The organism is Idiomarina sp. Sol25, from assembly GCF_033052775.1.
In the GTDB taxonomy this organism is placed as follows: Bacteria; Pseudomonadota; Gammaproteobacteria; order Enterobacterales; family Alteromonadaceae; genus Idiomarina.
On record NZ_JAUPEW010000002.1, the window covers coordinates 1 to 230,686 of the forward strand.

The following is a 230,686-nucleotide window of genomic DNA, read 5'->3' on the forward strand; positions in this document are numbered from 1 at the left end:
ACAAATATTTCTGTTTGCTTAACTTCTGCAAGTGCCCACACAGTTTGCTTGGCTTGATATAATTGTTAAAGAGCGTTGCTTCTTTCGAAGCAGGGAGGCGTATTCTACACGTCCCTTTCGTTTCGTCAACCCATTTTATCAGCTTTTTTTTCAGCCCGGTTGAAGCAAAACGCCGTTGTCAGAATTTGTTGCAAATACGCTTTGCAGATAACTCATGACAACGGCGGCGAATTATAGTGATCTCTCTGAGCCTTGCAAGATCTTTTTTGAAACAACTAGTTCAACCGAACAAAAATCACTCACATTAAGATTAAAAGCTACACTTAGATTGTTTTTGAGTCTATTTTGTTGCTTTTTTGTGATTTATTTGAACTGTTGTTATATTAAATCACTCTAACTAGTTAGACTCATATAAAAGGCTTAATTTTTATGCGCTGGAAATTAATAACTCTTACCTGTTTACTTGCAGCAACTCTTAGTTCAAGCGCTATACGAACGAGTCATGCTGCTACTTTTGATCGCAGCATTCAAAGCTCGCCTTCCTCTTTAAAGGATACTTACCGAAATATTATCGAAAATCATCTCAATAAAAACTTTTCTATTATGCGCACTGTTCGTATCTTGATTAATAACTACCCCGAACATGCCTCTTATATCGTTAACGCCGCTTTTGACATTAGAGAAAGCAGAGTCAAGGCTATAGTAGTATCAGCAATGCAAGCAGAACCTGCTGTGACTTATACTGTCGTCGACATTGCTATAGCTCGTTACCCAGACTTATCTATGAGCATTGTTGAGGCTGCCATTCAAACCGAACCTGCGTATATTGATGATATCATTACTATTGCATTGCAGCGTCAGCCCGATAAGGCTGAAATTATTATACGCAAGGCTGTCGCGTCTCACCCTGACTTTACTGAATCTGTTTTGAGAACTGCAGCTAAAGAAACTCCGACTTCAATTCTTTCCTCCTTAACTGAGTCGATAAAAGCTCTACCGGAGACAGCGACATCATTAATTTCTGTTATGAAAGATTTTTTTGTGAGTTCAGATCAAGAAAGCATTAATTACCAAATTAGCAAAGAAGATTGGCGAATATTAACTTTGGAAGCTAAACAATCGGGGGTAAGTCGCAAGGAACTTGAATGGTTAGTAAAAGAAGGTTATGTCGAGACGGAAACCCTTGCCAAAATTTTTAACGATGAGCTCCAGAAATAGTTTTTACTATTAAACTTTAGACATAAAAAAGCCGGCTGAAATTGAGCCGGCTTTTTAACTTTTCGAAGCGGTTTACTCAGTAACTTCTTCAGCTACTTCTTCAACTTCTTCAACTTCTGGGCGACCAACTAATTCAATGTAAGCCATTGGAGCGTTATCGCCTGTACGGAAGCCACACTTCATAATGCGAGTGTAACCGCCTGGGCGTTCTTCATAACGCGGGCCTAATTCATTAAACAGCTTGCCAACAACCTCTTTATCACGTGTGCGTGCGAACGCCAGACGACGGTTTGCTACGCTATCTTGTTTTGCCATTGTGATTAAAGGCTCAACAACGCGACGTAACTCTTTTGCCTTTGGCAAAGTCGTCTTGATGATTTCATGACGCACTAAAGAGCTTGCCATGTTACGGAACATTGCCTGACGATGGCTGCTGTTTCGATTTAGTTGACGACCACTCTTACGATGGCGCATACCTATACCCTTCTCAGTAAATCTATTACTAAGGTGAACTTAGTCGTTGTCAATTAAGCTGGCTGGTGGCCAGTTCTCAAGGCGCATGCCCAGAGACAAACCACGTGAAGCCAACACGTCTTTGATTTCAGTCAACGACTTCTTACCCAAGTTCGGAGTTTTTAATAACTCGACCTCAGTGCGTTGTACTAAGTCACCAATGTACTGAATCGCTTCTGCTTTCAAGCAGTTCGCAGATCGAACAGTCAATTCCAAGTCGTCTACCGGACGAAGAAGAATCGGATCGAATTCCGGTTTCTCTTCTTTTTCTTCCGGCTCACTTATGTCACGAAGTTCAACAAAAGCATCCAACTGTTCAGCTAAAATTGTTGCTGCACGGCGGATTGCTTCTTCTGGATCCAATGTACCATTGGTTTCCATTTCGATGACCAGCTTGTCTAAGTCAGTGCGTTGTTCAACACGAGCCGCATCTACAGAATATGCGATGCGTTCTACCGGGCTAAACGACGCGTCGACTAAAAGACGACCGATTGGACGTTCATCATCATCAGCGGACTGACGAGATGCCGCAGGCACGTAACCACGACCACGTTCGACTTTTACTCGCATTACAAGTTCATAGTCGCCTGTCAGATGACAAATAACGTGCTCAGGATTAACGATTTCAACATCACCGTCATGGGTGAAATCGCCTGCTGTTACAGGACCTGCTCCGGATTTATTCAAAGTCAGAGTTGCTTCATCTTTACCTTCAACGCTTACTGCCAGCCCTTTCAGGTTCAATAAAACTTCAATGACATCTTCCTGAACGCCCTCTTTGCTGCTGTATTCGTGCAGCACGCCATCGATTTCAACCTCAGTCACTGCACAGCCTGGCATTGACGATAGTAAAATGCGACGTAACGCATTACCTAGTGTATAACCAAAGCCGCGTTCCAGAGGCTCCAGTGTCACCTTGGCATGAGTCGGGCTGATTTGCTCGATGTCGACTAACCTCGGCTTTAGGAATTCGGTAACAGAACCCTGCATTGTGTCCTCTCTCTATGCTTAAGCTTTACTTAGAGTAAAGCTCTACGATCAACTGTTCGTTAATTTCAGCAGACAAGTCACTACGTTCTGGAAGACGTTTAAATGCACCTTCCAATTTGTTGTTGTCTACTTCTATCCAGACTGGCTTCTCACGTTGTTCCGCAAGCTCCAGTGCTGCTCCGATACGTGCTTGTTTCTTCGCTTTTTCACGAACAGAAACGACGTCTTCAGGACGAACCTTGAACGATGGAATGTTCACTACCTGACCATTCACAACAACTGCTTTGTGACTGACCAGCTGACGAGCTTCTGCGCGTGTTGACGCAAAACCCATGCGATACACTACGTTATCCAAGCGCTGTTCCAGCAACTGCAACAGGTTTTCACCGGTATTGCCTTTCAGTCGTGCAGCTTCTTTGTAGTAGTTACGAAATTGCTTTTCCAGTACGCCGTACATACGACGAACTTTCTGTTTCTCACGCAACTGAACACCGTAGTCTGACAAACGACCGCGACGCGCGCCGTGTTGTCCTGGTGCAGTGTCGATCTTACATTTAGAATCGATTGCGCGAACGCCGCTTTTCAGGAACAAATCTGTTCCTTCGCGACGGCTCAGCTTGAGCTTTGGACCCAAATATCTAGCCATGATCTTTCTCCAACTATCGATTCACGCCTTAAACGCGACGTTTCTTAGGCGGACGACAACCGTTGTGAGGAATCGGTGTCACATCGGTAATATTTGTGATTTTGTAACCAACGGCGTTCAGGGCACGAATCGATGATTCACGACCTGGGCCTGGACCATTCACAAATACTTCCAGGTTTTTCAGTCCGTATTCCTTCGCCATTTCACCTGCACGTTCTGCTGCAACCTGTGCTGCAAACGGCGTTGACTTCCGTGAACCACGGAACCCTGATCCACCTGCGGTAGCCCACGCTAATGCGTTACCCTGGCGATCAGTAATGGTAATAATGGTGTTGTTGAAAGATGCATGCACATGAGCCATGCCATCGGCGACCTGCTTTTTAACGCGCTTTCGAGAGCGAGTTGGTGTTTTAGCCATTACTCCATCCCCCTATTTCTTAATTGGTTTGCGCGGACCTTTACGAGTGCGCGCATTTGTTTTAGTGCGCTGCCCACGTAGAGGTAAGCTACGACGATGACGAAGTCCACGGAAACATCCGAGGTCCATCAAACGTTTAATGTTCATAGATACTTCACGACGCAAGTCGCCTTCTACGGCGAACTTTGATACGGCGTCACGAAGCGCGTCCAGTTTGTCTTCTGACAATGAACCAATCTTAGTGTCTTCAGCAATACCCGTGGCAGCAAGAATCTGCTGTGAACGAGTACGGCCAACACCGTAGATTGCAGTCAAAGCTATGACTGCATGCTTATTGTCAGGAACGTTAATGCCAGCGATACGGGCCACTAACACGTCTCCTTCAGTTTGTAGGCTTCAGTTGAAAAGCCCGTTAGGATACTCAACCGATTGCCGAATTGCAAATACTTCAAAGGCTGCGGCGATTAAGCCGCAAGCCTTTCCTTCGAATCAACCTTGTCGTTGCTTATGCTTAGCATCAGTACAAATAACGCGAACTACACCGTTACGCTTGATGATTTTGCAGTTACGACAGATTTTCTTCACGGAAGCACGAACTTTCATTGCTACTCTCCGTTCTACCCAATCTTACCGGCCGTAGCCTTTCAGATTGGCTTTTTTCAGGACAGAGTCATATTGATGCGACATCATATGAGTCTGAACCTGTGCCATAAAGTCCATGATAACAACTACGATAATCAATAAAGATGTACCGCCGAAGTAGAATTGCACATTCCATGCAATCATCATGAACTCCGGAACCAAACAGACAAAGGTAATGTACAGTGCGCCTGCTAAAGTTAAACGCGTCATTACTTTATCGATGTATCTTGAGGTTTGTTCACCTGGGCGAATACCCGGAATAAACGCACCCGACTTCTTCAAGTTGTCAGCTGTTTCGCGAGGGTTAAATACCAACGCAGTATAGAAGAAACAGAAGAAGATTATCGCAGCCGCGTACAATAACACATATAACGGCTGACCGGGAGACAATGTCATCGATACTTGCTGCAAAATGTCTGCAACCGCACCGTCACCAGAGCCAAACCAAGTGGCGATGGTACCCGGAAATAAAATAATACTTGACGCAAAAATTGGTGGAATAACACCAGCCATATTAACTTTCAATGGCAAGTGCGTGCTTTGCGCAGCAAATACTTTACGACCTTGTTGACGCTTCGCATAGTTAACAACGATACGACGTTGTCCACGCTCCACAAAAACAACGAAATAAGTTACTGCTAAAACTACAACCCCAATTAATAACAACAATAACAGGTGCAAGTCACCTTGACGCGCTTGTTCAGCCGTTTGGCCGATAGCGGAAGGTAATCCTGCAACAATACCCACAAAGATCAGGATAGAGATACCGTTGCCTATACCACGCTCAGTAATCTGTTCGCCTAACCACATAAGGAACATGGTTCCTGTGACTAAGCTCACCACAGCAGTGAAATAGAAGCCGAAGCCAGGGTCTATTACTAGCCCGGGCATTAAATTTGGCAAGCCTGTAGCTATACCAATCGACTGGAACGTTGCCAGTATTAAAGTACCCCACCGCGTATACTGGTTAATCTTACGACGACCAGATTCACCTTCTTTCTTAAGCTCTGCCAAACGTGGATGTACCACGCTTGCCAACTGCATAATAATCGAAGCCGAAATATACGGCATAATACCTAATGCAAATACTGACGCACGCTCTAAAGCACCACCGCTGAACATGTTAAACATGGCAACGATGGTATCTTTCTGCTGTTCGAATAGCTGAGCCAATACAGCGGCATCAATACCAGGAATAGGCACAAAGGAGCCCGCTCGGAAAACGATAATCGCTCCTAACACAAACAACAGGCGACGCTTAAGTTCCGACAAGCCACCTTGCGCTCGATTTGATTCCAATCCTGGTTTAGCCATTTGCTCTATCCTTCGATTTTGCCGCCAGCAGCTTCAATAGCTTCGCGAGCGCCTTTGGTGACTTTAAGACCTTTTACAGTCACAGCACGACTTAGCTCACCAGATTTGATGACTTTAGCGTGTAGTACGTTCTTACGAACGAGACCTGCTGCTTTCAAAGTCGCCAGTTCAACGGTATCACCGTCAACCCTCGCGATTTCTGCCAAGTTTACTTCTGCAGTGACCATAGCCTTGCGAGAAGTAAAACCAAATTTAGGCAGACGACGTTGAATTGGCATTTGTCCGCCTTCGAAACCTGGCTTAACTGAGCCACCAGAGCGAGACTTCTGCCCTTTGTGACCACGGCCGCCAGTCTTTCCAAGACCTGAACCTATACCACGCCCAACGCGCTTTTTGCTGCTTTTTGCACCAGGTGCGGGAGCAAGTGTATTAAGTTCCATCGCTTATCCCTCCACCTTAATCATGTAATTAACTCGGTTCACCATACCGCGGACTGCAGCAGTGTCTTCCAACTCTACTGTGTGACCAATGCGGCGGAGACCCAAGCCACGTAGTGTAGCTTTATGCTTCGGCAAACGACCGATAGAGCTACGCGTCTGTGTTACTTTGATTGTCTTTTTCGCCATTGTTCACTACCCCAGTATTTCGTCAACGCGCAATCCACGCTTCGCCGCAACTTGCTCCGGCGATTTCATGCCGTTCAACGCTTTAATAGTCGCGCGAACAACGTTGATTGGGTTGGTTGAACCATATGCCTTTGACAGCACGTTATGAACACCTGAAACTTCCAGAACCGCACGCATTGCACCACCAGCGATGATACCCGTACCTTCTGAAGCAGGTTGCATGTATACCTGTGAACCTGAATGACGTCCTTTAACAGGATGCTGTAAAGTGTCGCCTTTCAGTTGAACGGTAACCATATTGCGACGTGCTTTTTCCATTGCTTTTTGAATAGCAGCGGGTACTTCACGCGCTTTACCATAACCAAAACCGACTTTACCTTTACCGTCGCCAACTACAGTCAGTGCAGTGAAGCTAAAGATACGACCACCTTTAACAACTTTTGCTACACGATTTACTGTAATCAACTTCTCTATCAGTTCACCGGTTTGAGCTTCTACATTTGCCATGTTCGTCTCCTAGAACTGAAGTCCGGCTTCACGAGCTGCGTCCGCTAATGCGGCTACGCGACCGTGGTATTTAAAACCACTACGATCGAAAGAAACGTTTTTAACGCCTTTTTCAATCGCTCGTTCAGCGATAGTTTTGCCCACGACTTTGGCTGCGTCTACATTACCTGTAGATTTAAGCCCTTCGCGGACACTTTTCTCTGCAGTCGATGCGGCTGCCAGCACTTCAGAACCGTTAGGTGCGATCAACTGCGCGTAAATATGCCGTGGTGTACGGTGAACGACCAGGCGATTTGCACCCAACTCTTTAATTTGTTTACGTGCGCGAGTAGCACGACGTAAGCGAGCTGCTTTATTGTCCATCGTATTACCCTACTTTTTCTTGGCTTCTTTACGGCGCACTTGCTCGTCAGCATAACGGACACCTTTGCCTTTATAAGGCTCAGGTTTACGGTATGCACGAATGTTAGCGGCAACTTGACCAACTAACTGCTTATCTGCACCTTTAACGACGACTTCAGTCTGAGTCGGAGTATCGATTGTGATCCCCTCAGGAATCTCGAACTCCACAGGATGCGAAAAGCCTAGCGTCAGGTTTAGTTTTTTACCTTGTGCTTGCGCACGGTAACCAACACCTATCAACTGTAACTTACGCTCGAATCCTTTAGTGACTCCGACCACCATGTTTTGCAACAATGCGCGAGCCGTACCAGCTTGAGCTGTTGAGTTAGCAACACCTTCACGGGCGTTAGTACGTAACTCACTCTCATCTTTTACCAGTTCAACTGCATCGTTTACAACACGACTCATTGAGCCTTGGGCACCTTTAATCGTGACTTCCTGGCCATTTAGCGTAACTTCAACGCCAGCAGGAATTTCAATGGGTGCTTTAGCAACACGTGACATTTCCTACCTCCTAATTACGCTACGTAACCGATAATTTCGCCACCAAGACCAGCTTGGCGAGCGGCACGATCAGTCATCAGGCCTTTAGACGTCGAAACTACTGCGATGCCAAGGCCACCCATTACGTTAGGCAACTCGTTGCGTTTCTTATAGATACGCAGACCGGGGCGACTAACGCGCTCGATTGTTTCAATTACTGGCTTGCCTTCGAAATACTTTAATTCGACTTCAAGCTCAGGTTTAACAGTACTCTCGGCACTGTAACCAGTAATAAAACCTTCTTCTTTCAGAACTTGAGCAATCGCCACTTTCTGCTTAGAAGACGGCATTTTAACCGTTACTTTGTTAGCACCTTGAGCGTTGCGAATGCGTGTGAACATATCCGCAATTGGATCTTGCATGCTCATATTTGCTTTCTCCCGTGATTCGTGGCTTACCAGCTAGCTTTTTTCAAGCCAGGAATTTCACCGCGCATCGCCATCTCACGGACCTTGATTCGGCTCATGCCGAATTTACGAAGGAAACCATGAGGACGACCAGTTATACGACAACGGTTACGTTGACGCGTCGGACTGGCATCACGTGGGAGCTGTTGCAACTTAAGTACGGCTTCCCAACGCTCTTCGTCTGATGCTTTAGGGTCATTAATGACCGTTTTCAGTGCGTTGCGTTTTTCTGCGTATTTTGAAGCGATTTTAGCTCGCTTCACGTCACGCGCTTTCATTGACTGTTTTGCCATAACTCTACACCTTACTTTCTGAACGGGAAGTTAAAGGCAGCTAGCAAAGCACGAGCTTCGTCATCTGTGCCAGCATTTGTGGTAATGGTGATATCCAGACCACGTACCTTGTCGACTTTGTCATAGTCGACCTCCGGAAAGATGATCTGCTCACGAACACCCATGCTGTAATTACCACGACCATCGAACGATTTAGGGTTCAGGCCGCGGAAGTCACGGATACGTGGGATTGCAATCGAAATTAAGCGTTGCAAAAAGTCCCACATGCGCTCGCCGCGCAGAGTTACTTTACAGCCAATCGGGAAGCCTTCACGGACTTTGAAACCGGCGACAGACTTGCGTGCCACAGTACGAATTGGCTTTTGACCAGAGATAGCCTCTAGGTCAGCCACTGCGTTATCAAGTACTTTTTTGTCAGCCAGAGCTTCACCAACACCCATATTAAGGGTGATTTTATCAATCCGAGGGACTTGCATGACGCTGTTGTAGCTGAACTCTTTCATAAGCTCAGGAACTACCGATTCTCTGTAAAAATCATGCAGTTTCGCCATCGTAAAACTCCAAGTTTGAATTAAATGATTGCGTTGTTCGATTTGAAGAAGCGAACTTTCTTGCCATCTTCAATACGAAATCCAACACGATCTGCTTTACCTGTCTCTGGGTTAAGGATCGCTACGTTCGAAATGTGGATTGCTGCTTCTTGTTCAACGATGCCACCAGATTCACCTAGAGCCGGATTTGGCTTTTGGTGTTTCTTGACTACGTTGACGCCTTCCACGATCACGCGATCTTTATCGGTAAGAACTTTTAGGACTTTGCCTTGCTTGCCCTTGTCCTTACCTGCCAGGACGACTACTTCGTCATCACGTTTAATTTTTGCCGCCATAATTGACTCCTTATAGTACTTCTGGTGCCAGCGAGATAATCTTCATAAACTGCTCTGAACGCAGTTCACGAGTTACCGGCCCGAAAATACGTGTGCCAATGGGCTGTTGGTTGTTATTCAACAACACAGCCGCGTTGCGGTCAAAACGGATGACCGACCCGTCTTGTCGACGGACGCCTTTTCTGGTGCGAACGACCACCGCATTCACTACATCGCCTTTCTTCACCTTACCGCGCGGAATTGCTTCCTTGACAGTAACTTTGATGATATCGCCGATGTTTGCGTAGCGACGGTGCGAACCACCTAGAACCTTAATACATTGTACGCTGCGCGCGCCGGAGTTATCGGCAACGTCCAGGGTAGTTTGCATTTGGATCATTTCAGTGCCCCGCTTAGTTAAAAAAACAGACCCTCTCGGGTCGTGCTGCCTTTGGTTTTTCCCTTATAAAAAGGGTCGCGAAGTGTAACAGATAAATTTTGGAAGTGGTAGGGTAATCTCAGAAAATTTCGTAGGTGTAAGGTGAATTCACCATCTAAAGAGTTTAGTTTAGTTGGATTGCGGCAGAACCAATGGTAAATTCAATACTTTACGTTGCTCAGGTAAGTATACCTTATTATAAGAGCACAGGCTGACTTGGGACTTCTATGGTATGAATCTGCTATTCATTATTTTTGCCCCATTCTTTGGTGCGCTCTTACCGCTATTATTTAAACAAGCGTCGCGACCGATAAAGACTGGGATTACATTACTTGTTCCTATTTTCTGCTTAATTGTTTTGTTTCAGTACGTACCCGCAACGCTCGCCGGTGAAGTACCCAAACAACTGGTGGAATGGTTGCCGGGTATAGGGCTTGATTTCGCCGTGCGCCTGGATGGTTTGTCACTGCTTTTTGTAAGTCTCATATTAGGCATAGGTGTTCTGATTATTGGGTATGCCCACTACTATTTGAGCAGTAACGACGACGAATCCCGTTTTTACGCATGCCTGCTTTTATTCATGTCCTCGATGCTGGGCATCGTTATGGCAGATAATATCTTATTAATGTGGGTATTCTGGGAACTGACCAGCATTTCTTCCTTTTTACTTATCGGTTATTGGTTCCATAGCAGTGATGCCCGCCGCGGTGCCCGCATGGCATTGGCAACCACCGGCGCAGGAGGTCTGGCGCTCTTAGCCGGATTACTAATAATTGGGCACATAGCCGGCGGCTATCAATTGGATACCGTATTCGCCGCAGCAGACCAGATAAAGGCGCACGCGTACTATGTTCCGGCCTTAGTACTCGTTCTTTTAGGAGCCTTTACTAAATCAGCCCAGTTTCCATTTCAATTTTGGCTACCACATGCCATGGCAGCACCCACTCCTGTTAGTGCGTACTTACACTCGGCGACCATGGTAAAAGCTGGTATCTTTCTATTAGCACGTTTTCATCCAGTATTAGCTGAAACTGAGCTGTGGTTTACTCTGGTTACATTGACTGGCTTAATTACCATGTTAGTCGGCGCTTACTTTGCTTTGCTAAAGCACGACCTGAAAGGGTTACTCGCTTTCTCTACTGTAAGCCACCTGGGTCTTATCTGTATGCTACTGGGGATAGGCACCCAAGGGGCCGTAATAGCCGCGCTATTTCATGTTATTAACCATGCTTTCTTTAAAGCAGCACTATTCATGACCGCGGGTATTATTGACCATGAGTCCGGCACTCGTGATATGCGTAAACTGCAAGGGCTTATGAGCCTGATGCCAATAACCGCTACTCTCGCCATGATCGTAGCGGCCTCAATGGCTGGAATCCCGCCATTTAACGGGTTTATGTCTAAAGAACTCTTCCTGGATCAGGCTCTACAGCAACATTTATTCGGCGGACTGTCATGGTTTATTCCTATATTGGCGACTGTGGGTGCCATGCTGTCAGTGGCTTACTCCATTCGATTTATTCACGATGTTTTCTTTAATGGAGACTATAAAGAGCTACCAAAAAAACCACATGACCCACCGCGCATGATGTCTGCACCTGTTGCTATTCTGGGATTGCTGTGTATCGCTATCGGCATCGCGCCAATGACCATGGTCTCGGGTATACTTGACCAGGCTGCCGCGGCTGTTACAGGCTCTCCTGTTGAAGTAAAGCTATCGCTTTGGCACGGCTTTAACATGCCTCTATTAATGAGCGCAGTCGCAGTGGTTGGCGGCATTTTGATATACCTTTCCCGCGATCAGCTGTTTACGTTTAATCGTCAATTTGACGGCCAGGACGCTAAACACAATTTTGAACGGCTTGTGCAAAAAACTTCTGATGCCGCAGCTAATTTCTACGAGCGCTTAGACACAGGTTCCTTGCAACGCTACATTGCTTTCGTTCTTATCAGCGTTATTGTCGTGTTACTTCCTTCGCTAAGTGACCTAAGTGTGGTGACCGGTGGCAAACCGCAACTGCCTGTTGATATGGTTAGCATAGTTGGTGCTGTTGTCCTGATATCCGCAGCATTTGCCACCGCGACACTGCATCGCAATCGCTTTGTGATGTTAATGATGCTATCAGTGGTTGGATTGGTTGTGTCGTTAGCTTTCGCGCACTTCTCCGCACCGGATCTGGCCATGACTCAGTTGGTAGTCGAAGTGGTCAGTATTATCCTAATGATACTGGCGTTGTTCTTTATGCCACAAAAAACCAGTCGGGCTTCTTCTGGCCACCGAGTTTTTCGTGACATCATCATTGCCAGCTTTATTGGCGGCATTGTCGCTACCTTAAATTTCGCAATACTAACCTCACCATTTGAAAGCATCTCGGACTTTTTCCTTGCGAATGCCAAATCCGGTGGTGGTGGAACCAACGTCGTAAACGTCATTCTGGTGGACTTTCGTGGTTTCGATACCTTAGGTGAAATTACCGTTCTGGCAATAGCTGCTGCAGGTATTCATAAACTGCTTAATAAGCTAAAACCCTTTATGCCTTCCAGTGATATTGACGGACGCCCCTGGCATAGAATTAGACACCCGTTGATGCTAACGACTGTTGCCAACATTATTTTACCCATGGCGATGGTAGTTGCAGCCTATATTTTCCTAAGAGGTCACAACTTACCGGGTGGTGGTTTTATCGCAGGCCTGATAGTCGCGTCGGCCATGATCCTGCAGTACATAGCGAATGGCGTTGACTGGATGAAAGAACGCTTTAGCGTTAATTATCAATCTCTAATGTCGTTTGGTGTTTTGATTGCGGTGCTTACCGGGCTTGGTAGCTGGCTGTTTGGCAAGCCTTTCCTGACTTCCTGGTTTACCTATTTAGACTGGCCACTGGTTGGTAAATTTGAATTTGCGACGGCATTACTCTTCGATCTTGGTGTTTTCCTGACGGTTATTGGCGCCACTATGATGATTTTAAGTAACTTCGGGAAGATGACGACACGTCATCGCCCAACGCATGAGGGGCATTAATGGAAACTTTATATTCTGTTACCGTTGGCATTTTAACCGCATGCAGTGTGTTTCTCATTCTGCGCGGCCGTTCGTTTCCTGTGGTCGTCGGCATTACCATGCTGTCTTATGCCGTTAATTTATTTCTATTTTCAACCGGTCGTCTGACAATAGACGGAGCACCAATTTATGGTACTCAGGAAACCTATGCCGACCCTTTACCTCAGGCTCTGGTTCTTACCGCTATTGTTATCGGTTTCGCCATGACAGCCTACTCAATTATTCTGGCAGTTCGCGCCCGAGGCGAGATAGGAACAGACGAAGTGAACCAGCAAGATAACAGCACGGAGGGCAACCGCTAATGTGGCAACAACATTTGGCGATACTTCCTATTTTGGTGCCATTAATGGCAGCGCTGCTACAACTTCTTCCATGGGGAGACAGACCTCAGCCAAAACGCAGGGTTATAGGCCTGCTGTCCAGTATATTAACTTTGATAGCGAGTATCGCCCTACTCGTCCAGATTAATCAGGACCAGATGATTGTTTATGCTTTAGGCAACTGGTCTGCGCCATTTGGAATTGTCCTGATGGTGGACAAACTTAGCGCTCTGATGATGCTGGTAACAGCTATACTCGCATTACCTGTACTCATCTACGGATGTTATGCCGAAGATAATCTTGGCTCACACTTTCAGGCGTTATTTCAGTTTCAGGTGATGGGCATTATGGGGGCTTTTGCTACCGGCGATATTTTCAACTTATTCGTCTTCTTCGAAGTCCTACTGATTTCCTCGTACGCACTATTAATGCACGGTGGAGGAAAATTTCGTTTACGCACGACCTTACACTACGTATTGCTGAACCTGTTGGGGTCTGCTCTTTTCTTAATTGGTATTGGCACTCTATACGGCGTTACCGGCACATTGAATATGGCTGATCTTGCCACGCAAGTTCAGCAATTAAGCGGAGACCAGGCCGCCTTAGCTAAAGCTGGTGGCATGATGCTATTGATAGTATTCGGCATTAAAGCCGCTATTCTGCCGCTCCACTTTTGGCTGCCTCAGGCTTATTCCACAACAACCGGAGTTGTTGCTGCCCTTTTCGCAATAATGACAAAAGTTGGGGTTTACGCAATAGTTCGCGTCTATACACTCATTTTTGGCCCTGAAGCTAATGAACTCGCCCTCATTGCACATGACTGGCTGTGGGTTATGGGCCTCATAACCATGCTCGCCGGCACCATCGGAGTTATCGGAGCTCGAGATTTGCGCTTGCTTGTGGCCTATTTAGTCGTCACCTCAATCGGCACGCTTATCGCAACCTACAGTTTAAATGGAATAGCGACAACAGGCGCCATGCTGTTTTATTTAATCCACTCAACCTTTATAACTGGTGCATTATTCTTACTGGCCGACCTTATAGCGTTCGAACGCGGTAAAACCGCATCGCGTATCGTATCCGGCAAGAAAATGGCTAATCACTCTACGTATTCAGTCATGTTTTTAATTGCTGCAATAGCAATAATCGGTTTACCGCCTCTGTCAGGTTTTGTCGGGAAACTAATGATTATGGAATCGGCAAGCCCAACCGCGGCGAGTTTTTGGCTGTGGGGAGCCTTGTTAGGTGCGACTCTAGTTATGCTAATTTCAGTCACACGAGCGGGAAGTAAAATGCTTTGGCATACCCTGTCGGGTAAAGCAAATGAACAGTCTGCTCCTTTAGGAAAGAGAGCAGCTGTGGTTATACTTCTGTCGTTATCGGTTGTTATGACATTATTTGCCAGCCCAATACGTAACTATACCGATGATGTCGCTGAACAGCTTTACGACATAAGCCAGTACCCATCACGCGTGCTGACGAAAGGAGTGGAATAATTACTATGAAAAAGCTATTTCCGACACCTTTGTTATCTTTTTTCTTATTGACGCTATGGGTGTTGTTATTTAACTCAGTTTCGCCCGGGGTGATCATACTGGGCGCTTTATTTTCCTGGTTTATTCCATTTTTATTCCGTAACGCCTGGCCCAACTTTGCAAAGGTTAAGCGACCGGACCTTGCTGTCGTTTACTTTTTTATTCTGTTAAACGACATTGTTGTGGCTAACTTTAAAGTTGCCGTTATGATTATTGGGAAACCTCGTTCCATCAAACCTGCGATGTTTGTTTTTCCACTGGATATGAAAGAGGAACTTCCGGTTACTCTTCTTGCTAGTACCATAACATTGACGCCAGGCACGGTATCTTGTGAAATTACTCGGGGGCGTAAAGGTATTCTTATTCACGCATTCTCAGAAGAAAGCCCGGAAGAAGTGATAAAAACGATTCGAAACCGCTACGAGCGTCGCCTGAAGGAGATATTCCAATGTTAACGACGGTACTGCACATTGCCTTCTTGTTATTCAGTTTATCGGTATTAATGAATTTCTGGCGCCTTATTAAGGGACCGGATCTACCGGACAGAATACTGGCGCTGGATACGATTTACATTAATTCACTGGCTTTACTGCTGTTGTTGGGTATGTACCAAAACACGCAAACCTATTTTGAAGCTGCGTTACTCATTGCCATGTTCGGTTTTGTCGGCACCATCGCAGCAGGTAAGTTTTTACTGCGTGGCGACTTAATAGAATAAAGAGGAAAACCTTATGGATGCATTGAACCAATTACCAGCATGGTCACAGTGGCTAGCGGCCTTCTTTATCTTATTAGGCGCTATATTTGCCTTTATTGGCTCTTTGGGGTTAGCCATACTTCCTGACTTTTTTACCCGTTTACACGCGCCCACTAAGAACACCACAATAGGCATTGGCGGCATAGTCATTGCTTCTATTCTTATTACTTCGGTACAAGGGTCGATTAACCTGAACGAACTTCTTATTGCCATATTCCTATTTTTGACGGCACCTATCAGCGCCCACATTATGGCTAAAGCCGCATTACATACAGAACTAAAAATGTTTAATCGAACAAAAGACTTTCGTCAGGAAGGGGATTCTTACGAGCATATATTGCCCAATAAAAAAGACATGGAACCCTGAAGTTCCATGTCTTTCGCTGTCAAAATTTAGATAGCTTTAGAAATAATAACCGAAGTTAATGTTAAAGCGGTCATTGACCTCACCACCATCGGTCGCGGTATTACCACCAATAAACGGCTGGTTTTTTGCTCTTACGTAGTCAACGTAAGTATAAAAGCCACCGCCTGCTGCAACTGCAACCCCTAAAACATTCATCCAGGTATCATCTTGATAACCCATTTTATCGGTCATTAAGCTGTGGTCATTATAGAAAGTTAAGCTTGTCAGAGGCCCAATATCTACCGGTAAAGTATAAGCAACGTTGGCTGTATACAGTTTGGCTTCAGTAGGAATTGCGTCGTAATAAGCGTAAGCTGCCATGTAAACACCACGGTTTTCCAGTTTTATATCGTAGTCATAGTCTGAATACTGTAACTGTACGTTCCACGGTCCGTTATTGTAGACACCGTGTGCGGCCCAGGCCATGCGATTACCAACATTCTGATTCTCATACGCCTGTGCATCTGTAAAGCCTTCAGCAGCCGTTCCTGAATACAAATTCCCGCCTTGCAAAGACACACCAAGCTCTAAGTTTTCATCATCGCTGAAGCTAAACTTACGCGCGGTTCTGAAAGCGTAGCTGTTACTTTCGCCTACAGGCAGGCCCGGTTCATCGTAAGCGTCCTGACCGGGCAACCGAATACCCACGGTGTCGTAATTATAGCGCGCGGTACGATCAGATGTTGAGCCGTCGATGCCGCCCTGCTCGTCTGATTTCAGGTAAGCTAAATCGAAATCCCATTCATCGCCACGGTATTTAAACCGAATACCGTTATCATGTTCATCTTCTAGGCCAACATAGAAAGTACTATTAAAGAAATAGCTGTGAGAGTTGTAAGGCATGTTACCAAATGGAATTTTTACAACGCCAACCTGCCCTTGCAGTTTATCGGTGAAGTCATAACCAAACCAGGCGTGTTTGACAACGTCCTGATAATTAAACCAACGATACTCAGCAGAAAGGATGACACCTCCCATTTCTCCATCAAAATTCAGACGGAAAATATCGAAATCCAAATCGCCACCGCGGTTTGCGTTCCCTGAGGTGTTATAATCACTGTACTCATACTGAAAGCGAACCGCGCCATGAACCTTTATTGGCCAATTTTCGTTCTCTTCCGTTTTCTTTTCCAGCTCGTCTAAACGCGCATGAACTCCGGAGTCGTAGACAACTCTGCGGTTCGAACTGCTTTCTTTGCTGGCAGTTTCATTGCCTTTTTTTACTTCTCGTTCTTTTACAACAACGACTTCTTCTTTCTCACGCTCTTCTTTTTCTTCGAGCCGTTTCTCCAACTGAGCTAAGCGTTCTTTTAACGCCTGCATTTCCTGTTCAACCGAATTACTATCTTGAGGGGCAGCAATTACCGGACTCGCTGCAAGCACTGTAGCTGCAAAAAATAAACTTTTTGACATGAATTGTCTCCCTTTGAGAACTACGCGTTGGTGTGCGTATTTATTATTTCTTATGTTAAAAAGAAATTTATTCAATTTCAGATGTTTGTACTAAACCTATTAAGGTTTAGATCAAAAAAAAAGCCTCCGCAAGGGAGGCTTTTTAATTTCTTATCGCTATCTGCGTTTAGACAACAGTAGCGCGCTCAACGACTTCTTCCAGAGCCCAAGATTTATTCTTAGACAGCGGACGACATTCGCGAACAATCACGGTATCGCCGACTTTAACCTGGTTTTCTTCGTCATGCGCATGTACTTTAGTTGTACGCGTGATGTACTTCCCGTATACCGGGTGCTTTACACGACGTTCAACAGCTACAGTGATGGTTTTATCCATCTTATCGCTGACAACTTTGCCTTGCAGAGTACGAACACGTTTTTCATCAGTCATTACGCACCTGCCTTCTCATTTAAGATGGTTTTAACACGTGCGATATCACGACGCACTTGTTTCATCATGTGAGTCTGATTCAGCTGACCAGTTGCTGCCTGCATGCGCAGATTAAACTGCTCACGACGCATGCCTAACAACTCTTCTTGCAGCTGCTCAACGGTTTTATCTTTCAGTTCACTTGCTTTCATCACATTACCGTCCGAGTCACAAAAGTGGTTTTGAAAGGCAGTTTACGCGCCGCAAGGCGGAACGCTTCACGTGCCAACTCTTCAGGAACACCGTCCATTTCATACAGAACGCGACCTGGTTGAATCTGAGCAACCCAGTATTCGACGTTACCTTTACCTTTACCCATACGAACTTCTAAAGGCTTTTTAGTAATAGGTTTGTCAGGGAATACACGGATCCAGATCTTACCTTGACGCTTAACGTGACGAGTCATTGCACGACGGCCTGCTTCGATTTGACGCGCGGTCATACGACCACGGTCAGTAGCTTTTAAACCAAAAGTACCGAAGCTGACTTTGTTACCAGACTGCGCCAGACCACGGTTGCGGCCTGTGTGAACCTTACGGAATTTTGTACGCTTAGGTTGTAACATATCGTCTCTCCTTACTTACGGTTCTTGCCGCGCTTAGGAGCTGGCTTTTCTTCAGTTGGAAGTCCACCAAGAACTTCACCACGGAAAATCCAGACCTTAACACCGATGATACCGTAAGTGGTGTTCGCTTCTGAGGTCGAGTAGTCGATGTCTGCACGCAATGTGTGCAGCGGTACACGGCCTTCACGATACCACTCAGTACGTGCAATTTCTGCGCCGCCTAAACGACCACTCACTTCAACTTTGATACCTTTGGCACCTAAGCGAATAGCGTTTTGAACAGCACGTTTCATAGCACGACGGAACATGACACGACGTTCCAACTGACCAGAAATGTTGTCAGCTACCAGCTGCGAATCCAACTCAGGCTTACGAACTTCTGAGATATTGATTTGCGCAGGAGCACCTGTCAATTTAGAAACTTGCTTACGCAGTTTTTCTACGTCTTCGCCTTTTTTACCGATAACCACGCCAGGACGTGCAGTGTGAATAGTCACACGAACGCTCTTAGCTGGACGATCGATAACGATACGAGAGACTGATGCATTGCGCAGTTCTTTAGTCAGGAACTTACGTACCTGAAAATCACTGTGCAGATTATCAGCGAACTCATTTGTATTCGCATACCAGGTTGCATTCCATGGTCTGGAGATACCTAGGCGAATACCATTAGGATGTACTTTCTGACCCATAATTTATCTCCTAGCTATCTGACACGACCACAGTAATGTGGCTGGTGCGCTTAAAGATACGATCGGCACGGCCTTTCGCCCGTGGCTTGATGCGCTTCATAGTAGGACCTTCGTCTAAAAAGACTCGGCTCACTTTGAGCTCATCAATATCCGCACCTTCGTTATGTTCCGCGTTCGCGATTGCTGACTCAAGAACTTTCTTGATTAAGCCAGCAGCTGCTTTGGGGCTGTATGCGAGGATATCCAGTGCTTTTTCTACCGGAAGTCCACGGATTTGGTCTGCGACCAAACGGCCCTTCTGCGCTGAAACGCGGGCAAATTGGTGTTTAGCAATTGCTTCCATCACTCTCTACCTCTTACCGTTTCTTCGCTTTCTTATCAGCAGCATGGCCGCGATAAGTACGGGTTGGCGCGAATTCGCCTAGTTTATGACCGATCATTTCGTCTGTCACGAAGACAGGAACGTGCTGACGACCGTTGTGAACAGCGATTGTCAGGCCGATCATATCTGGGATGATCATTGAACGACGGGACCAAGTTTTAATTGGCTTTTTATCCCCGGCTTCCAACGCTTTCTCCACCTTATTTAGCAGGTGAAGGTCAATAAATGGACCTTTTTTAAGAGAACGTGGCATGTTTTATCCTCAACTCTTATTTGTTGCGACGGCGTACGATGAACTTATCAGTACGCTTGTTTTTACGGGTTTTGTAGCCCTTGGTCGGTGTGCCCCATGGCGTCACAGGATGACGTCCACCAGAGCTACGGCCTTCACCACCACCGTGAGGGTGATCAACTGGGTTCATCGCCACACCACGAACGGTCGGACGAATACCACGCCAGCGGTTTGCACCGGCTTTACCCAATTGACGCAGCATGTGTTCTGCGTTACCTACTTCACCGATAGTTGCACGACCTTCAGACTGAACGCGACGCATCTCACCTGAACGCAAACGAACAGTAACATAAGCACCGTCACGCGCAAGAATCTGGCAATAAGCACCCGCTGAACGAGCCATTTGTGCGCCTTTACCTGGCTGTAACTCTACCGCGTGAACAACACTACCCACAGGGATGTTGCGCATTGGCAGGCAATTACCAGGTTTAATTGGTGCATCAACACCAGACTGGATACGATCGCCTACTGATAGGTTTTTCGGAGCCAGAATGTAACGGCGTTCACCGTCAGCATACAAAACTAAAGCGATATTCGCTGAACGGTTAGGATCGTATTCGATACGCTCAACCTTTGCAGGGATACCATCTTTATTACGTTTAAAGTCGATTACACGGTAGTGGTGTTTATGACCACCGCCAATGTGACGAACCGTGATACGACCGTTATTGTTACGACCACCAGATTTGCTGTTCTTTTCCAGCAATGGTGCGTAAGGCTTGCCTTTGTACAGGTCCTGACCGACGACTTTAACGACGTGGCGTTGACCCGGAGACGTAGGCTTACTCTTAACTACAGCCATGTTTATTCCTCCTGTTACTCAGCGCCGCCTGAGAAGTCAATGTCAGCACCTTCTTCCAAGGCAACATACGCTTTCTTCCAGTCACTGCGTTTCCCGAAACGAGAACCAGTGCGCTTGGTTTTACCCTTCACGTTGACTGTACGTACGTTTTTGACTTCAACTTCAAACAATTTTTCGACAGCCGCTTTGATTTCGGTTTTAGTCGCATCAACAGCCACTTTAAAAACAACCGTGTTGTTATTTTCAGCAGTGTTAGTCGATTTTTCCGAAACGTGAGGTGCTAAAATCACTTTAAGCAAACGTTCTTCGCGCATCATGATAACACCTCCTCAAGCTGCTTGACGGCGTCAGCAGTCATCAGCACTTTCTCGAAAGCTATCAGACTGACAGGGTCAATACCCTGAACATCACGCACGTCGACTTTATGCAAGTTGCGAGAAGCTAAGAACAGATTCTCATCAACTTCTTTTGTCACGACCAAAACATCGTTCAGATCCATTTCTTTCAGTTTCGCTGCCAGTTGCTTTGTTTTTGGTTCATCAACACCAAACTTCTCAACAACAATCAAACGTTCCTGACGAATCAGTTCCGACAAAATGCTTTTAATCGCACCGCGGTACATTTTTTTGTTTACTTTCTGGCTGTGATTTTGCGGTTTAGCTGCAAAAGTCGCACCACCAGAACGCCAGATAGGACTACGGATTGTACCTGCACGAGCACGACCAGTACCTTTTTGACGCCAAGGCTTCTTACCACCACCGGCTACTTCAGAACGAGTTTTCTGAGCTTTTGTGCCCTGACGAGCACCTGCAGCGTAAGCTACAACTACTTGATGGACAAGGGCTTCATTAAACTCACGTCCAAAGGTAGCTTCGGAAACCTCAAGAGCGCCTTTTGCGTCTTTCAATGTTAATTCCATCACTATTCTCCTCAGACGTTATGCCTTGACCGCTGGTTTAACGATCACATCACTTCCGGTTGCACCCGGGACCGCACCTTTGATCAACAACAAGCTGCGCTCTGCATCAACCCGAACTAATTCAAGTGATTGCGTAGTGACTTGCTCATTACCCATCTGGCCAGCCATTTTCTTGCCTTTGAATACTTTACCAGGCGACTGGTTTTGACCGATTGAACCCGGTGCACGGTGAGATAATGAGTTACCATGAGTAGCGTCCTGCATGCTGAAGTTCCAGCGCTTCACAGTACCGGCAAAGCCTTTACCTTTTGAAGTACCAGTAACGTCTACTTTGTTAACTTCTGCAAAAATATCAACAGTCAGTTCAGAACCTACTGCGTAATCTTCGCCTTCGCCATTTTGCAGGCGGAATTCCCAAAGACCACGACCAGCCTCTGTACCAGCTTTAGCAAAATGACCTGCTAAAGGCTTGGTTACACGGCTCGCTTTCTTCTCGCCTGTGGTTACTTGAAGGGCACGGTAACCGTCAGTGTCATCAGATTTAATCTGAGTCACACGGTTCGCCAGCACTTCGATCACAGTAACAGGAACAGAAGCGCCGTCTTCCTGGAAGACACGCGTCATTCCTACTTTACGACCGACTAGACCTATAGCCATTGTTAAAACCTCTCGTGTGTAATCCTATTACTGCCCACTTAACCCAAGCTGATCTGTACATCAACACCAGCTGCCAAATCTAAACGCATAAGCGCGTCAACCGTTTTGTCAGTAGGGTCCATGATATCAATCAGACGCTTGTGGGTGCGGATTTCGTACTGGTCACGCGCGTCTTTATTTACGTGTGGTGAAGTCAGCACGGTGAAACGTTCTTTCCGTGTTGGCAGTGGGATAGGACCACGTACCTGAGCACCAGTGCGTTTTGCAGTTTCAACAATCTCTGCAGTCGACTGGTCGATCAGACGGTGATCGAACGCTTTCAAACGAATCCGAATTCTTTGATTAGCCATAAATAAATCAAAGCCTCAATAAAAGAGCATTTAAAAAAGAGCACAGAAAATCGCAACCTCCCTGGCACATACCGGGGGTGCGTTTTTCTACGTCAAGCATTCAGTCCCCAATCGGGACTGTTGTCGAACGTCTTCTACACGGCAAAAGCCGATAAACTTCAAAAGACGTGGCCGCGAATTATACTGATTCACGGCCTGGTGTCAAGCCCTTAATGTGTTTTGGCGTAGTCTTCTACTTGCTCCCAAACTCGCATTAAATTACCGCCCAGAATCATTTCAATTTCTTTATCTGAGTATCCTCTGTCCATCAACCCCTGAACAAGATTTGGATAGGTAGATACATCTTTTAGTCCAACCGGCAAAGAGTCACCAACCCCATCATAGTCTGAGCCAATGCCAATATGCTCCACACCGATTAAATCACGAACATGATCAATATGCTCCAGAACGGTATCTAAAGTAGCGAACGGATAAGGATTGTTTGCTTCAATCTCTTCTATACGGCGCTTCGCTTCTTCACTTCCCTCGCCATACTGTTCTTTTACCGCAGCAATACGCTTTCTCATCATGTCACGGTAACGGTTTGCCTGCTCTGCCAAAAACGACGAACCAAAGTTAATTTGGATAACGCCTTCATTTTTAGCCAAGGCTTTCAGCATGTCATCACTCATATTACGTTCAAAGCCAGGAGTGTAAGAACGCAGCGACGAATGCGACGCGATGACCGGAGCCTCACTAATTTCAACCGCCTGGTAAAATGCATCATCGGAAATATGCGACACATCGACCATAACGCCGACATTATTCATTTCTTTGACCAATTCTTTACCAAATGGGCTTAAGCCATCCCATTGACGGCGAATGTCATAAGAAGAGTCCGAAATGTGATTAGATAATGAGTGAGCCAGAGTAATGTAACGAATACCGCGCTCATAGAACATATGCAGGTTGGCGAGATCCCCTTCGATAGGAGTACCGTTTTCCATACCCAAGGCAATTGACATTAAGCCCTGCTCTTTATTTTCGCGGATGTCATCAGTGCTATAAGCCATTGCGAACTTATCTGGCGCACGTCCGACTAGCGCTTCCATACCGTCGATAAGCTCATGAGCCAACTGAACACTGCCACCACTCTCTTCATAAGAGGCCGGAATATAAATAGACATAAACGGGGCATCGAGGCCACCCTCTACTGCCCGTGGGTAGTCAAAATCCCCTTTTGCAGTGGCCTCTGTTACATCTTCCCACTTATCATGAATTCGATAAGGTACATCAATATGTGTGTCTATCAGCAAATACTGCTTCGCCAGTTTTTCAGCTTTATTACTAGCGGTATATTCCGCTTGTTCAGAACCGCTGGTTGCAGCTTGCCCTGCTGTTGCACAACCGGTAATAACTGCCAGCACAGAAGCGGCTATCAGAGACTTCATCATACGTATTCCTCTTTTTATTTTTATATGAAGATATACGCAGAGTAGCAAAAGTCTAGCTGTGCCGCATTACTGATGCGCTGAAACTTATAAGAGCACCGACAATCAAGGTTCCTAATACCGGCGCCGCCAGCCAAATGAGCCACCACTGATCTAATAAAATCACGGGGGCTCCTTACTGAGTCTGCTTATTCTTTTGTTCGGAAGTTTCGGTCTGAGTTTCAGCGAGTTTTAAGTCGGGCATAAACTCTATAACCCATTCTTCAATTGACTCTGAAACCGACTGTTTGACGTTTTGCATCGCTTCTTCAGACATTTCAGCAATCTGAGCTTGAAGCTCAGCAGTGATAGAATCTCTACTCTCATCGGCAGCTGAGACCGATGCACTGAACAACATAATACCACTGGCAACACTTACGATTAACGCTTTCATGATTTTCTCCTTTGAATAAATGACAGTGCGTTAGTTAAGTCACACTATGTAATTCAAAGGTTGTGCCATCTTTTTAAATATTGCTAAGCAGTTGTTCTATAATAACTTTTTATTTTCAACTGAAAGAAAGAAGATTTTCCAGATTAGTGTTTTTCACCAACTTTTAGTCAATTTATGACGTTAATGATGACACATGCTGGCTGTGATCGTCGCGAAATGCCAGAGCACCATAAAGCAGTTGTTCGGCGCTGGTGGCTCTGGGGCCTTTCACACTAAGATACTGGCGCCACCGCTTACCTCCGGTCATTCCCTGAAACAGCCCCAGCATGTGACGAGCCACATGCCAGGCACGCCCACCCTGTCGAATATGATTGTCAATATAAGGTATCATAGCGGTAACCACAGCCTCACGGGTTAACTCTGGCGGCTTCGTTTCACTCAAAGAATCAAGCTCAGTAAGTAACCAGGGATTTTGGTAGGCTGCCCGGCCGATCATCACGCCATGAACCTGATCTAAATGTTGCTTAACTTCGTGCAAGTCGACAATTCCGCCGTTAATCGCAACAGGTACATCAGGGTATCTTTTCTGGGCTAGGTAAACCCGTTCGTACTGCAATTCAGGAATATCCCGGTTTTCTTTCGGACTAAGGCCTTGCAGCCAGGCTTTACGGGCATGCAAAGTCAGCTGATCAACACCGGCAGCTACAACGGCATCGGTCAATTCATATAGAAAATCGTCGGAATCCTGATGATCAATGCCCAGACGGGTTTTTACGGTAATCGGAATATCAGTTACTGCTTTCATTGCCTTTACGCATTCTGCAACCTTTTCCGGTTGAGCCATCAAGCACGCGCCAAAGCTACCATTTTGCACTCGATCAGATGGGCAACCGACATTAATATTAACCTCATCGTACCCCCGCTCTTGTGCCAAACGCGCGCATTGGGCCATAGCCGCGGGCTCCGAACCGCCAAGCTGCAAAGCAACCGGATGTTCCTCTGAATTGAATGACAGAAAATCCTGCTGACCAAAAATAATCGCTCCAGTCGTTACCATTTCGGTGTAAAGCAAGGTATTCCCAGTTAGGAGGCGATGAAAATACCGGCAATGGCGATCGGTCCAGTCCAGCATCGGTGCTACAGAAAGCTTGTAAGAATATGGTTCGGTCAAAACATCCACCCGGTAAACAGTTAACTGCAAAGTCAGTATATTTAGACGGCTATTTTAACTCAGAATACGCCAGTAAGCAGCCTCTTCCGTAAAACCCTTTTCCTTGCCGTTAAAACTCTCTACAATGGCTGAAATGGTTATAAATTGTAGTCAATAATGAAAGCTCAAGAAGCACAACGACTTATACAAAAAGCTGAAAAACTGTGCCAACAACGTGGTGCTCGCCTGACAAATGCCCGCCGTGAAGTTTTCGCGATACTCGCAGAGCATTCAGGAGCCGTCGGCGCGTATGATTTACTTGATCAACTGCGGGAAGTCATGCCCAATGCGAAGCCTCCGACTATCTACCGCGCTTTAGACTTTTTACAAGAACAAGGCTTTGTTCATAAAATCACTTCGTCGAATAGTTTTGTTCTTTGCTCGCATTTCGACCATCAACATCCAGTTCAAATGTTAATCTGCAGTTCCTGCGGCGACGTCCAGGAAATTCAGTCCGAAGGGGTTTATGACGAATTGAAACGTCAGGCCGAAGATCACGGTTTTAAGGTTCAGAGTCAAACTATAGAAGCCCATGGTTTGTGTACCAAATGCCTTTAACTTATAACGCCATTAAATAATAACAACAGGTAACACTATGAAGCTCAGCCATCTTATCGCTACAGCTACGGTTTGTTTAACCATTAATCAGGCCGCAACCGCTCAAGCTTTCGAAGACAAGTTTCGACAACTTAACGATGATAAATTCCGTAGCCCGAACATTTATCGTACCGCGTCCGGAGCTCCGGGGCATGCTTACTGGCAACAGGAAGCCGACTACAAAATTCAGGTTGCTCTGGACGATGAGAATCAGAGTATTACGGCACAAAGCACCATAGCTTACACCAATAATTCCCCCGATACTTTGCGCTATTTATGGGTCCAACTTGATCAGAACCGTTTTAAGAAAGATTCCATAGGACCACAAAGCCAGGCTACTGGAGATTTAGATCGGGTGAGTTTTTCCAGAATGGAAAGCATGCTCACTCAGGAAGAGTTTCCGGCGGGTTATGAGCTTACTGAAATCAGTAACGAAGATGGTGAACCTCTAGCACATTACGTTAATGACACTATGCTAAGACTGGATCTGGATGAGCCCCTTAAAAGCGGCGAAAGTGTTACTTTTAATATCAACTGGCAGTTCAATATTATTGAAGCCGAAGTACTTGGTGGTCGTGGCGGTTACGAATACTTTGAAGACGACGGTAACTACCTGTATGAAATGGCTCAATGGTTCCCTCGCATGGCCGCATATTACGACGCGGAAGGTTGGCAGAATAAACAATTTATTGGTAACGGCGAGTTCGCTTTAGAGTTTGGTGACTACCGCGTGGAGATAACGGTTCCGGCTGATCATATTGTTGCTTCTACCGGTGTTTTGCAAAATCCCGATGAGGTACTTACTTCTACTCAGCGTCAACGCCTGGAAAAAGCGCGTAACTCTGACAAGCCGGTAAAAATTGTCACTGAAGAAGAAGCATTAGAAAACCAGAAAGAAGGCACCGATAATACCAAAACCTGGATTTTCGAGGCCGATAAAGTTCGTGACTTTGCCTGGGCTTCATCGCGCAAGTTTATCTGGGACGCGCAGGGTTACAAGAAGAATGACACCGATGTCATAGCAATGTCATTTTATCCTGAAGAAGGCAACCCACTATGGGAACGTTACTCAACGGCCTCTATTATTCACACCATTGAGCACTATAACGATTACAGCTTTGACTATCCTTATCCTGTCGCTATATCGGTGAATGGCCCAGTTGGTGGTATGGAATACCCTATGATCACCTTTAACGGTCCGCGCCCTTACGTTGACGAGGATTCAGGTGAGAAATATTACTCTAAACGCACCAAGTACGGCTTAATTTCGGTCATCATTCACGAGATTGGTCATATTTACTTCCCAATGATTGTCAATACAGATGAGCGTCAATGGACCTGGATGGATGAAGGTATCAATACGTATCTGCAATTCCTGGCTGAACAAAAATGGGAAAAAGACTACCCGTCATGGCGCGGTGAGCCGCGTAACATTACCAACTACATGGCCAGCAGTAACCAAATGCCGATTATGACCAACTCAGAGTCGATTCTGCAATTTGGTAATAATGCCTACGGAAAGCCGGCTACAGCCCTTAATATATTACGTGAAACTATCGTTGGCCGTGAGCTCTTTGATTTCGCGTTTCGTCAGTATGCGCAGCGCTGGAAGTTTAAACGCCCGACACCAGAAGATTTATTCAGGACATTAGAGGATGCGTCTGGCGTTGATTTAGACTGGTTCTGGAGAGGTTGGTTCTACTCTACCGACCATGTCGATATTGCCCTTGAGCAAGTCAATCAGTTAACTATTAATACGCAAGATCCAGAAGTCGAAAAAGCATGGCAAAAACAGCAAGACGATGCTGAGCCAGAATCTTTGACAACTGAGCGTAATGCCGATGTTAATTATAAAATTCATCAGCAACCAAATCTTGCTGACTTTTATAATGAGAACAATGACTACACTGTCACTAACGCTGACCGCAACAAATATCAAGAACTGATAAAAGGGTTAAATGAAGAACAGCGGGAAATGCTGAAAAATGGCAGCAACTTCTACGTGCTTGATTTCGCCAATAAAGGTGGCTTAGTTATGCCGATTCTGCTTGATCTGCATTTTGAAGATGGCAGTAAAGAGCATGTTCGTATTCCAGCCGAGGTATGGCGCCGCTCTCCGCAAAAAGTGAGTAAGCTATTAATTCGCGATAAAACGTTAACTCAAGTTGTTGTTGATCCTAACTGGGAAACCGCAGATGTTGATACCAGTAACAACTACTGGCCAGCAAGAGCAGTTCCATCTCGAATTGAACTGTTTAAGCGTGAAGACCGTAATAAGAGCATGATGGAAGACTACAACGAAGAGTTGGAGTCTGGTAACGATGATTAAACTTGTTGCTGCTACTGGTTTTTTGTTCGCGCTGATACCATCTGTATCAGCGCATCGCTATTTTTTCGGGTTAACCGAAATAAGTGCAAATAAAAACACGCAAGCAATAGAAATCGTTCATCAGTATACTTTGCATGATGTACAACAGGTGCTTAAAAAGCGGCTGGGGAAAACTTTTAGGTTGGGAGAACAAGGCTCTGAGCAACATATCAGGGACTGGATAACTGAAAAGTTTCAACTGGTAAACCTACAAGGAAATAAAGTTGAGCCTAATTGGGTAGGTTTTGAAGCTGACTATCAGAAAATTTGGGTTTATCAGGAGATACCCAAGCGTGATAACCTGTGCGGGTGGGATGTTTCAAATACACTTTTAATGGATAGCTTTTCTGCCCAGGTAAATACTATCAATGTCGTCGATGATCATGGCAATCGTAGCCTAATTCTGACCATTAAAAATACATCTGACACAATTACGTGCCAGCAAGAGATAAAGGAATAGAAAATGAATGCCGAGTTTGTAAACCCATTTCTTCAGGCACTGCAAAATGTCTTGTCGATGATGGCTCAAATGGAATTGAAGCCCGGTAAAGCGCAACTAAAAAAAGATGAGTACGCGCGTGGCGATGTATCCGGCATCATCGGTATGGTGGGCCCACAGGTAAAAGGGTCATTCTCAATTTCATTTGAGGAAAATCTGGCCTGTGAAATCATGAATAAAATGCTAGGCGAGTTGCCTAACTCAATTAACGAAGATGTCTGCGATATGGTCGGCGAAATCACTAATATGGTTACCGGCGGAGCTAAAAAGACCCTGGGTGAAAAAGGTTACGACTTTGATATGGCAACCCCAATTGTCGTTTCAGGGAAAGACCATACCATTTCGCATAAATCTGAAGGCTCGAAACTGATTATGCCGTTCAACCACGTTTCAGGTAAAGCATACATCGAAATCTGCTTCGATAAAATCAAGTAGCGACGACTAGTAACGCTCGTCGCTGGCATGACGGGCATAGTTATCAAACCTCGATAACTGCCCATGGAATTTCAGTTCAATTTTACCAATAGGTCCATTACGCTGTTTCCCGATAATAATTTCAGCTAGGCCTTGCTCCGCCGAATCTGGGTGATAAACCTCGTCACGATAAATAAACATGATGACGTCAGCATCCTGCTCAATAGAGCCAGACTCGCGTAAGTCTGAGTTAACCGGTCTTTTATCAGAGCGCTGCTCTAATGAACGGTTTAGCTGAGACAACGCCACCACAGGCACTTCCAGCTCTTTCGCTAAGGACTTCAAAGAACGCGATATTTCTGCAATTTCCAGCGTCCGGTTTTCCGACATGCCCGGAACCGTCATTAACTGCAAATAATCCACCATAATCATGGATATTCCTTTGTGCTCTCTATGAATTCGGCGAGCACGGGAGCGCACTTCAGTCGGCGTTAGGCCAGACGAGTCATCTATATAAATATTATTCTTGTCGTTTAGCATATTCATAACAGACGCGATGCGAGCCCAATCGTCATCCTCTAGCTTACCTGTCCGTACTTTATTCTGATCTACGCGGCTAAGTGAAGCCAGCATACGCATCATCAACTGCTCTGCAGGCATCTCTAGACTAAACACCAATACCGGGCGGTCATCATTGAGTGCAATGTTCTCTGCCAGGTTCATGGCAAAGGTTGTTTTACCCATAGACGGGCGTGCTGCTACGATCACCAAGTCGGAAGGCTGAAGCCCTGCGGTCATCTGATCAAGATCAGTAAAGCCAGTAGAAACGCCAGTCACACCGTTATTGTTTTTCAGCTTACTCAACTGCTCAATACGGCTGACCGTGCGTTGCAAAATTAAATTGATACCTTGCGGCCCCTCACTGGAATTGACCCGCTTTTCTGCAATTTGAAAGACTTTTGATTCCGCCAGATCGAGCAATTGTGCGCTGCTGCGCCCCTGAGTATCATAACCTGACTCAGCGATATCATTTGCCGCACCAATCATTTCCCTCAAAACTGCTCGCTCGCGAACAATATTCGCATAAGCTAATATATTTGCCGCGCTGGGCGTGTTTTTTGCAATTTCACCAAGGTACGCAAAACCACCTATTTGGTCCAGCTCTCCTGCTGATTCCAGATTTTCGGAAACCGTCACCAAATCCATTGGCTGACTGCGTTGAGCAAGCTCATGCATGGCTTTAAAAATAAGCCGGTGAGAACGATGGTAGAAGTCTTCAGCGATAACGCTACCGGCAACATTGTCCCAGGCGTCATTATCGAGCATTAAACCGCCTAGAACGGATTGTTCAGCTTCAATTGAATGAGGTGCTGAGCGCAGTGCTTCTATTGACGCGTCGCGTTTTTTTGACTTCTCTGCCATGGGGAAAGTTGTCTCGCAAAGGGAAATAATAAGAGGGGATTACTATACAAAATCCCCTCTTGTTTAGAAAGCGAAGCGACACCTAACAGCATGATTTAATTTTTATCGAGTGTTATTTCACCACTAACCGTTGTAGCGGAAACGGACGCGCCACCGTCACCAACGGTAAACTCTAACTTAGAGGATGGCCCCCACTCGGCTTCAGTTGCTGTTTCATCGCTTAAGCGGTTCGTAATTTCACCGCCCGCATTAGACTTAATGTTGAAGTCTGCGTGAATGTCACCTACCCACTCAAACGTTAAATTGCCACTGACTGAATTTGTTTCTATACGCGCGCTCCCGGATAGACCTGCAGTTAGTGTTGCATCGCCGCTAACCGTGGTCATCTTAGCCTTAGTCAGAGTACCAACTTTTGCGCTAATATCACCCGAGACCGACTGCGCAGTAAATTCAGAAATAGAATCGGACTGACTGGTGATATCACCACTAACAGACTGGTAAGTTCCGGAATCAGCGCTATTATTTATATCTTTAATATCGCCGCTGATCGTTTCAAAACGGACATCACCACTTATCTCTTCAGCCTCAATATTTCCACTAACCGTCTTCAGCAGTACGCGATTGGCTATTTGCTTCACTCTTATATTTCCACTAACCAATCGAATTTCCAATCCACCATTGAATCCGTCAGCGATTACTTTCATGGATACGCCATTCACTTTAATATCCATAGAGTCAGGCAAGTATATTTTCAGATCTGAACCTTCGCCGTCGGAAGAGGAGTTAAAACCTATTTCCTGCGGCGTCTCAACTTTTATTTGGATACGACTGCCTCTTTGTTCAAAAATGAACCGTTCGGTTTTTTCATCTAATGTCCCAAGAACCCGAATCTCGTCTTTATCATGGGTAATGAGTTCGACCTTTCCTCTCATGTTGTCAATTAACACTCTTGCTCCGGGCGATGTAGACAATGTCTTATCGACTTTTTCCTGGGCCAGGCTAACCGAACTCACGATTAGTAATATGAACCCCGCTAAGGATAATAGTTTTTTCACTTTTCGCTCCCTATCTTTTTACTGCACCGTTCTCGCATATTGCCATAATAAAATTGTTAGTGACGAAAATTTCGCAAAAAAAAAGCTGCCAGAAGGCAGCTTTTTCAGCAAATCGTAACAACTTATTCAGCAGGTACAACTTTCAATGTAATGTTTGCAAATACATCAGCGTGCAAGTGCAGTTCAATATCAAACTCACCGACTTCACGTAATGTACCATGCGGCATTAACACTTCGCTCTTCTTCACTTCAACGCCAGCAGCTGTTACTGCATCAGCGATGTCGCGAGTACCGATAGAGCCAAATAGTTTGCCTTCATCACCAGCTTTAGACGAAATAGTTACTGCATCTAAGGCATTTACTTTCTCAGCACGAGCTTGAGCAGCAGCTAATTGATCCGCTAATTTCGCTTCATACTCAGCACGACGCTGTTCAAATAGATCAACGTTGCTTTTGGTCGCAGGTACAGCTTTTCCGTGAGGGAAAAGAAAGTTACGTGCGTAACCAGATTTTACACTGACTTGATCGCCAAGGCTTCCCAAGTTAGCAATTTTATCTAACAAAATGACATTCATTTCTCGCTACCTCTACTTTTGGTAATCGAACCGGTGCTAGCTTACTGATGTGAATCAGTATAAGGCAGCAGTGACAAATAACGAGCACGCTTAATAGCGCGCGCTAACTGACGCTGATACTTAGCCGATGTTCCAGTAATACGGCTAGGAACGATTTTACCAGTTTCAGTAATGTAGTTCTTAAGCGTAGCGATATCTTTATAATCAATTTCTTTTACGCCATCTGCTTTAAAGCGGCAGAATTTGCGGCGACGAAAAAAACGAGCCATGATGGTCTCCTTAAATCAATTCGAGATGCTGAGCATGAAGTACCAAACGAGGTGAGCCATTGCTATCCTCGTGACGGTGCAGAAAACCTTCTGCTAAAACTTCACAACCCACCGTCAATTTTTCTAACCAGTGTTGTAAACCTTCACCACTTAACACGACCTGAATACGCACATAAGATTGACGATTCATACCGGCTTCCGGTTGCATAGACCGATGTTCAATCACTAATTGTAAATGCTCAATACCTGACGGGCTGGTTTCCAGCTTAGGTACTTTGCAAAGTGTTCCGGTTAAATGCAGTCGATTCATAAGGGTTATTGAAAGTTAGCAAGCTTACGCTGCTTCACTGTCACCTTTACGATCTTCCTTCGGCTTAGTCAGCGGCGAAGGCTCAGTAATAGATTCTTTTTTACGCATGATCATATTGCGCAATACTGCATCGTTATAACGGAATGCAGTTTCAAGCTCTTCCACAACCTCTGCAGAAGCTTCAATGTTCAACAGAACATAGTGTGCTTTGTGCAGTTTGTTGATTGGGTAAGCCAATTGACGACGGCCCCAGTCTTCTAAACGATGGATTTGACCACCACCTTGCTTGATCGTTTCGCTGTAGCGCTCGATCATGCCAGGTACTTGCTCGCTTTGGTCCGGATGGACCATAAATACGATTTCGTAATGACGCATTACAGTTTCCTTTTGGTTCGTATAGCCTCAGTTTAGCTCAGCCGCACTAACATAGAAGCAAGGAACACATTCAGTAAAATGAGAATATGGCTGATTTAAGCCGCGCGATACTAACTAAAATGAACGCCAATTACAAGTTAATCAGCGTTTTTATGGGCTTTTTCGATACGTGAACTGAGTAAAGAAACAACGCGGTCGGCTAACTCATTAGCCACTGCGATTTCTCCACGTACAACAATATGATCAACAATCTTTTCTTGACGTCTTACTGTTGCATCAATTTGTACCGCATCCTGCTGTTCAGCGAACACAAGAGTGACTTGCCATTCAGCATTATTATCCTCAACCCTGTGCCACTCGTGCCTGACATCGAGCCGATTACTAATATCAAAGGCTAAATTCTGTACAGATTGAGCCGCGTTATCCTCTACCTCAAAATGAAAAGCAACATAGGGCTTCTCTGAACGCAGCCAGGTTGGTGATTCCCAGTTAGGCGTCCAGCTCACAAACAATACTGCAACCATAGCCAGAGCAATGGCTATGGGGAAAAGGCGACGTTTAAGATTCATTGCGCTGTCTGACAACCTCAAATAAACAAACCCCACTGGCTACAGAAACATTTAAGCTACTGACACTACCAGATAAAGGAATGGAGACTAAACCATCACAGGTTTCACGGGTAAGACGTCTCATGCCTTTACCTTCGGCTCCCATCACCAAAGCGACAGACCCTCTATAATCAACGTCATAAACGGATTGAGTCGCCTCCCCTGCGGTACCGTATACCCACACGCCTAACTCCTGTAAGTCACGAAGCGCCCGGGCTAAGTTGGTTACCACAATCAGAGGAACGTTCTCGGCAGCACCGGATGCCACCTTACGCACGGTTGGGGTAATTTGAGCCGATTTATCTTTTGGTACAATAACGCCCGTAACACCTGCTGCATCGGCCGTGCGTAGGCAGGCACCTAAATTATGCGGGTCGGTCACGCCATCGAGAATTAAGAACAACCCGGCCTGCTGGCTTTGTTCCAGCAATTTAGGCAAGTCATGCTCGGTTAAAGTAGGAGGCGACTGAACTGTCGCAACAACGCCCTGATGGTTACCGCCTTCCGCCCGTTTTTCCAGAGCTTGTTTAGGCACCCATTGAGGTCTGACGCCAGTCGCGTGGCATTGATTGACAATGTCACGCACCGAATCATCTTGACGCTCTTTAGAAACATAGAGTTCCACCAAACGATCCGGATGATTTTTTAATATGGCCCGCACCGCGTGCAAGCCAAATACGGTCACTTTTTGACTCATGACTTACTACGTCCTTTATTGCTGCCACGATTACCACTTTTCCGTTGGCCGCCTTTTCCGCGAGACTGTCCTTTTCTCTTACCTTTGCCTGAACCTTTAGCTGGCATATTGCGTTTCTGGCCACCCGGACTCGTCGCTTCCAACAACGTTAAATCAATTTTTCGATCATCCAGATTTACGTCTTTCACTTTGACTTTCACATTATCACCCAGACGGAAAACGCTATTGCTGTTTTCGCCTACCAACATACCTTTCTGTTGATCGAAGTGATAATAGTCGTTATCAAGATTACTGATGTGAACCAGCCCATCGATTTGATAGTCACTCAAGCGAACAAACAGACCAAAGTTAGTGACTGAGGAAATAATACCTTCAAATTCCATACCGACGTGATCAAGCATAAACTCACATTTCAGCCATTCGTCAACCTGGCGGGTGGCGTCATCTGCTCGACGCTCGGTCATTGAGGTATGCACGCCCAGTTCGTCCAGTTGCTTCTCCGAGTACGCCCATGCTCCCACTAAACCTTTTTCTTCACCTTTTTTCTTGCGCAGAATTGCTTTTATCGCACGGTGCAAAATAAGATCCGGATAACGACGAATAGGCGAGGTGAAGTGTGCATATGACTTCAATGCCAAACCAAAGTGACCTTTATTCTCTGGTTGATATACCGCCTGCTGCATAGAGCGCAACAACATGGTTTCAATCAGCTCATGATCCTGGCGATCTTTCACTTGCTCAAGCAAGTTCGCGTAATCTTTTGGAGATGGCTCATCACCGCCTTCGAGGTTCAGACCCAGTTCACCAAGAAAACTGCGGAAGTTGTTCAGTCGTTCGTCCGCTGGGGTTTCATGCACCCGGAACAACGCTCCAACTTCTTTATCAGATTCAATAAGCTGAGCAGAGGCAACATTTGCCATAATCATGCACTCTTCAATAATTTTGTGAGCAACATGACGTTTAACCGGCTCGATACTCTCAATTTTACGCTGAGCGTTAAAAATAAAGCGGGTTTCCTGCGTATCAAACTCAATAGCTGAGCGGCGCTTACGAGCTGCACTTAAGGCATTATAAAGTCGCTCCAGCTCCTGCACATTGTCCATAACGTGCTGGTACTGTTGTTGCAGTTCTTCATCGCCATCAAGTAGTTTTTTAACTTTATTGTAAGTCAGTCGCGCATGGCTTTTCATCACTGCCGGATAGAACTCTGTGGATTTGAGTTTTCCGCGAGGCCCTAATTCCATTTCAGCAACCATACACAACCGGTCGACATCAGGGTTTAACGAACACAAACCATTAGACAGTTTTTCCGGTAACATTGGAATAACGTTACTGGGGAAGTAAACTGAGTTACCGCGTTCCGTTGCGGCTTTATCAAGCACCGTGTCTGGCCGCACGTAATAAGATACATCAGCTATAGCAACCCAAAGGCGCCAGCCTTTTTCTTCCTGTACGCAACAAACTGCATCATCAAAGTCGCGGGAGTCCTCACCATCAATCGTAATAAGCGGCAACTCACGTAAGTCTTTGCGGCCTTCGTAGGCCTCTGCCGGAACTTCTTCGCTGTATTTCTTCAGCTCTTCGTCAACTTCAGTTGGCCATTCGGTAGGGATATCATGCTCGCGAATCGCGACCTGAATTTCCATACCTGGCGCCATATGTTCACCCAGCACCTCGCTGACCCGACCAATTGGGCTGGTACGTCTGCTGGGTCTTCGGGTAATTTCTACGACCACAAGTTGGCCATGACGCGCGCCATTTTTATCCGCATCAGGAATAAGAATATCCTGACTAATACGCCCATCATCCGGCACCACTATGCCCAAATCATGTTCAATGAAATAACGCCCAACAATATTACTGTCGCGGGGCTCTGTAACTCTTACGATACGGCCTTCGGTTCGACCACGGCTATCTTTGCCGCTGGTTTTGACCAATACGCGATCACCATGCAAAACTGAATACATTTGATGATGCGGAATAAACAGGTCTTTACCGCCATCTTCAGTCTGACAAAATCCAAAACCGTCTTTATGACCAATAATACGACCTTTGATCAAATCCATACGCTCAGGCAGACCATAAGCATTCGCCTTGCTGTATATAAGCTGTCCGTCGCGCTCCATAGCGCGCAAACGCCGTTTCAAGCCAATTGCCTGGCGCTCATCATCTAAACCAAAGTGACGAATGAACTCGTCAAACTGAACCGGTTTACTGTTTGAGGTTACAAGTTCAAGCAATTGCTCACGGCCCGGAATTTCAACTTCATATTCTGGCGTACTGTTGTTCTGTTGATTATCTGACATAGAATCCTATTGTAGTTGCACGGTTAAGGGGAACCGGTGGGCAACAGTATACGTGCTGAATTTCATAATGTCAGTGCTTCGCTTGTATTTTGAACAAAACGTACCCATATATTGCGTAATTGGTAAAAAATGAGTTGTCGAATCGTCCTATATACTCTAATTTGAGAATTGAAACATTTACTAAGATCAAACGAATGCAAAAACATGCAGTAAATACCACAGAATTAAACTGGCCCGCAAAGTGGGGCTATCAGGTATTACTGTGCTTATTGCTTGTCGCCTTTAGTACCTCCAGCTATGCAGCATCGGCTGAAAACGCCGAAAAACATCTAACAGATCAGCCAACTCCTGACTCAGTTTTCGTTGCCGGTCTCTCGTCATCCGTTTTTGAGGTTCAGGCTGAAGAGCCCGAATTCGACAAAGCAATAGATGTTTCATCAAGAGTGTTTCAAAGCGTTCAGCCGCTTGTTCCTCCCGCTCAGAGAAAAAGTAAACCAAAACTGACTCAGTGGAATTGGCACCTCGTCAGGGGACCACCCGCTCACCTTTAAAAATTCTGTATTTTTCTAATTTTTAAAGGAGTTTGTCATGAGTGAGTTTAAAGAAATTCAATGGTCTTCTGCAGCCGATAAAATTGCAATACACCACGCGGATAAATCAAACAAAACGTTGAGCTGGCACGATGATGCATTGCACGTGATGGATGATTTTAAAACCTTATCGGCTGTTGAACTGCCGGAAAGTACACTGGTTAGCGACGCAGAATCTGCTATTAGAGGAGCGTCCTGTCGCTATGCTTGTGTAGAAAATAGCAGCCATCAAATGACCGGACTACTCGCACTCAGGGAACTGCATGGCCGAAAAGCAACTCAAATGACCACGCGTACGCAGACCAACTGGAAGGAGCTAACGGTAAAAGAACTGATGATGCCGTTATCCGCATTACCTCAAGTACAGTTAAGTGACCTGAAGAAATCTCGCATCGGAGATGTCGCAGCCACACTGAAAGCCAGTGGAAGAGATTTTTTGGTCGTCATCAATGAAGAAGAGGTTTTTGGCGTGGTTTCTTCTCTTAAGGTTGCTGAACTCACCGGGGAATCCGTCAATGTATTCCATTTGCCTTCGACATTTGCAGAGATTATCTCAGTGGTGAAGCATAAAGAGGCTATTGAGTGAAATAACGCAAATTTTTTACATCTAGTTAGCCCCGGGTCAAACTGTAACTCGGGGCCTATTATTATAATTGAGCTATAGAGAATTTAACTCTTTTTCCAGCTCCTTCATTGCTTTTTGAGTACGAAACTCTTCATAGAGCGCTGCTTTAGATTGCGGATCAAGCTGACGGTTTGACTCATCAACTAAGGCGTCAAACATTTCGCGAGTGTCTTCTTTAACGACTAAAGCGCACAGATACTTTTTACCATCAATTTGCGCTAAAGAAATTTCTTCCGGCGTTGAGCCTTCTAAAGTTTCGCTGGAAACTTGTTTGGTGACCTGTTCAAATGTTGAACCAACATCACTTTTGCCCTCCGCCTGAAGCTTGCGGTTATATAATTTATCTAATACGCTCGCTTTTATGCTGATTTGTTGCGCCATATCCGCTCGTGCGGCAGCCACAGCTTGAGGTCTGTCTACGGCCATATTTCCTGACCAGTCGACACACGCGGATGATGCTAAGCCCTTGTCTGATTTAGGAAGAAACACCCAGGCGGGCGCTGAGTCTTGAAGATTTCCGGTCACAGACTGCATCTGTTGATTTGCCTGTGCTGACGACTTTTGCTCTTCTGTTTGTTCTGGCTGTGATGCACATGCCGTCAACGCAAAGCACACCCCTATAGTAATCAAATGTTTCTTCATAATTATAAACCCAATGTTTTTTGATAATGAGCTTCACGCTCAGTGACTTTTGTTAAATAATTCTTGGTTTCCGATGCTGGCAAATAAGTCATTAGGTGCTCGTACACTTGTCCCGGTGACATTTGGTTTGCGGCTCTACTCGCTTTCGTCAATGAAGTGGTATTCGTCATTGCCCGCGCCACATTACCTGGCCCCGTATTATAAGCCGCAATTGCTATATAAAAGCGAGACTGAGTATTACGAACATCTTTAAAATAGCGGTTTAGCAATAAATGAAAATAAACGCTCCCTGCCTGTATATTTCGATTCGGATCAAACAGGTATTCAGGCGTCAGTAAACGCTGTTGTCCATGCAAAAACTGACTAATATCCTTTCCCGCCGATGTAGGTACTATCTGCATTAACCCGAAAGCAGGAATGTGAGAACGGGCTAACGGATTAAAGCTCGACTCAGTATGGATAACAGCAATAATTAACTCGGTAGGGAGTCCCCATTGACGCGCGTAGATCTCCGCGACTGGCAGTACTCGTTTTAATCGCTCCGAGACTGCTGCATCAGGCATCTTAATAGTCACCGAAGCTTGTTTTCCTGAGCGATGCACTTTTTGCTGAGGTAAATCCTGAACTTCGATCTTTCTCCCTAGCAAAGACTCAGACCTTCGTGGTTGCTTTTGAGGATGTTTGTTAACACTCATTCCAGCATTAATTAAGATAGGATCGGATTCGACAGCTTCTTGCGCAGAGGTCTCATTCAACCGTTTAACTTCAGCTTTCGCAGTATTTAATACATCCGCGTCGTCAGAGTCATCCAAAACTTCCACTGTAATAGTGTTGTTTTCATAATCGACGATGGTTCGACGACTTTTGTCGTCCGAATATTCAACCCAGCGTTTTTTATCAGGGAGCTTAGCGTCATCCCACTTTTCAGCAACTTCCTTACGATACGCTTGCTCGGCTTCCCGCCAACGCTCAACAAACGCCTGAAATTCCTGCTCACGTTTATCCTGGAACTCCTGAAACTCGGTCTGCTGCTCTTTAAGGTACTGCTCAAATTCAGCATCGTCCTGTGCAACCGTACTAAAAACGCTGAGACTAAAAATAGCTAGATAAATCGTCGGCTTTTTCAGCATCTTCCCGCTCCTTTTGTTCTTCAGCATTCAGCTTTAATTGACGGCATTCCACTGAGTCGCAGCTACTGGCTAAGTCAATAACTGATTGCCAACGGCCATCAGAAAACCAAATTGATGACACCGCGTATTTTGCAGCATTCATGATCAATGCATTGTCATTAAGGTTAGTGTCTAAATAGCCTAGACGTTGCTGCTCGGGCGCCAACTTCGCGATTAACGCTACTGCATCGGCAGAAGAATACGAGTGTGATAAAGCTTCTTTAAGAAAAGGCTTTATCTGTTCAAACTTGCCCTGTTCGACCAAAAACCATGCTGCTCTTACCGATAAGCCGGCGATATTCAATAACCAATCACTGACTTGTGACTCCCCCGCACAATGCAGCCACCCGGACTCATTCCATGAGTTAAACTTCTCAATATCTGCTCGAAGAAATGAAACCTCACCAGGCACGCTAAGGCCAACACGTTCACTCAGGCGTTCTCTAACTTCGGCTCTAAGAGGCAAAGTCAATGCTGACCGACAAGCTTTTTGCCAGGCCTGGCTTGGTAGTTTCGAGTCAGTTCGCACTCTAGCTTCGCCGTTTGAAATCTCTTTTTCAAACCGACTCAGCTCTGGTGGCTCTGAAGCTATAGCAAGCTGGGACAAAAGCCCCAGCGATGCAATAAACCACTTCATTATAGGTTGTCTTCGTCAGATACCTTACCTGACGCACCTTGAGGGTTCGCCGCTTCGTCATTTTGGCCACCATAAACTCGAATATTACGACCTGAGCCGCTCGGATTAGCTGTACCGCCAGCTTCCATTTCGCGTTTAGCTTCGCGAGACACAGCTTCTAAAGAAGGAGAATAAACGGATACGGTATACATCCAATGACCATCTTCGCTCGCAAAGCTACGGTTGCTGACACCCGGAGGCAATTGCCCCTTGGTTACAGAGCCATATTCGTCAGACATTTTCAATTGATTAAGGAAGACAGTACGTTCGCTATCCAGTTTTTTTGCAGTTGTCGGATCTTCTAAGCGCGGATCGCCGCCGTATTCAAACTGCTGATTTGACTCCACTTGATCTTCGCTGAAGCTGCCTTTCCAATAGACTTCATCGCCCTGCATAGTGCCAATAAGCGCGCTGTTTGCTCGGCTTTGTGACTGGCGCTTAGCCGCATCTTTCAGTCGTCTTGCAACACGCGAGTTATCGTTATCGCGAATAATTGCAGAGCCATAACCCATTAAAATGATTTCGCCGGTGTCAGCATGGGTTAGGATTTTCGCTCCCATTGGCGGCAAAACACCACTGTTAATATCTGCAACTACTTGCTTAAATACTTCATTAGGGTTTGTCGTTACGGCAACAGCACCATGGCTATCACGAATTTGCGCGCGTGTTTTAGGCGTTGAAATTAAGCTAACGCGCACGCTTTTCGAATCAATATCATCATAGACGTCAAAAGTAACGTAGCCAGATAAAGAACCAGATACAGAGTCAATGCAATTCTCTTGCATAGTCGTTGATTCGTTAGTAATCGAGTCAGAACCCGTTTGAATATCATCCAATACCGTTTGAACGGCGTTCTCACATTCCTGTTGAATACCATTCATATTTTCAATAAGCTGCTTCTTCGCAATTAGCGCGGCTTGGTTGTATGCGCCACGCTTCGATAATAGCGTCGCATTCATATTGTCGTAGGTGTTATAACTAGAACTACCGATTGACAAAATCCCGGTTCCGCTACCAACTTGAACTAAACGGATACCGTCCTGGTTTTCATCTACAAGCTGTTGGTGAGCTGCTTTTACAGCCGTTTTCTCGTCTTTACCGACAACCACATTGCCTTTAGTAACGACGTCGACAGACTCCACACTTTCGCCAGGTCGTGCCGGAGTCATATCTGTTAAGTCAAAGTCTTGTGCGAATGTTGGCAACGCAGCCAACAACGCTAAAGTTAAGAGTGAACGTTTCATTATTTATTTTCCTTAATCAAACCGAATAGTAAATTCATTGTTTATTTGAGCTTTTGGCAGGCTTTGTGCTGCTATTGGTCGCACCGATTGATGCAGAGCAGCAACAAGCTCACCGGTTGCTCCGGCATATCGCAAACTGGCTTTGTAATAGTCCCCCTGACTATTCACAACTACGTCTTTCACACCGCCCAGTGTCGACAAAATAGAAGACAGCTTATCGGGCTGAGACAAGTAGCGCGTATGTATAAAAATATCGCGAACCATGCCACCTTGCGCGACCACCTGATTAAACGACTTTTTCAGCGTTTTGCGCAGCGACTGCTGCTGTTCGGGAGTAGCGAGGTGCACATCAATAAGGTCGTGTTCGACCTGAGCACTTGTTGGCAAAGACAATAAGCTTGGTTCATTTCGCCAAAGCCCGTATTGCTGACCCGATAAATCTTCTACCTTTACATTGAGCTGCAGTCGACTGTTGGCCCCCTTTTCTCGAAGAACCGAGTCAGCTTTAATCACTAAATTAGCATGAGGGCTATATTCAATACCCTGCTCTGCAAGCCAGTCTTTCAGCAGGCTACTCAGTGGTTCCGGTGCTTGAACATTTACTCGTGGCGAACCAATAGCCATCAGCACATCATTCGCAGCCTGAGCTATAGGTTGCTTTTCCACCACAGCTTTAATTGTGACTTCAACGCCGTTATTAGGCAGTTCTCGACTGTTGAGCAAAGACCACTCTTTAACGAGTCCTTGCGACCTTGTATGCAATTGTTGAGAAATCACTTCGTTCACCGAGAACTCATCACCGCTCTCGCTCGAAGACTCCTCGGTCGTTGAAAACTGCGTATTTTGCTGAGTCAGCCACATACCAACGACTTGTGAAACCGCACGTTTCAAGGCATCCATTTCAGCTTGGGTGCGTGCTGTGCGGCCGTTCTCGCTATCTGGCCACCCTTCGCCTATAACCGTCACTAACACATTCTCGGCTGCAGCATCCCAGTCACCGCCATCCGATTGACCGTTCGATTTTGGCAAACTACCTGTTTTTAAACGAACAGTGACACAAGTATCGCTGCCCTGAAGACGAGGAGCCGAAATATCAACAGGCATTTGCTGAATACTCATACCCTGCTGTTGCATGTCGCTCAATTTACGAACCCAGGATGACGTCTCCGTGTCGATATCTTCGCTTGAGGTTTGTTGCGCCAGCAACTTAGGTGACGATAAGAATTGCGCAACCTGCGACAAGGCATCCATTTTTGCCGACTCTATCGCAGGCGCTCCGCGCCCATAGGCACAGGCTTCCGCTTCGATACCGCGCATTGAGCTCAGAGAAATCTGAGCTAATGCGCTGCATGAAGCTACACTGGCTAGCACACCAAAACTAAGTGCTAGTTTCCTCATGTGCGAGACTCCAGGAATCCGGCCGGAGTACCGACTGAAACAGCGAAAATCTTAGTGCCGTTTGACGGGCGATAGATTCCATTCGCTGCTGAACGTTCCACTTGTTCAGCCAAGTCGCTATTTTTCCATACCGCTATTTCGCCCACTGCACTGTTGCGAGATGGGTTCACATTGGCCACGCCAATTGGCTCAACAAAACCAGCTTCGTATTGGAAAATAATCATCGTCTCGTTGGGTAGTACACCGGCATTCTGACCACGGTCCAAACTCACTTGATTGCCTTTAATACCAAGGACCTGGGCCGTTGCTGGCATTTCAGAAAGCATACGTGTCAGCAGAATATCAATGCCGCGAGACGTCATATCGTTAATCACCGCATTAACGTGCGCAGGATCGTGGTAACGAAAGCCTGTTTCATAACGGTTATTCACCATGACGTATTTCAGCTCGTTACGCTCACGCACATCTTCCGATTTAACACGAATCTTACCTAAATTAGGATAAGACATTAGCTCTCGTGTAAACGGGTTCAAAACAGCGGTTGTTAGTTCTAATGTGTAGTCCATCCAGCCGGTAATTGAGCCTTCACTTTTCACTGTGCGCAGAGTATCTAATTTGACAATAAAGTCAGGCTTTAGCACTTTTTGTCTGCCAGCTCTTTCTGCTAGGGCTCTGGCTCCCTGCTGCTCCATGAAAATTTGTTTTTCTTGAGAAATAACATCGTCGTCACGCGTAATGATTCTGAAGCGGTTAATGCCCGCGAACTGATTCTCCAGCATAAAGAGTAATTGCTTATCATCATACTCACGCAGCGCTTCTACGCCTTGACCTTCACCGCCCACATCGGTACCCGCAAAGTACATACGAACGGTTGGCTTCTTAAGTGGGCAGGCATCAGACTCAGTCGCTGGGTTAAACGTACAGTTCTGAAGGCCTTGGGTATCAAAATACGCTGGAACTTTAATGTCTTCGTTATCAAAGTTATAAGCGCTACGTGCAATACTGGCATTTGACGCCCGGTTTGATACTTTCGCGGTTTGTGTTTGATCAGCTTGACGAGTCTGACAAGCACTCAGAGATAAAACAGCCAATGCTGTGACAGTGAGTTTCGTCACTAACTTCATAGTTCACTTCCTTTTTCAAAAAGCCAGTTTTGTATAGGGGTATCTAAAATGGTGCGTAACTGTTGTAAGGCGTGACTTTCAGCCTCACCAGCAGACGAGCCGCTGCCGACAACGGAGATATGTTCTTGTCGGAAAATCCTGAACGGAGTACGCGGTTGGGTTAACTCTACAGCCAAATCCAACTTGTGCTGGTACGTATCATTTTGTTGCCTTGTTTTGTGGCTGGGCTTCAACTGTAACCACAAAACCGTTTTGCTAGCTGATGGGATGTGCCGATTAATAAGACCAGCGACATCTTGTAGGGAGTTGTCGGCAATGACACGTACGCCATAACGCTGCCAAACCTCAACTACAGCAGCTAAGTTATCGCGCAGCTTAGCTTTCATGGCTGCCTTTTCTGCACCAAGAGCGTTTAAAGCTCTTTCAACTCTTAGTCCATATTCGTTCGTTACTCTGAACTTAAGTGACCAAAGAACCTTATCAACAGGCGATGCTCTTACTGGGAAGCTAAGCGTTGCTAACGGTGTTAATTCATCCTCAAGAAAACGAATCAACTGTGTTTTACTCAGACTTGCCCGAACATAAACCACACCCGAGCGTTCCTCAACATATTCTTTATCGAAGGTAACGTCATTAACTTCAATAGAGAGAGTTTCACTGAAAACCGACTGCTTGAAAAACTGTGATGTTTCTTCTTGTCGTTTTTCAACTACTGATACACTTTCTGCTGAAACAGATTGGCTGACCTGAGCAATAATTTCGGCGACTGCGGCTCGCTTAGCCTGATTGATGGACGCGCCACTACCAATTGCAGCCAGTTCGTCACTTGATGCCTTAGCCTCAAAAATCCAACTCGGCAACTCTTGTGCAGCTAAGGAGAAACTGAAGGTGGTCATAATAATGACCACCCAATTACGAATAAACATTAACCTTTAGCTTCTAGCTCATCTTGAAGCGAATTAATGGCTTCAATAGTCTCTTGCTCAAGCGTAATGATTTCGTTCGCGTCCGATGCTAAATCAATTTGATCTTTCGCTCGGAGAATAGCCAAACCGAGATTGTTATCAGCGCTTTGTTCGTTACCACTCATCCAACCCGAAACCGTACCTATGCTAGCGGCTTTAGCTACAGTAGAAGAATGATCTTTCAAAATAATTGCTGCTTGTGCCAACTGCAGTGTAATTTCAGTTGCTAATTTAGCATTCTGATCAGATACACTTTCGATTGCTGAGTTGTATGCAGCCAACTTTGGACCTATCTTTTCATCTTCAGCCTGCGCTTTCTCGTCAAATGCAGCAATCGCATCTCTTAACTCACCTTCTGACTTTCCCTGATGAGCCGTTAAAAATGCTTGTACATCAACATAGTTTTCCGTCTGGGTACGATACTCGCCCATTACGCTGTATTGGCGTTCCAGGATAGAAGCACAGATATTTAAGAATTCATCGACACCCGGTTGAATTTCGACACGATTAAATCCAAGGTCTTCCATTTGCACAGAAAGATCAGCGACGGCTTGGTTTCGATCTAATGTTGCGGCGTTTTCATTAGAAGTAGACATACACGCACTCAGTACAACGGCGGCTAATGGTGCAACGATCCATTTTTTCATAATACTTTCCCTCAGAGGCTTTGAGCCAAGTCAACATTTTTATTACATAGGCTTAGTTAAGCCATAATGGGGAATGTAAAGAAAGCGTTAAGAAGGATCAATCAATTTTTTAACTTTTTTAAATAGGATCGAGAGATCTACTCTTTCGAATGGAAAGTTGCTTAAGGAAATATCAAGTGAGTATAAGTGGTGGTGGTGGCGCTGGACGGACTTGAACCGTCACTCCCAGAAGGAACCTGATTTTGAATCAGGCGTGTCTACCAATTCCACCACAGCGCCATGCTTTATAAGGTGAACGCGTTGCATAACAAAGCAACGGGACGGAATTATACTCCTCCACTCCCTCTAATCAAGCAATAATTCATTAAAACACCTTATAATCCAACTAACTGCTGATTCCTTATACAATTGAGAGTACAATTAGGAATACAGCTGAGGACACAACTGAGATAGCTGTCAGCCCGCTTAGCTCATGATATGATTAAAACACGATTGAGTTAACTGAGTTTCACATGAGTTCCGAAGCGCAAAAATTACACGCCAGTTTCCCCAGTGCCAGCTTTCCCAGACGTTTTGTTTCCTGGGTTTATGACTTTTTAGTCGCCGTAGCTATTATTATGCTTGCTTCAGCTGTGGCTTTACTCTTTGCCGCGCTGCTGACTGCTTTTGACTGGTTAGTGCTGCCCGAGGGAATGGATCATGCCGCCTGGCTGGCTCAGGGACCATGGTACAGTTTGTATCTTATATCCGTTGTTTCGCTATTTTTTGGCTGGTTCTGGAAGCGTTCGGGCCAAACCTTAGGCATGCGCGCGTGGCGCCTGAAACTCCAGAACCGTGATGGTTCGCGACTGACTAATCGTCAGGTTTTCATCAGGCTGCTTACCTGTTGTGCTGGCCTTGGAAACCTCTGGGTTCTGGTCGATTTTAAAAACAAACGTGCCTGGCAGGATTACGCTGCCGGCACCGAAGTAGTCACACTTTCAAAGGAAGCAAACCAGCTGTTCTACTGGAATGAGCTATAGGTCTTAGAGGTACGGCCAATTGTCAGGCCGTACGCCCCCGCATAAAGTAAACCGCCACTCCTGCAAATAAAATACTGGGCAGCAAAGCCCCCAGAATAGCCGGAATTTGATATACCTGAGCCAGCGGACCGAAAATTTCGTTACTGACATGGAAGCCAAAACCAGTAATAACACCAAGTAATACCCGGGCGCCCATTGTCGTTGAACGAAGCGGACCAAAAATAAAAGACAAGGCCACCAACAACATAACTGCCACCGTTATCGGTGCGAACAGTTTTCGCCATAACGCCAGTTCGTAGCGCTCCGCGGATTGCTGATTACTCTCCAGGTAAGTTAAATAATCCAGCAGCCCTGTAATTGAAAGCGACTCAGGCTTTATGGTCACTACTCCGAGTTTATCCGGCGTTAAGCTCGATTGCCAAATCATGCTTGGCTTTTCATCGCGTAACATGCGGCTATCATTAAGCTGCGTAACAGTCACTTGCTGCATACGCCATTTGTCACCGCTAAAGTTAGCGGTTCGGGCGTAAGTTACTTTTTGCAACTCACGATTGTCGTTAAAATCGTAAATTAATACGTCGTTAAGCCGTCCAGTATCTTCCACTTCACCAATATTGATAAAGTCTGAACCATCTTTCGCCCACACACCCTGCTGAGCGGATATTAAACTACCGCCGGAAATAGCCTGTGAACGTATGGCTCGCCCCTGAGCTTCCATCGGTGGCGCTACCCACTCACCAACGGCCATAACCGCAACCATCATAATAATGGCGGACTTCATTACCGCGCCAATAATGTTTAAACGTGACCGCCCGGCAGCCATCATAACCACTAACTCGGAATTACTGGCCAGCATGCCCACGCCAATCAGTCCTCCAAGTAAGGCCGCCATAGGGAAAAAAGTTTCAACATCACGAGGCAGGCTGTAAAACACAAAGAGTGCCGCATCCATAACATTGTAGTCACCGCGACCAACCGCTTTTAGCTGTTCGACAAAGCGGATTAACGAAGAAAGCCCGGTTAATACAGCGAGACTTAAAAGCGATGTCCGTAATACGGAAAGCCCAATGTACTTATCTAAAATACTAAACATCAGTGCCTCCGCGCAGCGCCAAAGCGCAAGTTTGCCAGTAATCGCAATCCGAGCGGACGTCCCTTACCTACAAGAGCCAACCCAAAAATAAGCAAAATGAAGTGTATCCACCACAAGCCAATAATAGGCGGGATAACACCGTCCCTGATAGCTGACTTCGCCGCCATCAACAATAAAAAGTACCCCAGATAAATAAGCAGCGCGGGCGCCATTCTTCCGAATTTGCCCTGACGCGGGTTTACCCGGCTTAGCGGCACAGCAATAAGTGTCAGTAGTGGCATTGCCAACGGAATAGCAATACGCCACTGCAATTCTGCAACCGCTGCAGGTTCCTTTCGCGATAACAGTTCAACAGTTGGGTAAGCCTCAAGTTTTCGTAGCTGCTCACTTGCCTGCTGCTCTTTAATTTGCAATTGATAACTGTCGAACGACATCATCTGATAGCTGTCGTCATCGCCGGCATAACGTTTTCCCTGACCCAGTTCCAGCCGTTGCGAGCCCGTCGTTTCACTAATCACTTTGCCAGTTTTGGCCATCACCACACTACCAGACTGTAACTCGCCCTGATTGTGCGTGTGCTGTGCAACAAAAACTTCCTCCAAATCACCATCATCGCCAACACTTTGTACAAAAATTACTGCTTTCTGGTTGCTGGCTTGCTGGAACCGCCCGGGCATAAGCGCTGTTAACCCGCTTTCCGAGCGGGCCTTATCTTCTAACTTTTGTTCCTGATCAAGCGACCAGGGCACCAACCATAAAGTAAAAGACGCAGTAATTAATGCCAGAATCAGCGATAGCACCAGAGTTACCCGGGTTACGTACCACTCACTAACTCCGCAGGCATGCAAAACGGTCATTTCGTTGTCGGCGTAAATACGTCCGTGAGCCAGTAAAATCCCTAAAAACAGACTAAGGGGCAGAATCAATGACAATAATGCAGGCAGGTTCAACGACAACAGTTGAAAAATAATAGCGCCCGGTATGTCCCCTTCTGACGCATCCGATAACACACGGACAAATTTCTGACTGACAAAAATTGTCATCAGGATAAAAAGTACAGCAAGCTGCGACTTCAGGGTTTCACTGATCAAATAGCGGAATATGCGCACTGGTGTTCACTCATAACTTGGGTTTTTACTGGAATAGCTGTGATTTTTAAGTAAACTTGTTATTTTAACAACAAAGTGTCTTTATAGCGAAACTATAGCAGGCATTGAAGCCACCTGAAACAGGAGCACTGTCATGGAGTTCAGCGTCAAAAGTGGTAATCCGGAAAAACAACGCTCTGCTTGTATCGTTGTTGGCGTGTTTGAACCTCGTCGTCTGTCCGGCGTTGCCGAACAATTAGACAAAGTCAGTGATGGTTATTTAAGCAACCTATTACGCCGCGGAGACCTCGAAGGTAAATCCGGCCAGGTTTTGCTGTTACATCATGTCCCCAATATTCTTGCCGAACGTGTTTTACTGGTCGGCTGTGGTAAAGAACGCGAACTTGATGAGCGTCAGTACCGCCAAATTATCGCCCGTACTATGAACACTTTGAACGAAACAGGTTCAATGGAAGCGGTATGCTTTCTTAGTGAACTGCACGTTAAAGGTCGTGATACTTACTGGAAAGTTCGTCAGGCAGTAGAAGCTGCGCGGGCAACATTGTACAACTTTAATGAGCTCAAAAGTAAAAAAGAAGAGCCTCGCCGCCCGTTACGCAAATTGGTTTTTAACGTTCCAAGCCGCAAAGAGCTGGCTTTAGGCGAACAAGCTGTGCAGCATGCATTAGCCGTGGCAACCGGAATGGATATTTGCCGCAACGTAGCAAATATGCCGCCTAACATTTGCACGCCTCGTTATTTAGCCGATCAAGCCAAATTAATGGCTGATAATTACGACAATCTATCGGTTACCACGGTTGAAGAAACCGAAATGGAAAAACTGGGGATGAATGCATACTTAGCGGTTGGCCGAGGTTCAGAGCATGAGTCAGTACTCACATTAATGCATTACAAAGGCGCTCCCGATGATCAAGCGCCCATTGTTCTGGTTGGTAAAGGTCTGACATTTGATTCTGGCGGTATTTCAATTAAGCCGTCCGCCAATATGGATGAAATGAAATACGACATGGGCGGAGCGGCGGGCGTTTTAGGCGCAATGCAGGCTCTGGCCGAATTGCAGCTGCCTATTAATGTTATTGGTGCGGTCGCTGGCTGTGAAAACATGCCAGATGGCAAAGCTTACCGCCCGGGTGACATTTTGACTACCATGAGCGGCCAGACGGTTGAAGTGCTTAATACCGACGCAGAGGGTCGACTGGTGCTTTGTGACACCCTCACCTACATTGAGCGTTTTGAACCTGAATCGGTGATTGACTTAGCGACGCTGACAGGCGCCTGTGTTATTGCGTTAGGCAGTCATGCTTCCGCCGTGCTCAGCCAGCACAACCCGTTAGCACACGAAATTCTGAACGCTGCTCAGCAAAGTGGCGATAAAGCCTGGCGCATGCCGCTTTGGGACGAGTATCAGTCGATGCTGGACAGTCCCTTTGCGGATATGGCGAATATTGGCGGGCGTGAAGCCGGCACTATTACCGCTGCCTGTTTCCTCTCGCGTTACACTAAAAAGTACAACTGGGCGCACATGGATATCGCAGGCACTGCCTGGCAAGGTGGTAAAGACAAAGGCTCGACAGGCCGTCCGGTACCACTGTTAACTCAGTTCTTAATCAACCGGTGCGACACCGAGGCAGCTGAATAAAATGTCGTCAGCCACCTTTTTCTTAATGCCGGACCAAGCCGAAGATGAGCAAAACCGGCTTATCTGCGATAAGATAGCGGAACTGTACCGAAAGCATAAAAAGTTGCGGGTCTGGGCCCGCAGTCAACAACAGGCTGAAGCTCTGGACGAACTCTTGTGGCAACAACCAAGTGATGCTTTTATTCCGCATAACTTACACGGCGAAGGCCCGGCTACTGGTGCTCCGGTAGAGTTCTGCTGGCCTGAGGCAGATGCCGTGAACAACCGACCGGGTTATGCACTGTTTAATCTGGCGGAAGATATTCCGGTACAAGCTCAGCAGAGCCAACAGCTTTATGACATTGTTCCAGCCGATGACAATGGCAAAAAAACAGCTCGCGAGCGTTACAAACATTACAGGGCGCGCGGTTGCCAAATGCAAACCGAGCCCCTGACATCCGAACAGAAGTAAGGTCATTATGGATAAAACATACTCCCCTGCAGCGATAGAACAAGATCTCTACCAACAATGGGAAGAGAAAGGCTATTTCAAGCCTTCAGGTAAAGGCAATTCCTACTCGATTATGATTCCGCCACCCAATGTTACCGGCAGTCTGCATATGGGCCATGCCTTCCAACACACTATTATGGATACGCTTACCCGTTACCAGCGCATGGATGGCCTTAATACCCTTTGGCAAGTAGGTTCTGACCACGCAGGTATTGCCACGCAAATGGTTGTTGAGCGCCAGTTGGCAGCTCAGGGACAAACCCGTCAGGAGCTTGGTCGCGACGCGTTCATCGATAAAATCTGGGAGTGGAAGGAACAGTCGGGTGGCACAATTACCCAACAAATGCGCCGTCTGGGCGACTCAGTAGACTGGGATCGCGAACGCTTCACTATGGACGAAGGTCTTTCAGATGCGGTCCGTGAAGTCTTCGTAAAACTGCACGAAGACAACCTGATTTACCGTGGTAAGCGCCTGGTCAACTGGGATCCGGCGCTGCAAACTGCCATTTCTGATTTAGAAGTCGAAAACAAAGAACAACAAGGTTCAATCTGGTATCTACGTTACCCGCTGGCCGATGGTGAGAAAACGGAAGACGGTAAAGACCATTTAGTGGTCGCAACCACCCGCCCGGAAACCATGTTAGGCGATGTTTGTGTTGCCGTGCATCCCGACGACCAACGCTTCGCACATTTGGTGGGCAAGCACCTTGAGCTACCGATTGTTAACCGCTGTATTCCGATAGTTGCCGACCATCACGTTGACAGCGAATTCGGTACCGGTTGCGTAAAGGTAACCCCTGCACATGATTTTAATGACTATGAGATTGGCAAGCGTCATCAAACTGGCATGATTTCCATTTTTGATGACACCGCTCATGTTATGGCAAAAGCAGGCCTTTACACCAGTACGGGTGAAGCGCTTGAAGAGCTGAACGGATTTAATGGTGCACTACCTGAACAGTACGCAGGTAAAGAGCGTTTCGAGGCTCGTAAACAGCTTATTGCTGAATTTGACGAACTGGGCTTGTTGGAAAAAATTGAAAAGCACACCAACAAAATACCTTATGGCGACCGGGGTGGCGTTCCTATTGAACCGCATTTGACCGACCAATGGTATGTCCGCGTTGAGCCTATGGCCCAACAGGCAACCGAAGCGGTTGAAGACGGCCGTATTGAGTTTGTGCCTAAGCAATACGAGAACATGTATTTCAGCTGGATGCGCGACATTCAGGACTGGTGTATTTCGCGTCAGTTATGGTGGGGACATCGCATTCCTGCATGGTACGACGAACAAGGCAATGTGTATGTTGGTCGCACCGAAGAAGAAGTGCGCGAAAAGCACAATTTAGCCGATACGCCGCTACAGCAGGACGAAGATGTACTGGATACCTGGTTCTCTTCCGCGTTATGGACCTTCTCTACCTTAGGTTGGCCCAAAAATACCGAGGACTTAAAAACCTTCCATCCGACCGATGTGCTGGTTACCGGTTTTGACATTATTTTCTTCTGGGTTGCCCGCATGATCATGATGACCATGCACTTTATGAAAGACGAAGAAGGCCAGCCGCAAGTTCCGTTTAAGAAAGTTTACGTAACTGGACTTATTCGCGACGAAGAAGGTCAGAAAATGTCTAAGTCTAAAGGCAATGTATTAGACCCGCTGGACATGATTGACGGCATTAGTGCTGACGAACTGGTCACTAAACGTACTGCCAATTTAATGCAGCCTAAAATGCGCGAGAAAATTGAAAAGCGCACCCGCAAGGAATTTCCTGAAGGTATTACCGCTCACGGAACCGATGCACTGCGTTTTACATTAACTGCGCTTGCCTCAACAGGTCGCGATATCAACTGGGACATGAAGCGCCTCGAGGGTTATCGCAACTTCTGTAACAAGCTGTGGAACGCCAGCCGTTATGTGCTGATGAGCACCGAAGAACATGACTGTGGGCTTGAAAATGACGACATGACCCTGTCACTGGCAGACGAATGGATCATTGCCCGTTTTAACAGCACAGTAAAAGACTTTCGTCAGGCTTTGGATACCTACCGTTTTGATCAGGCTGCGGCTATTGCATACGAGTTTACCTGGAATCAGTTCTGTGACTGGTATCTGGAACTCACTAAACCGGTGCTGCAAAATGGTACTGAAGTACAACAACGCGGTACCCGCCACACGCTGGTAAATGTTTTAGAGCGGTTGCTGCGTTTATTACACCCAGTTATGCCTTACATTACCGAAACCATCTGGCAACGCGTTAAACCGCTGGTTGGTAATACTGGGGATACCATTATGCTGCAGCCGTTCCCTCAGGTTGAGGACAACGTCAGCCATCAGGCAATGCAGGACATGGAGTGGCTTAAGCGCGTTATTTTGGCTGTTCGTAATATTCGTGGCGAAATGGATTTATCACCGAATAAGCCTTTGCCTCTGCTGCTCTCAAATGCGGACGCAATGGCCAGAGGCCGTATTGAGAATAACCAAAGCTTCCTCAGTAGCTTGGCAAAACTGGAGTCTATTGAGTTTATTGAAAGCGACGATGACGCTCCGGCCAGTATGACCGCGCTGGTTGATACGTTGAAGCTACACATTCCAATGGCCGGTTTAATTGATAAAGAAGCTGAGCTGCAACGTCTGCAAAAGTCTATTGAGAAAGCAAATAAAGAGTGGCAGCGCCTGAATGGCAAGTTAAGCAATGATAACTTTGTCAGTAAAGCACCTGAAGCTGTCATTGCCAAAGAACGTGAAAAGCTTTCAGAGGCTGAAACAACGCTAGAGCAGTTGCAGGAACAACAGGACAAGATTAAAGCTCTTTAATTTTGTACAGCGCCATTGCTGAAAAAAAGCCCGGGTCATTAGACTCGGGCTTTTTTTTGCTTCACAGAGGAGGCTCACACCTCTTCATCATCTAAGCCTTCATCGTCAAGTTCTTCGTCTTCAATCAGAGTACCCCAGCCGTCGTATTCAACTTCGCATTCGTCAGCAATAGCAGCTATTTCACGCACCTGACGGTTGAGAATATCGTTATCGAGCTCAGCGTCTGTGACTGCCATAAACGCAAACCAACGCTTGCCACGTTCGTCTTCAAATTCATCGGCATCGTCCACATGATACCCCTGCTTGACCAGTTCAACAGCGGCTTTTTCCAATTTGGTAAAGTCCTGGCTAGCTAAGTGATGTTCAATTTCATACAAGAGTTCCGTTTCTGCACCATCAGCAATCAAAGCCTGTACAGTTTCTTCACTTTGCGTAAGTAGATCGCTAAGATCTCGACTCATGTTTTTTCCTTTTTAGCCTGTTCTTGCTCAATGCTCGCGTTTAACTGCTTAATTTTATCATCCATTTTTTGATGACAGTGAGCACTTAATTCACGTAGGTTCTCTCGCTGGTAATTGGCAATTCGCACCGGTTCAAGAAACGCCACTTTTAACACACCGTTGTTCCAGCGGTTCATCTTTATCTTACCGTGTAATTCAGACACGCAGACCGGCACGACATCCACCTGGGCACGAAAAGCAGTATGAAAAGCACCGTTTTTAAATGGCAACAAACCACGCCCGTAACTGCGAGTGCCTTCTGGAAACATCCATACCGAAATATCGCGCTGCTTTATTGCATCGGCCGTCTGCCCGATTGTGCCATGCGCTTTACCGGCATTTTTTCTGTCTATAAGGATATTGCCTGCCAACCAGTAGAGCCAGCCGAAAAACGGTATCCACCTAAGACTCTTCTTGCCAACAGTAACGGTATTTTTTGGCAGCATTGCTGCTATGGTAAAAATTTCCCAGCTATTTTGATGATTGCAAATAAAGACATAAGGCCCACCCTTTGAAATATCCGGGTGCCGACTGACCTCAATTCGCATCCCCAAAACCCGTATTGCCCAACCAAAGATACGGGCAAAACGATACGTATTGTTGCGGTGAAAAGGCCGGACGATACAAAACAAGCAGCCTACGACACCAAACACCACAACAAAACCACCAAGAAACAACCATCTCAACAAGGCTAACATTCAAACTCCCCAATTAATCCTTGTTTTCCTCAACCACTATTTCGTCGACACGTTGCAACCCGCGCGGCAGTTTATTGCCCCGGCGACCACGTTCTCCGTAATAATGTTCTAAATCAGCCGGCTTCAGAGTCAGTTTGCGTTTACCTGCAATGAGAGTAATGGCAACATCCGGCGCTGCGGTCGCCAGAGCAAGCACATATTCCTCGCGGGACTGCGCTCTTAAGGCAGGAATGCTGATTAACTTATTCCCTTTTCCTTTGCTCAGCTGGGGTAGGTCTGCAACCGGGAAGACCAACATCCGGCCCTCGTTGGAAATAACAATGACTTTGTCGTGTTGCAGGTCATTCACCTTATTCGGCGGCAGGATCTTAGCCCCGGTAGGTAATGTAATAATGGCTTTACCATTTTTATTACGACTGACTAAATCACTAAACTGACAAACAAACCCGTAGCCTGCGTCAGACGCCAGTAGCAAATGGCTTTCATCTTTTGCCATTAAAACATGCTCGACATTCTCACCAGCAACCAGGCTAAAACGTCCGGTCAGAGGTTCTCCCTGACTTCTCGCTGATGGCAACAGATGAGCTTCACAGGAAAAGCTTTTTCCTGAAGTATCCAGGAACACCACCGGCTGATTACTCTTACCCTCAGCCGACGCCAGATAACTGTCACCGGATTTATAACTGAGCTTATCACCCTCGATATCATGACCTTTGGCTGTACGTACCCAGCCTTTCTTAGAGAGCACAACAGTGACCGCTTCAGCAGGTGTTAAGTCTCGCTCGCTTAGCGCTTTTGCTTCAGAACGTTCAACGATAGGCGAACGACGTTCGTTGCCATAATTCTCAGCATCCGCCAGCAATTCTTTTTTAATCAAAGTTTTCAGACGACGATCAGAGCCCAGCAAGGTCTCAAGCTTATCTCGTTCTTTATTCAATTCATCTTGTTCGCCAGTCAGCTTCATTTCTTCTAATTTAGCTAAGTGGCGTAACTTCAATTCAAGAATCGCTTCGGCTTGCTTATCGGTAAGCGCAAAACGACTCATCAGTTCTTCTTTCGGCTTGTCTTCTGTGCGAATAATCTCAATAACTTCATCAATATTCAGATAAGCAATGAGTAAGCCTTCCAGAATATGCAAACGCGCCAGCACTTTATCTAAACGATGCTGCAAACGTCGGGTTACCGTTGTCTGACGAAACTCCAGCCACTCTTTGAGAATGCCCACCAACGGCTTCACTTTTGGTCGACCATCTAAGCCGAGAATATTCAGGTTAACCCGATACTGCTTTTCTAAGTCGGTGGTAGCGAACAGGTGGTTCATTAATTGTTCGGTGTCGACCCGGTTCGAACGAGGAACCACAACCAAGCGGGTTGGGTTCTCGTGGTCAGACTCATCGCGCAGATCAGATACCAGAGGAAGCTTTTTCGCCTGCATCTGCTGAGCTATTTGCTCTAAAACCCTTGCACCCGAGGCCTGATGTGGCAGCGCCGTAATAACAATTTCGCCGTCTGCAACGCTGTAACAAGCTCGCATTTTAATGCTGCCACGCCCAGTTTCGTACAATTTAACGATGTCTTCCGACGGCGTAATGATTTCTGCATCTGTCGGATAGTCCGGGCCCTTCAACACTTCCATTATATCTTCAAGCTGGCTGCCCGGCTTTTCCAGTAACATCGCGCAAGCATTTGCCACTTCACGGGCATTGTGCGGAGGAATGTCCGTCGCCATGCCAACGGCAATACCGGTTACGCCATTCAACAAAATATGGGGCAACCGCGCTGGCAAAACTTGAGGTTCCTTCATGGTTCCGTCAAAGTTCGGTATCCAGTCAACCGTGCCCTGACCCAGTTCGCTCAGCAGCACTTCGCTGAACTTAGACAACCGAGCTTCGGTATAACGCATAGCCGCAAAAGATTTAGGGTCATCCGGAGACCCCCAGTTACCCTGACCGTCCACCAGAGGGTGACGGTAGGTAAAAGACTGAGCCATTATTACCATTGCTTCATAACAGGCGCTGTCACCATGCGGATGAAACTTACCCAGCACGTCCCCCACGGTACGCGCCGATTTCTTATATTTTGCTAATGCAGACAAGCCCAGCTCTGACATGGCGTAAACAATGCGTCGCTGTACCGGTTTCAGGCCATCGCCAATATTTGGCAGCGCCCTGTCCATAATTACGTACATGGAGTAATTAAGGTAGGCCTCTTCAGTAAAGCGACTCAGTGGGCGGGTTTCTGTAACTTCCGTCGTCATTCTGACTTCTCCTTGCTCACAAGTGCTTACAGTTCAGCCAAATCGGCCATGTTACCTTTGCTTTCCAGCCAGGTACGGCGATCACCAGCGCGTTTTTTCGCTAACAGCATATCCATTAACTCTTCCATTACTTCGCCGTCATCAATGGTCAGCTGGACTAACCGGCGGGTATTAGGGTCCATGGTGGTTTCTCGCAGTGTCAGTGGGTTCATCTCACCCAGACCTTTAAAACGCTGCACATTCACTTTGCCTTTGCGTTTCTCTGCTTCAATCCGGTCCAGAATGCCCTGCTTCTCTGCTTCATCTAACGCATAAAAGACTTCTTTGCCCACATCGACACGATACAACGGCGGCATCGCCACAAAAATATGGCCATTCTCGACCAACGGTCTGAAATGTTTTACGAACAATGCGCACAACAAGGTAGCAATGTGTAAACCATCGGAGTCGGCGTCGGCAAGGATACAAATTTTTCCATACCGCAATTTGTCCAAATCAACACTGTTTGGATCAACCCCGACCGCTACCGAAATGTCATGAATTTCCTGCGAGGCTAAAATTTGCTCGGGATCGACTTCCCAGGTATTTAAGATTTTACCCCGCAGTGGCATAACGGCCTGAAACTCGCGATCGCGGGCTTGCTTAGCAGAGCCTCCGGCGGAGTCCCCTTCCACTAAAAACAATTCACTGCGGCCTGGTTCCTGACTTGAGCAATCTGTGAGTTTACCGGGCAGCGCTGGACCCTGAGTCACTTTTTTACGAACCACTTTTTTACTGGCTTTTAAGCGTCGCTGCGCGTTACTAATACACACCTCGGCTAAAAGTTCGGCTTGATCGGTATGCTCATTCAGCCACAAGCTAAAAGCGTCTTTTACCACACCAGAAACAAAACTGGCCGACTGACGGGATGACAAACGCTCTTTGGTCTGTCCCGCAAATTGCGGGTCCTGCATTTTTGTCGACAGAATGTAACTGCAACGTTCCCAGACATCGTCTGGTGTTAATTTGACACCACGGGGTAACAAATTACGAAACTCGCAAAACTCGCGCATGGCTTCCAGCAAGCCCTGACGCAGTCCATTAACATGTGTACCGCCGAGCGTAGTAGGAATGAGATTAACGTAACTTTCAGAGACCCCTTCACCACCTTCCGGGAGCCAGGTAACGGCCCAGTCAACGCCTTCAGTCTGAGAGCTAAAACTTCCGTCAAACGGCATTTCCGGCAACGTCGGTACATCTTTTACCGCTTCCACCAGGTAGTCGGTCAGACCGTCCTGATAAAACCAGGTATCTTCTGTACCGTCTATTTTATTGCGGAAGGTTATTTTCAGCCCGGGACAAAGTACTGCCTTAGCTCGCAAAATATGCTTTAGCTTGGTTATCGAGAATTTAGCCGAATCGAAATATTGAGGGTCTGGCCAAAAGTGAACCCGTGTGCCGGTATTTCTCTTACCTACGGTACCGGTAACCTCGAGCTCACTGACTTTATCACCGTTTTCGTAAGCCATTTCGTAAACCTGGCCGTCACGTTTAATAGTCAGCTCTACGCGCTTGGAAAGCGCATTAACAACCGAAATACCCACACCATGCAAACCACCGGAGAATTGATAGTTTTTATTTGAAAATTTACCGCCGGCGTGCAGTTTGCTCATAATCAGTTCAACGCCGGGAACCCCCTCTTCCGGGTGGACATCCACTGGCATTCCCCGTCCATCATCTGTCGTTTCGAGAGATTGATCGGGGTGCAAAACAACTAGTAATGATTTAGCGTGCCCCGCCAGAGCTTCATCGACACTGTTATCTATAACTTCCTGACCCAAATGGTTAGGTCGAGAGGTGTCAGTGTACATACCGGGGCGGCGCTGAACCGGTTCCAGTCCGTTCAGCACCTCAATGGAGTCGGATTTATAGTCTGTCATGAGTCCCTGTTTTTATTATTGGCTCGATCCGCAAAAAGTCTGCCTCAATTTACCGTTAACTGGCGTCTATTTGAAGTAGTAAGGCATAAATTTCTGAACGGCTTCACTGAGTTTTGGTTGAATATGACCTTGCTTTCGACACAAGGTTAACCAGTCAGCCAAAAACTGATTAACCTGATGCTTTTCGTCTCGGTGCCGCATTTCGCGGTTAGGTTGTTGATAACGTGCCGCTAATCGGGTAACCCCCTGACTGGATATGATCTCAGCCATACGCACATCATGGTATAACCTTACCGTCATTCTTGCCTGTAAGTAATCCGCCCAGTTTGGCTTCAATTGCTCAATTTCTATATCTGAGGTGTAGCGCGATTCACTAACGTTGCGTAAATTGAAAGCTAAGTTTTCGCCCGCGTAAAGCGTAACCTCAGCTTCAGGTTCAGATTCAAGCTGAGACAGCAGCGGTAACAAGCCTGCGTAATTTAGTTCAGTTAGCCGGTGCAGTTCCGCAACGTCGACAACATAGCGCTGTTGCATAATAAAACCTCAGTTTTGCTCCTGGTCAGAGAACATCTTATCACGATGTAGTAACAACCATTGTAACCCAATAACACTTGCCGCGTTGTTGATTTCTTCACGTTCGAGCATGCTAATAACTTCTGTTCTGGGTAAAACGTGAACCCGAATATCTTCGTCTTCTTCGGGTAACCCGCCAAAACTGGCAGCCGACTGGCTGTCGACTTCGGCAATATAAATGGTCAACTTTTCGTCGGTACCACCCGGACTTGAATAATAGCTGGTCGCGTAGATTAAGCGCTTAGCTTTTAACCCTGCTTCTTCCTCTAGCTCACGTGTAGCGACTTCCTCTGCGCTCTCGTCAGCGTCAAACATACCCGCGACAAATTCATACAACCAGGGACCATTTTTATTATCGAGCGCTCCCACCCTAAATTGCTCCAGAACAACCAGTTCATCGCGGACTGGGTCGTAAGGAATAACCACAACAGCGTGCCCGCGTTCCATTAATTCCCGGTTTATCGCCGGACTCCAGTCACCAGAGAACAGCCGATGTTGTAAAGAATAGCGGTAAACCGACAAAAAACCTTGATAAAGAGGTGCCTTTTCCTTTACTTTCACATCATCTCGGTGAAAACGAATCGTCATGTTTACTGTCCTTTCTTAGGGGTAATTAAAGACAAACATTCTGTTACACTTGAGCGAATTCTGAAACCATGTTTTTCTTAAACTATCTGCGCAAATCATTTATACTGGTAATCATTCAACACTGTATGTAAACTATGCGCAATCATTGAACAATTGCATGTCAAGTAACAGGAATCTGACTACCATGAAAAAGCATATTTTGTCGGCAGCTGTCGGTCTGGCATTGACCACAGCCTCTTTTACGTCAAATGCTGAAGATTTGGCTCAAATTTACCGTTTAGCCGTAGATAATGACCCGACCTTATTACGCGCAGCAGCAGAACGCAATGCTGCACAAAAAGGTATTGATATTGCCAACTCAGGATTCCTGCCGCAAATTTCAGGTCAAGCAAGTTACAATGATTCGACCAGCGACTCTCCTGAATTTGTAAATTCTAGTATTCAAGTTTTTGATAGTGATACTAAAGGCTGGCAAGCTGGGGTCACTCTAAATCAAAGCCTGTTTGACTGGAGCGTTTGGAAAAACGCCGATATTGCTGAAAAACAAGCTTATCGGTCAGAAGTTGCGTACAGTAACGCCCAGCAAGATTTAATGCTTCGCGTTGTGAATGCGTATTTCCAGGCACTACAAGCCCGCGATGACTTATCCTTCGCGGAAGCTGAGAAAAAAGCGATTGAGCGTCAGCTTGAACAGACCAAACAGCGTTTCTCCGTTGGGCTAACGGCCATTACTGACGTACATGAAGCACAAGCGCAGTATGACAGCGCAGTTGCTCGCGAAATTCAGGCGCGTAACGCGGTAGAGATTGCGCTGGAAGATATCCGTGAAATTACCGGTCAATACCCACAAACTCTGGCGGCACTGGATACCGAAACTTTTTCACCCAGTAGCCCGGCGCCGGACGATGTCCGTCAGTGGGTAAAGAGAGCCGAAAACAGCAACCTGAGCCTATTGGAAAGTAAGGTATTAGTGGATATCGCGGAACAACAAATTCAACTGAGCCAAAGCGGACATTACCCTACAGTTTCTTTGCAAGCGAGCTATTCTACCCAAGATAACGAACGTACTATTTCGGATCAAAATGGCCAACAGACCACTGACTTACCACGTCTGGACAGCCGTTCTATAGGTCTAAACGTCAGCGTTCCCATTTTCTCAGGGTTCCGTACCTCATCTGAAGTTGCGCAAGCGCGCGATAACTACGTTGCAAGCAGCCAACAAATGGTACAGACTCGCCGCAATATTGAACGCGAAGTGCGAAACGCTTATTACCAGGTGTCAGCATCTATTGCCAGCATTAACGCATTCCAACAGTCTGTGGTATCTGCCGAGAGCGCATTAAAAGCAACTGAAGCGGGTTTTGAAGTAGGTACTCGCACCATTGTGGATGTACTCGATAGCACCCGTAATTTGTATAATGCAAAGCGTAACTTATCGGAGGCGCGCTACGGCTATATTCGTCAGATTTTGGCACTTGAACAAGCAGCCGGCCAGCTGCAGGAACAAGACCTGATGGCTATTAACAGCAGCCTTTCTGAAAACGTACAAGGCACTGCCGCAGACTAGCTGCGCAGACCACGGCACCGCCTGACTATTGGCGGTGCCTCATTTTTGAATTTTTATGTTACTATCCGCGGCAAATAGCGAATAATAAGCGACATCAGCTGTGATCGAACCTCCCAAATTTAAATTCTACTTTTTACATCCTAAGTTTTGGCTTACCTGGCTCGGTGTTTTCATCCTGTATAGTGTGTCATGGCTGCCTTATCGACTTCAGCTCGCAATGGGTCGCGGGTTGGGCTTGCTGTTTAAAAAGCTCATGCCGCGCCGGGTGAATATTGCCCGTACCAACTTAAGGCTTTGCTTTCCGGAATACAGCAATGAGAAGATCGAAGCATTGCTAACCGAAAATATGAAAAATACCGGAATCGCATACTTTGAAGTGGGCATGGCCTGGTGGTGGCCGAGCTGGCGGATTAAACGTAAACTGCATGTTCATGGCGAAGAGCATTTGCGTCAGGCTCAGGAAGATGGCAGTGGTGTTCTGCTACTGCTATTTCACTTCCTTAGCCTCGAAGTTCACGCCCGCTTACATGGCTTTGTCGAGCCAGCTGTTGGTCTTTATCGCCCACACAATAATGCGGTCATGGAGTTCTTACAAACCCGCGGCAGAGGGCGTTCAAACAAATATATGATCCAGCGTCGCGATGTAAAAGCCATGATGAGATCGCTTAGCGAAGGTGACATCGCCGGTTATCTTCCGGATCAGGATTATGGTCGTCGTCGCGTCGAGTTTGTTAAGTTCTTTGCCGTGCCGGATGCTTCAACAACCTTAGGCACTATGCTTTTTGCCCGCAACCCTAACTGCAAAGTCATGGTGAGCCGTTGCGTCAGACGTGACGACGGAAGCGGTTACGATCTCTTTTACGAACCGCCGCTTGAAAATTTCCCCACAGGAGACAAAAAAGCGGATGCCGAACGCGTGAATAGTTTAGTGGAAGACGCCATTCTAAAAGCTCCGACACAATATCTCTGGGTTCACCGCAGGTTTAAGACTCGTCCTGACCCCGACATGCCAAGCTACTATCAGTCATCTTCCAGTAAGTGATTCCAGCAATTGAGCACAGCCTGACGTTCATTGTCCAGGTTGTGTTCCTCCAATAACTGCTCACCCTGTAACGCCAACGAATGACTCTCACAGCGGAAAATTTGAAAGGCGTTAATTAAATTCTGAGCATCCACTTCTGTTAGTAAATGTAACTGTTGCGCTTCAGTCAGAAGCCTGACGTTATCACTGTATTTGCATAGCTCCGGATATTTATGCGCATAACGCAAAACCAGGTACTGAGTGATAAACTCAATATCAGCAATACCGCCGGGATCTTGTTTTAAATCGAACTTCCGGCTGTTTCTTTGCGTCAAATGCTCACGCATTTTTTCACGCATTTTAACAATATTCTGACGCAGTTCGTGCTCATCTCGTTGTTGAGAAAGAACGCTCCGGCGTATATCCATAACCGTGTCTCTTAATGCAGGAACACCGTATACGGGTCGCGCACGCACCAAAGCCTGTAATTCCCAGGTCCAGGCGTCATCCCGCAAATAACGGGCAAAAGAACTCACCTGCGTCACCAGGAGGCCAGCCTGTCCTGATGGCCGTAAGCGTAAATCCACGTCATACAAAATGCCAGCAACCGTTCGGGTAGTGAATAAATGCAGAACTCGTTGTGCCAGGCGTAAGTAAAACTGCTGAACCTCAATAGGTCGTTGCCCGTCTGTTTGCCCCTGATAATTGGCATCCGTTACAAAAACCAAGTCAAGATCGGAGCCATACCCAAGCTCCTGCCCACCCAATTTTCCGTATCCAATTACGGCGAAACCGGTATTGTCAATGCTGGCTCCTGCAGGCTTTCCGTGTTTTTGAGTCAGATGTTGCCAGGCCAGGCCAACCACTTCAGCGATAGTCGCTTCTGCAAGAGCACTTAAATGATCACTGACGTTCATCAATTCTAAAACGCCGCTAATATCCGCTGCGGCAATTTTAAGTTGCAGTGCCTGCTTAGCCTGACGCAACGCATCCATTTGTGTTTCTAAATCTTGTTCAGGAATACGTATAAGGTATTCGCGCAGCACAGCCGCGTAATCCTTTGACTCAGGCAGGCTGTAAAGCTGCTGCGGGTCAATCAGTTCATCCAGAAGTATGGGGTGCAAAGCCAGCTGTTCAGAGATCCATGGGCTGGCCATACACAATTTGCAAAGCTGCTCGCGGGCGCCGGGGTTTTCAGCCAGCAATTCAATATACGCCGTTCGGCTCATAACCGCTTTAATAATAGAAAGCAGCCTTTCCAGCAAACGTTCCGGGTGCTGATGCTGAATAGCATGTCGAAGCATTATCGGCATTAACCTTGCTAATGCTGAACGCCCTCTTGGACCTGAACTTCGACGCCGGCTCTCCTGACGAAAGTTTTTAATCAGAGTCCATAATGCCAGGGGTTCATCAACCCCTTCACTTTCTATGATTTCTAATGCTGCATCATCATCCAACATGTCCTGCCATAAAACCTGCAAGCCTTGTTCATCCTCGTCATCTTCAGACTCCGCACCAACCACCTGCTGGAACTCTGCATGAATGCGCTCCATGCACTCGTCAATTTTTCTCTGCAAGCTCTCCCACTCAGGTTCATTCAACATTGCGCACAGCCGTGCGCGACCTGTTTCATCGTTAGGTAGTTGCTGCGTTTGCTGGTCATCAATTTGTTGCAAACGGTGCTCAATAACCCGCAAATACTCGTAATCTTCCAGTAGCTGGCTAGCATGCTCCGAGCTGATCAAATCGAGTTCCACCAGACCGTTCATAGCAATGTAAACTGAACGTGTCTGCAGTGATTTTTCCTGCCCTCCGCGAATAAGCTGATGCGCCTGGACAATAAATTCCACTTCGCGAATCCCGCCGGCACCCAGCTTGATGTTATTTTTAACTCCCTGTCGGCGGGTTTCCTGGGTAATTAAAAGCTTCATTTTACGCAGCGCTTCAATGGCACCAAAATCAATATAACGACGGTAAACGAAAGGTCGTATCAACTGCTGAAACGCTTGCTCATATTGTCCATCAGCCCCTATCATGCGGGCTTTAACCATGGCGTAACGTTCCCAGTCGCGCCCCTGCTCCTGATAGTAATGTTCCAGAGCATTCAAACTGGTTACCAGGGGGCCCGACTGACCAAAAGGTCTTAAGCGCATATCGACCCGAAACACTTGCCCGTCTGCAGTCGTCTCGTCAAGTAACCCAATAAGTGACTGCGCGAGCCGCTTGTAAAAAACCCCGTGCTCCAGATTACGTCCGGGCCCCTGTGTTTCGCCTTGTTCAGGAAAAGCAAAAATAAGGTCAATGTCGGACGAAAAATTCAGCTCTTTTCCGCCCAGCTTGCCCATACCAATGACCAGCATAGGCATTAGCTGGTCATTAGCATCAAGCGGTTTACCGTGGCGCTGGACAAAACGCTCAAACAACCACTCCAGACTTTTACTAATTGCTGCATCAGCAAAGGTACTGTAGTGGTGCAAAGATTCTTTTAACGACACTTGCTGCAGGATATCTGCTGCAGCAAGCTTCGCCATCCAGCAGTGGCGTAGTCTCCGTAGACATTTTTTTGCCTCATCTTCGTTCGTTATTTGACTTAACGACTCTGCTATACGGTCACCGTAGCTTTCAGCATCAACCAAATAAACAGTGGTTCCACTGCCGTCAAAAAAATCGGTTATAAGATGCTCGGGGTAACTTTCTGCAACCCTTCCAATGAACGGGCTGACAGCGAATAGAGCCCGTAATATCTGCTCCTGTTCAGCTGTGAGCTTAATACTCTCTGCAACCTCTTTAAAACGTTCCCAGGCTGTTTCCGTCTCGCTCATCAATTTATTGTCGGGAGTTAGCATAACCACCTTAATTTAACCAGTATGGTTCACGTTTCAGCGCAGCTTTACGCGAATATTCAAGAGCTTTTAACAGGGATTCTCGTTGGGCTTTTTGCCAGTCCATCAGTTTTTCATCCTCTTCATCGTCGCGGTCCCGAATACGCTCATGCAAAATATGCAAAGCGGTAATTTCACGAATGCCGCGGGCTAAATCCTGCCAGGGCAAACGAAAACTTTCTCTCAAATCCGCATCAAATAAATGTCCGAAACAAGTCCCCATCAAAAGGCTATTTTGCAAGGGGGTCAGCAGCTTAAGATACCCTTCTTCACTAAGCTTTTCGTGCTCAGAAAATGCCGTTTGTACCAGCTGCCAGTCGCTTTTTAAGAGTTGACTGCTCCAGGGCAAAACCGGCTGCTCCAGCTCCTCTGTCATTTCTTCTTTCAACAGAAATTCCGACAACCCCAGTACGGTTTTCTGGTATGCGGCAGAATGCACTAATTCAGCGACCTCATTCAGGCGAATAACATCCTCCTGACTGTTGACTAAAGATTCATACAATTTGCTGTAACGCTTAAGCGCACGATGATAAGCCCCATCTTCAGCGGTTAGCTCATCCAGCCCTTCAAAGCGCTTGAGCCACTGCAGCTTCGCAGTTATTTGCGATATGCCAGTCAGCAACCGTCGCTCTCCAACACCGTTCTCAATGAGCTGCTCCAACACAACCCGCACCATTTGCATGCCGTCCGCCATTCCTTGTACCGCCCGGACACTGGGCTGGAAGTCCAGACAGGCTTCATTATGCTGCCAATGACGCAAGCCAGACTCTAACGATCGGTAAAGCGCCTGACCTACATTTTGCTCAGAGTGGATTGGTACATAGTGCATTTGTGTAAAAGGCTCCAACAAGCTTTTTCCAGCCAGCAGATAGCCCCTTGCTGCTTTACTTAACGAGCCGACCCGCGCACCGGCTTTTTTCACTAACTCGTGCGCCAGGCGATATACCTCGGTTAAAGAACCACCCTGTAACTCCAGTTCAATTTCCGCTATAGGTTCTCGCTGCTCGCCCGACTCTATTTGACCTTCATCAAAAACCATTTCGATTACACCTTCGCCACTGGGAAGCCGCCAACGGGTTCGGGTGAAATTAGTCACAAACAAGGTGTCCAAATCGCGCTGAATATCGTAAACCGGAAAGTCATCCGGCCATATCTCGTTATCAAACAGGGTTAAGTCTGGTTTGTCGCTATCAATATCAATATTGTACTCAGGCCTTTGATGCATACCGCCCATAACCCGACCAGCCAGTTTCACCGTCTGCTCTTTATGATCTTTATCGCTGCGTATCCGTAATCCAATGTCGAACTGACGTAAACGTAAATCGGACGTGTCAAAATAGGAATTTTTGAGTTCAAATTGTTCTTTGCGGGGTTTTGCCTTATGAGAATCCGCCAACGACTGGCAGACTTCGAGTGCTTTTTCTCGCTGTTCTGGAGCAATCAGTAACTTGAGCTCAACTTCTTGTGACATAAATCGATTCCGATGCGTTTAATAAGTTAGATTAAAGGTACTGGCTTGGCGGCTAACGGTCAACAAACACGGGCATTTAGTTCACTTGACACCAAGGGTGAAAAGTTGCAACGTGAGATCCGACCATGAAGGGTCTTTACCCGCGCAAAAATAAGCTTATACTTGCGCCGATTCCCAACTTTGGGGAAGCACGCCGAGCTTCGGCCTGGCTACACAGGAGATGCTATGTTCAAAGCGAGTGAGGTGCTATCCAAACAGCATCAGGCTGAGGACTTAAAGTCCTTACAGCAGGCAATTACTGACAATTATATTGTTGATGAAGACGAATATATGCGTGAACTGTTGCCGCTGGTTCCTGCCGATGATGATACGGTTAGCGCAGTAACCGAGCGCGCAGCTAAGTTAGTTGAGCAAGTAAGGGAAAATACAGATAACGGCGTCGTGGACTCGTTTCTGCAAGAATACAGCCTGGATACCAAAGAAGGCATTATTTTAATGTGTCTTGCTGAGGCATTATTGCGAATTCCTGATGCTTATACAGCTGATGCGTTAATTCAGGATAAACTTTCCGGCGGTGACTGGCAAAAGCACATGGGCCAGAGCGCGTCTTGGTTAGTTAACTCAGGCACCTGGGGATTAGCACTGACAAACAGTGTGACAAACCCTACAGGCAAAGCCATGGAAACACCGCGCTGTGCGTTCCGTCGTCTTGTTCGCAAACTCGGTAAACCTATTATTCGCAAAGCAACCTACACCGCTATGCAAATTATGGGTAAGCAGTTCGTACTGGGACGTACCATAGAGGAAGCCTTGAAAGAAAGTCGCGATAACCGTGGCAAGGGCTACACCCATGCTTACGACATGCTTGGCGAAGCCGCACTAACTATGAAAGATGCGGATTACTACAAGCAGCAGTACGTCAACTCAATTAAGACGATAACCAAAGAAGAATTTAATAACCCGGATGCGCCGCGCCCGACAATTTCAATTAAATTGTCAGCCCTGCACCCTCGTTATGAAGCATCAAATCACGAACGGGTACTAACTGAACTGGCCACCACGTTGACCGAACTGGTCAAGCTGGCCAAAGAAGCCGACGTAGGTGTAACTATTGATGCTGAAGAAGCCGATCGCCACGAGCTTTCAATGGAACTGTTTGAGAAAGTTTACCGCAGTGGTGTCTGTAAAGGCTGGCCACGTTTTGGTTTGGTTGTACAGGCTTACTCGAAGCGTGCACTGCCAACCTTGTGCTGGATAACTGCACTGGCAAAAGAGTGTGGCGATGAAATTCCTGTACGCTTGGTAAAAGGGGCTTATTGGGATAACGAAATTAAGTGGACTCAGGAAAACGGTCTGCTTGGCTACCCGGTATTTACCCGCAAGTCGCACAGCGACATTTCATATTTGGCCTGTGCCCGTTACTTACTGAGTGACGACACCGACGGTGCCATCTACCCGCAATTCGCGACTCACAACGCACAAACCTTTATGGCCATTCAACAAATGAATGAGACCCATCAGCGTCGAATTGAGTACCAGCGTTTGCACGGCATGGGTGACAGCTTGTATGACACTATAATGGAGCAAAATCCAGGTATGGTGGTACGTATCTACGCACCAGTTGGCCCTCACAAAGATTTGCTGCCCTATTTGGTTCGCCGGTTGCTGGAAAATGGTGCTAACTCGTCATTTGTCCATAAACTACTGGACTCTGATACGCAGGTTAATGATCTGGTCGAGCACCCGATGAAAACCGCGTCCGGCCACGAAAAATACGCAAACAGCAAAATTCCACTTCCCTCAGAAATGTATGGGGATCGCACAAATTCATTAGGATTGAATATGAATATTCACTCACAAGCAGATGATTTTATTGCAGCGGTTCAACAATACCGTGACAAACAATGGCAAGGCGGCCCCATCGTCGATGGGAAAACCATAGAAACCGACCACCATGTCAGTATTACCAGTCCTCAGGAAACCTCAAAGCAGGTTGGCAGTATCTACTGGGGTGATAAAAAGCTCTCTGAACAAGCACTGAAAAGTGCGAACGCTGCCTACAAATCCTGGCGTAACGTTCCAACCGAAGAGCGGGCGGAATGCTTAGAGAAATTTGCCGACTTAATGGAAGCGAACCGCAACGAGCTTATTGCGCTGTGTTCAGTAGAAGCAGGCAAAGGCTTACAGGACGGTATCGACGAAGTTCGCGAAGCCGTTGATTTCTGTCGCTATTACGCCAACCAGGCGCGTGAACTCATGGGTGGTCCTATTCAGTTACCGGGTCCAACAGGCGAAGATAATGAGCTGTTCGTTGAAGGTCGTGGAACTTTCATCTGTATCAGCCCATGGAACTTCCCCCTTGCCATTTTCGTCGGCCAGGTTGCAGCCGCTTTGGTTACCGGTAACTCAGTTATTGCTAAACCAGCAGAACAAACCGGGCTTATCGCATACCGCGCAGTGCAGCTGGCTTTGGAAGCAGGCATTCCGGGTAACGTATTGCACTTTATGCCGGGCAGTGGCGCCGAGGTCGGTAGCTACTTAACCAGCCAGGAAGACATTGCCGGCGTTTGCTTTACCGGTTCAAGCTATACCGCTCAGGCCATTAACCGCGCGCTAGCGGCGCGTACTGGTCCAATTGTGCCATTGGTTGCTGAAACCGGCGGACAGAACGCTATGATGGTTGACTCTACTGCTCTGCCGGAACAAGTTGTCACCGATATCGTTGCCAGTGCCTTCCAGAGTGCGGGACAGCGTTGTTCGGCTCTGCGTGTTCTGTTCGTACAGGATGATGTTGCTGACCGTGTCCTCGACTTACTACGTGGCGCTATGGAAGAGCTGCAAGTTGGTGACCCACTGCTGCATGAAACTGACGTTGGCCCGGTTATCGACGGAATTGCTAAAACCAACCTGGAACAGCACATATCTGATATTCAGCAGGCTGGCCGCCTAATTGCCCGCGCGCCACTGCCCGATTACGCTATGGGTGGTACTTTTGTTGCCCCTACAGCAATCGAAATTGACAGTATCAGCCAGTTGGTGAAAGAAAACTTCGGTCCTATTTTGCACGTTATTCGCTTTAAAACGAGTGAAATTGACGAGGTTATTGAGAGCATCAATAACACTGGCTTTGGTTTAACTTTCGGTATTCACAGCCGTAACGAAACCTTCGCTCACGACGTGGCTAGCCGTATTGATGTGGGTAACGTCTACATTAACCGTAACCAGATAGGTGCGATTGTCGGCGTACAACCATTTGGTGGTCGCGGCATGTCTGGTACCGGACCGAAAGCCGGTGGTCCACACTACCTTACTCGTTTTATCACCGAAAAAACGCGCAGTGACAACATTACTGCCGTTGGCGGTAACGCAACCTTGTTGTCTTTAGACGATTAAAGGCCAGCAAGAGACAAAAAAGCCAGCGAGAAATCGCTGGCTTTTTACTTTACTCTTCGTTTATTTTTCTTCGTAACTTTTTAGCTCTACCTGATAGTTTTCCAGTTGCTGTCTTAGGCTGTCATTTAAAACGACAATTATTTCCTGCCGCTGCCCTTTTTCATCAACAAACCGTAAACCGGCTAAATCTTTTTCATACTGCTGCAGCACCGGCGGGTTTTCCAACTGGTAAGTTCTGGGAGGTAAAATTAAGCGCTTTTCCGTTAGCTCAAGGTTGTTATAAAACGCGGCTGGTTGTAATGGCCTGAACTTCACCACAATTGCCATAACAATGGCCATGGTCAGCAGCGCGCCTGAAACGATAATCCATAAGGGAACCGCATCGCCAATATAAATTGCCATCCATATCGCTAAAAAGAAGCCGCCCCAAGCCTGGGGGCGGCGACTATCACGATAAAACGTCAATGCATTGCTTTCTTTTTTTTCGTCTTTAGAAGTCATCGTCGCTATGTAAGTAAAGGCTTTCACTACCATCTTTTATCGCAGCTGCCAGGCTATGAATGCGCGGCAAAATGCGGGCAAAATAGAAACGTGCCGTTTTTGCTTTCGTTGCCAGGTATGGCTTGTCATTTAACAGTGGTTCTGCGGCTATTGCCATTTTCAGCCACAGGTAAGCGTAAGAAACATAACCTACCAGATGAAGATACTCAACCGCCACACTGTTTACTAAGTTCTCATCACCAGCCGCTTTTTGCAGTACTTCTTCACTGACACCATTCAGTATATTCAGCGCCTGCTGCAATTGCTCACGCTGCTTTATCCATTCGCTGCTGGTAGAGGATTCCTCCAGGAAGCTCTGAATTTCCTCATTAAACGGCTGCAGTAGCTGGCCTTGTGAACCAAAGACTTTACGCCCCAGCAAGTCCAGCGCCTGAATACCATTAGTGCCTTCGTATATTTGAGCTATACGAGTATCGCGAACCAATTGTTCCTGGCCCCACTCTCTGACATAACCGTGCCCACCAAAAACCTGTTGGCCATGAATGGTCGACTCCAGTCCAGTATCGGTTAAAAAAGCTTTCGCAACAGGCGTTAATAACGCCACCATGGCATCGGCCTTTTGCCTAACCTTGTCATCCCCGGCATATTTTGAACGATCGAGCTGCTGCCCGACCCAGGTCGAAAACGCGCGACCACCTTCAGTCAGAGACTTCATTGTCAGCAACATACGGCGCACATCGCCGTGCACTAAAATTGAGTCGGCTTCGGCTTGGTCGTTACGAGTTGCTTTTGCGCCGCGTCCCTGAATACGATCTTTCGCGTATTCCAGAGCATTTTGGTACGAACGCTCTGCCGCTCCCAGCCCCTGAATACCGACGCCTAATCGCTCATAGTTCATCATGGTAAACATAGCGGGTAAACCACGATGAGGCTCACCTACCAGCCAAGCTTTTGCACCATCAAAGTTCATCACACAGGTTGCTGATGCGTGAATACCCATTTTGTGTTCAATAGAACCGCAGCTAACATTGTTACGTTCGGTCAGGTTACCTTGCTCGTCGGACAAAAACTTAGGCACCACGAACAACGAAATACCTTTTGTTCCCGCCGGTGCGTCAGGCAATTTTGCCAGCACCAGATGCACAATATTGTCGGTTAAATCGTGCTCACCGCCAGTAATAAATATTTTGGTGCCGCTAAGCGAAAAACTGCCGTCTTGCGCGGGAATCGCCTTACTGCGAATAATGCCTAAATCCGTCCCGGCATGCGGCTCGGTCAGACACATGGTGCCTGTCCATTCACCCGAAACCATACGCGGTAAATAATGGTTCTTCAGCTCATCACTGCCATGCGAATTAATTGCCATGATAGCGCCGGAGGTTAGGCCCGGATAAAGCGAAAAGGCGATGTCCGCGCTGCAAAGCATTTCTTCGTATTGAGCAGATAAAGATTTCGGCAGCCCCATGCCGCCAAAATCGGGGTTTGCCGTTACACCAACCCAGCCACCTTCAGCCAGCTGGCGAAAGTTCTCTTTATAGCCTTTAGGTGTTGTCACCTCTCCGTCTTTAAACTTAACCCCTTCTTCATCCGCTTCGCGGGCTATGGGGGCAACCAAGTTTTCTGCAACTTTTGCGCCTTCATCAAGAATAGCGCCAGCAGTTTCAACGTCCATCATGTCGGCAAGTTCCGGAGTCTGCTGCCAGTCATCAGCAACGCGGAATACATCATGCAGAACAAAATCCATGTCGTCGCGGGGAGCTCTGTAGTCAGCCATATCATTACCTCTTGTAGGGATCACGAAGCGTTCAAACTAATAATTTAAACGCCTGTTTAAACTTTATTGCACAAGAGTATGAATCCCATAGCAGGATGTCAATAATTTCTATGGTTGCCAGTCTTCTAATGCTGGCTGGGAGAATGCCTGTGAGTCTTTCACCAAAACCACCTTTTGTGGCTCTATTCGCAATATTGTCAGCTGACTTAACGCATCGCCCTCGTACAGTCGCTGGCCATTCAGTTCAATCCACCGCTGCGACGCGCTGGAACGATACATGTGGCTGTCATAACTAAACGCTGGTACCTGTCGCTGGAACGAGCGTGAAAGTTCACTTAATGAAGGTATGACACTGGTATCGGTTCTATGATCACCGGTGCTGGTATCATTCACTGCCGCTTCAAAGCGCTGTAATAAGTCTGGCGAAACAGTCGAAAGATCCAGAGCTTGCCGCTGCGCTCCTGCTTGCCCGGCTGGTTCCGATTCTGACGATTGCTGTTGACCAGCACTCTGTATTAATTCAGGTTCTTCCTCCGGAGCGGGTTCGGGTTCGGGTTCAGCTTCCCATTCAACCGATTCAATACTGGCGGTTTCTCCCCACCGGAAACCTTCCGCTTCAGGACGTTCAGACTGGTTTGTTTCACCAAGCCAAACAGCTCCGGCAGAGCCCAGCACTGCGCCGAGAATAAGCGCCAAAGGCCAAAGTAGCCAACTCCAGCTACGGTTGTGTTTATCGTTAGCCATAAGCGAGGCATCAAGCACTGAGGTTTGCTTTAATAATGGCGACTGTTGCTGCTTTAACGCTTTTAATAAGGATGACATTATTTGCTCTCTTTACTCGCTTTCTTTACTCAATCGGGGCCCAAAGTCAGACGCGCGTGATGCCAGCCATGCCATTGTCGCTTCATCCAGCTTTCCGGTTACCCGCAGCCCCTGGCTTTTTTGCAGTGCTTTAAATTGTTCAACTGATGACTGACTTTCCCATTCAGAACTCAGGTGTTTTTCCAGCTGTTCACGAACCCACTGGCGGTGTGTGTCGCCGTTTTCAGCCAGCGGCTGTTGATACAAAATAAGGAAAGCCCCGTTCCAGCCAGTAGTATCTATCGCCGTACCATCGGTTATTATATCGGCGCTTTTATCTCGCTTATAAAGCAATGCCGGGTAGTTAATGCTGCGCAGTTGTTGCAGGCTCTGGTTTAACTTAAGACAGGCGAGATCATATTGTTCTACCCACTGACAAAAATCAGCATCTAACGGGGGTTCGGGCAAGCCCCAGACACTCGCCAGCTCTTTTGCGGCCTGATACTGACTGCTGGACGTTGCGTCCAACGGTTTTTTCGTATTGTTAATCAGGGTGTAACTGCCAACAGCGGTGGCAACAAGAAGCACAAAAGCCCCCGCCCAGCGCCATAAAGCCGAGTGTGGCTGCCGATTCCTGCTACCGGTAGTGCCATTCAGTTCAATATGCGCTTGCTGTATATGCCTTGGCAACACTTCGCTACTGGATTCCGTATAAGCTGCCAGCAATGCCCGGTCACAATAAAGGTTTAATAAACGGGGAATGCCCTGAGTTAACTGATGCGCCTTTCGTCCTGCAGCTGAACTAAATAACGGACGGTTTGCGCCGGCCACCTGCAGGCGGTAAGCAATGTAGCGTTGCGTGTCCTGTTCTGTCAGCGGCAAAATATGATAACGGGCGGTAATACGCTGCGCCAGTTGACGAAGTTCCTGTCGGCGCAATAAATCCTGTAGTTCCGGCTGACCAATTAAAATGACCCGAAGCAACTTACGGTCATGAGTCTCTAAGTTGGTCAGTAACCTCAGTTGCTCCAGCACCTGAGGCCGCAGATGCTGGGCTTCATCAATAAGCACCACACACTGGCGGCCATCATCATTGGCTTTCAGAAAAAACTGGCTGAGCTTATCGGTCAGTGTTTTGCGGGTCGCGGAGCGTTTTTGATAACGAATGCCAAATTCATCACACAAACTTGCAAGCAGTTCATCCTCATTCAGCATAGGGTTAAGAATAAACGCCGTTTCCGTTGACTCGGGCAGCTGCTCCAGTAACGCTCTGGATACCGTAGTTTTGCCTGTTCCAACTTCCCCGGTTAACAAAATAAAGCCGCCACTGCCCTGCAGTCCTTGCGTAAGGTGCGCCAAAGCCTCCTGGTGTCGCTCACTCAGATAAAGGTAATTCGGGTCCGGGGCAATGGAAAACGGCTCTGCCTGAAGACCAAAATAGTTTTGATACATATCGGTCCGCTATAATGCTGCTGTTATTATTTGTTCAACAGTGTAACGACTTGCTTGCACATCGACCAGTGATTCGACATGATCATGCCAAACAAAGTTGAGGTGAGCAGTGGACGTATACTTAGTTGGCGGCGCAGTACGCGACAAACTTCTGAAATTACCCGTGCACGAACGTGACTGGGTCGTGGTGGGTTCCCGTGCAGAAGATTTATTAAAACAAGGGTTTCAGCAAGTCGGCAAAGATTTTCCGGTATTCCTGCACCCCAGCACCCGCGAAGAATACGCACTGGCCCGCACTGAACGAAAATCCGGCAAGGGCCACACCAGTTTTGACGTTTTCGCCTCTCCTGAAGTCACTTTGGAAGATGACCTGGCGCGTCGGGATTTAACAATTAACGCTATAGCACAAAGCGAAAGCGGCAAGATAGTCGATCCATACAATGGCGTACAGGACATTGAAGACCGTAAATTACGTCATGTTTCTGAGGCTTTTACCGAGGATCCGCTACGGGTATTAAGAGTGGCACGCTTTGCCGCGCGTTTTGCTCACTTAGGTTTTACCGTGGCCGGGGAAACTCTGCAACTGCTGCAAGAAATGTCAGCCAGTCAGGAGCTCCGTCACTTAGTCCCGGAGCGGGTCTGGCGGGAATGGGAGAAGTCGCTGGCAACCCAAACGCCAACCGTTTTTTTAACTCTGCTTAAAGACATACAGGGGCTTTCTCAGGTGTTGCCCGGAATAACCGCCGATGATTCACAATTGCAGCGTTTGCAAAGAACATCAGCTTATTCCGATTCTACGACTCTCAGATTTGCCAGCTTGTTTATAGAGCAGGCAACTCCTGAGAACCTGAAGCAGTTCTGTCGGCAACTGGCTATTCCGAATCATTACCGTGACTGCGCTTTACTGGCTAGAAATCATGAGGATTTTATTACTTCACCGGAGCTCCCCGAAAAAGTCCAGCTAGCAGCGATACTAAAACAAATTGACTATTGGCGTCGTCCCGAAAAACTCGAACAGTTACTGCAGTTAAGGCAAGCTGAATATAGTAAATCCACGCAACAGCAAAGTATCGCGGATCAGCATAAAAAGTTACGTTCGGGGGCAAAAAAAGCAGCAGCGCTTAATGCTGAGACTTTGCAGCAGCAAGGCTTTACCGGTAAAGCCCTGGGCGATGCTTTACGCGAACAGCGTGAACAAATACTGGCTGAGGCAGTGAGTTAATCTTCCAGCCAATGAGTGTCACTAATCGGCTCTAATTGTTGTGGCGAGTCTTTATGGGTCTGCTGGTATTGCTCCCACAACTGCTGGTAGCTTACATTTAAAAGCGGATGCAGACGCCTTCCGGCAATTTCAGCCAGCGGCCAGAGCACAAAAGCATTTTCAAGAATTTCACCACGAGGCAACTGCGGCTGTAGCTGCCGAATAACGTCATCGTACAATAAAACGTCAATGTCTAAGGTTCGCGGGCTGAACTTGGCACTGCCCGGAACCCGTCCGTTTTCCTGTTCAATGCGCTTACACTCGGCCAGAACTTCGGTAACAGAAAGGTCAGTTTCTACCTCGACCACCAGGTTGTAAAAATCGCTGCCGGAAAACCCAACCGATTCACTGCGGAAAATTCGCGAACGTTGACGCCAGTCAAAGCTTTTGGCAATTGCTTCTAAGCCCGCACGAATGTGTTTTTCACGATCCGTATTAGAGCCTATTCCGAGAAAAACTTGCGCCACAACTTATCCTCTTAACCAAATGGGCTGTCGAAAACACTTCGGCGAACGCTTACGGCGACCGTTTTAGCATTAGGCACAGCTCCGGGTTTAGCCACCCGCACTTCAACGTTCTGTACTCCGAACTCATTTAAAATGAGGCTGGCAACACCTTCGGCGACCGTTTCTATTAGCTGACGCGGCTTTTCTGCTACCCAGCCAGACACCCGCTCGCTCACCAGTGCATAATCTAAAGCGTCGTCAATATTATCAGTAGTTGCCGCGCGCTGGTTGTCCCAGCTCATCTGAATATCCAGCACCAACCGCTGTTTTTTTTCTTTTTCCCAATCATAGACACCAATGATGGTCTCTACAGTTAGACCCTCAATGCTAACGACATCAATATCTGCTTGTTCCATTTGTGTTAACCCGTGGTAATTGCCCAAAAAACCGCTTATTCTAGGAGCATTGACTTTTAATCGCAGTCTACCTTAACAAACGAGGGATTCGTACCCCATGACAGCGCTTACTTTACTGATGATACTTTCAGCCTACCTTCTGGGCTCTATCAGTAGTGCTGTGGTTATCTGCCGGCTCTGGGGCTTACCTGACCCGCGCAAAGAAGGCTCGGGCAACCCCGGAACAACCAATGTTTACCGGGTTGGCGGAAAAGTTCCTGCGTTATTAACTCTATGGTTTGATGTTTTAAAAGGTATGGTTCCGGTCTGGGGTTCTTATTTTTTAGGCATTGAACCATTTTTCCTTGGCTTAATTGCCGTTGCAGCCTGCCTTGGCCACATTTTCCCGCTCTACTTCCATTTTCGTGGCGGCAAAGCAGTTGCTACCGCATTAGGGGCTATGTTTCCGGTAGCCTGGGAGATGGCTTTGCTGCTTATTGCAACCTGGTTACTGGTTTTCCGTATTAGCAGAGTATCGTCTCTGGCGGCACTAGTAACCGTTTGTCTGGCTCCCTTTTATGCCTATTGGATAAAACCCCAATACACGGTGCCGGTTATTATGATTTCGCTATTGATACTATGGCGTCACCAGGCCAATATTTTGCGATTGTCTTCCGGCGAAGAAAAAGCCTTTAAACGGCGTCGCTAGCCACTGCCATCGGTTTTAAATCTGTCATCGGCCATCTTGGGTGTGTTTTTACTGCAAGTGACTCACGTTCCCCTGCTTCTAAACGCAGAGCGCCCGCTAAGGCAATCATCGCGCCGTTGTCGGTGCAGAACTCCGTGCGGGGATAAAACACCTGGCCCTTTTGTTTTTCCAGTAAAGCTTCCAGTTTGGCGCGTAAATGTTTATTGGCACTGACACCACCAGCAACGACCAAACGCTTGTAGCCGGTTTCTTTTAGCGCACGGCGACATTTAATAACCAGGGTATCGACCACCGCATCTTCAAATGCCCGCGCAATATCCGCCAGGGTCTGCTCATCACTGTCATTAGCAGCCAAAGTGTTGGCCGCAGAGGTTTTCAGGCCACTGAATGAAAAGTTAAGCCCAGGCCTGTCTGTCATTGGTCTGGGGAAAGTAAATCGGTCACTGTTACCTTGTTCTGCCAGAGCCGCCAATCGTGGTCCTCCGGGATAATCCAGCCCCATCAGCTTAGCGGTTTTATCGAAAGCCTCACCTGCCGCGTCGTCCACTGATTCACCCAGTAAATGGTAATCGCCTATTCCTTTTACCTGCACCAATTGAGTGTGACCACCAGACACTAGTAAAGCAACGAACGGGAATTCGGGTTGGTTCTCTTCCAGCATAGGCGCCAGCAAATGCCCTTCCATATGGTGAACACCCACTGCCGGCAAATTCCAGCCAAAGGCCAGACTGCGGCCGATGCAGGCACCCACGAGTAAAGCGCCAACTAACCCAGGCCCCATGGTATAGGCAATGCCGTCCAGCTGCTGATGAGTGATACCGGCTTCTTTAAGCGCTGCTTTAATCAGCGGTAAGGTTTTACGCACATGGTCACGCGATGCCAGCTCAGGTACTACGCCGCCATAGTCGGCATGCAGTTTCACCTGCGAGTACAACTGGTGGGCTAATAAGCCTTTTTCGGTGTCGTACACCGCAACACCCGTTTCGTCACAAGACGTTTCAATACCCAATACCCGCATAGTGCTAACCAATTTCCACTCTTTATCGACAATTGACGCTATTTTACCTGATTTTTATTCACATGACTCGCCTTACAGGAAAAGTTATGCCACTTTATGAAAAACATAAAAACAACAAAGGCTTTGGCATGAGACAACTCGTTGCATTTCTATTTATTCTGACCTTATCGGCCTGTCAGACACAGCCGACGGAGCAAGACAAGTTTTCCTGGCAGGACGCCTCTGTTATTAAGTTGCAAAACGCCATGACCAATGGTGATTTAAGCGCCGAACAACTCACACAATATTACCTGCAACGCATTAATACCCATAATCGTCAGGGTGCGAACTTACGAGCAGTAAACAGCGTCAACGGGAATGCTCTGACAGATGCCAGACGGCTTGATGCCGAGCGCGAACAAGGCGAGATTCGCGGTCCATTACACGGTATTCCTGTTATTTTAAAAGACAACATTGATACCGCCGACGGCATGGCGAATACCGGGGGGTCATTATTATTCGCAGAAAACTACCCGGAAGATGATGCCTTTCTTGTAGAACAGTTACGTGATGCCGGCGCCATTATTCTAGGCAAAGCCAACTTAAGTGAGTGGGCGAATTTTCGCTCTACCCGCTCAAGCTCGGGCTGGAGTGCTATTGGCGGCCAGGCGGTCAATCCGTACGACACAACTCGCTCCACTTGTGGCTCCAGTGCAGGTTCCGCCACCGCCGTTGCCGCCGATTTAGTCGCACTTGCGGTAGGTACCGAAACCGACGGCTCGCTAACCTGTCCGGCCGCGGTTAATGGCATTGTTACCATCAAGCCTACGCTGGGTCTTATCAGTCGTGACGGCATTATTCCTATTTCTCATAGCCAGGATACCGCAGGCCCAATGGCCCGCAGCGTAGCAGGAGCCACCTTAATGCTGGATGCGATGCAAGCTTACGATCCAGATGACCCCGCGGGCTATCGTACTGAGACGAATTTTGCCTCGCATTTAAAAACAGACGGACTCAAAGGCAAGCGTATTGGTGTGGTTCGCAACTTAATGGGTTATAACGAATTACTCGACCAACAGTTCGAACGACAACTTTCGATTTTGAAAGCTCAGGGAGCTGAGATCGTTGACGTAGAAATGGCAACCTACGGTGAATATGGCGGTGATGAATTTACCGTGCTGCTGTATGAGTTTAAACAGGATATGGCGGCTTATCTGAGCAGTACGAATCTGTCTTATGACAATTTAGGTGACATGATAGCGGCAAATAAAGAACTATCTAAGCAGGAATTGTCACTCTTTGGTCAGGAGCTTTTTGAAATGGCAGAGGCTCAGGATGACGAAGCCGCTTACCAAAAAGCGTTGGCCAAAAGTAAAAAACTGGCGGGCAAAGAAGGCATCGATGCCATGCTTCAGGAGAACAATATCGACCTACTAATAGCCCCGACGACAAGCCCTGCCTGGAAAATTGATCACGTACTTGGTGACAACTACTCAGGATCGGCCAGTTCACCTGCGGCGGTTGCCGGGTACCCGCACATATCAGTGCCTATGGGTTATATTCAAATTGGAGGCGAACCCGCCCTGCCGGTAGGTATCAGCTTCTTTGGTGCTGCACGCTCTGAGGCAACCCTTATAGAAGCGGCGTTTGCCTATGAGCAAGCGACAAAACACCGCAAACCGCCTAGTCTGGTTGTAACTGACTGAGGTTAATGAGACGAGTCTCGAGCGGCCGGCCGTCAACATCACGGAGTGTTAGCTCCAGTTCCGGCTGCTCTTTCCAAATAATTTCAATTTGACCATAACGGCTTTCGGCATAGGCCTCACCGTCGCGATAAACAGATGAGTAAGGCGTTTCACCGTCAAAATTAATAGTCCCCGGCGTCACCTGCCACAGTGGATAAGGCAGAAATTCATCTGACTTAGCAAACTCACCGAACAGTCTGTCACCACTGGCCAAGAGTAACCCAGAAGGCTTCAGTTCAGTCAGCAGCTCTTTTAAACGTTTCTGTTCACGCTGGTAAAGTGCCCAGCTGTCATAGCCGTTAGCAGGAGCTATTACCGGTGTTGCGCTCATAATAATGCGGACTTCGGCAGGCTGTTGTAATTGCTCCGCAAGCCACTGCCACTGTTCATCACCCAGCAAATCGCCAGTGTTGTTCGACTGATAAGGACCTAAGTCAGCATTAAACCGACGAGTCTGACGCTCTACCCAACCCACCTGACTCAATGGGTCGCGGTTCCAGCGGCCGTCCAGAACAATCACCTGCACGCGTTGCGATTCGTTCCCAAAAATTACGCTCTTAGCGATACCGTGCTTTTGGAACAACCGTTCCGAGGTTGCCGGCTCACGCCAGAAAGTCAGAAAGTGGTTGCGAACGGCATAACGATTGGGGTTATCTTTTCCGCTCTTGCCATCCAGACTGTAATCGTTGCGGTTCCAGACCGACATCACCGCAGAGTTGCGCCTTAGAACCCGAGGCCCCCTGTAACGGTTGAACACCTCATAAGCATCCAGTAAGTCATCCATGTCACCGGCGTTCTCATCGATAGTATCGCCCAGGAACACAAACACTTCAGGCTGCGCATGATTAATGGCATCCCAGACTTCCTGTCGCTTGGTATGGTCAATGCAACAGCCAAAAGCCACTCGTGTTGTCTGCTGGGCAGATGCGCTAAACGCCACAGCCAACAGCAGAAGCAGCCAAACGCTCCGTATTAGCATTAGAAATCCTCTTTAGTCACCGCACAGCGGCGCGCCTCTTCTGCTTCTATATCGCCACGGGCCAGTAATTTCTTGAGTGCCTGATCTAATGTTTGCATACCCCGCTCAGCTCCGGTTTGAATAGAAGAGTACATTTGCGCCACTTTGTCTTCCCGAATCAAGTTCTTAATCGCGGGCGACGACAGCATAATTTCATGTGCGGCGACACGACCGCCACCCACTCGTTTCAGCAGGCTCTGCGAGATAACCGCACGCAAAGATTCCGACAGCATGGAACGGATCATCGGTTTATCATCCCCCGGGAACACATCAATAATACGGTCAATGGTTTTTGGTGCAGAGGTTGTATGCAAAGTACCTAAAACCAAATGCCCGGTTTCAGCTGCCGTCATGGCCAAACGAATGGTTTCTAAATCGCGCATTTCACCCACCAGAATCACATCAGGGTCTTCACGCAGTGCTGAACGCAGAGCCGCACTGAAACTGCGAGTATCCCGATGAACTTCACGCTGGCTGACCAGGCTTTTCTGGTTATCGTGCACAAATTCAATAGGGTCTTCTATAGTCAAAATATGCAGCGCCCGGGTCTGGTTTAAATAATTAACCATGGCGGCCAATGTGGTTGATTTACCCGAGCCGGTCGGTCCGGTTACCAACACTAATCCCCGGTTGGCACTGACAATGTCCTTAAATATTTCCGGGGCATCCAGTTGATCTAAAGTGGTGACTTCGGCAGGTATCATGCGAAAAGCCGCTGCGATGCCTTTACGCTGCGTGAAAACGTTGGCGCGGAAACGCGCAACGCCTTCAATTTCAAATGAAAAATCACACTCGAACTTTTCTTCAAACTCCTGCCACTGGCCTTTGGTCATCACCTCAAACAACATGTCTTTCAGCTCATCCGGCTGGTGTTCGGGTTGATTTAGCGGACGAATGTCCCCATCCACTCTAATCATAGGGACACTGCCGGAGGACAAATGTAAGTCCGAGGCATTTTGTTTCACACTAAAGGCCAGTAATTCGTTAACATTCATATATCTAATCCCTGAATAAGTGAGATGACGGTGGCAATGACAACTAAGGTAGCAGAAAAGATAACAAATAATCTCGCGGAAATACGTCAGCAATTGCAGATTTTATCTGAAGAATCGCCACACCCGCAGTCAATAAGATTGTTGGCGGTGAGTAAAAAGCACTCTTTGGAAGCAATAAAAGCCGCTATTGCCGCCGGCCAAATGCATTTCGGCGAAAACTATGTTCAGGAAGCCGTTGATAAAATTACTCAGCTAAAAGAACAAACTACCGAGCCGGTGCAGTGGCATTTTATTGGCCCGGTTCAGTCGAACAAAACCAAAGACATAGCTCAGCACTTTGACTGGGTACAGAGCGTAGAGCGGGAAAAAATCGCTCGTCGTCTCAATGAGCAGCGCCCCGACGATTCGCAGCAGCTCAACCTGTTATTGCAGGTTAATATTGATGATGACGACAACAAATCGGGGTTAGCTCCCGAGCAGGTTGATGCTTTAGCGGAATACGTTATGAATTGCCCTAAACTCAAGTTACGCGGTTTAATGACTATTCTTAAAGCCGGGACAGCAGAAGACGAACGGAAAGAAAGTTTTCAACACATGTATAAGCTCTACCAAAAGTTGCAACAAACTTATGGCGAGCAAATTGATACCTTATCCATGGGGATGTCGGGTGATATGCGACAAGCGGTACTTGAGGGTGCTAACATGGTACGTATTGGAACAGCAATTTTTGGAGAACGGGAGTCCTAATGAACGACATTCGGAATATTGCCTTTATTGGCGCAGGAAACATGACACAAAGCATTGTCGGCGGTATGTGCAAAAGCGGTTATCCCGCTGACAAAGTCTGGGTCAGTAACCCAAGTGATGCCAAATTAGAAAAAATGAAGTCGGATCTGGGTGTGAATACCAGCAACGATAATCTGGAAGTGGTGAAGAACGCGGACGCTATCGTACTGTCGGTTAAGCCTCAGTTAATGGCAGAAGTTTGCGCTCACTTACGTGAAAACGTTCACAACTTAACTGACAAGCTCATCATCACTATTGCTGCTGGTATTCGTATTCCTAAATATCGCGAGTATTTAGGGGAAAACATCCGTATTATCCGTGTTATGCCAAATACGCCGTCACTGATAGGTCAGGGCATGTCTGGTTTAGTTACGGACAACTCTGTAGACGAAGCGGATAAAAACTTTGTAACCGAAGCCTTTAATGGCGTAGGTGAAACACTCTGGGTTAGTGACGAAGATCAACTCGATATTCTTGGCGCCGTAGCAGGCAGTGGGCCAGCTTACTTTTTCGAGTTTATGGACAGCCTGGCAAAAGCTGCCACCGAGCTTGGTTTTGATGCCGAGAAAGCCCGCGCCATGGTTCAGCAAACCTGTTTAGGCGCTGCACAAATGGCTAAAGAAAGTGAGTTATCATTGGAGGATTTGCGCAAGCAAGTCACCAGTAAAGGCGGCTCTACGGCTAAGGGTGTTGAAGCATATCAAGACTCTGACTTACACGGCATTTCGGAAAAAGCCGTAAAAGCCGCAGTTAACCGTAATCAGGAAATGGCGAAACTCTTTTAGGAGTCACTATGAATAACGCCCTTACATTTTTAGTCGCAACCATAATTGACCTGTATTTGGTCATCGTACTTTTGCGACTCTGGATGCAGTTAACTCAAGCTGACTTTTATAACCCGGTCAGCCAGTTTGTTTATAAGGCAACCCAGCCTGTAGTGGGTCCGCTGCGCAGCTTTATGCCAATGCTGGGCAAGCTGGATACAGCCAGCTTAATTTTTGCTTTGGCATTAGGTATGTTAAAAGTCGCCGCCCTGGTTTGGCTAAATGACTTAGCTGTTAGTCCGTTGGTTATTGTCATTCAGGGAGTATTAACGGCTGTAAGCAGTTTGCTGTCAATGTTGTTCTGGGTACTGGTTATTAGGGCAATACTCAGCTGGTTCTCACAAGGGTACAACCCGGTAGAAGCCATGCTGCACCAAATCACAGAGCCGCTATTAGCGCCTGTACGTAAAATTCTTCCTCCAATAGGAGGATTAGATTTATCGGTACTGGTTGTCATTATTGCACTGCAGTTTTTGCGTATATTGATTGGTGTTTAATACTACTGGTGGAGGAAAAGTGATGAGTAAAGCATTCTTTGTTAAAACAGTAATGGTCGTTTCTTTAATATTTTCAGGCATTGTTATGGCTGAACAGAAAGAGTCCCTGGGCGACTGGGATGTTCACTACAGCGCTTTTAACTCCACCTCTTTATCTCCTTCTATTGCGACGCAATACGACTTAACTCGCAGCGCATCAAAAGGCGTTCTCAATATTGCGGTATTGGATAAAAAGACTCAAAAAGCGCAAACACCCGAGGTAACCGGACAAGTGGTGAATCCGCTGGGACAAATACAGGAGCTCGATTTTCAACAGGTGACTGAAGGTGATGCCAGTTATTACCTGGCTCAGTTTAAGCACTCTAATGCCGAAACCCTGCGTTTTACCATTCAGGTTGGTGAACATCAGTTTAAATTTAACCAGGAGTTCTGGTTGAACGACTAGCTTTGAACCGGCTTAACGCCTATCGACTGAATATCACCTTTATCGCTGATTTTTCTTACCGTCAGAATGACATCGCCCAAACGTATATTGTCACCAATAACAACGCGGCGATGGAATTTCTGCGAGAAGTAATCAGCGATTGTCGTACTCAGCAGAGCATCGTCCAGATTACCCAGAGGATAAAAGCTACCGACATCGGCCAACGTCAGATCGCCACGCAAAGTAAAGTCACCAAAGAAGTCTTTCTCGGATACTTTTAAGCCCTTACCGCCTGACGCTAAAATTCTGCTCACCTCATCAATATCGTTTACCGTCGCAGCAACCAGTAGGCCATCACCCTCCTCCACCATGGGCTGGGTTTCTGGCTGCAACCATTCTCCGTCGCGAATTAACCCCACGAAAGTAGCCGGCGCCGTCAGTTTTAGTTCCTTCCAGGTATGGTCACAAGCCGGCGAGTGTTTATCGATGCGGTATAACCACACCTCCAGCGCCTCTTTACTGGGCACCGATGATAGTGGCATACGCTGCTGAGGCCTAGCTTTTAGCGGCACCTCAAGCCCTAACCAACGCGCTACCGGTGCAATGCTCCACCCCTGAATAATGAGTGAAATCATCACTACCACAAAGGCGATATCAAAATACAATTCTTGATCAGGTACGCCACTCAACCAGGGGAATAACGCCAGTATAATAGGAACCGCACCCCGTAAGCCTACCCAGCTAATAAACACTTGTTCACGCCAGGGAAAGCTAAACGGCAATAAGCTAATAACCACAGCTAACGGGCGGGCAATAAAAATTAAAGTAAAGGCAATACCAATGGCTACCGGCGCGTTAGCCACTAAGTGAGAAGGAACAACCAATAACCCCAGAATAAGGAACATGGCTATCTGACTTAGCCAGGCGAGCCCATCCTGCACTTGCAATATATGTACTAGTTGAGGCAGCCTCGCATTACCAATAACAAAGCCCATTAAATAAACCGCCAGAAACCCACTGGCATGGAGTTTTGCTGTTAGCGCATAAATGGAAATAGCGCAGGCTACCGCCAGCAATGGAAAGAAGCTGAAACTAAGAGGCAACTTACGTGCCGCAATAATGAATAACCGACCACCTAACCAACCTATGGTGAGGCCGCCAATTAGCTGCCAAACAATGTCCAGGCCTACCCAATACCAGTCGGGAAAGCTGCCGCTGGCTACAGCACCGGTCATGGTTAAAGTTAGAATAACGGCCATGGGGTCGTTACTGCCCGACTCTATCTCAAGGGTAGATGCGACCCGCTCTTTAATTTGCAACCCGCGGGACTGAAATATGCCAAACACCGCCGCGGCATCTGTTGAACTGAGTATCGCTCCCATTAGTAAAGCCGCAGGCCAGGGTAAACCAAACCAATACACCGCTGCAGAAGCCACCATAGTACAGGTTAATGCGACACCTATGGTTGCCAGGCTAATAGCCGGCCAGAGCGCTACCCGAAAGCGCTCAGGGTGTGTGCGCATCCCCCCGTCAAACAAAATAATAACCAGAGCCGCAGAGCCAATAAAAAATGCAATATCCGGATTATTAAACTCGACGCCTAATACACCTTGCTCACCCGCAAGCATTCCAATTAACAAAAAGGTCAGCAGTACAGGTGCACCCAGCCGGTTGGATGCTACAGCGGCTAAAATGCTGACAACCAGCAGCAAGCCACACAATAAAATCAAGGTGTTAGCCGAATCCAAATAGAATCTCCTTATCTTTGTCTCTGCTTGTTCATCATAGCAGGTTTCACTTAGAGGCTAATGTTAGATTTCAAATCCCGTTAAAACCCTTTATCCTGTGCCTCTTGATAATTAGGGTACAGGTTCGCTTATGACGTCACAAAAAACCTTAGTGCTGGCTACCGGCAACGCAGGAAAAGTTGCCGAGTTGCGTCACATGTTAAGTCAGACACATGCCACCGCCGACTGGCAAGTTCGCCCGCAGTCAGAGTGGGACTTCGCTGAGGCTGATGAAACCGGCACCACTTTTGTTGAAAATGCCATTATAAAAGCTCGTCACGCTTGCCGGCAAACGGGGTTACCTGCTATTGCTGATGATTCAGGTCTGGCCGTTAAGGCTTTAAATGGCGTTCCGGGTGTTTATTCTGCTCGTTATGCTGGTCCCAATGCGACAGACTCCGATAATATCAATAAATTATTACAGGCTTTAGAGGGCACTGAAGAGCACCAGCGGCAGGCCAGTTTTTATTGCGTATTGGTTTATATGCAAAGCGCAGAAGATCCGACACCAATCATCTGCCAGGGCCGCTGGGACGGACACATATTAACTCATCCGGTTGGTGAAGAAGGCTTCGGTTACGACCCCGTGTTCTGGGTTAAAGAAAAAAACTGTTCCGCAGCGCAATTAAGCAAAACAGAAAAACAAGGGCTCAGCCACCGCGGACAAGCGTTAAAGCTACTACTGGAGCAATTGGCTGAATGACTTCTCCTCTGACGCTTCCACCGCTGTCTCTGTACATACACATTCCATGGTGTATTCAGAAGTGCCCTTATTGTGATTTTAATTCTCATAAACTGACCGGCGATGTGCCCGAAGCAAGCTATGTCGGGCGTCTTTTAGAAGACCTACGAGCCGACTTTGACTGGGTTCAGAATCGGGAAATTCAGTCAATATTTATCGGCGGGGGCACGCCGAGTGTATTATCCGCAAAAGCAATACAGCAGTTAATGGATGGTGTCCGTTCAATAGTGACATTAAGTTCCGACTGTGAGGTGACCATGGAAGCGAACCCGGGAACCTTTGAAACCGAAAAATTCTCTGCTTTCGTTGCCGCAGGCATCAACCGGTTGTCTATTGGTGTTCAGAGCTTACAGGAGCACCAGTTACAACGCCTGGGGCGTATTCACAATCCGCAGCAGGCAAAAGATGCAGCCACTCACGCAAGTGAATTACCGCTATCCAGTTTTAATCTCGATCTTATGCATGGCTTACCGGATCAGACTGTAGAAATGGCATTAGACGACCTACGCCAGGTCATTGCCCTGAACCCGCCGCATATTTCCTGGTACCAATTAACTATTGAGCCTAACACGCTATTCGCAAGCCAACCTCCGGAACTACCGGACGACGACACACTGTGGGAAATTTATCAGCAGGGTCATAAACTTCTGGAAGCAGCAGGTTATTCTCAGTACGAAGTGAGCGCTTACGCTAAACCGGGCCATCAGAGCAGGCATAACCGTAACTACTGGCAATATGGCGACTATTTAGGTATTGGCTGCGGAGCCCACAGCAAAGTCACTCTGCCTCCGCAAAATAAAATCCTGCGTTGCGAAAAAGTGAAGCACCCCAAAGGCTATTTAGATTTAACCAAGCCTCTGCGTTATCAATTAAAAGAAGTCGCAGTAGATGACCGCTTGTTTGAGTTTTTCATGAACCAATTCCGCCTACTGGAGCCGGTTAGTAAAAATAACTTTGAACAAACCACAGCTCTTTCTGCAGAGCTAGCCTCAAAGCAGTTAGCGAAAGCGAAAACTCTGGAGCTTGTAGCAGAAGACGGGCGTAACTGGCAACTGACTCAACGCGGCCACCGATTCTTAAACTCGGTTCTGGATACGCTTCTGGATTAACCCAGAAGCGTGGCAGATTAGTTTATTTTAAACTGAAGGTCCCAAACACCATGACCTTTTCCTTCGCCACGGCGTTCAAACTTGGTTTTGGGTCGGCTGTCAGGACGTGGTACGTAATCACCTGAAGACGACAAATTCATTAACCGGGGTTCGTCACTCAAAACTTCCAGCATATGCTCTGCATAGTTTTCCCAGTCTGTTGCCAGATGAATGACTCCGCCAGTCTCAATTTTCTGAATTAATAATTGCACAAACTCGGGCTGTACGATGCGCCGTTTATGGTGGCGCTTCTTGTGCCAGGGGTCCGGAAAGAAAATTTGAACGCAGTTCAGACTGTTATCCGGAATGCATTGTTTTAATACTTCGACCGCATCTTCATGACACACCCGGAGGTTTTTCACCCCTGCATCCTCTACAGCCATAAGACATGCGCCTACACCCGGCTCATGAACTTCTATACCAATAAAGTCTCGTTCAGGAGCATTAGCGGCCATTTCGACCAATGAATGCCCCATGCCAAAACCAATCTCCAGAGTTACCGGCGCTTGCCGGCCAAACACCTCAACTAAATTCAACCGGCCATTCTCCAGAGCTAAGCCTACTGAAGGCCAAAGACGTTCAATTGCAGCAGCCTGCCCTTTTGTCAGTCTTCCTTCTCTTTTCACAAAGCTCCGCACTGTTCTCACATATTTTCCGGCAGCGGCGGCTTCTTCGGCAGTTTTAAAATGGCTCATGACTTTCCTGAAAATTAATGACTTAGCTAATACCAAAAAAACAGGCCTGAAAAATCAGGCCTGTTTAGAGTAGAACCATTATCGCTATTTCAAGCAATCAATACAATCAGTATTAACGAGTTTTAGGCACCCGGTTTACGACTTTCAATGTTGCTTCTATGCGACGGTTTTCCTGTCTGTCAGCAGCACTGTTTTCACGAACTTTTGGTTGAGATTCGCCGTGACCTTTAAAGTCAACGCGGCTTTTCTCAATACCATGTTGTTTAACAAGTGCAGTGGCAACAGCTTCTGCACGACGTTCAGACAACCACTGGTTATATTTCGCTTCGCCCGTGCTATCCGTGTGTCCGTGAATAGTGATATCTAACTGTGGATGCTCTTTCATGAACTCTGCCATATCTTTGATATCTGACCGTTCACCGCTGCGAATGCTAGACGAGTTTAAGTCAAACTCTACCAGCAACTCTTCGGTAATAGTCTCGTTTTCATAAAGAATACAGCCGGTCTCATCTACTGAATAATTTTTAGGTGTATTGGCACATTTGTCTTTTGAATCAACAACGCCGTCACCATCAGAATCTACAGATTTAGGTTCAGGTGCCGCTTTTTGAGGTTCAGGACGTGGCTCTGGACGTGCTTTTGGTTCAGGGCTCGTGTCACGACCGCCAAAGAACCATTGCAAACCAACGTTTGCGAACATTTCCGTGTAGTCTTCTTCCCAGCCACGCTGAGCACCACCTTCAACACGCCATGCCAGATTATCGGTAATAAAGCTGCGATGCCCAAGAGTGACTCGCGCAGCAACATCTGTAACATCACCAATTTCGGTGTTGTTCAAACCTAAACCAGCATAAAAGTTGTTGTTGAAGTGGTATAACGCATCAACACCGTAGCTGTCACCGTATGCATCGCTTGCGCCAACCAGGTCGGCTTCCATATAGTCATAATAAACACGGGCTTCCCATGCTTCGGTAAACATCATGCCGGCTTCAACACCTGAAGTAATGGTTTTGAAACCGTCATCAACAGAAAATACTTGCCCATTTTTTACCGCAACGCGATCGTCGTCGGCAGAAAACGCACCCAGGCGCGCGCCCAGATAAAAGTCGTTTTGCTCAACCTCAGTCTGCTGTGCAAAAACTGGAGCGGTTAACCCCGCGGTTAGCAAAGATATAGTGATTAAATTTAAGGTTTTCATTGCAAAGCTCCTTTTAATTGCAATAACAATCATGCTCGGAATATGAGACACTGTATATGTCATAAATAGTAGTACATTTTTCAATTAAGTCACTTTTATTTGCAGAGATTTACAGTTGACTCAGACATTCAGCTCACAGGTTCTCAATTGGTTTCAGCAATACGGACGCAAGCATCTGCCATGGCAGAAAAACGTCACGCCCTATCGCGTCTGGGTGTCAGAAATTATGCTGCAACAAACCCAGGTTACTACCGTTATTCCGTACTTCGAACGTTTTATGGAAACCTTTCCTACGGTTCAGAAACTCTCCTCAGCTCCACAAGACAAAGTATTGAATTTATGGACTGGATTAGGCTATTACGCAAGAGCCCGAAACCTTCATAAAACTGCAAAACTTGTTTGCACTCAATATAACGGCGAATTTCCAAAAAAAGTTCATGAACTCGAACAATTACCCGGGGTTGGTCGCTCAACAGCCGGCGCAATTCGCTCTCTTGGGCACGGTAAATACGCACCTATTCTGGATGGCAACGTCAAGCGTGTATTAGCACGTCATTTTGCTGTCTCTGGCTGGCCTGGTAAGTCAGATGTTTTAAAGCAACTGTGGCAACTGAGTGAACAATTGACTCCGAAACAAGGCTCCGGCGCATACAATCAGGCAATGATGGATATCGGTGCAATGATTTGTACTCGCAGTAAACCGCTTTGCGAGCAATGTCCTGTCAATAGCACCTGTGTTGCAAAGGCAACGGAGACAATAGCACAATACCCGGGAAAGAAGCCGAAAAAGATTAAACCAGTAAAAGCAACACATATGCTGCTTTTTCGGCATAACCAGCAGTTCTTGCTAGAAAAGCGTCCTCAGTCCGGCATTTGGGGCGGCCTTTGGTGCTTTCCGCAATGCGACGAGGAAACGGACATCCCTTCCTTAGCTCAACAATACGGCGTCACTGAGCTGGCAAGACACCAACTGACTCCTTTTCGTCATACCTTTAGCCACTTCCACCTGGACTGTAAGCCTCTGCTAATTGACGTTGCTCCCTCTGAGACTTCGCTTAACGAAGCAAAAAACCTGTGGGTCAAAGCGAATACTAATCAAGACTTGGGCTTTGCAGCACCAACCGTTAAACTGATGGAGCAGTTAATGACTAAATAGGTGAAAACAGCATGAGCGGTACTGTATTTTGTGAGCATTTTCAAAAAGAAGCCGAAGGCCTCGATTTTCAGCTTTATCCAGGCGAGTTAGGTGAGCGTATTTTTAACCACATATCAAAAGAAGCCTGGGGAGAGTGGCAAAAGAAACAAACCATGCTGATAAACGAAAGACGGTTAAACATGATGGATCCTACCGATCGTGAGTTTCTTGAAAAACAAATGACCGCTTTCTTATTCGAGGGAGAAAACCCTGAAATTGAGGGCTATACTCCGCCGGAAAATTAACTCTTTAAGTTAGAAAGTTTCCAGCCACAACTCTTTTTTTCTTGTAAATCTAAATTATTGTCTAATATATTGACAATAGGTATGGCTTATGAGCCTCACTGGAGCTTAGACAGCCAATCTGTTAGACTACTAACGAATTCAACAAAAGGGAGTCTCTATGAAAGCGCCATCCTGGCGAAGAGCCGTACTGAAAGTGGGGAGTGCGCTCATCGCGCCAGATGAAACTGGGGTTAGCACCAAATACCTATTACCCATAGCTCGCTTTATTAACGAGTGTCGAGAACGCGGACAGGAAGTTGTCCTGGTCTCGTCAGGCAGCGTTGCTGCCGGCCGCAAACATTTTAACTTTGAACACAAAAAAGTACCGGTTGCCGTGCGTAAAGCAATGTCTGCAGTCGGTCAAAATGAAATGATGGGTTACTGGTCACGCTTTTTCGATTCCCCCTGCGCCCAGTTGCTAATGACCCACAGCGACCTACGCGACCGAGCTCGCTACGTCAGCATTAAAAACACCCTGAATAGATTGTTAGAGCACGACATTTTACCCGTAGTAAATGAGAACGATGCTCTTGCGACCGACGAAATGAAAGTCGGTGATAACGATAACTTGTCGGCTATGATCGCGACTTTGGTTGACGCCGACGCTCTATTTATTTGTTCCGATATCGACGGTCTGTATGACTCAGATCCGAACCTGAATCCAGACGCGAAAAAGATACCGGTGGTTGAACAAATTGACGAAAGCATTTATTCACTAGCCGGTGGTTCAGTGAGTTCTGTTGGCACCGGGGGAATGCGCACAAAAGTTGAGGCTGCAGAAAAAGCCACTTCACACGGTATCGATACTTACATAGTTAACGGTCGTAAAGGTGAGACTTTTGAATCGTTACTACAGGGGGATATCCCCGGCACATTATTCCGTCGTCAATCTGATCCAATTAGCAACAAAAAGCATTGGTTAAGACATACTCTGGTCGCCCAGGGCGAAATATTGGTTGATGAAGGTGCAGAGAAAGCATTAATTGAGAACGGTGCCTCACTACTCAGTTCAGGCATTGTTGATGTACAAGGTGACTTTGATCGCGGTGACGCCGTGCTGGTTCGCAGCGCCAACGATACTGACGCTATCGCAAAAGGTATTTGTCAGTACAGCGCACATGAACTGATGCACATTAAAGGGCAGCAAACGGAAGATATAGCTGAAAAGTTTGGCTATAGCCCAATTACAGAAGTCATTCACCGTGACGATCTAATGATTTTGGAGGACGCATGAGCCAGCAATTAGCAAAAGAAATTTCACAACGCGCTGCAAAAGCGGCACGCGCTGTAGCAACCTTATCTGAAGCAGACAAAAACAGCGTACTGCAGAAGATGGCAGACGCAATTCGCGCACGCCAGGACAAAATTATTGAAGTCAATAAAAAAGACCTGGCTACCGGGAAAGAGAAAGGTCTGAGCGATGCGATGATGGATCGCCTGGAATTGACACCTGAGCGTGTCGAGGGTATGGCCTCTGCCATTGAAGAGATCATTGCGTTAAAAGATCCTGTAGGCGACAGCTACGTTCTGGATGAGCGTCCTAATGGAATGAAAATCGAGAAAATGCGCATTCCTCTAGGCGTTATCTGCATGATTTACGAAGCACGTCCGAATGTCACAGCTGACGCTGGAGCCCTGTGCTTTAAGTCAGGTAATGCCGTTATCTTGCGCTGTGGCCGTGAAGCTATCGAAAGCAGCAAAGCCATTGCTGAAGCCTTGCACGAAGCATTAGAAGCCAGCAATCTGCCTAAGGACGTTATCACTGTGGTGCCAACACCTGACCGCGAACTGATGACCGAACTTCTGCAACAGAAAGACTATATCGATCTGGTTATTCCTCGCGGCGGTGAAGGCTTGATTCACTTCGTTAGCGACACCAGTAAAATCCCAGTCATTCAACATTATAAAGGTGTTTGTCACCTGTATGTGGATAAAGACGCGGACCTTGATAAAGCTCTGGCCATTTTGCTTAATGGTAAAACTCAGCGTACCGGCGTTTGTAATGCGCTCGAAGGTTTACTGGTTCATCAGGACGTTGCTGATAAGTTCTTGCCTATGGCTGCTAAGGCTCTGGCTGAAAAAGACGTAACCATTCACGCCGATAAGCGTTCAGTAAGTTACTTTGATGGCGCTGATGAGATTGCAGACGACGCTTTTGGTGAAGAATACCTGGCTCTTGAGATTGCGGTTCGCACCGTCGACAACTACGAAGGTGCTATTGAGCATATTCAGGAGTTTGGTAGCGGTCATACTGAAGTTATTATCACTGAAAACGATGAAACGGCTAAGCGTTTCATTCGTGAAGTAGACTCAGCCGTTACCATGGCAAATGTCTCTTCTCGCTTCTCTGATGGCGGTCAGTTAGGTTTAGGTGCTGAAATTGGTATCTCCACCAGTAAGCTGCACGCATACGGACCAATGGGTCTTGAAGCACTAACAACTGAGAAATTCGTGGTGACCGGTAACGGTCAGGTTCGCGACTAATTCAGTGCTTAGCGCATAAAAAAGCCCCGCTCACTCAGTGACCGGGGCTTTTTTTATGGTCTAAAGCTTAACGGCGATAACCCGTTAATAACTCTGGCCAGTCACGAGACTCCTTCCAGTAAAAAGTCTCATTCTTTTCTTTTTCTTTGCGTAAGGAGCGCAGCAAACGCTGAATATTCGCTTCCTTCCAGTCCCCGCTTTCTCGAAAATCGCATTTATCAAAATCGACAATCCAGGCTTTATCTTTGTCATCCAGCATAAGGTTGTGACAATTTAAATCTGAATGGTAGACACCGGTATCGTGTAGCTCTTTAATAACACTTCCCAGCTTTTGCCATAACTCTGCAGAGAGTTTCTTTTCACGAAGTAAACGAAAAACATCGACAGCTCCCGGAATAACTTCTACCAGAATGTCTGCTTTGTAACTGAAAACCGCTGTCTTTTCCATACGAGCCGCTACCGGGCGCGGAACGGGCAAGCCAATTTCCCGCAGCTTCAATAGCAAATCGAACTCATGAATAGCCCGACTTTTTTCTGCAGGTTCACGTAAAAAACGATCTTTATTAATTTTACCGACTAAACCACCACGATAATAATGACGCAGTAAAAGTCCCAAATCACCCTGCTGAATAAACCAGACTGTTGCGCGCCCCGTTGAGTTTCCCGCAATCGACTTCTGTTGCTGCCAATACTGGGCTGTAAAATGTTTATCTTCTATTGTTTCAAAAATATCGCTGTCGTAGCGAACAAGCCCTTGGGGACTCTGCTCTGTTTTTATCATACCGCTTCCTGTCAGAGTACATTCCAGTGCCCGCCTTAATACTCTTAACGTAGCACCCTGGTGCGTTTGTAAAACGCTTTTAGCAGCTTCATGTTGCGCTTTCATGACAGCTGTCTGCTGCATCAACTCCACAGCTTGTTTAATTTCTCCGGCATTATTAACCCACTGCACGGCACCAGCTTTTGCCAGCTCACCGTAAACTTGTGGGAAATTGAACACGTGCCGCCCCGACATAACATTGGAGCCAGCAGCGATAACTTCAAGGGGGTTGTGCCCGCCTCGCTCAATAATACTTCCGCCGACAAAACTCACCGAGGCTAATTGCCCCCAAAGCATCATTTCCCCCATGCTGTCAGCAAGAAAGACATCACAATCTTCAGGTACCGTATTATTTTCGGTTCTACGGGCAAGCTTAAGCCCGGATTCCTGTATCATTTGCGCTACCACCTCAAATTGCTCAGGGTGTCGCGGTGCAATGATAAGACAGGAATCAGGTAAGTCCTGTTGAATCAGTTTATGTGCCTCTAACAGCACCTCATGCTCGCCTGGATGGCTACTACTGGCTAACCAGACCCGTCGCGATACACAGCTTTGCTGCCACGCCAATGCTTTTTTGATGTCATTCTCAGAGAGCTCAATGTCGTACTTAAGGTTTCCGTCCACGAAGAGCACGCCACCGGGAACGCCCAGTACCTTCATTCGTCGCGCGGTTTCTTTATTTTGAACAGAAACCAGTGTCAGCTGTTTCCAGACTGTATTCATCAACCAATGAAAACGCCGATAACCTGCAGCTGAACGAGCCGATAGTCGTGCGTTTAACAACGCGACAGGAATATTATTTCTGGCAAGCTGGTTCAACATTTGCGGCCAAAGCTCGGTTTCCATAACCCACACGGCTTTAGGTTTAAACATATGAACAAAACGCTTTGCGGCACCCGGCGTGTCTATCGGCCAATAGTGACAACTGACAAACTCGCCAAAATGCTGCTGGATAAGTTCCCGAGCCGTTGGCGTCATACAGGTAATAAGTATTTTTTGGCCTGGTTCCTGACGCAAAAGCTGCTCAATTAACCGTTTCGCCGCTAACGTCTCGCCAACGGAAACGCTATGAATAACCACACAGCCGTGCTGCCTTTTATCAACAGAGCCCAGCGCAAGCCGTTCTGACCAGTTCTGACGGTAGCGGCTGTCTTTTCTGCCGCGTAGCCACAACCAGACAAAAACGGCTGGGGTGACCAGCCGTATGAATACTCCGTAGATCCACAATCGCATATAATTTAACGCCAGTACTCGGCAATCCACTTAGTCGGCAGAACTTTCCGATACCATTTACCGCTTCGGCCTTCCAGCGCGTCATCCGGGTGCGGTTTGCCGTGGAATATAATAACTTTTGCGTCTTCAGGTATACGTGGCTCTTGGAAGAAGCTTAATGGGAACGGGCGCAGACAATGGCGCTTAAAGCTACGGCACCACTTTTCCGGCCAGTACGTCAACTTGTTTTGGCGGTCAACAAAATGCGTAATGTATTCCTGTTCATTCCGTACGTCAGCAGTAGCCGTTTCTGGATCTTTCTTCAGGTGCTCTAATGCGTCTTCGTGCGCGCCAATATCGAAACGAAATACCGACGTATTCCCGGTAGCGTCGGATTTATCCCACTCTTTGATCACCATAAATTCGCCTTCCGGCTCAAAGAATTCGTCCAGGCTGCCAACAATAATAATATCCAGATCCAGGAATAACGTTGGCCCTTCAAGATCATAAAGCGGGTTCGCAAAGCAGGTAAGCTTTAACCAGCCGTGACCTTTTGCCCACGGAACTTGTTCATCAAAGTCTTTAAAACCAATTTTAGGAATCGCTTTTACTTCAATCTCGTCATTGATACCCTCAAAGTCATCGGTAAAACAGACAAAACGAAAGGGTCGACTAAGGTGACGACTGACCATTGAATGCAACGTATTGACGTAATCGGGGCCATACTTTTTACCCCACTTGATGCAAATGACGTTAACCGGTTTCTGCTCTGATGAATTTTCGTTACCCACTACCTGGTCCATAACTGCTCCTGAATCTGAAACTACCGCGCATAATGCCATATTTTGGTGCATTTAGGTATGCCGATCTGAATCTCTGAATAGAACGTATTGAAGCTATCAACCCTAACCCTCACTGCTTATGAAAATTCATACTCTACGACTCATACTTGGCGACCAACTCAATGCCAGACACTCATGGTTCAGGCAAAAGGACGCAGGCGTACTCTATGTGATGATGGAGCTCAAACAAGAAACCGACTACGTTGTTCACCATCGACAAAAAGTATTAGCCTTTTTCGCAGCGATGCGGACTTTCGGTAACGCACTGAGCACTGCAGGACATCAAGTCAAATATATAAAACTTGATGATGACACTAATAACCAAAGCCTGACTCAGAACCTTCAGCAATTAATGCAAGATCACGAAGTGACTACTTTGGAGTGTCAGCAACCCGACGAATACCGGCTCGATCATCAATTGAAAAGCTGGGCCGGCGCCAATAACATTAATTTGAAATGGTTTGATACAGAGCACTTTCTTACCGGCCGCAACTCGCTAAAAGAGTATTTTCCTAATAGCGAAAACTACTTAATGGAAACTTTCTACCGAAAGGTCCGTAAGCAATACGATATTCTGATGGAAGAAGGTCGCCCGACCGGAGGACGCTGGAATTACGATAAAGAAAACCAGAAAAAGATTCCCGCAAACCATGACGTAGAGCCACCTCTAATCTTCTCTAATGATGTATCAGATATTGATGAGCTGCTGCATAACAGTGACGTTAAAACCATGGGACAAGCGAACGCGGCTCAACTGATATGGCCGGTTAACCGCAAACAGTCCAAGCAGTTGCTTGAACATTTTTGTCAATTCGAACTCCCTGATTTTGGTCGTTATCAGGACACCATGGCAACCAAAAATAACGTCGGCGAAGCCCATTGGAGCCTTTATCACTCGCGAATTTCATTTTCTTTAAACACCAAAATGCTGCATCCGTTAGAAGTGGTTAACGCTGCTATTGATGCCTGGTCCAATAATAAAAACAGCATTTCACTTGCTCAAATTGAAGGTTTTTGTCGGCAGATTATTGGCTGGCGAGAGTTTGTGCGGGCCATTTACTGGGCCCATATGCCCAACTATAAAAACCTTAACGATCTTAACCACAACAGAGCGTTACCAGAGTTTTACTGGACTGCCGATACCAAAATGAGCTGTCTGCACTATTCCATTAAGCAGTCATTAGACTATGCCTACGCACATCACATACAGCGGTTAATGGTAACCGGAAATTTCGCACTTCTGGCCGGCGTATCACCGGACGCTTTGGATAACTGGTATCTTGGCATTTATATTGATGCCATCGAGTGGGTGGAATTGCCAAATACACGCGGCATGAGCCAGTATGCCGACGGTGGGCTAATAGCAACCAAGCCCTACATTGCCAGCGCTAACTACATGCAAAAAATGGGGCACTACTGTAAAGAGTGCTATTATGATCCGAAGAAGAAAACCGGTGAAAAAGCTTGTCCTTTTAACAGCCTGTACTGGCATTTTATTGAACGTCATAAAGAACGCTTTAAAGACAATCACAGAATGAGCATGATGTACCAGGTCTGGAATAAAAAAACCGGGAAAGAACAGCAGGCGTTAATGAAACAAGCCGAAACTTATTTAGATAATATCAACGAGTTATAAAAGGAAGCACAATGAATAAATGGATGGTGTCGTTACTTTTTATGTTCTTACTGAGTGCCTGTAACTCTCAACCCACACCGGTAGCCGAGGTTGTTGACGACTTTGAAGCCGAGCGCTACTTGGGTAAATGGTACGAAATAGTCCGCATGCCACACAGCTTTGAAGAGGGCTTACAGGGGGTTACTGCAGAGTATCGCTTAAATGGTGATGGCACCCTGGAAGTGACCAACCGGGGTTATCATGTCAACAATGAAGAGTGGCAAACCGCTATTGGACTGGCTGAGCCAATCGAAAATATGGATGCCGCATATCAGGTTACCTTCTTCTGGCCCTTTTATGGTGGTTATTACGTGAGTTGGTTAGGTGGTGATTATCAGCAGGCAATAGTAACCAGCGACTCACATGAGTATTTCTGGTTTTTATCGAGAAGCCCGGATGTCTCTCAGGCAGATATTGATTACGCCTTAGCCAAGGCTCATGAGTGGGGATATGACATCGACCAGATGATCATTGTTGATCATCCGGCCGAGTTAACAGACGCTAATTAATTAAAACGACGCGCGGCACCTTTACCGGAACTGCGCTTAGGGCCGCTACGCGTATCACGTTCACGAGCCGGGCGTGGTGCGCGACGTACTTGCTCATCGCTTAATTCCAAGCCCATAGGCTGTTGACGCACACGAGCTTTCTTCAGTACGTGCATAATGTCTTTTGGCATGCCTTTTGGCAGTTGGACTAAAGAGTGATTATCGAACAACTGAATTTGTCCAATATACTTGCTGTCCATTGACGCTTCGTTAGCAATAGCCCCAACGATGTCTCCCGGACGAGCGCCATGCTCACGGCCTACCTGAATTTTGTAGGTTTCAAAATCGACATCCGCTGCACGACCGCCACGCTCTGCACGAGGTTTACGCTTATCGCCACGGTCACTGCGTTCATTACGACCTGAACGTTCGCTACGTGCTTCACGTACCGGACGGTCTTCTTTCAGGAACAATGGACGTTGCTCATTATGCTGAGCCAATAACGCTAAGGCAATTTCTTCAGCACTCAACTCAGACTGTTCCAGCCAGTCGCCTAACAGTTTCTCTAGCTTAGGCTTATCGGCGCTTGCAGTTTCAGGAGCCAGTGACGCCTGCAGCTTTTCCAGTAACTGTTGCTGACGATACTTGCTAAGTTCATTGGCGTTTGGTACTTCAAAGAACTCGACCGGTGCATTGGTTAAACGCTCATAGTGACGCAACAAATGACGTTCTTTTGCACGGAAGAATAAAATTGCTTCACCTGTACGCCCGGCACGACCAGTACGTCCAATACGGTGAACATAAGATTCAGTATCGCTTGGTAAGTCATAGTTAATCACGTGAGTAATTTCAGGAACATCTAAACCACGAGCAACAACGTCGGTTCCTACCAGAATCTCGATATGTCCACTACGTAATTGACTGACCGTCTGCTCACGCTGAGCCTGGTTCAAATCACCGCTTAATGGCGCCGCTTTAAAGCCATTACGTTGCAGTAATTCAGCCACATCCATCGTATCCTGACGGGTACGTACGAAAATCAATGCGCGCTGATAAGGAGTAACTTCTAACAACCGAGTCAGGGCGGTCATTTTCGTCATGCCCTGAACTTTCCAGGCTTTCTGCTTAATGGTCGCTTTTTCGCGGGCAATAGCTTCAATCTGAATGTTCAGCGGATCTTTCAGGAAGGTTTTTGCCAGCTTACGAATCGCATTTGGCATAGTTGCTGAAAATAATGCGCGTTGTGCGGTGCTCGGCACAGCTTTTAAAATGGTTTCGATGTCTTCAACGAAGCCCATGTTGAGCATTTCATCGGCCTCGTCCAGAACGCCCACTTTCAAACCGTCCAGTTGCAGGACGTTTTTATTCAATAAATCGATAAGACGACCTGGAGTACCAACAACTATAGCAGTTCCCTGCTTCAGGGCTTTAACCTGAGGACCAAAGGGTGCACCACCATAAACGGTCGCGACGCCAACGCCACGCATTTTCGCAGCAAAACCTTCAAGCGCTTCTGCTACCTGAATAGCCAGCTCACGAGTTGGAGTTACGACTAATATTTGAGTTTGCTTAACCGACGCATCAATTTTCGCCAGTGCAGGCAGACCAAACGCAGCGGTTTTCCCGGTACCTGTCTGAGCTTCGCCCAGCACGTCTTGCCCTTCAAGCAACGCAGGAATAGCCTGCAGCTGAATAGGGGTCGGAGTTAAAAACTGCATTGCGTTTAATTGTTCAAGCACAGCACTAGGTAAGGCCATGTCGTTAAACGACACGCCTGTTTGAGTATTTGACATATTTGTCTCACTTTATTCCCGTTTGCCCATTGGCAAACACAACAAAAAAGGGGTTATGGCCCGGCAACAGGAATCAGTGTTCAGTCTCTAAACTGTCTGGACTGGAATCAGGCGCTGCAACCCCACGAATCAAGGGTGACCGCTGCCTCATCAGTTATGCGGTGTTCCTTGAGGAACCGGGAATTATACGTTTTCTCACTCAAAAAGCAATGCCTTTGAGCTTTTTTTCACCAAACGCATCTATTTACATCAAAATAATCGAAAAAGTTGAACCATTTCTTTTTATATTGCCTACATTATTAGAGCTATTCTCAAATTTGGAGGAATTATGTCAGCACATTCTATGTCATCCCTGACTAAGAAAGACTGCTTTATTGAAGGTCACTGGGTTCCTACGGACGAACGTTTCTCAGTCACTAATCCGGCAACCGGCGAAGTAATAGCCGAGGTTGCTGACGCTGACGAAGATTTAACTCAACGTGCCATAAACGTTGCAGACACCGCTCTGAAAAAGTGGCGCAAGAAAACAGCCCGTGAACGCGCGATGCTGCTGCGTAAATGGTACGAATCTATTATGGATAACAAGCAGGCACTGGGTGAATTAATGAGTGCCGAGCAGGGTAAACCGGTCGCTGAGGCCGTTGGCGAGGTCGAATACGGAGCAAGCTTCGTTGACTGGTTCGCCGGAGAAGCGGAACGTATTGATGGTGATATACTGCCTAAAGCTGATAGCAGTAAACGCGTAATGGTCACTAAAGAACCCGTTGGTGTCTGTGCGGCCATTACCCCATGGAACTTTCCCAACGCGATGATCACTCGGAAAATAGCGCCGGCTTTAGCGGCCGGGTGTACTATCGTCGTTAAGCCACCGCAATTAACTCCACTTTCCAGTCTGGCATTAGCGCAACTGGCGAGTGAAGTCGGCATTCCCGATGGCGTTATCAACATTATTCCGACAAGCGATGCCAAGAGTGTTGGTAAACGCCTGGCAACCTCATCACAGGTTCGTAAGCTGTCATTTACTGGCTCTACGGGTGTCGGAAAAATTCTAATGCAGCAATGTTCAGAGCACGTCACAAAATTGTCTCTTGAGCTTGGTGGTAACGCGCCGTTCCTGGTCTTTGACGATGCCGATATCGAGCAAGCGGCTGAACAGCTGATCGCGTGCAAATTCCGTAATGGTGGGCAAACCTGTGTTTCAGCAAACAGAATACTGGTACAGCAATCGGTTGCGGAGGAGTTCACCAAAGCTGTTGTCAGTAAAGTGAAAGCTCTGAAAGTAGGTGCCGGTACAGAAGATGATGTTGACTTAGGTCCGCTTATCGATCAGAACGCAGTTGATAAAGTACAACGTTTAGTACTTGCTGCTAAGTCTGACGGCGCAACCATAGAAACCGGCGGTTCAGTAATGACCGAGTTAGGCGACTTATTCTATGCCCCAACCGTCATAACAGGCGTAACCGAAGAAATGGATATTAGCGAAGAAGAAATCTTTGGTCCGGTCGTGGCTATTAATACCTTTGAAACAGAAGAAGAAGGCATTGAAAAAGCCAACAATACACCGTTTGGTCTGGCTTCTTACTTCGCAGCCAAAGACACCGCTCGTATTTTCCGCGTCAGCGAAGCGCTTGAATACGGTATGGTTGGTGTGAATACCGGCGGCATATCACACGCTTATAATCCATTCGGCGGCATCAAAGAATCCGGTGTTGGCCGTGAAGGTTCTAAGTACGGTATCGACGAATACCTTGAGTTGAAAACGGTGACACTTGGCGGACTTGGATGAACCCGTTTGAAAACACGCTGGAGCAATTAAAAAGCCATTTTGACAGCGGACTCACTCGTCCGCTGTCCTGGCGTTTAAATCAACTTCAGCAACTTCAGCGTTTTCTTACGGAAAACGAAAAGTCTTTACTGCAAGCTCTAAAGTCTGATCTCAACAAACACGCTAGCGAAGCGCGTTTAACTGAATTACAGTTTCTCAAAAGTGATATTAAGCAGACAATTAAAGCTCTGCCCAAGTGGAGCAAAACTCGCAAAGTTGGTAATCCTTTACTGGCCTGGCCGGCGAAAAGCCAGCTAGTACCTGAGCCGCTTGGTGTTGTGCTGATTTTAGGTGCATGGAACTACCCTTTACAATTACTTCTTGCGCCTTTAATTGCAGCCATTGCCGCCGGCAACTGTGCGGTGATAAAACCCTCTGAACATTCAACGGCAACATCAGACATTCTAACGCGTCGGTTACCAGGTTATCTGGACAATGCCGCGATAAAAATTGTGACTGGAGCGGTAGCTGAATCGCAACAACTGACAGCACTGCCCTTCGATCACATTTTCTATACTGGCGGAGAAAACGCTGCCAAAGCCATTATGGCTTCTGCCGCTGAAAATTTAACCCCAGTTACGCTGGAGCTTGGCGGCAAAAGCCCGGCGGTAGTTTTAGCCGATGCGCCAATACGAGTCACAGCTCGGCGTATTGTCTGGGGTAAATTCCTTAACGCCGGGCAAACCTGTATAGCACCCGATTATGTACTGGTAGAAGACAGTGTGAAAGACCAGTTAATTGCCGCTATGCAGCAGGAGCTCATCAGTTTTTACAGTGAGGAGGCCAAGCATAGCAGTGATTACGGCAGGATCATTCACCAGGCACACTGGCACCGACTGACACAAATGCTGAAAGGCGAAAATGTGGTCATCGGCGGCGACTCTGATAAGAGCGAACGTTATATTTCCCCCACAATAGTGGATGGTGTAAAAGATGACAGTGCGCTCATGCAGGAAGAAATTTTTGGTCCGATATTGCCGGTTATAACCATTAGGTCGGCGGCGGATGCCATCGAGAAAATCCGTCACCATCCAAAACCGTTAGCGCTCTATGTGTTTAGCAACAATCAGCGCCTGCTCGATTTATTTACACAACAAGTGTCTGCCGGCAATGTTTGTTACAACGACACACTCATGTTCATGCTGAACGATGAATTGCCTTTTGGTGGCGTTGGTCGCAGTGGTATGGGCCGCTACCATGGTAAATGGGGCTTCGACACCTTTAGCCATTTAAAGCCCGTAATGAGACGCAGTTTTCGTTTCGACGTCGCTTTGCGCTACCCGCCCTACAGCAAGCTAAAAGATAAAATCTTATCCTGGTTTAGTCATTAACCATTGAAATTGCAGAGTCGCGTCTGCATATCTCTGATAACAGAGACTAAAATGGCTTATTAAAACAGGAGCGTCGCAGCTGATGTCCGAATCCAATATCGTTAACCTTGACTTGCAAAACTTTCAGCAAGTTTTACTGGAAGGCTCAAAAGAAAAGCTCATTATTATCGATTTTTGGGCTGACTGGTGTGAACCCTGTAAACAACTCATGCCGGTGCTTGAAAAGCTGGCCATGCAATACAGTGACCAAGTGATTCTGGCCAAGGTGAATTGCGATGAGCAGCAGGAGTTGGCCGCGCAGTTTGGTATTCGCAGCCTTCCTACCGTAGCCTTTTTTAAAGACGGCCAGCCAGTTGACAGTTTTGGCGGAGTAAAAACCGAAGGTGAAATTCGGGAAATACTAACGAAACACCTGCCCAGTCCGTCAGATGACTTAATTCAACAGGCTCAGACAGCTATGGGCGAAGGTGATGCGAATACCGCCTATACCCTGGCTAAACAAGCTTACGATTTAGACAACACGAACATGCAGGCTCTTAAACTCTTAGCCGAAGCCGCTGTCGATGCTGGCCGGCTGGATCAAGCCAAAGAGCTGGTCGCTAAGATTCCACTGGTCGAGCAAGACAGCGACTATCAACGCATAAAAGGCAAGCTTGAGCTGGCCGAAGATGCCGCTGACTCTCCGGAGTTACGTGCTTTGCAGGAGCAAGCAGAAAAGAATCCCGACGACCTGGCTTTAAAGTTACAGTTGGCACTTAAATTTCATGAAGCAAATCGTGACGAAGAAGCCCTGCAGCAGGTTTTCATTGTGTTGAGTAAAGACGTCAATTTCGCTGATGCGAAAAAATACGCCCTCGATATTATCAATTCATTACCCGATGGTGATCCTCTGGCAGCGACCTACCGTAGAAAATTGTACAGCACAATGTATTGAAGACCTGCTTTGACGGTTGTTCACTAGCAGCAGTATTTGGCCGGCTCCCCCAGCCGGCTTCTTTTTGTCCTGACGTTTTGTGAAAATAAACTCATGCAAGAAAACTATAACCAACGTGTTCAGTCAGGAGTGCTCCAGCCCGATAAATATCAGTTAAAAGCAGTAAAAGCGCTGCAGCAACGACTTGACTCACTTGCACAAGGGAATAAACCGAAAAGTCTTTACTTATTCGGCCCGGTCGGTCGGGGAAAGACATTACTGATGGATATGTTTTATCAATGTCTTTTTCAAAGTCAGGCCGTTCGCCTCCATTTCCATCATTTTATGGCCAAAATCCACGAAGAGCTGAATCACTTTCAGGGCGAAGCTAATCCTATGGAGGTTATTGCTAAGAGGTGGTCACAGCACTATTCGGTAATCTGTCTGGATGAGTTTTTCGTTGAAGACATTGGTGATGCAATGATTTTAGCCGGGCTATGGCATGCGCTATTCAACGAGGGGGTAAGTTTAATAACAACGTCCAACGCTCCGCCTAATGAGCTCTACCGAGATGGTTTAGCGCGTCATCGCTTTGAACCTACAATAGATTTATTGAATAAAGAGTGTGACTGCCTGGACTTAGGCATGGGCGTTGATTATCGCCGACTGCACGAAACCGATTTACCCTATTACCTTAAGCACGGCACTCTGCAACAACTCCGATCGCTCGCAGAGAGTCATTTCGATCGCACAAAAGAAACACCCTCCGTCCAGGTAATGAACCGTGAAATTCCCTGTTTATGGCACAACAATAAAGTGATTGGTTTCGACTTTATGTCTCTCTGCTCCGGCCCCAGAAGCCAGCGTGACTATATGGAGCTGGCCGACCGCTATACCGCTATAGCAGTGCATCAGGTTCCGGCTTTTTCTTACATACCAGATAAAGACCTGGTACATGGTGTAGAGGAAACCTACCAACGCGAACATCAGGCTAACATTGTCAGCAAGCTGGATAACGAAGCCCGCCGTTTTATTGCTTTAGTCGATGAGTGCTATGACCGAAAGTGCCACCTGATGGTTACGGCAGAGACAGATATAGATAAATTGTATCAGGCCAGACAATTAGCTTTCCCGTTCCGGCGTTGTGTCTCTCGGCTTTTTGAAATGCAGCAATGGAGCAGTTCAGTTTAGGGGAAACACGCTGGTAAAAAGACGCCAATCTGTTCCAGAGAGTTGAATTCCCTGTATTTACCAGCGCGTTAAAACTGAGTTAATAAAATGTTATCTTATTTTTAACAGATTCCAATATCACAATTGTCATGGATATAAAAATTAGTTTTGTTTCCAAGCCGAAATTCCTGCATTCTGCCGCACAAACAACATTTAGCTGCTTGCCGTTAAATTAAGGCCTTGCTAGGATTGCTGAAATTCGCTGAACAGCGGCGCTGACAAAGCGTTAAAATAATAACGAAAAAGAAGGTTCAGAATGAGCGAACAACGCGATCAATTTAGCTCTAAGATTGGATTTATATTAGCGGCAGCAGGTTCTGCTGTCGGCATTGGTAACTTAGTGGGTTTCCCTGTTGCGGCGACCAAAAATGGCGGTGGGGCGTTTTTAATTATCTATGCGTTATTCGTCGCTTTTATCTGTATACCGGTCATGCTGGCTGAAATGGGACTGGGCCGACGCGCGCAAAAAAGTCCACTAGGCTCCTACAAAGCGTTATCGCCAAAAAATAAAGGTTGGCATTTTGCCGGTCTACTGGCTGTTCTTACTCCATTTATGATTGCCGTTTTTTATATGGTCATAACGGTATGGATATTCGGTTATCTCTGGCATTCAGTTACCGGCAACCTCGATATGCTGGCCGACGCTGAATACTTTGGCCAGTTCGTTAACGATTACGGTTTTGTTGGTTTCCTTATTGCTGTAACCATTATCGTCAATGTCATCCTGCTTGGCGGTGTTCGTCAGGGGATAGAAAAAGCTGCGAAATTCCTGATGCCAGCATTGTTTATTATGCTCATTTTGCTGGTTATCTTTGTACTGTCACTGGATAACGCCGTACTCGGTCTTGAGTTTTATCTGGTTCCCGATTTTTCAAAAATTGATGGTTCAGTAATCAACGGTGCATTGTCGCAGGCCTTTTTCTCGCTCTCGCTGGGTATGGGTATTTTAATAACCTACGGCTCTTATTTCAGCCGTAAAGATGACATTGTAACCTCAGGTAAACTGGTCGCTTTAACAGATACTGCCGTTGCCTTTACCGCTGGTTTAATGACTCTACCAGCTATTTTCGCCATCAACCCAGATACCAACCCGGACTCACTGAGTGACTCATCAGTTAGTATGATTTTCTCTTTCTTCCCACAAATCTTTATCGCTCTGGAAGGCGTTGTCGGCTATGTTGGCGCAAGCGTTGCCGCTACTATTTTTTTCCTGCTGACCTTTATTGCTGCCATCACATCTTTGGTTTCTATTCTTGAAGTACCAACCGCGGCGGTTATTGAGCAGGCGAAAATAAGTCGTAAAAAGGCCCTACTGGTTATGGGTATCGCCGTTACTGTACTGACTCTTATTGCCGCTACCTCTTTTGGTTTCGTTCCGGCATTTACTGAGTTTGCCTTCTATGGAGAACAAACTAAGTCAGTCTTCGATATTATTTACGACGTTTTTTACGATACCATTTTGCCACTGAATGGCCTTTTGATTTGCTTATTTGTCAGTTTCCACTGGCGCCGCAAAAACCTGGATGCAGAACTTGCTGAGGGTAACCCGGGGTATCCGAACACACTACTGGCCAAATATGTGCGCTTATCTATCTGCACTTTCATTCCGTTGATATTAGCAGCGGTATTTATTAATACGGTGCTGACTAAGTTCTTCGCTTATTCTATTTTCTAAAATGTCAGAACGCAGCGGTTACCGACAACTTCAACTGCTGCAAGATGCTGGCCTCTGGTATGAATACTGCGAGGCTCGCTCTGACAGTTCTATCTACTTATCAAACCTGCAGACTCATGCCGATGCCGCACTCTCCCGTTACCGGGATTACCTGGGGCATGAGTTTGAACAAGTGTGGATAGACTGCAGTGACGGTTTACACGCCGACGCCATAGCTGCACTTTGCGGCACCGTTACCGCCGGTGGTTTGTTGTCTATTTTACTTCCGGCTGAGAGCAACGCCATGAGTCACCGCATGGAACGTTTTGCCGCAAAGCGCTTTGCCGAGTCAGGCACCAAAACCCAGTTATTGGCCAACAAGCCCGAAACACGTTCAGCAAATGAGAAACTCCGGCTAACCAATGAACAAAGTTCTATTTTTAATGCTCTTACGCAAAGCACAGGAAAACCAAACGGCACTCATATTATTACTGCAGAGCGCGGCCGCGGTAAAAGCACCTTATTGGGTCAGGCGCTCGCCTCGGTAGAAGATCAAAGCTCAATTATTGTGACGGCACCACGAAAAGCCAATGCGAAAATTTTGCTACAGCAGGCGCCGGAAGCTCACTTCGTTGCCTGGGATAAGCTACTGGAACAACCCGGTAATTCCGAAGTAACATTAATTATTGATGAAGCCGCAGGTCTGCCATTGTGGGCAACAGAACAGCTATGCCAAAAATTTAATCCATGGTTGCTTGCCACAACAGTTGCCGGTTATGAAGGTTGTGGTCGTGGCTTTGCAGTGCACTTTACCGACTGGGCTAAAAGAACCTTGCCACAAGTGTCTGTTCACCAGTTGACGCAGCCACTACGCTGGCCCGAAAATGATCCATTAGAGCAGTGGCTGACCAACACTTTTCTACTGAACGAGCAACCAGTAACACAATTCGGGAGCCGGGAGTCCGGCACTTTTATAAAGCACGCCTCGGAACTTGAAGAAGGTATGCTGCAACAATGTTTTCATCTTCTTCTCAACGCACATTACCAGAGTAGCCCGAATGACCTTAATCTGCTGCTGGCCGAAGCCGGACATAAGCTCGCTTACCAGTCCTTAAACGGAGAAGTTATTGCGGTTGCGTGGCTTATGAATGAGGGCCCCATTCAGTCACCTTTAAAAGAAGAAATCAGGCAAGGCCAAAGACGCCCCAAAGGAAATTTACTGCCTCAGGCCATAGGTTATTTTCTGCAACAAGACTGGGCTATGAGTATACGTTGGTTAAGGGTGGCACGTATTGCTGTACCAGCAGCGAAAAGACGACGTAAAGCCGCCTCCGAGTTGCTAGCTGAGATTTACCGGTGGGCACTGGACAACAACTATCAAATGCTCGGAACCAGTTTTGCCTGGTCACCGGAACTGGATAATTTCTGGAGAAAAAATGGCTATTCTCTTTGGCGCCTTAGTAGCCGTATCGACAGCGTATCGGCGCGCCCAGCGGCTATTTATGCTCAACCGCTATCCAGTGAATCCACTGGTTTATACCAGGTATGCCAATTGCTTAACCAGTGGGGACATAACCAGCTACAATGGTTTTCAGGCGGCAAAGAGATGCTGCGACTGACAGGCGAACACAGTGAGGTAAGAGCAGGCCTTATTCAAGCTTATCGCGATAAGACTATCCCGTTTGACGCAGCACATTTCGCCTTAGCTCAGTGGTTTTACTGGCAACATAGCCATCATCCTCTAACCGAACTACTCTGTCATTCATCAACCACACTCAAACATCTGGGTGAATATTGGGGTGGAGTGTCGCAACGACAGGCTAATGAAAATCTCTGTAAAGAGGTGCGCTCACTGCACTAATGTGACTTGTTGTTTTGACAGCAAATTCCTATGATCACCCCAGAATCTAAACAGGAAGCCCAACCATGACCCGTTACTCAGCTTTTATTCTTTGTTCGACTGTGTTGATACTCAGTGCCTGTAGCTCTTTTGAAGAGAAAAAGGAACAACCTAAAGGCCCTTACCCAGAAACTAAAACCGTCGCCCAGCAAGATGATTATCACGGTACACGGGTTGTCGATCCTTACCGCTGGCTAGAACAGGATAACCAGGAAGTCGCAAATTGGGTGGATGCGCAAAACCAGTTATCAACACCTTTATTACAAAAACTTCCCGCGTTCGCGGACATTAAAGACCGCATGACTGAACTGTGGAATTATGAAAAAGTCAGCACGCCTTTTCGCTACGCTGACCGGTACTTTTATTTCTCAAACGACGGTCTTCAGAATCAATCTGTGCTTTACACCATGACCAATTTAAACAGTGCCCCGGATGTTTTGATCAACCCTAATAACTTCAGCGATGACGGAACCGTTTCGCTAGCGCGTATTAACGTTTCTCCCAACGCGACTTATATTGCTTATGCGACTTCTGACGGAGGCAGCGACTGGACAGAAATCAAAGTCCGTCATGTCGAGTCAGGAAAAGACACCAGTGACGTTATTGAAGGGGTAAAATTTACCGAAGTCGCCTGGCTGCCAAACGAACGCGGTTTTTATTACAGCCGCTACCCTGAAAATAAAGACGGCACCTTTGACGATACAAAACCTGTCAGTGTCTATTTTCATAAACTGGGAACCAGACAAAGCGACGACGAGCTGATTTTTGCTTTTGATAACCAGCCCGCTCTAAACCCTTACGCAAAAGTATCGGACGATGGCAAATACTTACTTATCGATGTTTTTAAAGGCTACGATGCTAATGCAGTATACCTGCGTCCGCTAGCTCAGGAAGACGCTCCTTTTGAAGGGCTTTTCACCAAGTGGGACGGCCAATATCAGTACGTTACCAGCCAAAACGATCAGCTGTATTTTAAAACCACGAATGGAGCCTCAACAGGTCGGGTCGTTGCCGTTGACCCCAAACAGCCTGAACCTGAAAACTGGAAAGAAATTATCGCCGTTAAAACTCATACACTGAAAGATGTACATGCGGTAGATGGTCAACTGTTTGCGCATTATTTGCAGTCAGCGCGCTCACGAATAGCTATCTTTAATATAAAAGGAACCATGCTGCAGGAACTGGCATTACCCGGTATTGGCTCAATTAGTGGTTTTGAAGGCAGCCATAAAGCACCCGATGTGTTCTTTTCCTTCAAAGGTTTTACTGAGCCTGGAAAAATTTATCGTTACCAGCCTGACCAACAACGCACCACCTTGTGGTATGAAACCGAAGTTCCGGCCGAGTTAGACCAATATACAACCGAGCAAGTGGTTTACCACAGCGCCGATGGCACCGAGGTTCCGATGTTCTTGGTACACCGCAATGACATTGAACTTAACGGCAAAAACCCAACGCTGTTATATGGCTATGGCGGCTTCAACATTTCTATTACTCCAGATTACGACACAACCCGTCTTGTCTGGTTAGAAATGGGCGGTGTACTGGCCATTCCTAACCTTCGCGGCGGCGGTGAATTTGGTGAAATGTGGCATCAACAAGGCACGAAAGAAAACAAGCAAAACGTCTTTGACGATTTTATTGCCGCGGCTGAATGGTTAATAAACAGCAATTATACCAACAAAAATAAGCTAGCTATTCAGGGGCGCAGTAACGGCGGTTTATTGGTCGGCGCTACTATGATTCAGCGTCCTGAACTGTTTGCCGCGGCTCTTCCTGCCGTTGGTGTTATGGATATGCTGAGATACCAACTGCCCAGCGCCAATGCGCGAAGCTGGGGTAGTGAATTTGGTTTAAGCGAAAATAAAGAGGAATTCCAAACTCTTTATGCTTATTCTCCGGTGCACAATACCGAGAGCGGCACCTGTTATCCGGCAACACTCATTACCACTGGTGACCACGATAATCGAGTGGTTCCATGGCACAGCTACAAGTTTGCAGCGGCATTACAACGTGACCAAAGTTGCGACCAGCCCATACTGTTAAACGTAGAGACTCGCGCTGGTCACGGTGCCGGCACGCCAACCTGGATGCGCATTGAAAAACACGCGGGAAACTGGGCCTTTTTATATAAGCATTTAGGTATGAATTCAGAGGCCGCACAAAGCAACGCTTCTGAATGATGATTTCATAAAAATATGCTATCTTTCGCAGCAACTTTATTAGTTAAAAGATTTCTGTGAAGGATAGCATTCATGTCTAAAGTTCTAATTATTGGTGCTGGCGGTGTTGCTGGCGTAGTCGTACAAAAATGTGCGGGCTTACCCGAAGTATTCTCTGAGATTCACCTGGCCAGCCGCACCCTGTCAAAATGTCAGGCGCTGCAGGAAAAAGCGGGGAAAGACCGCGTTGTTGGCGTTTATCAGGTCGATGCTGATGATTCAGCAGAAGTGGCTGAACTTATCCGCGGTATTAACCCATCATTAGTTATTAACGTCGCACTTCCGTATCAGGACCTGCCTATCATGGACGCATGTCTGGAAACCGGTGTGCACTACCTTGATACTGCTAACTACGAACCAAAAGACGAAGCCAAATTTGAGTATTCCTGGCAGTGGGCTTATCAGGAGCGCTTTAAAGAAAAAGGCTTAATGGCATTGTTAGGAGCCGGTTTCGATCCGGGTGTGACCAACGTCTTTACCGCCTATGCCGCTAAGCATTACTTTGATGAAGTCCATTACCTGGACATTGTTGACTGTAACGGCGGTGACCACGGTCAGGCGTTTGCGACTAACTTTAATCCGGAAATTAATATTCGTGAAATTACCCAAAAAGGCAAGTACTGGGAAAACGGCGAGTGGCACGAAACGGATCCTATCAGTGTGCGTAAAGATCTGGACTACCCCAATGTTGGCGTACGCCCTTCTTACCTTCTGTTTCACGAAGAGCTGGAGTCGCTGGTTAAGCACTTCCCGACCATTAAACGTGCGCGTTTCTGGATGACTTTCGGTGAACAATACCTGACTCACCTACGTGTACTTGAAAACGTCGGCATGACCTCTATCCAGCCGGTAGAGTTTGAAGGCAAAAAAATTGTACCTCTGGAATTTTTAAAGGCCGTGCTACCTAACCCGGGTTCTCTGGCAGAAGGTTACACTGGCAAAACCTGTATTGGTACTTATGTGACGGGAATGAAAGACGGTCAGGAAAAAACCATTTTCATCTACAACAACTGTGACCATGCCGAGACCAACAAAGAAGTGGGTGCTCAGGCCGTTTCTTACACTACCGGCGTACCGGCGATGATTGGCGCATCTATGATGTTGCAGGGTCACTGGATGGAACCTGGCGTCTGGAATATGGAGCAGTTTGACCCGGATGAGTTCATGGAGCGCCTTAATAAATATGGCCTGCCATGGCAGGTTCAGGAATGCGATAAGCCATTTGAGAAGTAACAGAGAAGATAACGCATGAGCCAATATACATCGCCGGAAATTCCGTCTCCCTGCTATGTGCTGGATGAAAAACTGCTGCGCAAGAACCTCGAGCTGATGCAGAAGGTGCAAGAGCAAAGCGGTGCTGACATTATTCTGGCACTGAAAGGCTATGCCATGTGGTCTGCCTTTCCGCTTATTCGTCAGTATCTCAAAGGTTGTACCGCCAGCTCTGTCTGGGAGGCAAAGCTGGCAGCGGAGGAATTTTCGCGCGAGGTTCATGCTTATGCGCCGGCTTATAAACAGGACGATATTGATGAATTGCTGCCGCTGGTGAATCACTTGTCATTCAACAGTGTTTCTCAGTGGCATAAATATCGTGAACAGACAGCAGCTGCCGGGGTTTCCATTGGTCTGCGTATTAACCCGGAGCATCAGGAAGCCGAAACCGAGCTTTATGATCCCAGCGCGCCGGGTTCACGCCTGGGTATTCGCGCCAGCGAGCTTAAGCAACAGGACTTAACCGGCGTTGAAGGCTTGCACGTTCATAACCTGTGCGAGTGCGACTCTTTTGCCCTTGAGCGTACCCTGGAAGCCGTTGAAAACCGTTTTGGCGAACAGCTAAAACAAATGAAATGGCTGAATCTGGGTGGCGGGCATCTCATGACCCGTCAGGGCTACGATGTCGACCATCTGATAAACCAGTTGAAGCGTTTGCGTGAAACCTACGACCTGCAAGTGATACTGGAACCCGGCTCGGCCGTTGCCTGGCAAACGGGTCCGCTGATATGTGAAGTGGTGGATATTGTTGAGAACCAGGGGCAAATTGCTTTACTGGATATTTCAGCTACCGCGCATATGCCGGACGTACTGGAAATGCCTTATCGTCCGGTCATTACAGGAGCAGGCTTACCAGCCGAAAAAGCCTTCAGTTACCGCCTAGGTGGCAACAGTTGCTTAGCCGGGGATGTTATTGGCGAGTACAGTTTTGATCAGCCGCTGGCTGTTGGTGACCGCTTAGTCTTTGAAGACATGATGCACTACACTATGGTGAAAACATCATTCTTTAACGGCGTTCAGCATCCGGCTATTGGTATTTTGCGGGAAAGTGGTCAGTTTGACTGTGTACGGCAATTCAGTTATGAAGACTTCCGCAACCGCTTGTCTTAAACACGGATAAGCTAAATCTAGAGAAAAAGGCCACTAATCCAGTGGCCTTTTTGCTTTCTCAACCACCGAAGGAGGCATCCGTTCAGCCAGCTTCGCAAGTTTTTGTTCAATATCCGCATAAGTCCGCTTATCAGCGGTAACTGAGTTATGCAGCCAACGATACGCTTTTTCGTAATCGTAAGGGCTGCCCTGACCAGACAACAATATACCGGCAAAGCGTCGCTGCGCAGGCAAATTCCCTAACGATGCGGCTTCACGAAGGTACAAAATCGCGCGCTCGATGTCTTTCTGCACCAAAACTCCTTCGTGGTAATAGCGCCCTAACTGCTCCAGAGCTTCCAGTAAGCCATGCTGAGCTGCTTTCTCCATATACAGCAGGCCAAGTTCAGGGTCGCGGTCATAACACACGCCCCAGGCCATCATGTCGCCATAAAGAAACTGATAAGTTGGCCGACGCTCAAGCTCAGCCTGTGCTTCAATATCCTGCGCCAGCTGGCAACGATCGGTATCCCGTACTCGTTTAAGATGCGCGTTGGTTGCAAACATCTCAACAAGTTCGGCGTCTGAGTACAGTTGCACAGCCTCAACGTCCTGCGACTGCGCTTTGTGCACTGCGGTCAATCCGGCTACAGCAATCAGCATTGGAATGACTATTTTCATAAAGTTGCCTGTGGTCTCTCTGAATATGCCTAAAAGCTTAACTGTTTAGGTTATCGGCACAGAGCCGCAAACCCTTAAACAACAAATCGTCATAACGACAAAATTCAACCGACAACGTTCGCATCAAATGTTCGCCATCACCACCGGTAACCACCACATCAAAAGGCTGGTCGGAAAAATAGCGGCCGGACAACTGAATCGCTTGTGCAATAGCACCGGTTAAAGCAGCTTCAGCTCCTTGAGTAATACCGTCAAAAGTATCCAGCCCGGCAGCTAAACCATCACGCTCAATATCATTTACCGTAATGCCTTTTAAATTAGCCGTACCCTGACCCAGGGCATTTAGCATTAACTGTCGTCCGGGAACAATCCAGCCGCCAAGATGACGGCCATCAGCCATCAGCCAGTCAATGGTTAGTGCAGTACCCGCATCCACAATCAATGCGTTCTGTTTCACTTGTTCATGACAGCCAAGCAAGGCCATCCAGCGGTCCGAGCCGAGGCGCTCGGGTTCTTTCGTGTAACCATTAATGACGCTGGCTTGCTGTGCTCTGGTTTTTTGCCAGAAAACTTTTATCCCCAGTTCCGCCAGCGAGCTATTTAACGTATCCATCACCTGAACAGCGGCCACACTGCAACCAATGGCCTGCTGTTCACGTTCTAGCTGACGACCGCTGACAACCTCAAGAAGCAAATCTTTTAGCGGCTGGCTTAAATCGTTTAGCCAGCTTTGATGAGGAATAGCCCCCAGAATTTCTATCGTGTCGGTGTCAGTATCCCACCAAGCAAACTTGCTGCGGGTATTGCCCGCATCAATTAGTAGCATCTTGCGCCCTCAATGAAACTTCACCACCAAAATAACGACGTACGCCCTGCTCATCTTCTACCAGTAACGCACCATTTTCGTCGATTCCACGACAGGTCCCTAAACAAACTCTCTGTCCCATAATGAGCTTCACCGGTTTATCGAAAAAACAATCGTATCGGCGCCAGCTTTGCTGAAAAGCAGCCAGCCCCTGTTCTTCGTATAGCTGTAAAGCCGACAGTACAGAGGCACGTACCTGCGCCGCAATATGATTACGCGACATTGGCTGCGGCAGTTCGGTGTTCAGATCCGTCCAGGCTTGATCAATGCTCGCACCAACATGCTCTGGCATGGTTAAATTAATGCCAATACCAATAATGCTGTGCGCAGCGCCTTCAGGCGAGGTTTCAAGATCGACCAGTATTCCGGTCACTTTCTTCCCGCGAATATAAACGTCGTTAGGCCACTTTACGCTAACGCCTTCAATCCCCAAGCCGGTAAAACATTCCGCTAAGGCTACCCCGGCTGCAAGGCTTAACCCCATAGCGCCATGAATGCCGTTATCTAAAGGCCAGTACACACTAAAGTAAAGGTTATTGCCAAAGGGGGAAATCCATTTTTTTCCACGACGTCCGCGCCCAGCTGTCTGAGCTTCGGCGAAAATAGAAAAACCGGCTTCTAAAGGCCCTTCTTTGGCCAACGCTTTAACCCGGTCGTTACTGGAATCAACCACCGACTTCACTTCAAACCCCGGCGACTGCCGCCACTCTTCCGGGCTTTCCTCTTCAATAAGCCCGGCCTGCAAAAGCTCTATCGGGCGGGCAAGCTTATAGCCACGACCCGTTACCGAAAACAGCTCCAGCCCCAGCTCTTCAAGTTTATGAATGTGTTGATTTACCGCTGCCCGGGATATAGCCAGAGACTCACCAATAGCCTGCCCGGAATGAAACTCACCATTAGCCAGTAAAGTAATTAACTGATCAAGACGTTCTGCTTGCTTCATCTCTCTACCGCCAATTGTACAAGGCCATGCTGGCCAACCAGACGAACTTCAGGTTCCAGCATAATGCCACTGGCATCCGCCACTTGTTTCATAATTTTCAGTGCCAGCTGCGTAATATCACGGCCCGTGGCCTGTGCTTTATTAATCAATACCAATGCCTGGTGCGGATTAACAGCAGCATCGCCAACAAACGCTGACTTCAGACCTAAATGCTCAATAAGCCATCCAGCCGCCACTTTTACTTGGTTATCGGCTACGGGGAAATAGACCATGTCCGGCCATTTCTGCAACAGCTCATCAAGCTGTGCTTTGGTAATAACCGGGTTTTTAAAAAAGCTGCCGGCATTGGGTATAACTTTTGGGTCCGGCAATTTTTTCTGACGCACTTCCACAACCGTGTCGAAAATTTTCTGAGCACTCACATGTCCCTGCAGTTGGTTTAACGGAGCATAGTGAGTAACCGGCTGCCAGTCTTTCGGCAACCGAAACACCACCGACGTTATCAACCAACGGCCAGGGTTTTGTTTAAAGACACTGTCGCGATACGCGAACTGGCAGGCTTCTCTGTTCATAGAAACCCAGCGTTTTTCTTTAATATCCCAGGCAGTTACCTGCTCAATAAAGGTTGCCACCTCGACCCCATAAGCCCCAACATTTTGCACCGGAGCGGCACCGACTGAGCCCGGAATTAGCGCTAAGTTCTCCAGCCCTTCGATACTTCTTCCGCGTAAGTCAGCAACAAAGTTATGCCAGCTCTCGCCTGCTGCGGCAGTAATTAAATACGAGTTTTCCTGTTCTTCAATGCAGACACCCAGTAGACGATTGCAAATGACGGTTCCATAGAAGTTGTCGACAAATAAGGTGTTACTGCCCTCACCAAGCAAATAATAAGGTTCCTCAAATGCCAAACCCTCGACGTCATCGCTACTTTTCAGTTCAATTAACGAACGGCATTGTGCCGGGAGTTTAAATGTGTGTCGCTCGGCAAGCTCTATCAACTTCTGGCTCCTCCCGCCTTTCGGGTGCTAATGTATTTTAAAAATGCTTTTAATGCGGCAGGCTTGGCCGGTTTAGGTAAAAACTGCAGGCCGCTTTTTCGGGCTGCCTGCTTCACGGCATCATCGCGCATGGCTGTCACCAAAGCGGCCGGTATCTGTTGCTGCCAAATATCACGTAATTCCTGCGCCAACTGTAAGCCGTCACCGTCACCTAACTGATAATCTAATAACAGTCCGTGCGGCGCTTTGTTCTGGCTGTGAGCCTTGGCATAAGCTAAAGCTTTGCTATAACGATTAAAAGTCAGGGCTTCACATCCCCACTTGTGTAACAGCGCACTCAACGCGCTTAAATTCTCATTGTCGTCATCGACCACAATAAGCTGTAAAGGGTCAGATAAAGCATCTTCCAGTTGCTTCTTCGGCCGACTGACAACCAGCGCGCCATTACCTAACGGCACTCGTACCGAAAAACACGAGCCTTTACCTTCAACCGACTCAACCTGTACGTCACAGTGTAACTGCTCACCCATACGTTGCGCGACACTTAGCCCCAGGCCGACACCGTCTACAGTTTGATTCTGTACTCGATAAAATGCATCAAATACCTTATTTTGCTGTTGAGCCGCAATGCCCGGCCCGGTATCCCATACAGCTATCTGAAGTTCATCTCCGCGCTTACGTACGCCTAACAACACACTCCCCGTCTGGGTGTATTTTATGGCATTCGATAAAAAGTTCTGCACAATTCGGCGCAAATACGTTGGGTCGGTGTACACTGGTCTGTCTTTATAAAACGCACGAAAATCCAGTTTTCGCTGCTCGGCCAGCACCGAATATTCTTCAACCAGAGGCTCCAGTAATGAGCTAAGTTGTACATGTTGAAACTGCGGTTTTAAAGCCCCCTGATCCATTTTTGCTATCGACAGCAAGGTAGAGAGTAAATGCTCAGTTGATCCAAGCGCGGTATCCAGCTTGCCAACCAAAGACAGGTTCCGCTCCGAAAGTTCTTTTTCCTGAATAGCCGAAAGGTACAAACGCGCCGCATTAAGAGGCTGCAAAATATCATGACTGGCCAGCGCCAGAAAACGGGTTTTAGAAGCATTGGCTGCTTCAGCTTCAGCCTTGGCTTTTTTCAGCTCATCCTCAACTTGTCGGCGCCTGTCTATTTCCGCTGTCAGCTCCTGGTTTATCTCGCGTATTTCCTGAGTCCGAACATCAACCCGCTGCTCCAGGTCAATATTCGCATCTTCCAGCGCCTGCTGGGTTTCAACGTGCGACGTAATATCGGTAAAACTGGTAACGAAGCCACCGGTCGGCAATGGGTTACCTACCATCTCTATCACCCGGCCATCGGCGCGACGACGAATAAAACGGTGTGGCGACCCCTGCTGCATATAACGCAAACGCTTATTAACCAACCCATCAACGTCACCAGGCCCACATTCTCCGCGTTCTGCGTTATAACGGATAAGGGTCGCTATAGGCTGCCCGGGCTTCACCATTCCCTCAGGGTACTGAAATAAATCCATATAGCGTTTATTCCAGGCCACTAGCCTCAACTCCGCGTCGACAACACTAATGCCCTGAGCTAAATTCTCCAGTGAGCTAAACAAAATAGATTGCTGAGTTTGCAGAGCTTGCGTTGTATCGTCAAAGAAGTGAACAACTTCCTCTAAATTCAGCTGTTTATCGCGCAGCGCAGCGTCAACCAATGAGCGCGCCGTGGCTGCCCCCAATACCCCCGCTATTGCTCTCTCCACAAAGCTAATAAACGGCTTTTCTGCCACAGCCTCCAGCGGAAGTTCGGTGTTTTCCGGGCGCTGATAATATTGCATTAACTGCTGAGCCCGTTCCGCACCTAAAAAGGTTCTTAACAGCAACAACATATCGGCATTGGTGGCGTTGTCGTTCTTGTTGAAATGCAAATCGGGTAAAGCGGCTCGGGGCTTAACAAAAGCGGTTGCCTGAATACGGTCAACCAGACGGGGTTTTGCCAGTAATGAAAACACAATAAACCCAAAGCTATTTAAGGCTAACGAAACCACAGTGCCCCGGGTTATGATTTCTACGTCGGTCAGTTGTAAGTTGGTGTAAAGCGGTATTAATACCGCTAGAACCCAGCCGACTGAACCGGCTGCCAACCCGGCGTAAACGCCCCGCGCATGTCCCTTACGCCAGTAAAGTGCGGCAAGCAACGCCGGCAGCAACTGCAACACCAACGAGAACGCCAACAAACCAATACTGACTAAATTGGTACGCGCAGCCCAGAAGTAATAACATAAGAACGACAGCACCATAGTAACGGCTATGGCCACTCGACGAATTAATAGTAGTGCCCGGTCGTATTCACGGCGCCGATGTTTCAGCGGTAAGCGCGACTCTCGCTGCAGCAAAATGGGCATGATAACGTCGTTGGTTATCATGGTACTTAAGGTAACAGACGCGATAATCACCATGGCAGTCGCTGCCGATATACCACCAATAAAAATAACCAGCGATAACCAGAGCTGCTCTTTGAGTAACGGCAGTTGTAATGCGAAAGTCGAACCGTCGGTAGTTGCTGACAAGTAAAAAGTGCCCGCAATCGCAATGGGAACAATTGCGGCAGCGGTCAGTGCCAGATACAGAGGAAAGCCCCAACGGGCCGTGCGTAAATGGCGAACATCAACATTGTCCACCACCGCCACATGAAACTGTCGGGGTAAACAAAGAATAGCCCCGGCCGCCATCAGGGTTTGTACAATGAACTCAAACTCGCCAAAGGCTGCAAATGACCATTGCGGTTTCGTTACGTCACTAAAAGAACTGAACAAGTCCGACTGAGCGTCTCCCTGAATTAAATACCAGGCAAAAACCCCTGCCGCCAGCAATGCGACCAGTTTTATCATCGACTCAACAGCAATAGCCAGTATCATGCCACTGCGATATTCAGTGACTTCAACATGGCGGGTACCAAACAACATAGCAAAAATAGCCATTAACGCAGCGGCACCCAGCTCTTTTATCGAAAACTCGGCCATCACTCCAGTGCTTTCAGTCAGAACCGCAAAGCTAATGCCCACAGCTTTTAACTGCAGCGCAATGTAAGGAATAATGGCAACGGCAGCAATGGCAGTAACAGCCACCGCAAGCCGCCTGCGTTTACCAAAGCGGGAAGAAATAAAGTCGGCTATTGACGTAATGTTTTGCTGTTTACTAACCGAAACCAGCTTTTCCAGAATGCGGATACCAAACAGGAACAGCAGAATTGGCCCGAGCAGAATAGGAAAAAATGCCCAACCGTCAACCGCTGCATTGCCCACAGCACCGTAATACGTCCAGGACGTACAATAGATGGCCAGCGACATAGAATAGACAACTGGCTTGTGACTGATTTTATTCGCCCACGAGCCTGCACGATCGCCCCAGGTGGCAACTGCGAAGAGGAAGATCACATAAGCCAGCGAGGCAAATATCAGTAACCAGGTCATAACTGCAGACGTTCAGCCACCAAAACTGCCTGGGTACGACTGTACACGCCCAGTTTGCGAAAAATTGCCGTAATGTGCGCTTTGACGGTTGCTTCAGTAATGCCCAATTGATAGGCAATTTGTTTGTTCAGCAAGCCTTCATGAAGAAAGTGCAAAACCCGATATTGCTGCGGGGTAAGCTCCGAAACCTTTTGCGCAAGCTGCTGATCTTCGTCCGAAATCACATCAAGACGTTCTCTGTTTTCTTTCGGAACCCAGGTGTCACCCTGCAGGATGGTGTCTATCGCTTCGGCTATTTCGGCCGAGGGTAATGACTTTGGAATAAAGCCCAACGCCCCAAAACCAATACACTTAGCCACAATGGAGGAATCCTCACTACCGGAAATGATAGCAACGGGAAGCAGTGGATAGTCTTCTCTGACACGAATAAGACCATACAAATCACCACTACCGGGCATGTGTAAATCCAGCAGCAATAAATCGACATCGTCGTCTTTATTCAGCGCAGTAAGGGTTGAATCTAAGTCTTCAGCTTCGCGTAAAGTCAGCTCAGAAAAGTGATTCGCGAGAGCGCCCTGAAGCGCCTCGCGGAACAATGGGTGGTCATCTGCGATTAAAAATTTCGCCATGAGATTCCAGATTAGGTGACATTATTTATTCATTCGATTCTCTATCAAAGAATCTACCACACTTGGATCGGCAAGCGTAGAGGTGTCACCGAGGTTTTCGTATTCATTAGCGGCAATTTTACGCAGAATACGACGCATAATTTTACCGGAACGGGTTTTCGGTAAGCCGGCAGTCCAGTGAATTAAATCCGGACTTGCTATTGGGCTAAGTTCGGAGCGAACCCAGTTGCGAACCTCTTTAGTCAACTCATCAGTGACTTCAACACCTTCAACCGGCGTGACATAAACATAAATACCCTGACCTTTTAAGTCATGCGGATACCCTACCACAGCCGCTTCCGCGACAGATTTATGTGCAACCAGAGCGCTTTCAATTTCGGCGGTACCCAAACGGTGTCCTGATACGTTCAGTACGTCATCCATACGGCCCGTTATCCAATAATAACCGTCGGCATCGCGGCGTGCGCCGTCGCCACTAAAGTACATACCTTTAAAAGTAGAGAAGTAGGTTTGCTCAAAGCGCTCATGGTCTCCCCATAATGTGCGCATTTGACCCGGCCAGGAGTCTTTAATAACCAGGCCACCTTCGGCTTCACCTTCCTGAATATTACCTTCGCTATCAACCAACGCGGGCTGAATACCAAAGAACGGACGAGTCGCAGATCCTGGTTTCAAGTCCGTGGCACCAGGCAATGGCGTAATCAAAATACCACCGTTTTCGGTCTGCCACCAGGTATCCATAATAGGGCATTTGCCGTTACCAATAGCACGGTGATACCACTCCCAGGCTTCCGGGTTAATTGGTTCACCAACACTGCCCAGAACCCGGAGACTTTCACGTGTCGAGGTTTTAGCCGCTTCGTCGCCTTTTGCCATTAATGCGCGAATAGCGGTTGGCGCCGTATAAAGAATGTTCACTTGGTGTTTATCGACAATTTCGCCAATACGGCCAACACCAGGATAAGTCGGAACACCTTCAAACATCAGCGTGGTTGCGCCATTAGCCAATGGCCCGTAAACAATGTAAGAGTGACCTGTAATCCAGCCAACATCCGCAGCACACCAGTAGACTTCGTCTTCCTGATAGTCAAAAACGTACTCGTGGGTCATTGATGCGTACACCATATAACCACCGGTGGTATGCACAACCCCTTTAGGTTTGCCGGTTGAACCCGAGGTATAGAGAATAAATAACGGATCCTCGGCATTCATTACTTCAGCCTGACACTCGTCACTGACGTCACCAATCAGCTCATGCCACCAGACATCACGACCTTCGGTCCAGTCAACGTCACCTTCGGTAACACGGCACACAATACTATGCTCAAGCGAAGGACAGGCATCGTCAGCTAAGGCTTTATCGACATTGGCTTTCAAACCAATGGTTCCGCCGCCACGCCGACCTTCATCGGCGGTAATAATGGCTTTTGCCTGACAGTCGTTAATACGATCAGCAATCGCATTAGGTGAAAAGCCGCCAAAAATCACCGAGTGGACCGCACCAATGCGTGCACAAGCCAACATGGCGTAAGCCGCTTCCGGTACCATGGGCATATAAATAGCCACACGGTCACCTTTACTAATACCTAGTTTTTTCAGACCATTAGCAAAACGGGATACCTCTTTATGTAGCTCGCGATAAGTGATGTGTTTGTCTACACTAGGGTCGTCGCCCTCCCAGATAATCGCAGTTTTATCTGCTTTCTTCGCTAGGTGGCGGTCGACACAGTTATAACAAGCGTTTAAAGTGCCGTCTTCGTACCACTTGACGCTGACTTTTCCTGATTCGAAACTGGTATTTTTTACTTTGTTGTAGGGTGTGAACCAAGTAATACGCTGCCCGTGTTCACTCCAAAACCCTTCAGGATCGTCTATAGACTGTTGGTAAAGTTTTTTGTAACCGTCATTATCGATTTTGGCTTTTGCTTTAATGTGTTCAGGGACTGAATAGAGTTGCGACATTACCTCTTCCTCCTTAATTCGCAAGATGGTATCTGTTGTACGTTTTAAAAGGCTTAAACACTATTAGACCATAGTCTAGATTGATAAAAATTGACCAGTTAACGAGAATTAACAGCGTTTATCTTTGGCATAACAATAAAATGCACGAGCAAAACGAACACTTGGCTTACAGGGGAGAACACCATGGCTAAAGCAAGTATAGCAAAGAAATTCACCGTATCAGCAGCAAGCGCTGCCGTACTCGGTGTTATGAGCTTAGGCGCTCAGGCTAATGACACCGAAGTCAACTTTGGTGGTTACGTAAAGCTGGACATGATGGTTTCAGACTATGCCGATGGCGAGACACCAGACAGTAACCGTATTGACCGTCAGCAGTATATTCCCAGTCTGACGCCCGTTGGCGGTGAAGGCGACGATCCGGTCGTAGACTTTCATGCGCGTCAATCACGCTTTTTCCTTAGTAGTAAAACCGAACTGGATAACGGTGAAACCCTGACAGGCCATATTGAAATGGACTTTCAATTAACTCCGCAAGGCGATCAGCGTATTTCAAACTCTTACAACCCTCGTATGCGGCAAGCTTTTTTAAAGTATGGGAAATGGACTTTTGGGCAAACCTGGTCGAACTTTCAGGATTTAAATATTCTGGCCGAATCCGTCGATTTCATCGGTATTACTGACGGTATTGTCTTTAACCGGCAAGCACAGATTCGCTACACCGACGGCCCTATTAGCGTCTCAATTGAACAGCCGGAAACGACTGTTACACCTGTCGGCGGCGGACGTGCAGTTTCAGAAGACGGTGTCATTCCCGACTTAGTATTTAAGTACAGCAGCAAATCTGACAATTTAAGTTGGCAAGCTTCGGCCATTTTACGCCAGTTAGCCTGGGATGTTGATGGCAACAACGATGATGAAACGGAAACGGGCTATGGTGTAAGCTTTGGAGCCAAGTATACCTTTGGTATGGATGATATTCGTGCTTCAATCACAACAGGTTCCGGCCTAGGCCGTTATTTAGGGCTTAACACCTGGAACGGCGCATATGTAAATACTGACGGTGACTTAGAAGCTATTGATTCGACCGGTGTATCATTTGCCTACCGTCATTTCTGGTCAGAGAAACTGCGCTCAAACGTGGTCTACTCACGAGGCTGGGCAGATAATGACGGTGAAGTACTGGCATTGGCAGGCGACATGACTGAGTACACTCAGCGCATTGCGTTTAACATGATGTATTCACCGGCATCTAACCTGACTTTTGGTGCGGAAATTTCAAAAGCAAACCGTGAAACTGAAGCCAATGTAGATGGTGATTTAAACCGCCTGCAGCTAATGGCGATGTATAAGTTCTAAAGGTCGCGTAGCCTGACATTCATGTCAGGTGAGATATTGACCCGGACGTGAACGTCAGGCTACAGGATGTACGTAGCCTGACATTTATGTCAGGTGAGATATTGACCCGGACGTGAACGCCAGGCTACACATCTAAATGTCAGCAATAACAGGTTTATTTTCTGACAGCGCCAGCCAACCACGAATTACGCGATAAATAACCCATATCGTAACCGCCAGTAGTACTAAATAACCGATCACAACAAACAACAGTATAATACCAATGATTGTTCCAATAACGCCTACCCAGAAGGTTTTAATTAGCCAGTTAAAATGACTTTCCACCCAAGTGCCACGGGCTTCACTACGCTTTAAGTAGGCTAAAATAACAGCAGCAATCGATGCAAAAGGAATAATGAGACTCAGGGCATATAAAATATACCCAACAAGTGCCATTTTCTTTAGTTGTTCCTGATGTTCTGAGTTCACTTCCATTGTCATAAGGTTTCCTCTTATTGTTGTTTTATTTCAAACTGGGTTTCCTAGATTACTCAACATTAAAGTGAATACAATAAGAGCTATAACTTTATTAATAGTTTCCTATCATCTTTAAAAAGCTAAAGAAAATATCTGCGCTTCAAAGATCAATCTACAGCCCTGCACTGACCACCTACAAGCTCTACTTCCGGTCGAGGAATAAACTGACAATTTGACATCTTACCCTCACTACTCCACGACTTAGATTGTGAATTATAACGGCGAACCAGGTCGAGAAGCTGAGCTTCGTTTTCAACATTTTCCGAGCTGTAAACTAAATAGAGCTCAGGTCCGCCACATGACTTATGGCCGACCTTAAGCAGTTTACATGATTCAACATTCGATGCGTCTGTTACACCTATTAACTTTCTAATATTAGGAACAGTTGCCTCTAACTGTTCACTTTCCGCAGTCACTTCAGTGTTATGACTCTTCGCAGAGTCGTTTGAGCAACCAAACAACAACGTAAGTGCAGTTCCTGCCAGTATTATTACAGATTTCACAGCCTCTCCTAATATTTACTTTTTTTAACAGCTAGCTCTAATAAACGGTACTTTTCAGAAAATACAAACTTATCATCAATTACTTCACCATAACTTTCATTATAAGCAAAACGAGTTGGTTGACCATCATCACCTGTAACAACTGGTGAACTACTATCTAACAAACCATAAGTATCAGATACATCAGACTCATTAATTATTTTATTATATAAAGCTGATTTTTGTTCCTCTAATTCATCAACACTAAGATAATATTCAATATTTTCAATTGTTGTTTGAATTGAATTTTCTTGATTTTCTAAACCTGAGACAGAATTACCATTAATGTTAAATATATATTGCATTGCAATATTATATTCTTGAATAATTGGCGCACTTAAAAAACGAATTTCTTCAATGTATTGTTCACGTTTTTCATTTGAAATATAACCTTGAACATTTAATAAGTTTGCAAACTCTTTAATTGCAATATCATACTCAAAAAATGCGCGAACTTTTGGCATTAACTGTTCCAATTCATCGATCTTAGCTTGTTCTTGAGCATTATATTCAGAAATAAATGCATTCATTCCAGCAACGTTAAGATCTTGACAATCTTCTACATTAAAATCTTCTTTTGATGTTGTTACGCAAGCAAAAATATAAGGGTATAACTGAAAACCACTACTAAATTGATCACGATATTCATCAATTGTACTTTGCAGTTTAGTTGTAATAGTTACTTCATTAGTTTCTCTATCCACAGACATGGAAACTAAATCACACGACTCCAAAGTAGGACTACTCATAGAGTTGCCTTCGTCATCTGTTCCAAGCTCACATGAATCATTTTCATCAACATCAGCTAATAAACTCGGAATCATCATTTCAATATCACGAATATAAACTTCTTTTGAGTCAGCAGCACCATAATTTTCAAGTTCTACTTTAAATGTTTTTGAACCTTGTATTGGTAATGCTACAGGAGTGTCATTGAAGTTCGTGAAACGACCCGAAGAATAAGCATTAAAATACATAATAGATACAGTTTCAGTTGCCTGTTCACCATCACTATTAGTCATTGTTACCGTATAGTTAATCAAAGGCTCATCATTATAATTGTATGGATTATAAATTAGAATTTCTTGAGCATTCATATTGTATTCATAAGAAAACGCATCACCTGAAACGTCTTTGTTAACTTCTATCTCAGTAACCTCACCAAAGTCCGAAGAAACCATGTATTCGACTGGATTTTGGGCTGGAGCAATTTCTACATAGTGTGCAATGTATGTTCTGTCCTCTTCAAATAGGTTATGTTTAATTTCTTTTGGTTCTTCACCATTACAGTAACCTTTAAAACAAAAAGCACCTTCTACTCCAAGCTCGTCCGTTTGCATAGCTTTAATGGTTATAGGTTGTGTAAGTAACTCTCCATTCTTATATGCTGAAACTGCGAATGTTATTGCACTCGGGCCGTCAACATCGTATGTATCAAACTGTAGTTTATTGCCAGCAACAGAAAACGTAACAAACTCTGACGAGATAGCAGGAATTGTGTACCCAGATAGCCGAGAATCAAAAATCAGCTCTCCTGAACTTTTTTCATCGACTCTAATTAAAATAGACCCGTCTCTTTGTGGCTCCGGGGTCTCCACACCAGAAAAGCTTTCAATACTTATAGCTATAGGTTTTATGAAGGTAGCCTCAATAATACAATCTTGTGATATGACTCCAGTATTATAAGTTGTTCCTACTAAATCCCCCCCACACCCACTTACTTCATCTATATCAAAACCTTTCTTGGCAAGCACTTCAAAATCCGCTGTCCTCCCCCCTTCGACTGAAATACTCGCTGGATCTATACTTCCATGCTCAGAATCAAATTTAGTAGATACTTCATAAGTCGTTGGGCTTCCTGCGTCCCCACCACCCGAGCTAGACTCGTTGTTGTCCGATTCTCCGCCACCACAGGCAACAAGGAATATAGATACAGTTATGGTAAGTGGCATTGAAAATATTGGTTTCATATAACAATCCAAAAGGGTTAATAGTTTGTTGAGAATGTTACGTAACATCTCTTGCAAACTCAACCTAAAAATATGACAATCGTCTTCATAAAATGTTAATTACCGAGGCGGTTATGAAATTAAAAGCTTTAGCGACCTTAGCAGGAATCTCTTTAACCTTTAGTTTTTCAATACAGGCGCAAGATATTTACCAGTTAAGCGCTATGACAACAGAAGAGTCAAAAACTGTATTGTCCGATAGAGAAGTCATAATTAAGTTCAGTAATCCGAATATCCTAGATGGCCTTTATACAACCCCAAGACTGACAAAGTTAAAACGTTTAAATGAAGGTTTTGCCGCGCAGCAGTATTCATCAAAAATACCTAGTCCAGAATTAAAGCAGCAGTCATTAGACACTCTAGCGATGATAGAGTCAGACACAGGGTTAAAGTTAAAAGCAGTTCATACCCTTAGAGATTATGGCTTATTTCAAGTCTCCAAAACTGACCTGGATGACGAAGAACTCTCCGACGTTCTTTATAATCATCCGTCTATAGCTGAGGCACAAGTTAACATCAGATTTAAATTGCAAGACGAGAAAGCAGAGCCTCCTTTTGGGATAGGTAGAATACAACCTCAAAGTATAAACCCAAATAAATCTAACGACCATTACTATCAAAACCAGACTATTTTCTACCGTCAGAGTCACTACCTTAAAGGGGCAGCAAGTGTTGAACGTGCTCGTGATTTATTAAATAAACACTTTTCATTATCTGGAAAAGAGTTAAATATTGTTGTTATTGACTCTGGATTGACTGAGCATGAGGATATTGAATGGGCTGATGGTTATAACTTTATTACTGATGAACTTGATGCCCGTGATCGTCAAGAAGTAACAAATCAAGATGGTGATACAGAGTATCATGTTACCGGCCATGGTTTGGCGGTAGCCGGAGTTTTTGGTGCAACAAATAATAATAGTGTTGGTACAAAAGGGATTTTACCAGTTTACTCTGATGGAACTGGTGTTGATCTTAATATTGTTCCTGCCGTTGCAGTAAATGACCATCATGGTTCAACTTTTGATATTTATCGCGCTATTTTATGGGCGGTACAAGCAAATGATGTTATTGGTGATCCTAACCTTCCTGAAAACCCGCACAAAGCAGATATCATTAACTTATCGGTTGGTGGTTTTTCACAATGCGGTAACTATGAATACAGTAATTTCTTACAAGAAGCCGTAGATATCGCCGCTAATAATAATGCGGTACTGGTAGCCGCAGCAGGTAATGAAGCATATATGGCTAATAATAATTCACCTGCAAGTTGTAATAACATGATTACTGTTGGTGCTTTAGACGTTTATGGAGAGCCTACTACCTTTACAAACTATGGTGAAGGAATTGACGTAATGGCACTTGGCCAAACTGTTTACAGCCCTATCAAAGACGACTCTGTTTATAAAGAAGGAGAACATAACAGTTATGGTGGGGTAAACGGTACAAGCTTCGCCGCACCTGTAGTGGCAGGGTTAGCGGGTATGTTGAAATTAATTGATCGTAATCTTAGTCCAGAAGAAATAGAGTCAATTATTGAGCGTACAGCTATTCCTTTACGTACAGCGACTCGAAATAACTTTCTCCACTCATGTACGACTATTGGTTGTGGATACGGAGCAGTCAACTTCGAGCGTAGTATAACTCACTTTTTAGATCCGATTCAGAACGCAAGTTTTGAAGCTGAAAGTTACTTAACCAGTATGACATCAAATGTAACCGAGTCAGACGCGCAGCTATACAGTAGTTTATTAGAAATGGACAGTTGCGATGCATTTGTTCTTAGAACCATCATTAATAACGAAGAGAGCTCAATCTCCTATCGAGTTTACGGAGGCGGCGATAGTTTAACCGCAGGAAATGGTGAATTGGTAGCCTCCACTAGTACTAATGATGTTCTACTCGATCGCTCTGCTTACACTAACTATTTGGCTGAGGTTATCGACAGTTCCAGTGGTAAAAAACTTGTCAAGCCTATTACTTTTTCGGACGCTACACTTCCGCTTTTTTGTCAGTGAAAGAAACGAATACGCTTAGCGCACAATTATGATCAGTTGAGCGTTCTAGTGAGGCTGCGAAACTCCAGTGATATAAATTATCACTGGGGGTTCTACCCCGTTATCACGGACGGTTTAAAATCGCACTAAACTGCTGATCTTGTTTTGCCAGTCTACGACGCATTCTTGGATTATGAAACCGCTCAATATAATCAAAGATATCTGGACGAGCTTCGTCTCTTGTTCGGTAACGGCGGTAATTCACTCTTTCACGCTTCAATATCCCAAAAAATCCTTCACAGGCGGCGTTGTCGCTTTAGTGACCGACTGCGCTCATGCTGCTGATCAGGTTATTAAATTTGAGAGCACGCTGATAATCACCGCTGGTAAATTGAGAGCCGCGATCCGAATGTAAAATCACCGGTTTATTGCCCGTTCGCTGCCAGACGGCCATTTCCACTGCGCGAACAACCATGTAACGATCCTGCCGATGATGCATGAACCAGCCCACTATCAGTTTGCTGTACAAATCGAGCACAACGCACAGAAACAGTTTACCTTCAGTCGTTTTGAGTAGAGTAAGAAGCAGGGCGTAGTCTGACTATCTCCCTGCTTCTCCTCTCCGAACCGTACGTGCGCCTTTCAACGCATACGGCTCTCCACTTAATTGTGGCTAACCGCCATCGCAACATCTGAATATTTAGAGGTAACCGTATTGCGCTCCTCGTCCCGACAGTAGGGATTAGACTCAGGTAGACGCCAACGAAACCTTAGTTTTGGACTGCTTACTAGTCGGTAAAGCGACCGCCCAAGCAAAGCTCCGTTGTTACTGCGCCCATAATAGACCCATGTTTTCGCTTTGCCAGTTTCCGGTCGTCTGATCAGTTTCATCATCAGAGACTTTATGCTGGTACGAAACTTTCGAGCCATCCAATAGGCTAATCGCCAGAATACCGCTCGATCCACCTTACTGTAAATCATTGCTGTAAAGTCTGTATGGCAATAGAATCTCGACCAACCTTTTAACTTTTGGTTAAGCTTCTCTATTTTGTCGATCACGCTACAACTGTGATCGCCAGCCAGCTCTTTACATAATGAATGAGTAAATGCATTGGCTTTTCGTTTAGGTATCGTTGATACGACTCGCATCGTTCCCCGGGGACCTCGTTTACGTATAACTCTGTGCCCAAGAAAGATAAAACCGTCGTTCACGTGAGTAATATGGGTTTTCTCCATATTCAACGTAAGTTTCAGTTCGTCCTCAAGAAAACGTCTGCATTGATTGCGTATTTCCTGTGCCTGTCGCTTTGTGCCTTTAACGATAAGAACAAAGTCGTCGGCATAACGACAATACGCAACGGCCGGCTTCCATTGCCGGCTCTGCTCAATAGCAGGCTTTCGACCTCGTTTGATACTGTCGTTCCAGGACCATCGGTCTTTTCTCGCTTTCTTACTGAGGTAACACTGGTTCAGGTACCAGTCGAACTCATTGAGCATGATATTCGACAGGAGCGGTGAAATCACACCGCCTTGAGGAACCCCCTGATGTGTTGCGCAGAACAAATTTTGCTCGACATGACCGGCCTTTATGAACCGCCAAAGCAGTTGATTAAAGCGGTGGCAAGCAATTCGTTTGCGCATACCTTTCATCAGTAAACGATGATGGACTGTATCGAAATAGCTCGACAGATCACCTTCAATTACCCATCGTCCCCGAGTTTCATTACCATCGGTAAGTTGTAACTTGACGGTTCGGATCGCATGATGAACGCTTCGCTCTGGTCGAAAGCCATAGGATAACGAGTGAAAATCGTTTTCCCAGATCGGCTCCATTGCCATCAACATCGCACGTTGAACAATACGATCTCTGAGTGTCGGAATACCTAAAGGACGTTGTTTACCGTTAGCTTTAGGAATATAAATACGTCTTGCAGGGGAAGGAGTAAAGTTACCTGTTAGCAGGTCCTGACGGATAGCTGTTAAGTAAGCCCCTAAATTCTCTTGTAGATGGTATTTTGTTATTCCGTCCACGCCGGGCGTTCTGGCACCTTTAGACGAAAGAGTAATGTCAGCTGCCTGTCGTAGCCAGTCAGGATGACTGATCAAACGCAACAGGCGATTAATACGCCTTGTTTTGTTTGTTTCAGTCCATGTTGCTAATTTATGTTGCATTTCGCTGATTATCAAAGGTCTTCACCCTATTAAGGTCAGCTAATTTGCCGACATAAATCAATTAAGCTGCGCCCCTTCGCCATGTAATAGGTTTTCCCTGTCCCGGACTAGTACGGACGCTCCGCCAGCTTATTTGTCATCGGGGTCATGCTCCCTTAACAGCCAAATAAACCTTCCCCGGTTTACTGATTTAAACTCAAGCACATTGGATTGGATGCCAATCGCAGTCTTTAGCCCTATCGTTCTGTAGGGTGATGATGCGTCCACGCAGAATTGTGATAATGCGCCTCCCCATTGAGAGACACTGAAGTGTTGCCTCTCAAATCGGTTATACAGCCCTTACATGTAGCTAAATAACTGCATCATATCGTCTGTTGACTCGTGTAGACGATGGCGACATTTCAGCCCATAGACACGGATTAATTGGTTCATGTTCTTCATCCGCCCAATGCTCAGTCTAGAAGAGCATCTTGACGTAACGAGTTCGTCTCACTCTCCGTTGTCAGCGGGTTACATCACCTTACCAGCATACGGTAAGTCACTGCCGCTCAGACTCATATACCCTCACAACCGGGTATAGCTGCTAACATATCAGGCTCCTGCCGGAGTATTAGCAGATTTTAAATCAGTTCGTGACTCATTTTGAGCGTCCATGCTCGCCCTGAGTTCCGGGCACACCGTAGGTAATATCGGTGACCCATTTACTTTCAGGCTCTGCTGCTGTGAAGTCACGTGCCAGATGATTTTTAAGGCCAGCGGGTCTGGCGGCCTGTCGCTTTCGGCCTCACCCTTTCTTACGAGGCCAGCCCTGAGCGCCATTGACGGCCATTAAGCGGGCCACACGATTCAGACTCAGCCGTTCACCTTCAATAGACAGATCTTCATGCATACGTGGTGCGCCAATGACACCACCACTGTCCTCGTGGATCTCCTTAATGCGCGTCAGGATCCGCTGATTTTCCACGTCCCGGGCACTGGGAGGTCGTGCTGCCCAGGCGTAATATCCGCTGGGTGACACTTTCAGGCATCGACACATTAAGCGTATCGGAAACTTATCGCGGCAACGCTCTATCGCCTGATATCTCAGGACGACTCTTTTGCGAAGAACGTTGCCGCTTCTCGCAAAAAATCCCGTTCCTTTTTAAGCCGGGCATTCTCGCGTTTAAGCCGCGCCATTTCTTCGTCACGGGGGTTACCTGATCCCTTGAAGGCTTCTTTAGAGGATGGCTCGGCTTCACGCCGCCACCGGCTGAGCAAATTGGGGTTACTACCGATTTCCATAGCAACCTGGCGACAGCTCACACCGGGTTGTTTTGTCAAAGCTACGGCTTCACGTTTAAACTCTGGGCTGTACTTTTTTCGTTTGGTCATGAACACTCCTTATGGGCATATTATGCCTCGTTTTGGATGTGTCCGTAAAATCTGGGTAGAACCCGACCGCCTGCAACTAATGGCGATGTATAAGTTTTAAATAGTCCTGAATACAGGTGCACAAAGAAGCCGTTTTACTTTGTGCATCTGTTGTTTTCAACTAAATAGCAGCTCATAACCTAATTGCTGGATTACTTTTGCCTCGCACTCAAGTTGCATCGTGAGTACTGAATCCTCTTTAGCTGAGCCCTTCAGCTGCAGTTTCAACGCACCGTCTTCAATAACCGCCTCATCCAATGAATTCGAGTTTTGCCTATCGCTGTTTAAAATAACGCCCAGACGCATAATTATCAGCATTTTAATAAGCTGATTTTGGCTAAACAGAATCAGATCCGGGAATTCTGCAGTTTGTATTTTTTTACGAAAGTACCGGACAATGGTCGATAGAAAGCGCTGTTCTTCGGCATTAAACCCGGGCATATAAGCATGAGCTAAAATATAGCCAGAATGCTTTTGTACACCACTGGCACTAATGCTTAGCCCGACCTCGTGCAACTTAGCCGCACCTTCTAATAACACTTCCAAATCTTGTCCGCTGAGTCCCCAGCTTTCAGCGACACCACTCCAAATTTGCTGAACCGTAGATAACACCCGCTGGGCTTGAGCCGAATCAACTGAGTAGCGTTGCGCCAAGCTGTTAATCGTGCGTTCCCGTACGTCCTGGTGCAGCAAGACTTCGCCTGCCAGTTCATACAAAACGCCTTCTCTTAGCGCGGAGTCGTGAGGAACTAAACGCTCAATTCCCAGTTCTTCGAAAATACCCAAGAGTACGGCAACCCCGCCCGCGATAGACTCCCTGCGCTCCGGTGAAACCCATTCTTTATTCAGTTTTTTTACCGACTCAGCTGCAATAAGGTCTGTTCGACAGCCCTGAAGCTGAGAATACGTTATACCCAGAGGTTGCTCGCCATCGCGCTTCACAATCCATTGATAAATAGCCTTGATGGTTCCCGACGTACCGAAAACGCTTTCCACCGGGTGCTCAGCCAAATAATTCGCTATTGGCTCAACATGCTGACGAGCGGATACAACCGCCTTATCAAAGCGTTTTTGGCTCATTTTCCCTGATGAGAAAAACTCTTTTGAAAAAGCCAGGCTTCCAATACTTCGGGAACTTAAGAACTTCGGTTGGCGATTTTTTCCAATAGCGAACTCAGTACTGCCTCCGCCAATATCAATAACCAACTGAGAACCAGTAGATTCGGAACTGGTTTCTGCTACGCCACGAAAAATTAACCGGGCTTCTTCCCGGCCTGAAATCACTTCGATAGGAAAGGGTAACACTTTGGCCGCTTCTGCCAAAAAGCGCTTACGGTTCTTCGCTTTACGTAAGGTGTGTGTGGCCACAACCTTCACCGTATCGCGATGAAACCCCTCAAGCCGGACAGCGCATTGCCGGAGCGCTTCAACTCCACGGTAAAGCGCAGCGTCACTCAGGTGGCGATTAGAGAGGCCCTCGCCCAGTTGCACGGGTTGCTTGAACTTGAAAATAGGCTGCAGCTGACCTTCGACTAAACGCGCAATAATTAAATGAAAGCTATTGGAGCCAATATCCAAAGCAGCAAACTGCTTCGGATCATTATTAGATGTCTTTTTGTTGGCTTTCATAATCTCTCTTACGTCGCTTAAGATACCGGTGAATAGCGACTTGTGAAGGCACCAGCGAGCGGCCTTTAGGAGCCAGCCTATCCGACTCAAAACAGTATTTATTCTGTTGTTCCGCATCAATAAAGCGTGACTTTGCTTTATCCTGCCACTGCAAGTTTATAATTTTCAAAATATCAGTTTTCACCTCATCATCATAGATGGGCGCGGCAACTTCCACACGATGGTCTAAGTTACGGGTCATTAAGTCGGCCGAAGCAATAAAGACTTCTTTCTTGCCTGCATGCTCAAAAACGTACACCCGCGCATGCTCCAGATAGCGGTCAACAATACTGCGAATTTCAATATTCTCGCTGAGGTTTTCAATTCCCGGACGCAAAGAACACATGCCCCGTACGATACCCCGAATTTTAACACCGGCGCGGGAGGCTCTATAAAGTTGCACAATCAGGCTTTCGTCTTCTAAGTTATTCACTTTAAAAAGCAGTTCTGCGGGTTTACCGGCTTTAGCCTGATCTATCTCGAACTCGATAAGATCATTTATTCTCTGGCGCATATTTACCGGTGCCACCATTAAATGACGAAACTTATGTGCCCGGTAAGGTTGCTCAAGATAATGAAATACCGATTCAACGTCGGTGCAAATATCAGGCTGACAAGTGAACAAGCTAAAATCAGTATAAATTTGTGCCGTTCCTTCGTGAAAGTTACCGGTTCCAATTACCGCGTAACGCCTGTCAAGGTTCCCCTCATTGCGGTGAACCAGCACCAGCTTCGAGTGCACTTTAAGCCCGTGAATGCCAAAACTGACACGTACACCTGAGTCGGTTAATTCCTTAGCCCATTCAATGTTTGCTTCTTCATCAAACCGGGCCTGAAGCTCAACCATAACCGTCACATGCTTACCGTTTTGTACCGCATCCATCAACGAGCGCACCACACGTGAGTTAGGCGCCACACGATAAATACACATTGAGATTCGGGTCACCTTAGGGTCGTAAGCGGCCTGCCGGACAAACTCCGTAAAATGCGAAAACCGATGATACGGGTAATACAGCGCGATATCGCTTTTTTGAATGGCATCAAACACATTATCAAAGTGCGAGAACTTTGGATGAAACAATGCAGGCAAAGCTTTGTGTGTCAGTGACTTTTTACCTAAGTGCGGAAACTTAGCGAAATCGCGTGTATTACGATAACGGCCGCCGGCGACAAAGGAATCAAACTGAGTTAACTGCAGCTTTTCACTTAGAAAGGCGAGCATTTCTTCCGGCATTGCGCGGTCGTAAACTAAACGTACAGGGTCAGCTTTTACTCTTTGCTTTAAGCCTTCTTCCATACGTTCAAGCAAGCTTTGTTCAATATCATCTGAAGGGCGGTACTCCGCATCCCTCGTGGTTTTAAACGAAAAAGCCCGCAATTGCTTGAATGGAATAATTCCCTTAAACAGCACTTCTAAATTTAACTGCATAATGTCATCTAAAAAGAGGAGTTTATGCTTCTTACTGCGCCCCTTAGCAGGCAACTTAATAAAGCGCTCCATCTGATCAGAAGGCACTTCCAGCAGCGCGTAGCGCTTTTCATCGTCATTGAGGATTTCGACACAAAGGTAGGTTTCATCTTCGCGGATAATCTTAGAGAGGTTTCCTTTACCATTGACCCATATAGGCACAACAAAACGCTGTACTTTTTCTCTGAAAAAGCGCTTCAGCCTTTGATGTTCTTCTTCGTTCAGTTGGTCAATGCTTAGTAGGGAAATACCATTTTTTCTTAAAGTTTCTAATACTTCTTCCAGCACCTCATCAAAGCGTTGTTGCAGCAACACAACTTTTTTTTGCAACTGCGCCATCAGTCGCTCATATTGTTCACGCTCTTCTGTCGCCTGACTAAAGAAAATACGGCGCTTTACGTCAGCCACGCGCACCTGAAAAAACTCATCCATATTACTGGAAAAAATTCCGAGAAAACGAACTCGTTCAATTGCCGGAACTGTGCTGTCCGCAGCTTCTTGCAGAACCCGTTCATTAAAGGAAAGCCAGCTTAGTTCTTTATTAAAAAATTTCATAGCGTAGACATGGCAACAGATACATCATGCAACTAGCCTAGCGCACTCCGGCTGTATTTTTATGACAGTAATATGACAGTCGCGTTATAAAGCGCGACTGTCGGGGGGAACTTACAAAGAGGGATTATTTGACAATTTTTATTAGCTGCTTGCCAATATCAGTATTGTCCATATAACCACCGAAGTTTTCGCTATAAGGGCCGGCAGCAAAGACAGGAACATCAACGCCGGTATGCCCACCGGTTGTCCAGCCGGTGCCGGTAATGTCCCCGGTTATATAGATCAGCGCCTGGCGCAAGGCCTCTTGCTGCTCTTCACCCTCTTTTTCAGCGGCAATAGCAAGCTCATCAAGATACTCCTGAGTCAGCTCAAAGTTAACTTTGTCGGCTACATACTTCGCCCAGCTGTCAGTATCCATGGTCAGCATTTCCTTGCTCATGAAAGCAATAGAGCTTTCAATTTTCATAACGCGATCAGAATACCAGGCGTACTCGCCATCACGACCAAGAGTCAGTCCCCCAGTTGAGTGATCAGCCGTCATAACAACCAATGTATTGGGGTTCTTTTCACGGTATTCACTGACCACTTTCAAGGCGCGGTTTAGACCGTCCATTTCGTGTACCGCACAAGCAATATCATTGGCGTGACCACACCAGTCAATTTCGCTGCCTTCAATCATTAAAGCAAACGGTTGCTGCTTTTTATCTAACAGGCGTAAAGCCGTACTTGTCATATTGGCCAATGCATCGACATCGCCGTCAATTGCGTAAGGTAAACCTTTTTCTGCAAAAAGCCCCATCACCGGCGCAGTGTCAACCGAGCTCAGCTTTTGCATATCGGTTACTACCTGCATGCCGTGCTCTGGCAATACATCCAGCCAATTTTTATCTTCTCGGTTAAAATAGCTTTGTCCACCACCTAACATCACGTCAAAAGACGGCTTCCCCTCAACCACCTGAGTCGCAATTTTGTCGGCTATCTGCTTATATTCGTAGCGTGACGGGTGATGGGTGAAAAACGATGCCGGCGTTGCATGGTTAACTTGTGAGGTGGATACCGAACCCGTTGACCAGCCATTCTCACGAGCCAATTCCATGATACTCTGAAGCGGATATTTATCTGAATCGACCCCAATAGCCCCATTGTAACTTTTAACACCCGTCGCCAGAGCGGTTGCACCGGCAGCTGAGTCAGTAACCCAGGTATTATCATCTGGATAGGTTGTTGCGGCGCCTTTCAGCATGGCATCAAACTCAGTCTCAGCAATAGTTTTGCTGTCTAAATCAGACATGGCATAACGGTACGCGCTAATAAATTCGAACCCCATACCATCGCCAATAATATAAATAATATTGGGTTTCTGTTCTTCTGCCTGCACCATTGTTGATGCCAAAGCCAGTCCCATACCGGCTGCCAATGCTTTGAGTTTCATACCACGACTCCTTTGTGAATAACCTGACAAGTATACCAAAACGCGCATGTCAGGAATATGACAATAGCCTCAGAATCATTGCCGTTTAACGGTAATATTCCCGTCAGCCAGACGAACTTCCATTGATTCACCCACAGCCACTTGCTTCTCGCTACGAACCACCTCGCCGTTTTCGGTGCGGACAATAGCGTAGCCCCTCTCCAGAGTGTTCAACGGGCTGACAAGGTTCAGAGCCTGCATCAACTGTTGCTGCTGAGTTCGTTTGTCTTTTATAACTCGTTGCATAACCTGCGGTAATCGTTGCTGCTGCGTCTGGAGTTTTTGCTGCAAACGCTGTAACTCTTTTTGCGGATGCATTGCCTGCAGGCGGCCGTGTAAATAAGACACTTGCTGCTTCTGTCGCGCCAGGCGGTTCTGTAAAGCCCGGTTAGCTCTGGCTTGCAGTTCATCGGCTAACTGCGACTGTTGTTGCAACTGTCGTTGAGGATGCTGCTGTTGCAGCCGGGTTTGCAAAAATTGCCAACGCTGCTGTAAACGCTGCAACAATCTTTGCTGCGCCAAACCTAAACGTTGTTGCAATGCCTGCGCTTTTTGCTGTTGTTGTTGTTGATCTCTGGTAACTAACTCAGCGGCTGCGGAAGGTGTCGGAGCGCGGACATCGGCGACGAAGTCGGCAATAGTAAAGTCAATTTCATGTCCGACAGCGCTAATCGTTGGCATGGGCGCTGTTGCCAAAAGACGTGCAAAAGTCTCATCGTTAAAACACCACAAGTCTTCCAGAGAACCACCACCACGGCTGACTAACAGGACATCTACTTCGTTACGTTCAAACGCCGTTTTTAGCATGGCCTGCAATTGCGGAACGGCGGCCTCTCCCTGTACCGCACTCGGATAAATAACCACTTCCACGCCGGGGTCCCGGCGTTTCATCACCGCCAGAATGTCTTTGATAGCAGCGCCAGTGGGAGAGGTCAGTACGCCTACTTTTCGAATGTGATCGGGTAGTAAGCGCTTACGTTCCGGGGCAAATAATCCTTCGGCTGACAGTTTCTCTTTGAGTTGCTCATAACGCTGCTGTAAAAGCCCCTGACCGGCATCTTCAACCTGCTCAATAATCAGCTGGTAGTCACCCCGCGGCTCGTAAACAGTAACTTTGGCTCTTACCAGTACCTGCATGCCATTTTGCGGCCGAACCTTTGCACGCTGATTTGCATTGCGGAACATGGCGCAACGAACCTGTGCCCGCTCGTCTTTTAGAGTGAAATACCAGTGCCCTGACCCCGGCGCGGCAAAATTTGAGATTTCTCCAACCAAGCTTACTTGACCAAAGCCCTGCTCTAACAGCTGTCGAATCTCAGTATTTAACTGACTGACCGAATACACCATGGGCATCACTCTTGTTTCGAAATGAAAAATAAATCATACCATATTCCGCTGGCAGCGAAATAAACCCACTTAATTTAGACGTCTAAATGTCTTGACGTCCTAATATCTATTTATTACAGTCAAAACCTCACTCAGAATATTGAGGTTAGCTATGGTTAAGCCAGTTGCCCGCAGTTTTTATGCCGATACTCCGTTCGCGCGCCTTAAAGGTTATCGTTATGGCGATCCTGATAAGCCGGTCGTTGTCGTTCAGGGCGGGATAAGTGCCAGTGGCCAAATCTGGAAAGCTGATGAAAGTGGTTGGTGGCAGTCACTGCACCCGCTCTTTTCTGAGCGGGATGACGTGCAAGTCATCAGCTTCGACTACCCCGGAGGACTAGGAGGCTCAGAGTGTCCGTCGGTGCCTTTAACAATACGGCAACACAGTGAAGCCATACGACACGCGCTTAAACAGGAAACCGACAACCTACAGGCATGGATAGGGGGGTCTTTTGGCGGTGTGCTGGGACTTCAATATGCCGCTAACCATCCAGCTGAATTGTCACACTTAGGTGCTATTGGGGCCGCTCATAAACCGTCTGTACATTCCGCTCTACTACGCTACTTTCAGCAGGCGCTCATTCAGCGCTGCGATGATAAACAGTCCGGCATTATTCTGGCACGCGCGCTGGCAATGCTGAGTTACCGTACCGCCGAAGAATTCGAACAACGTTTTAATCAAGCGGACGATGCCTTTGAGTATTTACTGTATCAAGGCGAAAAGCTCTTGAAGCAAAACGGCAATGGTTGCCGCAGCTTATTTACGCACCTTACACCGATACTCAACGACTACGCCATTGACCCAACCTTCGTGCAGGCAAAAGTGCAGTTAGTCGACTTTAACAACGACGCCATTGCGCCGCCCAGTCTGGTTAATGAACTGGAAGGCTCGCTTCCAAACCCATTCGGGCGGGTCACTATTGAAACGCCGTTCGGTCACGACGGGTTTATCAAGAATGTTGAACAATACCAATCGGCTTTAACGCATTTTTTAACTGAATCTGAACTGGAGTCCGTATGAAAGACGAAACACTGGCCATACACCATGGCTATGAAACTGACCCAACGACTAAGTCAGTCGCTACACCCATCTACCAAACCGTTTCTTACGAGTTTGATAACGCTCAGCACGGCGCTGATCTGTTTGATTTGGCGGTTGAGGGAAATATTTACTCGCGCATTATGAATCCGACTAACGATGTTCTGGAAAAACGTGTTGCAGAACTGGAACACGGTGTAGCCGCGCTTGCTGTAGCCTCAGGCATGGCAGCCATTGAATACGCATTAATTACCCTTGCCCGTCAAGGCGATAACATAGTGACGACACCACAACTCTACGGCGGAACCTACACACTGTTCCAGCACATGTTGCCTTCATTTGGCATTGAGGTTCGTTTTGCCGAATCAGATAAAGCAGAAGACATTGGCAAACTGATAGACGATAAAACTAAGGCGGTATTCTGCGAGAGTACTGGCAATCCGGCGGGAAACATCGCCGATTTAGAAGGCTATGCTGAAGTCGCCCACCAACACGGAGTTCCGCTGGTCGTGGACAACACGGTTGCGACACCGATACTTTGCAAACCCATTGATTTTGGCGCTGACATTGTGGTGCATTCACTGACCAAATATATTGGAGGTCATGGCAATTCGGTTGGTGGATTAATAGTCGATAGCGGACGGTTTGACTGGGCTAAGCAAAAACAACGCTTCCCTCAGTTCAGCTCACCGGAACCGGCTTACCACGGCGTAGTCTATACCGACGCTTTTGGTCCGGCGGCTTTCATAGCCCGCGTTCGTACTGTCGCTTTGCGTAATACCGGTGCTTGCTTGTCACCTTTTAACGCCTTCCTGTTACTGCAGGGTTTAGAAACTTTACCTCTTCGCATTGAGCGCCACTGCGAAAACGCATTGAAAGTGGCTGAATACTTACAGTCGCATCCAAACGTAGATTGGGTGAACTTTGCCGCATTGCCGGAGCACACTGACTACGAGCGAGCGAAAAAGTATATAAAAAACGGAGTTCCTGCGTCGCTGTTAACCTTTGGTGTTAAGGGCGGCTACGATGCTGGCGTCGCGTTTTACGATAAGTTAGAGCTGTTTAAGCGGCTGGTCAATATTGGCGATGCAAAGTCGCTGGCATGCCACCCCGCTTCGACAACTCACCGCCAACTTTCCGCTGCTGAACAGGCCTCGGTTGGAGTGCAGCCAGAAGCCATTCGTTTATGTATTGGCATTGAAAATGCGCAAGATATTATTGCCGATATCTTTCAGGCACTCGCTTAACCTCCCACAAAAAAGGCCACTGTTTTAAAGTGGCCTTTTTTCGAACAACAATAAGTTAGTCGTCTTTTTTTAGGTGAACGTCCATTTGAGGAAAGGGAATGCCAATACCCTCTTCATCCAGACGGTCTTTAATACGCTCTAATAAATCCCAACGAGTCGGCCAGTAGTCCTCATTTTTCGTCCACGGACGAACATTAAAGTCGACCGACGAATCGCCAAGGTTGGTCACCGTTACTACCGGCTCAGGGTCTTTCAGTACACGCTCGTCGCTGGTAATCACATCCATCAATGCTTTCTTCGTTTGCTGTAAGTTCGCACTGTAGCTAACTCCAATAACCAGGTCGATACGACGCAGTTCTTCACGGTTATAGTTAACAATAGGACCACCAATAACTTCAGAGTTAGGCACAAAAACCACCTTACGATCAGGGGTTTTCATAATGGTCTGAAAGATATTAATTTGCTCAACGGTTCCTGAAACACCACCCGCATCAACGTATTCACCCGCACGAATTGGGCGGAACATAATAAGCAGAACACCCGATGCAATATTAGACAGGGACCCCTGCAATGCCAGACCAATTGCCAAGCCTGCAGCACCTAAGATGGCAATGAAAGAGGTCGTTTCAACGCCCACATGCGACAGCGCCATCATAATAGCGGCAATGAATATCACCGTTTTTAAAATTGCACCAACAAAGCTGATAACGGCACCGTCAACTTCGCGTTTTTTCATGCTTTTAGTCATCACACCTGTCACAGTGTTAGCAACGATTTTACCGATGATAAGTATCGCAATGGCGATAATAAATTTAATCGAAAAACCGATCAGCATGTCCTGATTGTCGTTAATCCACTGAACGATGTTATCCATACAAATTCCTTATTCCGCGAGAGATTTTAATTAAGGTCTTATTGCTACAGTAATCATAAACGTTTTTGCCCGCAAGGGAGATCAAAGACGAAAGGAATAACGCCCGCGCGAATCCGGCGCTCCCATGTATTCCATCATTTTGGCCAGCCCTTCAGGTGTTTCCGGAGTCGGTTTAACCGTTCCTTCAGCATTAAAATTCTGACTGTTGATGCTGCCTTTAAAATCCAACCCTAAACTGTTGCTACCATGCATGGCCAAACCCACTGAATTATTGTCATTACAGCTAAGTTCTACCGGAAAGTCTCCCAGCGATTGCCATTGATTTTTAACCAACACTCGAATTTGCTCGCCCCGAGCTTCACCTTTCAGATCGTCGCACCAACGTACCGGCCCCGGCGCAGTAACGACAAAGCTGTCTAATGACAAACGCCAGTTCCCTCCGGTTTTTAAGGGCAGCCGAGTGTTTGCCAACTGCAGCAGAGCATTGACATCGCCACTGGCCGTTATATCTTTGGCTCCAACTTTGGTGGACCCCGCCAGCAAACGCCCATTCAGCGCAAAGGGATTATTCTTTGCCGGCAAGTTGACATCCATGACCAGCTCGCCCAGAAATACCGAAGACACCTGCCAGTTCCAGCTAAGATTAGTCAGTACGATGTCGTCAACTGCAACCTGCCCGGCAACACCATTCCACAAACTCCCGCTGACTTGAGAGAGCCGGATGTTATCCGGTAAAGGAAACCAGTAAATGACCCTTGCCGGTAACATCACCAGCATGGCAACCAGATACACGACCACTAACCAGGGTATCCAGCGTTTTAAGTTCATGAAGCCTCTCTTACTAATAGTTTACGTAATCGCACCTGACCTGGTGTGTTTAACTTTGCAATATCAACGGCTTTTAGTGCCAACCCCTGACGTTGCTCCAGTTCGGCTAAAAAGCTTAATAAATCGGAAAAAGCCACCTCATCAACACTTAACAGATACTCCTGTCCCTGAGGCTGCAAACGCGCAATTTGAATGTCCTGTGCCGCTGCAGCACGGTTGATGCGTTGACTGACAGAGCCCGATGCACTTTGTTGCTGAGAGCTATTCTCTTCCAGTTTTTTATAGCGCGCTATTGCCTGCTGAACCCATTGATATTGCTGTTGTTGAGCCACAAGCTGGCGTTCAGCATTAGCAACCGCCTGAGAGCTGGGCTGCCAAATGACAAAGTACAAAAAAGCAATAAACAGCACGCCTGCCAAAACAGCTAACAGGCTCTGCTCGCGTTGGTTAAACTGGTTCCAGCGCTGCTTACCTAAATCCAGATAAGGCGTTAACTGACGAGTAATTCTGTTCATGACTGCGCCCCCTGGTCATTGAGTTGCACGGTTAAAGACCCCGAAACTTGCTCACCACGATTACTCATTGAGCCCGCTTCAACTGCTAACCCTTCGGCTTTCGCCGCCTGTTGAAAGGCCTCAAATTGAGAAAAGCTGCTGGCGGTTGCTTGTAAGCGCAACTCATTATTCTGAAAACGAAGTAACTCAAGCTGCAGCTCAGGCTGCGACTTAAACGCAGGAGCCAGTTGCTGCAAAACCGCAAGCACCGAAGCTTCATCCGCACTACCCAGCCCGAGACTTTCCAGTTGCCGTTGCAACTGCACTTTTAAATTCACAATACGAGTCTGACCGGGAAAGGCGTCGCGATAGAGTTGCTCAGCCTGAGCTTTTAAAGTCTCTCGCTGAGACTCCAGTTGCCAATAGCGTACGCCGTTTAACAATACGGCCAAAACAAAGAGTACACTCGCAGCAGTAGCCAGCCCCTTCCAGGGTAAATCAACTGAACGTTTTGCGCGTTGTGAGCGATAAGCTCCCTGCCTTAAATTAATACGTTTTCCTGTCGCGATACTTTGCACCGCGATAGTAAAGGGCACTTCAATATCAGCAGACGTTAAAGGTGCTGGCGATTGCGGCCAGTTTAGCGCGCCATAGTGAATAATTTCTGTTGGATTGTCCTGTTCAGCAGCAAAAGCTGGAGCTAACTGGGCAAACTGCTCTTTTTCTATGGTAAAGCCCTGCCATTCACCGGTTCTGACAATAACACTGTCCGCAAGCTCTATGGCCTGCCAGGTATCGTTCTGATGCGGCAACAGAAAACAGTCGGGTACCCAGGCAGCGGAATCAATACCGGCTTCGGTTAATACCTGCAGCCAATGATTCATTCGTTCTTTAGCGACCACGGCAACCGGCAGCTCTGTGCCTTTTACGTCTGGCCAGGCAAAATGCAACTGCTCAATATCACTTGCCAGCTCTTCTTCCAGAGCATAAGGAATTATACGCTGCAGATGCCTTTTTGTGCCTGCAGGCAAGGTCACTTTAGTCATCGAAACATCTTGCCCGGGCAAGGCTACAATGACGTCGCAACGGTTGGCTTTGTCTTTTAACTGAACAAGCTCTGCTACCGAGCTCAGCTCTCCACTGGCGATTAATTCTTGCTGTCCTTTGTGCCAGACCAACCAGGGTATGGGTTCGTCGCTACCATAAGCTGGTAACCGCAGAATCAGTGTTTCATGCATAAACTAATCTCCCATCGCCCGGTACAAGGTTTGTACTCGACCTTCGTTTAAATGTAATACCGAGCGCGCTCTCATTTCTACTTCGCCCCACTGAATCATCGCAACCAGCTGAAAATACTCACTACTCACGGTCAATTCCGACAATTCACCTTCTAATTCCGATCGCACTCCCGAAAGCTCCGCTAAGTCAGCGAGTTCCTCATCGGATTCGTAGCCTTGAGGCGGCCGATTATTCAGCAAAGCCGTAGCATCAGCAAGTGCTAACTTACCTTCGGTAACCCCGGTTAAAACCGCAGCCTGATCTTGTTCCAGAGTATTAATATTAATTTTTAAATCTGTCTCATTTGGAATAACGCAAGCAACAGAGTTTAGAGTATTGACAATTTTAGCGCTGTACCCACGCACCATTCTTAGCTCGCTCATATCAAGGAGTTGGCTGTTTGCGGCCAAGTAAGGCTTAGGTAAACTCTCGTAATCCGGGTCTTCGGCACCATTACTGCCGGACAACTGACTGTCTTCATCCAGCCAGTCTATCAGACTGTCGGTTAAAATCTCGGCCTGATAGTTATCAATTTCCAGCGCTTCCAGCAGCGCTTTGTATTGTCGTTTGCGTTTCTCCAGAGTTCCGGGGTCTTCAGCATCCGCAACCAGGCTATTGAGATTAAAGCAGCTGTATAAATCCCTGACTTTTGCGGCAATCTGTCCACCTTCTACCGGAAAAGGTCCGCTTCGCTGAGCCCAGTTTTGTTCTTTGTGCGCAACCCCATCGTTTTCTTCCAGCTCAGTTTGCAACACTTCTTTTAAAACATCTTCTGCGCTTAACCACATCCAGTAGCTTTGTTCAGCTTGCTGCAAATTACCCATTCGGGTTATTTGCAGCTGCAGCTTTCCGCCTAAATTCACGGCAATAACCGAGACAATAGCAATAACCAGCAAGACGGTTATAAGTGCCGCCCCGGCTTGTGATGACTTACCCGGGCTAATTGGCACGTTGCAGCTCTCCGCCGTTACTTTCCACTTCCCGCCCTACTCCGGCTATCAAAAACACGCGCCTGATGGTGCCAAAGTTTTTGCTACCAATGGTCACTTCAACGGCCTGAGGTAAATCACCTTCGCTTTCCCAGTTATCGCTCCAGCCTTGTTCTAACCCCCGATTCGCATTACTCACGTCATCACTGCGGTAAAATCGAAAAGACAACTCGTCAACGCCTTCTAATAAGGTCTGAACGGATGGCTCTGAGGAGCGATCGTTCACGAAGGTCTCGGTTACTCGCTGCAAATTCCCGTCCCATAACCGATAAACTACCGGTTGTAACTCGCTGCGGGGCATCATGTTACCGGGGTTATCAAAACCGCTTCTGACAAAAGCCAGTACACCGCCATCAGAATCAAAGTAGCCCGGGTCATTGCTCAAATACTGATGAGTAACCTTTACACCAGATGGTCGCGTTGGTTTAGCAACCATTTGCCGAATATCCTGCTGCATCAGCAACTGGCTGAACTGCAAACGCTCCAGCTGTTCACGCTGTTTTTGAGATTGCTCTTCGGTATTGACCATCTGGTTCAGAACCTGAAAGCTGGCAATACCGATAATGGCAAATATCACCATGGTCACCAGCACTTCGACTAAAGTAAAACCTTTGCTTGCGGGGTTAGCGCCCATTATTGGCCCTCCCTGCTGAATCTGGCTTACGTACATAACGGGTTAACCGAAAGTGTTCGCGGCCGTCCTCGTTTTTCATCACTTTCACCGTTACTGCAACAACATTCGGCGTTACCGTTTCAACCACCTGTTGCTGCCAGTACCAGGTAACATCGGCCTGCTCCTGCTGGCCGCTCCGTTTATCTTTAAGTGGCCACTGTTTCTCAAGTGACAATTCTGCCAAACGATTAGAAGCTACGTACTGCGCAAAGGTTTTGTCCTGTAATGCGCTTAGCCCGGTCAGATGCCCGCTTGCCGCCTGCAATGCGGCCAGTGCCGCCAGACTGAACACCGACAAAGCTACCATCACTTCAATTAAGGTAAAGCCGCGCACCCGTCGCATAGTTACTTCGGAGCCTCGGCAGAAATATTAACTCGCCAGCTGTTTTCAGCAATAAGCCAACGCTCGGCATCTGGGTCATTTAAATGCTCAATATGCACTTCAAACAATGTCATTTCACCGCTGGGTAGAATCAGAATATCGGGAATGATATTTTCTTCGTCACTTTCCTCAGCAAACAACCCGCTACTCAGCGATTCGTTTTGTTCCAATATCTTCAGGCCCCGGCTGGTAAACTGCCAACGCAGCGGCCATTCTGTTTCCTGAGCTCGCAAACCCCGAGCATTTTCTTCACGCCATTGCTCATCTTTCCAGAATAAGAAACGATAGCCATCTTCTTGAAACTTTAAGCCGAGAGGTTGTTGTCGAACCATAGCGTATTCGCGGGCATAGTTTAGTTGTTGGCGTAAACTCACGGCCGCATTTTGAGGAGAGTCCTGCCCCCGTTCACCGCCGGGCAGTGTAAACATGACAGCGCTGGCGATGAGACCAAGAATGGCCATCACCAGCATCACTTCAATTAAAGTAAAACCAAATGAACAACGCTTATTGATCACGGTCGTTGTTGCCAATCATCCAGTTGCCAAAATCATCATCCGTTCCGGGCTGACCGTCTGGGCCTGGAGAAAAAATATCAACATCATCGTACTGCCCCGGGTTCAGGAGTAAATAGTCATTGCCGTAAGGGTCCTGCGGTAAACGACGAATATAACCACCGCTGCGATAGCTGCGTGGCTGAGGATCCATGTTCGGTTCATTGACTAAAGCTTCAAGCCCCTGCTCAGTCGTTGGGAACATCCCGTTATCTAAGTGATACTGAGCCAATGCGTTTTCTAAAGCGACAATATCGGCTATCACTTTTTGCTCGTTAGCCTTTTCCTGATTACCCAGGACATTAGGCAACACCATAGTCGCCAAAATACCGATAATGGCAATAACCACCATTACTTCGACCAATGAAAAACCTTGTTGATTACGTCTCATAGCTAAAGCCCTACACTATTATTTAATTGTAAAATGGGTTGAATGATAGACAGCACAATAAAGAAGACGATACCTGCCATCGTCACTATCAGCACCGGCTCAAATACTTTTAAACTAACCGACACCAGGTTTTCAAATTCTTTATCCTGATTATCGGCCGAGCGTTTTAACATTTGCTCCAGTTCACCGGACTTTTCACCTGCTGCTATCATGTGCAGCATCATTGGTGGAAACAACCCCGTTTCCTGCAACGCACCGCGCATTGACGCGCCTTCACGAACGCGTCCGGCCGCTTCATCTACCGCCTGACGTATGGCCAAATTACCAATGACCGACGAGGTAATGCGCAATCCGTCAAGCAAGGGTACCGCTGAGGAAGTCAGTATACTTAAAGTCCGGGCAAAACGAGCAGTACTCACCCCTCTTATGACCTTACCCAGCATGGGAAGTTTTAACAGCCTGCGATGATATTTCAGGCGGTTTTTTTCATTTCTTAACCACTGATCAAAAGCCACCAGTACCAGAACAATACCAATCAGTAACCACAGCCCCCAATTTTGCAAAAACTCACTAATGGCTATCATAGCCAAAGTGGTTGGCGGCAAGTCCTGGCCCATGGTTGAAAAGTTATCGACTATTTGCGGCACAATGGAAACCAACAGAAAAACCACAATGCCAATGGCAACCAAAGTCAGCATAAGCGGATAAATAAGCGCCTGAGTCAACTGACTTTTCATGTGCTGACGTTGCTCAGTGTAGTTTGCCAGCTCATCCAGTACCGTATCTAAATGACCGGACTTTTCCCCGGCAGCCACCATGGCGGTATATAAAGAATCAAAAACACCGGGAAACTCTGACATCGCTTCAGCAAGGCCGTAACCTTCAACCACTTTACTGCGTACCGACATCAGTAATTTCTTCAGACGTGGCTTTTCGGTCTGGTCGGCAACCGCTAACAATGCCTGTTCAATCGGCAGTGCCGAGCCTACTAAGGTAGATAACTGACGGGTAATTAGCGCTAAGTCCTGTGCTTTAACCTTACGCTGCGGAAGCCCAAATCGAGGCTGCAACGTTTTCTTTCTGTCTTGATCAGCTGCCGGCTCAATGGTTAAAGGCATTAAGCCTTTTTCACGCAATAACTGACGTACCTGTCGCTCAGTATCGGCTTCCAGTACGCCTTTTTTCTTTCTGCCATTAGCTTCAACGGCTTGGTATTCAAATGCTGCCACCCTCTACTCCTCGCGGGTAACCCGCAGCACTTCTTCCAGCGTTGTTTTGCCTTTCAGTACTTTTGCTAAGCCGTCCTGGCGAATACCGGGCGTCGACTGCCGAATATACTTCTCAATAGACTGTTCACCGTGACCGTTATGGACTAACTCACGTACATGGTCATCCACCAGCAGCAGCTCGTGAATACCGGTACGCCCGCGGTAACCGGTATGGTTGCACCGTTCACAACTCCCTGCACGATAAATCACACTGGTATCTGCAGCATCCAGCCCCAGCATATTCTTTTCTTCGTCATCCGGCTGGTGCGGCTGCTTACATTCGCTACAGAGTGTCCGCACCAGACGCTGCGACAGCACCGCTAATAAGCTCGATGACAACAGGAAAGGTTCTACGCCCATGTCTTCCAGACGAGTAATGGCACCGGCAGCAGTGTTAGTGTGCAATGTAGACAAGACCAGATGACCGGTTAACGACGCTTGCACAGCAATTTGCGCGGTCTCTACGTCACGTATCTCACCAACCATTACTACGTCCGGGTCCTGTCGCAAAATAGCGCGTAAGCCGCGGGCGAAGGTCATATCCACCCGAGGGTTAACCTGAGTCTGCCCAATACCATCAATGGCGTATTCTATCGGGTCTTCGACGGTCAGAATATTACGGTCTTTAGAATTAATTTCGCTAAGCCCGGCATACAACGTCGTACTTTTACCTGAGCCCGTGGGGCCAGTTACCAGAATAATGCCATGGGGCTTGTAAATCAGTTCCTGAAAAATTTTCCGATTAGCGTCCGTCATTCCCAACTCGGTCAGGTTCAGCCTTGCGTTGTTTTTATCCAGCAAACGCAATACCACCCGCTCACCATGGTTCGAAGGCATAGTTGAGACCCGTACATCCACCGCTCGCCCAGCAATAAGCAAGGAAATACGACCATCCTGCGGGACACGCTTTTCGGCAATATCCAGCTGCGCCATAACTTTTATGCGGGACACCAGCAGCGATGATAACTTACGGTTTGGTCGTAAAACTTCACGCAAAACGCCGTCTATACGAAAACGTATGAGCAAAGCTTTCTCAAAGGTCTCAATATGAATATCTGAGGCACCTTCTTTTATCGCCTCGCTCAGCATGGCGTTAATCAGCTTAATTATCGGTGCGTCATCTTCGCTTTCCAGCAGGTCTTCGGTCTGCGGCAACTCATCTGCCAGAGAGAATAAGTCGGACTCGTTACCAATGTCTTCCATTAACTGCTGAGCTTCTGATGAGTCTCGTTGGTAAGCACGGGTTAACAAGCTTTCAAAGTCGCTTGCGGCATGCTCCTGAAGAGTGACCGGTTGGCCCAGCGCGCGCCTCACTTCTTTCAACGCAGCAGCCGAAATACCGGCACGGCAATGTAAAATTAACGGTTCACCCTGCTCTACCACCACGCCAAAACGTTTTGCAAAGCTGAAGGGAAGGCGAGCTGTTGCAATAGCACTGGCTTCAGTCATCTTGCTGCTCTGCATTTTGCTCGCCTCTATTCTCGCCACTCTTCTCACTACCCTGTTTTTCCAGGTATTCGTCAAAGCCCGGCGGTAACGTCAGCTCGCTGTCCCAGTCGTTAAGCAGCGGCGATTCCTCAGACGGCATGAGTGAAATTCCACGCGAACGTTCATCTAACTGCAGCGCCCGCATATAATTGTATTTTGCCGAGCTTAATTCGCGCATGCGGTTACCATCACGGACTATAGTCGGACGAATAAAGACCATCAGGTTGCGCTTTTGCTTAGAGGTTGAAGTAGAGCTGAATAATTTACCTAAAATTGGTATGTCGCCTAATAACGGCACTTTAGAGACCGACTCCTGCACGTCTTCATCAATCAGACCGCCCAGTACAATGGTCTCGCCATCGTCAGCCATAACCGTGGTTTTCAGCTCACGTTTATTGATAATAACGTCAACTGCAGTAGCGCCGCTTAAACTGGAAACTTCCTGTTCTATCGTCATTTGCACGGCGTCCCCCTCGTTAATTTGAGGTGTTACCTTTAACTTAATACCTATCTCGGTGCGGTCAACTGTCTGGAACGGGTTGTCGTTGTTATCACCCGTAGTAGAGCCACTAATAGTTGGAACTTCTTGACCGACCAGAAAACTTGCTTCTTCGTTATCTACGGTAACAATACTTGGCGTCGCCAGAATGTTTGAACGAGTATCCTGTGTAACCGCCTGTACTACCGCTGCCCAGTCATCTTGAATAGTGCCAAACATCATGCCGTTGACCGAACCAAGTAAGTTCGCTAGTAAAGAAATATCACCAGGTTCATCGGGATTCTCTGTTAATAGAGTTCCATCCTCCCTGTATACTGTACTACCTTCACGATCGCGGGCCTGATAAGCACCGGCGGCTAAACTGCCAATGGGTACCTGGTTACCATTATTATACTGCACCATACCGCCATCTTCGCTAATCCACTGCACCCCAAAGTTGACGTTGTCGCCTTCCATAATCTCGACAATAATAGCCTCAACCTGAACCTGAGCACGACGAATGTCTAAGTCCCGAATCACTTTTTCCAGCGACGCCAGCATATCTTTTTGAGCAGTAATGACCACCGAGTTTGTTGGTTCATGCGGGCTGATACTGACCGTTTCATCGCCTCCGCTACGCCGGCGTTGGTTATTATTGGCAGTTCCTGATTGCTGCTCAACTTCGGCTTGGATGGAACGGCTAACATCTTTCAATACGTCTACAACTTCAGGCGCTTTTGCATACTTAAGATAGAAAACCCGGGTATTACCTTCAGTTATTAAATCTTGATCCAGCTGTTTAATCAGCTTAACGACTCTGGCTCTAGCACGTGGTTCGCCGCTAACAATAACGCTATTACTGCGTTCATCCGCAACAATTTTAGGAATCAATAATGCCGGTACGCCTTCATTATTTTTTTCATATAAAGACTGAGCAATACGAACAATTTCACTTGCAGATGCGTATTCAAGGCTGATCATGTCAACGTCCTGGTCACCGGCCTGATCAACTCGTTCAATAATTTCTACCAGCCGTTGCACAGTTTCAGAGCGGCCCGTCATCATAATCACATTAGATGGATCATAGCTGACCACCATCCCGCCGCCACTTTGATCGTTTAACTGACGTAGCAGCGGCGCAAGTTCACGTACCGATACGTTTTCTACCGGCACCACTCGGGTCACCATAGTATCGCCTGAGCCTCTGGTGTCTCTGTCGAGCACAGGTAGGGAGGAGGTTTTTGCGTCTTTATCACGAATCACTTTCAGGACGCCGGACTCCATTTCAACGGTGGCGAATCCGTAGACCTCAAGAACATTCAGGAAAAACTGGTAGTATTGCTCTTCATCCATCACATCGTAGCTGCGCACGTCAATTTTGCCGCGCACGTTAGGGTCAATAATGATGGTTTTTCCTAAATTTCGACCGACAACCTGAATAAACTCGTTAATATCAGTATTTTTAAAGCTGGCGGCATACTCTTCGCTGCTTAATGGCGAACTCATCATTGTTAATGCTAAACCGAGAGCTCCTAACCATGCTTTTAAGCCACTTTTTGCCACTGTCATATCAATTATCCTGTTTTACCGGTAGCTCAAACGACAGTTCCATCCGTTCACCGTCGCGCTCAATTTCTATGCTGACCTGTTCTTGTTCCGACAGTTCCTGACTAGCAAGCATCGCCTGCTCCATGTCGGTCAGATCATAGCCGTTAATAGCCACTGCCAAGTCACCGTTCTGAAATCCTGCATCCCGGAATAACTCCGGATTCTTGCCTGAATTCAGTTTGTATCCTTTTAGTTCGCCATTCGCTTGTACTGGCGAAATATTCACGTAATCAAGTAACGACGATGGATTATCAGCAACTTGTGCCAATTGCCGTTCAACAGCTGCATTATCAACGGGAGCGCCTTCGTCACTATCGACAGGTACCAGCGTACCACCGTTATCTGAGTCATCTATAACTAGAGACAATGCCGGTCTGTCTTCGCCAATGTCTTCCATTTTCAGTGTTTCTAACCGGCCGTTATTATCAAGAATAACGCGATCGGCATGAATTTCTTCCACCGTCACTGAAGAACTGCCCAGGCTCTCACCAATAATGTAGGTTTGTTGCTTGCTGCCTTGCTGAATAATAGCCGCAGAACGCTCCGGGTTAGAACTGGCAGATACGCCTATCAGACGGACATTTAATGATGTTTTGGGCGCGTTTTGAACGCTATCAGAACGGTTCCCCCGCTCTGCTGTTCCAAAAAGGTTCAGCTCAGTTAAGGTCTCTAAGTTCATGCTGTTGGTTGCAGCTGAGTCAACCGTCACTTTAGGTAAGACCGCACTGCCGCCGGGCTCAGCCGGGTTAATCAGTGACCAGGTAAACCGGGCCAGCAATACCGCAACCAAAAACCATGCGAAAGCCGTTAGCGCTTGCATTAAGCGGCGCCACATTTGAGTATCTTTAAATATTTGTTGGAGTCGGGCAGTCACTTTATTCTTATTCTTGTTACACTGACAAAAGGCGATTCATGCATTCTAGCGCAGGCGACATGAGTCAACAATCGATTAACACAAAGTTTATAACGAATTCGTTGCGGTTTTATGACAAAGACTCGAAAAGAAAGTCCCATCCGTCTGGATAAATGGCTGTGGGCAGCAAGATTCTACAAAACCAGGGCACTTGCCCGACAGATGATTCAGTCAGGCAAAGTACATTATGACGGGCAACGTAGCAAGCCTTCTAAGGTTGTGCAGGTTGGCGCTTTTATCACTTTGCGTCAGGGCTTCGATACAAAAGAAGTTGAAGTCCTGGAGTTAAGTGAGCAACGCCGCGGTGCCAGTGAGGCACAATTGCTATACAGAGAAACGCCTGAGAGTATAGAAAAGCGCGAAAAAAATGCGGAAGCAAGAAAGCTTAATGCGTTGTATAATCCGCACCCGGATGGACGGCCAGATAAGAAACAGCGCCGTCAGCTTATCAGAATGAAAGACAGCGGTGAATAAACCGCTCGTTGTCGATAAACAGGAGTGCCCATGGAATACCCAACTGATCAATTGTCACGCTACACCTTTGAAGAGCACGATGTGCGAGGTGAACTCGTTCAGTTGACCAGCAGTTATCAAACCTTGATCCGTGGCCACGACTACCCAGCGCCGGTTCAGGAGTTGCTTGGGCAAATGATGGCTGCCGTATCGCTGTTAACTGCCACTTTAAAATTTGAAGGTCATATTGCAGTGCAACTTCAGGGCGATGGACCACTTAACTTTATTGCGGTTAATGGCAATCATAACCAAGAGCTTCGAGGCATAGCTCGGTTAAGATCCGAAATTGACAGCACCGATTTGCAATCAATGATAGGCAAAGGTCAGCTCATTATAACCCTGACGCCTAACACGGGTGAGCGTTATCAGGGCGTTGTCGGCGCCAGTGCCGATTCAATTGCAGCTATGCTGGAAGACTATTTTGAACAGTCAGAACAGTTGCACACCCGGGTATGGCTGCACGCCGATGGAGAGCATGCTGCCGGAATGCTATTACAACGCCTGCCGGCAACAGGAATGGACTTAACCGGATTCGAGCATCTGGCGACCTTAACCGATACCATTACTGCTAAAGAAATTTTTACCCTACCAGCAGAAGAGCTATTGCATCGTCTTTATCATGAAGAGCAAGTGCATCTGTACCCGTCACAGGAAGTCAGCTTTGTTTGTGGCTGCTCTCGTGAACGTACATTAGAGGCACTGGCTTCAGTAAGCCCGGAAGAAATTCAGGAAATTTTAGCCGAGGAAGGCGAAATTATGATGACCTGTGATTATTGCCTGACCGAGTACCGCTTTACTCCTTCAGATTTTCATTAATAGATAAAGAAAAGCCTGCTCAGTTAGCAGGCTTTCTCGTTTAAAACTACTTTTTCTTCTTCAGGAATTTCATCAAGCGTCTGCGTTTTCGCTGCTGTGACAAAGTCAGCTGGTTTTTCTTACCTTCATACGGGTTAACCGGTTCACGGAATTCTACTTTTATTGGCGTACCCATAACGCCCAGAGACTTCCGGAAGTAGTTAATTAAATAGCGCTGATAAGCTCCCGGTAAGTCTTTTACCTGGTTACCATGAATAATAATACGCGGTGGATTATAGCCACCTGCGTGCGCATATTTAAGTTTCACCCGACGGCCACTAACCAGTGGCGGCTGATGTTCTTCCTGCGCCATTTCCATTATTTTGGTGAGCTTAGAGGTACTAATTCGCTGCGTTGCGCTGGCATAAGCCTCTTCAACCGACTCAAATAAATGCCCAACACCCGTACCATGCAGTGCGGAGATAAAATGCAAGCGAGCAAAGTCGACGAAACCTAAGCGACGATCCAGCTCACGCTTTATCTCTTCTTTGTGGTCGTTTTGCAAACCATCCCACTTGTTCACCGCAATAACAATTGAGCGACCGGCATTTAATGCAAAACCAATTAAGTTGAGATCCTGGTCACTGATGGTTTCACGCGCATCAACCACAATAAGGACAACGTTTGCGTCTTCAATTGCCTGCAGGGTTTTCACCACCGAGAATTTCTCGATAGCCTCACCAATACGTCCGCGACGACGGACTCCAGCGGTATCAATCAAAACGTATTCTCGTTCGTTCCGTTGCATAGGAATATACACGGAGTCACGAGTAGTGCCCGGCATGTCATAAACGACAACCCGCTCTTCACCCATTATACGATTGATTAAGGTTGACTTACCGACATTCGGGCGACCGACAATAGCCAATTTTAGTGGCAGTTTATCGTAGTCAATTTCATCGTGCTCGAGCTCCTCAGACTCAACGTCCTTGGGCACGATAACATCGGGGTATTCTTCCGCTATTGGCTTGAAGCAAGTTTCGAGTAGCAGCTCAACCCCTCGGCCGTGAGCTGCTGCAATACCGTAAAGCTCGCCTAAAGATAACGAATAGAAGTCGGCCATCGCCGAATGGGCATCAATACCATCAATTTTGTTACAGACCAGGTAAACTTTCTTATTTTGCTTACGCAAATGGTTCGCAATAGCCTGATCACCAACGGTAACACCGTCACGCGCATCCACCATGAAAAGAACGACATCGGCTTCATCAACAGCAAGCAGTGATTGCTTTGCCATTTCTTCATCTATGCCTTCTTCATCACCATGAATACCACCGGTATCAATAACAATAAATTGATAACCGTCGTAGTTTGCCTGACCGTATTTACGATCCCGGGTTAACCCGGGAAAGTCCGCTACCAATGCATCGCGAGTCCGCGTTAAACGATTAAAAAGCGTGGATTTCCCCACATTTGGGCGCCCTACCAGCGCGACAACAGGTAACATCTCTTATTCATTTCCTGATTGAGTATCGAGTGCGATGATATCACCGTCCCGAGTTTGTACATACATAACGTTGTTATCAACGACAGGAGCAACATAGACTCCATCGCCACCAACGTCGTAACGGCCGACGACGTCGCCGGTTTCACTGTCCAGCCAATGCAAATAGCCTTCAAAGTCACCAACCACAACGTTACCCCGATGCCACGCCGGTGCACTCAGCTTACGACCAAACAGCTCAGTGTTACTCCAACGCTCAATACCACCGCTCTGGTCAAGTGAGTAAACGTGGCTTTTAACATCTGTTAGGAAAATTCGGCCATTCGTCACCAGCATATTTTCAAACGCTTTGTAATCGCGTTTCCAGCGGACTTCACCGCTCATGAGTTCAAGCGCAACCAGTTCGCCGTTAAAGGCGACCATATATAACGTTGTTCCCTGGGTAGCGGGTCTTGCGTCAACGTCAGCTAAACGCTCCAATTCTGTGCTTCCGCTGGGCTTACCAATAGCCTGAGTCCAGGCTTGTTGTCCACTGTCAGCAATGAGGACCATACCAGAGCCGTTACTGTCGCCAACCACAATACCGCCACTGATAATTGCCGGAGCCGATGCCCCACGCACTGTCAGCATGGGCGTCTGATATTCATATTCCCATTGCTCTTCACCGGTTTCAGCGTCCAGGCTAATGACTTTTCCGCCACCAGTATGAACAACCACACGACCCTCGCCGACAGCAGGGTCTGACATGACTTCGTTGTTCACTTCGGTATGCCAGACAACATCGCCAGTTTCAGCATCTAAAGCAACGACGTCACCATTTTCAGTGCCTAGAAAAATGCGATCGTAGCGAGCAACTAAGCCGCCAGATATGCGAGCGGGAAAAGGACTTGCAAATAAGCCGCTGAACCAGTCCTCGTCGGTTGCTTCATCAAATGTCATGCGCTGACGCAAATCAATTCGCCACAAGCGCTCACCTGTGGACTTATCAAAAGCACTGACGATGCCATTGCGATCGGCGGCGAAAACCTTGCCATATTCAACTACAGGGTTCAGTCGGGAGAAGTGCTCACCTATACCGCTTCCGACAGAGGCATCCCATAAAACTTTTGGTTGTACTTGCTCTGAGATAGGCTGAAGCACCGCGAATTTAGGCTCTTCATCATCGTCGCCGAAAATAGAGCAACCACTAACAAGAACTGCAGCAGTCAATAACAAACTGCCTTTGGTAAAGCGTTTAATCAATTGCATTATGACTTAACCAGGCTGTTGAGTTTCATTTGCAGTGCCGGGGTCAATGACTCACCCGCCTGCAATGCGCGTTCGTAGGCAGCTCGAGCTTCTTCGGTATTACCCTGCTCGGCCAAAATATCGCCTTCAAGCTCCGCGGCAAAACCCGAATAAGCTTCCGGCAACGGTTTCTTAACTAAGTTTAAAGCAGCATCAAGCTGTTCCTGAGCAATTAACACCCGGGCTAACCGGATACTGGCTAAAGCCGACATGTTTTCGTCTTCGGCGCTCTCAACAACCGACTGCAGTGCTGTAACCGCCGTTGCTAAGTCAGCGCGCTCAACCGCGTGCTGAGCCAACTGCAAAGCCACCAATTGCGCGTAAACATTTTCGGGATTCTCGCTGACAAACTCCTGTGCTTCGAGTACAGCGTTTTCGCTACCTTCAGAGAGTTCGGCCGTCAGTTGCTCGTAGTTTGCTGAGGCACGCTGCTGAGTTTCCAGCGTATGCTGATCATAATAACGCCAGCCATAAAACAAGCCAAAGCCAATAACCACACCGGCAACAATACCTTTACCGTGCTCTTTCCAGAACTCTTTTAAACGTTCTACTTGCTGTTCTTCATCCACCTGACTACCCTCTCGTCATTGGTTGCAGATACTCAATAAGTGCCTGCCAGCCCAGAGTTTGTTGTTCTTCAGCAGTGCGTAACGGCTTTACAGTTACCTGTTGCTGATCGATTTCATCCGCGCCGATAATCAGTGCCACTTGTGCACCCGACTTATCCGCTTTCTTCATTTGTTTTTTCATAGAACCGCCGCCACAATGGCTTACCAGGCGCAGTTCCGGCAACTCATTTCTCAGCTGTTCGGCAATTCGCGGGGCATTTAGTTCCGCTTCGTCGCCTAATGGCATTAAGTAAGCATCAACCACTCGTCTTGGGGTCAGCTTGCCTTGTTCCTGCAGCAACAGCACCAGGCGTTCCATACCCATCGCAAAACCGACCGCAGGCGTAGCCTTACCGCCTAATTGTTCAACCAGTCCGTCATAACGACCACCGGCACAAACAGTACCCTGAGCGCCCAGAGCGGTGGTAACCCATTCAAACACGGTACGGTTGTAATAATCGAGGCCACGAACCAAACGTTCGTTTAAGGTATATGAAATACCGGCCGCTTCCAGGCGAGCCGTCAATTGCTCAAAATGCTCTTTTGACTCAGTATCCCAGTATTCGGATAGACTAGGCGCACCCTCCAGAATCTTCTGAGTCTTCTCATCTTTACTGTCCAGAATACGCAACGGATTGCTTTCAAGCCGGCGTTTACTGTCTTCATCCAGCTCACTTTCATAGTCAGACAAGTAAGCTTTTAACGCGTCGCGGTAATTCGCGCGCGCCTCGTTAGAACCCAGAGAGTTCAGCTGCAGCTCTACCTGATCGGAAAGACCGAACTCACGCCATAATCTGGCCGAAAGCAGAATGACTTCCGCATCGACATCGGCGCTTTCTAAACCAAAGGTTTCAATACCAAACTGATGAAACTGACGATAACGACCTTTTTGCGGACGCTCGTACCGGAACATAGGCCCCATGTACCACAAACGCTGAATTTGATTATACAAAAGACCGTGCTGATTCCCCGCACGCACGCAACTTGCTGTCCCTTCCGGACGCAAGGTCACGCTTTCACCATTGCGGTCATCAAAGGTATACATTTCTTTTTCGACAATATCGGTAACTTCACCAATAGAGCGTTTAAACAGTTGTGTGCTTTCCAGCACCGGCATACGGATTTCGCTATACCCGTAGCTTGCAGCAACACGTCGTATTACTGCTTCAACCTGTTGCCAGGCCGGACTTTGCTCTGGCAACAAATCATTCATGCCACGAATTGCTTGGATTGTATTCGCCACGGAACCTTCTCGTCTGGTTATCGATACAGAAAATAAGCGGGTATTATAGGGACTTTGTCGATGCGGGTAAAATCAACCGTTAATTTCTTTTACGTCAATTTTATTAGCTTCAATGAACTTTACCTGCTCGCGAATTTGGGCTTCCAGTTCATCCACTAAATTCTGGTTATCCAGTCGGAGTTTTTGACGTGCTCCACCAATGTACAAGCCACTTTTATTCTTAGCGCCGGCGAGGCCGACATGCGATACCAGAGCCTCACCCGGACCATTCACAACACAGCCTATTATTGAAACATCCATTGGAATAGTAATATCCTCCAGACGCTCCTCTAAGGCATTAACGGTGTTAATAACATCGAATTCTTGTCTGGAGCAACTGGGGCAGGCAATAAAGTTGATACCCCGGGCACGAATACGCAGTGACTTTAATATATCAAAACCAACTTTAATTTCTTCAACCGGGTCAGCCGCGAGCGAAACCCGCAGCGTGTCACCGATCCCCTCGGCCAGCAACATACCTAAACCAACCGACGATTTCACCGCGCCGCTACGCTTACCGCCAGCTTCTGTAATGCCTAAATGCAGCGGCTGATCAATTTCTTTCGCCAATAAACGGTAGGATTCAACCGCTAAAAAAACGTCTGACGCTTTAACACTGACTTTAAAATCGTAGAAGTCCAGCTTGTAGAGAATGTTGACATGGCGCATTGCCGATTCCACTAACGCCTCGGCTGTCGGCTCTCCATATTTTTCTTGTAAGTCTTTTTCCAGCGAACCGCCGTTGACCCCAATACGAATTGGAATGTTACGTTCACGCGCTGCATCTACTACAGCTTTTATTCTGTCTTCGTGACCAATATTACCCGGATTAATACGTAAGCAGTCAGCGCCATATTCGGCAACTTTAAGCGCAATGCGGTAATCAAAATGAATGTCAGTAACCAGCGGTACCGGGCTGCGCAGCTTTATTTGCTTAAAAGCTTCGGCGGCTTCCATTGTGGGTACAGACACACGAACAATATCCGCACCGGCCTGAGCCAAAGCTTCTATTTGCGCAACAGTCGCATCTATATCGGTTGTTTCAGTATTTGTCATGGACTGCACAGCAATCGGTGCGCCATCGCCAATAGGCACATTACCTACATATAAGCGGCGTGAAGGACGGCGTTTAATTGGATTTTCGTGCATCATAACCTTAAATTGACCTCTACTGCTCTTCTGACGGAACGGTAAACCGTGCAACACGCCCAGTCCGGAACTGGCTCATATCGAAAGCGTTACCGTTAAAGCTTAGATTAACCGCTTCAGGTTTACACAATGTTACTGAAAAAGGGGCTTCGCCCGGAACCGGCATACGGTAGCCGGCAGCTTTTACACCAACAGCCTGGGTTTCACCTGAAGCATCATCAATTTTAACCCAGCATTCTTCATTAAACTCTAGCACCAGACTGGCTGAAACAGTTTCTGATTGCGGCGATGGTTCAACAGCTTCTGATTCGACCGAACTTTCAGTTTGGTTATCTGTCTGCTCGGCAGTTTCAGTTGGTAACTCTTGCGTATCACTAACATCGTTAGCCGCGGGCTCGGTATTAGTGGCCGACGATTCATCGTTATTCTCGTTGGTATTCTCGTTAGTATTCTCGCCACTTTCACTAACGGGTTCTTGCACCGACTCGACCGCAACATTCGTGTCACCGGTTTCAACTTCAGACTCTAATACGGCTTCATCTTCATTCGGCTCAATTTGTGGCTCTGTCGGCCGATTTGAAATTTCAATATCATCGACGTTATCAGCATTGTCATCAGTGTTTACCGGGGAAACTTCTGTGCTTTCCTGTGTGCCGATTTCACCTTCACTAAAACCAAGATCCGGCTCTTGCCACCACCAAATAACCAAAGCAACAACAATAATGATAACCACATACGTAATTAACATTAAGCGGTTGTCACTTTCTTCATGCTTTTTGCGTCTAGAGAAGCTCTGCATCTGGCTGCTTTCAACTTCTTTATAGCCTCTGGCTTTGTAAGCCTCAAACAGCTCGGTATCGTCTAAATCAAGCAGTTTGGCGTAGGAACGTAAATAACCTTTAATAAAGGTTGCCGTCGAAAAAGTTGAATACTCATCGGCTTCCAGCAACTCAATAATCTGCTTTCGCAAACGCAACTGGTCTGCAACCTCGCGCTGCTCTAAACCTTTAGCTTCACGGGCTTCTCTCAGAATTTCACCAGGACTTTTACTCGGCTTTTGCTTTGTTTCTTGTGCCGCTTCCGGTTCTGGCTTGTTATTATCTTGTGTTGATTCGTTTTCAGCAGTCATGATTGTAAGGGGTTTCCCTGTTATGGTTGAACTGCGTCGTGACTTAGCCGGGCCAAACATTCGGCTCTATTAGCCTCAGCTCTGGCATGATGTGGATACGCTGGATCCAATGCCACTTTATCAAAATACCTGAGTGCTTTTTTCCAGTCACCAGCCACACACAGTGCAACCGCATAGTTATTGTACAATGCACCGCTCATAGGTTGCCATGATAATGTCTGTTGGTAAAGTGACAAAGCTGAATCAACGTCATTTGTCGCTAAATACCATTGCCCGAGGGCAAGATTGGCATTCAGAGACCGGGGATTGTTCGTCAATGCGGTTTGCAAATGCGGATACGCAAGCTTCAATTTGCCCTGCGTCAAATAAGCAAGTCCAAGCTGCAACCGTACATCATTACCCACAGATACCGACTGTTCAGGGTTAGCGGTACAACCATATAGCGCTGCGGCTATCAATAATAAAGCGGTTCGCATTATCACACTCCTTGTGCCTGCGACTCTGTAAATTTACGTGGTCTTTACAGCTATTGCCTCTCCACCACGCTGTTGCTGCTGACGTTTCAATATACGTTTTGTACGATCGATGACATCGCCCACTAATTGCCCGCAAGCTGCATCGATATCATCCCCTCGAGTTTTACGTACCATTACCGTCAAACCGTACTCCATAAGTACTTTGGCAAAACGGTCAATCCGCGAGTTACTAGAGCGTCCGTAATCCGAACCCGGGAAAGGATTAAATGGAATAAGGTTAATTTTACTCGGGGTATCTTTTAAGGTTTTTGCCAGCGCATGTGCCTGATCGGTTGAATCATTAACATGGTCCAGCATGACATACTCTACCGTTACTTTACGCTGAGCTTTTGACTGCTCAACATAACGACGGCTGGATGCCAGAAATTCTTCAATATTGTACTTCTTATTAATAGGTACAATTTCGTTGCGCAGCTCATCGTCTGGTGCGTGCAACGAAATAGCCAACATCACATCGATGCGTTCGCGCAATTTTTCCAACGCAGGAACAACACCTGAAGTACTTAAAGTAACGCGGCGTTTGGATAAACCGAAACCCAGGTCATCCAACATTAACTCCATTGCCGGAACAACATTGTTTAAATTAAGCAAAGGTTCGCCCATGCCCATCATGACCACGTTCGTTACGGGTTTAATTCCGGTTTTTCCATAAGCCCCTAGCAGCTGGTTCACCCGCCATACCTGGCCGATGATTTCCGCCACACTGAGGTTACGGTTAAAGCCCTGAGCCCCGGTTGAGCAGAAAGTACACTCTAATGCACAACCAACCTGAGAGGACACACACAAAGTAGCGCGATCACCCTCGGGGATCCACACTGTTTCCACGTCCTGGCCGTCGAACAAGGTCATTGCGAACTTAATCGTACCGTCCGATGACTGCTGCTGTTCACGAACTTCAGGCGCGCGTATTTCAGCGACTTGCTTGAGCTTTTCACGCAACGCTTTATTAAGATTCGTCATCTCATCAAAGTCATCGACACAAAAGTGATACAGCCACTTCATTACTTGTTCAGCACGAAATGGTTTCTCACCCATCTCACGAAAGAACTCTTTGATTCCTTCACGATTCAGGTCGAGCAAGTTCACTTTTTTATCTATTGCGTTGGTCATAAAGCTCCGGTTTTCTGATGTGCCTCGACATTTTTGTAGCCTGACGTTTATGTCAGGATCTCACCTGACATAAACGTCAGGCTACCTAAGAACATCAGGCTACATTCAAATACAGTCTTAGCGAGTACGCTGGCAAACTTCTTCGTCGCTGAAGAAATAAGAGATTTCACGTGCTGCAGATTCAGTTGCATCTGAACCGTGTACCGCATTTTCGTCTATAGTTTCAGCGTAGTCTGCACGAATCGTTCCTGCCAGTGCTTCTGCAGGATTCGTAGCACCCATGATGTCGCGGTTTTTACGTACAGCGTCTTCACCTTCAAGAACCTGAACAACGATAGGGCCTGAAGTCATGAATTCAACCAAAGCACCAAAGAAAGGACGTTCTTTGTGTTCTGCGTAGAAGCCTTCTGCCTGTTCTTTGCTTAAGTGCATCATTTTAGCACCAACAATGCGAAGACCCGCAGATTCAAAACGGTTGTAGATAGCGCCGATTAAGTTTTTTGCAACTGCATCAGGCTTGATAATTGATAAAGTGCGCTCTAAAGCCATGGTTATAAACTCCAATAAAATTAAGGGATAAGTTAGTCGCGCGGATTATACGTGAGATAGACGCAGAAATCGAATACCCAGTGATTGTTTTTTTATTCATTCTCAGCTAGGATGAGAGAACCTATATAGCCATATAGACGTCTATTTGACAATAAGGAGTTCTGACATGGCGAACAATGAATACGAACAAGCCACTCTCGGTGGTGGTTGCTTCTGGTGTGTTGAGTCAGCCTTCCTTCAGGTAAAAGGCATTCAGTCGGTTAAGTCAGGTTACACTGGCGGTCATACAACTGACCCAACCTACGAGCAGGTTTGCAGTGGCGAAACGGGACATGCCGAAGTCGCGCAACTCCAATACGATCCAGAGCAGATCTCTTACCGTCAAATCTTAGAAATCTTTTTCACTCTGCACGATCCAACTCAGGTGAATCGTCAGGGCAACGATGTCGGTACTCAATATCGCACATCAATTTTCTATCATAACGACGCGCAAAAACGCGAAGCCGAAGACATTATTTCAGAGTTGGAAGCTGATGACGCTTTTGCTGCTCCTATCGCAACAGAAGTAACTGAGCTGGGAACGTTTTATCCGGCCGAGGATTATCACGAAAACTACTACGCCAGAAACCCGGAAAACCCCTATTGTCAGGCGGTAATTTCACCGAAGCTGGCTAAATTCCGTAAAACCTTTGCCGGCTTGCTGAAAGACTAAGCAGCGCCTCGCAAAGTACCTACAGTGCGGTGGATAAGTTCTATCGCACTATCAATGTCTTCTTCGGAAGTATAACGGCCAATGCTAAAGCGCAGTGAACTCATTGCCAGCTCATGCCCAACCCCTAAAGCACTAAGAACATACGAGGGCTCGACGCTAGCCGATGTGCAAGCTGAGCCAGACGAAAGCGCGAGATCTTTTAACGCCATTAGCAGCAATTCGCCATCTACCCCGGCAAAACTGATGTTAGTAATATGCGGTACCCGTTGCTGGTCAGAGCCATTCAAGGTTACACCTTCTAACTGGCTAACCCCCTTCCATAAACGCTGACGGAGGTTTTCCACTCGCGCAGGCTCAAGATCCAGCTCGCTAAGAACAAGCTCTGCAGCAACACCCATGCCGACAATTTGGTGTGTTGGTAAAGTGCCTGAACGCATGCCTCGTTCGTGCCCCCCGCCATGCATTTGCGCAAGCAGCCGAACCCGCGGAGTGCGGCGTACATACAATGCCCCAATGCCTTTAGGTCCATACATTTTGTGAGCAGAAAGCGACATTAAATCCACCGGTAATTCCGCCATATCCATTGGCACTTTGCCGGACGCCTGAGCGGCATCGACATGAAATACTGTGCCGTTTTCACGACATAAATGACCAATGGTGGTTATATCCTGAAGCACACCTATTTCGTTATTAACCAGCATTACGCTCACTAACACCGTATCTTCGCGTAAGGCTGAGCGAAACATATCCATATCGAGCAACCCGTCTGTTCCGACATCCAGATAAGTCACTTCAAAGCCTTCTTTTTCCAACTGCGCGCAGGTATCTAATACCGCTTTATGCTCGGTTTTAAGCGTAATAATGTGCTTGCCTTTAGCGGAGTAGTATTGAGCTGCGCCTTTTATGGCAAGGTTATCTGATTCTGTAGCACCTGAGGTAAAAACAATTTCGCGCGAGTCGGCATTAATAAGGTCAGCAACCTGATTTCGGGCTATATCGACAGCTTCTTCTGCCTGCCAGCCGTACTTATGCGAACGCGATGCCGGGTTACCAAACAAGCCGTCCTGCATTAAACAACCCATCATTTTTTCTGCTACAACAGGATCGACTGGCGTGGTTGCAGCATAATCAAAATAAAGGGGTAACTTAGACACTTGCTTGCTCCTGACAACTTAAAGGCAATATTATAGGTGAGAGTTTAACTTAATCTCTTCTTCACTGTGGTTATGCAACGAGTTCTGTCTATTCAGAACATCACCCACGTCCTGTTTCTTCATCAACTCAGCCAGCGTAATACCGTCCAGAAAGTCGGATATTCTGTCGCTTAACCCTTCCCACAAAGAATGGGTCAGACAACGTTCCCCGCCCTGACAGTTAGCTTTTCCCTGACAACGTGTTGCATCAATCGACTCGTCAACCGCATGAATGACGGCACCAACAGAGATATCATTTGCGCCACACCCCAGACGATAGCCACCACCCGGACCTCGCACACTGTCCACCAGCCCATGCTTACGTAAGCGCGAAAACAACTGCTCTAAATACGACAGGGATATTCCCTGACGTTCAGAAATATCCGCTAACGGCACCGGACCATTTGCCGTAAAAAGCGCAACGTCCAGCATAGCTGTTACTGCGTATCGACCTTTTGACGTCAGGCGCATGGTGGTTTCCTCTGCTGTTTAATTCATCGTTAATGTATTGAGATTCTACATTCCCGACTATTTTAGTCAAGTATTGCCCGTTGATTTGTCCACAGAGGCTAAGATACCGCGTAAAATATTAATTTCATTTTCTTCCGGGCGGGCGCGGTTAAATAGACGACGCAATTTCGTCATGACTTGTCCGGGGTGCTCACGAACGATAAATCCGGTTTGCCCCAGAGTTTTTTCAAGATGCTCATAGAATCGTTCTAAATCTTCAGCGCGTGGGTATTCCGGTAAGTTTTCCGGGGCGCGTTGTTTCGATTCAAGCCACTGCATACGGAGCTCATAACTCACCGTCTGCACCGCCATAGCCAGGTTCAGTGAACTGTAATCGGGGTTAGTCGGTATGTGTAAGTGAAACTGACTTTGTTGTAGCTCTTCGTTGGTTAACCCACTGTTTTCACGGCCAAAAACCAGAGCAACCTGATGCTGACTGGTCTCCTCCAATACTTTTGCCGCACATTCCCGCGGACCTAACAACGGCCAGTCTAAGGTCCGATTCCGGGCACTGGTGGCAATAACCAGACCACAGTCGGCTATGGCTTCCTGCAGAGTATGCACAATAGTCGCCGACGCCAAAATATCAGTTGCACCAGCAGCCAACGCCGATGCGTGACTGTCAGGCTCCTGCACAGGATCCACTAAGGTCAATTTGGACAACCCCATAGTTTTCATGGCACGTGCGACAGAGCCTATGTTTCCGGTATGAGACGTATTCACCAGAACAATACGAATGTTATCAAGCATGGCGTTTCCCTTGAGTTTTTCTCGGCTTATGGAAAAGTTTGGCATGATACCGTAACACTGGTATGATCCGCGACCGAAAATTGTTCTTTTACAGCACAGGTAATTGGTATGCATCCGATGTTAAATATTGCGGTGCGCGCAGCGCGTGCGGCCGGCAAAATTTTAGTTAAAAATTTCGACCAGGGCAGTCCTGTTGAAGCCGAATCAAAAGGTTTGAACGACTGGGTTACTGATATGGATAAAGCCGCAGAGCAGGCTATTATCAACACCATTAAAAAGTCCTACCCTGATCACGGCATCATCGCAGAAGAAAGCGGTACTCAGGCTGGAAAAGAAAACGACTTCCAGTGGGTTATTGATCCGCTAGACGGCACGACCAATTACATGCGCGGTATCCCTCATTTTTGTATCTCCATAGCGTTACTTCACAAAGGTTCTGTTCAACAGGCCGTTGTTTACGATCCTATGCGCGAAGAGTTATTCACCGCTACCCGCGGCGCCGGTGCACAGCTAAATGGTCGTCGTTTACGTATTTCACCTAAAGTGGAATTAAAAGGCGCTATTCTAGCAACAGGCTTCCCGTTCAAAATGAAAAACCGGACGCCCGAATATTTGGAAATGTTCAGCAAGTTATTTGAGCACTGTGCCGATGTTCGTCGCGCAGGCGCAGCAGCACTGGATTTAGCTTACGTTGCAGCAGCACGCCACGACGCCTTCTGGGAAATGGGTCTTAAGCCCTGGGATATGTTGGCTGGCGAATTATTGGTTCGCGAAGCCGGTGGCATAGTCAGTGACTTTCAGGGTGGCCACAACTACATTCAGTCAGGCAACATAGCAGCCGGTGCGCCAAAAGCATTAAAACAAATGCTGGCACAAATTCGCTAAGCTCTTTCTAAAAACAAGAGCAGTAAGCCCAAAAGCAAAACGCCGTCTGAGGTAACCCAGACGGCGTTCTTTTTATAGTTCGATTTCTTCTAAATCGAGTTCAAGCGAGTAATCCATATCAGAGAGTTCTTCCCGCAACCGGTACTTCTCTTTTAGTTGTTCTATTTCACGCCATTTACGTTTTGCCGCGCGACCCTTACCAGACTTGTCATTAACCTTTTGCAGTTCTTCTGAATGATCCATGTTATGACCCTCTGCTTTTTTGATACAACTTTTTTAATTATGGTATTAGCGCTGCAGTTAATCTGTTTGTTAACAAAAAAACCACAAATCATAAGTACCACACACCAAGTCACATTAAAAGAACTTTGTTACTATTTTGTTAACAATTGATGGCAAACGTGTGAAGAATTAGGTGATCAATTCAACTTGAGGGTAATGCGTTTTGAAAAATTCGCGGACTGAATTGAGCTGCTGAATGGGGAATAGATGGTCACTCGAGACTTGATAATTAAAAGGGAACTGTAAAATAGCGTATTCCTCGTCGTACTCGCCCACCGCTACGCGTTTCAGTTTTTTATTGGGGACTTGTTCCAAACCAACACGTAACTTGTCACCATTCACATCTAACAAAGTCATGATATTTTTAACTTTATTCTGCTCTCGACCTCTGGAGCTAATAAGCGACGCAGAGGCAACGATTGCGGCTACGAACAAAACTGCAAATCCCTGGCCGATAAAGTGCAAGAGCGTAAAGTAACTAAGGTAGATGGTTAATAACCAAAGCCAGGCAGGAATGCCTTTGATTTTCCGGGCCAGCCTCGCCCTAACGGCTTGTTCTTTATACATCCTTCAGCTCTTCATTTGCTTAAGTTCTATTAATTGTTGGACGACTTTCTCAACATTTAACGGTGCCCGCTTGGGCTGATAGTTCAAAATATACTCGACCAGCCCTTTACGTTCAATCACTGGCACGCTGGGTGGTGAAGACAATTTAACCCGTGAGCTGCGGTGTGAGAAAAACACAACGCCGTCTATCCAGGTAGATGCGCGGTTTTTCTTCAAATGCTCTGCCAATACATGTATTTGCTTTTTTAACTGCTTTATTGGATTTCGAACTTTGGCTGTATACCGGCCACCTTTGCGCCCTACTTTATGGGCTACCCAATTAGAAGATTGCTCATCTCCCGTTACTTTAGAGTTGTTGTTTTTTACTTCCACAACAAACACACCGTTAGGGCCCACCACGATTAAATCCAGCTCCGTGAAGCCGCGTTTTGCTCGCGAATTGGGTACGTCGACCTGATTAAACAGCACATAGCTATCGGGGAGCTTTTTTAGCAGCTTCAGTGTTTTTAATTCGCCTCTGGCACCCGAACGCTTAGTAGATGCCGCCCCAATAATACTGAAGAGGTAAATTAATCCGACAACCCACCAGAAGTTTGGTAATTTGTACATTAAAAAGCCCGCAATAGGTGCGCCAATAATAGCGACCCATACGCGGGCTTTATTCACTTCCTGAGAGAGACGATTTTTGGTTATGTACTGCGTGTCGGCCATGACAATTTGACTGCTTTATTTCCCAAACTGGTGGCTATATTAAACCACCAAAACAGACATTCGTCAGCTTTAATCCCTTACTGCTTTTGCCTTATAGCCTCAATCAATTCTTCTTTACTCATTTGGCTGCGGTTATCAATATTGAGCTGCTGCGCCCTATTGTATAACTCATCTTTGGTGCGCTCTTCCAGCCGAGTATTGGGGTTACCTGTCCCCTGAGTAGTGGTGTTATCGGTAACCCCCTCCTCGCGTCGCTGCTTATTCACAGTGCGACTGGCAATTTCCTCTGCTTCGTCTTCACTCTTTCCGTCATCCAGCTGTGACTGCTTAATATGCTGATACATACGCTCGTCTTTGTCGCGCCAAACGTCTGGCATTGTTCCCTCCTTTCTCAATCAGACGATAATTACTGAGAGTCCCGGCCACGTTGCTCCGGGGCTATCTGCTTATCTTTCTGCGAGTGAGTGTCATGAGTTGAATTTGGCCGACTGTGGTCTTCACGGCTCTGGTTTTCTTTGTCCTGCTGCGACTGCAGCTTCCGCTTTTCTTCTTCGCTAAGATCCTGCTCGTCTTTTTTAATTTTCGGATTCATTGGCCCAGTCATAAAGCCTCCTTAATCGTTAAAATGTCAGTGAGTTTCGCTTTCTCTACTATTAAGCCTAGTACAACACATCTTAAAATAAAGATACGCAGGCCATCTTTACGGTTTATAGAATAGAACAGGTGTAGCTGTGAAGATCTGATTCACAAAGGCTAACGTAATTGAATAAAAACAACTAAGTAGCCTGTTTATGAATCTGACTGAATCTGAAGTATCGCGCGTTATAGAAATGGCGTGGGAAGACCGCACGCCATTTGAAGCTATTGAAGAGCAATTTGGCCTACAGGAAAAGCAGGTTGTGAAGTTTATGCGTTCGCAACTTAAGCCCGGCAGTTTCCGCTTGTGGCGAGAACGTGTGTCGGGGCGCAATACCAAACATCGAAAACTACGCCCCGCGGGAGTGTCGCGCGGCTACTGCCCAACACAATATAAACAGCGTTAGGCAATAACCTACTAAAGCATACTTTTCAGAACCTTGTCCTTGCGGATAAAGTGATGATGCAAGGCCGCAGCAACGTGCAAAGCAACCAATGCCATAAGTGCTATTGCCAGCCAGCCGTGCAGTTCCCGGAATACAGCATAGTTCTCAATATCGACAGTAAGCGCCGCCGGTAAGCGGAACCAGCCAAATACATCAATTGGCCGCCCGGCAAAGTACTGCATTAAGTACCCTGAAATTGGCATGGCGAACAACAGCAAATAAAGCAGCCAGTGAGAAGCCTTGGCGACAAATGTCTGCAAGCTTGATAAGTCACCGGGTAATGCCGGAATTTGATGGAACAAACGATTAACTAAACGCGCAATAACCAGTACGGCAGCCACAACACCAAAGGCTTTGTGCACGGTTAAAATGCTTAACTGCCAAGGCTCTAAAGAACGAATCATCAATAGACCAGCCGCCAGCATAGAAATAACCAAAGCCGCCATGGCCCAGTGAAACAGCCGCATCGACAAGGAAAACTGTTGTGTGTTACTCATTACCCTGCTCCTCCAGCTCGCCCATTAACGCTTCTTTTGCTCTGCGCCTATAAGACTCAGCATAAGCAGCAGACCTGGCACGGAGTATGGGGTCACGGGTTGCTTCAATACCGGTTGGCAGCACCAGTGGGTCGTAATTTATACTATGGCATTCGCCCTGTAACTGCGGCGTTACCCCGGTGATAACAATTTGCCCCGCCGTAATCTGCTCACGTCTGTCCGGCCATGCCTTTGCTGGATTGTTCTCGTCATCTTCTCCATTTGCCAAAGTAAAAACCCAGTCAAAAACGACATTGTCTTCCGCTACCCGGTTGGTAATTTCGTCGTGCAGAGCATCCACACCCTCTAAGTTGTCAGCAGAAACTGAAACCGTCGGTTGCATAGTCCAGCGTACGGCTTGCTTTTCACCGTTTGAATTCACCAAATAAAACGCGTTAATGCTGTTATAAGTCTCAGCAGCAAAACTTCCGCTGGGTTGGTATTGGGCTTTCCAGTTTAAAAAGTCGCGGCTCTCAGGGTGTTCGGCAAAAAATGCTTGTATTGCTTTAGGGCCGGCCTGAATCGCCTGAATTTGCTGATAAAAAGTATGCGGATCTTTAACCGCCATAACTGGCGGCGTATTCATTGCAATACGCCATTGCTCGGTCGAACTCATGGCAAAGCTCAGAGCTAAACTCCGTACCGGTGCTTTTAAGTCAGGCGCTGTTGGATTATTCCCTGCAACAGAAAAACGCCCGATAAAAGGCATGGAACCCGTTTCAAATAGTGTCGTTTTTGAATAGCTGGCTAACTGTCCGTTTGAACGAAACTCACCACTAAGGCAAATACCTTTTGCGTGAGCACGGCGAAAGCCTTCATGGGCGGTTTCTCCCTGCTGTAAATTCACAAACTCTTGTGCACTAACTTTTGGGGGATCATCGGCTGCCACGCTCATTATTGGCGCCAACAATAATGCCAAATATTGTTTCTTCATGTCGAAAGTACTCTTGTTATCATTTTTCCAGCTAGAGTACATCAGTCAATCGAGCACTGCGAGCAGCGTTCTTTACCTGTTAATAGCTTGGAAATGCGGTTGCGGTAACGCGCGAAAAATAAGTAGGCTTTATCGGCAAACCACCGAATGACAGGCCAGCGTAAAGGCGCGATCATCCAGCCTTTCCCCACCTGCGACCAGGCCGCATAGGTTACATCCAGACCATAAATCATTTCACCGGAACGGGTCTGCCCGTGTAAATACTGGTTAGCCTTAGCAACGTCTACCGCAGGGTAACGCTGATTAAAATCCGGCTCGTTAATGTTTTCAAACTGAATCTTTCTTTGTTCATCCAGTTTCCTTAAATGCCGCATTTCTTTCACGCACAACGGACATCCACCATCGAAGAAAATCACCAATTTCGAACTTTGCTCTGACATTACAACCACCGTTTTGCGAATTACACCTTCTTATACGCTGTTTTTGCGTATTTGACTCATAATGTAATGCGAAAAGCGGTTTGCAAATGCCTAAGACTTATTTTCCCCGCTGGTCATCAATGGTATAAAGTTAAGTCTCTATAACAAAAACATAAACCATTCATCAGATAAGGAACCTCAGCAGTTGTTAGTTTTCCACAAGGTCAGTCAGTTTAACGGGCATCGGTGTATTTTCCGTCATTTATCCTTAACTGTTGATGCGCCCCGCGTTTGCATTACCGGCCCCAATGGCATTGGCAAAACCACTCTGCTTTTATTAGCGGCAGGGCTTATCTCCCCGCGAGAAGGGGAAGTTACCTACCAGAAGCAAAATGTTCTTCTGGCAAGTAGTAAAAAGAACATAGGCATAAGCGCCAGCAAGATTGCCTTGCCAGCATTTATGACGGTGAAGGAGTTACTTAAATTTCACGCGCTGCAATTTAACTGCCCTGCTAGCAACTGGATTAGCGAGTTTGGGCTGGAGCCGTACCTGGCAACCAAAGTGTCAAACCTCTCGCTGGGTAATTATAAAAAGCTGAGTTTAATTACCGCCTTAATGCATAAACCCGATCTGCTGCTACTGGATGAGCCCGGTAATGGGCTTGATGAGCAAAGCCGCGCGGTGCTGGAAAAGATTTTGAACAATTATCACGGTCAGATTATCGTCGCCAGCCACGAGACTGTATTTTCGGACAATACCGACGTGCAGCACATCGCTCTGGAAAACATCATTGATGGTGCGGTGTGAGTTACTGGTTATTTCGAATCAGAATTTACCATGAGTCTCTGAAGCAGTGGTTGGACAGCCTGAGACAAATTAGCATGGGACTGGTGGCTTTATTTCCTCTCGCCCTGCCGGTGCTTATTATGCTGCCGCTTTTGTCGATAGGCATTCTGGCCAGCCCGGAAACCAGCGCATCGGTTTATCTGAACACCCTATGGGGCTATTTGTTGTTGCTGTATAGCTGGATGAGTTTTCAGCGGGACGGTATTTGCGCCACCCACTATCAGCCTTATATAAACTCGTTACCGACCAAACCGCTCGTCAAATCCTTCAGTAATCTGGGGTTAATACTGTACGGAGCAAACTTTTTTATTCTGGGGCCGCTGACTTTACTGCTTATTGTGGCGTTTCAGCAAAATGGAAGGCTGTTGTCCGGCGACGGACAGCTTTGGTTTGAGCTTATTCCTTTAACGGGTGTCGTGGTCTTCGCTGCTTATTACGGTTTTGTTGCCGTTAACAACAGACTTCCCTGGTTCAGCTTGCTACTTTTTCCTTTTCTCGCTTTTGCATTGCCCTGGGAATTAACCAAACCCGAATGGCTGCTACTGTGGAGCGCCGCAATTCTGGTTGAGCGTTTTATACCAGCCTTCTCAATAACACTCGGGAAATGGCCGAAAGGACTGTTTCGGCTGCTTTTACAAGCCGACATCGCCTCCCCCAACGGCGAGAAGTTAAGACTGGTGACTTTGCTGCTGCTCATAGCCATCACTCGCCTTAGCGTTTCTCAAATAGCACCCGAAACGCAGCCATACCTTCTAAACCTGGTCAGCTTTGTCAGTGCACTGTTATTAGCAAGTAGTTTATTCGGAACTCAGGCTCTTAGAAAACACTATCACTTGTATCTGGGCTGTTTGCCGGAGAAACAGTCAGTTCAGCTGAGTAAAAGCATTATTTATGCGTTTGTTAAAGCGCTGGCAGGCGTGTTGCTTATCCTGCTATCGGGTATTTTTACAGAGCAACAATGGGCATTATGGCTGTTGTTTTATATCAGCACAGCGCTTGGCATCTTACTGCGCCCGCAGTGGTTTCTGTTGTTTCCCTGCATGGCAACACTTCTGGTTTTTTTGGCAGCCTCTGCATTGTAAAAACAATAACCATTTTGCTTAGCCCACAATACGACATTGCCACGCTGCCAACCTTAAAAGCCAGTGCTATCATGTTTACTTTCCGTTAGAACGACATCTCCGAAACCGAATGAAAAGTAAGGGGCAAGGATGCCAAAGCTCTCTAAAATTCGTCTCGTTTACTTAGCGGCATGTTTTATCGCTGCCTTTTGTGCCTTTCCTGCAGCCGCGTTACAGGCCTCAACGCAAACCCAACTGGCAAAAGTGTACGAACAGGACACAAACAACTCCATCAGCGACTATTTGGTGAGTGAAAAGTATGACGGTATCCGGGCCATTTGGACAGGCTCGCAACTACTGACCCGACAAGGCAACCTGATATCGGCTCCGGAATGGTTTACTGCACCACTACCCGCCGTTTGGCTTGACGGTGAACTGTGGACAAAACGTCAAAACTTTGAGGTGCTAAGCTCTATTGTGCGCACCCAAACACCAAAGCACAGCCGTTGGCGGCAAGTGAAGTATATGGTGTTTGATATGCCTGACGCACAGCTACCTTTTGAGGAACGATACAAAAACTACTCAAAGTTAATTGAGCAAGTAAACGCTGAACATATTAAAGCAGTACAACAACAGCGGTTTCATTCCAATCATGAGTTAAGCGAACACCTGAAAGCTATGGTTGAGCATGGTGCAGAAGGCCTGATGCTGCACTTAGCTACAGCGCTTCATCAATCCGGCAGAAGTGACGCTTTATTAAAATTAAAACCCTATTTCGACGAAGAGGCCGAGGTAATTGCGCATTTACCGGGCAAAGGCAAATATACAGATATGCTCGGTGCGCTGCGCGTGCGTAATCAGCAAGGCATTGAATTTTCTATTGGCACCGGATTCACCGACGCTGAACGCGCAAACCCTCCGCCTGTCGGCGGTATTATTACCTACAAGTACCACGGCTACACCAAGAATAACGTGCCACGCTTTGCCAGCTTTTTACGAATTCGGGAGGGTGTGGAAGGTGAATAAGCTTTTAGACACGGTGCGTATGCAAAAAATACAAAGAAACCACAAATTGACAACGTTGCGCAACACGCTACACTAAGAGCTCATGATCAAAACTTATCACTGATGTCTATTATGTTTGACCCCGCTCACCCAGGCGAATTTATTCTAGCAACCTATATGCAGCCTTTTGGCTTGAGTTGCCGGTATTTAGCTACAAAGTTAAATGTTTCTCCATCCACTTTAAACAGAGTTTTAAAATGCCAAAGTGGCATAAGCCCTGAAATGGCGTTGCGTTTATCGAAAGCTTTAGGCAGGAGCCCGGAGAGTTGGCTAGCGATGCAGGATGCGTACGATTTATGGCATGCTGGAAAAAACTTAAGTTTAGATAAGGTTCAGAAGCTTGATCTTACAGTCGCATGATAAATGCCTAACAGGCTCGCGATAAGCTGAGTTTTGAACAGAGTTCCCGCATCCAGTCAATTCACCGCCAGCAACTTGAACATGCTCTCATCCCCTTTTACAGCACTAAAGTCAACGGCTCAGGCATTGGCTTAACACTGTGCCGAGATATTGTTGAAGCTCACGGCGGTAGCATTAACTTACGTAATCAACCGGAAGGGCTCGAAGTTAAGCTGTTGCTTAAACTCCCATCATGACATCCCAAAACGAATATTGATATTTGTACTCCAGTGGAAGCGTATAAGACACCGTCTTTTCTTTTCCATTAATGATGAGCTTAAAACTGACTTTTTCCAGGAGCTTTTCAGGCATGCCTTTTTCGTAGTGCAGAACGACAGACTCCCGGCCCCCAACTTACCCGCGCATTTAGATACCGTCAACTCAACCTTTAACGGTTTGAAAAGCTCACCAGATTCGGAGTAGTGCTCCAGAAGCACCGACTCGGGTATCACCTCTACGCCGGACTCATCACTCAAATTGAAGCTTAAAAATGATTTTCTCCAGGTCGATTCCGGCGTTCCTTAATGACTATTGTACACATCGTTCAAATGCGTAATCTCGACCAAATCGCTAAATCGACTGTCTGCGTTTACTTTATAAAGAGTGCTGTAAAACTCGTACTGGTTGCCATCATTGTCAGCATACTTACTTTTATAGGGAACAGGTGACCCATCCCGCTTTACGGCATAGTTGTAATGCCCGCAACCAGCGAGCAATAAAGAGGCCAGAGCGGTCAAAATTATTAGTCGTTTCATAATAGGGTTGTGAAATTTGCCAGCGTGGTCACCGACCAAATGGAACGGGAAGCTCAGGTAAGAGAAGGTGCAAGCATCGCCTACGACGTTTCACAACAAACTGATGTAAGCGCCCAGAAAGGGTCCGCTGTGGTTCAGAATACGGCCGCAACCATGCTCCTGGGGGAGCCAATTTAGAAAGTGCTCCCCCGTTCTTTAATAGAGCGAACCATAACCGAACTAGCCTTGCGAATTTCCCCATGCAGTTCGTCGTCAATTTTGACAATTCCCATAGCAGCCCCTGAATATATGATATGTATATAAATCACATATTCGAAATGAATTCACGAACCTCATCAGTCTTTAATGGTCTCACTAGACGAGCCACTTCATTGCCATTGTGCAGGAGTATCAAAGTCGGCCAAAGCTTGACCTTGAACGCGCGCCCCAGAGGTTTGCCCTTGCCGTCGTATATTTTAATATGGCGCAGTCCTGAGTGTTCAGTTACAGCTTCCTTTATCGCCGAACTTGCAGCCTGACAGTGTCCACACCAGGGCGCGCCAAACTCAAGGAGAACGTCACCTGATAATTCACCAGCTTGTTCAAAGGTAAATGATTCTTCTGCGTAATCGGAGTTAGAGCCAATATCATCGGTTTTCATCCTACTTACTCCTCACCAAGCTCAGACATTCGCAATAGCTGACTACTGCGACGCACAGTCAGAATATCAACCTGATCTTTGATGCTGTAAATAACCCGATACGATCCAAATATCAGCTCCCTGATGCGAGATGAGCCCACCTCAGGAACCATGCGTCCACTTTTAGGAAAATCAGCTAACCGCTCAACCGTGGCAAATAAATCATCAACCCAATGTATCGCAGCTGCCGGATTATCTTCTGCAATATACCAGGCTATGTCCTCTACACGCTCCAGCGCAAGCGGGGACCAGATAATATTCATTGAGCAAGCCTGCTCAAAACCCGAGCCTTCGCGTCTTCATGCGAAATACCGTTCCCGGAAGCAATCTGTTCTTCCGCCTTGTACACCTCTTCTAGTATTTCCAGACGTTGTTGCATCTTCTCATATTCGTGAACATCCACCAGTACTGCAACGCCTCGACCTCTTTGTGTCAGCACCATAGGGCGACGGGTTTCATGAAGCTGCTTTACGAATGTGGCTACCCCTGCACGAAATTCAGACAGAGGGCGGATATCTTCATCTACTCGAACCCTTGACATGGAAATCACCTCAGTACTTTTTAATGTACATCAAAGAGTACAATAGGACTTGAAAGCAAGCAAGGTATCTGTGGGAAGAACCAACGCTCGGCTAACGAGATGCCTGAGCCAAATTAAGCAACTTGTTAAGCTCCTTTTCAGACCAATTCTCCAGTTCAAGAACTGCAGCGTAGGGGTCTCCAGGAATTCCCATAACCCGACAAATAGCAGGTTCTGTTTTGAGACCGCTTTCTTTAAGTTGCCGTATCCTGTCGATGAACTCATTGCCCCCGATTTTTACAAGGCGTTTCATCACTTGATAATGGCGAAATGCAGCCTGCGACTCCAATGGCGTTTTTGACGCATAGACTTCAATTAAAAATTGGTTACAGTGAAACTGACCTAAAGCGTGATCTTTGCGTGGGCGCATGCTGTAAGCTTCATAGCCGGAATATGCCGATTCAAATGTCTCAATAAACGCTTCTTGTTCCTGGTACGTACAAACGATATCAATGTCGCTTTCTCTCGTATCCAGAGAAACAAATATCGTACTAACAACTTCCGGCGAATATGCGTTGAGTTTGATCAGAACTCCTGATTCTTCTAACGCTTTGTTGGCGCGGAGGATCTTGCTATTCATTTTGGCCATTTTTGGGATTCATATAGCATCTATCTATATTGTGCCGATACAACAATAAATGAGCAATAATACTGATAAAAATGAGCGTTAGGTTAAACTAGAACTAAAGGTAAAATCGTTTCTCAAAAAGCCCTATGCGAGGCACATGATGAACTCAACTAAAATTAATTACATTGAACTTCCGGCTCGGAGCCTTGAAGCAACCAAGCGCTTCTTTCAACAAGCTTTTGGCTGGGATTTTGTAGACTATGGCCCGGAATACACGGCTATCCAAAATGCGGGGCTCGATGGCGGGTTTTACCAATCTGATTTAGTTGCTCAAACGTCAACGGGCAGTGCGCTGGTGGTGTTATACAGCAAAGACCTTGAGCAAAGCCTGAAAAGCGTTGAGGATGCAGGCGGTAAGATCCTCAAGCCTATATTTGATTTTCCCGGTGGTCGGCGTTTTCAGTTTACCTGCCCAAGTGGAAATGAGTATGCAGTATGGTCAGAGTAGTCACACAAATACCAAACGACGCCCTCAAGCACCTGCGTGCCCGCATGGACAGCTATCATGTCATTACCGAAAGCTGTTGGCAGAAGTTTCAGAGCCTGCTGAGTTATCACGAATACGTTCGTGGTGACTTAATCTACTCTGTAGGTGAGCATCCCGACAGCTTTAGCTTTATCCATAAAGGCTTAGCGCGGGTGTTTCATTTGGATGAAAACGGTCAGGAGTACAATAAGCGGTTCTTTAGTGAAGGTGAGTTTCCCGCCTGCATGAGCTCGCTATTAACGACTACGCCTTCGGCATTAAGTGTTGAGTGCTTAGAAAACTCGGCTGTACTGCAAATTAACTTTCGTGGTTATCGCCAGTTGCTGGAGCAAAGCCCTGACTTAATGCGTTATCACATCCTCTATTTAGAGAAAAACTGGCTGCTGGAAAAAGATGAACGCGACAATGCCTTTGGTCAAACAACAGCTGGCCAGCGTTACCAAACTTTTGTTGAGCAACTTCCGCATCTTGTTAGTCGGGTGCCTCAATACCACATTGCCTCTCACCTGGGGATAACGCCGGTGCAACTGTCACGATTACGCAAGCAATTACAAACCCCGAAATAATTTCCACTTATTAAACTATGTTAATGCAGCCCTTCCCGGGCACCTGAATAATAGAGCTCACTTGCAGCAATAGAAGCTAACAGGAGCTCTAAATGTACTTGGAAAAATTACAGCAATGGCGTTACGCCACCGCCGACTTCTCTGGTGCCGACATCAATGACGAGGTTTTGGATACACTCTTAAGCACCACCCGTTTAACGGCCTCGTCTTACGGCCTGCAACCCTACTGCACACTGGTTATTCGCGACAAAGGCCTACGTGAGCAGTTGGTTAATCACTCTTTTGGGCAGCAGAAAGTCGCGGACAGCTCAGCGCTGGTCATATTTGCGGCAAAAACAGGGGCGGTTGCAGACATTGTTGACCCTTATATTTCGGAATTAAGCCAGCAGCGCCAGCTTACCAACGAAGAAGCGGAGAATACCCGCAACTATTTAACGCAAAAGCTGCAGGCCATGTCAGCCGCAAAGCGCAAAGAATGGGCAGCGCGTCAGGCCTATATTGGTCTGGGTACATTTTTGCTGGCCGCCGCTGAACTCGAAGTCGACAGTTGCCCAATGGAAGGCATTGAGCATGACGCCTATGACAATATTCTCTCACTGAAAGAGCTCGGCCTTAGCACCGTATTCGCTTGCCCTGTGGGCTATCGCAGCGAGGCAGATGCAACCCAGTTTCAGAACAAAGTCCGCCAGCCACTGTCGCGGTTTAAGGTTGTTTTATGACCCAGACAATACTTGTGATATTGGCTATTGCGGCGGGCATGTCGATATCTATTCAGGCCAGTATTAACGCTATGATGGGGCAACTGGCGCACAATACGTTCTTGTCGCTGACCATAGCCTTTACCATTAGCGCGCTGTTCTCTGCTTTGGCTCTGTGGGGCTTTAGCGAGCGCACCAGCATTACATTTTTTAGCCTGCCCTGGTACTTCTGGTTAGTTGCCGCCATTTTTACCTGCTTTGGTGTCGGCACCATGTACTTTCTCATACCGAAACTGGGGGTGGGACAAGTCATGGCTTACGCTCTCGCAGGCCAGCTCATTGGCGCCATGATCATCAATCACTTTGGCTTTTTAGGGAACACCGCAATTGCACTTAACAGCTACCGCCTAATTGGCGCTTGTTTTCTTATCGCCGGGGTATTTTTAATTAATATGGGGGCACGGCAATGACAACCGAGCAACAACAAAACCTTTATAACTTACATCAGCTTTGGCGCATGCAGCCTTATCAGGAATTTACCACCAACCCTGGCGCTACAATTTACAAGCTAGAGCAATGGCCGCGCAGAATATGGTGCGAACCGGGCAATTATTCAGAAGCGGAAAAAGAGAAACTGGTGGCAAAGCTAAGTGCAAAAGCCTCTGACTCTCATATCTTATCCATGCCCGAAATGCTGTTACCAAAGGCCGGAACGGGGTTACTCCTGCTGCCGTCGGAGTTAACCCCCAGTTTTAGTCAGCAAATGATGGTAAAAACTCTGAGTGCATCGGCACTTTCAGACCCCGCTCCCAGGCTAACGTTAGAGCCAATAGAACATAACCAGGTTCAACAATGGGCGAATACCACCGGCTCATGTTTTGGTTATGAGGTTGAGTCGTCGTCTGTTCAAAACCTGTTACTTGGTGGCGCCTGCTTGTACTTTATAAAATATCAGGGGCAAGTAGCCGGCACCGCCATGACCTTCATCCAGAAACAACAAATGGGCATTCATCAGGTGGGTGTACTGGACGATTACCGGGGCAAAGGGTTAGCCAGAGACGCCATGCTGTTACTTGAGCAATACGCACTGGCCGCTGGCATCAATACCCTTCAACTACAGGCATCGGCTATGGGAGAGCCTCTATACCAATCTCTGGGCTATCGCTCGTTAGGTGCCATTCACAATTTCATAAAAATTGACGCTACATAGCTTTTTACGTAAGTTACTTACAACTAAACCGAAGTAATCAAAAACAAGGAAGAATGCATGTCTAAGTTTACGGAATACAAAGTCATTCATATCGCGGAAGGCGGCTGTGGCACTTTACTGTTAGGCTCAAGTGGTCTGCCGTTAAAGAAAATTGAATCTACTTTGAACCAGGAAGCTGCCGACGGCTGGCAAATGGTGTTTCAGGTACTGGAACAAAAACGCTTTTGGCTGTTCTGGACACGTGAAGCGGCAATTTTAACTCTGGGTCGATAAAACCGAGCATGATAAAGCGGCTCATTTTAGCTTCAATTCGTTGGTATCAGCGTCGTGGCGGTTCGCGCCACTTCTTTAATACCGAATGTAATTTTGAGCCGTCCTGTTCGCACTATACTTATCAGGCCATTAGCCAATACGGTACCTGGCGCGGTATAAAGCTTGGTGTCGCGCGCATGAAGCGTTGTAATGACCCTGACTGCGTGCATAAAAAACATGATCCAGTTCCCTAAATAAGGTAGCCGTTATGTCTTACGAAATGTCTTCTGAGCAGTTGCGAGATGAGGAAGAAGCCCTGCGTAACCAAATACGCGAACTAACACCTGAGCAGCGAAAAGAATATTTCCGCCTTGAAGGTGAGCAGATAAAAGACCCGGACACCTATGCGGTACTGAACTGGTTCATTATGGCGGGCCTGCATCATTTTTATTTAGGTAACACGCAGCGCGGCCTTATCAACCTTTGTGTCATGCTGGTTGGCCTGGTTCTATTGCCCTTTTTTCCTATCGTCGGAATTATCGTTCTGCTCGGCATTGTTATTATTGAGCTGCCACAATTGTTTAAGTCACAACAAATTGTGCATGCCTACAACAATAACGTTATGCGCGAGCTTATTCATAAAGTTAAGTCAAATAACGCCTAAACGCCTATCAGGCAAAATCTTTCAGCCTGAGATGCCCCTCTATTGAGTCGGCAAGCGCTTTTGGCACCTCATGTTCAGTGGCTAATTCCCGCCACTGAGACACCGCGTTTATCACCTCATCAATAATTGCATCAATTTCTTTGCGCTCTACTTTTGGGAGCTGAACGTCTGCCAGCGCGTAAAAATCGGCGCGGGTATGGCCGCTGCGCTTGCCATTTAAAGACATCCAGTGCTGCTCTACCCAGGGGTTTCCGGGTTTATAGCTAAAGGCAACGTCGTAAGCCGGGCTCAGCCGCCACTGCTTGTCCTCCAGCATAAAGCCAAAGTTTTTGGAGTGATCATCGTGATTCGTTGCTACGTGGTTAAAGACCATACGGCGAAACAAGTCTATGGCGTCCGCTCGTGGCAACCTTAGCTGGCGGGCAACCTGAAACAGCTCTTCATAAGAAAACGCGCCAATATCGTGATAGTTCACGTGCTTAATAGCGGTAAGCGTTTGAATGTGCTTTTTCTCATTGCCTATTCTGTCAAAGCGCTTGGTCACAAAATGGCGTCGGTTGCCTTCATCCAGCAGGTGACATGGCATCATATGAATGCCCGCTTTTGTGGCCATTAAGTAATACACATACTCCATGGCACCGTAACCTAACGGGTCGCCAAAGGTTTGTTGAGATGAGTCGCGCTCCTTTACGCCGTCAAACTTCAGCAGATAATGCTCAAAGCCCTCGGGCACAATCCCCTGCCCTGAACGAACCTGGCTGAAGTCCTTATTAAACGCCAGTACCGCTTTTGGCCTTGCTCCGCCGGCGCTGGTGCCAACCGCTAATAAGGCCTGCATCATTTCTTTGTCTGCCGCGTCGTGAAAATGCGTACGCTGACGAAAGCCTTTTCGCGCATCCAGCACTTCCTGCGCCAATTTCATTAAGCTTTCAAGCTCAATGTCTTTGTTTTTGGCGTTGGTTTGACTCTTACGCGCGGGGTGATATTCAAGAGCCCCCATGCCCCGCTCACCGGTGTATTGAAGCCGCTCAAGCGGGCTCAGAGGTTCAGTGCGATCTGGTTGCTGCGCAACCCATTGGTTCAGTACCGCATTACCGAAGTCGTCGGGTAAAGAGTCTGCCAACATGCCCGGCAGCCCTCTGAACGTATCCCAATTTAACCCAGGGAAGGAGTAAATTCGTCCTTTCTCAGCAGGCATGGTTAAAGGCGCCAGCGGAATGTCTTTTTCGACAAACTCAGATAAGTACTCGAATCGTGCAGCCGTGTCGCCTTTGTTATAACTTAAGGCACCGACAGGCTCACCTTTGTAGCGAACTTCAATGGTATTAATCACCAGTCCAGCTCCTCATTGTCAGCAGGTTTCACACGCGTTTTACCGCTGGCCCGTTTCTTTTGTTTGGTGCTACTTTTGAGCAGCTGCACAGGAGAAACGCCCTCGTCCGGGAAGGCGGCCAGTAAATTGTCGATATGCCCCAAAGCCTGAAGAATAGCGGCATAGGTCGGTAAGGTGCTTTTACCACCCTCCGCAGATTTAACGGCATTCAGCGAGACATTCGCTAAGGTAGCTAAGTCCTCCTGAGTTAAATCCTGGTTCAGCCGATACTGCCTGACTCGCTGACCAATGATGGCTGAAACACGATCAGAATCCATATAAAGAACCTTAAATAGGCTTTAAACCGATGATTAGAGTGTAGCAGACTATTTAAGGTACGCAATTATTTTTATATAAAAGTCTTTGCATGGGCTATAAACCGTTAATTTGGCATAAAAGCCTTTTTAACAGTTATAAGGTGGGTTTAAAAACGGGCAGTCGATAGTACTTGGTTTGGATATCAATCGATAGTCTGCTTCGTGCTGTGAGTTCAACCGTTCAGTGCAACACATTGTTTAAATCTCTCAGCTGGGCATTCATAGTTTAGCGTTTTTCTTGGGCGTTCGTTTAACTGTCTTGCGATACTGCTTAGCTTCTGTTGACTATGAACTGACAGGTCGGTGCCCTTTGGAAAATACTGCCTGAGTAGCCTGTTTGTGTTCTCATTAGAGCCTCGTTGCCAGGGAGACTTGGGATCACAGAAGTACACCTTAATGTCGGTAGCTACCGTAAAAGCTTTGTGGTTTGTCATCTCAGAGCCTCGATCCCAGGTAAGCGTTTTATATAATTCTTTTGGTAATTTGCCGGCTTGTTTAATTAATGCAGGAACAATGGTCGACGTTCTATTATCGGAGACTTTGGCAAGCATCACGAAACGTGAATGACGCTCCACCAATGTAGCGATGAAAGAGTTCTTAGAGCCTTGTATCAAGTCTCCCTCCCAGTGCCCAGGTATTGCACGATCCTCAACACACTGAGGTCTTTCACTAATAGAAACGGCTTCTGGTATCTGCCCCAGCCCTTTCCCTTTAGTCGACGCTGTTCGTGACCTACGGACCGCACGCTTAGTCCGCAGGCACTTTTGTAATTCCTTTTTCAGGGCGCCTCTTGTTTGAATAAAGAGCGTCTTATAAATGGTTTCATGGGACACATGCATTTCCTGATCTTCGGGATATTGTCGCTTTAACCATCCAGCTATTTGCTGTGGAGACCAAGCGCGCTTGAGCTTAGCTGCGATTAATATACACAATGAAGGGCTATCAATTAACTTGCAAGACTTAGGTCGCAGAGCTCGCGTCCAAGCCTCGTCCTCAGCTTTTGCAGCACGATACTGGCTCGAACCACCATTCCTCAGTATTTCTCGACTAATGGTTGAAGGCGCTCTAGAGAGTCGTTTGGCAATCTCTCTGATAGACTGGTTTGTTGCTAATCCTCTGGATATTTCTTCTCTCTCATTAAGAGTTAATGATGAGGCACGCCTTTTTCTGATTGGTGGCCTAAAACCACCTGTTTGATAGATAGTCGGCATTATCGACGAATGGTAACGGTCAAACATCTTAGCGATATCATGCAATGAGTCGCCTTGCTTATACCTATCCCAAATCAGTGCTTTTTGCTCTGGAGTGTAGTAAATGCGTTTTCTTCGGTTCATGGCGCGATCCTCCCTTAAATAAGGATAGCGTTGCATTCACCGATTGAACTCACAGCCAGTAGCGGACGTTAACGCCCTCAACAGCGGAAAATTGGGAGCGCAGCGAGTAATTTTTCCGACTGCTTGCGCTTGTTATAAGCCAACTGTACTGACACTAGGCTTTATTTTGGTCAAATGGAATCTCTACGACGACCGGCCTTTCTGATTTAACTATCTTGCCAAAAACGACCGCTTGAAGTTTCTTAAGGTTTGGAACCATTTCAGCAGAACTTGAACCAAACACATTCTTGAGGAAGCTAATACTTGTGTCGTCATAACATGCAAAACTGACAATTGAATTACACTGCGTTAGTACTGTCTTGCTCACATTGGCTGTCCTTTGCGCTAAAACTAGCAGTCCGACATTATACTTCCTTCCCTGTAGAGCAATTTGTGCAATTTTTGCAACCAACCCCTTTGAGGCGAAGTCAGACACACCCATTGTTGCTGATTCCGGCATTATTGTATGTGCCTCTTCAACAGCAACTAACACTCTTTTAGAATCGTTACCAAAACTCGCTTTGGAAATGTTTAATAAGCAGGACATATATATTTCAGTGATAAATATAGATGCTTGCGAATTTGATATTTCGGGTAATTGAATCAACCCCAATTTGGACTTCCCAGGCTTTGCTAGACACTTTTAACAGTTACAATGTAACTCAAACTAGAGGTGTTTATGAGCAAAGGCAAACGGTATACCGAAGAGTTTAAAATTGAAGCCGTCAAGCAGGTCACCGAGCGCGGTCACTCTGTTTATGACGTCGCTGATCGTCTGGGCATTTCCGTCAAGTCACTTTACGACTGGCGTGCTAAATACGGTCAGGATAATAAAACCAATAAATCCTCCGATGAACAACTGCGCATAGCAAAGCTTGAAGCCGAGCTAAAACGCGTTAAGGAGGAACGGGATATATTAAAAAAGGCCGCAAAGTACTTTGCAGGCGAGTCCGAGTAAAGTACGCCTTTATCCGTGATCATCAAAATCAGTTCTCTGTTTCGGCCATGTGCCGGGTGTTGAAATTGAACCGCAGTGGTTTCTATGCCTGGCTAAAGAAGCCTTTAAGCAATCGAGCCATAGAAGACGCGAGACTTTTAAAACGCATCAAAGCGTTCTTCATTGCCAGTGGTGGCACATACGGCAGCCCCTGGATCCACAAAGATTTACGTGAAGCAGGTGAAAAATGCAGTGTGCATCGTGTTGCTAAGATCATGCGACTCAATAAGCTCAGAGCTCAAATTGGTTATAAACGTCGTCATATAAAAGGCGGTAAACCTGGCAGGGTTGCTGAGAACGTCTTAGAGCGGCAGTTTAACCCTAAAGCGCCCAATACTTCGTGGGTAAGCGACATCACCTACGTACGAACTTACGAAGGCTTCCTTTACGTGGCAACGGTTATCGACTTGTTCTCCAGACGCGTTGTTGGCTGGTCAATGGACAAAAATATGGATAAACATCTGGTTATCAGAGCACTGCTTATGGCGGTTTATCAGCGACGTCCGAAAGAGAAAGTGTTGGTGCACAGCGATCAGGGCAGCCAATATGGCAGCTCTGATTACCTGGCATTCATGAAAGAGCACAACCTAATACCATCGATGAGCCGACGTGGGAACTGCCACGACAACGTCGTTGCTGAAAGCTTTTTTGCCACATTTAAAAAGCGGGTCATCCGGAAAAAGATTTACCCGAACAGGAACGAAGCGAAGACTGAGATATTTAATTTTATCGAGATGTTTTACAATCCAAAAAAGCGTCATTCTCATACAGGCGGCGTATCGCCTGCTAACTTTGAAAAGGCGTACTTTGAGAATCTACAGACTGTCTAGTGAAAGCTGGGAAGTCCATTCTAGATTTTCAAGTACAGTTGCCAACATCAAGGGAAGAACAGGCTGCTATTGCACAAATTCATATAGATATGGATAACGAAATCCAAACTCTTGAACAGCGCTTAGCGAAAACCCGTCAAATCAAACAAGGCATGATGCAAGAGCTACTCACAGGCCGCACACGCTTGCCGTTTAATAAAGAATAATAAGGAACATGGATGTCTGAATGTAACGAATTAGAATTAAAGCCCATTAACGATTTATTGGCACTGTCGTTTTTTATACCTGCCTACCAACGTGGCTACCGTTGGTCTAAAAGGCAGGTTACTGAATTACTGAGTGACGTTTACGAGTTTTGTCTAAACAAAAATAAAACGGAGCAAGATTTTTATTGTTTGCAGCCTGTTGTGGTAAAAGCCCGAGGTAACCAATGGGAGTTGGTAGATGGTCAGCAAAGGCTAACTACCATTCTTATAATTTTGGGTTACTTCAATTCACGATTTGCTGAAGACTTCCGAAAACAACTATATTCAATCGAATATGAGACGCGACCAGAAAGTAAAGAATACATTGCTACGCTTGATGAAAGTCAAAAAGATAAAAATATAGACTTCCACTATATTTTCGAAAGCTACAACGAAATCCGCAATTGGTTTAAAGATAAAATTAACCGCATAAATGATATTGAATCTGTATTTCTTAATGATGTTAAAGTGATTTGGTATAAGATAAGTGAAACGGAAAATGTAACTGAGGTATTTACCCGGTTAAATATGGGTAAGATCCCTCTGGTTAATGCCGAGTTAGTTAAAGCGCTATTTTTAAAGTCGAGCAACTTTGCCCAAGAGGTTGACGACACCAAAAGCAAAAAGCCAATTCAAGATTTACAGCAGCTAAAGATCTCTCAAGAATGGGATGCTATTGAGAAACGCTTACAAGATGATGCGTTTTGGTATTTTATTAGCAACAAATCTATTACCACCAATCGTATCGAGTTTGTGCTGGATTTGGCATCTAGAAACCTTAATGATGAAGGCATTCTAGACACTGACAAGTTGAAAATATTTCTGACGTTCAACCGACTGCTTTCGAATAGCGGTGATAAAGATAAACCTGTCGATGTTGCTCGTGAATGGCTAAAGGTAAAGCAATGCTTTATGACGCTAGAAGAGTGGTATAGCGACCGCGCTTTATTTCATCTGATTGGCTATTTAGTCTCGCAAAAATTTTCTATTACTCATATTTTCGAATTACATCAAGAGGCACTCACAAAGTATGATTTTCGACAGTCATTGTTAAAACTAGTTTTCAGTAAGACCTTTAACGGTAGAGAGATAGATACGTTATCTCAAGAATCGCTAGATGAGAGACTAAACTCTCTCACTTATGAATCTGGAGCACATAGACTCAGACCAATACTATTGCTATTTAACGTAGCTAGCTTACTTGCTAACCCGGCTACTAATGCGCGTTTTCAATTTGATAAATATAAATTAGACAGTTGGGATATCGAACATATCCGCTCAGTGGCATCCGATATGCCAAATAGTAAAGACAAGCAAAAGGCATGGCTTGAAAATGTTGTTGCTTATATCTCCAGCGATGAAGCCCTAGATGCTGTAGAGTCTGACAACGATACAAGCAATGAAGAGCTATCTATCAAACTTGAAGCTACGGAGTTACTGCAATCAGCTAACTTCAATAATGATCAGTTTGAAGCTGTGTACGACAGAGTACGAGCGCATTACGACCCTGATGGTAATGAAGATGTTGATAACTCAATTGGCAATCTAACCTTGCTAGATAGCAGAACCAACCGTAGCTATCAAAATGCTGTATTTCCAATTAAACGAGCGAGGATTATCGCACTAGATAAAAAGGCAACCTTTGTTCCGCTATGCACTAAGAATGCGTTTCTTAAGTATTACAGCAAACAGGTAGATAGGATGCTGTATTGGGAAGCGAAAGATAGCGAGGATCATCAAAGGGCTATGGTAGAAATGTTACTCGGTTTCTTTCAAGGAGTAGGTGTTCATCAAAAGGAGTTAGGACATGAATAATGGAAAAAGCTTAACATTTTACGGTCTACTTGATGTTGTTGAAGCGATAGAAATTCCAATATTACAGCGTGATTATGCACAGGGTCGAAAAGAAGAAGGTGAAGTTAGAACACTGTTTTTAAATTCATTATACCAAGCGCTAAATAACAAAGATGACTCACGCCAGCCTTTAGATTTGGACTTTGTTTACGGAAATTTTGAAGAGGGACAAAGTAAGGCTTTCTCTGTTCTTGACGGCCAGCAGCGCTTAACGACTCTATTTTTATTGCATTGGTACTTAGCAATACAACATGGTCATATTGCAGAATTCAGAGAACGATTTGTCACTGATGAACAACGATCTCGCTTTACTTATAAGACACGTCCAAGCACAACCGAGTTTTTTGATGCATTAACCTCCAAAGATATTGAAATATCGAATGCAACAATAAGTAAGCAGATTAAAAATAGTCAGTGGTTTTATTTATCGTGGCAACAAGATCCAACCGTACAAGCTTGTTTGAATATGCTTGATGCAATTCAAGCATTGTTTTCTCAAAGTGATGTCAATTTGTACGAACGAATCACCAATACAACTGAACCTTACATTACCTTTCAGTTTTTAGACCTTCGTTCTTTTGGTTTGTCAGATGAGCTTTATATAAAAATGAATGCTCGTGGTAAGCCGCTTACAATATTTGAAAATTTTAAAGCCAAATTAGAACAAAAGATAAAGTCTTTTGAGAGTGATTGGCCTGAGTACACATTACCTTTTCAAGACAGTGCTAGCGGTTATAATTACTTCATACATAAGATAGATACCGACTGGGCCGATTTGTTCTGGCCCTATAGAAATGTTTGCTCAATTGACGATACCTTTGATGATGAGTTAATGAATTTCATTCGACTAGTTATCGCCTATCAATATCTCGTTAATCATAAAGATTCACCTATCGTTTTGCATGTGAATAGTGACGAATTCTTTGGTCGAAACGGGAGATTAGAACCCCTTACACTGTCCCAATATGAAGAATTAGAATGTTTAAACAAAGAATTCATTATCCGGCTAATTAGTTTCCTTGATCTCATTTATAGGGGTGGATTGGTCGAGAACAAAATAAACAGCTACTTAGACACTGATTACTACAACGAGCATAAAACATTCAAGAACGTATTGAGTAACGATGCTAGCTACGATGATAAACTTAGGTTTTATGCATTTTACAGCTACGTTGCAAAATCATCGACAAATAAAGAGTTAACTGAATGGTTAAGGGTTATTTTCAATTTAACCGAAAACACCATTATCAATACCGCAGATGAGTTTAATAAAGCACTGTTTGCAATAGACAACCTTTGCCAGCACGATAGTCCCATATTAGAAACGCTAGCTAATAATGTTGAAATATCAGGTTTTACAGGTGCTCAGATAGTCGAAGAAAAGATCAAGGCTCATCTGCTGTTAAGGTCTAGTGAATGGCGAGTAGTTATTACCAGTGCAGAACAGCATTCATTTCTGAAAGGCCAGATTGGCTGTATTTTAAATTTTTCTGAAATACTAAATTACTATCGAGAACACAAACATTGCAACTGGAGCGCTGAAGAAGATGTCGAGTTTTTAAGTAGCTTCACACGATACTCTAATGCGATTCAACGTGTATTTGATCAAATTGAAAGCAGCTCAGCGTCAATTGATTATTTGTGGGAAAGGTCGGTATTAAGTAAAGGTGTATACTTCACCGATAAACGAGGCGACAAATACAATATGCTGTCCTCTCGCGATACTAGAAACAATATTCCTCGTGATCATAGTTGGAAAAGATTACTGCGGTTCGGCACAGCTTCAATTGAGCAAAAGCAAAGTTACGTTAAAGCAGTTCTAGATGACCCGTTATTTAATGCTAAAGAAATACAAACTTCACTTTCTGCTATTTGTTCCAATGCTATAGAGTCTGAAGATATTGAGTCTTGGAGAAAAGCATTAATTCAACATAAAGAGTTAATTGCGTATTGCCAGCAAGGCTTTACTGAGAAAAATAACTATGAATTTGTGTTGCTTGGGCAATCGCAGCGAAATCATACGCATATTGAACTTTTCACCAAAGTACTAGAAATAGAGCTATCTCAAGACAAGAGCTTAATAGCACCTTTTTCCTGGTTAAGGTACGAGCCTGTTAAGTCGCGTGAAGAAAGTGCGCATTTGAAACTAATCGGGTTTGTTCATAATGAACAGCGATATCAAATAGAGATCTATAAAAAAGGTAGCTGCTTCGATATTAGAATCAAAGGTGGTGAAATCGAGAATGCACCAGAAACTTTAACGGATTCACTAGAGAGTGAAGGATTTGAATTGAGTGGCATGGCATTGCCTAATCTCGGCTTTTACAAATACTACAGTGATAAAAATCAGAAAAGTATTGAAGATGTAAAATTAAAGATTCAAAAACTATGCGTAAGTTTAAAGGATTTAGACGATGAGTAATGTTGGTCAACTAGAACGTAAAACCCAAAACCGAGTGGTGGGTTCTACCCCGTTATTAATTTTCAAAGATTAGAACTACTTGAAATATATGCAGTAATTGATTTAGATATTTTTAGGTTTATTAATAAGTTATCGATATTAATATAAATAATTTGCTAAAAGTTTTTTTCATTTTTTTGAAAAATCAAATTAGCCTTCGAATTTGAAGCAAAAAAAGCGCATCATTAAGATCCGCTTTTCAATTTTGTTGTTAAGCTGAATTCGGGAATTACATGATCACAACAGGCTACCTTTCTACCGATACTCTTCAATGCTCGGGCACGAGCACATCAGGTTACGGTCGCCAAATACGTCATCTATACGGTTAACGGTTGGCCAGAACTTGTCGTAACCAACGGCTTCAACCGGGTAGGTTGCCGTTTTTCTATCGTATGGGCGGTCCCATTCTGCATCGGTAATGTCCGCTAATGTATGCGGTGCGTTCACCAGTGGGTTGTTGTCTTTTGGCCATTCACCGGCTGCTACTTTCTCGGCTTCGGCTTTAATGCTAACCAGGGCTTCAATAAAGCGGTCCAGCTCAGCTTTAGACTCAGACTCGGTCGGCTCAACCATAATGGTACCCGCTACCGGGAAGCTCATTGTGGGTGAGTGGAAGCCATAGTCCTGCAAGCGCTTAGCCACATCAATTTCAGCAATACCGGCGGCGTCTTTCATTGGGCGCAAGTCGATAATGCACTCGTGCGCGACACGGTTGTTGCGGCCACGATACAGAATTTTGAAGTGCTTACTCAGCTTCTCAGCCAGGTAGTTGGCGTTCAAAATAGCGGTTTCTGAGGCTTCACGTAGGCCGCGTCCACCCATCATGGCAATGTACATCCAGGAAATGGTCAGAATGCTGGCACTACCAAACTGCGCAGCAGATACCGCGCCGTTACCGGCTTTAGGCCCGTCGATATTCACAATGGAATGGTTTGGCAGGAATTCAGCCAGATGCTGCTTCACGCCAATAGGACCCATGCCAGGGCCACCGCCACCGTGCGGAATACAGAAGGTTTTGTGCAGGTTCAGGTGCGACACGTCCGAGCCGATGTAACCCGGTGAGGTTACGCCAACCTGTGCGTTCATGTTGGCACCGTCCATGTAAACCTGACCGCCATAGCTGTGAACCAGGTCACAAATGTCTTTAATGCCTTCTTCGTAAACACCGTGTGTGGAAGGGTAAGTGACCATAATGCACGACAGGTTCTCGCCCGCTTCTTCTGCTTTGGCTTTTAAGTCGTCCATATCCACGTTGCCGTGCTTGTCACAGTCAACCACTACTACTTTCATGTTCATCATCTGAGCTGAAGCTGGGTTGGTGCCGTGGGCAGAGCTTGGAATAAGACAAATGTCGCGGTGTCCGTCGCCCCGGCTTTCATGGTACTTCTGAATAGCTAGCAGACCCGCGTACTCGCCCTGCGCACCGGAGTTCGGCTGCATCGACATGTCGTCGTAACCGGTTACATCAATTAACCATTCCGACAAGGTTTCAACCAGCTCGTAATAACCCTGTGCCTGCTCTGCCGGGCAGAACGGATGCAACTGACCGAACTCAGGCCAGGTCACCGGAATCATTTCGGCGGTGGCGTTCAGCTTCATGGTGCACGAGCCCAAAGAAATCATTGAATGGTTCAGGGCTAAGTCTTTGTTTTCCAGCTTTTTAATGTAACGCAGCATTTCGGTTTCAGAGTGATACTCGTTAAATACAGGATGCTGTAAATACTGAGACTGACGCACTAAGTCAGCAGGAATGGATTCCACATCGCCACCGGCAACACGGCTGTCTAATACGTCGATATCTAAACCGTGATTGTCGCCAAATAACACCGCAAACAGCGTTTCAACGTCGTCACGCGTTTTGGCTTCGTCCAGGCTGACACCAAATACGCCTTCGCCGTCAACGCGCAGGTTAAGACCCAGCGCTTTGCTGCGCGCCAATACGTCTGCAGCGTTTTCTTTCATTTCAAAGGTTAAGGTATCAAACCAGTGGCTGTTCACCAGCTTCACGCCTTTGTCCTGCATGCCTAAGGCAACAATATCGGTTAAACGGTGAATGCGGTTGGCAATACGACGCAAGCCTTCAGGGCCATGATACACAGCGTAAAACGACGCCATGTTGGCCAGCAGAACCTGCGCAGTACAAATGTTCGAGTTCGCTTTTTCGCGGCGTATATGCTGCTCACGCGTCTGCATGGCCATACGCAATGCAGGGCGTCCGCGAGAATCTTTAGAAACGCCGATAATACGACCTGGCAAAGAACGCTTAAATTTGTCACGGGTAGCGAAGAACGCGGCGTGAGGACCACCATAGCCCATTGGTACACCAAAGCGCTGTGCGTTACCGAATACCATGTCCGCGCCCATTTCGCCCGGTGACTTCACCATTAACAGGCTCATTAAGTCAGAAGCAACGGCGACAATGGCCTTTTTCTCCTGCAACTCACCAATTAACTGTTCAATGTTGTGCAACTGGCCTTGTTTGTCCGGGTACTGCAACAGTGCGCCAAACACATCGTGGTCAGAGGCTTCACGAGCCGGTCCGACAATAATGTCGAAACCAAAGTATTCGGCACGGGTTTTCACCACGTCAATGGTTTGCGTATAAACGTTGTCGGCAATGAAAAACGCGTTGGATTTTTTGTTTTTAGAAACACGTTTTGCCATCGCCATAGCTTCGGCGGCGGCAGTGGCTTCGTCCAGCAATGAGGCGCTGGCTAAATCCAGACCAGTTAAGTCCATGGTCATTTGCTGGAAGTTAAGCAGTGCTTCTAAACGGCCCTGAGCAATTTCTGGCTGGTACGGCGTGTACGCGGTGTACCAACCCGGGTTTTCCAGCACATTGCGCAAAATAACGTTTGGCACTACGGTGTCGTAGTAACCCATACCAATGTACGAGGTACAAATTTGGTTCTTTTTCGCGATGTTTTTAAGACGAGCCAGAGCTTCGCGTTCAGTTTGCGGCTCCCCTGTTTGCAGGAACGGTTCACGAAGAATCGCACCAGGCACAGTGTCTTTGGTTAATGCTTCTAAAGAATCTACACCCAGCTCAGCCAGCATGGCTTTTTGTTCATCAGCGCCTGGGCCAATATGGCGGCTAATGAATTCATCGTGGTGCTCTAATTGCGTCAGGGTAGTACTGCTCATTTGACTCAGCCTCGTACATTTATCGGAAATTTATCGAAAACTTATCGGATACAAAAAACAATGAACCCCGGCTAAATTCCGGGGCTCAGGACGCTCTGTGTCATTGGTGCTATGCGCCAATGGCCTCAGTCCTCGTCTATTGAAGCCTCGTAAGCATTTGCGTCCAGCAAGTTGTCCAGCTCGCTGCTGTCATCTGCTTTTATACGGAATAACCAGCCGTCACCGTAAGGGTCGTTATTAACGGTTTCAGGAGCATCTTCCAGGTCTTCGTTAACTGCAACCACTTCACCGGTCATTGGTGCGTAGATGTCTGACGCTGCTTTTACAGATTCAGCTACAGCAATGTCGTCGCCTGTAGCAACGTCGTCGCCTACATCAGGTAACTCAACAAACACCATGTCGCCAAGAAGTTCCTGCGCGTGCTCAGAGATACCTACTGTAAAGGTACCGTCACCCTCGTCACGAACCCACTCGTGAGTTGATGCGTATTTCAGATCTGCTGGAATATTGCTCATTTTACTTTCCTTCTAACCGGCGTAGCCGGAATGTATTGAATCTTGTTCGATTATAAAACAGATTGACCGTTTCTGACGAAACCTGGCTTAACTACCTTCACCGGCATTTGTTTTTTACGCATTTCCACTTCCGCTGTATCACCAACACTTGATGGAACGCGAGCCATTGCAACTGAGAAACCAAGTGTAGGCGAGAATGTACCAGAAGTGATGATACCTTCGCCACCCTCAACGGTTACTTTTTGACCGTGACGCAGTACACCTTTCTCTTCCATCACGAGGCCGACTAACTTGTCATGACCTTCAGCTTTTTTCTGCTCTAATGCTTTACGACCAATGAAATCGCGATCAGCCGGTTCAAACGCTACGCTCCAGCCCATATTGGCTTCCAGCGGCGTGATGTTCTCATCCATGTCCTGACCATACAAGTTCATGCCAGCTTCTAAACGCAGTGTATCACGAGCACCCAGTCCACAAGGAGCAACCTCGGCTTTTAGCAAGTCATTCCAAAGGGCTTCAAGCCGCTCGGCCGGAACCACAATTTCGTAGCCTTTTTCGCCGGTATAACCTGTGGTCGCAATAAAGTAATCGCCAACGTCTTTACCCACAAAAGGCTTCATGCCGTCAATTTCTGCGTACTGCTCTGCGGTTAATACGTTTTGAATTTTGTCAGCGGCTTTAGGGCCCTGCAGCGCCAACATACCCATGTCGTCACGCTCTTTGGTGGTGACATCAAAATCGGCCGCAACTTTTTCAATCCATGCCAGGTCGCGGTCACGGGTGGCTGAGTTAACAACCATGCGATAAGCAGTTTCTGAGAAGAAATACACAATAAGGTCATCAATAACACCGCCGTTTTCATTCAACATGCTGGTGTATTGTGCTTTGCCTTCGGTTTTTAGCTTGGCAACGTCGTTAGCCAGCAGGTAACGCAAAAACGCTTGTGCCTGTGGGCCTTCTACGTCAACAATGGTCATGTGCGACACATCGAAAACACCGCAGTCACGGCGTACAGCATGGTGCTCTTCAATTTGTGAGCCGTAGTTCAGCGGCATGTCCCAGCCGTGAAAATCAACCATCTTTGCACCCGCTTTTACGTGTGCTTCGTACAGTGGCGTTCTGCTACCCATACCGTGTTCCTTTTCTGTTCACTTTATGTGCGTGTGTATGGGCGCAAATTATAGGCGTGATTCGTTTAAACTTAAAATCAATAATGCTTATAATAGTATTATTTTTTCAAATACCCAGTAATGACTTTATAAAGCGAACCAATGAAACATTTATCCTTAGAAGCCTTACGCAGTTTTAGTGCGGTGATTGAGCTGGGCAGTATGACACTTGCCGGCGAACGCATGGGGCGTTCTCAGCCAGCTATTAGTTTGCAGCTTAAAAAGCTGGAGCAGCAACTGGGCGTTGAATTGCTAACCCGCCAGGGCAACGGCTTTGCCCTTACTGCCGACGGTGACGTGCTGTTTGACTACGCCCAGCGTATGTTGGCGCTGAACGATCAGGCCTGGGCACAATTCGAACCGCAACAAGTGAGTGGTAAAGTGCGGCTGGGTATTACCAGTGAATTCGCGTCCAGTTTGCTGCCCAAAGTGCTGGGGCAGTTTGCTCAGGTTTACCCGCAGGTAACGCTGCAGGTGACTTCCGCGTTGAGTAAAGACTTACTGTCCGGACTAGGACAGCAGTTTGATATTATTCTGGCACTGCGCGAACAGACCAATAAAAGCGATGTACTGATTCAGCGCGAAGAGCTGGTTTGGGTGGGCTCCCCCGCATTGGTTGAACAGCCCAGCTTGCCTTTAGTTGTGGCTCCGGAAGGATGCATTTACCGCCGCCGTGCCGAACAGAGCCTGCAACGGATACATCAGCCCTACAGAATCACCTACACCAATACAGACTTCTCAGGGCTTACCGCCGCACTGCACAGCAGTTTGGGAATAACCGTACTGGCCCGCAGTACGGTACCAGACAGTGTTTCGGTAATTGATGCGCTTGCCAATGGGAAGAAATTACCAGCCCCGGGTTCAGTCAACGTCATTATGCGCCTGGCCGGCGGTGCCTCAAGCGCTGCCTCTCAATTAGCCGACTATCTGAAAGCAAGGATTTGAACATCTCACCTGACGTGAACGTCAGGCTTTTATCTACATCTGGTGGGTGCTGAGCCGCTGAGATAGGTGGCGCTTATGGTTGGTACCTATTGGTCAGGGAGTGTGCGGCGCCATGGATGGCGACGCCCAAGCCCTACAGGGACGTATTCACGGGCGTCTCCCTGACCAATAGGTGCCAACCACAGCCGCCTAGCTCTGGGGGTCAGTGCCCAGCGCGATTTCGGCTAGCTTGCGTTTTAAAAAGGTGAGTTTGTTTGGCAGTGCGAAAGCCAGTGCGCGTAGGCCTTTCACTACTGGGTTTGCTGTGCCGAAGCCGCGTTTGAACGTTTCCATTGCGGCTATCATTAGCTGGGCGTCGGCTTTGCGCTCCCGCTGATACGCACTCAGCGAGCGGTGCAATTGCGCCAGCGAGGATAAATCAACACCCTCAATTTTTTCGGTTAAGGCTTTTACGTCACCAAAACCTAAGTTCGCGCCCTGCCCGGCCAACGGGTGAATAGTGTGAGCCGCGTCACCAGCCAAGACAATACGATGCTGATACCATTGGCGGGCATACTGCATTCTAAGCGGGAAGGCTTTCATATCAGACACACACTCACAGGCACCTAATACCCGCCCTGACTCTGTTTCCACCTGTTTAGCAAAGCGCTCAGGCGGCTCATTAAGCAAGTTTCTGGCGAGATCTTCATCGGCAGACCAAACAATGGAAACGGTATGAGAGTCAGGCGTTGGCAGAAGCGCCAGTGGCCCGGTGGGTAAAAACACCTGACGAGCCACGCCATTATGCGGTTTTTCGGTGCGAATGTTCGCCACAATGCCTTGCTGTCCATAGTCCCAGAAGGAAATTGGTAATTCAGCATACTGCCGCACTTTCGATCGGCCACCGTCGGCTCCAATTATAAGATCAGCTGACAGTAACCACTCACCAACTTCTATTTCCGCGGGGTGAGAATCATCACCGGCGTGAACCATTGTCCACTCCTGCGTCTGTAATATCTCAACACCTGCCTGCTCGGCACGTTGCCACAAAAAGTGCTCAACAACGTTGTTTTCAACTATAGCGCCTAAATCTTCGGCGTTAATTTCCTTTGCTGAAAACTCAATGTGCGCCGGGCTGTCTTTGTCCCACACTTGCATGCTCTGGTAGGGGCCACTTCGGTGTTCCTGCACTAAAGGCCAGGCACCGCAGTCTTTTAATACGCTGCGACTGCGATCATTCAACGCACTCACCCGTAAAGCCAGCTCTTCAGAAAGCTCAGGTTGCGAATGCCTTTCCAGCACCATCACTCGCCGGTTCTGCTGAGCCAGGCGTATCGCCAGACTCAGGCCAATCATGCCGCCACCGACAATCACAACATCTAACTTTTTGCGTTTCATGGTCATGGTTGCATCCCCATGGTTAAGCGTGCAAAGGCGGATTTCAGACGCGAACAATGCTGCAGTAACATCAGCGCACTGTTGCGACCCAAAACGGTGGGTAAATAATGGTTGGAGAAACCACGCACCAGGCCGTCGGTCAGCTTAATAATGGCCTGATAGTCGCGTTCGCGGTTCTGCTCGTAGCCTTGTAAAACGCGGAAATTGCCGGGGTCATCGGTTGTTGCCAGTACTTCACACAACACTTCGGTATCCCGCAGGCCCAGATTAAACCCCTGTCCGGCTATGGGGTGTAAGGCATGCGAGGCGTTACCAATAATGACACTGCGGTGATGGGTTGAGCGTTTAGCCCGGCGTAAAATGAGAGGATAAAAAACCCGCTTCGACACTCCGGTAAATAAGCCTGCACGGTAGCCAAAGGCCTGCTGACAACGGTGTAAAAATTCGGTATCTGACCATTGTTCGGCGGCTTCACGCTGCTTTTCGGTAAAGCTCCACACCAATGAGGCCTGCGAATTCTGCATAGGTAACAAAGCAATGGGTCCGGCTTCGGTAAAACGCTCAAAAGCCCAGCCATCTAAGGGCTGTTTCATGTCTAAGGTGGCAATGCAGCCAAACTGACCGTAGTCGTAGGTATCAGATTTTAACTCAAGCTGCTCGCGCACTAACGAGTTCTGGCCATCGGCGCCAATCAGCAACTTAGTCTGCAATTTCTGCGCGTTATCCAGAGTGAGTTCAACGTAATCCTGCCGCTGTTTCAGCGACTCCAGTCGCACACCGGACAACCAGTTTAAATTCTTTTGTTTCTGGCAACTCAGGTATAGGTTATTCACCAGCTCTGAGGCCGAAACCACTCGCCCCAGCGCCTCAACTTTTTCGTTTTCAGCGTGTAATTCGGCTGCGCCGGCAAAACCACGATCAGAAATATGAATGTGTTGTATTGGGGTAGTGTCAATGCCATCGAGCGCGCCAAGGCTTTGTAAGCGCTTTGCTGAGGCAGCTGCCAGCGCAATAATGCGCTTGTCGGCGGGCGGGCCTTCGGCGCGTGGTTCACACACCACAATACGCCAGTCCGGCCGCTGCTGCGCCAGCATTAAGCCGGTTAAGGCACCCACTAAGCTACCTCCGGCTATAACCACATCAGCCTGAGTTACTGGCTTTTCATCCATTCTTCAATCTCTTCAATGGTTTTCGGTACGCCCGCGGTCATGTTGTCAAAGCCATCGGCTGTTACTACCAGGTCATCTTCAATGCGAATGCCAATGCCGCGCCACTTTTCATCAACCTCGGCGTCTTCCGGAATATAAATGCCCGGTTCTACCGTCAGTACCATGCCCGGCTTAAAGGAAACCGGCTCGCCTTCACTGTTGCGATAGCGACCCACATCGTGAACGTCCAGACCCAGCCAGTGACCTAATCCGTGAATAAAGTAGGTTTTCCAGCGCTGCTCTTTCAAGTTCTCTTCGGCATCACCGGTTAAAATACCCAACTCGGTAAGACCGTCGCTAATCACCCGCGCTGCGGCTTCGCTCGCCTTAACCAGATTACTGCCGGGTTTAATTTCGGCAAAGGCGGCTTGCTGGGCTTTCAGCACTAAGTTGTAAAGTATGCTCTGCGGCTCACTGAACTGGCCATTCACCGGGAAAGTACGGGTAATATCGGCGGCATAGCCCTGATATTCGGCACCGGCATCCACTAATAGCAAATCGCCGTCGTGCAGTACGTCGCGGTTGTCGGTGTAATGCAAAATGCAGGCGTTTGCACCGCCGCCACTAATAATGCCATAGGCCGGATGCAAAGCGCCGTTCATAGCAAACTCGTGATGCAACTCCGCCGCTACCTGATACTCATGCTTTCCGTCTTCAACAAAACGCATAATGCGACGAAACGCTCCCGAGCTGATGCGTGCCGCTTCTTTCATGACTGCAATTTCTGCGTCGGACTTAATTAAACGCATGGCATCCAGGTTAGGCCTCAAGTCAGACAAGCTCTGAGGCGCCAGCTTGCCGCTTCGTCTGGCTTTAACACTCACTTCGTCACGAGCTTCACTGACTAACTCGGCCAGTATTGAATCTTCACCCATAGGGTAAAAAACCGATTCAATGCCCTGCAACAATTCGGGTAAGCGCTCGGGCAAAGTATCCAGGTCTTCTGCGCTGTCGACACCTAAGGCTTCAACGGCATTTTCATACCCCAGACGCAAGCCATGCCAGACTTCGTGCTTTGGGTCTTTGTCCTGACAGAATAAAACACTGCGTGGGTTGCTGTCGTTGATCAGCAGCAAGACAGCGTCCGGTTCGTTAAAACCGGTTAAATAGAAAAAGTCGCTGTTTTGCCGGAACGGAAACTCGGTATCGTTGCTACGGGTAACTTCGCTGCTGGCGGCAACCAGTGCCAGTGAATTTGCCGGCAACAATTGCAATAACTGCTGCCGGCGCTGGTTAAATTCGTCCTGCGGAATAACGTCTTTCATCAACGACCTCAACTCCGTCAGTAATTAATGTAAAGTTTTGGGCGGCTGGTTCGCGGGCTGCTCTTTTCGGCCTAACTCGGTGTAGCACATCATGGCTGAAACACGCAGATACTCGACAATTTCGGTGTAGGCTCGTTCTTCTTCCTCATCACCATCGTCAGTAAATTCTATTTTTGCCAGCTCGACCATGTCTTCAATGGCTTCTTTTAAGTCACCACTTAAGTTGGTCATATTTTCCTGGTTCACACCGTAGCCCACTAAAAAGGCATTGACCCAACCAGCCAGTGCGCTTAATCGGTCAGATAACGGCGTTGTGTCTTCAGGTAATAGTAAGCGGTAGCCTAAGTCCTCGTCGCCCAGCGAGTGCTCAATTTCTTCGGCCTGTTGCTGCAGCAAATTCTCCAGCTCGACAGGCAAGCCCTGGCCGTCGTATGCCAGGTCTGACATTAATATCATTAATTCATTGCTTTTGGCGTCGCTACCGGTGGCTATTAGCCCGGTTAACATGCCCTGCACTTCCGACGCACTGGGCGTCATATCGTATTGTGCGTAAAGCTCAACTAAACGGTCATAATTAAAACGTGTCGACATTCACATTCTGCCTTTGGTTAATCTTGCCCTAATCCTAACACTGGCTTTACGTAATCGCTAGCTGACAAACACCGGTAGCTCATGCCATAATGCCCTTATCAACGCTGTTGAGTCAGTTGCAAGGAGTCTTTGAATGGCCGCAAAAACCATGGATATAAAATTACTGGAACGTAACTACAAAGTAGCCTGTCCGGTTGGTCAGGAAAGTGCGTTACAGCATGCGGCAGATGCGCTTAACGAAAGGCTTGAAAAAACCAAGGAGCGGACCCAACTGACTAACGTGGAACAGATAGCAGTAATGACAGCTCTGAACTTGTGTCATGAATGGATTCAGGATCAGAATGAACAATCTGCAAAAACTGCTAAACTGGAAGAGAAAATTCAGTTGCTTCAGGCAACCATTGAACAGGCTATGAGTGAGCAACGCTCACAACGTAACCGTTAACGGTCAACCTAAAGCAACATTGTAAACCTTTTGCGGTTTCCTGGGGTGTTTGCCAGCAGGCTTATGTCCCTGAGCCGATGCTTGTATTAAAAGGGGATCACTGGCCTGCCATGAGCAAGCCCGGCTTGAACCGGGAAGCCTACGGCAGATACCATTTGCTCCCCGCCTTGAACCAATGGGTTCAAGGGCTACAGCCAGCAGCGGCACCTTGGGAAGCCACCCTTATTTTTCGCGATCCGCCTTTTCCTCAGCAACAATGGCTTTAACGTCCTGCAACAGTTGCTGAGCATCGAAAATAATACCGTCCTTAATGGTGTACTGGATGCCTTCAGTGCGCATGGGCTGGTTATTGTCATTTAGTTTGAAATGTCCGGTGCCGTACAGCACTTTAAAGTTATCCATCGGGTTTTCATTCACAATGACCATATCGGCTTTTTTACCAATGGCCACTGAACCAATCTCGTCTTCCATGTTCAGTGCTTCGGCACCTGCCAGGCTGGCCGCATGAATAATCTCTAACGCGTTTAGACCCGCTTCGCGCAGTAACTCCAGCTCGCGAATGTAACCAAAACCGTAAATTTTGTAGATGTACCCGGCGTCAGAACCCACCGTAATGCGACCGCCGTTGGCGTGGTAGTCTTTTAAGAAGGCCATCCACTTCTGGTAATTCTTTTTCCAGGCAATTTCGTTGTCCGTGGTCCAGTCAAACCAGTACGAACCATGCGCATAGCGGCTGGGTTCAAAAAAGTCCCATAACCGTGGCAGAGTATATTCGTCGTGCCAAATGGCCTGACGCTCACGCATTAAGTCACGCGAGGCTTCGTAAATGGTTAAGGTGGGGTTAATGGTGAAATCCAGTTCAATGAGTTCGTCACGCACCGCGTTCCATTTTTCAGAGCCCGGCTCTGCCGCCTGCTTCCATAAACGCCCGGCTTCTTCAAAACGGTTTTGCTCGTTGTTGTAGTTATAATCTGCCGGGTAGTCCTGCACGCGCTGCTCTTCAAACAAAGCCTCCGGCAAACCATACCAGTGCTCCATTGAAGTTAGGCCGAGGCGCGCCGAATCCAGTGCGCTCATTGACATCACATTCAGTTGCGCGTGATGCATCATAGTGCCTAAGCCCTGCTCGTTGGCTTCGTCCAGCGCCGCTTCCATCACCTTACGCGAGGCACCGAAAAACTTAATGCCTTTTGCTCCCTCGTCTTTAATATAGCGAACCCACTCGCGTGCCTGTTCACCGTTGTAAATCGGTTTATCCCAACCCTGGCCAAAGCCCACGTAAGGAATAATTCGCGGCGACGTAATGCGGTTGTCCGCAGCGCGTTCTTCATGCCACTGAACCCAGTCCAGACCGTTAAAGCTGCCCGGCTCACGAATGGTGGTAATGCCGTGCGCCAACCACAATTTCAATACATATTCTGCAGGAATGCCTTTTGCCGAGCCGCCAATGTGCGCGTGCATATCGACAAAGCCCGGTAAAATATATTGTCCGCTCACATCCAGTTCTTTGTCGTTAGCGTCCGCTTCAGGCCGCCCTTCTGGCTTAATCGGTACGCCGGGGTTGCCCACACTGACAATATTCACAATAAGGTCATTCTCAATAACGATGTCTACCGGCCCGAAAGGCGGCGCACCTTCGCCGTTAACTAAGGTACCGCCACGTAAAATAAGGCGTTCGTAAGGGCCTTCGCCGCGGTCACGTTCCGGAGCTTTTGGTGGTGCTTGCACAGCATAGGCTGCAACCGTAAAGGCCATAGCAACCATGGCTAAAGCTATCGTTTTTATCATTTTCATCGGTTATCCTCAGGATATTCTTCAGCGTTTAACTCAAAGCAGACTCTAGCATGACCCGACAGAACCTTAGACGCAAGTTACAGCAGATTCGCCGCAATTTACCCGCCGAACAGCAACAGACGGCAGCGCACGATGTTGCCAACAGACTGCAGCAGTGTTTAAGCCATCTGCAACCAGAGCAAACCACAGTAGCCGTCTATAAAAGTTTTGACGGTGAACTGCCAACCGCTCCGGTTATTGAAAAGCTGTGGAAACTGGAGTTTCACACCGTTTTGCCGGTGCTTCACCCGTTTGCTAAAGGTCATTTGCTGTTTTTACGCTATACTCCTGATACCCCTATGACGCTGAACAAGTACGGTATTCAGGAGCCCGAATTAAACGTACAGAACGTGGTGCCACTATCGGATATTCAGATACTACTTATGCCTCTTGTCGGATTCGATCAAAACGGAAACCGGCTGGGTATGGGCGGCGGCTATTATGATCGTACTCTGGCTCAATGGCATAACGGTTATCAACCCAACTTATCACCTATAGGGTTAAGCTATAACGAACAACAGCTTGAAAGGATTCCTGCCGAAAGCTGGGACATTCCATTACCGGAAGTGATAACACCGGCAAAGCACTGGCGTTTCTGAAGGAAAGAAACGTCGATAAAAACCAACAAATTCCTTATACTGGCGCATAAAAAACAAACGGAGAAAAACGCTCATGTCAGGCAACGCTGATGCACTCAAAAAAGCGGCAGCAGAAGCTGCTATGCAATACATTGAAGACGGCACTGTGGTCGGAGTCGGCACCGGCTCAACGGTAAACTTTTTTATCGATGCACTGGCCGAACGAAAGCATGACATAGAAGGCGCGGTATCCAGTTCTGAAGCCTCAACGGAGCGCCTGAAGTCTCACGGCATTGAAGTGTTTGAGCTTAACTCAGTTGTGGAGGTGCCCGTTTACGTAGACGGAGCTGACGAAATTACTGAGCACGGCCAAATGATTAAAGGCGGCGGTGGTGCATTAACCCGCGAGAAAATTATTGCCGCCGTAGCCAGGAAGTTTGTTTGCGTTGCAGATGAAAGCAAAATGGTTGGCCGCCTGGGTCAATTCCCGGTACCGGTTGAAGTGATTCCTATGGCGCGCTCTTACGTTGCCCGTGAAATTGTGAAACTGGGCGGCGACCCGGTGTGGCGTCAGGGTTTTACCACCGACAACGGCAACTGGATCCTCGACGTGCATAACTTCGATATTATGGAGCCAATGAAACTTGAAGCTGAGCTGAATAATATTGTCGGCGTGGTCACTAACGGACTGTTTGCCCAGCGTGGCGCTGATATCGCTTTAATTGCTCGTGAAGACGGAGTACAAACCCTGAAGGTAAGTGGCTAATGCAGATATCACTGGCAAAAGACAAAATCAAAGTTTTGCTGCTGGAAGGCGTTCACGAAAGCGCCATTCAGCTGTTTCGGCATCATGGCTACCATAATCTGGAAATTCTGCAGACGTCGTTGAATGAAGACGAGCTGTGCGAAAAAATTAAAGACGCTCATATTCTTGGTATACGCTCACGCAGCCAGTTAAATGACCGAGTGTTTGCCGCTGCCGAAAAGCTCATTGCCGTGGGTTGCTTTTGCATTGGTACCAATCAGGTTGACTTAGGAGCGGCGAAAAAGCACGGTGTTATTGTTTTTAATGCGCCTTTTTCAAATACCCGCAGTGTTGCTGAGCTGGTTTTAGCCGAAGTTATTATGTTGTTACGCGGCATTCCGGAAAAAAATGCTGTAGCTCACGAAGGCGGCTGGCTGAAGTCAGCTAAGCAGTCTTATGAGGCACGCGGAAAGATACTGGGCATCGTCGGCTATGGTCATATCGGCAGCCAGCTCAGTGTTCTGGCCGAGCAACTCGGTATGCACATTCGTTACTTTGATATTGAAGACAAACTGCCCATGGGCAATGCTCAGTCCGTTCCCACTCTGGACGACTTGCTGGCACAGGCCGACATCATCACTTTGCACGTGCCGGAAAATGAGCAAACTCAGTGGATGATAGGCCGCCGCCAAATTGAGCGTATGAAGCCAGGCAGCCTGCTGATTAACGCGTCGCGCGGAACCGTTGTGGACATCGACGCTCTTGCCGAAGCCTTGTCGTCACGGCACCTTGCCGGCGCAGCTATTGATGTGTTCCCGGTTGAACCCAAAGGCAACAGCGATGAATTCCTGTCCCCTTTGCGCGGCCTGAAAAACTGTCTGTTAACCCCCCACATTGGCGGTTCAACCTTAGAAGCTCAGGAAAACATTGGCGTTGAAGTGGCCGGAAAGCTGGTGCGTTATTCCGATAACGGCTCTACTCTTTCTGCGGTGAACTTCCCTGAAGTTAGCCTGCCGACACACGCAACAGCGCAACGCCTACTGCATATTCATAAAAACCAGCCGGGTATGCTAAACGCCATTAACCGCATTATCAGTGACAACGAAATTAACGTGGTAGGTCAGTACTTACAAACGGATGAGGACGTTGGCTACGTGGTGATGGACATCGACAGCGATAACGGTGCCGATGTATTGCAGCAACTGAAAGACATTCCGGGCACGATTCGCGCCCGGCGCTTATTCTAGTCTTTTTTACCCATAACCGTGCGTTCCATGCTCTCTGGTGAGACATGGCGCACGTCTTTGCCTTTCACAAAGAAGATAATGTACTCGGCAATATTCTGACAACGGTCACCAATACGCTCTAAAGAACGTGCAGACCAAAGAACATTCATGATTTTTGGAATAGAGCGAGAGTCTTCCATCATGTACGTCATAAGCTGACGTGTCAGCGCTTCGTATTGACGGTCAGCCTGTTCATCCTGCTGATGCACGTCGTAAGCCGATTCAAGATCCATGCGCGCAAAAGCGTCCAGAACTTTATGCAACATGCTTAATACTTGCTGTCCAAGGTTCTCCAGACTCACCAACAGCTGCTGCTGATCGTTGTTGAAGCTTTCTTTTGCAACCTTAGCAATGCGTTCAGCTTCATCACCAATACGCTCTAAATCAGCAATGGTTTTGATAATAGCAATAACCAGACGCAGGTCACTGGCAGCCGGTTGACGCTTAGCAATAATATGCACGCACTCTTCGTCAATCTGCACTTCCAGCTTATTGACTTTATGGTCACTGCTCAGTACTTTTTCGGCCAGCTCGGCGTCGCCTTTCTGAATTGCAAGCAACGCATCCTGCAGCTGTTTTTCAACTAAGCCCCCCATGCTCAATACACGGTTACGCACAGCCTCAAGTTCCTCGTTGAACTTGCCGGAAATGTGCTTGTTCATATTCATCTTATCCATGACACTCTCCTTAACCGTAACGACCGGTAATATAATCTTCTGTTTGCTTCTCAGACGGGGTCGTAAACAGAGTATCAGTATCGGCGTACTCAATCAGTTTACCCATATACAAAAATGCGGTCTGGTCTGAGACACGAGCAGCCTGCTGCATGTTATGCGTGACAATAACCACGGTGTATTTTTCTTTCAGATCGCTAATCAGTTCTTCAATGGTCAAAGTAGAAATAGGATCCAAAGCAGACGTTGGTTCGTCCAGCAAAAGAATTTCCGGCTCAATGGCAATAGAACGCGCAATGACCAGACGCTGCTGCTGACCACCCGACAAACTGAACGCACTGGCGTTTAACCGGTCTTTTACTTCATCCCATAAGGCTGCGCCGCGCAATGAAGTTTCTACCGCTTCATCCAAAACTCGTTTGTCTTTTACACCCTGTAAGCGTAGACCATAAACCACGTTCTCATAAATAGACTTAGGAAACGGGTTCGGGCGCTGAAACACCATGCCGACACGACGACGCAGTGACGCGACGTCTACGTTCTTGCCGTAAATATTGTGGCCGTGCATATCAATCTGGCCTTCAATACGACAAATCTCTACCAAATCATTCATGCGGTTAATGCAGCGCAAAAGCGTTGACTTACCACAACCCGATGGCCCGATAAACGCCGTTACGCGGTTGTTCGGAATGCGCATAGAAATATCATACAGTGCCTGATCTTCACCGTAGTAAAGATCCAGGTTTTTAATATCTAAAGCAGTCTGTTCTGCTGGCAAGTTGTGTAAGTCCAGCTTTTCTAAGTTGCTTGTACTCGGATTTACCGAAATCATAAGTTCAGACCTTTTCGCTAATTCATCAAAACTTTCATGCTCAACTTTAGTGCTCAAGTGAGCGGTATTTTTCACGTAAGTGATTACGCACGCCAATGGCTGTTAAGTTCAAACCGACAATAATGGTGATCAGCAAGAATGACGTGGCGTAAACCAACGGCCTGGCCGCTTCAACGTTTGGACTCTGGAAACCAACATCGTAAATGTGGAAGCCCAGGTGCATGAATTTCCTATCCAGATGGAAGTAAGGGAAGTTTCCGTCCACCGGCAGCATAGGTGCAGACTTAACCACACCCACCAGCATCAATGGTGCAACTTCACCTGCAGCACGGGCAACTGCCAGGATCAAACCGGTCATAATAGCCGGTGACGCCATAGGCAGAACAATACGCCAAATAGTTTCCCACTTCGTTGCCCCCAAAGACAAACTACCTTCACGTAACGTCGGTGGGATGCGCGAAAGTCCCTCCTCGGTCGCAACAATCACCACAGGCAATGTCAATATCGCCAGAGTAACAGCAGACCATAAAACGCCCGGCGTACCAAAAGTCGGATTCGGTAAGGCTTCGGGGTAGAAAATTTGATCGAGACTACCACCCACCATATAAACAAAGAAGCCTAGACCAAATACGCCATAAACAATCGAAGGTACCCCGGCGAGGTTAATGACAGCAATACGAATTAATTTAGTGACGGCATTTTTGCCCGCGTATTCATGTAAGTAGACGGCCGCAATAACACCAAACGGAGCGACAATAACGGACATTAACAGCACCATAAATACGGTACCGAAAATCGCAGGGAACACCCCGCCTTCGGTATTCGCTTCGCGAGGTGGCTCTGACACAAATTTGCCAATTTGTTGGAAAAAGTGGCCCAGTTTGGCAAAAAAGCCCATGTCATTAGGAAAGTTAACGTCCAGCACCCGATACATAGGCACTTTGATTTCTTCACCACGCATATCGCGCATGATCAGCGAATCGCGTCCCGCTTTATCACGAAGTGCAAACAGCTCTTTCTCATACTCCAGATACTGACTCTGCAACTCTTCACGACGGCGTTCAATGTCGTTTATCGCTTCTTCAGTCAGAGTACCGCTAAGCTCAAGGCCACGGCGTTGCAGGTTCAATTGCGTTAACTCATAATTAATAGCGCCAATTTCACCTTCCTGCAGTGCCATTGCTTGTTCATTCAGCTCGACTGCTCGTTCCATACGTTGAAACAGCTCTTCTCGCAACTTGCCTTCTGTCGCAACTTGCTCCCCCTGCTGCTCAATCGCAACTGGATAGCCATAGAAGTTGCCATCTTTGGTGCGCTCAATAACCGCCAGTTCAGCCGGTGTTTCATCGCTGCGAATCGCCGGCCCTAACACCCAGGCAAAATCGAGAGGTACGTACTCACGGTTACCAATTTTCATCAGGTAACGAGTCACTTCCTCTTCTTCGTAACCATCCATGATGGTACCCGAGTTACTGACTCGTGATATCGGCACCGACTCGCTCTCATAAATTTCACCAATGAGCGTGCGGGTTGAACCGTCAGCCTGTTCGATCGACATTTCATGAATGGCGGCGGGCCAGAAAAACGACAATCCACGCCAGCCAATCATTATGACCAATCCGATAACCGCAATCAGGCTGATACTGACTGAACCGGCGGTTAACCAGATCCAGGGCTTTCCGGACTTAAACCATGTATTCATTGAATTAAACCTCTGTTCCGGAATTACATCGAGCTGTATTTGTCACGCAAGCGTTGGCGGACAAATTCAGCAATGGTGTTAAAGAAGAAGGTAAATATGAACAGCACAAACGCTGCCAGGAACAAGATTCGGTAGTGCGAGCTACCAACCTCAGATTCCGGCATCTCGACGGCGATATTGGCTGACAAGGTGCGCATACCTTCGAAGATATTCCAGTCCATGATGGGTGTGTTACCAGTAGCCATCAGAACAATCATGGTTTCACCCACAGCGCGTCCCAGACCCATCATAACCGCAGAAAATATCCCCGGGCTAGCTGTTAGCAGAACCACCTTAGTCAAGGTTTGCCATGGTGTAGCGCCCAGCGCCAACGAACCATTCGATAAATGTTTCGGTACACTGAATACGGCGTCTTCCGCAATTGAGAAAATGGTCGGAATAACCGCAAAGCCCATCGCTATACCAACAACCAGCGAGTTACGTTGGTCAAAGGTTATACCAAGCTCATTGGTTAAATAGCCACGCACATTGCCATCGAACAACACTTGCTCAACCCAGGGGCTAAGGCCAAACGATAACCACCCGACCAAAATAACGATAGGTATGAGCAGCAAAGCCGCACGTCCGTCGGTAACGGTGTTACGAATATGGGATGGTAACTTCGACCACAGGAATGCAGTCAATATAATTGCGGACGGCACCAGCAGAAAAACGGCTATCAGGCCCGGAAGATACCTCTCAATTATCGGCGCCAGCCAAAGACCCGCCAAAAAGCCGAGAATAACCGTCGGTAAGGCTTCCATGATTTCAACGGTCGGTTTGACGTATTTTCGTACCGACGGAGACATAAAGTACGCCGTATAAACCGCTGCGGCCAAACCAATAGGCACAGCAAACAGCATTGCATACGCTGCGGCTTTGATGGTACCAAAAGCAATGGGGACCAAGCTGTATTTAGCTTCGAAGTCATCGGAACCAGAGGTCGACTGCCAGGTGTAGTCAGGCTCAGGGTATCCTTCATACCAGACTTCCTGCCACATAGCGCTCCAGGTAACCTCGGGGTGTTCGTTCTTAATATCAAACACACTGAAGCGATCACCACTTTGCATAATCAGGTAGTTGGCACGTGGGTCGACCATGACATGCTCTAAACTCGCCTCGAGAGGATTCCCCCGGTACAAGTCCGCCTCTGATGTCGTATAGAATATACCCAGTTCCCCATTTTCTGAAACGGTATAAAAAGTACGCCGATAGTATTCAACTTCAATATCTTTAACCGGCGAGCCAGCATCAAATGAGCGAATGTATTGATATTGACGACCTTCATCTGTCGATACCTGGAACCACTGTGTTACCAGCCCGGTATCATGAGTCACCAATATAGAGCTTGCTCCGGCCATTAAATAGAGGCCCGTGGCATTACCCTGCTCACGCGCATTAACCAGCATTAATTCACGCTCACTTACCTGACCTGAAATTCCGACATCGAATACATGAATTCGGTTACCGCGACGCGCCATAACCTGACGTAAGTCCGGGGTGACAATTAAGTCATCGATAGTACCGTTTAGCGTCACTTTATGAAAAACCGGCTTTAATGTCGTTTCGCCAGTCATAAAGTTTTCTTCTGCTGCGTACTTAGTAATAAGCAGATTATTGCCGCCCTGCACAGCAGCAAACATCATGGTGTCACCGTCACTCTCGTAAGCCAGTTTTTCTAAAGCCTGACCACTTTCATCGACAACTAATGGTTCGCCATTATTCAATACCTCCACACGCGGCGTTATCGTACGCTCAAGTGCGCCTGTCTGAGGGTCTTCAGCAAAAGACACTTTAAACTTAGGCTGAACCACCATCGCCGTACCATCATTCAGGCCGTATGCGTACTGCTTGTTGACCGGCAGAGTGCTGGCAAAACTCGTTATTTTGTCATCAGGGACCACTTCTTTTGAGTCGATGATATCGCCGGCCTTACGCTTAACGATAGATTTATCGGCCAGCGCAAAGAACTCAAATTTCCCCGATTTCATTAGACGGTAACCAATTTCGGCCTGCTCCTCCATGCCAAGTGCTTCTACATCATCACTGTTTGGCAATGAAAAGCTCTGTTCCTCTTTTAAGGAAACCGACTCGAAAATAGGCTGAACAACATAAAGCAGATAGAAAAAGATAAGCAACAGCGCTACCAGCACCATAATGCCACCTAAAGTGACACCATAGCGAGCGGCACGATCTTTAAATAGTCGTCCCCGGTTAGCGGCTAATTGTTGAGCTGACAGTGATGCCATCAGAAACCTCAGGTTTGAATACGCGTTACTAAAATTCTGCAAACAGTTTAGTTGAAAAATATGACAGTATTGTTACACCACTGTCATATTTTCTTAATAATGCAGTAATAGTTATAAAAAAGCCGGTAGCAAGCTACCGGCCATTCAGTTTTTAGAGAAAATTATTCTAAGCCAAGCTTCTTCAGTTCAGCTTCTACCACCGCATTTGGCAATCCGATGTAACCGTCTTTATTGACGATATCCTGACCTGTTTTTGACAAAATCATGCGTAGGAATTCACCTTCTGCTTTGCCCAGAGGTTTCGTCGGGTGCTTATTCACGTAAATGTAAAGGAAGCGAGCTAATGGGTACTGACCTGCCAACGCATTCTCAGGTGTCGCGCCAATAAATTCCTGACCTTCAGCTTTCGCGATAGGTACCGCTTTAACGCCTGACGTCACATAACCAATACCGGAATAACCAATCGCATTAATTGAAGTTGAGACTGACTGCACAACAGACGCTGAGCCTGGTTGCTCGTTCACGCTCGAACGGAAGTCGCCGTCGCATAATGCTATTTCTTTAAAATAACCATAGGTGCCGGATACCGAGTTACGGCCATAAAGCTGTAAGTCGCGGTTGGTCCATTCCTCGCCCATATCCAGGTCACCCCAGCGGTTCACTTGCTCGTTCAGGCCACATTTGCGAGTTGATGAAAATATTGCATCAACTTCAGGAATTGTAAGACCTTCAATTGGGTTATCTTTGTGTACGAATACCGCCAGCGCATCAATGGCAACGCGGACCGGAGTCGGCTTGTAACCGTGGCGTTTTTCAAAAGATTCGATTTCTTTTGACTTCATTGCACGACTCATAGGACCGAAGTTTGACGTGCCTTCAGTTAAAGCCGGAGGCGCCGTTGAAGAACCTGCCGCCTGAACCTGAATGTTCACGCTTGGGTAGTTGCGCTTAAACTCTTCACTCCAGAAAGTCACCATATTAGCTAAGGTATCAGAACCCACTGAAGATAAATTGCCTGATAAACCGCTGACTTTTTCGTATTCTGGTAAATCGTCAGTTGCCGCAGCTAACGAGCTGAACGCCAGTGAACCTGCAACCACTAAACCGGTTAATGTTTTGTTCAAAGTTGATTGAAACATAGTGTATTCACCTCTAAAGGTTATTGAACTGTTTTCGAACTGTGGTCAGTTTAAGACGGTTATGTGACAGCTTTATGACAATATGAAAATTTTATGACTAACTGACTAATAGTCCACTCGGTATTCGAAATGAAAAACGACTGCCCTTTTCCAGCGAGCTATTAATGTCCAATTGCGAGTTGTGATGTTCTATTGCGTGCTTCACTATCGACAGCCCCAAACCAGTACCACCACTGGCACTGTTGCGATCATTCTCAACCCGGTAGAAACGTTCGGTAAGGCGCGGCAAGTGCTCTGCAGCAATGCCTTTACCATTATCTTTCACGCTAAACTCAACGCCGCCGGCTACGGTTTTCCAAGTGACTTTTATTTCACCGCCGTCGGGTGTGTAATTAATGGCGTTCGTTATTAAGTTCTGCATCGCACTGCGCAGCAAGTTTTCTTTGCCGTAAACCCGTACAGGTGCAACGTCAAACTCAATCTTATGTTGTTTCGTTTCATTTAAACGCTTCGCTTCAGACTCTAACTGCTCTAGCAAAGCTGGCGTATCAACTTCGTGGTCAAAGACATCGTTGCTTGGCGTTTCCATGCGCGACAACGTGAGCAGTTGATCGACCAGGTTGGCCATGCGGGTACTTTGGGCATTCATGTTTTCGACTGCTTTTTTCAGCATGGCTGGCGGCGTCTGTTGCGGCTCATCCATCATTTCCAGATAACCCTGCAATACTGTCAGCGGCGTTTTCAGTTCGTGAGACACGTTTGCCACAAACTCACGACGTAAGTTCTCCAGTCGCTTTACCTGAGTTACGTCACGGGCAACCAGAAGAAACTGGTCTTCGCTGTACGGCATAATGCGAATTTCAATGTCCAGACTTTCACGAATGGGCGAAGGGATCGTCAGTTCTTCTTCAAAATTACCGGCGTTCAGGAAGGCATAGAATTCAGGGTGTCGAATCAGGTTAGATAACCGCTGTCCGGCATCGTCTGGCCAACGCAAACCGAAATAAAACTGCGCCAGCTTATTACTCCACAGCAATGCACCGTCGGCACGGAACACAATAGCAGCGTCAGGCAAAGCTTCAGCCGCTTCACGAAAACGTCGTAATAAGCGAGCTAAAGATTTACGTCTTTTCTGACTGCGTCGCTGCGAGCGATAAATACCATCGTAAATATAAGACCAACTGCCCGGCGCAGACGGCGGCATTAAAGTGCGACTTTGCCACAACCATTTAATGAGCTTTTGCTGATAGTAATAATGCCAGCAAACCAGTCCTAATAACGCCAAAGCCATGACCGGCCAGAACAGGTCAAACAGCCAGCCAATAAATAAAAAAGGCAGCAGGAATAAGGCAAGATGAGTTAATGACTGCCAGTTAGAGTAGTTCCTGTCCATATTAAATCAGCCTGAGCTTAGCGACTTGAAAAACGATAGCCAACTCCCCGAACCGTTTGAATCAAACGGTCGTAACCATGTTCGGTCAGGGCTTTACGCAGACGACGGATATGAACATCGACCGTCCGGTCTTCAACATACACGTTAGTACCCCAAACGTGGTCCAGCAGCTGTTCACGGCTGTATACCCGCTCCGGGTGTGTCATAAAAAAGTGCAATAACTTAAATTCTGTCGGCCCCATGTCGATGCCTTTGTCGTCGACCGAAATACGGTGCGAGACTGGATCGAGTTTTAAACCTTCAACTTCCAGCGGTTCATCGAGCACGGTTGGTGCAACGCGGCGAAAAACGGCGCGCATGCGGGCCATCAGCTCTTTTGGAGAAAAAGGTTTGGTAATATAGTCATCAGCGCCAACTTCCAGGCCTTTCACTTTATCCTCTTCCTCGCCTCGTGCCGTGAGCATAATAATGGGGATATTGCGGGTGAAATCATCGCCTTTAATTTTTTTTGCCAGTTGCAGACCCGAACCGCCCGGAAGCATCCAGTCCAGTAACACCATGTCTGGGTATGGTTCAGCAATTTTATCGACAGCAGCGTCAAAGTCGTTGGCTTCCACAGCTTGATAACCGTGTTGTTCCATAACAAAGCTCAACATCTCACGAATAGGCGCTTCATCTTCAACTATTAGAATTCTACGTGACATGCATTGTTTCCCTAATATGAACTGATGCTTCAATTATTACGAAAGAATATGACACTTTTATGAATCTAGACACATCTCTGTCAAATTTCTTATATCAATGCGCAGAGAGTAACTGTAATAATTGGTAAACAATGGGTAAGGAAACAAAGGCAAATAAGATGCCGTAACCGACCATAGCCGCCGACAAACGCGGCGCCAGCCCAGCCATAATAGCCACTGCGCCTGCTGTTATCATAGGCGGCATGGCACTTTCAAAAATAGTGACCTGAACCAGAGTACTGTCAAAACCGAAGCCATACAACAAGCCAACGGTAATAAGAGGCATTAAGACCAACTTAGTCAGTAAACCGATAGTTAATGGCGTTTTACTGCCCTTAGGCAAACGGAATTTCAACTGAAAACCCACCGCTATCATAATGACCGGCACTAATGTCACCGCCAACGAATCAATGAGCCGCTGAAAAACTTCCGGATAAACCAGAGACTTTGTTAACAACGCAATAATTAGCGCAATAAAAGGCGGAAACGTCACAATTTGACGGGTAACACTGGCCACTGTGGGTTTATCGTCCTGTTCACGGTACAAAGCGATAACAATGGTCGAGTAAATTGCCAGACCAAAAAAGGAACCAAACTGGTCGTACAGTAATCCGTAGACAATGGCGTCACTGCCGTAGAAGGCTTCTATCATTGGGAAACCAAAAAACGAGGTATTGCCCAATGGCACACAAATAAGTAATGCGCCGACCACTTCCCGAGGCCATTTAAAGGCTCGCCCTAACAACCATATGAAAACAGCACTAAAGACTAAAAGAACCCAGGGAATAACAACTGGGATCAGCAAATCAGTGGAAAACTCCAGAGCCGGAACTTTACTGAATATAACGCCGGGCAAGGCAGCGTAGATAACATAGAGATTAAGAACTTGCGCGGTATTTTCCGGGCACTTGCCGGTACGCTTCAGGATAAAACCAATGAGTAAGTAGAGCCCCAATACAGCGAGGTTGATCATAGCGTACAGATAGGTTGAGAGTGACCGCTATAGTGTAGCCTGACAAAAAGTGTCAGGCTACTTTTGTGTTTTTCTTTAGAAGAAAGCGATTACCAGGAAAAGTCGTGGCGAATGCCGACTGCAACAAAGTCCTGCTCTACGCCTGGGTTTGCACCACAACCGCGGGTTGAGTAAGACGCGATGTCGCATTCACGGCCGGTGTACCAGGCATAAACGCGAGTGTCACCGCTGAAGAAGTAATCGGCACCAACGGAAATTGACGCGTCGCTGTCGCTGTCATCATCTATTGCCTGATACTGTGCTTTAAAAACCCAGTTCTCATAAGGATGGGCAGCGCTGATTAAGAAGCCGTCAGAATCATTTGAGCCATTAATGGTTTCAAACTGCTGCAGAACCACACCAACACGGGTTTTTCCAAATTTAGTCGCGCCCGTTAGCTGAATAATGTCATAGTTATCCACATCGCGGTCAATAGCCAATGCTGCGTAGTAATTGGTTTTCTTTAGTTTGCTGTCACCGTATAACAAGCCAAAAGAATAGCCGTCATCAACATTGTCATTTTCTGACGCTACGTAAGTAACGCCAAAACTAAAACCTTTGTAAGACGGTGAGTAATAAGTCAGAGTGTTATCCGCTCGATTTTCACCCTTGAATAAACTTTTTAAGTCAGCTTCATAATCTTTAAATGCATCCACAGATCCCTGCGAATCTTTTAAAAACGTATCGTAACGGCCAATCATCACTTTACCAAAATTGCCGCGCAATCCGACAACCTGGTTCCGGTTAGTTACTGCGTCTTTTTCATCATCGGAGTCGGCTAAATCAACGCCAAACTCAATTTGATAAAAGACTTCTAAATCAGACTCCAGTTCACTGGCACCTTTGAAACCAAAACGCGATGAGTTACTTACTACCTCTGTTTCTGAACCAAAACCATCGTCACTACTCTGGAACGAAACATTTGCCCGACCGTAAACCGTTAAACTGTCATCATTATTAGCGAAAGCCGAAAAACTGGCTGCGGTGGCAGCAATCAGTAACGGAACCGAGTATTTATTCATCATTATCTTCACCCAAAAACGTTAAAACTGTATAAATTTCGCGCACATTATAATGAATGAAAAAATTATTACAGTTATTTTTCGTTTTTTAGTCAATCAAATGACATTATTGTTGGAATAAGGTTATAAATACTCGTTTATTGTAAGCTTGCCATTTGCTGTTGCTGCTTATGCTGACTTTTCGCGTATTTAAGCCATTGTCTGGCTGAGCGTTCCGCTCCTTCAATTTCCGCTGCCTGCTCAAAAGACTCAATCGCCTGCTCATAACGTTTTAAGTTCAGCTGTGCCATTCCTTCAGCCAAATACAGGTTGCCCTCGTTATCCAGCTCACCTTTATTAAAGGCCTGTTTGGCGTATTCCACCGCTTTTTCATTATTATTCAGAGCCAGATACAACTGAGCTATTTGTGCTGCAAAGTTTCCGTGCTCAACCTTTTCTGACGCTTTCTTGTAGGCGCTAATGGCTTTTTCATTTTCTTTCGCCTGAGTATAGGCCTGAGCCATAAATTTCAAGTTATCGACAGAGGCATCAACTTTGTCTTTCGACATGGCTTCCTGCATGGTTTCTGCTGCTTTATACGGTAACTCATTGAAATAGTATGCCTGCGCTAACTGACGCCATTCACTACCCGTTTCAATAAAACCTTGCTGATGTGCTGCTTCCAGCACCGCCAGCTGTTTCGCATCCTGTTCTAACTGCGCGTAAACACCGGCCAGTTGCACCCAGTACTCCGGCTTGCTGTAACTGGTCACTAAACGCTCCATGACTTTGGCAACCTGATCCGGCTGCTCCAGCTCGTAGTGCAATGCGCGTTTTAAAATCAGCCAGTTTTCATCGGGTATTTTATTTTTCGTATCAACCGCGGCAATGGCTTTATCAATAAGAGGCAGAGCTTCGCGGTGTCTATCGGCCTGATAATAAGCCTGTGCTTTTAACACCCAGGCTTTACCCATTTCATCTTCTTCGGCAAGGCCTTCCCATTGGTCTAAAAAGCCAATTGCACGTTGGAACTGGCCATCACTTAAGGCCAGCTGAGCCAAACTGAACAAGGTGCTTTTCTCCAGCGACTCAGGAATAGGAGACTCTTTGACCACCTTTTCAAAGTAGTTGATCGCTTCCTTGGTATTGCCCTGTTCGTAATACATGAAACCGTAAAAGTTCCACATCATGGCGCGCTCGTAGCTGTTCATGCTATCCGCTTTTTCTGCCACTTCACCCAGTATCGAAATACCTTCGGCAAGGTTACCGTTATCGGCCTGTTCCTGCGCCCGGGCTAGTTGTCCGTACACTTTTTCCCGTAACGCCGGAACCCGCTCAGTTTGTTGTGCCAGCACCGGATGGGCAAAGGCCAGCCAGCAACTGCAAGCCGCAAAAGCAATGAATTTAAATTTCATAAGTCACCCAATCAGTTCATTTCAAAGGTCATGCGGTTGCGGACACCATCCACTTCTACCGCTTCACCATCAATAACCCGAGGTTTGTATTTAAATTTCAGAACGGCATCCATTGCGGCCTGATCGAAAATTCCTTCAGGTTCGGCTTCTACCACGACCGGGTCACGCACCGAACCCTGTTTTGTTACGGTAAACTCCACCACCACGTAACCTTCTATACCGCGCTGCAACGCCCGGCGAGGATACGCAGCCTGAACTTTCACTATAGGCAGATATTCACCGTCGCTTGCTTGTAGCGACATGCCACTGCCAATGTCCGCGCCGCTGTCCATATTGGCTGAGAAGTCATAACCAGCCCCACCATCAGTTTCCGCAATATCATTATTCATTTGCGGCTGAGGCATATCCTCTGGTGGCTGCTCGGGTTCCGGAGGGCGTTCAGGCTTGCGCTCCTTTTCCTGCACCTCTTCAGGCTCAGGTGTACGCACAAAGTCCAGCACGCTGCCTCGCGGCGGTTCGCTCATTGCCCCTTCGCCACCACTGATCAAGGACTGCATCAGGTAAAACAAACCAATGGTGACAAAAGCTGCAACCAGTAATGCTGCCAGGAATCTCATCATTTACTCTTCATCCGTTGCTACAGAAACGTCGTAAACCCCCGCCGAGCGGGCTGCATCCATTACCTTAATTAATACCCGGGTGTTTGATTCCTGATCCGCCTGAATCACTACCGACCCCTGCGGGTTTTCCGCGTACAAACGTTCGATATTGGCTTGTACTGCCCGTACGTCCACCTGGCGCTTATCAATCCAAATTTCGTTGCTTTCGCTTATCGCGATTAAAATATTGGCACGATCTTTCTGCACAGCAGTAGCGGCATCAGGGCGATTCACATCAATACCGGCTTCTTTCACGAAAGAAGCGGTGACAATGAAGAAAATCAACATAATGAACACCACATCCAGCATGGGGGTCATATCGATAGCACTTTCTTCTTCTTCAATTAAATTGGCAAAATGCTGCTTCATAATCCTGTCCTCGACATCACCTTAGTGACGTTCCAATAAAATTTTGTCTTCCAGCTTCATGCGCTCGCGACGTGTGGTGCGTTGCAACCAGGTCGCGGAAAACACACCCGACAAGGCGCCAACCATACCCGCCATGGTCGGAATGGTGGCTTTTGAAACACCCGACGCCATGGAGCGGGCACTACCGGTTCCGGTCACAGCCATCACATCAAACACTTCAATCATGCCGGTTACGGTACCCATCAGCCCCAGCAGTGGGCACAGTGCAACTAACGCTTTTATCACCGGTAAGTTTCCACCTAATGCCAGGCTTACGCGGGAAATCATTGCCTGCCGAATTTGCTCTGCATTCCAGGACGACTTGTCTTCCCGTTCCTGCCAGCGTTTTCGTACGTCCTTCACACAAGCGCGGTGGCCATTAAGGTAATAAAAAATGCGTTCAAGAATCATTAGCCACATGGTAAAAATGAGGATTCCGATGACCAGCAGAACTTGTCCGCCGGCCTCGATGAAATCTCTAATCGCATTACTGAATTCAATGAGGAATAACACGGTTACTCTCCTCGCTCAGACCGCTCCGCGATAATGCCGGATGCTTGTTCCTGCAGTATATGAATCAGGTTTTTGCTACGCGTATGCAACGTCGCGAACAGTAACGTCATTGGAATTGCTACCACCAGACCCAGTACCGTTGTTACCAGGGCTTGCGAAATACCGCCCGCCATCAGTTTCGGGTCACCCGTACCAAACAAGGTAATGGCCTGGAAGGTTTTGATCATACCGGTGACCGTTCCCAGCAAACCCATTAGCGGTGCGACGACTGAAATAATCTTAATGAACGTCAGGTTGCGGGTAATCTTAGGCACTTCCCGTAAAATACCTTCGCTCAATTTAAGCTCGAGAGTTTCGGTATCAGCCTGTGGGTATTTTTCCTTAATAAGCATGACGCGACCCAGCGGGTTATCGTCACTTGGCTTGTCTTTTTTCAGCTGACGTTTCACTTTATTACCCAGTAGCATCAGCGACACAAAGCGTTCCAGCGCAAACAGCAGGCCGATAGCACCCAGTGCTAAAATGATGTAACCAACGGTTCCGCCCTGATCGACACGCTCACCCAGGCTTGGTGCCTGAACTAACAAACTCAGAATTGAACCACCGGTGGGGTCAAGACCAAAAGTCACAATACCGCTATCAGTTTGCTGAATGTCTTCTGCAGTACCCAGATAACGACCCGCCGGCTGACGTATCAGTTCGGCAACCGAACCGGTTTCACCAACGCGTTCCAGATACTTGCCGTCTGCAACCAAGTTGAATGCACCAACCCGAACCACTTCTTTTTCTGACTTATCGCCATTTGCTGCGGTAACCTGAGTGGTAAATTCAGCAACTTTTCCGGATTCGGTCATTTCCTGTTGCAAGGCAAACCAGACGCTTTCTATGTCTTCAATAGAAGCCAGCTTGGACGAGGAGCCCATACGTTCAGCAAGTTCTGATAAATTCTCGGCACGCCCGGGGTACTGAGCCGAAATAACCGAATTATCAAAACTGCTGGAGGCATCGTTAGCAACCTGCTGCAACACACCGAACAGCTCTTTCAGTGAACCCATGCGCTGTGTAAGGGTATCGCTTAAATTGCCAAGGTCGGTCTCATTTTGTTCAAACTGAGTTTCCAGTTGCTCCGCCCGTTGTTCCAGACGATTGCGCTCGGCAATGGCGTCTTCCAGCATGGCCTTTTGTTCTTGCTCTTTTTCACGAAAGCGCTGTTCACGCTCTTTATTGTTCTCTGACTGTGAGAACTTGCCCTGTTGCAGTTGCTGTAAAAGCTCATCTAAATTAATGGGTTCCTGCGGAACCGGTGCTGCCAAAGCCGCACCAGAAGTGATGGCCAGTAGCGTTACTGAGAACCATTTTGCAATCTGCTTACTTAATCTCATGGCTATCATTCCTTATTGGCCGCTGCCGTTGTTAGTAGAACTGGTCGATTTATTTGCGAACAGCGGCATCATCAGTAAATCTGGGGCCAGTTGTTTTCTGGCAATACGAATAGCTTCGTCAATTTCAGGTAAGTGCTTACTATCAAGCTCTTCCCAGCTGCGCGTTTGTTGGTTCCATAACCCCAAATGCTGACCGTCGCGGGTTTTATAAATTAAGGCGACACGGCCAACACGCAGGAAGGTAACGTCTTGTTGCTGACCATCAATTTCGTGTTCGGCGGTATAAGCTTCAATGTTGCGACCATATTCAGCTTCTATCTGGTAAGCTTCCATAACCCGGCGGAACTTCTCAGAGACATCGACGTTGGCTCTTTCCATCAGGTCGTTCAGCTGCTGTAAGCGTTCACTTCGCTCGGTCTGCAAGAACGGTGCGTCTAATTCAACAAAAGACTCAAGCGAGTCAATCATCCGCAACATTAATGGGGTAATTTGGCGCTCGACATAACTGACTTGATCAATAGAGTTATTAATGTCGCTTTTTTCGCTTTCCTGGCTATCGATTTGCTGCTCGACTTGCGCGGTATAAACCTTTAACCCATCAATTTCTTTCATGATGCGTTTATACTGTTGCAGTCGTTCCTGCATATCATCGGAAATTTGGTCTATAGTCAGCTGCGACTGACGGGCAGACTCATTAATAGAGGATGCCTGCTCGACCACAGGTTCCAGTGTGTCCTGTTGCGAATAAGCCGGAGCCGCGACTAAGGCTGCAACAGCTAAAGCGCCAGCAGAAGTAATTAACTTCATAAGTTATGACCTTTGTGAATTAATTTGTGGCGACTTTAGTGACTTTTCGTGACAGCTTAATGACTGTAATATGTCATTTTTGTGTCAGTGCTTTTTATTGGGCTGGATTGCTTTATTGCGTTATTTCAGTCAATGAATTAGTTTATCCCTATCTATACAACTCGTTGACCTCAGTCTATGGCAATAAAAAGTATTTCATCCTCCTTATTAACTCGTGTGCTTTCCGTCTACTTTTTGTTGACGTTAATTGTGACCGCGATACAAATTGGGGCTGAGTACTTTGACACTAAGCGGGTACTGATTGCCGAACTGCAGAACCAGCAAAGCACCTTTAATGGCTCCCTGACGCGTTCGCTTTGGGAGTTCAATAGCAATCAAATTGATACCATTGCCGACGGCCTTATTAGTATTCCCGCTATTGCCGGTGTTCTTATCCGCGACGATGCCGGTAATATTTTGGTGCAGCTGGGCGAAACCACAGCCATGAGCGACTTACCTGATGACAATAGCGAAGGGGCTCTTCTGCCAGAACGTAAGGGCATTTTCGGCTACTACGATTCACTCATATTTGAATTTTCCGGTCACTCCACCAAAGTGGGTGATGTTAGCCTGTTTACGTCCCGCGACATTGCTATTGACCGCATTAAAGTGAGCCTTGCCTTTATTATCGGTAACGCCATTATTAAAAGTCTCTTCCTTATTGTGCTTTTCACTATTGCCTTTAACCGCATGCTGAACCGGCCACTCAGCGACTTAACTCAGCAAATTAAAGGTTTCCGGCTGGATAACTTAGAACGCTCCAGAATTCGCTTAGCTGACCAGCACAACAATGAACTGGTGCTGGTAGAGCAGGCCTATAACCAGCTGCTGGATAATATTGAGGAGTACCAGTCGGATCTGGATCGAACCCAGAAGAAGCTTAAAGCGGCTAACCGTCAGTTGGACGAGCAAAATGCCATACTTGAACAGGAAGTGGCGCGCAAAACCTCCAGTTTAAGTCAGGTTATGCTTGACCTTGAACAACGTAAAAACGAGCTGGAAATGCGTCAGGAGAAACTGGAGCGCGAAGTTGGCCAGCGCCGCGCAATTGAAAATACACTGCGTCAGTCTAACCAGCGGCTGGAGTCTTCACTGAATAACTTGCGTGAAACTCAGCAGCAACTTATAGAATCGGAAAAAATGGCGTCGCTGGGCGGGCTGGTTGCCGGTATTACGCACGACGTGAATACGCCCATAGGCATTAGCGTTACAGCGTCTTCTTATTTACGCGAAAAGCTCGACACTCTTGATCAGTCGCTGCTTAATAAAGAACTGACGCAGACGCAGCTGAAGAAGTTTATAGAGGAAGGTCGCGAAAGCCTTAATTTACTGGACAGTAACCTGCATCGCGCGTCTGATCTTATTAGCAGCTTTAAACAAGTAGCGGTCGACCAGGCGTCAGACGCTATCCGCGACATTAATCTGAAAAGCTATATCGAAGATTTAGTTCAGTCCTTGCAGCCTCACCTTAAAAAGACCAACCATCAGGTGCGTCTTGAATGTGCCGATGACATTTTCATACGCTGCCCGGCCGGCGCGTTATCGCAGATTTTTACCAACCTGATTCTTAACTCGCTACGTCATGCCTTTGACGGCATTGATGAAGGCCTTATGACCATTTCCATCCGGCTCGATGGTGAAACCCTTCAGGTTCACTATTCTGACAATGGTAATGGTTTATCCGAAGCTCAGCTTAAACGCTTATTTGACCCCTTCTTTACCACGAAAAGAGACCAGGGTGGCAGCGGCCTGGGTACGCATATTGTCAGGAACCTGGTCACTCAGACTCTGTCTGGTGAAATCAGCGCTGAAAGCGAACCCGGCAAAGGTTTAAGCTATTTCTTTTCTTTTTCTGTACAGGTTTTAAACTGACAGCTCTGCCCTAACGGGCTACAATCCCTGCCCTTATTTTTGTTTTTTGTTGCGACAGGAACGCTTACCTATGTGGTTTAAAAATCTTCGTTTTTATCAATTCAGCGAAACCTTTTCTCTGCCTGATGATTTCTCTGAGCAATTAGCTGAGCACAGCTTTCATCCCTGTTCGCGTTCGGATCAAAGCTCATTTGGCTGGTGTTCGCCTTTTGGCGCAGACAATGAAGTACTAACCCACAGCCTGGGTAATTGCTGGCTGCTGTGTGCCAAACGAGAAGAAAAAGTACTTCCCAGCACGGTTGTTAACGCCCAGCTGGATGAAAAGGTACGCCAAATCAGTGAAGCCGAAGGCCGCTCGGTGCCTCGCAAAGAAAAACAAAACTTAAAAGAAGACTTAATTCACCAGCTTCTGCCACAGGCATTCAGCCGTTTTCGCCAAAGCTGGGGTTACATCGACCTCGACCGCCAAATTATTGCTGTTGATGAGTCAGCAGCCAATAAAGCCGAAGACTTTTTAGGCCTGTTACGCTCATCCGTCGGCTCGTTACCTGTACGCCCGGTAAGCCCGAATGACGCAGTTGAAACTTATCTTACGGCCTGGTTACAAAGTGCTGAATTGCCAAACCCATTCGAGTTTGGTGATGAAGCAGAACTGCGTTCACCACAAGCGGACGGCGGCATTATTCGCTGCAAGCAGGAAGACTTAACCCGAGAGGATATTCACGCACACCTGGCTGGTGGCAAGCAGGTCACTCGTTTGGGTCTGGTATGGCAGGAAAACTTAGAGTTTATTATCGAGTCGGATATGGCGTTAAAACGAGTTAAGCCAACAGACCGCCTGCTCGACGCCAAAGACGATTTAGTTGACCCTAGCCCGGAAGAAAAAATCGACGCCGACTTTGCACTGGTGAGCGCTGAAGTCGGGCTTTTGTTTGACGATTTAAAGAAAGCGTTTGGCTAAGACAGCAAATCCAGCATTTGGCGGTAGGATTTCTGCACAGACTCCTGCTGCCAAAAATCATCGGTCTTGATGACCCCCAGCATTTGATACTCAACCAGAGTCACACTGTCCTTGCCAGGTTTCACGTTTCCGGTTAACAAAGCAGCCAAATGCACAATGTCACAATAGTTCACGGTTATCGCATCGTTTAAGGTCATTCTGCCACTATAATAGTGAGGCGGCACCTGCACTAAGTTTGGCGTAAACTGCCAATAACTGAGAATATTACTGCCTAAAGTTGAGCTGAACTGGGTAATACACTCTTTAATAAAAGAAGGATTGGCAAAGCTGTCTTCAAACTCATTGGCCATATGCAAAATTGGAGCAACGCCAATGCGCGACACCATCCCAGCTAACAGCGCCACGTCCTGATGCAATCGGTGGCCAATGCCTCTGCGTTGTAAGTCTTCGGTTATAACAACGGCTGCCGCGGCAATTTCTCTGCTTTCGACAATAAACTTCCGGGAAAACATTTGCACTATGTCATTACCCGGTTTGAATACCTGTTCCATAGCCATCGCGAGTGCCAGTGTCCGAATGCGCCGCATACCAATACGAGTTAACGCCTGCATTAAGCTTTCGGCTTTATTTCGGCCGCCAAGATAAGCACTGTTGGCCAGGCGAATAAGCCGCGCTGTCAAAACGGTATCTTGCTGGATAATATGACTGAGGTCGTGCAGGTTGCAGTCTGGATCCATGGTGGCATTACGCACTTGCTCTGCCGTTTCAGGTAAGCCGGGAAGTTTTAATTCATCACGTCTGAGTCGCTCGTCAATTAGCAGGTAGAGTGCATTTTGCGATGACATTTTAGTTCCTTATTATTATGGTTTTCTTGCTTCTGAAAAAGCTTGGAAGTAGATTAACAGAACTTTACAACAACTCAATTTTTAGAAACGTCCTATTATGAAAAAAACACTGTTTAGCTTAGCACCACTTGCGCTGGTTTTAATGGGTTGCAGCGAGCCTCAAACCACCACACAAAGCCCTGATAGCGGACAAAAAGGTCACTACGAATTAGTTGAGGGGACAGAACAAAGACTGGATATTTATACGCCCTACCAACTAAAAACAGACCTGTCGCATTTATCAGGCGAGCAGAAAAAAATGGTTGGTTTACTCATAGACGCGTCAAAAATTATGGACAACCTGTTTTGGCAGCAGGCGTTTCCGGGTGATAAACAAAAACTTTTAAACCAAGTGGAAGAAAAAGCCCGCGAGTTTACTGTTATTAACTACGGACCATGGGATAGGCTAAACAATAACCAGCCTTTCTTAACCGGTTTTGAAGACAAACCGGCAGGCGCCAACTTTTACCCTGCCGACATGACCAAAACGGAATTTGAAAACGCAGAGCTTGCGGACAAAGACAGCTTATATACCTTGTTGCGTCGCGACGATGAAGGCGAATTGAAAACAGTAGCCTACTCAGAAGCTTATAAAGAGTCTTTAACGAAAGCTGCTGATTTACTGCGTGAAGCTGCTGATTTAGCAGAAAACGACGATTTCTCAGAGTACCTGCGTTTACGCGCCGATGCCTTTTTAAGCAATGAATACCAGCCTTCCGATATGGCCTGGATGGACATGACAGGTAACGATATTGATGTGGTTATCGGTCCTATTGAGAATTATGAAGACCATTTATTTGGTTACAAAACCGCTTTTGAGTCTTACGTGTTAATAAAAGATAAAGCCTGGAGCCAGCGTCTGGAAAAATATGCTGAGTACCTGCCGCAATTACAGGAAGGTTTACCGGTTGAGCCCGCTTACAAAGCCGAAAAACCCGGCGCTAACGCTCAGCTAAACGCATACGATGTGGTGTATTATGCTGGTCACTCCAATGCCGGTAGCAAAACCATTGCCATTAACCTGCCTAATGACGAAGAAGTTCAGTTAGAAAAAGGTACACGTCGCCTGCAACTTAAAAACGCCATGCAAGCTAAGTTCGATAAAATTCTGGTGCCAATTGCCGAACAGCTCATTGTACCCGAGCAACGTGAAGACATTACCTTCAACGCCTTTTTTGCCAACACCATGTTTCACGAAGTGGCTCACGGCTTAGGCATTAAAAATACTCTGAATGACAAAGGCACCGTGCGCTCAGCGTTAAAAGAACACGCTTCGGCTTTAGAAGAAGGCAAAGCCGATATTCTGGGTTTGTACATGGTGACT

234 protein-coding genes, 1 tRNA gene, 1 other RNA gene and 3 pseudogenes (1 of these 239 cut by a window edge) are annotated in these 230,686 nt (G+C 46.9%); 80 read left to right on the plus strand and 159 right to left on the minus strand.

Features of this window, described 5'->3' with window-relative positions:
• The first annotated feature begins 429 nt into the window (after window positions 1–429).
• On the plus strand, window positions 430–1,218 hold the full coding sequence (locus Q5L94_RS04050; RefSeq protein WP_317497200.1) for a hypothetical protein: 789 nt from the start codon (window positions 430–432) through the stop codon (window positions 1,216–1,218).
• Between the two features lie 72 nt (window positions 1,219–1,290).
• Here Q5L94_RS04050 and rplQ read toward each other — a convergent pair whose 3' ends face one another.
• The 17 genes from rplQ to rplN form a co-directional block, all read right to left on the minus strand.
• Entirely contained in the window at window positions 1,291–1,692 is a 402-nt protein-coding gene (gene rplQ, locus Q5L94_RS04055; RefSeq protein WP_034822551.1) for a 50S ribosomal protein L17, read from the minus strand.
• A 39-nt stretch (window positions 1,693–1,731) separates the two neighbouring features.
• Window positions 1,732–2,721, minus strand: a complete 990-nt coding sequence (locus tag Q5L94_RS04060) for a DNA-directed RNA polymerase subunit alpha (RefSeq protein ID WP_011235123.1) — start codon at window positions 2,719–2,721, stop codon at window positions 1,732–1,734.
• 25 nt (window positions 2,722–2,746) lie between these two features.
• Window positions 2,747–3,367 (minus strand): 30S ribosomal protein S4, encoded by a 621-nt coding sequence (gene rpsD, locus Q5L94_RS04065; RefSeq protein WP_317497201.1) that lies wholly within the window; start codon window positions 3,365–3,367, stop codon window positions 2,747–2,749.
• Between the two features lie 28 nt (window positions 3,368–3,395).
• Complete coding sequence (gene rpsK, locus Q5L94_RS04070; RefSeq protein WP_011235125.1) at window positions 3,396–3,785, minus strand: 30S ribosomal protein S11; 390 nt, start codon at window positions 3,783–3,785, stop codon at window positions 3,396–3,398.
• A gap of 12 nt (window positions 3,786–3,797) precedes the next feature.
• Window positions 3,798–4,154 carry a 30S ribosomal protein S13 gene (rpsM, locus tag Q5L94_RS04075; RefSeq protein WP_011235126.1) on the minus strand — a complete coding sequence of 119 codons (357 nt, stop codon included), beginning with the start codon at window positions 4,152–4,154 and terminating at the stop codon, window positions 3,798–3,800.
• Between the two features lie 120 nt (window positions 4,155–4,274).
• A complete protein-coding gene (gene rpmJ, locus Q5L94_RS04080) occupies window positions 4,275–4,388 on the minus strand; it encodes a 50S ribosomal protein L36 (RefSeq protein WP_006956433.1) in 114 nt (37 codons plus the stop codon).
• A gap of 24 nt (window positions 4,389–4,412) precedes the next feature.
• Window positions 4,413–5,741, minus strand: a complete 1,329-nt coding sequence (gene secY / locus Q5L94_RS04085) for a preprotein translocase subunit SecY (RefSeq protein WP_253618605.1) — start codon at window positions 5,739–5,741, stop codon at window positions 4,413–4,415.
• A 5-nt stretch (window positions 5,742–5,746) separates the two neighbouring features.
• Window positions 5,747–6,181 carry a 50S ribosomal protein L15 gene (gene rplO / locus Q5L94_RS04090; protein ID WP_317497202.1) on the minus strand — a complete coding sequence of 145 codons (435 nt, stop codon included), beginning with the start codon at window positions 6,179–6,181 and terminating at the stop codon, window positions 5,747–5,749.
• 3 nt (window positions 6,182–6,184) lie between these two features.
• A complete protein-coding gene (gene rpmD / locus Q5L94_RS04095; protein WP_011235129.1) occupies window positions 6,185–6,367 on the minus strand; it encodes a 50S ribosomal protein L30 in 183 nt (60 codons plus the stop codon).
• A gap of 6 nt (window positions 6,368–6,373) precedes the next feature.
• Entirely contained in the window at window positions 6,374–6,874 is a 501-nt protein-coding gene (gene rpsE, locus Q5L94_RS04100; RefSeq protein ID WP_011235130.1) for a 30S ribosomal protein S5, read from the minus strand.
• 9 nt (window positions 6,875–6,883) lie between these two features.
• Complete coding sequence (gene rplR, locus Q5L94_RS04105) at window positions 6,884–7,237, minus strand: 50S ribosomal protein L18 (protein ID WP_011235131.1); 354 nt, start codon at window positions 7,235–7,237, stop codon at window positions 6,884–6,886.
• A 9-nt stretch (window positions 7,238–7,246) separates the two neighbouring features.
• A complete protein-coding gene (rplF, locus tag Q5L94_RS04110) occupies window positions 7,247–7,780 on the minus strand; it encodes a 50S ribosomal protein L6 (protein ID WP_317497203.1) in 534 nt (177 codons plus the stop codon).
• A 14-nt stretch (window positions 7,781–7,794) separates the two neighbouring features.
• Complete coding sequence (gene rpsH, locus Q5L94_RS04115; protein WP_011235133.1) at window positions 7,795–8,187, minus strand: 30S ribosomal protein S8; 393 nt, start codon at window positions 8,185–8,187, stop codon at window positions 7,795–7,797.
• Window positions 8,188–8,213: 26 nt separating this feature from the next.
• Window positions 8,214–8,519, minus strand: a complete 306-nt coding sequence (rpsN, locus tag Q5L94_RS04120; RefSeq protein WP_011235134.1) for a 30S ribosomal protein S14 — start codon at window positions 8,517–8,519, stop codon at window positions 8,214–8,216.
• An 11-nt stretch (window positions 8,520–8,530) separates the two neighbouring features.
• The gene (gene rplE, locus Q5L94_RS04125; protein ID WP_011235135.1) at window positions 8,531–9,070 is read right to left on the minus strand and encodes a 50S ribosomal protein L5; all 540 of its coding nucleotides are present in this window, start codon (window positions 9,068–9,070) and stop codon (window positions 8,531–8,533) included.
• Between the two features lie 20 nt (window positions 9,071–9,090).
• Window positions 9,091–9,405, minus strand: coding sequence for a 50S ribosomal protein L24 (rplX, locus tag Q5L94_RS04130; RefSeq protein ID WP_034822544.1), 315 nt, complete (start codon window positions 9,403–9,405; stop codon window positions 9,091–9,093).
• A gap of 10 nt (window positions 9,406–9,415) precedes the next feature.
• Window positions 9,416–9,784: a 50S ribosomal protein L14 gene (gene rplN / locus Q5L94_RS04135; protein WP_006956444.1), complete on the minus strand. Its 369-nt coding sequence runs from the start codon at window positions 9,782–9,784 to the stop codon at window positions 9,416–9,418.
• A gap of 271 nt (window positions 9,785–10,055) precedes the next feature.
• On the opposite strand from rplN, the gene Q5L94_RS04140 reads away from it, so the two are divergent.
• From Q5L94_RS04140 to Q5L94_RS04165, 6 genes are read left to right on the plus strand one after another with little or no spacing between them, the layout of a single operon-like run.
• Window positions 10,056–12,845 (plus strand): monovalent cation/H+ antiporter subunit A, encoded by a 2,790-nt coding sequence (locus Q5L94_RS04140; RefSeq protein ID WP_317497204.1) that lies wholly within the window; start codon window positions 10,056–10,058, stop codon window positions 12,843–12,845.
• Entirely contained in the window at window positions 12,845–13,186 is a 342-nt protein-coding gene (locus Q5L94_RS04145; RefSeq protein WP_011235138.1) for a Na+/H+ antiporter subunit C, read from the plus strand. Before Q5L94_RS04140 ends, Q5L94_RS04145 begins: the two co-directional genes overlap by 1 nt.
• Window positions 13,186–14,700, plus strand: a complete 1,515-nt coding sequence (locus Q5L94_RS04150) for a monovalent cation/H+ antiporter subunit D (protein ID WP_317497205.1) — start codon at window positions 13,186–13,188, stop codon at window positions 14,698–14,700. Before Q5L94_RS04145 ends, Q5L94_RS04150 begins: the two co-directional genes overlap by 1 nt.
• 5 nt (window positions 14,701–14,705) lie before the next feature.
• Window positions 14,706–15,194, plus strand: coding sequence for a Na+/H+ antiporter subunit E (locus Q5L94_RS04155; protein ID WP_317497206.1), 489 nt, complete (start codon window positions 14,706–14,708; stop codon window positions 15,192–15,194).
• Window positions 15,188–15,457, plus strand: a complete 270-nt coding sequence (locus Q5L94_RS04160) for a K+/H+ antiporter subunit F (protein ID WP_011235141.1) — start codon at window positions 15,188–15,190, stop codon at window positions 15,455–15,457. The genes Q5L94_RS04155 and Q5L94_RS04160 overlap by 7 nt, the downstream gene beginning before the upstream one ends.
• 13 nt (window positions 15,458–15,470) lie before the next feature.
• Window positions 15,471–15,863 carry a Na+/H+ antiporter subunit G gene (locus Q5L94_RS04165; RefSeq protein WP_011235142.1) on the plus strand — a complete coding sequence of 131 codons (393 nt, stop codon included), beginning with the start codon at window positions 15,471–15,473 and terminating at the stop codon, window positions 15,861–15,863.
• Between the two features lie 36 nt (window positions 15,864–15,899).
• Here the strand turns inward: Q5L94_RS04165 and Q5L94_RS04170 are convergent, their stop codons facing one another.
• The 15 genes from Q5L94_RS04170 to dusA all read right to left on the minus strand — a co-directional run bounded on the left by Q5L94_RS04170 (window position 15,900) and on the right by dusA (window position 25,477).
• Complete coding sequence (locus Q5L94_RS04170; protein WP_317497207.1) at window positions 15,900–17,315, minus strand: carbohydrate porin; 1,416 nt, start codon at window positions 17,313–17,315, stop codon at window positions 15,900–15,902.
• A gap of 166 nt (window positions 17,316–17,481) precedes the next feature.
• On the minus strand, window positions 17,482–17,745 hold the full coding sequence (rpsQ, locus tag Q5L94_RS04175) for a 30S ribosomal protein S17 (RefSeq protein WP_317497208.1): 264 nt from the start codon (window positions 17,743–17,745) through the stop codon (window positions 17,482–17,484).
• Complete coding sequence (rpmC, locus tag Q5L94_RS04180) at window positions 17,745–17,936, minus strand: 50S ribosomal protein L29 (protein ID WP_317497209.1); 192 nt, start codon at window positions 17,934–17,936, stop codon at window positions 17,745–17,747. The genes rpsQ and rpmC overlap by 1 nt, the downstream gene beginning before the upstream one ends.
• On the minus strand, window positions 17,936–18,349 hold the full coding sequence (gene rplP / locus Q5L94_RS04185) for a 50S ribosomal protein L16 (protein WP_011235146.1): 414 nt from the start codon (window positions 18,347–18,349) through the stop codon (window positions 17,936–17,938). Before rplP ends, rpmC begins: the two co-directional genes overlap by 1 nt.
• 11 nt (window positions 18,350–18,360) lie before the next feature.
• Window positions 18,361–19,041, minus strand: a complete 681-nt coding sequence (rpsC, locus tag Q5L94_RS04190) for a 30S ribosomal protein S3 (RefSeq protein ID WP_317497210.1) — start codon at window positions 19,039–19,041, stop codon at window positions 18,361–18,363.
• A gap of 10 nt (window positions 19,042–19,051) precedes the next feature.
• On the minus strand, window positions 19,052–19,384 hold the full coding sequence (gene rplV / locus Q5L94_RS04195) for a 50S ribosomal protein L22 (protein ID WP_011235148.1): 333 nt from the start codon (window positions 19,382–19,384) through the stop codon (window positions 19,052–19,054).
• Between the two features lie 13 nt (window positions 19,385–19,397).
• Window positions 19,398–19,676 (minus strand): 30S ribosomal protein S19, encoded by a 279-nt coding sequence (gene rpsS, locus Q5L94_RS04200; RefSeq protein ID WP_126824200.1) that lies wholly within the window; start codon window positions 19,674–19,676, stop codon window positions 19,398–19,400.
• 16 nt (window positions 19,677–19,692) lie between these two features.
• Complete coding sequence (gene rplB / locus Q5L94_RS04205; protein ID WP_317497211.1) at window positions 19,693–20,517, minus strand: 50S ribosomal protein L2; 825 nt, start codon at window positions 20,515–20,517, stop codon at window positions 19,693–19,695.
• A gap of 14 nt (window positions 20,518–20,531) precedes the next feature.
• Window positions 20,532–20,834, minus strand: a complete 303-nt coding sequence (rplW, locus tag Q5L94_RS04210; protein ID WP_317497212.1) for a 50S ribosomal protein L23 — start codon at window positions 20,832–20,834, stop codon at window positions 20,532–20,534.
• Entirely contained in the window at window positions 20,831–21,436 is a 606-nt protein-coding gene (gene rplD, locus Q5L94_RS04215; protein ID WP_110013992.1) for a 50S ribosomal protein L4, read from the minus strand. Before rplD ends, rplW begins: the two co-directional genes overlap by 4 nt.
• Window positions 21,437–21,454: 18 nt before the next feature.
• Window positions 21,455–22,093, minus strand: a complete 639-nt coding sequence (rplC, locus tag Q5L94_RS04220) for a 50S ribosomal protein L3 (protein WP_110013991.1) — start codon at window positions 22,091–22,093, stop codon at window positions 21,455–21,457.
• Window positions 22,094–22,131: 38 nt separating this feature from the next.
• On the minus strand, window positions 22,132–22,443 hold the full coding sequence (rpsJ, locus tag Q5L94_RS04225; protein ID WP_053954198.1) for a 30S ribosomal protein S10: 312 nt from the start codon (window positions 22,441–22,443) through the stop codon (window positions 22,132–22,134).
• 209 nt (window positions 22,444–22,652) lie between these two features.
• Entirely contained in the window at window positions 22,653–23,873 is a 1,221-nt protein-coding gene (locus Q5L94_RS04230) for a dipeptidase (protein WP_317497517.1), read from the minus strand.
• A gap of 175 nt (window positions 23,874–24,048) precedes the next feature.
• Window positions 24,049–24,306 carry a hypothetical protein gene (locus Q5L94_RS04235; RefSeq protein WP_317497213.1) on the minus strand — a complete coding sequence of 86 codons (258 nt, stop codon included), beginning with the start codon at window positions 24,304–24,306 and terminating at the stop codon, window positions 24,049–24,051.
• Between the two features lie 172 nt (window positions 24,307–24,478).
• Entirely contained in the window at window positions 24,479–25,477 is a 999-nt protein-coding gene (gene dusA / locus Q5L94_RS04240) for a tRNA dihydrouridine(20/20a) synthase DusA (RefSeq protein WP_317497214.1), read from the minus strand.
• Window positions 25,478–25,633: 156 nt separating this feature from the next.
• Here dusA and zur point away from each other — a divergent pair, with 156 nt between their 5' ends.
• The 4 genes from zur to Q5L94_RS04260 are packed head-to-tail and all read left to right on the plus strand — an operon-like array spanning window position 25,634 to window position 29,415.
• On the plus strand, window positions 25,634–26,074 hold the full coding sequence (zur, locus tag Q5L94_RS04245) for a zinc uptake transcriptional repressor Zur (protein ID WP_317497215.1): 441 nt from the start codon (window positions 25,634–25,636) through the stop codon (window positions 26,072–26,074).
• Window positions 26,075–26,111: 37 nt separating this feature from the next.
• On the plus strand, window positions 26,112–28,442 hold the full coding sequence (locus Q5L94_RS04250) for a M1 family metallopeptidase (RefSeq protein WP_317497216.1): 2,331 nt from the start codon (window positions 26,112–26,114) through the stop codon (window positions 28,440–28,442).
• Window positions 28,435–28,941, plus strand: coding sequence for a DUF6702 family protein (locus Q5L94_RS04255; protein WP_317497217.1), 507 nt, complete (start codon window positions 28,435–28,437; stop codon window positions 28,939–28,941). The genes Q5L94_RS04250 and Q5L94_RS04255 overlap by 8 nt, the downstream gene beginning before the upstream one ends.
• A 3-nt stretch (window positions 28,942–28,944) precedes the next feature.
• Complete coding sequence (locus Q5L94_RS04260; protein ID WP_317497218.1) at window positions 28,945–29,415, plus strand: chemotaxis protein CheX; 471 nt, start codon at window positions 28,945–28,947, stop codon at window positions 29,413–29,415.
• A gap of 6 nt (window positions 29,416–29,421) precedes the next feature.
• Here the strand turns inward: Q5L94_RS04260 and dnaB are convergent, their stop codons facing one another.
• From dnaB to rnr, 9 genes are all read right to left on the minus strand, one after another.
• Window positions 29,422–30,816 carry a replicative DNA helicase gene (gene dnaB, locus Q5L94_RS04265; RefSeq protein WP_317497219.1) on the minus strand — a complete coding sequence of 465 codons (1,395 nt, stop codon included), beginning with the start codon at window positions 30,814–30,816 and terminating at the stop codon, window positions 29,422–29,424.
• Window positions 30,817–30,911: 95 nt separating this feature from the next.
• Window positions 30,912–31,871 (minus strand): DUF4097 family beta strand repeat-containing protein, encoded by a 960-nt coding sequence (locus Q5L94_RS04270; protein ID WP_317497220.1) that lies wholly within the window; start codon window positions 31,869–31,871, stop codon window positions 30,912–30,914.
• Between the two features lie 122 nt (window positions 31,872–31,993).
• On the minus strand, window positions 31,994–32,446 hold the full coding sequence (gene rplI, locus Q5L94_RS04275) for a 50S ribosomal protein L9 (RefSeq protein WP_317497221.1): 453 nt from the start codon (window positions 32,444–32,446) through the stop codon (window positions 31,994–31,996).
• A gap of 41 nt (window positions 32,447–32,487) precedes the next feature.
• Window positions 32,488–32,715: a 30S ribosomal protein S18 gene (rpsR, locus tag Q5L94_RS04280; protein ID WP_011235166.1), complete on the minus strand. Its 228-nt coding sequence runs from the start codon at window positions 32,713–32,715 to the stop codon at window positions 32,488–32,490.
• A gap of 10 nt (window positions 32,716–32,725) precedes the next feature.
• A complete protein-coding gene (gene priB, locus Q5L94_RS04285; RefSeq protein WP_317497222.1) occupies window positions 32,726–33,025 on the minus strand; it encodes a primosomal replication protein N in 300 nt (99 codons plus the stop codon).
• Between the two features lie 24 nt (window positions 33,026–33,049).
• A complete protein-coding gene (gene rpsF / locus Q5L94_RS04290) occupies window positions 33,050–33,400 on the minus strand; it encodes a 30S ribosomal protein S6 (protein ID WP_011235168.1) in 351 nt (116 codons plus the stop codon).
• Between the two features lie 137 nt (window positions 33,401–33,537).
• Window positions 33,538–33,969, minus strand: a complete 432-nt coding sequence (locus Q5L94_RS04295) for a signaling protein (protein WP_317497223.1) — start codon at window positions 33,967–33,969, stop codon at window positions 33,538–33,540.
• Window positions 33,959–34,705, minus strand: coding sequence for a 23S rRNA (guanosine(2251)-2'-O)-methyltransferase RlmB (gene rlmB / locus Q5L94_RS04300; RefSeq protein WP_317497224.1), 747 nt, complete (start codon window positions 34,703–34,705; stop codon window positions 33,959–33,961). The genes Q5L94_RS04295 and rlmB overlap by 11 nt, the downstream gene beginning before the upstream one ends.
• A complete protein-coding gene (gene rnr / locus Q5L94_RS04305) occupies window positions 34,702–37,011 on the minus strand; it encodes a ribonuclease R (RefSeq protein ID WP_317497225.1) in 2,310 nt (769 codons plus the stop codon). Before rnr ends, rlmB begins: the two co-directional genes overlap by 4 nt.
• Window positions 37,012–37,205: 194 nt before the next feature.
• On the opposite strand from rnr, the gene Q5L94_RS04310 reads away from it, so the two are divergent.
• Together Q5L94_RS04310 and Q5L94_RS04315 are read left to right on the plus strand one after the other, a co-directional pair.
• Window positions 37,206–37,562, plus strand: coding sequence for a hypothetical protein (locus Q5L94_RS04310; protein ID WP_317497226.1), 357 nt, complete (start codon window positions 37,206–37,208; stop codon window positions 37,560–37,562).
• Window positions 37,563–37,599: 37 nt separating this feature from the next.
• Window positions 37,600–38,187, plus strand: a complete 588-nt coding sequence (locus Q5L94_RS04315) for a hypothetical protein (RefSeq protein WP_317497227.1) — start codon at window positions 37,600–37,602, stop codon at window positions 38,185–38,187.
• 72 nt (window positions 38,188–38,259) lie between these two features.
• Here Q5L94_RS04315 and Q5L94_RS04320 read toward each other — a convergent pair whose 3' ends face one another.
• The 9 genes from Q5L94_RS04320 to Q5L94_RS04360 form a co-directional block, all read right to left on the minus strand.
• Window positions 38,260–38,868, minus strand: a complete 609-nt coding sequence (locus tag Q5L94_RS04320) for a hypothetical protein (RefSeq protein WP_317497228.1) — start codon at window positions 38,866–38,868, stop codon at window positions 38,260–38,262.
• Between the two features lie 2 nt (window positions 38,869–38,870).
• Window positions 38,871–39,998: a murein transglycosylase domain-containing protein gene (locus tag Q5L94_RS04325; protein ID WP_317497229.1), complete on the minus strand. Its 1,128-nt coding sequence runs from the start codon at window positions 39,996–39,998 to the stop codon at window positions 38,871–38,873.
• Window positions 39,961–40,674, minus strand: coding sequence for a hypothetical protein (locus tag Q5L94_RS04330; RefSeq protein WP_317497230.1), 714 nt, complete (start codon window positions 40,672–40,674; stop codon window positions 39,961–39,963). Before Q5L94_RS04330 ends, Q5L94_RS04325 begins: the two co-directional genes overlap by 38 nt.
• Window positions 40,674–41,957 carry a hypothetical protein gene (locus Q5L94_RS04335; protein WP_317497231.1) on the minus strand — a complete coding sequence of 428 codons (1,284 nt, stop codon included), beginning with the start codon at window positions 41,955–41,957 and terminating at the stop codon, window positions 40,674–40,676. The genes Q5L94_RS04330 and Q5L94_RS04335 overlap by 1 nt, the downstream gene beginning before the upstream one ends.
• Window positions 41,958–41,969: 12 nt before the next feature.
• Window positions 41,970–43,355, minus strand: coding sequence for a hypothetical protein (locus tag Q5L94_RS04340; protein WP_317497232.1), 1,386 nt, complete (start codon window positions 43,353–43,355; stop codon window positions 41,970–41,972).
• A complete protein-coding gene (locus Q5L94_RS04345) occupies window positions 43,352–44,479 on the minus strand; it encodes a hypothetical protein (RefSeq protein WP_317497233.1) in 1,128 nt (375 codons plus the stop codon). The genes Q5L94_RS04340 and Q5L94_RS04345 overlap by 4 nt, the downstream gene beginning before the upstream one ends.
• Window positions 44,476–45,405 carry an LPP20 family lipoprotein gene (locus tag Q5L94_RS04350; protein ID WP_317497234.1) on the minus strand — a complete coding sequence of 310 codons (930 nt, stop codon included), beginning with the start codon at window positions 45,403–45,405 and terminating at the stop codon, window positions 44,476–44,478. Before Q5L94_RS04350 ends, Q5L94_RS04345 begins: the two co-directional genes overlap by 4 nt.
• A complete protein-coding gene (locus tag Q5L94_RS04355; protein ID WP_317497235.1) occupies window positions 45,405–46,091 on the minus strand; it encodes a hypothetical protein in 687 nt (228 codons plus the stop codon). Before Q5L94_RS04355 ends, Q5L94_RS04350 begins: the two co-directional genes overlap by 1 nt.
• Window positions 46,092–46,284: 193 nt before the next feature.
• A tRNA-Leu gene (locus Q5L94_RS04360) sits at window positions 46,285–46,370 on the minus strand.
• A 233-nt stretch (window positions 46,371–46,603) separates the two neighbouring features.
• Here Q5L94_RS04360 and Q5L94_RS04365 point away from each other — a divergent pair.
• Window positions 46,604–47,113: an RDD family protein gene (locus Q5L94_RS04365; RefSeq protein ID WP_317497236.1), complete on the plus strand. Its 510-nt coding sequence runs from the start codon at window positions 46,604–46,606 to the stop codon at window positions 47,111–47,113.
• A gap of 22 nt (window positions 47,114–47,135) precedes the next feature.
• Here Q5L94_RS04365 and lptG read toward each other — a convergent pair whose 3' ends face one another.
• Together lptG and lptF are read right to left on the minus strand one after the other, a co-directional pair.
• Complete coding sequence (gene lptG, locus Q5L94_RS04370; protein ID WP_317497237.1) at window positions 47,136–48,206, minus strand: LPS export ABC transporter permease LptG; 1,071 nt, start codon at window positions 48,204–48,206, stop codon at window positions 47,136–47,138.
• A complete protein-coding gene (gene lptF, locus Q5L94_RS04375; protein WP_317497238.1) occupies window positions 48,206–49,315 on the minus strand; it encodes an LPS export ABC transporter permease LptF in 1,110 nt (369 codons plus the stop codon). Before lptF ends, lptG begins: the two co-directional genes overlap by 1 nt.
• Window positions 49,316–49,448: 133 nt before the next feature.
• Here lptF and pepA point away from each other — a divergent pair, with 133 nt between their 5' ends.
• From pepA to Q5L94_RS04390, 3 genes are read left to right on the plus strand one after another with little or no spacing between them, the layout of a single operon-like run.
• Window positions 49,449–50,954, plus strand: a complete 1,506-nt coding sequence (gene pepA, locus Q5L94_RS04380) for a leucyl aminopeptidase (protein ID WP_317497239.1) — start codon at window positions 49,449–49,451, stop codon at window positions 50,952–50,954.
• Between the two features lies 1 nt (window position 50,955).
• On the plus strand, window positions 50,956–51,405 hold the full coding sequence (locus Q5L94_RS04385) for a DNA polymerase III subunit chi (protein ID WP_317497240.1): 450 nt from the start codon (window positions 50,956–50,958) through the stop codon (window positions 51,403–51,405).
• Window positions 51,406–51,412: 7 nt separating this feature from the next.
• Complete coding sequence (locus Q5L94_RS04390) at window positions 51,413–54,262, plus strand: valine--tRNA ligase (protein WP_317497241.1); 2,850 nt, start codon at window positions 51,413–51,415, stop codon at window positions 54,260–54,262.
• A 74-nt stretch (window positions 54,263–54,336) separates the two neighbouring features.
• On the opposite strand, the gene rraB is transcribed toward Q5L94_RS04390, so the two are convergent.
• The 6 genes from rraB to Q5L94_RS04420 form a co-directional block, all read right to left on the minus strand.
• Window positions 54,337–54,723, minus strand: coding sequence for a ribonuclease E inhibitor RraB (gene rraB / locus Q5L94_RS04395; RefSeq protein ID WP_317497242.1), 387 nt, complete (start codon window positions 54,721–54,723; stop codon window positions 54,337–54,339).
• A complete protein-coding gene (locus Q5L94_RS04400) occupies window positions 54,720–55,460 on the minus strand; it encodes a 1-acylglycerol-3-phosphate O-acyltransferase (RefSeq protein ID WP_317497243.1) in 741 nt (246 codons plus the stop codon). Before Q5L94_RS04400 ends, rraB begins: the two co-directional genes overlap by 4 nt.
• Window positions 55,461–55,473: 13 nt before the next feature.
• Window positions 55,474–57,717 (minus strand): DNA topoisomerase IV subunit A, encoded by a 2,244-nt coding sequence (gene parC / locus Q5L94_RS04405; protein ID WP_317497244.1) that lies wholly within the window; start codon window positions 57,715–57,717, stop codon window positions 55,474–55,476.
• Between the two features lie 26 nt (window positions 57,718–57,743).
• Window positions 57,744–59,636, minus strand: coding sequence for a DNA topoisomerase IV subunit B (parE, locus tag Q5L94_RS04410; protein WP_317497245.1), 1,893 nt, complete (start codon window positions 59,634–59,636; stop codon window positions 57,744–57,746).
• Window positions 59,637–59,702: 66 nt separating this feature from the next.
• Entirely contained in the window at window positions 59,703–60,170 is a 468-nt protein-coding gene (locus Q5L94_RS04415) for a DUF1249 domain-containing protein (RefSeq protein WP_317497246.1), read from the minus strand.
• Window positions 60,171–60,179: 9 nt separating this feature from the next.
• Window positions 60,180–60,797, minus strand: a complete 618-nt coding sequence (locus Q5L94_RS04420) for an NUDIX domain-containing protein (protein WP_317497247.1) — start codon at window positions 60,795–60,797, stop codon at window positions 60,180–60,182.
• Window positions 60,798–60,981: 184 nt separating this feature from the next.
• Here Q5L94_RS04420 and tolC point away from each other — a divergent pair, with 184 nt between their 5' ends.
• Both tolC and lpxL read left to right on the plus strand, forming a co-directional pair.
• On the plus strand, window positions 60,982–62,364 hold the full coding sequence (gene tolC, locus Q5L94_RS04425) for an outer membrane channel protein TolC (RefSeq protein WP_317497248.1): 1,383 nt from the start codon (window positions 60,982–60,984) through the stop codon (window positions 62,362–62,364).
• Window positions 62,365–62,464: 100 nt separating this feature from the next.
• Window positions 62,465–63,406 (plus strand): LpxL/LpxP family Kdo(2)-lipid IV(A) lauroyl/palmitoleoyl acyltransferase, encoded by a 942-nt coding sequence (gene lpxL / locus Q5L94_RS04430; RefSeq protein ID WP_317497249.1) that lies wholly within the window; start codon window positions 62,465–62,467, stop codon window positions 63,404–63,406.
• Here the strand turns inward: lpxL and glnE are convergent.
• Window positions 63,385–66,231 carry a bifunctional [glutamate--ammonia ligase]-adenylyl-L-tyrosine phosphorylase/[glutamate--ammonia-ligase] adenylyltransferase gene (glnE, locus tag Q5L94_RS04435; RefSeq protein ID WP_317497250.1) on the minus strand — a complete coding sequence of 949 codons (2,847 nt, stop codon included), beginning with the start codon at window positions 66,229–66,231 and terminating at the stop codon, window positions 63,385–63,387. The genes lpxL and glnE overlap by 22 nt on opposite strands.
• A 7-nt stretch (window positions 66,232–66,238) precedes the next feature.
• Window positions 66,239–67,738, minus strand: coding sequence for an inorganic triphosphatase (locus tag Q5L94_RS04440; RefSeq protein WP_317497251.1), 1,500 nt, complete (start codon window positions 67,736–67,738; stop codon window positions 66,239–66,241).
• A 225-nt stretch (window positions 67,739–67,963) separates the two neighbouring features.
• Between Q5L94_RS04440 and putA the strand changes: the two genes are divergently transcribed.
• Window positions 67,964–71,131, plus strand: coding sequence for a bifunctional proline dehydrogenase/L-glutamate gamma-semialdehyde dehydrogenase PutA (gene putA / locus Q5L94_RS04445; protein WP_317497252.1), 3,168 nt, complete (start codon window positions 67,964–67,966; stop codon window positions 71,129–71,131).
• Window positions 71,132–71,191: 60 nt separating this feature from the next.
• Here the strand turns inward: putA and Q5L94_RS04450 are convergent, their stop codons facing one another.
• The 4 genes from Q5L94_RS04450 to Q5L94_RS04465 form a co-directional block, all read right to left on the minus strand.
• Complete coding sequence (locus Q5L94_RS04450) at window positions 71,192–71,632, minus strand: hypothetical protein (RefSeq protein ID WP_317497253.1); 441 nt, start codon at window positions 71,630–71,632, stop codon at window positions 71,192–71,194.
• Window positions 71,622–73,406: an acyl-CoA dehydrogenase C-terminal domain-containing protein gene (locus Q5L94_RS04455; RefSeq protein ID WP_317497254.1), complete on the minus strand. Its 1,785-nt coding sequence runs from the start codon at window positions 73,404–73,406 to the stop codon at window positions 71,622–71,624. Before Q5L94_RS04455 ends, Q5L94_RS04450 begins: the two co-directional genes overlap by 11 nt.
• A 108-nt stretch (window positions 73,407–73,514) precedes the next feature.
• Complete coding sequence (locus Q5L94_RS04460) at window positions 73,515–74,228, minus strand: general secretion pathway protein GspB (RefSeq protein ID WP_317497255.1); 714 nt, start codon at window positions 74,226–74,228, stop codon at window positions 73,515–73,517.
• A 12-nt stretch (window positions 74,229–74,240) separates the two neighbouring features.
• A complete protein-coding gene (locus Q5L94_RS04465; RefSeq protein WP_317497256.1) occupies window positions 74,241–75,659 on the minus strand; it encodes an ExeA family protein in 1,419 nt (472 codons plus the stop codon).
• A 109-nt stretch (window positions 75,660–75,768) separates the two neighbouring features.
• Here Q5L94_RS04465 and Q5L94_RS04470 point away from each other — a divergent pair, with 109 nt between their 5' ends.
• Window positions 75,769–76,881 carry a multifunctional CCA tRNA nucleotidyl transferase/2'3'-cyclic phosphodiesterase/2'nucleotidase/phosphatase gene (locus tag Q5L94_RS04470; RefSeq protein ID WP_317497257.1) on the plus strand — a complete coding sequence of 371 codons (1,113 nt, stop codon included), beginning with the start codon at window positions 75,769–75,771 and terminating at the stop codon, window positions 76,879–76,881.
• Here the strand turns inward: Q5L94_RS04470 and folK are convergent.
• Both folK and folB read right to left on the minus strand, forming a co-directional pair.
• Complete coding sequence (folK, locus tag Q5L94_RS04475; protein WP_317497258.1) at window positions 76,878–77,387, minus strand: 2-amino-4-hydroxy-6-hydroxymethyldihydropteridine diphosphokinase; 510 nt, start codon at window positions 77,385–77,387, stop codon at window positions 76,878–76,880. The two genes, Q5L94_RS04470 and folK, sit on opposite strands and share 4 nt — an antisense overlap.
• 11 nt (window positions 77,388–77,398) lie before the next feature.
• Complete coding sequence (gene folB, locus Q5L94_RS04480) at window positions 77,399–77,782, minus strand: dihydroneopterin aldolase (RefSeq protein WP_317497259.1); 384 nt, start codon at window positions 77,780–77,782, stop codon at window positions 77,399–77,401.
• A gap of 97 nt (window positions 77,783–77,879) precedes the next feature.
• On the opposite strand from folB, the gene plsY reads away from it, so the two are divergent.
• Window positions 77,880–78,470, plus strand: coding sequence for a glycerol-3-phosphate 1-O-acyltransferase PlsY (gene plsY, locus Q5L94_RS04485; RefSeq protein WP_317497260.1), 591 nt, complete (start codon window positions 77,880–77,882; stop codon window positions 78,468–78,470).
• Here the strand turns inward: plsY and tsaD are convergent.
• On the minus strand, window positions 78,454–79,488 hold the full coding sequence (gene tsaD / locus Q5L94_RS04490; protein WP_317497519.1) for a tRNA (adenosine(37)-N6)-threonylcarbamoyltransferase complex transferase subunit TsaD: 1,035 nt from the start codon (window positions 79,486–79,488) through the stop codon (window positions 78,454–78,456). The two genes, plsY and tsaD, sit on opposite strands and share 17 nt — an antisense overlap.
• Window positions 79,489–79,574: 86 nt before the next feature.
• Between tsaD and Q5L94_RS04495 the strand changes: the two genes are divergently transcribed.
• Entirely contained in the window at window positions 79,575–81,173 is a 1,599-nt protein-coding gene (locus tag Q5L94_RS04495) for an amidase (protein ID WP_317497261.1), read from the plus strand.
• Here the strand turns inward: Q5L94_RS04495 and Q5L94_RS04500 are convergent.
• Together Q5L94_RS04500 and Q5L94_RS04505 are read right to left on the minus strand one after the other, a co-directional pair.
• Complete coding sequence (locus Q5L94_RS04500) at window positions 81,151–82,191, minus strand: phosphodiesterase (protein WP_317497262.1); 1,041 nt, start codon at window positions 82,189–82,191, stop codon at window positions 81,151–81,153. The genes Q5L94_RS04495 and Q5L94_RS04500 overlap by 23 nt on opposite strands.
• Window positions 82,191–83,225, minus strand: a complete 1,035-nt coding sequence (locus Q5L94_RS04505) for a type IV pilus twitching motility protein PilT (RefSeq protein WP_317497263.1) — start codon at window positions 83,223–83,225, stop codon at window positions 82,191–82,193. Before Q5L94_RS04505 ends, Q5L94_RS04500 begins: the two co-directional genes overlap by 1 nt.
• Window positions 83,226–83,261: 36 nt before the next feature.
• Here Q5L94_RS04505 and Q5L94_RS04510 point away from each other — a divergent pair, with 36 nt between their 5' ends.
• The 4 genes from Q5L94_RS04510 to Q5L94_RS04525 are packed head-to-tail and all read left to right on the plus strand — an operon-like array spanning window position 83,262 to window position 85,777.
• The gene (locus Q5L94_RS04510; protein WP_317497264.1) at window positions 83,262–83,972 is read left to right on the plus strand and encodes a YggS family pyridoxal phosphate-dependent enzyme; all 711 of its coding nucleotides are present in this window, start codon (window positions 83,262–83,264) and stop codon (window positions 83,970–83,972) included.
• Window positions 83,972–84,796, plus strand: coding sequence for a pyrroline-5-carboxylate reductase (proC, locus tag Q5L94_RS04515; protein WP_317497265.1), 825 nt, complete (start codon window positions 83,972–83,974; stop codon window positions 84,794–84,796). The genes Q5L94_RS04510 and proC overlap by 1 nt, the downstream gene beginning before the upstream one ends.
• Before the next feature lie 8 nt (window positions 84,797–84,804).
• On the plus strand, window positions 84,805–85,332 hold the full coding sequence (locus tag Q5L94_RS04520; protein ID WP_317497266.1) for a YggT family protein: 528 nt from the start codon (window positions 84,805–84,807) through the stop codon (window positions 85,330–85,332).
• Between the two features lie 22 nt (window positions 85,333–85,354).
• A complete protein-coding gene (locus Q5L94_RS04525; protein WP_317497267.1) occupies window positions 85,355–85,777 on the plus strand; it encodes a DUF4426 domain-containing protein in 423 nt (140 codons plus the stop codon).
• Here Q5L94_RS04525 and Q5L94_RS04530 read toward each other — a convergent pair.
• Window positions 85,774–87,504 carry a potassium/proton antiporter gene (locus tag Q5L94_RS04530; protein ID WP_317497268.1) on the minus strand — a complete coding sequence of 577 codons (1,731 nt, stop codon included), beginning with the start codon at window positions 87,502–87,504 and terminating at the stop codon, window positions 85,774–85,776. The two genes, Q5L94_RS04525 and Q5L94_RS04530, sit on opposite strands and share 4 nt — an antisense overlap.
• A 130-nt stretch (window positions 87,505–87,634) precedes the next feature.
• Between Q5L94_RS04530 and rdgB the strand changes: the two genes are divergently transcribed.
• Both rdgB and hemW read left to right on the plus strand, forming a co-directional pair.
• Window positions 87,635–88,246, plus strand: a complete 612-nt coding sequence (rdgB, locus tag Q5L94_RS04535) for an RdgB/HAM1 family non-canonical purine NTP pyrophosphatase (protein WP_317497269.1) — start codon at window positions 87,635–87,637, stop codon at window positions 88,244–88,246.
• On the plus strand, window positions 88,243–89,394 hold the full coding sequence (hemW, locus tag Q5L94_RS04540) for a radical SAM family heme chaperone HemW (protein WP_317497270.1): 1,152 nt from the start codon (window positions 88,243–88,245) through the stop codon (window positions 89,392–89,394). The genes rdgB and hemW overlap by 4 nt, the downstream gene beginning before the upstream one ends.
• Before the next feature lie 17 nt (window positions 89,395–89,411).
• On the opposite strand, the gene trmB is transcribed toward hemW, so the two are convergent.
• Window positions 89,412–90,128, minus strand: a complete 717-nt coding sequence (gene trmB / locus Q5L94_RS04545; protein ID WP_317497271.1) for a tRNA (guanosine(46)-N7)-methyltransferase TrmB — start codon at window positions 90,126–90,128, stop codon at window positions 89,412–89,414.
• Window positions 90,129–90,240: 112 nt separating this feature from the next.
• Window positions 90,241–91,326: an OmpA family protein gene (locus tag Q5L94_RS04550; protein WP_317497272.1), complete on the minus strand. Its 1,086-nt coding sequence runs from the start codon at window positions 91,324–91,326 to the stop codon at window positions 90,241–90,243.
• Window positions 91,327–91,441: 115 nt separating this feature from the next.
• Here Q5L94_RS04550 and mutY point away from each other — a divergent pair, with 115 nt between their 5' ends.
• The 4 genes from mutY to Q5L94_RS04570 all read left to right on the plus strand — a co-directional run bounded on the left by mutY (window position 91,442) and on the right by Q5L94_RS04570 (window position 95,289).
• Window positions 91,442–92,482, plus strand: coding sequence for an A/G-specific adenine glycosylase (gene mutY / locus Q5L94_RS04555; protein ID WP_317497273.1), 1,041 nt, complete (start codon window positions 91,442–91,444; stop codon window positions 92,480–92,482).
• 11 nt (window positions 92,483–92,493) lie between these two features.
• Window positions 92,494–92,766: an oxidative damage protection protein gene (locus tag Q5L94_RS04560; protein ID WP_317497274.1), complete on the plus strand. Its 273-nt coding sequence runs from the start codon at window positions 92,494–92,496 to the stop codon at window positions 92,764–92,766.
• A 157-nt stretch (window positions 92,767–92,923) separates the two neighbouring features.
• A complete protein-coding gene (gene proB, locus Q5L94_RS04565) occupies window positions 92,924–94,039 on the plus strand; it encodes a glutamate 5-kinase (protein ID WP_317497275.1) in 1,116 nt (371 codons plus the stop codon).
• Window positions 94,036–95,289, plus strand: a complete 1,254-nt coding sequence (locus Q5L94_RS04570; RefSeq protein WP_317497276.1) for a glutamate-5-semialdehyde dehydrogenase — start codon at window positions 94,036–94,038, stop codon at window positions 95,287–95,289. Before proB ends, Q5L94_RS04570 begins: the two co-directional genes overlap by 4 nt.
• 67 nt (window positions 95,290–95,356) lie before the next feature.
• On the opposite strand, the gene Q5L94_RS04575 is transcribed toward Q5L94_RS04570, so the two are convergent.
• The gene (locus Q5L94_RS04575; RefSeq protein WP_317497277.1) at window positions 95,357–97,342 is read right to left on the minus strand and encodes a 3-deoxy-D-manno-octulosonic acid kinase; all 1,986 of its coding nucleotides are present in this window, start codon (window positions 97,340–97,342) and stop codon (window positions 95,357–95,359) included.
• Between the two features lie 5 nt (window positions 97,343–97,347).
• Entirely contained in the window at window positions 97,348–98,124 is a 777-nt protein-coding gene (locus Q5L94_RS04580) for a glycosyltransferase (RefSeq protein ID WP_317497278.1), read from the minus strand.
• Between the two features lie 118 nt (window positions 98,125–98,242).
• Between Q5L94_RS04580 and Q5L94_RS04585 the strand changes: the two genes are divergently transcribed.
• A complete protein-coding gene (locus tag Q5L94_RS04585; RefSeq protein ID WP_317497279.1) occupies window positions 98,243–99,799 on the plus strand; it encodes a cryptochrome/photolyase family protein in 1,557 nt (518 codons plus the stop codon).
• 11 nt (window positions 99,800–99,810) lie between these two features.
• Window positions 99,811–100,347, plus strand: a complete 537-nt coding sequence (locus Q5L94_RS04590) for a lipocalin family protein (RefSeq protein WP_317497280.1) — start codon at window positions 99,811–99,813, stop codon at window positions 100,345–100,347.
• Here Q5L94_RS04590 and Q5L94_RS04595 read toward each other — a convergent pair.
• Entirely contained in the window at window positions 100,344–102,119 is a 1,776-nt protein-coding gene (locus tag Q5L94_RS04595) for a DEAD/DEAH box helicase (RefSeq protein WP_317497281.1), read from the minus strand. The genes Q5L94_RS04590 and Q5L94_RS04595 overlap by 4 nt on opposite strands.
• Window positions 102,120–102,462: 343 nt before the next feature.
• On the opposite strand from Q5L94_RS04595, the gene Q5L94_RS04600 reads away from it, so the two are divergent.
• The 9 genes from Q5L94_RS04600 (at window position 102,463) to nspC (ending at window position 115,576) form a co-directional block, all read left to right on the plus strand.
• Complete coding sequence (locus Q5L94_RS04600; protein ID WP_317497520.1) at window positions 102,463–103,905, plus strand: NAD-dependent succinate-semialdehyde dehydrogenase; 1,443 nt, start codon at window positions 102,463–102,465, stop codon at window positions 103,903–103,905.
• Window positions 103,902–105,275: an aldehyde dehydrogenase family protein gene (locus Q5L94_RS04605; protein ID WP_317497282.1), complete on the plus strand. Its 1,374-nt coding sequence runs from the start codon at window positions 103,902–103,904 to the stop codon at window positions 105,273–105,275. Before Q5L94_RS04600 ends, Q5L94_RS04605 begins: the two co-directional genes overlap by 4 nt.
• An 82-nt stretch (window positions 105,276–105,357) precedes the next feature.
• The gene (gene trxA, locus Q5L94_RS04610; protein ID WP_317497283.1) at window positions 105,358–106,209 is read left to right on the plus strand and encodes a thioredoxin; all 852 of its coding nucleotides are present in this window, start codon (window positions 105,358–105,360) and stop codon (window positions 106,207–106,209) included.
• Between the two features lie 93 nt (window positions 106,210–106,302).
• Window positions 106,303–107,379, plus strand: a complete 1,077-nt coding sequence (zapE, locus tag Q5L94_RS04615; protein WP_317497284.1) for a cell division protein ZapE — start codon at window positions 106,303–106,305, stop codon at window positions 107,377–107,379.
• Window positions 107,380–107,674: 295 nt separating this feature from the next.
• Window positions 107,675–109,093, plus strand: a complete 1,419-nt coding sequence (locus Q5L94_RS04620) for a sodium-dependent transporter (protein WP_317497285.1) — start codon at window positions 107,675–107,677, stop codon at window positions 109,091–109,093.
• A 1-nt stretch (window position 109,094) separates the two neighbouring features.
• Entirely contained in the window at window positions 109,095–110,933 is a 1,839-nt protein-coding gene (locus tag Q5L94_RS04625; RefSeq protein WP_317497286.1) for a GNAT family N-acetyltransferase, read from the plus strand.
• A 65-nt stretch (window positions 110,934–110,998) separates the two neighbouring features.
• Complete coding sequence (locus tag Q5L94_RS04630) at window positions 110,999–113,155, plus strand: prolyl oligopeptidase family serine peptidase (RefSeq protein WP_317497287.1); 2,157 nt, start codon at window positions 110,999–111,001, stop codon at window positions 113,153–113,155.
• A gap of 72 nt (window positions 113,156–113,227) precedes the next feature.
• Window positions 113,228–114,427, plus strand: coding sequence for a saccharopine dehydrogenase family protein (locus Q5L94_RS04635; RefSeq protein ID WP_034822448.1), 1,200 nt, complete (start codon window positions 113,228–113,230; stop codon window positions 114,425–114,427).
• Window positions 114,428–114,442: 15 nt separating this feature from the next.
• Complete coding sequence (gene nspC, locus Q5L94_RS04640) at window positions 114,443–115,576, plus strand: carboxynorspermidine decarboxylase (protein WP_317497288.1); 1,134 nt, start codon at window positions 114,443–114,445, stop codon at window positions 115,574–115,576.
• A gap of 33 nt (window positions 115,577–115,609) precedes the next feature.
• Here nspC and Q5L94_RS04645 read toward each other — a convergent pair whose 3' ends face one another.
• The 7 genes from Q5L94_RS04645 to acs are packed head-to-tail and all read right to left on the minus strand — an operon-like array spanning window position 115,610 to window position 125,103.
• Window positions 115,610–116,236: a tetratricopeptide repeat protein gene (locus Q5L94_RS04645; RefSeq protein WP_317497289.1), complete on the minus strand. Its 627-nt coding sequence runs from the start codon at window positions 116,234–116,236 to the stop codon at window positions 115,610–115,612.
• Between the two features lie 37 nt (window positions 116,237–116,273).
• A complete protein-coding gene (locus Q5L94_RS04650; protein ID WP_317497290.1) occupies window positions 116,274–117,062 on the minus strand; it encodes a type III pantothenate kinase in 789 nt (262 codons plus the stop codon).
• Window positions 117,049–118,044 carry a bifunctional biotin--[acetyl-CoA-carboxylase] ligase/biotin operon repressor BirA gene (birA, locus tag Q5L94_RS04655; RefSeq protein ID WP_317497291.1) on the minus strand — a complete coding sequence of 332 codons (996 nt, stop codon included), beginning with the start codon at window positions 118,042–118,044 and terminating at the stop codon, window positions 117,049–117,051. Before birA ends, Q5L94_RS04650 begins: the two co-directional genes overlap by 14 nt.
• Window positions 118,041–119,042 carry a UDP-N-acetylmuramate dehydrogenase gene (gene murB / locus Q5L94_RS04660; RefSeq protein ID WP_317497292.1) on the minus strand — a complete coding sequence of 334 codons (1,002 nt, stop codon included), beginning with the start codon at window positions 119,040–119,042 and terminating at the stop codon, window positions 118,041–118,043. The genes birA and murB overlap by 4 nt, the downstream gene beginning before the upstream one ends.
• Window positions 119,039–122,512: a PAS domain-containing hybrid sensor histidine kinase/response regulator gene (locus Q5L94_RS04665; RefSeq protein WP_317497293.1), complete on the minus strand. Its 3,474-nt coding sequence runs from the start codon at window positions 122,510–122,512 to the stop codon at window positions 119,039–119,041. The genes murB and Q5L94_RS04665 overlap by 4 nt, the downstream gene beginning before the upstream one ends.
• Window positions 122,509–123,141, minus strand: a complete 633-nt coding sequence (locus Q5L94_RS04670) for a response regulator transcription factor (RefSeq protein ID WP_317497294.1) — start codon at window positions 123,139–123,141, stop codon at window positions 122,509–122,511. The genes Q5L94_RS04665 and Q5L94_RS04670 overlap by 4 nt, the downstream gene beginning before the upstream one ends.
• Before the next feature lie 21 nt (window positions 123,142–123,162).
• On the minus strand, window positions 123,163–125,103 hold the full coding sequence (gene acs / locus Q5L94_RS04675) for an acetate--CoA ligase (RefSeq protein WP_317497295.1): 1,941 nt from the start codon (window positions 125,101–125,103) through the stop codon (window positions 123,163–123,165).
• A gap of 183 nt (window positions 125,104–125,286) precedes the next feature.
• Between acs and Q5L94_RS04680 the strand changes: the two genes are divergently transcribed.
• Window positions 125,287–126,459, plus strand: a complete 1,173-nt coding sequence (locus Q5L94_RS04680; RefSeq protein WP_317497296.1) for a DcaP family trimeric outer membrane transporter — start codon at window positions 125,287–125,289, stop codon at window positions 126,457–126,459.
• A gap of 132 nt (window positions 126,460–126,591) precedes the next feature.
• On the opposite strand, the gene Q5L94_RS04685 is transcribed toward Q5L94_RS04680, so the two are convergent.
• The 3 genes from Q5L94_RS04685 to Q5L94_RS04695 form a co-directional block, all read right to left on the minus strand.
• A complete protein-coding gene (locus tag Q5L94_RS04685; RefSeq protein ID WP_054489284.1) occupies window positions 126,592–126,939 on the minus strand; it encodes a DUF4870 family protein in 348 nt (115 codons plus the stop codon).
• Between the two features lie 143 nt (window positions 126,940–127,082).
• The gene (locus tag Q5L94_RS04690) at window positions 127,083–127,478 is read right to left on the minus strand and encodes a hypothetical protein (protein ID WP_317497297.1); all 396 of its coding nucleotides are present in this window, start codon (window positions 127,476–127,478) and stop codon (window positions 127,083–127,085) included.
• Between the two features lie 8 nt (window positions 127,479–127,486).
• Complete coding sequence (locus Q5L94_RS04695; protein ID WP_317497298.1) at window positions 127,487–129,487, minus strand: hypothetical protein; 2,001 nt, start codon at window positions 129,485–129,487, stop codon at window positions 127,487–127,489.
• A 113-nt stretch (window positions 129,488–129,600) separates the two neighbouring features.
• Between Q5L94_RS04695 and Q5L94_RS04700 the strand changes: the two genes are divergently transcribed.
• On the plus strand, window positions 129,601–131,544 hold the full coding sequence (locus tag Q5L94_RS04700) for a S8 family peptidase (protein ID WP_317497299.1): 1,944 nt from the start codon (window positions 129,601–129,603) through the stop codon (window positions 131,542–131,544).
• 92 nt (window positions 131,545–131,636) lie between these two features.
• Here Q5L94_RS04700 and Q5L94_RS04705 read toward each other — a convergent pair.
• From Q5L94_RS04705 to xseA, 7 genes and pseudogenes are all read right to left on the minus strand, one after another.
• Window positions 131,637–132,106: pseudogene (locus tag Q5L94_RS04705) on the minus strand (transposase); the annotation flags it as partial.
• A gap of 80 nt (window positions 132,107–132,186) precedes the next feature.
• Window positions 132,187–133,710, minus strand: a complete 1,524-nt coding sequence (gene ltrA / locus Q5L94_RS04710; RefSeq protein ID WP_411161931.1) for a group II intron reverse transcriptase/maturase — start codon at window positions 133,708–133,710, stop codon at window positions 132,187–132,189.
• A 640-nt stretch (window positions 133,711–134,350) separates the two neighbouring features.
• Window positions 134,351–135,066, minus strand: a pseudogene (locus Q5L94_RS04715) (IS3 family transposase); the annotation flags it as partial.
• A gap of 156 nt (window positions 135,067–135,222) precedes the next feature.
• A complete protein-coding gene (locus tag Q5L94_RS04720) occupies window positions 135,223–136,734 on the minus strand; it encodes an exopolyphosphatase (protein WP_317497300.1) in 1,512 nt (503 codons plus the stop codon).
• Window positions 136,709–138,796, minus strand: a complete 2,088-nt coding sequence (gene ppk1, locus Q5L94_RS04725; protein ID WP_317497301.1) for a polyphosphate kinase 1 — start codon at window positions 138,794–138,796, stop codon at window positions 136,709–136,711. Before ppk1 ends, Q5L94_RS04720 begins: the two co-directional genes overlap by 26 nt.
• A 124-nt stretch (window positions 138,797–138,920) precedes the next feature.
• Window positions 138,921–140,228 (minus strand): alkaline phosphatase, encoded by a 1,308-nt coding sequence (locus Q5L94_RS04730; protein ID WP_317497302.1) that lies wholly within the window; start codon window positions 140,226–140,228, stop codon window positions 138,921–138,923.
• 75 nt (window positions 140,229–140,303) lie between these two features.
• Window positions 140,304–141,614: an exodeoxyribonuclease VII large subunit gene (xseA, locus tag Q5L94_RS04735; protein WP_317497303.1), complete on the minus strand. Its 1,311-nt coding sequence runs from the start codon at window positions 141,612–141,614 to the stop codon at window positions 140,304–140,306.
• A gap of 151 nt (window positions 141,615–141,765) precedes the next feature.
• Here xseA and Q5L94_RS04740 point away from each other — a divergent pair, with 151 nt between their 5' ends.
• Window positions 141,766–142,674, plus strand: coding sequence for an alpha/beta fold hydrolase (locus Q5L94_RS04740; RefSeq protein ID WP_317497304.1), 909 nt, complete (start codon window positions 141,766–141,768; stop codon window positions 142,672–142,674).
• A complete protein-coding gene (locus Q5L94_RS04745) occupies window positions 142,671–143,939 on the plus strand; it encodes an O-acetylhomoserine aminocarboxypropyltransferase/cysteine synthase (RefSeq protein WP_317497305.1) in 1,269 nt (422 codons plus the stop codon). The genes Q5L94_RS04740 and Q5L94_RS04745 overlap by 4 nt, the downstream gene beginning before the upstream one ends.
• Window positions 143,940–143,994: 55 nt before the next feature.
• Here the strand turns inward: Q5L94_RS04745 and Q5L94_RS04750 are convergent, their stop codons facing one another.
• The 13 genes from Q5L94_RS04750 to gspC all read right to left on the minus strand — a co-directional run bounded on the left by Q5L94_RS04750 (window position 143,995) and on the right by gspC (window position 156,076).
• Entirely contained in the window at window positions 143,995–144,813 is an 819-nt protein-coding gene (locus Q5L94_RS04750) for a mechanosensitive ion channel domain-containing protein (RefSeq protein WP_317497306.1), read from the minus strand.
• 81 nt (window positions 144,814–144,894) lie between these two features.
• Complete coding sequence (locus tag Q5L94_RS04755; protein WP_317497307.1) at window positions 144,895–145,641, minus strand: type II secretion system protein N; 747 nt, start codon at window positions 145,639–145,641, stop codon at window positions 144,895–144,897.
• Window positions 145,638–146,156: a type II secretion system protein M gene (locus Q5L94_RS04760; RefSeq protein ID WP_317497308.1), complete on the minus strand. Its 519-nt coding sequence runs from the start codon at window positions 146,154–146,156 to the stop codon at window positions 145,638–145,640. The genes Q5L94_RS04755 and Q5L94_RS04760 overlap by 4 nt, the downstream gene beginning before the upstream one ends.
• Entirely contained in the window at window positions 146,153–147,373 is a 1,221-nt protein-coding gene (gene gspL / locus Q5L94_RS04765; protein ID WP_317497309.1) for a type II secretion system protein GspL, read from the minus strand. Before gspL ends, Q5L94_RS04760 begins: the two co-directional genes overlap by 4 nt.
• Window positions 147,374–147,376: 3 nt before the next feature.
• Window positions 147,377–148,363, minus strand: coding sequence for a type II secretion system minor pseudopilin GspK (gene gspK, locus Q5L94_RS04770; RefSeq protein WP_317497310.1), 987 nt, complete (start codon window positions 148,361–148,363; stop codon window positions 147,377–147,379).
• Window positions 148,353–149,036, minus strand: a complete 684-nt coding sequence (gene gspJ, locus Q5L94_RS04775; RefSeq protein WP_317497311.1) for a type II secretion system minor pseudopilin GspJ — start codon at window positions 149,034–149,036, stop codon at window positions 148,353–148,355. Before gspJ ends, gspK begins: the two co-directional genes overlap by 11 nt.
• Entirely contained in the window at window positions 149,026–149,418 is a 393-nt protein-coding gene (gene gspI / locus Q5L94_RS04780) for a type II secretion system minor pseudopilin GspI (protein WP_317497312.1), read from the minus strand. Before gspI ends, gspJ begins: the two co-directional genes overlap by 11 nt.
• Window positions 149,419–149,420: 2 nt before the next feature.
• Entirely contained in the window at window positions 149,421–149,987 is a 567-nt protein-coding gene (gspH, locus tag Q5L94_RS04785; RefSeq protein WP_317497313.1) for a type II secretion system minor pseudopilin GspH, read from the minus strand.
• Window positions 149,962–150,399: a type II secretion system major pseudopilin GspG gene (gspG, locus tag Q5L94_RS04790; protein ID WP_317497314.1), complete on the minus strand. Its 438-nt coding sequence runs from the start codon at window positions 150,397–150,399 to the stop codon at window positions 149,962–149,964. Before gspG ends, gspH begins: the two co-directional genes overlap by 26 nt.
• A gap of 2 nt (window positions 150,400–150,401) precedes the next feature.
• The gene (gene gspF, locus Q5L94_RS04795) at window positions 150,402–151,628 is read right to left on the minus strand and encodes a type II secretion system inner membrane protein GspF (RefSeq protein WP_317497315.1); all 1,227 of its coding nucleotides are present in this window, start codon (window positions 151,626–151,628) and stop codon (window positions 150,402–150,404) included.
• 3 nt (window positions 151,629–151,631) lie between these two features.
• Entirely contained in the window at window positions 151,632–153,116 is a 1,485-nt protein-coding gene (gene gspE / locus Q5L94_RS04800) for a type II secretion system ATPase GspE (protein WP_317497522.1), read from the minus strand.
• Window positions 153,109–155,202, minus strand: coding sequence for a type II secretion system secretin GspD (gene gspD / locus Q5L94_RS04805; RefSeq protein WP_317497316.1), 2,094 nt, complete (start codon window positions 155,200–155,202; stop codon window positions 153,109–153,111). The genes gspE and gspD overlap by 8 nt, the downstream gene beginning before the upstream one ends.
• Window position 155,203: 1 nt before the next feature.
• Window positions 155,204–156,076, minus strand: coding sequence for a type II secretion system protein GspC (gene gspC, locus Q5L94_RS04810; protein WP_317497317.1), 873 nt, complete (start codon window positions 156,074–156,076; stop codon window positions 155,204–155,206).
• 150 nt (window positions 156,077–156,226) lie between these two features.
• Between gspC and hslR the strand changes: the two genes are divergently transcribed.
• Together hslR and hslO are read left to right on the plus strand one after the other, a co-directional pair.
• Entirely contained in the window at window positions 156,227–156,628 is a 402-nt protein-coding gene (gene hslR / locus Q5L94_RS04815) for a ribosome-associated heat shock protein Hsp15 (protein WP_317497318.1), read from the plus strand.
• 30 nt (window positions 156,629–156,658) lie between these two features.
• Window positions 156,659–157,483: an Hsp33 family molecular chaperone HslO gene (gene hslO / locus Q5L94_RS04820; protein WP_317497319.1), complete on the plus strand. Its 825-nt coding sequence runs from the start codon at window positions 156,659–156,661 to the stop codon at window positions 157,481–157,483.
• Between the two features lie 46 nt (window positions 157,484–157,529).
• On the opposite strand, the gene der is transcribed toward hslO, so the two are convergent.
• From der to ndk, 9 genes are all read right to left on the minus strand, one after another.
• Entirely contained in the window at window positions 157,530–158,969 is a 1,440-nt protein-coding gene (gene der / locus Q5L94_RS04825; RefSeq protein WP_317497320.1) for a ribosome biogenesis GTPase Der, read from the minus strand.
• A 3-nt stretch (window positions 158,970–158,972) separates the two neighbouring features.
• Complete coding sequence (gene bamB, locus Q5L94_RS04830) at window positions 158,973–160,214, minus strand: outer membrane protein assembly factor BamB (protein ID WP_317497321.1); 1,242 nt, start codon at window positions 160,212–160,214, stop codon at window positions 158,973–158,975.
• Window positions 160,214–160,822, minus strand: a complete 609-nt coding sequence (locus Q5L94_RS04835; RefSeq protein ID WP_317497322.1) for a tetratricopeptide repeat protein — start codon at window positions 160,820–160,822, stop codon at window positions 160,214–160,216. The genes bamB and Q5L94_RS04835 overlap by 1 nt, the downstream gene beginning before the upstream one ends.
• 4 nt (window positions 160,823–160,826) lie before the next feature.
• Entirely contained in the window at window positions 160,827–162,104 is a 1,278-nt protein-coding gene (gene hisS / locus Q5L94_RS04840) for a histidine--tRNA ligase (RefSeq protein ID WP_317497323.1), read from the minus strand.
• A gap of 72 nt (window positions 162,105–162,176) precedes the next feature.
• On the minus strand, window positions 162,177–163,295 hold the full coding sequence (gene ispG / locus Q5L94_RS04845) for a flavodoxin-dependent (E)-4-hydroxy-3-methylbut-2-enyl-diphosphate synthase (protein WP_317497324.1): 1,119 nt from the start codon (window positions 163,293–163,295) through the stop codon (window positions 162,177–162,179).
• A gap of 16 nt (window positions 163,296–163,311) precedes the next feature.
• A complete protein-coding gene (locus tag Q5L94_RS04850; protein ID WP_317497325.1) occupies window positions 163,312–164,421 on the minus strand; it encodes a RodZ domain-containing protein in 1,110 nt (369 codons plus the stop codon).
• Window positions 164,422–164,441: 20 nt separating this feature from the next.
• On the minus strand, window positions 164,442–164,897 hold the full coding sequence (locus Q5L94_RS04855; protein WP_317497326.1) for a tetratricopeptide repeat protein: 456 nt from the start codon (window positions 164,895–164,897) through the stop codon (window positions 164,442–164,444).
• A gap of 33 nt (window positions 164,898–164,930) precedes the next feature.
• On the minus strand, window positions 164,931–166,067 hold the full coding sequence (locus tag Q5L94_RS04860; protein ID WP_317497327.1) for a bifunctional tRNA (adenosine(37)-C2)-methyltransferase TrmG/ribosomal RNA large subunit methyltransferase RlmN: 1,137 nt from the start codon (window positions 166,065–166,067) through the stop codon (window positions 164,931–164,933).
• Between the two features lie 117 nt (window positions 166,068–166,184).
• Window positions 166,185–166,616 carry a nucleoside-diphosphate kinase gene (gene ndk / locus Q5L94_RS04865; RefSeq protein WP_011235266.1) on the minus strand — a complete coding sequence of 144 codons (432 nt, stop codon included), beginning with the start codon at window positions 166,614–166,616 and terminating at the stop codon, window positions 166,185–166,187.
• Between the two features lie 166 nt (window positions 166,617–166,782).
• Here ndk and msrA point away from each other — a divergent pair, with 166 nt between their 5' ends.
• Complete coding sequence (gene msrA / locus Q5L94_RS04870; protein WP_317497328.1) at window positions 166,783–167,328, plus strand: peptide-methionine (S)-S-oxide reductase MsrA; 546 nt, start codon at window positions 166,783–166,785, stop codon at window positions 167,326–167,328.
• Here the strand turns inward: msrA and Q5L94_RS04875 are convergent.
• From Q5L94_RS04875 to trmJ, 3 genes are all read right to left on the minus strand, one after another.
• On the minus strand, window positions 167,325–168,482 hold the full coding sequence (locus Q5L94_RS04875; protein ID WP_317497329.1) for an IscS subfamily cysteine desulfurase: 1,158 nt from the start codon (window positions 168,480–168,482) through the stop codon (window positions 167,325–167,327). The two genes, msrA and Q5L94_RS04875, sit on opposite strands and share 4 nt — an antisense overlap.
• A gap of 30 nt (window positions 168,483–168,512) precedes the next feature.
• Entirely contained in the window at window positions 168,513–168,992 is a 480-nt protein-coding gene (gene iscR, locus Q5L94_RS04880) for a Fe-S cluster assembly transcriptional regulator IscR (protein WP_317497330.1), read from the minus strand.
• 66 nt (window positions 168,993–169,058) lie between these two features.
• A complete protein-coding gene (trmJ, locus tag Q5L94_RS04885) occupies window positions 169,059–169,781 on the minus strand; it encodes a tRNA (cytosine(32)/uridine(32)-2'-O)-methyltransferase TrmJ (RefSeq protein WP_317497331.1) in 723 nt (240 codons plus the stop codon).
• A 108-nt stretch (window positions 169,782–169,889) separates the two neighbouring features.
• Between trmJ and suhB the strand changes: the two genes are divergently transcribed.
• Window positions 169,890–170,666: an inositol-1-monophosphatase gene (suhB, locus tag Q5L94_RS04890; RefSeq protein ID WP_317497332.1), complete on the plus strand. Its 777-nt coding sequence runs from the start codon at window positions 169,890–169,892 to the stop codon at window positions 170,664–170,666.
• A gap of 72 nt (window positions 170,667–170,738) precedes the next feature.
• Here suhB and Q5L94_RS04895 read toward each other — a convergent pair whose 3' ends face one another.
• The 5 genes from Q5L94_RS04895 to Q5L94_RS04915 form a co-directional block, all read right to left on the minus strand.
• Entirely contained in the window at window positions 170,739–170,909 is a 171-nt protein-coding gene (locus Q5L94_RS04895; RefSeq protein WP_011235272.1) for a DUF3545 family protein, read from the minus strand.
• A 168-nt stretch (window positions 170,910–171,077) separates the two neighbouring features.
• Window positions 171,078–171,515: a hypothetical protein gene (locus tag Q5L94_RS04900; protein ID WP_317497333.1), complete on the minus strand. Its 438-nt coding sequence runs from the start codon at window positions 171,513–171,515 to the stop codon at window positions 171,078–171,080.
• A 3-nt stretch (window positions 171,516–171,518) separates the two neighbouring features.
• Window positions 171,519–172,226 (minus strand): nuclease-related domain-containing protein, encoded by a 708-nt coding sequence (locus Q5L94_RS04905; RefSeq protein WP_317497334.1) that lies wholly within the window; start codon window positions 172,224–172,226, stop codon window positions 171,519–171,521.
• 77 nt (window positions 172,227–172,303) lie between these two features.
• Window positions 172,304–172,603, minus strand: a complete 300-nt coding sequence (locus Q5L94_RS04910) for a Rho termination factor N-terminal domain-containing protein (RefSeq protein WP_317497335.1) — start codon at window positions 172,601–172,603, stop codon at window positions 172,304–172,306.
• Between the two features lie 29 nt (window positions 172,604–172,632).
• On the minus strand, window positions 172,633–172,830 hold the full coding sequence (locus Q5L94_RS04915) for a hypothetical protein (protein WP_317497336.1): 198 nt from the start codon (window positions 172,828–172,830) through the stop codon (window positions 172,633–172,635).
• Window positions 172,831–173,017: 187 nt separating this feature from the next.
• Here Q5L94_RS04915 and Q5L94_RS04920 point away from each other — a divergent pair, with 187 nt between their 5' ends.
• On the plus strand, window positions 173,018–173,269 hold the full coding sequence (locus tag Q5L94_RS04920; protein ID WP_034822359.1) for a TIGR03643 family protein: 252 nt from the start codon (window positions 173,018–173,020) through the stop codon (window positions 173,267–173,269).
• Between the two features lie 11 nt (window positions 173,270–173,280).
• Here the strand turns inward: Q5L94_RS04920 and Q5L94_RS04925 are convergent, their stop codons facing one another.
• The 3 genes from Q5L94_RS04925 to Q5L94_RS04935 are packed head-to-tail and all read right to left on the minus strand — an operon-like array spanning window position 173,281 to window position 175,218.
• Window positions 173,281–173,805: a cytochrome b gene (locus Q5L94_RS04925; protein ID WP_317497337.1), complete on the minus strand. Its 525-nt coding sequence runs from the start codon at window positions 173,803–173,805 to the stop codon at window positions 173,281–173,283.
• On the minus strand, window positions 173,798–174,778 hold the full coding sequence (locus tag Q5L94_RS04930) for a catalase family peroxidase (RefSeq protein ID WP_317497338.1): 981 nt from the start codon (window positions 174,776–174,778) through the stop codon (window positions 173,798–173,800). Before Q5L94_RS04930 ends, Q5L94_RS04925 begins: the two co-directional genes overlap by 8 nt.
• 41 nt (window positions 174,779–174,819) lie before the next feature.
• The gene (locus Q5L94_RS04935; RefSeq protein WP_317497339.1) at window positions 174,820–175,218 is read right to left on the minus strand and encodes a DUF393 domain-containing protein; all 399 of its coding nucleotides are present in this window, start codon (window positions 175,216–175,218) and stop codon (window positions 174,820–174,822) included.
• Between the two features lie 184 nt (window positions 175,219–175,402).
• Between Q5L94_RS04935 and Q5L94_RS04940 the strand changes: the two genes are divergently transcribed.
• The 5 genes from Q5L94_RS04940 to Q5L94_RS04960 all read left to right on the plus strand — a co-directional run bounded on the left by Q5L94_RS04940 (window position 175,403) and on the right by Q5L94_RS04960 (window position 178,766).
• Window positions 175,403–176,005: an ATP-binding cassette domain-containing protein gene (locus Q5L94_RS04940; protein ID WP_317497340.1), complete on the plus strand. Its 603-nt coding sequence runs from the start codon at window positions 175,403–175,405 to the stop codon at window positions 176,003–176,005.
• On the plus strand, window positions 176,002–177,126 hold the full coding sequence (locus Q5L94_RS04945; protein WP_317497341.1) for a DUF6136 family protein: 1,125 nt from the start codon (window positions 176,002–176,004) through the stop codon (window positions 177,124–177,126). Before Q5L94_RS04940 ends, Q5L94_RS04945 begins: the two co-directional genes overlap by 4 nt.
• A gap of 129 nt (window positions 177,127–177,255) precedes the next feature.
• Complete coding sequence (locus Q5L94_RS04950) at window positions 177,256–178,131, plus strand: DNA ligase (RefSeq protein WP_317497342.1); 876 nt, start codon at window positions 177,256–177,258, stop codon at window positions 178,129–178,131.
• Window positions 178,132–178,233: 102 nt separating this feature from the next.
• Window positions 178,234–178,530 carry a HigA family addiction module antitoxin gene (locus Q5L94_RS04955; protein ID WP_253618867.1) on the plus strand — a complete coding sequence of 99 codons (297 nt, stop codon included), beginning with the start codon at window positions 178,234–178,236 and terminating at the stop codon, window positions 178,528–178,530.
• Window positions 178,531–178,619: 89 nt separating this feature from the next.
• On the plus strand, window positions 178,620–178,766 hold the full coding sequence (locus tag Q5L94_RS04960) for an ATP-binding protein (RefSeq protein WP_253619252.1): 147 nt from the start codon (window positions 178,620–178,622) through the stop codon (window positions 178,764–178,766).
• On the opposite strand, the gene Q5L94_RS04965 is transcribed toward Q5L94_RS04960, so the two are convergent.
• A complete protein-coding gene (locus Q5L94_RS04965; RefSeq protein WP_317497343.1) occupies window positions 178,750–178,881 on the minus strand; it encodes a hypothetical protein in 132 nt (43 codons plus the stop codon). The genes Q5L94_RS04960 and Q5L94_RS04965 overlap by 17 nt on opposite strands.
• A 452-nt stretch (window positions 178,882–179,333) precedes the next feature.
• Here Q5L94_RS04965 and Q5L94_RS04970 point away from each other — a divergent pair, with 452 nt between their 5' ends.
• Window positions 179,334–179,501, plus strand: coding sequence for a hypothetical protein (locus tag Q5L94_RS04970; protein ID WP_317497344.1), 168 nt, complete (start codon window positions 179,334–179,336; stop codon window positions 179,499–179,501).
• A 20-nt stretch (window positions 179,502–179,521) separates the two neighbouring features.
• Here the strand turns inward: Q5L94_RS04970 and Q5L94_RS04975 are convergent.
• From Q5L94_RS04975 to Q5L94_RS04995, 5 genes and pseudogenes are all read right to left on the minus strand, one after another.
• Window positions 179,522–179,596 (minus strand): annotated as a pseudogene (locus tag Q5L94_RS04975) (TA system antitoxin ParD family protein); the annotation flags it as partial.
• 32 nt (window positions 179,597–179,628) lie between these two features.
• Window positions 179,629–179,964 carry a thioredoxin family protein gene (locus tag Q5L94_RS04980; protein WP_317497345.1) on the minus strand — a complete coding sequence of 112 codons (336 nt, stop codon included), beginning with the start codon at window positions 179,962–179,964 and terminating at the stop codon, window positions 179,629–179,631.
• Window positions 179,965–179,969: 5 nt separating this feature from the next.
• A complete protein-coding gene (locus Q5L94_RS04985; protein WP_317497346.1) occupies window positions 179,970–180,266 on the minus strand; it encodes a type II toxin-antitoxin system RelE/ParE family toxin in 297 nt (98 codons plus the stop codon).
• The gene (locus Q5L94_RS04990; RefSeq protein WP_317497347.1) at window positions 180,263–180,544 is read right to left on the minus strand and encodes a type II toxin-antitoxin system Phd/YefM family antitoxin; all 282 of its coding nucleotides are present in this window, start codon (window positions 180,542–180,544) and stop codon (window positions 180,263–180,265) included. Before Q5L94_RS04990 ends, Q5L94_RS04985 begins: the two co-directional genes overlap by 4 nt.
• 91 nt (window positions 180,545–180,635) lie before the next feature.
• On the minus strand, window positions 180,636–181,172 hold the full coding sequence (locus Q5L94_RS04995; RefSeq protein ID WP_317497348.1) for a DUF4269 domain-containing protein: 537 nt from the start codon (window positions 181,170–181,172) through the stop codon (window positions 180,636–180,638).
• Between the two features lie 136 nt (window positions 181,173–181,308).
• Here Q5L94_RS04995 and Q5L94_RS05000 point away from each other — a divergent pair, with 136 nt between their 5' ends.
• The 8 genes from Q5L94_RS05000 to Q5L94_RS05035 all read left to right on the plus strand — a co-directional run bounded on the left by Q5L94_RS05000 (window position 181,309) and on the right by Q5L94_RS05035 (window position 185,088).
• On the plus strand, window positions 181,309–181,659 hold the full coding sequence (locus tag Q5L94_RS05000) for a VOC family protein (RefSeq protein ID WP_317497349.1): 351 nt from the start codon (window positions 181,309–181,311) through the stop codon (window positions 181,657–181,659).
• Window positions 181,647–182,264 carry a cyclic nucleotide-binding domain-containing protein gene (locus Q5L94_RS05005; RefSeq protein WP_317497350.1) on the plus strand — a complete coding sequence of 206 codons (618 nt, stop codon included), beginning with the start codon at window positions 181,647–181,649 and terminating at the stop codon, window positions 182,262–182,264. Before Q5L94_RS05000 ends, Q5L94_RS05005 begins: the two co-directional genes overlap by 13 nt.
• 92 nt (window positions 182,265–182,356) lie before the next feature.
• A complete protein-coding gene (locus tag Q5L94_RS05010; protein WP_317497351.1) occupies window positions 182,357–182,983 on the plus strand; it encodes a nitroreductase family protein in 627 nt (208 codons plus the stop codon).
• Window positions 182,980–183,432, plus strand: a complete 453-nt coding sequence (locus Q5L94_RS05015; RefSeq protein WP_011235306.1) for a DMT family transporter — start codon at window positions 182,980–182,982, stop codon at window positions 183,430–183,432. Before Q5L94_RS05010 ends, Q5L94_RS05015 begins: the two co-directional genes overlap by 4 nt.
• Window positions 183,429–184,172: a GNAT family N-acetyltransferase gene (locus Q5L94_RS05020; RefSeq protein WP_317497352.1), complete on the plus strand. Its 744-nt coding sequence runs from the start codon at window positions 183,429–183,431 to the stop codon at window positions 184,170–184,172. The genes Q5L94_RS05015 and Q5L94_RS05020 overlap by 4 nt, the downstream gene beginning before the upstream one ends.
• A 57-nt stretch (window positions 184,173–184,229) precedes the next feature.
• Window positions 184,230–184,445 (plus strand): DUF4177 domain-containing protein, encoded by a 216-nt coding sequence (locus Q5L94_RS05025; RefSeq protein WP_317497353.1) that lies wholly within the window; start codon window positions 184,230–184,232, stop codon window positions 184,443–184,445.
• Between the two features lie 8 nt (window positions 184,446–184,453).
• Window positions 184,454–184,678: a membrane protein insertion efficiency factor YidD gene (yidD, locus tag Q5L94_RS05030; protein WP_317497354.1), complete on the plus strand. Its 225-nt coding sequence runs from the start codon at window positions 184,454–184,456 to the stop codon at window positions 184,676–184,678.
• A gap of 14 nt (window positions 184,679–184,692) precedes the next feature.
• Window positions 184,693–185,088 carry a TM2 domain-containing protein gene (locus Q5L94_RS05035; RefSeq protein ID WP_317497355.1) on the plus strand — a complete coding sequence of 132 codons (396 nt, stop codon included), beginning with the start codon at window positions 184,693–184,695 and terminating at the stop codon, window positions 185,086–185,088.
• Window positions 185,089–185,095: 7 nt separating this feature from the next.
• Here Q5L94_RS05035 and Q5L94_RS05040 read toward each other — a convergent pair whose 3' ends face one another.
• From Q5L94_RS05040 to Q5L94_RS05055, 4 genes are all read right to left on the minus strand, one after another.
• Window positions 185,096–186,421, minus strand: a complete 1,326-nt coding sequence (locus tag Q5L94_RS05040) for a type II toxin-antitoxin system HipA family toxin (protein ID WP_317497356.1) — start codon at window positions 186,419–186,421, stop codon at window positions 185,096–185,098.
• Complete coding sequence (locus Q5L94_RS05045) at window positions 186,418–186,738, minus strand: helix-turn-helix domain-containing protein (RefSeq protein ID WP_317497357.1); 321 nt, start codon at window positions 186,736–186,738, stop codon at window positions 186,418–186,420. Before Q5L94_RS05045 ends, Q5L94_RS05040 begins: the two co-directional genes overlap by 4 nt.
• 212 nt (window positions 186,739–186,950) lie before the next feature.
• Window positions 186,951–188,111: an IS30 family transposase gene (locus tag Q5L94_RS05050; RefSeq protein WP_317497358.1), complete on the minus strand. Its 1,161-nt coding sequence runs from the start codon at window positions 188,109–188,111 to the stop codon at window positions 186,951–186,953.
• Between the two features lie 154 nt (window positions 188,112–188,265).
• Window positions 188,266–188,763: a hypothetical protein gene (locus tag Q5L94_RS05055; protein ID WP_317497359.1), complete on the minus strand. Its 498-nt coding sequence runs from the start codon at window positions 188,761–188,763 to the stop codon at window positions 188,266–188,268.
• 66 nt (window positions 188,764–188,829) lie between these two features.
• Between Q5L94_RS05055 and Q5L94_RS05060 the strand changes: the two genes are divergently transcribed.
• From Q5L94_RS05060 to Q5L94_RS05075, 4 genes are all read left to right on the plus strand, one after another.
• Window positions 188,830–189,977 (plus strand): IS3 family transposase gene (locus Q5L94_RS05060; RefSeq protein ID WP_317497360.1). Its coding sequence is split into 2 segments (ribosomal slippage): window positions 188,830–189,067 and window positions 189,067–189,977, totalling 1,149 coding nucleotides; the frame shifts between segments, so codons are not numbered across the junction.
• Window positions 189,977–190,183: a hypothetical protein gene (locus tag Q5L94_RS05065; protein WP_317497361.1), complete on the plus strand. Its 207-nt coding sequence runs from the start codon at window positions 189,977–189,979 to the stop codon at window positions 190,181–190,183. The genes Q5L94_RS05060 and Q5L94_RS05065 overlap by 1 nt, the downstream gene beginning before the upstream one ends.
• Before the next feature lie 12 nt (window positions 190,184–190,195).
• Window positions 190,196–192,037 carry a DUF262 domain-containing protein gene (locus Q5L94_RS05070; RefSeq protein WP_317497362.1) on the plus strand — a complete coding sequence of 614 codons (1,842 nt, stop codon included), beginning with the start codon at window positions 190,196–190,198 and terminating at the stop codon, window positions 192,035–192,037.
• Window positions 192,030–194,498 carry a DUF262 domain-containing protein gene (locus tag Q5L94_RS05075; protein WP_317497363.1) on the plus strand — a complete coding sequence of 823 codons (2,469 nt, stop codon included), beginning with the start codon at window positions 192,030–192,032 and terminating at the stop codon, window positions 194,496–194,498. Before Q5L94_RS05070 ends, Q5L94_RS05075 begins: the two co-directional genes overlap by 8 nt.
• Window positions 194,499–194,792: 294 nt before the next feature.
• Here the strand turns inward: Q5L94_RS05075 and gcvP are convergent, their stop codons facing one another.
• The 3 genes from gcvP to gcvT form a co-directional block, all read right to left on the minus strand.
• Window positions 194,793–197,681, minus strand: coding sequence for an aminomethyl-transferring glycine dehydrogenase (gene gcvP / locus Q5L94_RS05080; protein WP_317497364.1), 2,889 nt, complete (start codon window positions 197,679–197,681; stop codon window positions 194,793–194,795).
• 125 nt (window positions 197,682–197,806) lie between these two features.
• Window positions 197,807–198,196, minus strand: a complete 390-nt coding sequence (gene gcvH, locus Q5L94_RS05085; protein ID WP_317497365.1) for a glycine cleavage system protein GcvH — start codon at window positions 198,194–198,196, stop codon at window positions 197,807–197,809.
• A gap of 50 nt (window positions 198,197–198,246) precedes the next feature.
• Complete coding sequence (gene gcvT / locus Q5L94_RS05090; protein WP_317497366.1) at window positions 198,247–199,326, minus strand: glycine cleavage system aminomethyltransferase GcvT; 1,080 nt, start codon at window positions 199,324–199,326, stop codon at window positions 198,247–198,249.
• Between the two features lie 141 nt (window positions 199,327–199,467).
• Here gcvT and Q5L94_RS05095 point away from each other — a divergent pair, with 141 nt between their 5' ends.
• Window positions 199,468–200,310 carry a LysR family transcriptional regulator gene (locus Q5L94_RS05095; protein ID WP_317497367.1) on the plus strand — a complete coding sequence of 281 codons (843 nt, stop codon included), beginning with the start codon at window positions 199,468–199,470 and terminating at the stop codon, window positions 200,308–200,310.
• 189 nt (window positions 200,311–200,499) lie between these two features.
• On the opposite strand, the gene Q5L94_RS05100 is transcribed toward Q5L94_RS05095, so the two are convergent.
• From Q5L94_RS05100 to Q5L94_RS05115, 4 genes are read right to left on the minus strand one after another with little or no spacing between them, the layout of a single operon-like run.
• The gene (locus Q5L94_RS05100; RefSeq protein ID WP_317497368.1) at window positions 200,500–201,693 is read right to left on the minus strand and encodes an FAD-dependent oxidoreductase; all 1,194 of its coding nucleotides are present in this window, start codon (window positions 201,691–201,693) and stop codon (window positions 200,500–200,502) included.
• Window positions 201,690–202,856, minus strand: coding sequence for a 2-octaprenyl-6-methoxyphenyl hydroxylase (gene ubiH / locus Q5L94_RS05105; RefSeq protein WP_317497369.1), 1,167 nt, complete (start codon window positions 202,854–202,856; stop codon window positions 201,690–201,692). The genes Q5L94_RS05100 and ubiH overlap by 4 nt, the downstream gene beginning before the upstream one ends.
• Window positions 202,838–204,160, minus strand: coding sequence for a Xaa-Pro aminopeptidase (pepP, locus tag Q5L94_RS05110; protein WP_317497370.1), 1,323 nt, complete (start codon window positions 204,158–204,160; stop codon window positions 202,838–202,840). Before pepP ends, ubiH begins: the two co-directional genes overlap by 19 nt.
• 24 nt (window positions 204,161–204,184) lie before the next feature.
• Complete coding sequence (locus Q5L94_RS05115; RefSeq protein ID WP_317497371.1) at window positions 204,185–204,751, minus strand: UPF0149 family protein; 567 nt, start codon at window positions 204,749–204,751, stop codon at window positions 204,185–204,187.
• A gap of 133 nt (window positions 204,752–204,884) precedes the next feature.
• Here Q5L94_RS05115 and zapA point away from each other — a divergent pair, with 133 nt between their 5' ends.
• The gene (zapA, locus tag Q5L94_RS05120; protein WP_317497372.1) at window positions 204,885–205,196 is read left to right on the plus strand and encodes a cell division protein ZapA; all 312 of its coding nucleotides are present in this window, start codon (window positions 204,885–204,887) and stop codon (window positions 205,194–205,196) included.
• Window positions 205,197–205,230: 34 nt separating this feature from the next.
• A non-coding RNA gene (gene ssrS, locus Q5L94_RS05125) (6S RNA) lies at window positions 205,231–205,415 on the plus strand.
• A gap of 3 nt (window positions 205,416–205,418) precedes the next feature.
• Here ssrS and Q5L94_RS05130 read toward each other — a convergent pair.
• Window positions 205,419–206,990, minus strand: a complete 1,572-nt coding sequence (locus tag Q5L94_RS05130; RefSeq protein WP_317497373.1) for an amidohydrolase family protein — start codon at window positions 206,988–206,990, stop codon at window positions 205,419–205,421.
• 50 nt (window positions 206,991–207,040) lie between these two features.
• Between Q5L94_RS05130 and Q5L94_RS05135 the strand changes: the two genes are divergently transcribed.
• The 3 genes from Q5L94_RS05135 (at window position 207,041) to serA (ending at window position 209,599) form a co-directional block, all read left to right on the plus strand.
• Window positions 207,041–207,628 carry a 5-formyltetrahydrofolate cyclo-ligase gene (locus Q5L94_RS05135; protein WP_317497374.1) on the plus strand — a complete coding sequence of 196 codons (588 nt, stop codon included), beginning with the start codon at window positions 207,041–207,043 and terminating at the stop codon, window positions 207,626–207,628.
• Between the two features lie 73 nt (window positions 207,629–207,701).
• Window positions 207,702–208,373 (plus strand): ribose-5-phosphate isomerase RpiA, encoded by a 672-nt coding sequence (rpiA, locus tag Q5L94_RS05140; RefSeq protein WP_317497375.1) that lies wholly within the window; start codon window positions 207,702–207,704, stop codon window positions 208,371–208,373.
• Window positions 208,373–209,599 carry a phosphoglycerate dehydrogenase gene (serA, locus tag Q5L94_RS05145; protein WP_317497376.1) on the plus strand — a complete coding sequence of 409 codons (1,227 nt, stop codon included), beginning with the start codon at window positions 208,373–208,375 and terminating at the stop codon, window positions 209,597–209,599. Before rpiA ends, serA begins: the two co-directional genes overlap by 1 nt.
• On the opposite strand, the gene phoU is transcribed toward serA, so the two are convergent.
• The 15 genes from phoU to Q5L94_RS05220 form a co-directional block, all read right to left on the minus strand.
• On the minus strand, window positions 209,596–210,315 hold the full coding sequence (gene phoU / locus Q5L94_RS05150) for a phosphate signaling complex protein PhoU (protein ID WP_253618975.1): 720 nt from the start codon (window positions 210,313–210,315) through the stop codon (window positions 209,596–209,598). The two genes, serA and phoU, sit on opposite strands and share 4 nt — an antisense overlap.
• A gap of 10 nt (window positions 210,316–210,325) precedes the next feature.
• Entirely contained in the window at window positions 210,326–211,144 is an 819-nt protein-coding gene (gene pstB / locus Q5L94_RS05155) for a phosphate ABC transporter ATP-binding protein PstB (RefSeq protein ID WP_317497377.1), read from the minus strand.
• 46 nt (window positions 211,145–211,190) lie between these two features.
• Window positions 211,191–212,846, minus strand: coding sequence for a phosphate ABC transporter permease PstA (gene pstA, locus Q5L94_RS05160; protein ID WP_317497378.1), 1,656 nt, complete (start codon window positions 212,844–212,846; stop codon window positions 211,191–211,193).
• Between the two features lie 23 nt (window positions 212,847–212,869).
• Entirely contained in the window at window positions 212,870–215,134 is a 2,265-nt protein-coding gene (locus Q5L94_RS05165; protein WP_317497379.1) for an ABC transporter permease subunit, read from the minus strand.
• A 161-nt stretch (window positions 215,135–215,295) separates the two neighbouring features.
• The gene (locus Q5L94_RS05170) at window positions 215,296–216,273 is read right to left on the minus strand and encodes a phosphate ABC transporter substrate-binding protein (protein WP_317497380.1); all 978 of its coding nucleotides are present in this window, start codon (window positions 216,271–216,273) and stop codon (window positions 215,296–215,298) included.
• A gap of 97 nt (window positions 216,274–216,370) precedes the next feature.
• Window positions 216,371–217,666 carry a phosphate regulon sensor histidine kinase PhoR gene (phoR, locus tag Q5L94_RS05175; protein WP_317497381.1) on the minus strand — a complete coding sequence of 432 codons (1,296 nt, stop codon included), beginning with the start codon at window positions 217,664–217,666 and terminating at the stop codon, window positions 216,371–216,373.
• Window positions 217,667–217,683: 17 nt separating this feature from the next.
• Window positions 217,684–218,370, minus strand: coding sequence for a phosphate regulon transcriptional regulator PhoB (phoB, locus tag Q5L94_RS05180; RefSeq protein ID WP_011235339.1), 687 nt, complete (start codon window positions 218,368–218,370; stop codon window positions 217,684–217,686).
• 94 nt (window positions 218,371–218,464) lie between these two features.
• Window positions 218,465–219,382: an AEC family transporter gene (locus Q5L94_RS05185; RefSeq protein ID WP_317497382.1), complete on the minus strand. Its 918-nt coding sequence runs from the start codon at window positions 219,380–219,382 to the stop codon at window positions 218,465–218,467.
• Between the two features lie 89 nt (window positions 219,383–219,471).
• Complete coding sequence (locus Q5L94_RS05190; RefSeq protein WP_317497383.1) at window positions 219,472–220,446, minus strand: porin; 975 nt, start codon at window positions 220,444–220,446, stop codon at window positions 219,472–219,474.
• Between the two features lie 134 nt (window positions 220,447–220,580).
• Complete coding sequence (locus Q5L94_RS05195) at window positions 220,581–221,837, minus strand: tetratricopeptide repeat protein (RefSeq protein ID WP_317497384.1); 1,257 nt, start codon at window positions 221,835–221,837, stop codon at window positions 220,581–220,583.
• A gap of 11 nt (window positions 221,838–221,848) precedes the next feature.
• Window positions 221,849–222,457: an energy transducer TonB gene (locus Q5L94_RS05200; protein WP_317497385.1), complete on the minus strand. Its 609-nt coding sequence runs from the start codon at window positions 222,455–222,457 to the stop codon at window positions 221,849–221,851.
• A complete protein-coding gene (locus Q5L94_RS05205; protein ID WP_011235344.1) occupies window positions 222,458–222,865 on the minus strand; it encodes an ExbD/TolR family protein in 408 nt (135 codons plus the stop codon). It abuts the gene before it with no gap.
• 21 nt (window positions 222,866–222,886) lie between these two features.
• Window positions 222,887–223,417 (minus strand): MotA/TolQ/ExbB proton channel family protein, encoded by a 531-nt coding sequence (locus Q5L94_RS05210; RefSeq protein ID WP_317497386.1) that lies wholly within the window; start codon window positions 223,415–223,417, stop codon window positions 222,887–222,889.
• 2 nt (window positions 223,418–223,419) lie between these two features.
• A complete protein-coding gene (locus tag Q5L94_RS05215; RefSeq protein WP_317497387.1) occupies window positions 223,420–224,799 on the minus strand; it encodes a MotA/TolQ/ExbB proton channel family protein in 1,380 nt (459 codons plus the stop codon).
• Window positions 224,800–224,811: 12 nt separating this feature from the next.
• The gene (locus Q5L94_RS05220) at window positions 224,812–225,606 is read right to left on the minus strand and encodes a DUF3450 domain-containing protein (protein WP_317497388.1); all 795 of its coding nucleotides are present in this window, start codon (window positions 225,604–225,606) and stop codon (window positions 224,812–224,814) included.
• 177 nt (window positions 225,607–225,783) lie between these two features.
• Between Q5L94_RS05220 and Q5L94_RS05225 the strand changes: the two genes are divergently transcribed.
• Both Q5L94_RS05225 and rdgC read left to right on the plus strand, forming a co-directional pair.
• The gene (locus Q5L94_RS05225; protein ID WP_317497389.1) at window positions 225,784–227,517 is read left to right on the plus strand and encodes an ATP-binding protein; all 1,734 of its coding nucleotides are present in this window, start codon (window positions 225,784–225,786) and stop codon (window positions 227,515–227,517) included.
• A 70-nt stretch (window positions 227,518–227,587) separates the two neighbouring features.
• Window positions 227,588–228,478, plus strand: a complete 891-nt coding sequence (gene rdgC, locus Q5L94_RS05230; RefSeq protein WP_317497390.1) for a recombination-associated protein RdgC — start codon at window positions 227,588–227,590, stop codon at window positions 228,476–228,478.
• Here the strand turns inward: rdgC and Q5L94_RS05235 are convergent.
• Window positions 228,475–229,323 (minus strand): HDOD domain-containing protein, encoded by an 849-nt coding sequence (locus Q5L94_RS05235; protein WP_317497391.1) that lies wholly within the window; start codon window positions 229,321–229,323, stop codon window positions 228,475–228,477. The genes rdgC and Q5L94_RS05235 overlap by 4 nt on opposite strands.
• A 97-nt stretch (window positions 229,324–229,420) precedes the next feature.
• Here Q5L94_RS05235 and Q5L94_RS05240 point away from each other — a divergent pair, with 97 nt between their 5' ends.
• Window positions 229,421–230,686, plus strand: partial view of a dipeptidyl-peptidase 3 family protein gene (locus Q5L94_RS05240; RefSeq protein WP_317497392.1) — the 5' portion only. The gene runs 399 nt beyond the window's last position; 1,266 of the gene's 1,665 nt are visible here — the first part of the coding sequence; its start codon is at window positions 229,421–229,423; the stop codon falls past the right edge of the window.

Coding starts and splice junctions, on each gene's coding strand:
- Q5L94_RS04050 (WP_317497200.1), top strand. CDS start 430: ATGCGCTGGAAATTAATAACTCTTACCTGTTTACTTGCAGCAACTCTT.
- rplQ (WP_034822551.1), bottom strand. CDS start 1,692: ATGCGCCATCGTAAGAGTGGTCGTCAACTAAATCGAAACAGCAGCCAT.
- Q5L94_RS04060 (WP_011235123.1), bottom strand. CDS start 2,721: ATGCAGGGTTCTGTTACCGAATTCCTAAAGCCGAGGTTAGTCGACATC.
- rpsD (WP_317497201.1), bottom strand. CDS start 3,367: ATGGCTAGATATTTGGGTCCAAAGCTCAAGCTGAGCCGTCGCGAAGGA.
- rpsK (WP_011235125.1), bottom strand. CDS start 3,785: ATGGCTAAAACACCAACTCGCTCTCGAAAGCGCGTTAAAAAGCAGGTC.
- rpmJ (WP_006956433.1), bottom strand. CDS start 4,388: ATGAAAGTTCGTGCTTCCGTGAAGAAAATCTGTCGTAACTGCAAAATC.
- secY (WP_253618605.1), bottom strand. CDS start 5,741: ATGGCTAAACCAGGATTGGAATCAAATCGAGCGCAAGGTGGCTTGTCG.
- rplO (WP_317497202.1), bottom strand. CDS start 6,181: ATGGAACTTAATACACTTGCTCCCGCACCTGGTGCAAAAAGCAGCAAA.
- rpmD (WP_011235129.1), bottom strand. CDS start 6,367: ATGGCGAAAAAGACAATCAAAGTAACACAGACGCGTAGCTCTATCGGT.
- rpsE (WP_011235130.1), bottom strand. CDS start 6,874: ATGGCAAATGTAGAAGCTCAAACCGGTGAACTGATAGAGAAGTTGATT.
- rplR (WP_011235131.1), bottom strand. CDS start 7,237: ATGGACAATAAAGCAGCTCGCTTACGTCGTGCTACTCGCGCACGTAAA.
- rplF (WP_317497203.1), bottom strand. CDS start 7,780: ATGTCACGTGTTGCTAAAGCACCCATTGAAATTCCTGCTGGCGTTGAA.
- rpsH (WP_011235133.1), bottom strand. CDS start 8,187: ATGAGCATGCAAGATCCAATTGCGGATATGTTCACACGCATTCGCAAC.
- rpsN (WP_011235134.1), bottom strand. CDS start 8,519: ATGGCAAAACAGTCAATGAAAGCGCGTGACGTGAAGCGAGCTAAAATC.
- rplE (WP_011235135.1), bottom strand. CDS start 9,070: ATGGCGAAACTGCATGATTTTTACAGAGAATCGGTAGTTCCTGAGCTT.
- rplX (WP_034822544.1), bottom strand. CDS start 9,405: ATGGCGGCAAAAATTAAACGTGATGACGAAGTAGTCGTCCTGGCAGGT.
- rplN (WP_006956444.1), bottom strand. CDS start 9,784: ATGATCCAAATGCAAACTACCCTGGACGTTGCCGATAACTCCGGCGCG.
- Q5L94_RS04140 (WP_317497204.1), top strand. CDS start 10,056: ATGAATCTGCTATTCATTATTTTTGCCCCATTCTTTGGTGCGCTCTTA.
- Q5L94_RS04145 (WP_011235138.1), top strand. CDS start 12,845: ATGGAAACTTTATATTCTGTTACCGTTGGCATTTTAACCGCATGCAGT.
- Q5L94_RS04150 (WP_317497205.1), top strand. CDS start 13,186: ATGTGGCAACAACATTTGGCGATACTTCCTATTTTGGTGCCATTAATG.
- Q5L94_RS04155 (WP_317497206.1), top strand. CDS start 14,706: ATGAAAAAGCTATTTCCGACACCTTTGTTATCTTTTTTCTTATTGACG.
- Q5L94_RS04160 (WP_011235141.1), top strand. CDS start 15,188: ATGTTAACGACGGTACTGCACATTGCCTTCTTGTTATTCAGTTTATCG.
- Q5L94_RS04165 (WP_011235142.1), top strand. CDS start 15,471: ATGGATGCATTGAACCAATTACCAGCATGGTCACAGTGGCTAGCGGCC.
- Q5L94_RS04170 (WP_317497207.1), bottom strand. CDS start 17,315: ATGTCAAAAAGTTTATTTTTTGCAGCTACAGTGCTTGCAGCGAGTCCG.
- rpsQ (WP_317497208.1), bottom strand. CDS start 17,745: ATGACTGATGAAAAACGTGTTCGTACTCTGCAAGGCAAAGTTGTCAGC.
- rpmC (WP_317497209.1), bottom strand. CDS start 17,936: ATGAAAGCAAGTGAACTGAAAGATAAAACCGTTGAGCAGCTGCAAGAA.
- rplP (WP_011235146.1), bottom strand. CDS start 18,349: ATGTTACAACCTAAGCGTACAAAATTCCGTAAGGTTCACACAGGCCGC.
- rpsC (WP_317497210.1), bottom strand. CDS start 19,041: ATGGGTCAGAAAGTACATCCTAATGGTATTCGCCTAGGTATCTCCAGA.
- rplV (WP_011235148.1), bottom strand. CDS start 19,384: ATGGAAGCAATTGCTAAACACCAATTTGCCCGCGTTTCAGCGCAGAAG.
- rpsS (WP_126824200.1), bottom strand. CDS start 19,676: ATGCCACGTTCTCTTAAAAAAGGTCCATTTATTGACCTTCACCTGCTA.
- rplB (WP_317497211.1), bottom strand. CDS start 20,517: ATGGCTGTAGTTAAGAGTAAGCCTACGTCTCCGGGTCAACGCCACGTC.
- rplW (WP_317497212.1), bottom strand. CDS start 20,834: ATGATGCGCGAAGAACGTTTGCTTAAAGTGATTTTAGCACCTCACGTT.
- rplD (WP_110013992.1), bottom strand. CDS start 21,436: ATGGAATTAACATTGAAAGACGCAAAAGGCGCTCTTGAGGTTTCCGAA.
- rplC (WP_110013991.1), bottom strand. CDS start 22,093: ATGGCTATAGGTCTAGTCGGTCGTAAAGTAGGAATGACGCGTGTCTTC.
- rpsJ (WP_053954198.1), bottom strand. CDS start 22,443: ATGGCTAATCAAAGAATTCGGATTCGTTTGAAAGCGTTCGATCACCGT.
- Q5L94_RS04230 (WP_317497517.1), bottom strand. CDS start 23,873: ATGAAGTCTCTGATAGCCGCTTCTGTGCTGGCAGTTATTACCGGTTGT.
- Q5L94_RS04235 (WP_317497213.1), bottom strand. CDS start 24,306: ATGAAAGCGTTAATCGTAAGTGTTGCCAGTGGTATTATGTTGTTCAGT.
- zur (WP_317497215.1), top strand. CDS start 25,634: ATGAAAGCTCAAGAAGCACAACGACTTATACAAAAAGCTGAAAAACTG.
- Q5L94_RS04250 (WP_317497216.1), top strand. CDS start 26,112: ATGAAGCTCAGCCATCTTATCGCTACAGCTACGGTTTGTTTAACCATT.
- Q5L94_RS04255 (WP_317497217.1), top strand. CDS start 28,435: ATGATTAAACTTGTTGCTGCTACTGGTTTTTTGTTCGCGCTGATACCA.
- Q5L94_RS04260 (WP_317497218.1), top strand. CDS start 28,945: ATGAATGCCGAGTTTGTAAACCCATTTCTTCAGGCACTGCAAAATGTC.
- dnaB (WP_317497219.1), bottom strand. CDS start 30,816: ATGGCAGAGAAGTCAAAAAAACGCGACGCGTCAATAGAAGCACTGCGC.
- rplI (WP_317497221.1), bottom strand. CDS start 32,446: ATGAATGTCATTTTGTTAGATAAAATTGCTAACTTGGGAAGCCTTGGC.
- rpsR (WP_011235166.1), bottom strand. CDS start 32,715: ATGGCTCGTTTTTTTCGTCGCCGCAAATTCTGCCGCTTTAAAGCAGAT.
- priB (WP_317497222.1), bottom strand. CDS start 33,025: ATGAATCGACTGCATTTAACCGGAACACTTTGCAAAGTACCTAAGCTG.
- rpsF (WP_011235168.1), bottom strand. CDS start 33,400: ATGCGTCATTACGAAATCGTATTTATGGTCCATCCGGACCAAAGCGAG.
- Q5L94_RS04295 (WP_317497223.1), bottom strand. CDS start 33,969: ATGAATCTTAAACGTCGCCTTTTCCCCATAGCCATTGCTCTGGCTATG.
- rlmB (WP_317497224.1), bottom strand. CDS start 34,705: ATGAGTCAAAAAGTGACCGTATTTGGCTTGCACGCGGTGCGGGCCATA.
- rnr (WP_317497225.1), bottom strand. CDS start 37,011: ATGTCAGATAATCAACAGAACAACAGTACGCCAGAATATGAAGTTGAA.
- Q5L94_RS04310 (WP_317497226.1), top strand. CDS start 37,206: ATGCAAAAACATGCAGTAAATACCACAGAATTAAACTGGCCCGCAAAG.
- Q5L94_RS04315 (WP_317497227.1), top strand. CDS start 37,600: ATGAGTGAGTTTAAAGAAATTCAATGGTCTTCTGCAGCCGATAAAATT.
- Q5L94_RS04320 (WP_317497228.1), bottom strand. CDS start 38,868: ATGAAGAAACATTTGATTACTATAGGGGTGTGCTTTGCGTTGACGGCA.
- Q5L94_RS04325 (WP_317497229.1), bottom strand. CDS start 39,998: ATGCTGAAAAAGCCGACGATTTATCTAGCTATTTTTAGTCTCAGCGTT.
- Q5L94_RS04330 (WP_317497230.1), bottom strand. CDS start 40,674: ATGAAGTGGTTTATTGCATCGCTGGGGCTTTTGTCCCAGCTTGCTATA.
- Q5L94_RS04335 (WP_317497231.1), bottom strand. CDS start 41,957: ATGAAACGTTCACTCTTAACTTTAGCGTTGTTGGCTGCGTTGCCAACA.
- Q5L94_RS04340 (WP_317497232.1), bottom strand. CDS start 43,355: ATGAGGAAACTAGCACTTAGTTTTGGTGTGCTAGCCAGTGTAGCTTCA.
- Q5L94_RS04345 (WP_317497233.1), bottom strand. CDS start 44,479: ATGAAGTTAGTGACGAAACTCACTGTCACAGCATTGGCTGTTTTATCT.
- Q5L94_RS04350 (WP_317497234.1), bottom strand. CDS start 45,405: ATGTTTATTCGTAATTGGGTGGTCATTATTATGACCACCTTCAGTTTC.
- Q5L94_RS04355 (WP_317497235.1), bottom strand. CDS start 46,091: ATGAAAAAATGGATCGTTGCACCATTAGCCGCCGTTGTACTGAGTGCG.
- Q5L94_RS04365 (WP_317497236.1), top strand. CDS start 46,604: ATGAGTTCCGAAGCGCAAAAATTACACGCCAGTTTCCCCAGTGCCAGC.
- lptG (WP_317497237.1), bottom strand. CDS start 48,206: ATGTTTAGTATTTTAGATAAGTACATTGGGCTTTCCGTATTACGGACA.
- pepA (WP_317497239.1), top strand. CDS start 49,449: ATGGAGTTCAGCGTCAAAAGTGGTAATCCGGAAAAACAACGCTCTGCT.
- Q5L94_RS04385 (WP_317497240.1), top strand. CDS start 50,956: ATGTCGTCAGCCACCTTTTTCTTAATGCCGGACCAAGCCGAAGATGAG.
- Q5L94_RS04390 (WP_317497241.1), top strand. CDS start 51,413: ATGGATAAAACATACTCCCCTGCAGCGATAGAACAAGATCTCTACCAA.
- rraB (WP_317497242.1), bottom strand. CDS start 54,723: ATGAGTCGAGATCTTAGCGATCTACTTACGCAAAGTGAAGAAACTGTA.
- Q5L94_RS04400 (WP_317497243.1), bottom strand. CDS start 55,460: ATGTTAGCCTTGTTGAGATGGTTGTTTCTTGGTGGTTTTGTTGTGGTG.
- parC (WP_317497244.1), bottom strand. CDS start 57,717: ATGACGACGGAAGTTACAGAAACCCGCCCACTGAGTCGCTTTACTGAA.
- parE (WP_317497245.1), bottom strand. CDS start 59,636: ATGACAGACTATAAATCCGACTCCATTGAGGTGCTGAACGGACTGGAA.
- Q5L94_RS04415 (WP_317497246.1), bottom strand. CDS start 60,170: ATGCAACAGCGCTATGTTGTCGACGTTGCGGAACTGCACCGGCTAACT.
- Q5L94_RS04420 (WP_317497247.1), bottom strand. CDS start 60,797: ATGACGATTCGTTTTCACCGAGATGATGTGAAAGTAAAGGAAAAGGCA.
- tolC (WP_317497248.1), top strand. CDS start 60,982: ATGAAAAAGCATATTTTGTCGGCAGCTGTCGGTCTGGCATTGACCACA.
- glnE (WP_317497250.1), bottom strand. CDS start 66,231: ATGCTAACTCCCGACAATAAATTGATGAGCGAGACGGAAACAGCCTGG.
- Q5L94_RS04440 (WP_317497251.1), bottom strand. CDS start 67,738: ATGTCACAAGAAGTTGAGCTCAAGTTACTGATTGCTCCAGAACAGCGA.
- putA (WP_317497252.1), top strand. CDS start 67,964: ATGTTCAAAGCGAGTGAGGTGCTATCCAAACAGCATCAGGCTGAGGAC.
- Q5L94_RS04450 (WP_317497253.1), bottom strand. CDS start 71,632: ATGACTTCTAAAGACGAAAAAAAAGAAAGCAATGCATTGACGTTTTAT.
- Q5L94_RS04455 (WP_317497254.1), bottom strand. CDS start 73,406: ATGGCTGACTACAGAGCTCCCCGCGACGACATGGATTTTGTTCTGCAT.
- Q5L94_RS04460 (WP_317497255.1), bottom strand. CDS start 74,228: ATGTCATCCTTATTAAAAGCGTTAAAGCAGCAACAGTCGCCATTATTA.
- Q5L94_RS04465 (WP_317497256.1), bottom strand. CDS start 75,659: ATGTATCAAAACTATTTTGGTCTTCAGGCAGAGCCGTTTTCCATTGCC.
- folB (WP_317497259.1), bottom strand. CDS start 77,782: ATGGAACAAGCAGATATTGATGTCGTTAGCATTGAGGGTCTAACTGTA.
- plsY (WP_317497260.1), top strand. CDS start 77,880: ATGACAGCGCTTACTTTACTGATGATACTTTCAGCCTACCTTCTGGGC.
- tsaD (WP_317497519.1), bottom strand. CDS start 79,488: ATGCGGGTATTGGGTATTGAAACGTCTTGTGACGAAACGGGTGTTGCG.
- Q5L94_RS04495 (WP_317497261.1), top strand. CDS start 79,575: ATGCCACTTTATGAAAAACATAAAAACAACAAAGGCTTTGGCATGAGA.
- Q5L94_RS04500 (WP_317497262.1), bottom strand. CDS start 82,191: ATGCTAATACGGAGCGTTTGGCTGCTTCTGCTGTTGGCTGTGGCGTTT.
- Q5L94_RS04505 (WP_317497263.1), bottom strand. CDS start 83,225: ATGAATGTTAACGAATTACTGGCCTTTAGTGTGAAACAAAATGCCTCG.
- Q5L94_RS04510 (WP_317497264.1), top strand. CDS start 83,262: ATGACAACTAAGGTAGCAGAAAAGATAACAAATAATCTCGCGGAAATA.
- proC (WP_317497265.1), top strand. CDS start 83,972: ATGAACGACATTCGGAATATTGCCTTTATTGGCGCAGGAAACATGACA.
- Q5L94_RS04520 (WP_317497266.1), top strand. CDS start 84,805: ATGAATAACGCCCTTACATTTTTAGTCGCAACCATAATTGACCTGTAT.
- Q5L94_RS04525 (WP_317497267.1), top strand. CDS start 85,355: ATGAGTAAAGCATTCTTTGTTAAAACAGTAATGGTCGTTTCTTTAATA.
- rdgB (WP_317497269.1), top strand. CDS start 87,635: ATGACGTCACAAAAAACCTTAGTGCTGGCTACCGGCAACGCAGGAAAA.
- hemW (WP_317497270.1), top strand. CDS start 88,243: ATGACTTCTCCTCTGACGCTTCCACCGCTGTCTCTGTACATACACATT.
- trmB (WP_317497271.1), bottom strand. CDS start 90,128: ATGAGCCATTTTAAAACTGCCGAAGAAGCCGCCGCTGCCGGAAAATAT.
- Q5L94_RS04550 (WP_317497272.1), bottom strand. CDS start 91,326: ATGAAAACCTTAAATTTAATCACTATATCTTTGCTAACCGCGGGGTTA.
- Q5L94_RS04560 (WP_317497274.1), top strand. CDS start 92,494: ATGAGCGGTACTGTATTTTGTGAGCATTTTCAAAAAGAAGCCGAAGGC.
- proB (WP_317497275.1), top strand. CDS start 92,924: ATGAAAGCGCCATCCTGGCGAAGAGCCGTACTGAAAGTGGGGAGTGCG.
- Q5L94_RS04570 (WP_317497276.1), top strand. CDS start 94,036: ATGAGCCAGCAATTAGCAAAAGAAATTTCACAACGCGCTGCAAAAGCG.
- Q5L94_RS04575 (WP_317497277.1), bottom strand. CDS start 97,342: ATGCGATTGTGGATCTACGGAGTATTCATACGGCTGGTCACCCCAGCC.
- Q5L94_RS04580 (WP_317497278.1), bottom strand. CDS start 98,124: ATGGACCAGGTAGTGGGTAACGAAAATTCATCAGAGCAGAAACCGGTT.
- Q5L94_RS04585 (WP_317497279.1), top strand. CDS start 98,243: ATGAAAATTCATACTCTACGACTCATACTTGGCGACCAACTCAATGCC.
- Q5L94_RS04590 (WP_317497280.1), top strand. CDS start 99,811: ATGAATAAATGGATGGTGTCGTTACTTTTTATGTTCTTACTGAGTGCC.
- Q5L94_RS04595 (WP_317497281.1), bottom strand. CDS start 102,119: ATGTCAAATACTCAAACAGGCGTGTCGTTTAACGACATGGCCTTACCT.
- Q5L94_RS04600 (WP_317497520.1), top strand. CDS start 102,463: ATGTCATCCCTGACTAAGAAAGACTGCTTTATTGAAGGTCACTGGGTT.
- Q5L94_RS04605 (WP_317497282.1), top strand. CDS start 103,902: ATGAACCCGTTTGAAAACACGCTGGAGCAATTAAAAAGCCATTTTGAC.
- trxA (WP_317497283.1), top strand. CDS start 105,358: ATGTCCGAATCCAATATCGTTAACCTTGACTTGCAAAACTTTCAGCAA.
- zapE (WP_317497284.1), top strand. CDS start 106,303: ATGCAAGAAAACTATAACCAACGTGTTCAGTCAGGAGTGCTCCAGCCC.
- Q5L94_RS04620 (WP_317497285.1), top strand. CDS start 107,675: ATGAGCGAACAACGCGATCAATTTAGCTCTAAGATTGGATTTATATTA.
- Q5L94_RS04625 (WP_317497286.1), top strand. CDS start 109,095: ATGTCAGAACGCAGCGGTTACCGACAACTTCAACTGCTGCAAGATGCT.
- Q5L94_RS04630 (WP_317497287.1), top strand. CDS start 110,999: ATGACCCGTTACTCAGCTTTTATTCTTTGTTCGACTGTGTTGATACTC.
- Q5L94_RS04635 (WP_034822448.1), top strand. CDS start 113,228: ATGTCTAAAGTTCTAATTATTGGTGCTGGCGGTGTTGCTGGCGTAGTC.
- nspC (WP_317497288.1), top strand. CDS start 114,443: ATGAGCCAATATACATCGCCGGAAATTCCGTCTCCCTGCTATGTGCTG.
- Q5L94_RS04645 (WP_317497289.1), bottom strand. CDS start 116,236: ATGAAAATAGTCATTCCAATGCTGATTGCTGTAGCCGGATTGACCGCA.
- Q5L94_RS04650 (WP_317497290.1), bottom strand. CDS start 117,062: ATGCTACTAATTGATGCGGGCAATACCCGCAGCAAGTTTGCTTGGTGG.
- birA (WP_317497291.1), bottom strand. CDS start 118,044: ATGAAGCAAGCAGAACGTCTTGATCAGTTAATTACTTTACTGGCTAAT.
- Q5L94_RS04665 (WP_317497293.1), bottom strand. CDS start 122,512: ATGACCTGGTTACTGATATTTGCCTCGCTGGCTTATGTGATCTTCCTC.
- Q5L94_RS04670 (WP_317497294.1), bottom strand. CDS start 123,141: ATGGCGAAATTTTTAATCGCAGATGACCACCCATTGTTCCGCGAGGCG.
- acs (WP_317497295.1), bottom strand. CDS start 125,103: ATGTCGCAACTCTATTCAGTCCCTGAACACATTAAAGCAAAAGCCAAA.
- Q5L94_RS04680 (WP_317497296.1), top strand. CDS start 125,287: ATGGCTAAAGCAAGTATAGCAAAGAAATTCACCGTATCAGCAGCAAGC.
- Q5L94_RS04685 (WP_054489284.1), bottom strand. CDS start 126,939: ATGACAATGGAAGTGAACTCAGAACATCAGGAACAACTAAAGAAAATG.
- Q5L94_RS04695 (WP_317497298.1), bottom strand. CDS start 129,487: ATGAAACCAATATTTTCAATGCCACTTACCATAACTGTATCTATATTC.
- Q5L94_RS04700 (WP_317497299.1), top strand. CDS start 129,601: ATGAAATTAAAAGCTTTAGCGACCTTAGCAGGAATCTCTTTAACCTTT.
- Q5L94_RS04720 (WP_317497300.1), bottom strand. CDS start 136,734: ATGAAAGCCAACAAAAAGACATCTAATAATGATCCGAAGCAGTTTGCT.
- ppk1 (WP_317497301.1), bottom strand. CDS start 138,796: ATGAAATTTTTTAATAAAGAACTAAGCTGGCTTTCCTTTAATGAACGG.
- Q5L94_RS04730 (WP_317497302.1), bottom strand. CDS start 140,228: ATGAAACTCAAAGCATTGGCAGCCGGTATGGGACTGGCTTTGGCATCA.
- xseA (WP_317497303.1), bottom strand. CDS start 141,614: ATGGTGTATTCGGTCAGTCAGTTAAATACTGAGATTCGACAGCTGTTA.
- Q5L94_RS04740 (WP_317497304.1), top strand. CDS start 141,766: ATGGTTAAGCCAGTTGCCCGCAGTTTTTATGCCGATACTCCGTTCGCG.
- Q5L94_RS04745 (WP_317497305.1), top strand. CDS start 142,671: ATGAAAGACGAAACACTGGCCATACACCATGGCTATGAAACTGACCCA.
- Q5L94_RS04750 (WP_317497306.1), bottom strand. CDS start 144,813: ATGGATAACATCGTTCAGTGGATTAACGACAATCAGGACATGCTGATC.
- Q5L94_RS04755 (WP_317497307.1), bottom strand. CDS start 145,641: ATGAACTTAAAACGCTGGATACCCTGGTTAGTGGTCGTGTATCTGGTT.
- Q5L94_RS04760 (WP_317497308.1), bottom strand. CDS start 146,156: ATGAACAGAATTACTCGTCAGTTAACGCCTTATCTGGATTTAGGTAAG.
- gspL (WP_317497309.1), bottom strand. CDS start 147,373: ATGCATGAAACACTGATTCTGCGGTTACCAGCTTATGGTAGCGACGAA.
- gspJ (WP_317497311.1), bottom strand. CDS start 149,036: ATGGGCGCTAACCCCGCAAGCAAAGGTTTTACTTTAGTCGAAGTGCTG.
- gspI (WP_317497312.1), bottom strand. CDS start 149,418: ATGCGACGGGTGCGCGGCTTTACCTTAATTGAAGTGATGGTAGCTTTG.
- gspG (WP_317497314.1), bottom strand. CDS start 150,399: ATGAGACGTAATCAACAAGGTTTTTCATTGGTCGAAGTAATGGTGGTT.
- gspE (WP_317497522.1), bottom strand. CDS start 153,116: ATGACTGAAGCCAGTGCTATTGCAACAGCTCGCCTTCCCTTCAGCTTT.
- gspD (WP_317497316.1), bottom strand. CDS start 155,202: ATGACAGTGGCAAAAAGTGGCTTAAAAGCATGGTTAGGAGCTCTCGGT.
- gspC (WP_317497317.1), bottom strand. CDS start 156,076: ATGTGGCGCCGCTTAATGCAAGCGCTAACGGCTTTCGCATGGTTTTTG.
- hslR (WP_317497318.1), top strand. CDS start 156,227: ATGACAAAGACTCGAAAAGAAAGTCCCATCCGTCTGGATAAATGGCTG.
- hslO (WP_317497319.1), top strand. CDS start 156,659: ATGGAATACCCAACTGATCAATTGTCACGCTACACCTTTGAAGAGCAC.
- der (WP_317497320.1), bottom strand. CDS start 158,969: ATGTTACCTGTTGTCGCGCTGGTAGGGCGCCCAAATGTGGGGAAATCC.
- bamB (WP_317497321.1), bottom strand. CDS start 160,214: ATGCAATTGATTAAACGCTTTACCAAAGGCAGTTTGTTATTGACTGCT.
- ispG (WP_317497324.1), bottom strand. CDS start 163,295: ATGATGCACGAAAATCCAATTAAACGCCGTCCTTCACGCCGCTTATAT.
- Q5L94_RS04850 (WP_317497325.1), bottom strand. CDS start 164,421: ATGACTGCTGAAAACGAATCAACACAAGATAATAACAAGCCAGAACCG.
- Q5L94_RS04855 (WP_317497326.1), bottom strand. CDS start 164,897: ATGCGAACCGCTTTATTATTGATAGCCGCAGCGCTATATGGTTGTACC.
- Q5L94_RS04860 (WP_317497327.1), bottom strand. CDS start 166,067: ATGACCAACGCAATAGATAAAAAAGTGAACTTGCTCGACCTGAATCGT.
- ndk (WP_011235266.1), bottom strand. CDS start 166,616: ATGGCTTTAGAGCGCACTTTATCAATTATCAAGCCTGATGCAGTTGCA.
- msrA (WP_317497328.1), top strand. CDS start 166,783: ATGGCGAACAATGAATACGAACAAGCCACTCTCGGTGGTGGTTGCTTC.
- iscR (WP_317497330.1), bottom strand. CDS start 168,992: ATGCGCCTGACGTCAAAAGGTCGATACGCAGTAACAGCTATGCTGGAC.
- trmJ (WP_317497331.1), bottom strand. CDS start 169,781: ATGCTTGATAACATTCGTATTGTTCTGGTGAATACGTCTCATACCGGA.
- suhB (WP_317497332.1), top strand. CDS start 169,890: ATGCATCCGATGTTAAATATTGCGGTGCGCGCAGCGCGTGCGGCCGGC.
- Q5L94_RS04895 (WP_011235272.1), bottom strand. CDS start 170,909: ATGGATCATTCAGAAGAACTGCAAAAGGTTAATGACAAGTCTGGTAAG.
- Q5L94_RS04900 (WP_317497333.1), bottom strand. CDS start 171,515: ATGTATAAAGAACAAGCCGTTAGGGCGAGGCTGGCCCGGAAAATCAAA.
- Q5L94_RS04905 (WP_317497334.1), bottom strand. CDS start 172,226: ATGGCCGACACGCAGTACATAACCAAAAATCGTCTCTCTCAGGAAGTG.
- Q5L94_RS04910 (WP_317497335.1), bottom strand. CDS start 172,603: ATGCCAGACGTTTGGCGCGACAAAGACGAGCGTATGTATCAGCATATT.
- Q5L94_RS04915 (WP_317497336.1), bottom strand. CDS start 172,830: ATGACTGGGCCAATGAATCCGAAAATTAAAAAAGACGAGCAGGATCTT.
- Q5L94_RS04920 (WP_034822359.1), top strand. CDS start 173,018: ATGAATCTGACTGAATCTGAAGTATCGCGCGTTATAGAAATGGCGTGG.
- Q5L94_RS04925 (WP_317497337.1), bottom strand. CDS start 173,805: ATGAGTAACACACAACAGTTTTCCTTGTCGATGCGGCTGTTTCACTGG.
- Q5L94_RS04930 (WP_317497338.1), bottom strand. CDS start 174,778: ATGAAGAAACAATATTTGGCATTATTGTTGGCGCCAATAATGAGCGTG.
- Q5L94_RS04935 (WP_317497339.1), bottom strand. CDS start 175,218: ATGTCAGAGCAAAGTTCGAAATTGGTGATTTTCTTCGATGGTGGATGT.
- Q5L94_RS04950 (WP_317497342.1), top strand. CDS start 177,256: ATGCCAAAGCTCTCTAAAATTCGTCTCGTTTACTTAGCGGCATGTTTT.
- Q5L94_RS04955 (WP_253618867.1), top strand. CDS start 178,234: ATGTCTATTATGTTTGACCCCGCTCACCCAGGCGAATTTATTCTAGCA.
- Q5L94_RS04965 (WP_317497343.1), bottom strand. CDS start 178,881: ATGCCTGAAAAGCTCCTGGAAAAAGTCAGTTTTAAGCTCATCATTAAT.
- Q5L94_RS04980 (WP_317497345.1), bottom strand. CDS start 179,964: ATGAAAACCGATGATATTGGCTCTAACTCCGATTACGCAGAAGAATCA.
- Q5L94_RS04985 (WP_317497346.1), bottom strand. CDS start 180,266: ATGAATATTATCTGGTCCCCGCTTGCGCTGGAGCGTGTAGAGGACATA.
- Q5L94_RS04990 (WP_317497347.1), bottom strand. CDS start 180,544: ATGTCAAGGGTTCGAGTAGATGAAGATATCCGCCCTCTGTCTGAATTT.
- Q5L94_RS04995 (WP_317497348.1), bottom strand. CDS start 181,172: ATGGCCAAAATGAATAGCAAGATCCTCCGCGCCAACAAAGCGTTAGAA.
- Q5L94_RS05000 (WP_317497349.1), top strand. CDS start 181,309: ATGATGAACTCAACTAAAATTAATTACATTGAACTTCCGGCTCGGAGC.
- Q5L94_RS05005 (WP_317497350.1), top strand. CDS start 181,647: ATGGTCAGAGTAGTCACACAAATACCAAACGACGCCCTCAAGCACCTG.
- Q5L94_RS05010 (WP_317497351.1), top strand. CDS start 182,357: ATGTACTTGGAAAAATTACAGCAATGGCGTTACGCCACCGCCGACTTC.
- Q5L94_RS05015 (WP_011235306.1), top strand. CDS start 182,980: ATGACCCAGACAATACTTGTGATATTGGCTATTGCGGCGGGCATGTCG.
- Q5L94_RS05020 (WP_317497352.1), top strand. CDS start 183,429: ATGACAACCGAGCAACAACAAAACCTTTATAACTTACATCAGCTTTGG.
- Q5L94_RS05025 (WP_317497353.1), top strand. CDS start 184,230: ATGTCTAAGTTTACGGAATACAAAGTCATTCATATCGCGGAAGGCGGC.
- yidD (WP_317497354.1), top strand. CDS start 184,454: ATGATAAAGCGGCTCATTTTAGCTTCAATTCGTTGGTATCAGCGTCGT.
- Q5L94_RS05035 (WP_317497355.1), top strand. CDS start 184,693: ATGTCTTACGAAATGTCTTCTGAGCAGTTGCGAGATGAGGAAGAAGCC.
- Q5L94_RS05045 (WP_317497357.1), bottom strand. CDS start 186,738: ATGGATTCTGATCGTGTTTCAGCCATCATTGGTCAGCGAGTCAGGCAG.
- Q5L94_RS05050 (WP_317497358.1), bottom strand. CDS start 188,111: ATGAACCGAAGAAAACGCATTTACTACACTCCAGAGCAAAAAGCACTG.
- Q5L94_RS05070 (WP_317497362.1), top strand. CDS start 190,196: ATGTCTGAATGTAACGAATTAGAATTAAAGCCCATTAACGATTTATTG.
- Q5L94_RS05075 (WP_317497363.1), top strand. CDS start 192,030: ATGAATAATGGAAAAAGCTTAACATTTTACGGTCTACTTGATGTTGTT.
- gcvP (WP_317497364.1), bottom strand. CDS start 197,681: ATGAGCAGTACTACCCTGACGCAATTAGAGCACCACGATGAATTCATT.
- gcvH (WP_317497365.1), bottom strand. CDS start 198,196: ATGAGCAATATTCCAGCAGATCTGAAATACGCATCAACTCACGAGTGG.
- gcvT (WP_317497366.1), bottom strand. CDS start 199,326: ATGGGTAGCAGAACGCCACTGTACGAAGCACACGTAAAAGCGGGTGCA.
- Q5L94_RS05095 (WP_317497367.1), top strand. CDS start 199,468: ATGAAACATTTATCCTTAGAAGCCTTACGCAGTTTTAGTGCGGTGATT.
- Q5L94_RS05100 (WP_317497368.1), bottom strand. CDS start 201,693: ATGACCATGAAACGCAAAAAGTTAGATGTTGTGATTGTCGGTGGCGGC.
- ubiH (WP_317497369.1), bottom strand. CDS start 202,856: ATGGATGAAAAGCCAGTAACTCAGGCTGATGTGGTTATAGCCGGAGGT.
- pepP (WP_317497370.1), bottom strand. CDS start 204,160: ATGAAAGACGTTATTCCGCAGGACGAATTTAACCAGCGCCGGCAGCAG.
- Q5L94_RS05115 (WP_317497371.1), bottom strand. CDS start 204,751: ATGTCGACACGTTTTAATTATGACCGTTTAGTTGAGCTTTACGCACAA.
- zapA (WP_317497372.1), top strand. CDS start 204,885: ATGGCCGCAAAAACCATGGATATAAAATTACTGGAACGTAACTACAAA.
- Q5L94_RS05130 (WP_317497373.1), bottom strand. CDS start 206,990: ATGAAAATGATAAAAACGATAGCTTTAGCCATGGTTGCTATGGCCTTT.
- Q5L94_RS05135 (WP_317497374.1), top strand. CDS start 207,041: ATGACCCGACAGAACCTTAGACGCAAGTTACAGCAGATTCGCCGCAAT.
- rpiA (WP_317497375.1), top strand. CDS start 207,702: ATGTCAGGCAACGCTGATGCACTCAAAAAAGCGGCAGCAGAAGCTGCT.
- serA (WP_317497376.1), top strand. CDS start 208,373: ATGCAGATATCACTGGCAAAAGACAAAATCAAAGTTTTGCTGCTGGAA.
- phoU (WP_253618975.1), bottom strand. CDS start 210,315: ATGGATAAGATGAATATGAACAAGCACATTTCCGGCAAGTTCAACGAG.
- pstB (WP_317497377.1), bottom strand. CDS start 211,144: ATGATTTCGGTAAATCCGAGTACAAGCAACTTAGAAAAGCTGGACTTA.
- pstA (WP_317497378.1), bottom strand. CDS start 212,846: ATGAATACATGGTTTAAGTCCGGAAAGCCCTGGATCTGGTTAACCGCC.
- Q5L94_RS05165 (WP_317497379.1), bottom strand. CDS start 215,134: ATGGCATCACTGTCAGCTCAACAATTAGCCGCTAACCGGGGACGACTA.
- Q5L94_RS05170 (WP_317497380.1), bottom strand. CDS start 216,273: ATGTTTCAATCAACTTTGAACAAAACATTAACCGGTTTAGTGGTTGCA.
- phoR (WP_317497381.1), bottom strand. CDS start 217,666: ATGGACAGGAACTACTCTAACTGGCAGTCATTAACTCATCTTGCCTTA.
- phoB (WP_011235339.1), bottom strand. CDS start 218,370: ATGTCACGTAGAATTCTAATAGTTGAAGATGAAGCGCCTATTCGTGAG.
- Q5L94_RS05185 (WP_317497382.1), bottom strand. CDS start 219,382: ATGATCAACCTCGCTGTATTGGGGCTCTACTTACTCATTGGTTTTATC.
- Q5L94_RS05190 (WP_317497383.1), bottom strand. CDS start 220,446: ATGATGAATAAATACTCGGTTCCGTTACTGATTGCTGCCACCGCAGCC.
- Q5L94_RS05195 (WP_317497384.1), bottom strand. CDS start 221,837: ATGAAATTTAAATTCATTGCTTTTGCGGCTTGCAGTTGCTGGCTGGCC.
- Q5L94_RS05200 (WP_317497385.1), bottom strand. CDS start 222,457: ATGATGAGATTCCTGGCAGCATTACTGGTTGCAGCTTTTGTCACCATT.
- Q5L94_RS05205 (WP_011235344.1), bottom strand. CDS start 222,865: ATGAAGCAGCATTTTGCCAATTTAATTGAAGAAGAAGAAAGTGCTATC.
- Q5L94_RS05215 (WP_317497387.1), bottom strand. CDS start 224,799: ATGAGATTAAGTAAGCAGATTGCAAAATGGTTCTCAGTAACGCTACTG.
- Q5L94_RS05220 (WP_317497388.1), bottom strand. CDS start 225,606: ATGAAGTTAATTACTTCTGCTGGCGCTTTAGCTGTTGCAGCCTTAGTC.
- Q5L94_RS05225 (WP_317497389.1), top strand. CDS start 225,784: ATGGCAATAAAAAGTATTTCATCCTCCTTATTAACTCGTGTGCTTTCC.
- rdgC (WP_317497390.1), top strand. CDS start 227,588: ATGTGGTTTAAAAATCTTCGTTTTTATCAATTCAGCGAAACCTTTTCT.
- Q5L94_RS05235 (WP_317497391.1), bottom strand. CDS start 229,323: ATGTCATCGCAAAATGCACTCTACCTGCTAATTGACGAGCGACTCAGA.